General features: G+C 57.5%; 204 protein-coding genes and 8 tRNA genes (1 of these 212 running past the window's edge). 99 read left to right on the top strand and 113 right to left on the bottom strand.

All coding sequences use genetic code 11. The features are described 5' to 3' along the window. The first annotated feature begins 28 nt into the window (after window positions 1–28). The 6 genes from RCJ00_RS00575 to lpxB are packed head-to-tail and all read left to right on the top strand — an operon-like array spanning window position 29 to window position 5,091. A complete protein-coding gene (locus RCJ00_RS00575) occupies window positions 29–736 on the top strand; it encodes an OmpH family outer membrane protein (RefSeq protein ID WP_316219642.1) in 708 nt (235 codons plus the stop codon). A gap of 16 nt (window positions 737–752) precedes the next feature. Further along, the gene (lpxD, locus tag RCJ00_RS00580; RefSeq protein WP_316219643.1) at window positions 753–1,769 is read left to right on the top strand and encodes a UDP-3-O-(3-hydroxymyristoyl)glucosamine N-acyltransferase; all 1,017 of its coding nucleotides are present in this window, start codon (window positions 753–755) and stop codon (window positions 1,767–1,769) included. An 8-nt stretch (window positions 1,770–1,777) separates the two neighbouring features. Then, window positions 1,778–2,281, top strand: a complete 504-nt coding sequence (gene fabZ, locus RCJ00_RS00585) for a 3-hydroxyacyl-ACP dehydratase FabZ (protein WP_316219644.1) — start codon at window positions 1,778–1,780, stop codon at window positions 2,279–2,281. After that, entirely contained in the window at window positions 2,278–3,069 is a 792-nt protein-coding gene (lpxA, locus tag RCJ00_RS00590; protein WP_316219645.1) for an acyl-ACP--UDP-N-acetylglucosamine O-acyltransferase, read from the top strand. The genes fabZ and lpxA overlap by 4 nt, the downstream gene beginning before the upstream one ends. 29 nt (window positions 3,070–3,098) lie before the next feature. Then, a complete protein-coding gene (locus RCJ00_RS00595) occupies window positions 3,099–3,938 on the top strand; it encodes an LpxI family protein (protein WP_316219646.1) in 840 nt (279 codons plus the stop codon). A 13-nt stretch (window positions 3,939–3,951) separates the two neighbouring features. Beyond that, a complete protein-coding gene (lpxB, locus tag RCJ00_RS00600; protein WP_316219647.1) occupies window positions 3,952–5,091 on the top strand; it encodes a lipid-A-disaccharide synthase in 1,140 nt (379 codons plus the stop codon). Window positions 5,092–5,164: 73 nt separating this feature from the next. Here the strand turns inward: lpxB and gltA are convergent, their stop codons facing one another. After that, on the bottom strand, window positions 5,165–6,454 hold the full coding sequence (gene gltA, locus RCJ00_RS00605; RefSeq protein ID WP_023459110.1) for a citrate synthase: 1,290 nt from the start codon (window positions 6,452–6,454) through the stop codon (window positions 5,165–5,167). A gap of 92 nt (window positions 6,455–6,546) precedes the next feature. Beyond that, window positions 6,547–7,974, bottom strand: coding sequence for a glutamate--tRNA ligase (gene gltX / locus RCJ00_RS00610; RefSeq protein ID WP_316219648.1), 1,428 nt, complete (start codon window positions 7,972–7,974; stop codon window positions 6,547–6,549). 125 nt (window positions 7,975–8,099) lie between these two features. Between gltX and RCJ00_RS00615 the strand changes: the two genes are divergently transcribed. Then, window positions 8,100–10,223 (top strand): ComEC/Rec2 family competence protein, encoded by a 2,124-nt coding sequence (locus tag RCJ00_RS00615; RefSeq protein ID WP_316219649.1) that lies wholly within the window; start codon window positions 8,100–8,102, stop codon window positions 10,221–10,223. Between the two features lie 95 nt (window positions 10,224–10,318). Here RCJ00_RS00615 and lexA read toward each other — a convergent pair whose 3' ends face one another. The 4 genes from lexA to RCJ00_RS00635 form a co-directional block, all read right to left on the bottom strand. Then, a complete protein-coding gene (gene lexA, locus RCJ00_RS00620) occupies window positions 10,319–11,023 on the bottom strand; it encodes a transcriptional repressor LexA (protein WP_316219650.1) in 705 nt (234 codons plus the stop codon). Window positions 11,024–11,108: 85 nt separating this feature from the next. Beyond that, window positions 11,109–11,903: an indole-3-glycerol phosphate synthase TrpC gene (gene trpC / locus RCJ00_RS00625; protein WP_316219651.1), complete on the bottom strand. Its 795-nt coding sequence runs from the start codon at window positions 11,901–11,903 to the stop codon at window positions 11,109–11,111. Between the two features lie 78 nt (window positions 11,904–11,981). Beyond that, on the bottom strand, window positions 11,982–12,998 hold the full coding sequence (gene trpD, locus RCJ00_RS00630) for an anthranilate phosphoribosyltransferase (RefSeq protein WP_316219652.1): 1,017 nt from the start codon (window positions 12,996–12,998) through the stop codon (window positions 11,982–11,984). Continuing rightward, window positions 12,991–13,584 carry an anthranilate synthase component II gene (locus RCJ00_RS00635; RefSeq protein ID WP_316219653.1) on the bottom strand — a complete coding sequence of 198 codons (594 nt, stop codon included), beginning with the start codon at window positions 13,582–13,584 and terminating at the stop codon, window positions 12,991–12,993. The genes trpD and RCJ00_RS00635 overlap by 8 nt, the downstream gene beginning before the upstream one ends. A gap of 197 nt (window positions 13,585–13,781) precedes the next feature. On the opposite strand from RCJ00_RS00635, the gene RCJ00_RS00640 reads away from it, so the two are divergent. After that, a complete protein-coding gene (locus RCJ00_RS00640) occupies window positions 13,782–14,087 on the top strand; it encodes a hypothetical protein (RefSeq protein ID WP_316219654.1) in 306 nt (101 codons plus the stop codon). Window positions 14,088–14,110: 23 nt separating this feature from the next. On the opposite strand, the gene trpE is transcribed toward RCJ00_RS00640, so the two are convergent. Next, the gene (gene trpE, locus RCJ00_RS00645; protein WP_316219655.1) at window positions 14,111–15,628 is read right to left on the bottom strand and encodes an anthranilate synthase component I; all 1,518 of its coding nucleotides are present in this window, start codon (window positions 15,626–15,628) and stop codon (window positions 14,111–14,113) included. Next, window positions 15,625–17,565, bottom strand: coding sequence for a peptidylprolyl isomerase (locus RCJ00_RS00650; protein ID WP_316219657.1), 1,941 nt, complete (start codon window positions 17,563–17,565; stop codon window positions 15,625–15,627). The genes trpE and RCJ00_RS00650 overlap by 4 nt, the downstream gene beginning before the upstream one ends. A 241-nt stretch (window positions 17,566–17,806) precedes the next feature. Here RCJ00_RS00650 and tpiA point away from each other — a divergent pair, with 241 nt between their 5' ends. The 6 genes from tpiA to rpmF all read left to right on the top strand — a co-directional run bounded on the left by tpiA (window position 17,807) and on the right by rpmF (window position 22,386). Beyond that, window positions 17,807–18,556, top strand: a complete 750-nt coding sequence (tpiA, locus tag RCJ00_RS00655; protein WP_023459121.1) for a triose-phosphate isomerase — start codon at window positions 17,807–17,809, stop codon at window positions 18,554–18,556. Window positions 18,557–18,718: 162 nt separating this feature from the next. Further along, entirely contained in the window at window positions 18,719–19,306 is a 588-nt protein-coding gene (gene secG / locus RCJ00_RS00660) for a preprotein translocase subunit SecG (RefSeq protein ID WP_316219658.1), read from the top strand. Window positions 19,307–19,388: 82 nt separating this feature from the next. Continuing rightward, entirely contained in the window at window positions 19,389–21,023 is a 1,635-nt protein-coding gene (gene pyrG, locus RCJ00_RS00665) for a CTP synthase (RefSeq protein ID WP_023459123.1), read from the top strand. A gap of 50 nt (window positions 21,024–21,073) precedes the next feature. Continuing rightward, window positions 21,074–21,457 (top strand): RidA family protein, encoded by a 384-nt coding sequence (locus RCJ00_RS00670; protein ID WP_023459124.1) that lies wholly within the window; start codon window positions 21,074–21,076, stop codon window positions 21,455–21,457. Between the two features lie 78 nt (window positions 21,458–21,535). Beyond that, a complete protein-coding gene (locus RCJ00_RS00675) occupies window positions 21,536–22,060 on the top strand; it encodes a hypothetical protein (RefSeq protein WP_316219659.1) in 525 nt (174 codons plus the stop codon). 143 nt (window positions 22,061–22,203) lie between these two features. Continuing rightward, on the top strand, window positions 22,204–22,386 hold the full coding sequence (rpmF, locus tag RCJ00_RS00680) for a 50S ribosomal protein L32 (RefSeq protein WP_023459126.1): 183 nt from the start codon (window positions 22,204–22,206) through the stop codon (window positions 22,384–22,386). 111 nt (window positions 22,387–22,497) lie between these two features. Here rpmF and RCJ00_RS00685 read toward each other — a convergent pair whose 3' ends face one another. Continuing rightward, window positions 22,498–22,731 carry a hypothetical protein gene (locus RCJ00_RS00685; RefSeq protein ID WP_316219660.1) on the bottom strand — a complete coding sequence of 78 codons (234 nt, stop codon included), beginning with the start codon at window positions 22,729–22,731 and terminating at the stop codon, window positions 22,498–22,500. A 124-nt stretch (window positions 22,732–22,855) separates the two neighbouring features. Between RCJ00_RS00685 and RCJ00_RS00690 the strand changes: the two genes are divergently transcribed. Then, window positions 22,856–23,236 (top strand): BlaI/MecI/CopY family transcriptional regulator, encoded by a 381-nt coding sequence (locus tag RCJ00_RS00690; RefSeq protein WP_316219661.1) that lies wholly within the window; start codon window positions 22,856–22,858, stop codon window positions 23,234–23,236. Between the two features lie 14 nt (window positions 23,237–23,250). Continuing rightward, a complete protein-coding gene (locus tag RCJ00_RS00695; RefSeq protein ID WP_316219662.1) occupies window positions 23,251–24,642 on the top strand; it encodes a M23/M56 family metallopeptidase in 1,392 nt (463 codons plus the stop codon). Window positions 24,643–24,676: 34 nt separating this feature from the next. On the opposite strand, the gene RCJ00_RS00700 is transcribed toward RCJ00_RS00695, so the two are convergent. Next, window positions 24,677–26,923 (bottom strand): alpha/beta hydrolase family protein, encoded by a 2,247-nt coding sequence (locus tag RCJ00_RS00700; protein ID WP_316219663.1) that lies wholly within the window; start codon window positions 26,921–26,923, stop codon window positions 24,677–24,679. A 148-nt stretch (window positions 26,924–27,071) separates the two neighbouring features. Between RCJ00_RS00700 and eno the strand changes: the two genes are divergently transcribed. The 6 genes from eno to lpdA all read left to right on the top strand — a co-directional run bounded on the left by eno (window position 27,072) and on the right by lpdA (window position 34,338). Continuing rightward, entirely contained in the window at window positions 27,072–28,349 is a 1,278-nt protein-coding gene (gene eno / locus RCJ00_RS00705; RefSeq protein ID WP_316219664.1) for a phosphopyruvate hydratase, read from the top strand. Window positions 28,350–28,762: 413 nt separating this feature from the next. Further along, window positions 28,763–29,053: an FtsB family cell division protein gene (locus tag RCJ00_RS00710; protein WP_316219665.1), complete on the top strand. Its 291-nt coding sequence runs from the start codon at window positions 28,763–28,765 to the stop codon at window positions 29,051–29,053. 161 nt (window positions 29,054–29,214) lie between these two features. Further along, window positions 29,215–30,231 (top strand): pyruvate dehydrogenase (acetyl-transferring) E1 component subunit alpha, encoded by a 1,017-nt coding sequence (gene pdhA, locus RCJ00_RS00715; RefSeq protein WP_031239127.1) that lies wholly within the window; start codon window positions 29,215–29,217, stop codon window positions 30,229–30,231. Window positions 30,232–30,237: 6 nt separating this feature from the next. Continuing rightward, window positions 30,238–31,608: a pyruvate dehydrogenase complex E1 component subunit beta gene (locus tag RCJ00_RS00720; RefSeq protein WP_316219666.1), complete on the top strand. Its 1,371-nt coding sequence runs from the start codon at window positions 30,238–30,240 to the stop codon at window positions 31,606–31,608. A gap of 11 nt (window positions 31,609–31,619) precedes the next feature. Beyond that, window positions 31,620–32,924 carry a pyruvate dehydrogenase complex dihydrolipoamide acetyltransferase gene (locus tag RCJ00_RS00725; protein WP_316219667.1) on the top strand — a complete coding sequence of 435 codons (1,305 nt, stop codon included), beginning with the start codon at window positions 31,620–31,622 and terminating at the stop codon, window positions 32,922–32,924. A gap of 13 nt (window positions 32,925–32,937) precedes the next feature. Then, window positions 32,938–34,338 carry a dihydrolipoyl dehydrogenase gene (gene lpdA / locus RCJ00_RS00730; RefSeq protein WP_316219669.1) on the top strand — a complete coding sequence of 467 codons (1,401 nt, stop codon included), beginning with the start codon at window positions 32,938–32,940 and terminating at the stop codon, window positions 34,336–34,338. A gap of 54 nt (window positions 34,339–34,392) precedes the next feature. On the opposite strand, the gene RCJ00_RS00735 is transcribed toward lpdA, so the two are convergent. The 8 genes from RCJ00_RS00735 to RCJ00_RS00770 form a co-directional block, all read right to left on the bottom strand. Further along, entirely contained in the window at window positions 34,393–35,703 is a 1,311-nt protein-coding gene (locus RCJ00_RS00735; protein WP_316219670.1) for a PepSY-associated TM helix domain-containing protein, read from the bottom strand. A 3-nt stretch (window positions 35,704–35,706) separates the two neighbouring features. Continuing rightward, complete coding sequence (locus RCJ00_RS00740) at window positions 35,707–37,983, bottom strand: TonB-dependent receptor (RefSeq protein ID WP_316219671.1); 2,277 nt, start codon at window positions 37,981–37,983, stop codon at window positions 35,707–35,709. A gap of 110 nt (window positions 37,984–38,093) precedes the next feature. Then, window positions 38,094–38,519, bottom strand: coding sequence for a hypothetical protein (locus tag RCJ00_RS00745; protein WP_316219672.1), 426 nt, complete (start codon window positions 38,517–38,519; stop codon window positions 38,094–38,096). Window positions 38,520–38,564: 45 nt separating this feature from the next. Beyond that, a complete protein-coding gene (locus RCJ00_RS00750; protein ID WP_316219673.1) occupies window positions 38,565–38,888 on the bottom strand; it encodes an ArsR/SmtB family transcription factor in 324 nt (107 codons plus the stop codon). Between the two features lie 184 nt (window positions 38,889–39,072). Continuing rightward, window positions 39,073–40,632 (bottom strand): AMP-binding protein, encoded by a 1,560-nt coding sequence (locus RCJ00_RS00755; RefSeq protein WP_316219674.1) that lies wholly within the window; start codon window positions 40,630–40,632, stop codon window positions 39,073–39,075. 185 nt (window positions 40,633–40,817) lie between these two features. Next, window positions 40,818–42,767 carry a M56 family metallopeptidase gene (locus RCJ00_RS00760; RefSeq protein WP_316219676.1) on the bottom strand — a complete coding sequence of 650 codons (1,950 nt, stop codon included), beginning with the start codon at window positions 42,765–42,767 and terminating at the stop codon, window positions 40,818–40,820. Next, entirely contained in the window at window positions 42,764–43,165 is a 402-nt protein-coding gene (locus RCJ00_RS00765) for a BlaI/MecI/CopY family transcriptional regulator (RefSeq protein WP_316219677.1), read from the bottom strand. The genes RCJ00_RS00760 and RCJ00_RS00765 overlap by 4 nt, the downstream gene beginning before the upstream one ends. Before the next feature lie 106 nt (window positions 43,166–43,271). Then, complete coding sequence (locus tag RCJ00_RS00770) at window positions 43,272–44,228, bottom strand: serine aminopeptidase domain-containing protein (RefSeq protein ID WP_316219679.1); 957 nt, start codon at window positions 44,226–44,228, stop codon at window positions 43,272–43,274. A gap of 138 nt (window positions 44,229–44,366) precedes the next feature. On the opposite strand from RCJ00_RS00770, the gene lipA reads away from it, so the two are divergent. Both lipA and RCJ00_RS00780 read left to right on the top strand, forming a co-directional pair. After that, window positions 44,367–45,323, top strand: a complete 957-nt coding sequence (lipA, locus tag RCJ00_RS00775; protein ID WP_316219680.1) for a lipoyl synthase — start codon at window positions 44,367–44,369, stop codon at window positions 45,321–45,323. Window positions 45,324–45,339: 16 nt separating this feature from the next. Next, on the top strand, window positions 45,340–45,795 hold the full coding sequence (locus tag RCJ00_RS00780) for a type II toxin-antitoxin system RatA family toxin (RefSeq protein WP_316219681.1): 456 nt from the start codon (window positions 45,340–45,342) through the stop codon (window positions 45,793–45,795). On the opposite strand, the gene RCJ00_RS00785 is transcribed toward RCJ00_RS00780, so the two are convergent. Both RCJ00_RS00785 and RCJ00_RS00790 read right to left on the bottom strand, forming a co-directional pair. Continuing rightward, a complete protein-coding gene (locus RCJ00_RS00785) occupies window positions 45,785–46,282 on the bottom strand; it encodes a CinA family protein (protein ID WP_316219682.1) in 498 nt (165 codons plus the stop codon). The genes RCJ00_RS00780 and RCJ00_RS00785 overlap by 11 nt on opposite strands. Window positions 46,283–46,395: 113 nt before the next feature. Continuing rightward, window positions 46,396–47,007, bottom strand: a complete 612-nt coding sequence (locus RCJ00_RS00790) for a superoxide dismutase (protein ID WP_316219683.1) — start codon at window positions 47,005–47,007, stop codon at window positions 46,396–46,398. 246 nt (window positions 47,008–47,253) lie between these two features. Between RCJ00_RS00790 and RCJ00_RS00795 the strand changes: the two genes are divergently transcribed. Further along, window positions 47,254–49,386: a prolyl oligopeptidase family serine peptidase gene (locus tag RCJ00_RS00795; protein ID WP_316219684.1), complete on the top strand. Its 2,133-nt coding sequence runs from the start codon at window positions 47,254–47,256 to the stop codon at window positions 49,384–49,386. Between the two features lie 3 nt (window positions 49,387–49,389). On the opposite strand, the gene RCJ00_RS00800 is transcribed toward RCJ00_RS00795, so the two are convergent. Next, the gene (locus tag RCJ00_RS00800; protein ID WP_316219685.1) at window positions 49,390–50,529 is read right to left on the bottom strand and encodes a bifunctional 2-C-methyl-D-erythritol 4-phosphate cytidylyltransferase/2-C-methyl-D-erythritol 2,4-cyclodiphosphate synthase; all 1,140 of its coding nucleotides are present in this window, start codon (window positions 50,527–50,529) and stop codon (window positions 49,390–49,392) included. Window positions 50,530–50,590: 61 nt separating this feature from the next. On the opposite strand from RCJ00_RS00800, the gene dusB reads away from it, so the two are divergent. The 8 genes from dusB to RCJ00_RS00840 all read left to right on the top strand — a co-directional run bounded on the left by dusB (window position 50,591) and on the right by RCJ00_RS00840 (window position 60,112). Beyond that, window positions 50,591–51,592 carry a tRNA dihydrouridine synthase DusB gene (dusB, locus tag RCJ00_RS00805; RefSeq protein ID WP_316219686.1) on the top strand — a complete coding sequence of 334 codons (1,002 nt, stop codon included), beginning with the start codon at window positions 50,591–50,593 and terminating at the stop codon, window positions 51,590–51,592. An 84-nt stretch (window positions 51,593–51,676) separates the two neighbouring features. Further along, on the top strand, window positions 51,677–53,977 hold the full coding sequence (locus RCJ00_RS00810) for a sensor histidine kinase NtrY-like (protein ID WP_316219687.1): 2,301 nt from the start codon (window positions 51,677–51,679) through the stop codon (window positions 53,975–53,977). Between the two features lie 11 nt (window positions 53,978–53,988). Continuing rightward, on the top strand, window positions 53,989–55,389 hold the full coding sequence (gene ntrX / locus RCJ00_RS00815) for a nitrogen assimilation response regulator NtrX (protein WP_316221068.1): 1,401 nt from the start codon (window positions 53,989–53,991) through the stop codon (window positions 55,387–55,389). Between the two features lie 26 nt (window positions 55,390–55,415). Continuing rightward, the gene (locus RCJ00_RS00820; protein ID WP_316219688.1) at window positions 55,416–56,276 is read left to right on the top strand and encodes a D-amino-acid transaminase; all 861 of its coding nucleotides are present in this window, start codon (window positions 55,416–55,418) and stop codon (window positions 56,274–56,276) included. Window positions 56,277–56,401: 125 nt separating this feature from the next. Continuing rightward, complete coding sequence (hfq, locus tag RCJ00_RS00825; protein ID WP_023459155.1) at window positions 56,402–56,650, top strand: RNA chaperone Hfq; 249 nt, start codon at window positions 56,402–56,404, stop codon at window positions 56,648–56,650. A gap of 24 nt (window positions 56,651–56,674) precedes the next feature. Beyond that, window positions 56,675–58,000 carry a GTPase HflX gene (gene hflX / locus RCJ00_RS00830; protein ID WP_316219689.1) on the top strand — a complete coding sequence of 442 codons (1,326 nt, stop codon included), beginning with the start codon at window positions 56,675–56,677 and terminating at the stop codon, window positions 57,998–58,000. A gap of 130 nt (window positions 58,001–58,130) precedes the next feature. Next, entirely contained in the window at window positions 58,131–58,559 is a 429-nt protein-coding gene (locus tag RCJ00_RS00835; protein ID WP_316219690.1) for a MarR family winged helix-turn-helix transcriptional regulator, read from the top strand. Then, window positions 58,559–60,112: a DHA2 family efflux MFS transporter permease subunit gene (locus tag RCJ00_RS00840; protein WP_316219691.1), complete on the top strand. Its 1,554-nt coding sequence runs from the start codon at window positions 58,559–58,561 to the stop codon at window positions 60,110–60,112. Before RCJ00_RS00835 ends, RCJ00_RS00840 begins: the two co-directional genes overlap by 1 nt. 9 nt (window positions 60,113–60,121) lie before the next feature. On the opposite strand, the gene RCJ00_RS00845 is transcribed toward RCJ00_RS00840, so the two are convergent. The 4 genes from RCJ00_RS00845 to RCJ00_RS00860 form a co-directional block, all read right to left on the bottom strand. Continuing rightward, window positions 60,122–60,670 (bottom strand): winged helix-turn-helix transcriptional regulator, encoded by a 549-nt coding sequence (locus RCJ00_RS00845; RefSeq protein ID WP_316219692.1) that lies wholly within the window; start codon window positions 60,668–60,670, stop codon window positions 60,122–60,124. Between the two features lie 215 nt (window positions 60,671–60,885). Then, window positions 60,886–61,389, bottom strand: coding sequence for a hypothetical protein (locus tag RCJ00_RS00850; protein WP_316219693.1), 504 nt, complete (start codon window positions 61,387–61,389; stop codon window positions 60,886–60,888). Further along, window positions 61,382–62,179, bottom strand: a complete 798-nt coding sequence (gene mazG, locus RCJ00_RS00855) for a nucleoside triphosphate pyrophosphohydrolase (protein WP_316219695.1) — start codon at window positions 62,177–62,179, stop codon at window positions 61,382–61,384. The genes RCJ00_RS00850 and mazG overlap by 8 nt, the downstream gene beginning before the upstream one ends. Further along, complete coding sequence (locus tag RCJ00_RS00860) at window positions 62,176–63,516, bottom strand: MFS transporter (protein WP_316219696.1); 1,341 nt, start codon at window positions 63,514–63,516, stop codon at window positions 62,176–62,178. Before RCJ00_RS00860 ends, mazG begins: the two co-directional genes overlap by 4 nt. A gap of 361 nt (window positions 63,517–63,877) precedes the next feature. Here RCJ00_RS00860 and RCJ00_RS00865 point away from each other — a divergent pair, with 361 nt between their 5' ends. Continuing rightward, a complete protein-coding gene (locus RCJ00_RS00865) occupies window positions 63,878–64,111 on the top strand; it encodes a hypothetical protein (protein ID WP_316219697.1) in 234 nt (77 codons plus the stop codon). 64 nt (window positions 64,112–64,175) lie between these two features. Here RCJ00_RS00865 and RCJ00_RS00870 read toward each other — a convergent pair whose 3' ends face one another. The 5 genes from RCJ00_RS00870 to RCJ00_RS00890 form a co-directional block, all read right to left on the bottom strand. Then, the gene (locus tag RCJ00_RS00870; RefSeq protein ID WP_316219698.1) at window positions 64,176–64,988 is read right to left on the bottom strand and encodes an MBL fold metallo-hydrolase; all 813 of its coding nucleotides are present in this window, start codon (window positions 64,986–64,988) and stop codon (window positions 64,176–64,178) included. After that, window positions 64,985–65,776 carry a TatD family hydrolase gene (locus RCJ00_RS00875; protein WP_316219699.1) on the bottom strand — a complete coding sequence of 264 codons (792 nt, stop codon included), beginning with the start codon at window positions 65,774–65,776 and terminating at the stop codon, window positions 64,985–64,987. The genes RCJ00_RS00870 and RCJ00_RS00875 overlap by 4 nt, the downstream gene beginning before the upstream one ends. A gap of 18 nt (window positions 65,777–65,794) precedes the next feature. After that, window positions 65,795–66,796 (bottom strand): DNA polymerase III subunit delta', encoded by a 1,002-nt coding sequence (locus tag RCJ00_RS00880; protein ID WP_316219700.1) that lies wholly within the window; start codon window positions 66,794–66,796, stop codon window positions 65,795–65,797. Beyond that, the gene (tmk, locus tag RCJ00_RS00885) at window positions 66,796–67,452 is read right to left on the bottom strand and encodes a dTMP kinase (RefSeq protein WP_316219701.1); all 657 of its coding nucleotides are present in this window, start codon (window positions 67,450–67,452) and stop codon (window positions 66,796–66,798) included. The genes RCJ00_RS00880 and tmk overlap by 1 nt, the downstream gene beginning before the upstream one ends. Before the next feature lie 64 nt (window positions 67,453–67,516). After that, window positions 67,517–68,200: a septal ring lytic transglycosylase RlpA family protein gene (locus RCJ00_RS00890; protein ID WP_316219702.1), complete on the bottom strand. Its 684-nt coding sequence runs from the start codon at window positions 68,198–68,200 to the stop codon at window positions 67,517–67,519. 238 nt (window positions 68,201–68,438) lie between these two features. On the opposite strand from RCJ00_RS00890, the gene RCJ00_RS00895 reads away from it, so the two are divergent. Next, window positions 68,439–68,528 (top strand) — tRNA-Ser (locus RCJ00_RS00895). 270 nt (window positions 68,529–68,798) lie between these two features. Here the strand turns inward: RCJ00_RS00895 and RCJ00_RS00900 are convergent. After that, window positions 68,799–69,335, bottom strand: coding sequence for a hypothetical protein (locus tag RCJ00_RS00900; RefSeq protein WP_316219703.1), 537 nt, complete (start codon window positions 69,333–69,335; stop codon window positions 68,799–68,801). A 266-nt stretch (window positions 69,336–69,601) separates the two neighbouring features. Between RCJ00_RS00900 and RCJ00_RS00905 the strand changes: the two genes are divergently transcribed. Together RCJ00_RS00905 and RCJ00_RS00910 are read left to right on the top strand one after the other, a co-directional pair. Continuing rightward, window positions 69,602–70,492: a class I SAM-dependent methyltransferase gene (locus RCJ00_RS00905; protein ID WP_316219704.1), complete on the top strand. Its 891-nt coding sequence runs from the start codon at window positions 69,602–69,604 to the stop codon at window positions 70,490–70,492. Window positions 70,493–70,826: 334 nt separating this feature from the next. Beyond that, the gene (locus RCJ00_RS00910; RefSeq protein ID WP_316219705.1) at window positions 70,827–72,206 is read left to right on the top strand and encodes a glycoside hydrolase 5 family protein; all 1,380 of its coding nucleotides are present in this window, start codon (window positions 70,827–70,829) and stop codon (window positions 72,204–72,206) included. Between the two features lie 69 nt (window positions 72,207–72,275). Here RCJ00_RS00910 and RCJ00_RS00915 read toward each other — a convergent pair whose 3' ends face one another. Next, window positions 72,276–73,130, bottom strand: a complete 855-nt coding sequence (locus RCJ00_RS00915; RefSeq protein WP_316219706.1) for a pirin family protein — start codon at window positions 73,128–73,130, stop codon at window positions 72,276–72,278. Between the two features lie 94 nt (window positions 73,131–73,224). Between RCJ00_RS00915 and RCJ00_RS00920 the strand changes: the two genes are divergently transcribed. Continuing rightward, entirely contained in the window at window positions 73,225–74,130 is a 906-nt protein-coding gene (locus RCJ00_RS00920; RefSeq protein ID WP_316219707.1) for a LysR family transcriptional regulator, read from the top strand. A gap of 11 nt (window positions 74,131–74,141) precedes the next feature. Here RCJ00_RS00920 and RCJ00_RS00925 read toward each other — a convergent pair whose 3' ends face one another. Continuing rightward, the gene (locus RCJ00_RS00925) at window positions 74,142–74,816 is read right to left on the bottom strand and encodes a hypothetical protein (RefSeq protein ID WP_316219708.1); all 675 of its coding nucleotides are present in this window, start codon (window positions 74,814–74,816) and stop codon (window positions 74,142–74,144) included. Between the two features lie 42 nt (window positions 74,817–74,858). On the opposite strand from RCJ00_RS00925, the gene RCJ00_RS00930 reads away from it, so the two are divergent. Both RCJ00_RS00930 and RCJ00_RS00935 read left to right on the top strand, forming a co-directional pair. Beyond that, the gene (locus RCJ00_RS00930; protein ID WP_316219709.1) at window positions 74,859–75,128 is read left to right on the top strand and encodes a sulfurtransferase TusA family protein; all 270 of its coding nucleotides are present in this window, start codon (window positions 74,859–74,861) and stop codon (window positions 75,126–75,128) included. A gap of 124 nt (window positions 75,129–75,252) precedes the next feature. Further along, window positions 75,253–76,581 carry a GGDEF domain-containing protein gene (locus RCJ00_RS00935; RefSeq protein WP_316219710.1) on the top strand — a complete coding sequence of 443 codons (1,329 nt, stop codon included), beginning with the start codon at window positions 75,253–75,255 and terminating at the stop codon, window positions 76,579–76,581. 9 nt (window positions 76,582–76,590) lie between these two features. On the opposite strand, the gene mfd is transcribed toward RCJ00_RS00935, so the two are convergent. Together mfd and RCJ00_RS00945 are read right to left on the bottom strand one after the other, a co-directional pair. Next, a complete protein-coding gene (mfd, locus tag RCJ00_RS00940; protein ID WP_316219712.1) occupies window positions 76,591–80,079 on the bottom strand; it encodes a transcription-repair coupling factor in 3,489 nt (1,162 codons plus the stop codon). Further along, window positions 80,080–80,373, bottom strand: coding sequence for an FAD assembly factor SdhE (locus RCJ00_RS00945; protein WP_023457613.1), 294 nt, complete (start codon window positions 80,371–80,373; stop codon window positions 80,080–80,082). It abuts the gene before it with no gap. A 66-nt stretch (window positions 80,374–80,439) separates the two neighbouring features. On the opposite strand from RCJ00_RS00945, the gene recG reads away from it, so the two are divergent. After that, entirely contained in the window at window positions 80,440–82,506 is a 2,067-nt protein-coding gene (recG, locus tag RCJ00_RS00950; RefSeq protein ID WP_316219714.1) for an ATP-dependent DNA helicase RecG, read from the top strand. Here the strand turns inward: recG and RCJ00_RS00955 are convergent. The 3 genes from RCJ00_RS00955 to RCJ00_RS00965 form a co-directional block, all read right to left on the bottom strand. After that, window positions 82,503–83,615: a DUF3089 domain-containing protein gene (locus RCJ00_RS00955; protein WP_316219715.1), complete on the bottom strand. Its 1,113-nt coding sequence runs from the start codon at window positions 83,613–83,615 to the stop codon at window positions 82,503–82,505. The two genes, recG and RCJ00_RS00955, sit on opposite strands and share 4 nt — an antisense overlap. Window positions 83,616–83,712: 97 nt before the next feature. Then, window positions 83,713–84,630, bottom strand: a complete 918-nt coding sequence (locus tag RCJ00_RS00960) for a lysophospholipid acyltransferase family protein (RefSeq protein ID WP_316219716.1) — start codon at window positions 84,628–84,630, stop codon at window positions 83,713–83,715. 3 nt (window positions 84,631–84,633) lie between these two features. Further along, window positions 84,634–85,404 carry a glycosyltransferase family 2 protein gene (locus RCJ00_RS00965; RefSeq protein ID WP_316219717.1) on the bottom strand — a complete coding sequence of 257 codons (771 nt, stop codon included), beginning with the start codon at window positions 85,402–85,404 and terminating at the stop codon, window positions 84,634–84,636. Window positions 85,405–85,468: 64 nt separating this feature from the next. On the opposite strand from RCJ00_RS00965, the gene RCJ00_RS00970 reads away from it, so the two are divergent. Next, window positions 85,469–86,926: a cryptochrome/photolyase family protein gene (locus RCJ00_RS00970; RefSeq protein ID WP_316219718.1), complete on the top strand. Its 1,458-nt coding sequence runs from the start codon at window positions 85,469–85,471 to the stop codon at window positions 86,924–86,926. 1 nt (window position 86,927) lies between these two features. Then, window positions 86,928–87,770, top strand: a complete 843-nt coding sequence (gene sseA, locus RCJ00_RS00975; protein ID WP_316219720.1) for a 3-mercaptopyruvate sulfurtransferase — start codon at window positions 86,928–86,930, stop codon at window positions 87,768–87,770. Between the two features lie 17 nt (window positions 87,771–87,787). Here the strand turns inward: sseA and RCJ00_RS00980 are convergent. From RCJ00_RS00980 to RCJ00_RS01025, 10 genes are all read right to left on the bottom strand, one after another. Then, a tRNA-Arg gene (locus RCJ00_RS00980) sits at window positions 87,788–87,864 on the bottom strand. A gap of 13 nt (window positions 87,865–87,877) precedes the next feature. After that, window positions 87,878–88,183 carry an ETC complex I subunit gene (locus tag RCJ00_RS00985; RefSeq protein ID WP_031238495.1) on the bottom strand — a complete coding sequence of 102 codons (306 nt, stop codon included), beginning with the start codon at window positions 88,181–88,183 and terminating at the stop codon, window positions 87,878–87,880. A 181-nt stretch (window positions 88,184–88,364) separates the two neighbouring features. Then, a tRNA-Pro gene (locus RCJ00_RS00990) sits at window positions 88,365–88,441 on the bottom strand. Between the two features lie 28 nt (window positions 88,442–88,469). Then, window positions 88,470–88,546: transfer RNA gene (locus RCJ00_RS00995), tRNA-Pro, on the bottom strand. A gap of 122 nt (window positions 88,547–88,668) precedes the next feature. Then, window positions 88,669–89,220, bottom strand: a complete 552-nt coding sequence (locus tag RCJ00_RS01000; RefSeq protein ID WP_316219722.1) for a DUF192 domain-containing protein — start codon at window positions 89,218–89,220, stop codon at window positions 88,669–88,671. Between the two features lie 112 nt (window positions 89,221–89,332). Next, window positions 89,333–89,899: a cold-shock protein gene (locus RCJ00_RS01005; RefSeq protein WP_316219723.1), complete on the bottom strand. Its 567-nt coding sequence runs from the start codon at window positions 89,897–89,899 to the stop codon at window positions 89,333–89,335. A gap of 258 nt (window positions 89,900–90,157) precedes the next feature. Beyond that, window positions 90,158–90,232 (bottom strand) — tRNA-Glu (locus RCJ00_RS01010). A gap of 134 nt (window positions 90,233–90,366) precedes the next feature. Continuing rightward, window positions 90,367–92,214, bottom strand: coding sequence for a single-stranded-DNA-specific exonuclease RecJ (recJ, locus tag RCJ00_RS01015; RefSeq protein ID WP_316219724.1), 1,848 nt, complete (start codon window positions 92,212–92,214; stop codon window positions 90,367–90,369). Between the two features lie 75 nt (window positions 92,215–92,289). Then, the gene (glpX, locus tag RCJ00_RS01020; RefSeq protein WP_316219725.1) at window positions 92,290–93,297 is read right to left on the bottom strand and encodes a class II fructose-bisphosphatase; all 1,008 of its coding nucleotides are present in this window, start codon (window positions 93,295–93,297) and stop codon (window positions 92,290–92,292) included. Between the two features lie 132 nt (window positions 93,298–93,429). Beyond that, window positions 93,430–93,840, bottom strand: a complete 411-nt coding sequence (locus tag RCJ00_RS01025) for a hypothetical protein (RefSeq protein ID WP_316219726.1) — start codon at window positions 93,838–93,840, stop codon at window positions 93,430–93,432. 191 nt (window positions 93,841–94,031) lie between these two features. On the opposite strand from RCJ00_RS01025, the gene phaC reads away from it, so the two are divergent. Continuing rightward, window positions 94,032–96,119 carry a class I poly(R)-hydroxyalkanoic acid synthase gene (phaC, locus tag RCJ00_RS01030; protein WP_316219727.1) on the top strand — a complete coding sequence of 696 codons (2,088 nt, stop codon included), beginning with the start codon at window positions 94,032–94,034 and terminating at the stop codon, window positions 96,117–96,119. Window positions 96,120–96,355: 236 nt separating this feature from the next. Here phaC and RCJ00_RS01035 read toward each other — a convergent pair whose 3' ends face one another. From RCJ00_RS01035 to ndhC, 20 genes are all read right to left on the bottom strand, one after another. Next, window positions 96,356–98,026, bottom strand: a complete 1,671-nt coding sequence (locus RCJ00_RS01035) for a ribonuclease J (protein WP_316219728.1) — start codon at window positions 98,024–98,026, stop codon at window positions 96,356–96,358. A 12-nt stretch (window positions 98,027–98,038) separates the two neighbouring features. After that, the gene (locus RCJ00_RS01040) at window positions 98,039–98,818 is read right to left on the bottom strand and encodes a type III pantothenate kinase (RefSeq protein ID WP_316219730.1); all 780 of its coding nucleotides are present in this window, start codon (window positions 98,816–98,818) and stop codon (window positions 98,039–98,041) included. Continuing rightward, complete coding sequence (locus tag RCJ00_RS01045; RefSeq protein ID WP_316219732.1) at window positions 98,802–99,560, bottom strand: biotin--[acetyl-CoA-carboxylase] ligase; 759 nt, start codon at window positions 99,558–99,560, stop codon at window positions 98,802–98,804. The genes RCJ00_RS01040 and RCJ00_RS01045 overlap by 17 nt, the downstream gene beginning before the upstream one ends. Window positions 99,561–99,566: 6 nt before the next feature. Beyond that, window positions 99,567–100,994, bottom strand: a complete 1,428-nt coding sequence (nuoN, locus tag RCJ00_RS01050) for an NADH-quinone oxidoreductase subunit NuoN (protein ID WP_316219734.1) — start codon at window positions 100,992–100,994, stop codon at window positions 99,567–99,569. Between the two features lie 12 nt (window positions 100,995–101,006). Then, on the bottom strand, window positions 101,007–102,509 hold the full coding sequence (locus RCJ00_RS01055; protein WP_316219735.1) for an NADH-quinone oxidoreductase subunit M: 1,503 nt from the start codon (window positions 102,507–102,509) through the stop codon (window positions 101,007–101,009). 18 nt (window positions 102,510–102,527) lie between these two features. After that, window positions 102,528–104,579, bottom strand: coding sequence for an NADH-quinone oxidoreductase subunit L (gene nuoL / locus RCJ00_RS01060; RefSeq protein ID WP_316221069.1), 2,052 nt, complete (start codon window positions 104,577–104,579; stop codon window positions 102,528–102,530). 86 nt (window positions 104,580–104,665) lie between these two features. Next, window positions 104,666–104,974, bottom strand: coding sequence for an NADH-quinone oxidoreductase subunit NuoK (nuoK, locus tag RCJ00_RS01065; RefSeq protein ID WP_316219736.1), 309 nt, complete (start codon window positions 104,972–104,974; stop codon window positions 104,666–104,668). Beyond that, window positions 104,971–105,585: an NADH-quinone oxidoreductase subunit J gene (locus RCJ00_RS01070; protein WP_316219737.1), complete on the bottom strand. Its 615-nt coding sequence runs from the start codon at window positions 105,583–105,585 to the stop codon at window positions 104,971–104,973. Before RCJ00_RS01070 ends, nuoK begins: the two co-directional genes overlap by 4 nt. A gap of 24 nt (window positions 105,586–105,609) precedes the next feature. Beyond that, entirely contained in the window at window positions 105,610–106,101 is a 492-nt protein-coding gene (gene nuoI / locus RCJ00_RS01075) for an NADH-quinone oxidoreductase subunit NuoI (protein ID WP_023457636.1), read from the bottom strand. Then, window positions 106,098–107,117 carry an NADH-quinone oxidoreductase subunit NuoH gene (gene nuoH / locus RCJ00_RS01080; protein ID WP_369794500.1) on the bottom strand — a complete coding sequence of 340 codons (1,020 nt, stop codon included), beginning with the start codon at window positions 107,115–107,117 and terminating at the stop codon, window positions 106,098–106,100. The genes nuoI and nuoH overlap by 4 nt, the downstream gene beginning before the upstream one ends. Before the next feature lie 51 nt (window positions 107,118–107,168). Continuing rightward, window positions 107,169–109,229 (bottom strand): NADH-quinone oxidoreductase subunit NuoG, encoded by a 2,061-nt coding sequence (gene nuoG / locus RCJ00_RS01085; RefSeq protein WP_316219738.1) that lies wholly within the window; start codon window positions 109,227–109,229, stop codon window positions 107,169–107,171. A gap of 72 nt (window positions 109,230–109,301) precedes the next feature. Continuing rightward, on the bottom strand, window positions 109,302–109,736 hold the full coding sequence (locus RCJ00_RS01090) for a TM2 domain-containing protein (RefSeq protein ID WP_316219739.1): 435 nt from the start codon (window positions 109,734–109,736) through the stop codon (window positions 109,302–109,304). 14 nt (window positions 109,737–109,750) lie between these two features. Further along, on the bottom strand, window positions 109,751–111,064 hold the full coding sequence (gene nuoF, locus RCJ00_RS01095) for an NADH-quinone oxidoreductase subunit NuoF (RefSeq protein WP_316219740.1): 1,314 nt from the start codon (window positions 111,062–111,064) through the stop codon (window positions 109,751–109,753). 1 nt (window position 111,065) lies between these two features. Beyond that, a complete protein-coding gene (nuoE, locus tag RCJ00_RS01100; RefSeq protein WP_316219741.1) occupies window positions 111,066–111,746 on the bottom strand; it encodes an NADH-quinone oxidoreductase subunit NuoE in 681 nt (226 codons plus the stop codon). Between the two features lie 85 nt (window positions 111,747–111,831). Continuing rightward, window positions 111,832–112,065 (bottom strand): hypothetical protein, encoded by a 234-nt coding sequence (locus RCJ00_RS01105; RefSeq protein ID WP_316219743.1) that lies wholly within the window; start codon window positions 112,063–112,065, stop codon window positions 111,832–111,834. Then, a complete protein-coding gene (locus tag RCJ00_RS01110) occupies window positions 112,065–112,424 on the bottom strand; it encodes a hypothetical protein (protein WP_316219744.1) in 360 nt (119 codons plus the stop codon). The genes RCJ00_RS01105 and RCJ00_RS01110 overlap by 1 nt, the downstream gene beginning before the upstream one ends. After that, window positions 112,421–113,635 (bottom strand): NADH-quinone oxidoreductase subunit D, encoded by a 1,215-nt coding sequence (locus RCJ00_RS01115; RefSeq protein WP_023457644.1) that lies wholly within the window; start codon window positions 113,633–113,635, stop codon window positions 112,421–112,423. Before RCJ00_RS01115 ends, RCJ00_RS01110 begins: the two co-directional genes overlap by 4 nt. Window positions 113,636–113,660: 25 nt before the next feature. After that, window positions 113,661–114,263, bottom strand: coding sequence for an NADH-quinone oxidoreductase subunit C (locus RCJ00_RS01120; RefSeq protein WP_316219746.1), 603 nt, complete (start codon window positions 114,261–114,263; stop codon window positions 113,661–113,663). 11 nt (window positions 114,264–114,274) lie between these two features. Further along, on the bottom strand, window positions 114,275–114,856 hold the full coding sequence (locus RCJ00_RS01125; RefSeq protein WP_162148937.1) for a NuoB/complex I 20 kDa subunit family protein: 582 nt from the start codon (window positions 114,854–114,856) through the stop codon (window positions 114,275–114,277). Further along, window positions 114,826–115,203, bottom strand: a complete 378-nt coding sequence (gene ndhC / locus RCJ00_RS01130; RefSeq protein WP_023457647.1) for an NADH-quinone oxidoreductase subunit A — start codon at window positions 115,201–115,203, stop codon at window positions 114,826–114,828. The genes RCJ00_RS01125 and ndhC overlap by 31 nt, the downstream gene beginning before the upstream one ends. A 349-nt stretch (window positions 115,204–115,552) precedes the next feature. Here ndhC and RCJ00_RS01135 point away from each other — a divergent pair. After that, window positions 115,553–115,629, top strand: a tRNA-Asp gene (locus RCJ00_RS01135). Window positions 115,630–116,030: 401 nt separating this feature from the next. Beyond that, window positions 116,031–119,276, top strand: coding sequence for an autotransporter outer membrane beta-barrel domain-containing protein (locus RCJ00_RS01140; protein WP_316219748.1), 3,246 nt, complete (start codon window positions 116,031–116,033; stop codon window positions 119,274–119,276). 247 nt (window positions 119,277–119,523) lie between these two features. Here RCJ00_RS01140 and RCJ00_RS01145 read toward each other — a convergent pair. From RCJ00_RS01145 to clpX, 4 genes are all read right to left on the bottom strand, one after another. Then, window positions 119,524–119,599, bottom strand: a tRNA-Val gene (locus tag RCJ00_RS01145). 143 nt (window positions 119,600–119,742) lie between these two features. Further along, window positions 119,743–120,021 carry an HU family DNA-binding protein gene (locus RCJ00_RS01150; protein WP_081714588.1) on the bottom strand — a complete coding sequence of 93 codons (279 nt, stop codon included), beginning with the start codon at window positions 120,019–120,021 and terminating at the stop codon, window positions 119,743–119,745. A gap of 380 nt (window positions 120,022–120,401) precedes the next feature. Continuing rightward, on the bottom strand, window positions 120,402–122,795 hold the full coding sequence (gene lon, locus RCJ00_RS01155; RefSeq protein ID WP_316219749.1) for an endopeptidase La: 2,394 nt from the start codon (window positions 122,793–122,795) through the stop codon (window positions 120,402–120,404). A 299-nt stretch (window positions 122,796–123,094) separates the two neighbouring features. Next, a complete protein-coding gene (clpX, locus tag RCJ00_RS01160; protein ID WP_316219751.1) occupies window positions 123,095–124,354 on the bottom strand; it encodes an ATP-dependent Clp protease ATP-binding subunit ClpX in 1,260 nt (419 codons plus the stop codon). 275 nt (window positions 124,355–124,629) lie between these two features. On the opposite strand from clpX, the gene RCJ00_RS01165 reads away from it, so the two are divergent. Continuing rightward, window positions 124,630–125,265, top strand: a complete 636-nt coding sequence (locus RCJ00_RS01165; RefSeq protein ID WP_316219752.1) for an HAD-IB family hydrolase — start codon at window positions 124,630–124,632, stop codon at window positions 125,263–125,265. A 52-nt stretch (window positions 125,266–125,317) separates the two neighbouring features. On the opposite strand, the gene RCJ00_RS01170 is transcribed toward RCJ00_RS01165, so the two are convergent. Both RCJ00_RS01170 and RCJ00_RS01175 read right to left on the bottom strand, forming a co-directional pair. After that, window positions 125,318–125,953, bottom strand: a complete 636-nt coding sequence (locus RCJ00_RS01170) for an ATP-dependent Clp protease proteolytic subunit (protein WP_316219753.1) — start codon at window positions 125,951–125,953, stop codon at window positions 125,318–125,320. A gap of 190 nt (window positions 125,954–126,143) precedes the next feature. Then, complete coding sequence (locus RCJ00_RS01175; protein ID WP_316219754.1) at window positions 126,144–126,356, bottom strand: hypothetical protein; 213 nt, start codon at window positions 126,354–126,356, stop codon at window positions 126,144–126,146. A gap of 203 nt (window positions 126,357–126,559) precedes the next feature. On the opposite strand from RCJ00_RS01175, the gene RCJ00_RS01180 reads away from it, so the two are divergent. Then, window positions 126,560–127,024 carry a GyrI-like domain-containing protein gene (locus RCJ00_RS01180; RefSeq protein WP_316219755.1) on the top strand — a complete coding sequence of 155 codons (465 nt, stop codon included), beginning with the start codon at window positions 126,560–126,562 and terminating at the stop codon, window positions 127,022–127,024. 110 nt (window positions 127,025–127,134) lie between these two features. Here the strand turns inward: RCJ00_RS01180 and tig are convergent, their stop codons facing one another. Continuing rightward, window positions 127,135–128,478 (bottom strand): trigger factor, encoded by a 1,344-nt coding sequence (gene tig / locus RCJ00_RS01185; protein WP_316219756.1) that lies wholly within the window; start codon window positions 128,476–128,478, stop codon window positions 127,135–127,137. 291 nt (window positions 128,479–128,769) lie between these two features. On the opposite strand from tig, the gene RCJ00_RS01190 reads away from it, so the two are divergent. Then, the gene (locus RCJ00_RS01190; RefSeq protein ID WP_316219758.1) at window positions 128,770–129,552 is read left to right on the top strand and encodes a hypothetical protein; all 783 of its coding nucleotides are present in this window, start codon (window positions 128,770–128,772) and stop codon (window positions 129,550–129,552) included. Here the strand turns inward: RCJ00_RS01190 and RCJ00_RS01195 are convergent. The 3 genes from RCJ00_RS01195 to RCJ00_RS01205 form a co-directional block, all read right to left on the bottom strand. Further along, the gene (locus tag RCJ00_RS01195; RefSeq protein ID WP_316219759.1) at window positions 129,549–130,787 is read right to left on the bottom strand and encodes a dicarboxylate/amino acid:cation symporter; all 1,239 of its coding nucleotides are present in this window, start codon (window positions 130,785–130,787) and stop codon (window positions 129,549–129,551) included. The two genes, RCJ00_RS01190 and RCJ00_RS01195, sit on opposite strands and share 4 nt — an antisense overlap. 120 nt (window positions 130,788–130,907) lie before the next feature. Beyond that, on the bottom strand, window positions 130,908–131,756 hold the full coding sequence (locus RCJ00_RS01200) for an AraC family transcriptional regulator (RefSeq protein WP_316219760.1): 849 nt from the start codon (window positions 131,754–131,756) through the stop codon (window positions 130,908–130,910). A gap of 86 nt (window positions 131,757–131,842) precedes the next feature. Then, window positions 131,843–131,927: transfer RNA gene (locus RCJ00_RS01205), tRNA-Leu, on the bottom strand. A gap of 450 nt (window positions 131,928–132,377) precedes the next feature. Here RCJ00_RS01205 and RCJ00_RS01210 point away from each other — a divergent pair. From RCJ00_RS01210 to RCJ00_RS01245, 8 genes are all read left to right on the top strand, one after another. Continuing rightward, entirely contained in the window at window positions 132,378–132,716 is a 339-nt protein-coding gene (locus tag RCJ00_RS01210) for a P-II family nitrogen regulator (protein ID WP_018080099.1), read from the top strand. Window positions 132,717–132,776: 60 nt separating this feature from the next. Next, a complete protein-coding gene (glnA, locus tag RCJ00_RS01215) occupies window positions 132,777–134,183 on the top strand; it encodes a type I glutamate--ammonia ligase (RefSeq protein ID WP_316219764.1) in 1,407 nt (468 codons plus the stop codon). 323 nt (window positions 134,184–134,506) lie between these two features. After that, window positions 134,507–135,961: an ammonium transporter gene (locus tag RCJ00_RS01220; protein WP_316219766.1), complete on the top strand. Its 1,455-nt coding sequence runs from the start codon at window positions 134,507–134,509 to the stop codon at window positions 135,959–135,961. A 713-nt stretch (window positions 135,962–136,674) separates the two neighbouring features. Beyond that, complete coding sequence (locus RCJ00_RS01225; protein ID WP_316219767.1) at window positions 136,675–137,337, top strand: TorF family putative porin; 663 nt, start codon at window positions 136,675–136,677, stop codon at window positions 137,335–137,337. A gap of 124 nt (window positions 137,338–137,461) precedes the next feature. Further along, window positions 137,462–139,570, top strand: a complete 2,109-nt coding sequence (gene parE, locus RCJ00_RS01230; RefSeq protein WP_316219768.1) for a DNA topoisomerase IV subunit B — start codon at window positions 137,462–137,464, stop codon at window positions 139,568–139,570. 213 nt (window positions 139,571–139,783) lie between these two features. Next, window positions 139,784–141,253, top strand: coding sequence for a DEAD/DEAH box helicase (locus RCJ00_RS01235; protein WP_316219769.1), 1,470 nt, complete (start codon window positions 139,784–139,786; stop codon window positions 141,251–141,253). A 129-nt stretch (window positions 141,254–141,382) separates the two neighbouring features. After that, window positions 141,383–142,441 (top strand): GGDEF domain-containing protein, encoded by a 1,059-nt coding sequence (locus RCJ00_RS01240; protein WP_316219770.1) that lies wholly within the window; start codon window positions 141,383–141,385, stop codon window positions 142,439–142,441. Window positions 142,442–142,515: 74 nt separating this feature from the next. After that, window positions 142,516–143,259, top strand: coding sequence for a lysophospholipid acyltransferase family protein (locus RCJ00_RS01245; RefSeq protein ID WP_316219771.1), 744 nt, complete (start codon window positions 142,516–142,518; stop codon window positions 143,257–143,259). Here RCJ00_RS01245 and RCJ00_RS01250 read toward each other — a convergent pair whose 3' ends face one another. Genes RCJ00_RS01250 through RCJ00_RS01285 form a run of 8 tightly spaced genes read right to left on the bottom strand, consistent with a single transcriptional unit; the run spans window position 143,260 to window position 150,034 of the window. Further along, entirely contained in the window at window positions 143,260–143,646 is a 387-nt protein-coding gene (locus tag RCJ00_RS01250) for a HesB/IscA family protein (protein ID WP_316219772.1), read from the bottom strand. Window positions 143,647–143,648: 2 nt separating this feature from the next. Continuing rightward, window positions 143,649–144,041: an SUF system Fe-S cluster assembly protein gene (locus RCJ00_RS01255; RefSeq protein WP_411267513.1), complete on the bottom strand. Its 393-nt coding sequence runs from the start codon at window positions 144,039–144,041 to the stop codon at window positions 143,649–143,651. Window positions 144,042–144,053: 12 nt separating this feature from the next. Further along, window positions 144,054–145,268 carry an aminotransferase class V-fold PLP-dependent enzyme gene (locus RCJ00_RS01260; protein ID WP_316219773.1) on the bottom strand — a complete coding sequence of 405 codons (1,215 nt, stop codon included), beginning with the start codon at window positions 145,266–145,268 and terminating at the stop codon, window positions 144,054–144,056. Beyond that, complete coding sequence (sufD, locus tag RCJ00_RS01265; protein WP_316219774.1) at window positions 145,258–146,136, bottom strand: Fe-S cluster assembly protein SufD; 879 nt, start codon at window positions 146,134–146,136, stop codon at window positions 145,258–145,260. Before sufD ends, RCJ00_RS01260 begins: the two co-directional genes overlap by 11 nt. Next, window positions 146,137–146,886 carry a Fe-S cluster assembly ATPase SufC gene (sufC, locus tag RCJ00_RS01270; RefSeq protein WP_316219776.1) on the bottom strand — a complete coding sequence of 250 codons (750 nt, stop codon included), beginning with the start codon at window positions 146,884–146,886 and terminating at the stop codon, window positions 146,137–146,139. A gap of 11 nt (window positions 146,887–146,897) precedes the next feature. Further along, the gene (gene sufB, locus RCJ00_RS01275) at window positions 146,898–148,364 is read right to left on the bottom strand and encodes a Fe-S cluster assembly protein SufB (RefSeq protein WP_316219777.1); all 1,467 of its coding nucleotides are present in this window, start codon (window positions 148,362–148,364) and stop codon (window positions 146,898–146,900) included. Further along, a complete protein-coding gene (locus RCJ00_RS01280) occupies window positions 148,364–149,488 on the bottom strand; it encodes a cysteine desulfurase family protein (protein WP_316219779.1) in 1,125 nt (374 codons plus the stop codon). The genes sufB and RCJ00_RS01280 overlap by 1 nt, the downstream gene beginning before the upstream one ends. A 3-nt stretch (window positions 149,489–149,491) precedes the next feature. Next, entirely contained in the window at window positions 149,492–150,034 is a 543-nt protein-coding gene (locus RCJ00_RS01285; protein WP_316219781.1) for an Rrf2 family transcriptional regulator, read from the bottom strand. 172 nt (window positions 150,035–150,206) lie between these two features. Between RCJ00_RS01285 and RCJ00_RS01290 the strand changes: the two genes are divergently transcribed. Both RCJ00_RS01290 and RCJ00_RS01295 read left to right on the top strand, forming a co-directional pair. Beyond that, complete coding sequence (locus RCJ00_RS01290) at window positions 150,207–150,857, top strand: alpha/beta hydrolase (protein ID WP_316219782.1); 651 nt, start codon at window positions 150,207–150,209, stop codon at window positions 150,855–150,857. Then, window positions 150,854–151,453 carry an alpha/beta fold hydrolase gene (locus RCJ00_RS01295; RefSeq protein ID WP_316219783.1) on the top strand — a complete coding sequence of 200 codons (600 nt, stop codon included), beginning with the start codon at window positions 150,854–150,856 and terminating at the stop codon, window positions 151,451–151,453. The genes RCJ00_RS01290 and RCJ00_RS01295 overlap by 4 nt, the downstream gene beginning before the upstream one ends. On the opposite strand, the gene RCJ00_RS01300 is transcribed toward RCJ00_RS01295, so the two are convergent. Both RCJ00_RS01300 and RCJ00_RS01305 read right to left on the bottom strand, forming a co-directional pair. Next, entirely contained in the window at window positions 151,450–151,860 is a 411-nt protein-coding gene (locus RCJ00_RS01300) for a hypothetical protein (protein WP_316219784.1), read from the bottom strand. The genes RCJ00_RS01295 and RCJ00_RS01300 overlap by 4 nt on opposite strands. 9 nt (window positions 151,861–151,869) lie before the next feature. Next, window positions 151,870–153,003, bottom strand: a complete 1,134-nt coding sequence (locus RCJ00_RS01305; protein ID WP_316219785.1) for an anhydro-N-acetylmuramic acid kinase — start codon at window positions 153,001–153,003, stop codon at window positions 151,870–151,872. Between the two features lie 86 nt (window positions 153,004–153,089). Between RCJ00_RS01305 and tyrS the strand changes: the two genes are divergently transcribed. Beyond that, window positions 153,090–154,343: a tyrosine--tRNA ligase gene (tyrS, locus tag RCJ00_RS01310; protein ID WP_316219787.1), complete on the top strand. Its 1,254-nt coding sequence runs from the start codon at window positions 153,090–153,092 to the stop codon at window positions 154,341–154,343. Window positions 154,344–154,398: 55 nt separating this feature from the next. On the opposite strand, the gene RCJ00_RS01315 is transcribed toward tyrS, so the two are convergent. Further along, window positions 154,399–158,550, bottom strand: a complete 4,152-nt coding sequence (locus RCJ00_RS01315; protein WP_316219788.1) for a YhdP family protein — start codon at window positions 158,548–158,550, stop codon at window positions 154,399–154,401. Window positions 158,551–158,740: 190 nt separating this feature from the next. Here RCJ00_RS01315 and RCJ00_RS01320 point away from each other — a divergent pair, with 190 nt between their 5' ends. The 4 genes from RCJ00_RS01320 to RCJ00_RS01335 all read left to right on the top strand — a co-directional run bounded on the left by RCJ00_RS01320 (window position 158,741) and on the right by RCJ00_RS01335 (window position 162,424). Further along, the gene (locus RCJ00_RS01320) at window positions 158,741–159,235 is read left to right on the top strand and encodes a peroxiredoxin (protein WP_316219789.1); all 495 of its coding nucleotides are present in this window, start codon (window positions 158,741–158,743) and stop codon (window positions 159,233–159,235) included. A 302-nt stretch (window positions 159,236–159,537) separates the two neighbouring features. After that, window positions 159,538–160,680, top strand: a complete 1,143-nt coding sequence (locus tag RCJ00_RS01325; RefSeq protein ID WP_316219790.1) for a peptidoglycan DD-metalloendopeptidase family protein — start codon at window positions 159,538–159,540, stop codon at window positions 160,678–160,680. Continuing rightward, the gene (locus RCJ00_RS01330; RefSeq protein WP_316219791.1) at window positions 160,664–161,206 is read left to right on the top strand and encodes a bactofilin family protein; all 543 of its coding nucleotides are present in this window, start codon (window positions 160,664–160,666) and stop codon (window positions 161,204–161,206) included. The genes RCJ00_RS01325 and RCJ00_RS01330 overlap by 17 nt, the downstream gene beginning before the upstream one ends. 213 nt (window positions 161,207–161,419) lie before the next feature. Next, window positions 161,420–162,424, top strand: a complete 1,005-nt coding sequence (locus RCJ00_RS01335) for a YihY/virulence factor BrkB family protein (RefSeq protein ID WP_316219792.1) — start codon at window positions 161,420–161,422, stop codon at window positions 162,422–162,424. On the opposite strand, the gene prfB is transcribed toward RCJ00_RS01335, so the two are convergent. The 3 genes from prfB to RCJ00_RS01350 form a co-directional block, all read right to left on the bottom strand. Continuing rightward, window positions 162,425–163,544, bottom strand: a protein-coding gene (prfB, locus tag RCJ00_RS01340) for a peptide chain release factor 2 (RefSeq protein WP_316219793.1) whose coding sequence is annotated in 2 segments (ribosomal slippage) — window positions 162,425–163,474 and window positions 163,476–163,544 — 1,119 coding nt in all. Because the reading frame shifts where the segments join, the coding sequence is not laid out codon by codon here. It lies immediately after the preceding gene. Window positions 163,545–163,602: 58 nt separating this feature from the next. Continuing rightward, a complete protein-coding gene (locus tag RCJ00_RS01345) occupies window positions 163,603–165,957 on the bottom strand; it encodes a penicillin-binding protein 1A (RefSeq protein ID WP_316219794.1) in 2,355 nt (784 codons plus the stop codon). 255 nt (window positions 165,958–166,212) lie between these two features. Then, on the bottom strand, window positions 166,213–167,439 hold the full coding sequence (locus RCJ00_RS01350) for an N-acetylmuramoyl-L-alanine amidase family protein (RefSeq protein ID WP_316219795.1): 1,227 nt from the start codon (window positions 167,437–167,439) through the stop codon (window positions 166,213–166,215). Window positions 167,440–168,072: 633 nt separating this feature from the next. On the opposite strand from RCJ00_RS01350, the gene RCJ00_RS01355 reads away from it, so the two are divergent. From RCJ00_RS01355 to RCJ00_RS01365, 3 genes are all read left to right on the top strand, one after another. Then, window positions 168,073–170,850, top strand: a complete 2,778-nt coding sequence (locus RCJ00_RS01355) for an Rne/Rng family ribonuclease (protein ID WP_316219796.1) — start codon at window positions 168,073–168,075, stop codon at window positions 170,848–170,850. 96 nt (window positions 170,851–170,946) lie between these two features. Then, window positions 170,947–172,374, top strand: a complete 1,428-nt coding sequence (locus RCJ00_RS01360) for a M48 family metalloprotease (protein ID WP_316219797.1) — start codon at window positions 170,947–170,949, stop codon at window positions 172,372–172,374. An 18-nt stretch (window positions 172,375–172,392) separates the two neighbouring features. Next, the gene (locus RCJ00_RS01365; protein ID WP_316219798.1) at window positions 172,393–173,175 is read left to right on the top strand and encodes a DsbA family protein; all 783 of its coding nucleotides are present in this window, start codon (window positions 172,393–172,395) and stop codon (window positions 173,173–173,175) included. A 60-nt stretch (window positions 173,176–173,235) separates the two neighbouring features. Here the strand turns inward: RCJ00_RS01365 and RCJ00_RS01370 are convergent, their stop codons facing one another. Both RCJ00_RS01370 and thiS read right to left on the bottom strand, forming a co-directional pair. After that, entirely contained in the window at window positions 173,236–174,024 is a 789-nt protein-coding gene (locus RCJ00_RS01370; RefSeq protein WP_316219799.1) for a thiazole synthase, read from the bottom strand. A 97-nt stretch (window positions 174,025–174,121) separates the two neighbouring features. After that, window positions 174,122–174,322, bottom strand: coding sequence for a sulfur carrier protein ThiS (gene thiS, locus RCJ00_RS01375; RefSeq protein WP_316219800.1), 201 nt, complete (start codon window positions 174,320–174,322; stop codon window positions 174,122–174,124). 104 nt (window positions 174,323–174,426) lie between these two features. Between thiS and aroQ the strand changes: the two genes are divergently transcribed. The 5 genes from aroQ to aat all read left to right on the top strand — a co-directional run bounded on the left by aroQ (window position 174,427) and on the right by aat (window position 178,088). Further along, window positions 174,427–174,861, top strand: a complete 435-nt coding sequence (gene aroQ, locus RCJ00_RS01380) for a type II 3-dehydroquinate dehydratase (RefSeq protein WP_316219801.1) — start codon at window positions 174,427–174,429, stop codon at window positions 174,859–174,861. Between the two features lie 40 nt (window positions 174,862–174,901). After that, a complete protein-coding gene (gene accB / locus RCJ00_RS01385; protein WP_316219802.1) occupies window positions 174,902–175,393 on the top strand; it encodes an acetyl-CoA carboxylase biotin carboxyl carrier protein in 492 nt (163 codons plus the stop codon). Window positions 175,394–175,398: 5 nt separating this feature from the next. Next, a complete protein-coding gene (gene accC / locus RCJ00_RS01390) occupies window positions 175,399–176,769 on the top strand; it encodes an acetyl-CoA carboxylase biotin carboxylase subunit (protein ID WP_316219803.1) in 1,371 nt (456 codons plus the stop codon). Between the two features lie 90 nt (window positions 176,770–176,859). Beyond that, window positions 176,860–177,420, top strand: a complete 561-nt coding sequence (locus RCJ00_RS01395; protein WP_316219804.1) for a cysteine hydrolase family protein — start codon at window positions 176,860–176,862, stop codon at window positions 177,418–177,420. A 17-nt stretch (window positions 177,421–177,437) separates the two neighbouring features. Continuing rightward, window positions 177,438–178,088 carry a leucyl/phenylalanyl-tRNA--protein transferase gene (aat, locus tag RCJ00_RS01400; protein ID WP_316219805.1) on the top strand — a complete coding sequence of 217 codons (651 nt, stop codon included), beginning with the start codon at window positions 177,438–177,440 and terminating at the stop codon, window positions 178,086–178,088. Here the strand turns inward: aat and RCJ00_RS01405 are convergent. Continuing rightward, entirely contained in the window at window positions 178,085–178,822 is a 738-nt protein-coding gene (locus tag RCJ00_RS01405; protein WP_316219806.1) for a DUF2155 domain-containing protein, read from the bottom strand. The genes aat and RCJ00_RS01405 overlap by 4 nt on opposite strands. Before the next feature lie 10 nt (window positions 178,823–178,832). Further along, window positions 178,833–179,231, bottom strand: a complete 399-nt coding sequence (locus tag RCJ00_RS01410; protein WP_316219807.1) for an NADH:ubiquinone oxidoreductase subunit NDUFA12 — start codon at window positions 179,229–179,231, stop codon at window positions 178,833–178,835. 215 nt (window positions 179,232–179,446) lie between these two features. Here RCJ00_RS01410 and RCJ00_RS01415 point away from each other — a divergent pair, with 215 nt between their 5' ends. After that, on the top strand, window positions 179,447–182,242 hold the full coding sequence (locus tag RCJ00_RS01415) for a TSCPD domain-containing protein (protein ID WP_316219808.1): 2,796 nt from the start codon (window positions 179,447–179,449) through the stop codon (window positions 182,240–182,242). A 50-nt stretch (window positions 182,243–182,292) separates the two neighbouring features. After that, entirely contained in the window at window positions 182,293–182,787 is a 495-nt protein-coding gene (locus tag RCJ00_RS01420; protein WP_316219809.1) for a pentapeptide repeat-containing protein, read from the top strand. 117 nt (window positions 182,788–182,904) lie between these two features. On the opposite strand, the gene aspS is transcribed toward RCJ00_RS01420, so the two are convergent. After that, window positions 182,905–184,686, bottom strand: coding sequence for an aspartate--tRNA ligase (gene aspS, locus RCJ00_RS01425; protein WP_316219810.1), 1,782 nt, complete (start codon window positions 184,684–184,686; stop codon window positions 182,905–182,907). A 176-nt stretch (window positions 184,687–184,862) separates the two neighbouring features. Between aspS and RCJ00_RS01430 the strand changes: the two genes are divergently transcribed. The 3 genes from RCJ00_RS01430 to RCJ00_RS01440 all read left to right on the top strand — a co-directional run bounded on the left by RCJ00_RS01430 (window position 184,863) and on the right by RCJ00_RS01440 (window position 189,442). Next, window positions 184,863–185,534: a P-loop NTPase family protein gene (locus tag RCJ00_RS01430; RefSeq protein ID WP_316219812.1), complete on the top strand. Its 672-nt coding sequence runs from the start codon at window positions 184,863–184,865 to the stop codon at window positions 185,532–185,534. Between the two features lie 89 nt (window positions 185,535–185,623). Further along, window positions 185,624–187,864 (top strand): RNA degradosome polyphosphate kinase, encoded by a 2,241-nt coding sequence (locus RCJ00_RS01435; protein ID WP_316219813.1) that lies wholly within the window; start codon window positions 185,624–185,626, stop codon window positions 187,862–187,864. Between the two features lie 93 nt (window positions 187,865–187,957). Next, window positions 187,958–189,442 (top strand): Ppx/GppA phosphatase family protein, encoded by a 1,485-nt coding sequence (locus RCJ00_RS01440; protein WP_316219814.1) that lies wholly within the window; start codon window positions 187,958–187,960, stop codon window positions 189,440–189,442. Between the two features lie 39 nt (window positions 189,443–189,481). Here RCJ00_RS01440 and rnd read toward each other — a convergent pair whose 3' ends face one another. Further along, complete coding sequence (gene rnd / locus RCJ00_RS01445; protein WP_316219815.1) at window positions 189,482–190,630, bottom strand: ribonuclease D; 1,149 nt, start codon at window positions 190,628–190,630, stop codon at window positions 189,482–189,484. A gap of 63 nt (window positions 190,631–190,693) precedes the next feature. On the opposite strand from rnd, the gene purM reads away from it, so the two are divergent. Together purM and purN are read left to right on the top strand one after the other, a co-directional pair. Continuing rightward, complete coding sequence (purM, locus tag RCJ00_RS01450; protein ID WP_316219816.1) at window positions 190,694–191,725, top strand: phosphoribosylformylglycinamidine cyclo-ligase; 1,032 nt, start codon at window positions 190,694–190,696, stop codon at window positions 191,723–191,725. Further along, the gene (gene purN / locus RCJ00_RS01455; RefSeq protein WP_411267514.1) at window positions 191,725–192,303 is read left to right on the top strand and encodes a phosphoribosylglycinamide formyltransferase; all 579 of its coding nucleotides are present in this window, start codon (window positions 191,725–191,727) and stop codon (window positions 192,301–192,303) included. Before purM ends, purN begins: the two co-directional genes overlap by 1 nt. A 69-nt stretch (window positions 192,304–192,372) precedes the next feature. On the opposite strand, the gene ndk is transcribed toward purN, so the two are convergent. Continuing rightward, window positions 192,373–192,789: a nucleoside-diphosphate kinase gene (gene ndk / locus RCJ00_RS01460; protein ID WP_023457710.1), complete on the bottom strand. Its 417-nt coding sequence runs from the start codon at window positions 192,787–192,789 to the stop codon at window positions 192,373–192,375. A gap of 96 nt (window positions 192,790–192,885) precedes the next feature. Here ndk and RCJ00_RS01465 point away from each other — a divergent pair, with 96 nt between their 5' ends. Then, window positions 192,886–194,787 (top strand): ABC-F family ATP-binding cassette domain-containing protein, encoded by a 1,902-nt coding sequence (locus RCJ00_RS01465; RefSeq protein ID WP_316219817.1) that lies wholly within the window; start codon window positions 192,886–192,888, stop codon window positions 194,785–194,787. Window positions 194,788–194,857: 70 nt separating this feature from the next. Here the strand turns inward: RCJ00_RS01465 and RCJ00_RS01470 are convergent, their stop codons facing one another. The 5 genes from RCJ00_RS01470 to RCJ00_RS01490 all read right to left on the bottom strand — a co-directional run bounded on the left by RCJ00_RS01470 (window position 194,858) and on the right by RCJ00_RS01490 (window position 198,501). Next, window positions 194,858–195,547, bottom strand: a complete 690-nt coding sequence (locus tag RCJ00_RS01470; protein WP_316219818.1) for a sensor histidine kinase — start codon at window positions 195,545–195,547, stop codon at window positions 194,858–194,860. Between the two features lie 34 nt (window positions 195,548–195,581). Then, entirely contained in the window at window positions 195,582–196,106 is a 525-nt protein-coding gene (locus RCJ00_RS01475) for a response regulator (RefSeq protein WP_316219819.1), read from the bottom strand. A 93-nt stretch (window positions 196,107–196,199) separates the two neighbouring features. Further along, on the bottom strand, window positions 196,200–196,577 hold the full coding sequence (locus RCJ00_RS01480) for a proteinase inhibitor i78 (RefSeq protein WP_316219820.1): 378 nt from the start codon (window positions 196,575–196,577) through the stop codon (window positions 196,200–196,202). Continuing rightward, window positions 196,574–197,023 (bottom strand): DNA polymerase III subunit chi, encoded by a 450-nt coding sequence (locus RCJ00_RS01485; RefSeq protein ID WP_316219821.1) that lies wholly within the window; start codon window positions 197,021–197,023, stop codon window positions 196,574–196,576. The genes RCJ00_RS01480 and RCJ00_RS01485 overlap by 4 nt, the downstream gene beginning before the upstream one ends. Further along, complete coding sequence (locus RCJ00_RS01490; RefSeq protein ID WP_316219822.1) at window positions 197,023–198,501, bottom strand: leucyl aminopeptidase; 1,479 nt, start codon at window positions 198,499–198,501, stop codon at window positions 197,023–197,025. The genes RCJ00_RS01485 and RCJ00_RS01490 overlap by 1 nt, the downstream gene beginning before the upstream one ends. A gap of 250 nt (window positions 198,502–198,751) precedes the next feature. Here RCJ00_RS01490 and RCJ00_RS01495 point away from each other — a divergent pair, with 250 nt between their 5' ends. The 6 genes from RCJ00_RS01495 to rsmA all read left to right on the top strand — a co-directional run bounded on the left by RCJ00_RS01495 (window position 198,752) and on the right by rsmA (window position 207,045). Next, entirely contained in the window at window positions 198,752–199,888 is a 1,137-nt protein-coding gene (locus RCJ00_RS01495; RefSeq protein WP_316219823.1) for an LptF/LptG family permease, read from the top strand. An 11-nt stretch (window positions 199,889–199,899) separates the two neighbouring features. Continuing rightward, entirely contained in the window at window positions 199,900–201,057 is a 1,158-nt protein-coding gene (locus RCJ00_RS01500; protein ID WP_316219825.1) for an LptF/LptG family permease, read from the top strand. A gap of 119 nt (window positions 201,058–201,176) precedes the next feature. After that, window positions 201,177–203,822 (top strand): LPS-assembly protein LptD, encoded by a 2,646-nt coding sequence (locus RCJ00_RS01505; protein ID WP_316219826.1) that lies wholly within the window; start codon window positions 201,177–201,179, stop codon window positions 203,820–203,822. A gap of 67 nt (window positions 203,823–203,889) precedes the next feature. After that, window positions 203,890–205,239, top strand: a complete 1,350-nt coding sequence (locus RCJ00_RS01510) for a peptidylprolyl isomerase (protein WP_316219827.1) — start codon at window positions 203,890–203,892, stop codon at window positions 205,237–205,239. Further along, window positions 205,232–206,224 (top strand): 4-hydroxythreonine-4-phosphate dehydrogenase PdxA, encoded by a 993-nt coding sequence (pdxA, locus tag RCJ00_RS01515; protein ID WP_316221072.1) that lies wholly within the window; start codon window positions 205,232–205,234, stop codon window positions 206,222–206,224. The genes RCJ00_RS01510 and pdxA overlap by 8 nt, the downstream gene beginning before the upstream one ends. After that, window positions 206,221–207,045, top strand: coding sequence for a 16S rRNA (adenine(1518)-N(6)/adenine(1519)-N(6))-dimethyltransferase RsmA (gene rsmA, locus RCJ00_RS01520; protein ID WP_316219828.1), 825 nt, complete (start codon window positions 206,221–206,223; stop codon window positions 207,043–207,045). Before pdxA ends, rsmA begins: the two co-directional genes overlap by 4 nt. An 8-nt stretch (window positions 207,046–207,053) precedes the next feature. On the opposite strand, the gene gmk is transcribed toward rsmA, so the two are convergent. The 7 genes from gmk to fabD all read right to left on the bottom strand — a co-directional run bounded on the left by gmk (window position 207,054) and on the right by fabD (window position 213,275). Next, window positions 207,054–207,710 carry a guanylate kinase gene (gene gmk / locus RCJ00_RS01525; protein ID WP_316219830.1) on the bottom strand — a complete coding sequence of 219 codons (657 nt, stop codon included), beginning with the start codon at window positions 207,708–207,710 and terminating at the stop codon, window positions 207,054–207,056. A gap of 3 nt (window positions 207,711–207,713) precedes the next feature. Then, window positions 207,714–208,595, bottom strand: a complete 882-nt coding sequence (locus RCJ00_RS01530; protein ID WP_316219831.1) for a YicC/YloC family endoribonuclease — start codon at window positions 208,593–208,595, stop codon at window positions 207,714–207,716. A 27-nt stretch (window positions 208,596–208,622) separates the two neighbouring features. Then, entirely contained in the window at window positions 208,623–209,708 is a 1,086-nt protein-coding gene (gene mltG / locus RCJ00_RS01535) for an endolytic transglycosylase MltG (RefSeq protein WP_316219832.1), read from the bottom strand. Then, the gene (gene fabF / locus RCJ00_RS01540; protein WP_316219833.1) at window positions 209,705–210,988 is read right to left on the bottom strand and encodes a beta-ketoacyl-ACP synthase II; all 1,284 of its coding nucleotides are present in this window, start codon (window positions 210,986–210,988) and stop codon (window positions 209,705–209,707) included. The genes mltG and fabF overlap by 4 nt, the downstream gene beginning before the upstream one ends. 98 nt (window positions 210,989–211,086) lie before the next feature. Next, a complete protein-coding gene (locus tag RCJ00_RS01545; RefSeq protein ID WP_023457726.1) occupies window positions 211,087–211,326 on the bottom strand; it encodes an acyl carrier protein in 240 nt (79 codons plus the stop codon). Window positions 211,327–211,515: 189 nt separating this feature from the next. Next, window positions 211,516–212,256 carry a 3-oxoacyl-[acyl-carrier-protein] reductase gene (gene fabG, locus RCJ00_RS01550; protein WP_316219834.1) on the bottom strand — a complete coding sequence of 247 codons (741 nt, stop codon included), beginning with the start codon at window positions 212,254–212,256 and terminating at the stop codon, window positions 211,516–211,518. A 71-nt stretch (window positions 212,257–212,327) separates the two neighbouring features. Further along, on the bottom strand, window positions 212,328–213,275 hold the full coding sequence (fabD, locus tag RCJ00_RS01555) for an ACP S-malonyltransferase (RefSeq protein ID WP_316219835.1): 948 nt from the start codon (window positions 213,273–213,275) through the stop codon (window positions 212,328–212,330). A 215-nt stretch (window positions 213,276–213,490) separates the two neighbouring features. Between fabD and RCJ00_RS01560 the strand changes: the two genes are divergently transcribed. From RCJ00_RS01560 to RCJ00_RS01620, 13 genes are all read left to right on the top strand, one after another. Next, window positions 213,491–215,458 carry an alpha/beta hydrolase family protein gene (locus tag RCJ00_RS01560; protein ID WP_316219836.1) on the top strand — a complete coding sequence of 656 codons (1,968 nt, stop codon included), beginning with the start codon at window positions 213,491–213,493 and terminating at the stop codon, window positions 215,456–215,458. Between the two features lie 94 nt (window positions 215,459–215,552). Further along, window positions 215,553–216,077: a peroxiredoxin gene (locus RCJ00_RS01565; protein WP_316219837.1), complete on the top strand. Its 525-nt coding sequence runs from the start codon at window positions 215,553–215,555 to the stop codon at window positions 216,075–216,077. A 156-nt stretch (window positions 216,078–216,233) separates the two neighbouring features. Next, entirely contained in the window at window positions 216,234–216,605 is a 372-nt protein-coding gene (gene rpsF / locus RCJ00_RS01570) for a 30S ribosomal protein S6 (protein ID WP_316219839.1), read from the top strand. Window positions 216,606–216,619: 14 nt separating this feature from the next. Continuing rightward, complete coding sequence (gene rpsR, locus RCJ00_RS01575; protein ID WP_023457732.1) at window positions 216,620–216,895, top strand: 30S ribosomal protein S18; 276 nt, start codon at window positions 216,620–216,622, stop codon at window positions 216,893–216,895. A gap of 13 nt (window positions 216,896–216,908) precedes the next feature. Beyond that, a complete protein-coding gene (rplI, locus tag RCJ00_RS01580; RefSeq protein WP_316219840.1) occupies window positions 216,909–217,496 on the top strand; it encodes a 50S ribosomal protein L9 in 588 nt (195 codons plus the stop codon). A 295-nt stretch (window positions 217,497–217,791) separates the two neighbouring features. After that, on the top strand, window positions 217,792–217,995 hold the full coding sequence (locus RCJ00_RS01585) for a cold-shock protein (protein WP_023457734.1): 204 nt from the start codon (window positions 217,792–217,794) through the stop codon (window positions 217,993–217,995). Between the two features lie 383 nt (window positions 217,996–218,378). Further along, window positions 218,379–220,811: a TonB-dependent receptor plug domain-containing protein gene (locus RCJ00_RS01590; RefSeq protein ID WP_316219842.1), complete on the top strand. Its 2,433-nt coding sequence runs from the start codon at window positions 218,379–218,381 to the stop codon at window positions 220,809–220,811. A 301-nt stretch (window positions 220,812–221,112) separates the two neighbouring features. Continuing rightward, complete coding sequence (locus RCJ00_RS01595; protein WP_316219843.1) at window positions 221,113–222,588, top strand: replicative DNA helicase; 1,476 nt, start codon at window positions 221,113–221,115, stop codon at window positions 222,586–222,588. 75 nt (window positions 222,589–222,663) lie between these two features. Continuing rightward, window positions 222,664–224,034: a DNA repair protein RadA gene (gene radA / locus RCJ00_RS01600; protein ID WP_316219845.1), complete on the top strand. Its 1,371-nt coding sequence runs from the start codon at window positions 222,664–222,666 to the stop codon at window positions 224,032–224,034. Window positions 224,035–224,172: 138 nt separating this feature from the next. Beyond that, entirely contained in the window at window positions 224,173–224,673 is a 501-nt protein-coding gene (locus RCJ00_RS01605) for a CvpA family protein (protein WP_316219846.1), read from the top strand. Window positions 224,674–224,730: 57 nt separating this feature from the next. Continuing rightward, window positions 224,731–226,239 (top strand): amidophosphoribosyltransferase, encoded by a 1,509-nt coding sequence (purF, locus tag RCJ00_RS01610; RefSeq protein WP_316219847.1) that lies wholly within the window; start codon window positions 224,731–224,733, stop codon window positions 226,237–226,239. Window positions 226,240–226,249: 10 nt separating this feature from the next. After that, window positions 226,250–226,993 carry an SDR family NAD(P)-dependent oxidoreductase gene (locus RCJ00_RS01615; protein WP_316219848.1) on the top strand — a complete coding sequence of 248 codons (744 nt, stop codon included), beginning with the start codon at window positions 226,250–226,252 and terminating at the stop codon, window positions 226,991–226,993. A 135-nt stretch (window positions 226,994–227,128) separates the two neighbouring features. Further along, window positions 227,129–228,457, top strand: a complete 1,329-nt coding sequence (locus RCJ00_RS01620) for an aminotransferase class III-fold pyridoxal phosphate-dependent enzyme (protein WP_316219850.1) — start codon at window positions 227,129–227,131, stop codon at window positions 228,455–228,457. Between the two features lie 39 nt (window positions 228,458–228,496). Here RCJ00_RS01620 and der read toward each other — a convergent pair whose 3' ends face one another. After that, window positions 228,497–230,119: a ribosome biogenesis GTPase Der gene (gene der / locus RCJ00_RS01625; RefSeq protein WP_316219852.1), complete on the bottom strand. Its 1,623-nt coding sequence runs from the start codon at window positions 230,117–230,119 to the stop codon at window positions 228,497–228,499. Between the two features lie 37 nt (window positions 230,120–230,156). Then, window positions 230,157–230,686 carry the final stretch of an ABC transporter permease gene (locus RCJ00_RS01630; RefSeq protein WP_316219853.1) on the bottom strand. 661 nt of this gene lie beyond the right edge of the window, so only the last 530 of its 1,191 coding nucleotides appear in the window; its start codon lies off the right edge, out of view — the gene reads right to left on this strand; its stop codon occupies window positions 230,157–230,159.

The raw sequence follows: 230,686 nt of genomic DNA on the forward strand, positions 1-230,686 counted from the left end.
AAATACCCCAGAGATGGACCCCAAGAACATGAAAAAAACTTCGCTCTTCGTTATCGCCTGTGCCGGTGCCCTGATCGCGGGCCAAGCCTTGGCCCAGTCCGCGGCTCCGGCTGCAGCGACCGCCGCTCCGACGCCGCCGACCTTCGGTGCCGCCGTTCCCGGCCAATGCGTGCTTGATGAACAATCTGCCATGTCGACTTCGGCGATGGGTAAGGCCGCTTCGGACCGTCTGGTTCAACTGAAGGCCCAAGTTGATGCGGAACTGTCTGCGGAAGGCAAGGCCATTGAGGACGAATACAAGGCCCTGACGGCTTCGCAAAAGACCAGCTCTGCCACCCCTGCCGGCAAGACGGCGTGGGAAGGCAAGGCGCAAGCCTGGGAAGGCAAGCGTCAAGCTTTCCAAGCCAAGGTTCAGCAACGTAACCAGGAAATGCAGTACACCCAGCAGGAAGTGATGCAGGCGATCTTCTCCAAGATGATCCCGCAAATCAATGCGGTTGTGACGCAAAAGGCCTGTGCAACCGTCCTGTCGGCCGACAGCCTGTTGCATTATGAATCGTCTGCGAATACGAATGGTGGATCGACTCAGACCAGCTTCCTCTATGCGAACCCGGCGATGAACATCACATCGGCGGTTGTGCAAAAGATGGATGCTTCGGGTGAGTTGTTGCCGACGTTCAATCGCGTCAGCCTCGACCAACCTGCTGCGGGAGCTGGTGCCGCACCGAAGAAATAACGAGTTTAAACCGCTTATGCCTGATCTGCGCTTTTTTGATGTTGGTTCAAAAATAGACCTGGATCAGGCGGTGGCTATGACCTCGAGCCGGCTTAATACGCCGGAGGCAAAGGGGAGCGGGTTCATTACGGCCTGCGCCCCTTTATCTTTGGGTGGTCCCGGAAAGGCCGCTTTTTTTAGTGACCGGCGATATCTGACCAACCTGCATCGCACCCAGGCCGAATTTGTATTTGTGCCGACCGATTTTGTCGAACATGTTCCGTCCACCAGCATAGCGATCGTCAGCGCCAGTCCGCAGGCAGCCTGGGCCCGGATTGCCGCCCACCTGTATTCGGCGCGCCGCCATGACGGTGACCTAGCGATACATCCCAGCGTACGTTTTGAGGAAGGTGTGTCACTCGGTGTCGGCGTCGTTATCGGTCAGGACGTGGAAATAGGGGCGGGTACGCGCATCGAAGCCTATGCGGTGATTGGGCCTGGTTGTCGCATTGGGCGTGACTGCCAGATTGGTGCCCATGCTACGGTCTATTGTGCGTTGATCGGGGATCGCGTCAGGCTGCTTTCCAGCGTTCACATTGGCGAATCCGGTTTCGGTGTGGCGGGCGATGCCCGTGGGCTCATAGACGTGCCGCAATTGGGACGCGTGATCCTTCAGGACGATGTCAGTATTGGCGCCGGCACCTGCATAGATCGGGGCGCTTACGACGATACAGTGATCGGCGAAGCCAGCAAGATCGACAATATGGTCCAGATCGGCCACAACTGCCAGATCGGCCGCAACTGCATCGTTGCCGCGCATTCGGGAATTTCCGGCTCCGTGACCGTAGGCGATGGCGCCATGTTCGGTGGACGTGCCGGAATTATCGATCATATTCAAATTGGCACTGGCGCAAAGATTGCCGCTGGCGCAGTTGTATTCAAGGATGTGGCTGCCGGAGCAATGGTTTCCGGCTTCCCCGCCAAACCGTCGCGCCAATTCCTGCGCGAAATGGTGTGGCTGGAGAAAAACGCCATGGCAAAAGATAAGGGGTAAGAAGTTTCATGACGACGACGGCTGACGAAGCGGCGGAAATTACGGATACGACGGGTGAAGACGTCGGCATCGCGGTTGACTATGCCGAAATCCTTAAGCGTATTCCGCACCGCTATCCGTTTCTGCTGATCGATCGCGGCGAAGGCTGGGTAAAGAACACCTCGATGGTAGGCATCAAGAATGTCACCTTCAACGAACCCTTCTTCAACGGGCATTTTCCCGAAAACCCAGTCATGCCGGGCGTGCTCCTGATCGAGGCTATGGGCCAGACCGGCGCTGTCCTGATGTCGAAATCTTTGGACGCAGATGTTGAAGGCAAGACCATCTTCTTTATGTCGATCGATGGTGTAAAGTTCCGCAGCCCGGTACGTCCGGGGGATGTGGTCCGCATGCCGGTCAAGGTCGTGCGTCACCGCGGTGATATTTTCAAATTTCGCGGCGAGGCCTATGTGAACGATAAGATCGTCTGCGAAGCTGAATTTGCCGCCATGGTGGTTGAGAGCCCGAAATGACTGTAACCATACACCCGACGGCGATCGTTCAGGATGGCGCTCAGCTTGGTGAAGACGTATCCGTCGGGCCCTACTGCATCGTCGGGCCACAGGTTACATTGAAGGACCGGGTGCAACTGAAATCCCATGTCGTGATCGACGGGATTACCGAACTCGGTGCCGATGGCGTCGTGCATCCGTTTGCCTGCTTAGGTGGCCCGCCGCAGCATTTGGCTCACAAAGGTGAACCGACCAAGCTTATCGTCGGTGAACGTGCACTGGTTCGCGAAAATGTCATCATGCATACCGGAACCGAGAAGGGCGGCGGTGTCACCGTTGCCGGTAATGACTGCATGTTCATGGCGGGGTCGGGTATCGCGCACGACTGTATTCTCGGCAATAACGTTATCATGGCCAATCAGGCGTCCTGCGGCGGTCATGTGCATGTCGGCGATTTCGTCTTCCTTGGCGGGTCGTGTGCCGTGCATCAATTCGCGCGCCTCGGTCGCTACAGCTTTATCGGCGGCGGCGCCATTGTGACCAAGGACGTCATCCCATACGGCTCCGTCTGGGGAAATCATGCGCGGCTGGAGGGCTTGAATCTGGTCGGACTGAAACGCCGCGGCTTTTCGCGTGAACTCATCTTGGCCCTGCGTACGGCCTACCGCATGATGTTCGCCGAAGAAGGCACATTCCAGGAGCGCCTGGACGATGTTCTGGAAAATTTTTCGGACATCGATCAGGTCGTGGAAATCGTGCGGTTCATTCGTGAGGATTCAACGCGGCCAATCTGCCTGCCTTCGGATTAGTGCGGTCAGCCTCTAAACAAGAAAGCGCCATGTCGATCGCCCTCAAACTGGCCCTCATCTCTGGCGGGGGCTCACTGCCGGTTGAAATTGCTGCATACCTTCAGCGCACGAACCGGCCCTATACGGTCATACGCATAGCGGGCCTGTCCGATTCCGCCCTTGATGCGCATCCGGGCCATAAGCTCGGTCTCGGCGATTTTGCCAAGCTGTTCGAAATTCTAGCTGTGGAACAGGTCAAGGCCGTATGCATGTGCGGCTATGTCCAGCGTCCAGATTTCGACACCATGCAAAAGGATCACGGTGCGCAACATTTGCAGAGCATCCAGACGGCTGGACGGGGCGGGGACGATTCCCTGCTGCGTCAGGTGGCGAAGGTCATCGCCAGCCAAGGCTATCACATCGAAGGCGCGCATGAGGCCAACCCGGAGCTTTTGATAGGCGCTGGGTTACAGGCTGGTCCCGATCCCTCTCCAGAGACCATGGAGGACGCGCAGGAAGCCATGCGGGTCGCAACCGCGGTCGGTGCGCTCGATATCGGCCAGGCCGTCGTCGTAGCCGGTCGCATTACCTTGGCCGTCGAAGCGCAGGAAGGCACCCAAGCCATGCTAGGGCGCATCGTGAACCTGAATCCGGCCCTTCGCGGGACGCTTGTTAATCGCAAGGGGGTTTTGGCCAAGTTGGCGAAACCGATACAGGATCTACGCCTCGACATGCCGACGATCGGCCTTCAGACGGTTGAGGACGTCGCGGCCGCAGGTCTATGCGGCATTGTGGCACGTTCTCATCATCTGCTTATTATTGATAAACCCGCCGTCTATGCCCGCGCCGCCGAATTGGGCGTCTTCATTTACGGTCACGATGTCCACTAAACAGAAACGTATCATGCTGGTCGCCGCCGAGGCGTCCGGAGACGCCCTTGGGGCCGGCCTGATCGCCCAGTTGCGCGCCCAGGCACCTGATACGGATTTCGTCTTTTCGGGCGTCGGTGGCGTCCGCATGGCCGAAATGGGCGTACAAAGCCCCTTCGACATCTCGGAGCTATCGATTCTGGGACTGGTGGAAGGTCTCAAGGCCTATGGCCGTGTCATGAAGCGCGTACGTGAAACCGTGGCCTACGCTCAGGCTCAGCAGCCGGATGTGGTCATTCTGGTCGATTCCTGGGGATTCACCCTGCGGGTCGCCAATGGCATTCGCAAGGCCATGCCGCACGTCAAGCTCATCAAATATGTGGGGCCTCAGGTCTGGGCCATGCGGCCAGGGCGTGCCAAAACCCTGGCGCGGGCTGTCGATATGCTCTTGGCCCTGCATCCGATGGACGCCCCTTATTTTGAGCGAGAGGGCCTGAAGACGGTTGTCGTCGGCAATCCGGCGCTGAACGTCGATTTCAGTCGTGCTGATCCGGCGGGATTCCGCGCAAAACTGGGTCTTGGTGCGACAGACCAGATGCTGTTGGTGCTTCCGGGGTCACGCCCCAGCGAAATCAAGCGACTGATGCCGGTTTTCAATGACACTATGCGGCGACTGCATGCGGAACGCCCGGCGTTGACCATTGTGATCCCGGTTGCCGATACGGTTCGCGACCCTGTCGAAGCCGCAGTTGCCGATCTGCCATTTGTGCGTTTGATCGGAGGCGAGGACGACAAGCATTCGGCCATGATGGCCGCTGACCTCGCTCTGGCCTGTTCAGGCACGGTATCTACGGAACTGGCCCTGGCAGGGTGTCCAATGATTATCGCTTACAAGGTCGAGCCGTTGACGGCGTGGATTTTCAAAAATGTCGCCACGATAAAGCATATCACCCTGTTCAATATCATGGCGGAAAAGGAGATCGCGCCTGAATTCGTTCAGGACGACGCCACTGCCGATAACCTCGTCAAGGCGGTAAATGCGCGTCTGGACGACAGGGTGCTCCGCGAGGCCCAGATACAGTCGCAGTTTGATGCGCTGAATATAATGGGGCGCGGTCAAAAACCTCCGGCCGAAAAGGCTGCGGCGGCCGTCCTTGAGTTCATTGGTACATAAGAGCCCTCGCGGCTTGGGCAAAAAAAGCCCGCTTCGATTATCGAAGCGGGCTTTGATTTAGCTGGGTATCAGATTAGCCGCGTTGCGACACGGGAACGTAATCGCGCGGGCCCGAGCCGGTGTAGAGCTGGCGCGGACGACCGATTTTTTGGCCTGGATCCTCGATCATTTCCTTCCACTGGGCGATCCAGCCGACCGTACGCGCCAAGGCGAACAGGACGGTGAACATGGTGGTCGGGAAGCCCATGGCCGACAGGGTGATGCCGGAATAGAAGTCAACGTTCGGGTACAGCTTGCGCTCGATGAAGAACTCGTCCTTGAGTGCGATCTGCTCAAGTTCCTTCGCGACCTGGAACAACGGATCGTTCTTGTCGCCAACGGCTTCCAGAACTTCGTCGGCCGACTGCTTCATGACGGTCGCACGTGGGTCGTAGTTCTTGTACACGCGGTGTCCGAAGCCCATGAGCTTGTACTTGCGGGCCTTGACCCCTTCGATGAACTCAGGGATGCGCTCCGGCGTGCCGATTTCCTTCAGCATGTTGAGCGCTTCTTCATTGGCGCCGCCATGCGACGGGCCCCACAGACAGGCAATGCCGGCAGCGATACAGGCGAACGGGTTGGCGCCCGACGAACCGGCCAGACGGACGGTCGATGTCGAAGCGTTTTGTTCGTGATCGGCGTGAAGGATGAAGATACGGTCCATCGCCTTGGTCAGGATCGGGTTGGCGACGTAATCTTCAGCCGGCACGGCAAAGCACATGCGCAGGAAGTTTTCCGAATAGGACAGGTTGTTGCGCGGATGTACGAAGGGCTGGCCAACGCTGTACTTATAGGCACGGGCGGCGATGGTTGGCATCTTGGCGATCAGGCGGTGCGCTGAGATTTCGCGCTGCTTCAGATCGTGAATGTCGAGGCTGTCATGATAAAAGGCCGACAAAGCGCCGACGGCGCCGGTCATGATCGCCATCGGGTGGGCATCGCGGCGGAAGCCGGAGAAGAAGCGGTCGAACTGCTCATGCAGCATGGTGTGGCGCGTGATCGAGGTTTCGAAAGGCTCGAACTCGGCTGCCGTCGGCAATTCGCCGTGCAGCAGCAGGTAGCAGGTTTCTAGGAAGCTCGATTGCTCGGCCAGTTGGCCGATCGGATAACCGCGGTGCAGCAGAACGCCCTTGTCGCCGTCGATGAAGGTGATCTTGCTTTCGCAGGATGCCGTCGAGGTGAAGCCTGGGTCATAGGTGAAGGCGTCGGTCTCGGCGTACAGCTTGCGGATATCAACGACGTCCGGGCCCAAGGTGCCCTTCATGACAGGCAGATCGACGGTCTTGTCACCGAGCGTGATTTTGGCGGGATTGGTTTGGCTCATATTACGCGTACCTCAGAAAAGGTTTAGGCCCATTATAGGCCTGTTGCGGCGCACCTAAAATCGGCGTCGCGCCTGCTATATAAACTGTAACTCTAAATGAAAAGACCCCCTGTTAACCGAACAAGGGCCTCCTCGCGGCCCAATGCGGCCAAAAGCTTCGAAATGTCCGGCGCAGGATGGCCGGCGGATAGGAGGCCACGCAGGACAGGGCCAATCTTTCCGAAGCCAATGCCTTCATTTTCAACGAATTTTTTTAATTGTCCGTCAATATAGTCATTGGACCAATCGTCCCAGCCTAACACATTTTCGTGAAGACGATTGAGGCGTGATATTGTTTCCTCAGTCAGAAGATTTTTTGTCTTTTCGTCGAGCGGAACGGGGCCTTTTGCTACCGCAAAATGAACCTGTTCGGCCAATTGGACGATGGTTTGGGCACGTTCCTTCACGAGCGGAATGGTGCGCGCCAGAATCGCACGTGTTTCAGGCGTTTCGGCGTGGCCGGTGGCGACGAGCTCGGCCGTTACCAGCTTAACCAGCCGGGCATCGTCGGCGGCGCGAAGCCAGTGGGCGTTGACCGACCCCAGCTTGGCGAAATCGAGCCTCGCCGGCGCCTTGTTGATGTCGATGATATCGAACCAGTCGATGGCCTGGTCGTCGGTGAAAATTTCGTCATCGCCGTGTGACCACCCCAGGCGCGCCAGATAGTTTCGCATGGCTTCCGGCAGGTAGCCGAGGCTTTGGTAGTCGCCCACCGCCTGGGCGCCGTGACGCTTACTCAGCTTTGCGCCGTCGGGGCCATGAATCAGCGGTATGTGCGCGAAGGTCGGCACGTCCCAACCAAGCGCCATAGAGATGAGGCTTTGGCGCGCGGCGTTGTTCAGGTGGTCATCGCCGCGAATGACGTGGGTGACGCCCATGTCATGGTCGTCGACCACGACCGCCAGGTTGTAGGTCGGATTGCCATCCGAACGCAGCAGGATCAGGTCGTCCAGGTCTTTGGTATTGAAGGTCACTTCGCCTTGCACCGCATCGCGAATGACAAGAGGCTCTTCCAGCGGCCCCTTGAAACGGATGACGTGCGGCTGCGACAACTCTTCGGCGGTCGGCGTGCGATCGCGCCAGGGTGAGCGCAGCGCGTGTCCGGCGGCGCGCGCTTCCTCACGCGCGGTCTCGGTTTCCTCAGCGGACATGAAACAGGCATACGCACGGCCGCGCGTCACCAGGTCGGCAACGGCCTCTTTGTGGCGCGCTTCGCGGGCGTGCTGAAAGACAATCTCTTCGTCTGCCTTGAGCCCAAGCCAGTCCAGCCCTTCGAAAATGGCGTCCACCGCAGCCTTGGTTGAGCGTTCGCGATCGGTGTCTTCGATACGGATCAGGAATTTGCCACCGGTGTGCCGTGCATAGAGCCAGTTGAACAAGGCGGTCCGCGCACCGCCGATATGCAGGTATCCGGTCGGTGAGGGAGCAAAGCGAGTGACGACGGCGCCCGATGTCGGGACTTGCGATTTGGAATGGGGCATGATCAGTTACTTTGGGGGATCGATTTGTGAGCGTCTTATAGCTTTCTTTGCCGCGAACCCAAGCCCTTTATAGCAGGTGAGGCGGGCAAGGCTTGAAAACGGCGGTCCAGTTCTTGAAAAACCGAATGTCAGATGTACTGGCCTTGCAGGCCGGGCGTCTGTTTTTATGGGTGCCTGTGGCGTTCGGGGCGGGGGCTGCCGCGTATCTGGGGCTTCTGGTCGAACCGTCCCTGACATGGATTGTAGCTCTGGCTGCGGCGGGCATTATCGCCACAATATTGATCCAGCGGTTTAATTTCAGCCGCTATATCTATAATTTTTCACTGCTTTTATCCATTTTTATGCTGGGCGCCGTCGTGTGTAAGTTGCGTGCGGAGCACGTCCGTGCGCCGGTGTTGGGGACGGAAACCAACCAGTATATGGTTCAGGCGTTCGTGATGGATATCGTTTCACCATCAGCCGATCAGCCGCGTCTGTTATTGGCGCCTATTGCCATACGCGGCCTGAGCCCGGCGGCGACGCCGTTGCGCCTGCGTGTGTCTCTGCGTCCAGGCACCCTGGAAGCGACAGGTATCAAGCCAGGCGATGCAATATCGGTCTTCGCCATCCTGAACCCGCCACCTTCACCGAACATGCCCGGTGGCTACGATTTCGCCCGTACGGCCTTCTTTCAGGGCGTAGGCGGCGTCGGACTGGCGCCGGGCCAGCCTCGGTTGATGGAGCCGCCGCCGCAAGGATGGCAATTGCGAGCGGTTATGGCCCTGAACCGACTACGCTGGACGATTACGCAAAAGCTCGTGGCCGATACGGCGCCGCAATTGCCCAACGGCCGCGCCATCGGCGGGTTTGCCGCCGCTTTGGTGACGGGGCATCAGGCGTTTATCCCTCAGCCACTCATACAGGATATGCGTGATTCCGGACTGGCCCATATCCTCTCGATATCGGGCGTGCATATGGCCATTGTTGGCGGATTTATCTTCTTTACGCTGCGGATTGTTATGGCCGCTGTCCCCTGGCTGGCGGTGCGCATACCGGTCAAGAAATGGGCGGCCGCTTTGAGTATCGTCTGCGTTCTGCTCTACCTGGCCATTTCTGGATCGCCAGCCCCGGCGGTCCGTTCCGCCGTGGTGGCCTGTGTCGCGTTCGGAGCCATTTTAGTCGATCGCCGGGCGCTGAGCCTGCGGGCCTTGGCCATAGCTGCCATCGTCGTCATCTGCCTCACACCCGAAGCCGTGATCCAGCCGGGGTTTCAGATGTCATTCAGCGCGACCGCCGCCTTGCTGGCCTTGGCTGAGGGCATGAAGCCGCCCATGCGTGAAATCAGCGTGCCCGTTTGGATCCGGGCCATTCAGGCGACCGCCCGCGGTATCTGGCTGTCGCTGCTGGCCTCCATGGTGGCGACCGCCGCAACAACGCCATTTGCCATCGCCTATTTCAATCGGTTCTCGGTCTACGGCCTGTTGTCAAACCTTTTTGAGGCGCCTGTCACGACCTTTGTCGTCATGCCGTCTCTCGCCATGGGCACGACGATGTCCGCCACGCCCTTCGGATGGCTGTTCCTGCGTGTGGCGGGTGCCGGGTTATGGGTTATTGAGCGCATTGCCGCCATTACGGCGGACTTGCCCTATGCGGTCATCACCTGGCCATCGGCACCGGCTTACGTCCTGCCTATTTCTTTTTTGGGATTGTTATGGATTTGTTTGGTACGGGGAAAAACGCGATGGGTCGGCTTGATTGCGGCGTCAACTATCTTGTGGTGGCCGCGTGTGCCGCCTCCGGACATTTGGGTGGATGCGGAGGGGGGCAATGCCGCCGTCCGTACCGCCGCCGGCGCTTACGTCCTGCGATCAAAGGTACGGCAATATGGCTTCGAGCAGTGGACACAACACTATGGCCTAGCGGTGCTGGATGAGATTAAGCGGAGTGAAAACTATGCCTGCAAGGGATATGGCTGCGTTCCGCTCGCCCAGCCGCGCGTTGGGTTCTGGTTCAGCAACAAGCCGCCAAAACCCGCGCGTTTGAATGAATTGTGCCAGGCAAGCGATCTGATCGTTCTGCGCAACCCCATGGGGGATTGGCCGGCCGAATGCGCCAGGGTTAACCGCATCAGCGCCGGCGATTTTCGTCGCCTTGGCGCCATGGAACTGACTCACACAGAAAAGGGCTGGGCCATCAAGGCAGCCCAGCCCCTAAGAGGCAAACGCTATTGGTCCAGTCCTTCGGAAGCAGAAGGCGGTATCAGTGACTAGAGCATTCGTCGGCTTAGTTGACCGCCTTATGGCTCTAATCTTTTGTAACGCCTCATGTTTTCCGAAAAGTGGGGTCCACTTTTCGGCATGAGGCTCTAATGGTAACGACGCATCAGGCCGACGAGGCGGCCCTGAACCTTGACCTGACCATCATTGTAGATTTGCGTCTTGTAATTCGGATTAGCGGCTTCGAGGGCAATGGATCCACCCTTCTTGCGAAGGCGCTTAAGGGTGGCGGTTTCGTCATCGACCAAGGCAACGACGATTTCACCGGTCTGGGCCGTGTCGGTCTTCTTGATGACAACAAAGTCGCCATTGAGAATACCGGCATTGATCATCGAATCGCCTTCGATTTCGAGCAGGTAGTGTTCTCCGGCGCCCAGCATGGATTCCGGTACGCGTAACCGGTCGCGCTCCTGGCCCATGGCCTCGATCGGTACGCCGGCAGCAATCTTGCCAAGCAGCGGCAGTTCACGCGTATCATCGTTCGAGGGCTTGACGGGGTCTGCAGCGGCCGGGCGCGTGCCTTCGACGACCTGAGGCACAAAGGCTTGACGGCCGCGCGGCGGCGCTGACGTGGTGGCCTGATCGGGCAATTTAATAACTTCAAGCGCCCGGGCACGGTGTGCGAGCCGACGTATAAAGCCGCGTTCTTCCAAGGCGGTAATCAAACGATGGATGCCCGACTTGGACGCCAGATCCAGCGCTTCCTTCATTTCGTCGAAAGAGGGGGAAACGCCGCCTTCCTTGATGCGTTCGTGAATGAACATCAGAAGTTCGCGTTGTTTGGTCGTCAGCATGGGACACCTTCGTGTAAACTGGTTCGCAAAATGCGGAACAAGTCATGAACCTACGAATGATGTTCTATATGTGTTCTTATTAATGTCAAGCTAACGATAATAGATTTTTTGTCGCCGCAGTGACGTCGCCTTGGCGCATCAGGCTTTCGCCGACCAGCATGGCGGTGGCGCCGGTACGCGCGAGGCGTTTGACGTCGTACGGTGTGAAAATGCCGCTTTCGGCGACGAGAATGTGATCTTTCGAAACCGAGTGCGCCAAGGTCTCCGTCACCGCCAGATCGACGTGAAAATCCCTGAGATTACGATTATTTATGCCGATCAGCTTGGATTTGAGTTTCAGAGCCCTGTCCATTTCTGCTGCGTCATGCACTTCGACCAGCGCATCCATGCCATAATGCTGGGCGCAGTCGATGAGGTCCGCAGCCAGTTCGTCATCTATCATGGCCATGATGACCAGAATGGCATCGGCGCCGATGGCCCGCGATTCGGTCACCTGCCAGGTGTCGACAAGAAATTCCTTACGGATGCAGGGCAATGACACAGCGGCCCGTGCGGCCTGAAAATGCGATTCGTGTCCCATGAAGGACGGATTATCGGTCAGGATCGACAGGCAGGAGGCCCCGCCGGCTTCATAGGCGCGGGCCAGTGCAGGCGGATCGAAATCTTCACGAATCAAGCCTTTTGACGGGCTGGCCTTCTTGATTTCGGCGATGAGTGAGAGATTGTCAGGCTGCTTGTTGGCGACCAGAGCCTTGGCAAACCCGCGAGGTGGACCGACCTCATCTATTTGCGCCTCAAGGTCGTCCAGCGTCACATGCGTACGCCGCGTCGCGACGTCTTCGCGCTTGTAGGTAGCGATCTTGTCGAGAATGTCCAGCATATCGTCTCCTTGGGTAGCGACCTTGGACGCTAGCACGGCGTGCGTTCACAGAGCAGCAACAGTTATGTTATGTGAATGTTATGACGCTTTTGTCGCCGCAATCAGCGTGTCTAGCGCGCTGCGTGCGCGGCCATCGTCAATGACGTTTGCCGCCAGTTCCACGCCTTCGCGCAGGGTCTCCACCTTGTCGGCCACCAGGAAGGCGGCCGCTGCGTTCAGCATGACGATATCGCGATACGCCCCGGTCTTGCCGTCGAGCAGAGCGGACAGTTCGGCGGCATTGTATTCGGGGGCGCCACCCGTGATGTCGGCCAGAGCCGCGCGGGGCAAGCCGACCGCTTCGGGCGTGATCTTGAACAGGCGGACAAACCCGTCCTTCCATTCGGCGACATCGGTTTCACCGGTCGTTGTCAGCTCATCCAGGCCGGATCCGTGCACAGACCAGGCTTTAGTGGCGCCGAGTTGACCCAGCGCCTGAGCGATCGGTTCAACAAAACGCGGCGAGGGGACGCCCACAACCTGACGCTTGGCACCGGCTGGGTTACTGAGCGGCCCCAGCAGGTTGAAGATGGTGCGAAACCCGAGTTGCTGGCGGATCGGCGAAACATGCCGCATGGCGCCGTGATGCGCCTGGGCAAAGAGGAAGCAGATGCCAGCGTCGTCCAAGGCTTTACGTTGTTGTTTCAGAGTCGCTTCAATATTTACGCCGAGCGCTGCCAATACGTCCGCCGTGCCGGATTTGGAGGTGATGGCGCGGTTGCCATGCTTGGCGACCTTTAGGCCGCCGCCGGCTGCGACAAAACCCACGGCGGTGGATATGTTGAGCGTATGCAGGCCGTCACCGCCGGTGCCGCAGACATCGATGACGTCATAGGGGTGGTCAAGATGAATGGCAGCCTTTCGCATGGCGCGGGCGCAGGCGGCGATTTCGCCGACGGTTTCCCCGCGTATCCGAATAGCGGTTACTGCTGCAGCCACCTGGGCCGGCGTTGGTTCACCACGCAAGCAGGCAGTAAAGAATTGTTCGGCGTCGTCTTCGTTGAGGTTCTGGCCTTCGGCCAGTTTCGACAGCAAGGGTTTGAAAGCGTCAGACATAGAGGTTGTGGCTCTCGATCCCGGCCAATTGCAGGAAGTTGGCCAGCAACTGATGGCCGCCTTCTGTGGCGATGGATTCGGGGTGAAACTGCACGCCGTGAATGGGACGCGTCTTATGCTGAACGCCCATTATCTCGCCATCTTCGGTCCAGGCCGTGACCTCGAGATCAGCTGGCAGGGTTTCGCGCTTGATGGCCAGCGAATGATAACGGGTCGCTGTAAAGGGATTGGGCAAGTCATTGAAAATGCCCTTGTTATTATGATGTATCAGGCTGGTCTTACCGTGCATGAGCGTCTTGGCACGAATGACGTCGCCGCCATAGGCCTGGCCGATCGACTGGTGCCCGAGGCACACGCCCAGCACCGGCATATCTTCGGGAGCCGCGCGCAGCAGAGGCAAACAGATGCCGGCCTGGTCGGGCGCGCAAGGGCCGGGCGACAGCAGAATGGCCTTTGGGGCAAGGGCCAGGGCATCTTGAACACTCAAGGCATCGTTGCGGTAAACCTGCGTATCCGCGCCGAGCTCGGCCAGGTAATGGACAAGATTGTAGGTAAAGCTGTCGTAGTTATCGATTACCAGGATCATAGCCGCCTCCGAACGCACACCGCCGTCTCGCAGGCGTATGTAAGCAAAAGCCTTTCGCTTTCCAAGTCTAAACGTCACAAGGCGGTGCGGCGCGGCAAAAATATGCCTTTAGGCGAGCGGTATCAGCGCCCGCTATTTCGCATTAAACTACGGCGATGAATTTGATTCGAGCCAATCATACCGGGCAGGAAGACGCCTTGACCGACGACCGCCTTGGCGCGGCGCTCGTTCTGCTGGCGACTTCCAAGCCACGCAGAATGCCGGGACACTGGCTCATTCTGGCGCTTTGCGCCTTTATCGCCGCCACTACGTTTTTTGTGTATATGGCGACAAGCCTGACGGCAAAGCCCGCGCCCAACCATACGGCACCGCAGACGGTGGCGGCGCCGGCAGCACCCACGGTCAACAAGGCAGACTTCGAACTGTCGGGATCATCGCTCAGCGCTGAGTCTGCGGAACCTGTTACGGACGCCGTGCTGATCGGCAGGGAAGAAAGCCGCTAGGGATTTAAGATTGCGAGGGCGGCCTAGTTCTGGCTGTAGGTATATCGCCAGGCGTCTTGGGCCGCCTTGATGAGCGCGCCGGCCTTGTGGCAGGTTTCCTCATATTCCATCTGCGGAACACTGTCGGCAACGACGCCGGCGCCAGCCTGGACATAGATGTTGCGATCCTTGAACAGTGCCGTGCGCAGAACAATGCAGACATCGACGCTGCCGCCGCTTGAGATATATCCCGCGCCACCGCCGTAACCGGCGCCGCGCTTAACGTCTTCCAGTTCGTCGATGATTTCCATGGCCCGCACCTTGGGCGCGCCGGACAAGGTGCCAGCAGGCAGGGCGGCCAACAGCGCATCGACCGGATCGAGGTCGTCAGGCGCATCGCCTTCGACGTTAGAGACGATATGCATGACGTGGCTGTAGCGTTCAATGACGAACTTTTCCGTCACCTTGACCGAGGCCGGTTTGGCGACGCGGCCGACATCGTTGCGGCCAAGGTCGAGGAGCATCAGGTGCTCGGACAGTTCCTTAGGGTCGGCCAGAAGTTCGGCTTCCAACGCCTTGTCCTGCTCCGCCGTCTTGCCGCGCGGACGGGTGCCGGCAATCGGGCGAATAGTCAGCTTGCCATCGCGGATGCGGACCAGGATTTCCGGAGACGACCCAGCCAGCTGGAAATCGCCGAAATTGAGATAGAAGAGGTAGGGCGACGGATTGTGCCGGCGCAGGGAGCGGTAAAAAGCGAAGGGATCGAGTGGATAAGGTGCTTCGAAACGGTGGCTTAGGACGACCTGGAAAATGTCGCCCGCGGCGATATATTCCTTGGCCTTTCCGACCATGTCTTTGAAATCGAGCGGCGAGGTGGGGGACGTCAAGGGCGCCTGATGGTGATCCTGAAGCGCGGGCTGTGCCGCCAGGGGAATCCGCAGGTCCGCTTCCACGGCGTCGAGACGCGCCAACGCGGCGCTGTAGGCATCCTGCGCCGATCGGGCGTCCGGCCATACCGGCGAAGCCAGAAGGATTTCGTGGGCGACATTGTCAAACACGCAAACCACCGAGGGCCGTACAAGGCAGGCATCGGGCAGTTCGAGCGGGTCCGGATTGGCCTCGCCAAGCGGCTCCATAAGCCGGATCATGTCGTAGCCAAACACACCGAACAGGCCCGACACCATGGGAGGCAGGCCTTCGGGAATGTCCATACGGTTCGCCGCAACAAGCGCGCGCAGGCTATCCAGCGTGGTAAGGCTTTCCGGCGTATAGATGCCAGCGGGAATATCGGCGCCTTTTGATATCTCGGCGGCATTGCCGAAGCAGCGCCAGACCAAGTCAGGCGACAGGGTCAGAATCGAGTAACGGCCAGACAAGGCGCCACCTTCGACCGATTCGAACAGGAACGAGTAGGGGCGGTTACGCGACAGCTTCAGATAGGCAGAAACCGGTGTTTCCAGATCATCGATCAGCTTGCGACAGACGATGTAGGGCTTGCCGGCGTCATAGGCCTTGGTAAATGCGCCTTCGTTGGCGGCAAGCGTAACGGGTTCGGCGATCACGGCGTCTTCTTTCCGTCGGTCTTGTCAGCCTTGCCTGCCTTGTCGTCAGTCGGGGTGACGCCCAGAGCGATCTCGGCTGTGCGCGGGTAGGTCTTGGCCTTGACGAGGGCGCGGGCGCCGGTTTGGGCCGTTGTGGCTACGTCACGGGCCAACATTTGCGACATCTGCGTGCGGGCGACCGTGGTCATCGTATTGGCGGATGCTGTGTCCGCCTGATGGACGGCATCGACGTGGCCGATGGCGAAGGCGACCGGGCTGATCTGAGCGTTGAAGGTTTCACCCGGTTGCGACAGGAAGATGCGACCAGCCAGGGCTTGCGGCAAGTTGGCGCGTTGTATCGTGGCGCGGTTCAGGCCGTTCAGCTGTTCAACGGGGGTATTGAAGCTGGCGGCGACGGCGGCGAAGCTTTCGCCCTTCTTGATCCGCGCCATGGCCTTGTCGGCTGCGTCCTGCACCGCCGAGGTCACCTTGTCGGTCATCCAGTACTGGGTGAGTTCGTTTTTGATTTCGGCGAAAGGCGGGGCGCCAGCGGGCTTGATGGTGTCGAGACGTACGGCGAAATACTCGCCTTCGCGGAGTTGATCGACGTCGGAGGTGGCGCCGACCTGGGGCAGGTCGTAGATGTCCTTCACCAGTACGGTAAATTGGGAATAATCGGCTTGCGGGTTGCCCGTCTTGCCTTCCGACGTCATCGGCGGCAATTGGATCACTTTCAGGCCCAGTTTCGCGGCCGTGGCGTGGAAGTCGTTGCCGGCGCGCATGGCGTCCGAGAAGGCATTGCTGTCCTTGTTGACGCGGTCAGCGGCCTGATCTTTTATGTAGTCTGCGGCCAGCTTTTCGCGAACGCTTTCGTAGGACGGTGTAGAGCCAACCTTGACTTCGCCCATTTTAATAACGGCGTAGCCGAGCTCACCCTGGACGGCACCGGACACATCGCCCGTCTTCATGCCGAAGGCCGCTGCGGCAATCTTGGCATCGGGGACCGCGCTCTTGGGCTTCAAGGTGTAATTGATGACCTGACCCTTGTGCGCCTTAGCAGCCTCTTCCGGTGTCTGGCCGGACTTGAGGGCGGAGGAAATGGCGTTGGCGTCGCCCGCCGACTGGGCCGTCACGGTGACGAAGCTACGGGTTTCCGGCGAGACGAGGGTGGCCAGGCTGTCCTTGTACTTTTTCTGCAAGGCGGCTTCGTCCACCTTGATGTCCTTAGCATAATTGGCGGGCACAAATTGCACGATCGAAGCCGTCCGCGTTTCCGGCAGTTGCAACTGAGACAGGCGCGAATTGTAGAAGGCCTGTAATTCAGCGTCGGTTGGGGCGGCGGGTGTCGGAACGTTCTTTGCCGAAATAACGAACAGGCTGGTGTCGCGGTTTTGCAGCGTCGTGGCGGCTTCGGTAGCGGCATAGATGCGTGGCGCGCGGAAGCCCGCGACGGCCGCCGTCAGGTACTGCTGGCTGGCCAGTTCGTCCGAAACGCTGAACTCGAACATCTTTTCGTTCATCTGGTTCTGCGCCAGCAACTGACGATAGGTATCCTTGTCGAAACGGCCGGTGACGCTATTGAAGAAAGCCGGGATCTTGGCAATTTCAGCAACGATCATCTTGGCGGACGGCTTTACGCCCAGCGAATCGAGCCAGGCGGCAAAGGACAATTGATCCGCCAGTTCGTTCAGCATGCGGACATGTTGGCCGGCCTCGACGAATTCCTCGTTCGTAAAGGTGCGTCCCTGATTTTCCTTGGGATAGTTGGCCTTGTAGCTTTCGAAGCGGCTCTTGAATTCCTGAGCGCTGAGCTGACGCTTGCCGGCGGTGATGACATTGTCGCCGCCTGTCTTGCTGAAGACGTCGCGAAGACCGAAAATGGCGAAAGAGGCGACGAGCAGCACCATCAAGCCCTTGAATATCCATGACTTGGTGAATTCCCGGAAGAGGCTGATCATCGCAATATAACCCTGTAGACGCGCGCAGGCACGCAGATATGGCCGTGTCTTACGGCACGAATAAGGCTGTTACAAAGGGATTTTATCAGTTTCAAGATTTTTCTTGGTTGAAAAGCCTTGGCTTGTCCGCCGCCATCGGTCTATGGTTTGCGTACCGCGACAGGACCTTACCCGCACAGGGCCTCATTAGAAGGCTTGCAAGGTTTTCGGCGGTTTTATGCCACAACAAACAAGACAAATAATGCCACACCGACATCTTATCGCCGGCAACTGGAAAATGAACGGGCTGAAAAGCGCACTTCCGGTTGCCCAGGCCATTGCCGCGCAAAGCGCCGCTCACAAGGCGCGTGTCGCCTTGTTCCCCCCCGCGACCCTCCTGCCACTTATGGCCGAAGCCCTCCAAGGCACGAAGCTGTTGCTGGGCGGCCAGGATTGCAGCCATGCCGACGGAGGCGCCTATACCGGCGATGTGTCCGCTGCCATGCTGAAAGATGCCGGCGCCACCATGGTCATTCTTGGCCATTCGGAGCGTCGCCACGGCCACCTGGAACCCTGTTCGCTTGTGGCCCGCAAGGTCCAGGCGGCGTTGCGCGCCGGGCTGGAGCCTATCATTTGCATAGGCGAAACCCTTGATCAGCGTCAGGGCGGGCTCACAGTGCCGGTTCTGTCTCGGCAATTGACAGACAGTCTGCCTAGGGCGCTGGAAGGCCATAAATTCCATGTGTCATATGAGCCCGTTTGGGCCATAGGCACCGGGCTTACCGCGTCCGATGCACAGATACTCGAAGCGTTCGCGCTGATCCGTAAACACATTGATACCTATTTTGGCGATGCCGATCCGTGCCTGCTGTATGGCGGGTCGGTCAAGCCGTCCAATGCCGCGCAGTTGCTTGCCCTGAAAGGGGTTGGCGGGGCGCTGGTTGGTGGGGCGTCACTGACGGTGGAGGAATTCCTGCCCATCGTGGCGGCAGCGGATTATGCCCCGGTTTGATCCGGGGCTTGTAATCCTCCGCCAGCGTCATATTTCTGTATGGCAAACCGTGCGTCCCCTCTGGCCATTCGTGGCGGAGGATGCTAAGGGCGTGCGACTTTCATCCATTCCGGCGCCGGTGTTCGGCGCCTTTCCGCGTTAGAAGAATAAAGACCTGACCTGATGAACACCTTATTTGGTATCCTCCTGACCGTGCAGATCCTCGTTTCGGTCACCATGGCCGGCCTGATTCTCATCCAGCGTTCCGAAGGCGGCGCGCTCGGTATGGGCGGTGGTCCGTCGGGTTTTATGTCGGCGCGTGGCGCGGGCAATCTATTGACCAAGCTGACGGCGATTTTCGCGTTCATCTTTTTCGTAAATTCAATCGGCCTGACCATTGCCGGCAACTATTCGCAACGCACCACCTCGGCCGTCGACCAGGTTGATACGTCCGGCCTGACGATCGACAAGTCGAAGCTGCCCGCAGCCCCCGCCGCCAGCCAGACCGCCAGTTCGGCCGGTCCGTCGCTGAGTGACCTGCCGCTGGCCAATTCCCAGCCCGCTGCGCCTGCGCCTCAAGCTCAGGTCCCCGCTCAGGCCCCGACCCCCAAGCCGGCCACGTCTTCTGCGCCGGCGCGCTTGCCTGCCAATTCCGCGGCATCGTCATCGGTGTCGCAAAAGCAGGTGGAAGCCGCAAAGGCCGGCATCTGGCAGGGTGGCTCTTCGGCTGCGCCAGCCTCTTCGGCGACGACATCTTCCGCTTCGCGTTAAGCGAAGCCCGATTTCAAACTGATTTTTTGGCCCGCGGAGGGTAACTTCCGCGGGTTCTCTCTGATTATGGTACTGATCTGATATGGCCCGTTTCGTTTTCATCACTGGCGGGGTTGTCTCCTCGCTTGGCAAAGGGTTGGCATCCGCGGCGCTTGGGGCCCTGCTTCAGGCGCGCGGCTTCAAGGTTCGGCTGCGCAAGCTGGACCCGTACCTGAACGTCGATCCGGGAACGATGAGCCCGTACCAGCACGGCGAAGTCTTTGTTACCGACGATGGCGCCGAAACCGACCTCGACCTCGGCCACTATGAGCGTTTTACCGGCGTCAATGCCCGTAAGACCGACAACATCACCACCGGCCGCATCTATTCCAACATCATCGAAAAGGAACGCCGCGGCGATTATCTCGGCGCAACCGTTCAGGTCGTCCCGCACGTTACCGACCAGATCAAGCAGTTCGTTGTGTCCGACCAGGGCGATGCCGATTTTATCCTTGTGGAAATCGGTGGAACGGTCGGCGATATCGAAGGTCTGCCGTTTTTTGAAGCCATTCGCCAGCTTGGCCAGGAATTGCCGCGCCGCCAATGCTGCTTCATCCACCTGACGCTGCTGCCGTTCGTCAAGACGGCTGGGGAAATGAAAACCAAGCCGACCCAGCATTCGGTGAAGGAATTGCGTTCCATCGGCATCCAGCCCGATATTCTGCTGTGCCGTTGTGAGCAGGAAATTCCGACGGAAGAACGCCGCAAGATCGGCTTGTTCTGTAACGTCCGCGAAAGCGCCGTCATCCAGGCCATGGATTCCGAAAACATCTATGCCGTGCCGATCGACTATCACCGCCAGGGCCTGGATGTCGAAGTGTTGAACGTCTTCGGTATCGAAGATGCCGCCGCACCGGACCTGTCGCTTTGGAAAGACATCACCCAACGCTACCAGTATCCGGACGGTGAAGTGTCCATCGCCGTCGTCGGCAAGTACACCGTGCTGAAAGACGCCTATAAATCACTGATCGAAGCGCTTTATCACGGCGGCATGGCCAATAATGTCCGCGTCCGCATCGACTGGGTGGAATCGGAAACCTTTGAAGGCGCGCCGGACGCTGTGATCGAACGGCTGGAAAATGTTCACGCCATTCTGGTTCCCGGCGGCTTCGGAGAGCGCGGTGCGCTTGGCAAGATCGAAGCGGCTCGCTTCGCGCGTGAAAACAGCGTCCCTTATTTCGGCATCTGCTTCGGCATGCAGATGGCCGTATTGGAGACGGCCCGCAATCTGGCCGGCGTCAAGACGGCGTCCTCGACGGAGTTTGGGCATACCGACGAGCCGGTTGTTGGCCTTATGACCGAATGGCTGAACGGCAACGAGCTGACGCAAAGGGCGGCGGGCGGCAATCTCGGTGGCACCATGCGCCTGGGGGCCTACGATGCGGCACTGAAGCCCGGTTCTCTCGTCTCCGATATCTACGGCGATACGGCGATTTCCGAGCGTCACCGCCATCGCTACGAAGTCAACCGCGACTATATTCCGCGTCTGGAAGCGTGTGGCCTGCATTTTTCGGGTATGTCGCCCGATGGCCTGCTGCCGGAAATCGTCGAACGTACGGATCACCCGTGGTTCATCGGCGTGCAATACCATCCGGAACTCAAGTCGCGTCCGTTCGCACCGCATCCGCTGTTTTCGAGCTTCATCGCCGCCGCCAAAGTGCGCAGCCGTCTCGTCTAAACCGTTCTGCCTGACGCGCGTCGGGCAGGGCGCTGCTAAAGGAATATTCCATGACACGCCAACTGATCTCCTCCGGTTCGCCTTTTGAAGGTGAAATCGGTTTTTCCCGTGCCGTTCGTTCGGGCAATCGCATCGAAGTATCGGGCACGGCGCCGATCCGCGATGGCAAGGTTGCCGGAACCGATGCCTACGAGCAGACCAAGGCTGCCCTAGAAATCATCGTCAAGGCGGTTCAGGACGCCGGTGGCCAGGCATCGGACATTATCCGTACCCGCATCTTCCTGACCGACATGTCGTTGTGGAAGGACGCCGCGCGGGCCCATGGCGAAATCTTCGGCGACATTCGTCCCGCATCGAGCTTTATCGGCACCAGCGCCCTGATCAATCCCGAATGGCTGGTTGAGATTGAAGCCTCGGCCCAGATCGAGGCCTGAGAGTATCGAAGCCTAACCTTACGGCAGGCTGACAATCCACCCGTTTGAGGCTATAGTAGCGCAAAACGGGTGGGTGTCATGAAGCTGAAAGACGAATTGGGGATGCTGCCGCGCGCACTATATGTCGTGGTTGGCCTGACCCTGGCCGCGGCGGCCATTGCCAGTGACTACGGCAATTGGGCGCTCATGCAATCGGGCAAGGTGCCAGCGACCGGTATTATCCTGATGAATCTGATTGCTCTGCCTTTGGCCCTGGCCATTATTGTATGGGCCTGCATTGGCCGCCATCGCGAATGGCATGTTGCCGATGGTCGGATACGCGTGCGGCTCTTAAGCCTGACCTCGTGGCGGAAAACGCACCATATTCTGGCAGAGGATATTAGCGCCGTCATACAGGAAAGTTATGATTACGAACGCAAAGGCAGCCGCATCGCGCATGGCTGGATCGTGACCCTGAAGGACGGGCGGCGTCTGGTATCGCCTAAATCCTTTGATGCAGAGGCCCTGAATGAAGCTAGATTGCGCATCGAAAGTTACATGCGCCAGCCTTTGCCGCAGACCGATCCGCTGGCGGAATCCAGTCGCGCTAACGGACTTTCCTAGCTAAAATCACCGATTGCCCCTTGATAGTCGGGCGGACTTGATGCATAAGGCCCGCCTTCTGAGTCACCAACAGGGACTCATCATTTAATTTATGTGCCTGAATACTTCGTGTGTTCGGCCTTTGACCAGGAAAAGAGACGGACATGGCCGTACCCAAGCGGAAAACCTCGCCCTCGCGTCGCAACATGCGTCGTTCGCACGACGCGCTGGGCGCTAACCCTTACACCGAAGACAAGGACACCGGCGAGCTTCGCCGTCCTCACCATGTCGACCTGAAGACCGGTATGTACAAGGGCCGTCAGGTCATCACGCCGAAGAAAGACTAATCAGTCTTCGCCAGTGAAATTCGCCTGTGAATTTCTGAAACGTGGATCGGAGACGATCCACGTTTTTTTATGTCCGGATGACTAGGGCTGTAAGGCTTGTCGAGACCTACTCTAGAACCCCGTAGAAATGGCTGCCGCCGCGTCGGGCACCTTTTCCAGTTCGGCGCGCGGCACGTTGCCGACGGGAAAGCGGTCATCGTCCCATACGACGTAAACGGTGTCTGGCGTCTTGGCCGGGGCGTTCTCGGAAACCACAACGTCACTCGCCGCCGGGCTGGCATGGACCGTGCCTAGGCCTTTCTTTTCGTGGCTTACACGGTCGCCGTCTTTAAATGCGTCGCTCATCTGCAAATCTCCTCTATTTCAGTGTGGATTTTGCAAAAAAGGAAATAAGCACTCAATACGGAGACGGGTTGACGTCATGTAGCGTACGTGCGACACATGTCGCACAAAGGCGACGGAGGCTCTCATGCATAAGCCGAGCGATTACGAACTCAAACTCCTGCGCTACCTGTGGCGGCATCGCCGGTTGAGCGCGCGTGAAATTCATGACGCCAGCCAGACCGAAACGCAGTGGTCATATTCAGCGACACGCAAGACTTTAGACCGAATGGTCGAAAAGGACTTGATCCGCGTCGAAATGGTTCACGGCATGAAGACCTATGTGGCCACGCACTCCAAGCTGGAAACCCTGGCAGGGCTGGTGACGGCGTTCGCCCGCGACGTTCTCGACAGCGACGCGCCCATGCCGGCGGCGACCTTTGCCAACAGCCGGCTTATCTCCGCCGACGAAATCGGTGAATTGGAAGCCCTGCTCGAAAAATTGGCCACTGAGGAGGCCTCAAAGTGATCGGGGGGCTGTTGATGGTACTGGGCCTTATGCCTCTATTGGCCAGCGCCCTGATTTTGGCCATTCATCGCCTGTTCCGCAAACGCGATGAAGCGCCTGCCGATGGCGTGGAAAAGCGGATGCTGGCGGTCATGATCTTGCCGGTCGTGATGGGAGCCTTTCTGATTGTGCTGGCGCGGCTGGCACCGGCGCTGATGACTGCGCCCATACCGGAATATTCGGGTGGCGGCGAGGCAGCGGCCATGACGGGGGAAGCGATTGATAGTGTTTCGCAAGCGAAATTCGATTGGCTGGCGTGGGCCTATGCTGGAATACCATGGGTGCCTGTCGTCTATGCATGTGTCGCCGCGCTGGCCGCGATCCGTCTATTGAGGGCGCAATCGGTCCTGCGAACCATCGCCCGAACGGCGCTGCCTTTGCCTGAGGACACCGGCATTCGTATCGCCTCAGTGGCGGTCCCTGCTTTCGCCTGGGGGCGCCATGTCATCGTGCCTCAGCGCCTGTTGACGGGCCTGGGCGCTGATCAGCTTGAATTGGTTATCGCCCACGAGCGCGCGCACCTGAGGCGAGGCGATACGGGCTTTTACACACTGCTCAGCTGGATCGAGGTTATCTTCTGGTTCAATCCATTCATTCGCCACCAAGCGGCGCGGTGCCGGCTGGCGGCCGAACTGGCTTGCGACGCCTTGGTTACCCAGGCGAATCCCGAAATGCGCCGGGCCTACGCAGCGTCGCTGCTGACGGCCCTGAAGCATACCGCCGGAGACACATTGCCCATTTCCACACAGACATGCGCTCCGACGGTCTTCTCACCCTCAAACTCTGGAGAATTTAGAATGAGAATTACCGAAATTATGCGCGCTTCGTCGGTGGGACGCAAGCGGTCGCGATGGATTGCACAGGCCTTGGCGATCGCCCTGATCCTGCCTTTGGCTGGCGCGCAATTTGTCTTGTCGCAAAATCCCGCCCGTGCGGCATCGGGTGCACCTGTCTTTTCGGTGCTACCGGTAACCGGAACGATCAGCAGTCCCTTCGGTAAAAGGACGAATCCGTTGACCGGGGCGCCCGCCTTCCATGAAGGCATTGATTTCCGCGGCAAGGTCGGGACGCCAATCTATGCCCCGGCGGCGGGTCGTGTGGTTACCGTGAAGACGGACAGTTGGAACGGCCTGACTCTGGAAATCAATCACGGCGACGGATACGTCACCCGCTATACGCATCTCAATAAGATTACCGTCGACGATACGGCCAGCGTCACCGCCGGTCAGCAGATCGCAGAAATCGGCAAGTCCGGCCGGAACACAGGGCCACACCTGCATTTCATGGTTTTCAAAAATGGCGCGCCGATCGATCCGGCGACCGTGTTGCCGCAAATGCAAGCAGCGCCGTCGTCAAAGGCTATGTAACTGGTAATGGGCGCGGGCCGGTGACGGTCCGCGTTCAATTCGCCGGATTATACTGCGTCAGGAAATCGACCAGGCCTTGCGCGGTTGCCAGGCGGCAGCTTTCTTTCGTCAGGTCGTGATCGCAATCCGGCAGGTCAATAGCCGTAACCGTCTTGCCAGCGGCCCGCAGGGCATCGCGCAGAGCGTGACTCTGACTCGGCGAGACTTCGGCGTCGCGCCCGCCATGAATGAGAAGCACGGGTATGTGCGCTTGCTTCACCTGTTGCAGCGGCGATATGGTGGCAAGGTCAGCAGCGCCGAGATAGGTGCGCAGTCGGGCAGGGGAGGCCGGATCGGCGCGAAATGCCCGCGGCTGTTTTGGATCGGCCTTTAGCGGTGCGATTTCGTCAGCCAATGCTCGGCTTTTGACGGCGCTGCTATAGGTCGACACGTCGGATATCCCTCCGATCGAGGCCGCGCACCGGTAGGGAGCGTCATGGCTTTCGGCGCCCATCAACGTCGCATAGCCGCCATAGCCGCGCCCGGCGATGCAGACGCGGCCAGGATCGATTAGACCCTGCGTGCTGAGGGCGCGCACGCCGTCCGCCAGATCGCTAAGCATCCGGTCGGCCCATTCCCCTTTACCGGCGTCCGTATAGGTGGTGCCGTAGCCGTCTGAACCGCGATAATTGGGTTGGAGCACGACATAGCCCCGCGAAGCCAGAAGTTGCGCCAGCCAATCGAACCCGCGCGCGTCATGGGCCAACGGTCCGTCGTGCGGCAGGACGACCAAGGCGCGGTTCTTTGCGTCGCCCTTAGGCGGCAGGGTCAGCAACGCATGGATATCCATCCCGTCCCTGGCCTTGTACTGAATGGACCGCTGAGAGGCCACCCACTCCACCGGGACGGCGGGGTAATGGCTGCCTATGTCGACACGCTTGCCGGCGGCAAAGTCGTAATAGTGCCAGGAGCCGGGATCGTCGCCGCCTTGATCGAACAGGATCATTTGGCGCGAATCGCGAGCCATGGCGGCGACGCGCACCGCCTGGCCTGGAGCGGTATCGACGGCCAGTTTGTAATATTCCGCCAAGTCGGGATCGAAGAAGGTGTAGGTGGTTGTTTCACCATCGCGTTCAAAGCCGGCAAGCGCACCCGTTTCGGGATGGAATATAGGTCGGTCACGGGTGGCGTCGTCAGGATCGAGGGCCTCGGACCTTTTGCCATCGGTGGACAGTTCGTAATAGTGAAAGCGGCGTGCGCCACCTTCCGTCCCCGGTTCAACGTCCAGGAGCAGCAGCGACGCGCCGTCACGCCCAAGACCGGCAAGAAACGGCGCAAACGTGCGATCCTTACCGACGATCTTGCGGGTCAGAACCGGCGTCCAGCCTTTGTCCTTGCGTACCTCAATGCTGAACGTCTCGTTGCGGAAGCTGTAGAGGGACCGCGCCAGGATCTGGCCCGAGGCGTCGAACAGCCAGTCATCAACATAGCGGTTTTCACGATCCAGGTCACCGCCGCCATCGTTGACGAGCCGCCCTATGCCTGTATCCGGATCGGTGCGCCAGAGGTAGACGCGTCGCGTTGGCTGTCCGGCGATGGACTTGGCGCGCATCTCAAGAAACGCGCCCATGACTTGCATCTTGCCATTAACAACAATCGGGCGCGGTAGGCCCAAAGCCAGGTTGTCGAACTCGCTCAACTTGTTGCCGAGTGTGGTGCCCTTGGCGGTGCGCAGGTCCACGACCGTAACGGCATCCTGCGCCCGGACACCGAACTGAACGCACCCCGGTGTCCGCAAGGCGCTCAGCGCGCGGGCCTGGGCATCTGCATTGGCAGCGGAATCGGCCTTGGCAGGGTCTAGGACGGCGCGCAGGTTCATCTGTGCGGCCCCGTCAGCCAGACGTTGATCCGTTCCGGACGGACAGGTGCCGCGCAGACCGGTAAGCGTGCTGGACAGCAGGATATGATCCTTGTCGAGCCATGAGATGGCGGACAGAGGCGCATCGGCCAATCGTACAGCGGCCCGGCTGTTGTCGGCGACATTGTAGATGGCCAGTATGTGCAGGCCGTCGGCCCAGGTAACGAACGCAATCCGCCCTCCATCGGCCGACAGGGCGATCTGTTCGATGCGTGGTGGCTTTACGAAAACCTCTAGCGGCGGTGGGGGCGCACTGTCCGCCAGTTTCGGGCGGGCGGCGCCCTTGACGACGACCTCGGTGGAATCGGCGGGGACGGACTGGGCGACCGCAGGCGGCGCAACGAGCGACAGAACAAGCGCCAATGCTGTCAGACCTCTGGTCATCCGTTCCTCCGCTTTTGTAATTATATCGTGAGTATCATCATAGTTGCGCCTTCGTGACAACCGCGAACCGGTATGCACCTTGCCACCCCTCCCGGTCCTTGCTAATGCAGCGCAGTCTTTTCGAACGTCTCACATAGCAGGACTCCTCATGCCCGAAATTATCGACATCGTCGCCCGCGAAATCCTCGACTCCCGTGGCAATCCCACGGTCGAAGTCGACGTCACCCTCGATGACGGTTCCTTCGGCCGCGCAGCCGTGCCGTCGGGCGCTTCGACCGGCGCCCACGAAGCTGTTGAAATGCGTGACGGTGATCCCAAGCGTTACGGTGGCAAGGGCGTTCGCAAGGCCGTCGATGCGGTGAATGGTGAAATCTTCGAAGCCATCGCCGGTTTCGAAGCCCTGGATCAGCGCCGTCTCGACCAGACCCTGATCAATCTGGACGGTACGCCGAACAAGTCGCGCCTCGGTGCCAACGCCATCCTCGGTGTTTCGCTGGCCACGGCCCGCGCAGCCGCCCAGGCATCGAACCTGTCGCTGTACAAGTATGTCGGCGGCCTTGGTGCGCGCGTCCTGCCTGTGCCGCTGATGAATATCATCAATGGTGGAGCCCACGCCGACAACCCCATCGACATTCAGGAATTCATGATCGTTCCGGCTGGCGCCGAGAACTTCTCGGAAGCCCTGCGTATGGGCGCCGAAATCTTCCATTCGCTGAAGAAGGGGCTGAAGGCTGCCGGTCATAACACCAATGTCGGTGATGAAGGCGGCTTCGCGCCGAACCTGGCGTCGGCCGAAGAAGCCCTGGCCTTCATCATGAAGGCTGGCGAAAGCGCTGGATACAAGGCCGGTTCGGACTTCTGGCTGGCCATGGACGTCGCCTCGACCGAGTTCTTCAAGGACGGCAAATATAACATGACCGGCGAAAAGAAGATTCTCGATGGCGGTCAGATGGTCGACTATCTCGAAAACCTGGCCAACAAGTTCCCGATCTGCTCGATCGAAGACGGCATGGCTGAGGACGATTACGAGGGCTGGAAGGAACTGACCGAGCGCCTCGGTGACCGCATCCAATTGGTCGGCGACGATTTGTTTGTCACCAATCCGGATCGCCTGGAAACGGGTATTGTCGAAGGCATGGCCAACTCCATCCTGGTCAAGGTCAACCAAATCGGCACCCTGTCCGAAACCATGGACGCCGTCGATATGGCGCACCGCGCCGGCTATACCTCGGTCATGTCGCACCGTTCGGGCGAAACCGAAGACTCGACCATCGCCGACCTAGCCGTTGCGATGAACTGCGGCCAGATCAAGACGGGGTCGCTGGCCCGTTCGGACCGGACCGCCAAGTACAACCAGCTTCTGCGCATTGAATCGCAGCTCGACGACGAAGCCGTCTATGCCGGCGTCTCGGTCATCCGCTGCTAAGAGCGAACTGCGGGTCTGGTGTCTCGGCCCGCCATCTCTTTGAAAGCCTCCTCCTTCGGGAGGGGGCTTTTTTTTGCAGTACGGGAGGGGGCTTTTTTTTGCAGTAATTGAATGCAAATCGCAGGCGATAAGCTTCCGCTAACCATTAAATCTTACAGTTGGTTAGCCATGCGGTTTCCGGCGGAACTGGCAGGGGCGACTCGCCGCAGCGCATAATGCTGCTCACATTTTGACAACAATGATAAAAACGCCGTGATGTTCAAATCTTTACAGCCGCCTATCACGATAAATTCTTCTGTGCACTCAGACATGTTTAGTAACACTATGTTAACCGTGCCGCCTCAAAAATGGTCTTCAAGTGTTACCGCAGTCCAGAAGGGGCTCAAATAGTGTTCTTCAGATTGAGGCCGTATTTGCCGACCGCTATTATTACGCTTGTTCTGACCTATGTATGCGTTCAGTATCTGACTGGCGATAAAGGGTTCTTTTCTCAAGAGATGCGTAATCGGGAACTGGTTGTAAAGGAGCGTCAGCTCGTACAACTAAAAACCGAACGTGCGGACTTGGAAGCGCGCGCCAAATACTTGCGTACAGATAATTTGTCGAAAGATTTGCTTGAAGAACGTGCCCGCGTCCTGCTTGGCCTGTCTGAGCCTAAGGCGTACGTTATTCGTGGACCGATCGTCCAAAACGCTAACTCCTGACCATTCTTTAGCTCTTTACGCGAAGGCAGGCTTCTCATAAAGGAAGTGTGCCTTTGATTTGGCCTGTGCGTTTGTTCGCATACCGTCCGGCCGTCAAAGCGCCACCATTTTTTAAAAGGCCGCGCGTAACAGCGGCCGTCGTTTTGTAATGGGAGATGTCCATGGCGCGTGCCGCCCAGAAAGACACCAAGACCGACAGTGGCAACAAGCTGAGCAATGTCTCCAAGGCAGATTTGCTTAAATATTACCGTGAGATGGTACTGATCCGTCGCTTCGAGGAGCGCGCGGGGCAACTGTACGGCATGGGCCTGATCGGCGGCTTCTGCCACCTCTATATCGGGCAGGAAGCTGTTGCCGTTGGTATGGAGGCCGCCAGCAAGGAAGGCGATCAGGTCATCACCGGGTATCGCGACCACGGCCACATGCTGGCTGCTGGCATGGACCCGAAGGCCGTCATGGCGGAACTGACCGGCCGTTCGGGCGGTTCGTCCAAGGGCAAGGGCGGGTCGATGCACATGTTCGACATCGCTACCGGCTTCTTCGGCGGTCACGGTATCGTCGGCGCGCAGGTATCGCTTGGTACCGGCCTGGCCTTTGCTGACTTCTATAAGAAGAACGGCAACGTCTCCTTCACCTATTTCGGCGACGGCGCGGCCAACCAGGGCCAGGTCTACGAAAGCTTCAACATGGCGCAGCTCTGGAAGTTGCCGGTTGTGTACGTGATCGAAAACAACGAATACGCCATGGGCACGTCGCTCGCGCGCGCTTCGGCGACGGTAAACCTGTCGCAGCGCGGCGCTTCGTTCGGCATTCCGGGCGAAACCGTTGATGGCATGGATGTCTTCGCCGTGAAGGAAGCCGCCGAACGCGCGGCCGAACATGCCCGGTCTGGCAAGGGGCCCTATATCCTGGAAATGAAGACCTACCGCTATCGCGGTCACTCCATGTCCGATCCGGCCAAGTACCGCAGCAAGGAAGAGGTTGACGAGGTCAAGACGACCCGCGATCCGATCGACCATATCAAGACGATGCTGCAACAGGCCGGCGTCGCCGAGGACGAGATCAAGACGATCGACAACGAGGTGAAGGCCATTGTTCTGGAAGCGGTAGACTTCGCCCAGACCTCGCCCGAGCCGGATCCGTCCGAACTGTACACCGACGTTTATACCGAGGCTTAAATCAACATGACTGATATCCTCATGCCCGCGCTTTCTCCGACTATGGAGGAAGGCACTCTTTCCAAATGGCTGATCAAGGTTGGCGACGAAGTTTCCGCCGGTCAGGTGATCGCTGAAATCGAAACCGACAAGGCGACGATGGAAGTCGAAGCTGTCGACGAAGGCAAGGTCGAAGCCATCCTGATCGATGCCGGCACCGAAGGCGTCAAGGTCAATACGCCGATCGCCCGCCTTGAAGGCGGTGTGTCGTCCCCGGCGCCGGCACCTGCACCTGCGCAATCGACGGATGCGCCCGCGACCCAGGAAGGCGGCGAAAAGAAAGCCGCCGACACCACCCCGGCCGCTGCACCGGTATCCAAGCCGCAGAACGATCCGGAATTCCCGGAAGGCACGCCGATGGTGAAGATCACTGTCCGTGATGCGCTGCGTGACGCCATCGCCGAAGAAATGCGTCGCGACGACGCGGTCTTCCTGATGGGGGAAGAAGTCGCGCAGTACCAGGGCGCCTATAAGGTGTCGCGCAATCTGCTCGAAGAATTCGGTGATCGCCGCGTTATCGATACGCCGATTACCGAAATGGGCTTTGCCGGTATCGGTTCGGGCGCGGCCATGGCTGGCCTGAAGCCGATCATCGAGTTTATGACGTTCAATTTCGCCATGCAGGCCATCGACCACATTATCAACTCGTCGGCCAAGACCTTGTATATGTCCGGTGGTCAGATCAAGTCGTCCATCGTGTTCCGTGGCCCGAACGGTGCCGCCGCCCGCGTCGCCGCCCAGCACAGCCAGGACTATTCGTCCTGGTACGCCAACGTTCCGGGCCTCAAGGTGCTTGCACCGTATGACGCCGCCGACGCCAAAGGGTTGCTGAAGGCGGCTATCCGCGATCCGAACCCGGTCGTGTTCCTCGAACACGAGATGATGTACGGCAATGAATTCGAAATCCCCGATGTGGAAGATTTCGTATTGCCGATCGGCAAGGCCAAGATTCAGCGTGAAGGCAAGGACGTCACCATCGTTGCGCACTCGCGCATGGTCGGTTTCGCTTTGAAGGCCGCCGAACAACTGGCCGCTGAAGGCATCGATGCCGAAGTCGTCAATCTGCGCACCCTGCGTCCGCTCGATACGGACACGGTAGTCGCTTCGGTAAAGAAGACGAACCGTCTGGTTACGGTCGAAGAGGGTTGGGGCCCGTGCGGCATCGGTGCCGAAGTCGCCGCCCGTGTCACGGCCGAAGCGTTCGACGATCTCGACGCGCCGCCCGCTCGCGTTCACCAGGAAGACGTGCCCATGCCGTATGCCGCCAACCTAGAAGCCCTGACTGTGCCCAGCGTTGAAAAGATCATCGCCGCCGTCAAGCAAGTCTCGTACAAGTAAGGGAAGCGCACATGACCGATATCCTGATGCCCGCCCTGTCTCCGACGATGGAAGAGGGCATTCTCGCCAAGTGGCACGTCAAGGTCGGAGATACTGTCTCCGCCGGCGACGTGATTGCCGAAATCGAAACCGACAAGGCGACGATGGAAGTCGAAGCCGTCGATGAAGGCACGGTGGAAGCCATTCTGATCGAAGCCGGCACCGAAGGCGTGAAGGTAAACACGCCGATCGCCCGCCTGTCCGGTGGCGATGCGGCGCCTGCCTCCAAGGTGTCACCGGCTGCGGTGGAAGCGCCCAAGACCACCGAAGCCGCCAAGGCCGAGCCCAAGCAGACAGAACAGGCCAAGGCCGCTCCGGTTGCGGCGTCTGCGCCGGCTGCCACGTCTGCTGCTACGTCTTCTGGGGCACGCGTCGCCGCGTCGCCGCTGGCGCGTCGTCTGGCCGAAATCAACAAACTCGATCTCAAGGCTATTCCGGGCTCCGGTCCGCATGGCCGTGTGATCAAGCGCGATATCGAAGCCGCCCTGGCTGGTGGTACGGGCAAGGCCGCGCCTGCCGCGAGCAACTCCGCTCCGGCCGCTGAACCGCGTAAGGTGCAGTCGCTGGAACAACTGGGCATCCCGGCCGGTTCCTACGACCTAGTCCCGCTCGATGGCATGCGCAAGGTCATTGCCCGCCGCCTGACCGACAGCTTCCGCGATATCCCGCACTTCCCGCTGACCGTCGACATCGAACTCGACAACCTTCTGGCAGCGCGCACCAAGATCAACACCGCGCTGGAATCCCAGGGCGTCAAGGTCTCGGTCAACGACATCGTTATCAAGGCGGTGGCGCTGGCGCTCAAGCAGGTGCCGGAAGCCAATGCGTCGTTTACGCCGGATGGCATTGCCCTGCATCACAATGCCGACGTTGCCATGGCCGTGGCCATTGACGGCGGCCTGATCACACCGATCATTCGTAAGGCCGAAACCAAGTCCCTGGCCCAGATCGCCAAGGAAACGAAGGATCTGGCCACTCGTGCACGCGAGCGCAAGCTGAAGCCCGAAGAATTCCAGGGCGGCACCTTCTCGGTGTCCAATCTGGGCATGTTTGGCATCAAGCAGTTCGCTTCGATCATCAATGAGCCGCAAGGTTGCATCCTGTCGGTTGGCGCCGGTGAACAGCGTCCGGTAGTCAAGAATGGCCAGCTTGCCGTCGCCACGGTGATGACGGTCACGCTGACCTGCGATCACCGCGTGGTCGACGGTTCTATCGGTGCGAAATATATTACCGCACTGAAGGGACTGCTCGAAGATCCTATCAAGATGTTGGCGTAAGGAGCTGAAAACAATGGCTTATGATCTCGTTGTTATCGGCTCTGGCCCCGGCGGTTACGAAGGGGCTATCCGCGCCGCGCAAAACGGCCTTAAGGTGGCCATCGTCGAGCGTGAACTGCTCGGCGGCATCTGCCTGAACTGGGGCTGCATCCCGACCAAGGCCCTGCTCAAGTCGGCCGAAGTGTTTGATAAGATCAATCATCTCGGCGACTACGGCCTGACAGGGGAAAAGCCCGGTTTCGACTTCGAAAAGGTCGTCGCCCGGTCGCGCGCCGTCGCCAAGCAATTGAATGGCGGCGTCGGTTACCTGATGAAGAAGAACAAGATCGACGTGATCGAAGGCTTCGCCACATTGGAACCCGGCAAGGACGCGCCCAAGGTCATCGTCAAGCTCAATAAGGGTGGCGAACAGGTCGTCGAAGCCAAGAATGTCATGCTGGCGGTTGGGGCTCGCGCCCGTGAGATTCCGGCCATTGGCGCGGTATCGGACGGCGATCGCATCTGGACCTACCGCAATGCTTTGTCGCCCAACCGCATGCCGAAGTCCCTGGTCGTTATCGGCTCGGGCGCCATCGGCATCGAGTTTGCATCCTTCTATCGCTCACTCGGCGCCGAAGTGACGGTCGTCGAGGCGCTCGACCGCATTTTGCCGGTCGAGGACAAGGAAGTTTCCGCCGAAGCCCAGAAGGCTTTTGAAAAGCGCGGCTTCAAGTTCCGCATCGGCGCAAAGGTGACCAAGGTCGAAAAGAAGGGCGATGCCGTCAATGTTTCCGTTGAAGTCGGCGGCAAGTCGGAGATCCTGACTGCCGAAGGTTGCATCGTTGCCGTCGGCATCGTGGCCAACACGGAAAACCTCGGCCTGGAAAAACTGGGCGTCGAGATGGACCGTGGTCACATCAAGAACGACAGCCACGGCAAGACCAACGTCAAGGGCCTCTATGCCATCGGCGACTGCGCCGGACCGCCCTGGCTGGCACACAAGGCGTCGCACGAAGCTGTGCACGCAGCCGACTACATGGCCGGCCGCAAGCTGTCCAACCTCAATCCGCCGATCCCCGGCTGTACCTATGCCACGCCTGAAGTCGCCTCCGTCGGTATCACCGAACAGGGCGCCAAGGAAAAGGGCCTGGACGTCAAGATTGGTCGTTTCCCGTTCAAGGCCAACGGTAAGGCCATCGCGGCGGGTGAACCGGGCGGCTTCGTCAAGGTTATCTTCGACAAGAAGACCGGCGCCTTGCTCGGCGCGCACCTGATTGGCGCGAACGTCACGGAAATGGTGCAGGGCTTCTGTCTGGCTATTACCATGGAAGCGACCGAAGAGGACCTGCAAGGGACCGTCTTCCCGCATCCGACCATGTCGGAGGCGATCCTGGAAGCCTCGCTGGACGCCGATGGACGCATGATCAACCTGTAAGATCAGGCACATATACCATTGAAAAAGCCGCTCCTTTTCGGGGCGGCTTTTTTGTTAGGTAGTCTTCAAGCCCAACCACCGGCGCGCGGCGGGAATACGCCTCAGAACCAGTCCTTCGAAGAGCCCGACAACGATCAGGCTAATCCCCAGTACGGGCAGGAAAATACCCAGGGCGATGATGATTACGGCCAATCCGGGCGCAAGGCGTTCATCCGGCAATATCTGCGGTGCGCCCAGCTCGCTTGAGGGCCGGCGTTGCCACCACATGACGATGGCGCTGACGCACAGGGTCATTAAGCCGATGGCGGTAAGGACGCCCAGCGCCTGATTTAACGGGCCGAACAACTGGCCTTCGTGCGCGGCAATGCCGTAGCCAACCGCCTGATCCAGCGCCTTCTTGTCATGGAAATCCTCGCGGCTGATTACGTCCTGCATCATCGGATCGATCATCAGGGTAACGCGTTGCGGCCGATTACCCGTATCGGACTGCAATTTCCACAGGGTGTCTGATTTGGCCGGGGCGGATAATAGAACCGGTGGGGGCAGGTTGAGTGCGCGCGATGTATCGATCAGCGCATCCAGGCGGCTAAGGTCGGTATGGCCGCTGCCTTCGGCACGGGTCGCCCTATGCTCGTCGGCACGCCCCTGGCTCCACGCCTGGCTGACGGTGGCATGGCTGCCAATGGCTCGGACGCTTTTGAAGGCATTGCCCCAGACATAGGTCCAGGGCAGGCCGGTGATAAGAAGGAAAAGCGCAAATGCCGAGACATAGATGCCAACGACCGCATGAATGTCGCGCCAGAAGATACGTGTGCCCATGCCCAGACGCGGGTAGAGCAATCCGGCAATGCCCTTTATGCCGCGTGGCCACCATAGATATAGGCCGGTCAGGATCATGACGATGGCCCAGCAGGCCGCCAGCTCCACGATGACCTGACCGAAGCGTCCGGCGAACAATTCACCGTGGATGTCTTTGACGACGGCCATGAACCGCGCGTCTTCTGGCACCTGCTTTAAGACCTGCAAGGTGAGGGGGTGGACGTAGACGCGGGTCTTTTCGCCCCCTTTAACGACGATAATGCGCGCAGCATCGTGCGGGTCTGGGCGGACTTCCATGGTTTTGAAACGCGCCCCTGGCACGGCAGCGGTTGCCGCCGCGACCATGGCCTGCGCCGATTGCGGTGCCCCGGCAAACGGCAGGTGGTCGTAGGGGGCATCGATTGCAGCTTCGATCTGCGGCTTGAACAGATAGATCGGGCCGGTGATCGACAGGATGACGATAAAGGGAATGCAGACCAGGCCGGCATAGAAGTGCCAACGCCAAAACATGCGATAGTCGATGATCTTTTGTTTCGATTTTTCCATGACCTAGTTCCGATATTTCAGTTCAAGCATGAAGGTGCGTTGTGGCATGGGATGCGAGACATAGGCCTGATCATTGTTGGCGTTATCAACGCCGAAACTGATTTGGGTCGTTTTGGTAATGTCATAGCTGATGCGGGCATCGACAAAGGCGTATTCGGTCTGGAACCCATAGGCATCCCCCCGCACCAGCCCGAACAGGTCTGAATTCGGTCGGGACGCGACACGCCAGCCGACCGACCCTTTCAGCTTCGGCGTAAAGGCGTAGCGCAGGTTACCGTTGCTGCGCCATCTGGGGATGCGCGGGAACTGCTTGCCTTCCGATGCCGGTGCGGAACGGTTGCGCGTCGTATGGGCATCCATCCATGACGCGCTGGCTTCAACAGTCAGTCCGGGAATAATCAGGTCGTGGCCTTCGAAAATGAGCTCCAGACCATATTGCTCCATGTGATCTATATTTTGGTATCGCGACACGACCGTACCATCGTCCAGGACGCCTTGATAGCTGAACACCGCATCGTCGATCGACTGACCGAACAGACTGCCGGTCAGGACAATCCGGTCGAGCCGGCGGCGCGCGATCAGGCTGAGATCATGCGACACTTCGGGTTTCAGGTTAGGATCGAAGCTGGTTGGGTCGATTTCGGTCTGCCCGGCATTGATACGTCCCTGAAACAATTCGCCGACTGTGGGAAAGCGCGTGGCAGTTCCGGCGCTGAGCTGAAGGTTATAGGCGCCGACATCGCCTTGCAGGCTGATCTTCGGCGACCAGGCGTTGTCGCGACGATTGGCATAGGCCTTGGTAACGCCATTGGCGGCAATACCGCCGTCGAAGGCGCGCCAGTCATCATAGCGCAGTCCGAGTGTCAGGACGGCTTTTTCCAGATCAATCTGGTCTTCGGCGAACAGGCCGGAAATAGCCGTCTTGCCGAACGTGCGCGAACTGAAGACCGCGCCCGATGCCGTGCGCCAGTTGGTGGTGTTGTAAGTGGTGGCGTCCGTGGCATATTGGTTCGACGTCACGCCAAACGCCAGATCGTGGTGCCCAAAGGCCTGTTCGATGGTGCTGTCGAAGGTCCACCAGCCAGGGTGATCATAAACGGTCTGTTGCCCGTTGGCGCCGACCATATCCAGGGAGGTGCGGGCGTCCCACTTGCCGATGTCGTAATGCGACAGGTTGGTGGTCACGTCCCATCCGCTCAGGCTGCCTGACAGTTTTGCGCCGGTCAGGCTTTCATTGCGGTCCATCGTGGAATAGGTGACGCCCTTTGCGATATAGTTGACGCCATTGAAGCGAACCTTTGTGCCCGCCGCGGTCGTCAGTATGGTGTTGCCAGCGCTGTCGGTCAGCCACGAGCGCGCATCATTAAGGTCCTGGGCCGTTCGCCACAACATCATAAGGGCATCGGCCTTCCAGCCATTGTCCCAGGCATAACCGACACGCAGGCGCGCTTGGTCCTGAACGACATCGACGGGTGAGGCGGCGCCGAAAACCGGTGTTGCCAGGCGGGGATCGGCATAGGCGCCGGTCACCGGGATATAGGTTCCCGCAGCCGTCGATTTGGTCAGCAGATTATACGTCATCGACTGGCCGGTATTTTCGAAATGGCGGAAGGAGGCGCGCGCCGACAGGCCGTTTGTTTTCGATTTGTAGTCCGCGCCGCCTTCGAAACTGTAGCCGCTGAACGTCTGATCGAAACCATATTCCTTGAACGGCATGACGAAGGTCTGGGCAGTAGCGTAAACATCGTTTCGTTTCGGTGTTTCCGTTGTTATGGACACGACGCCGCCCATAGAGTTGCCGCCGTAGCGGGCAGAGTAGGGGCCATAGACAATATCGAATTGGCGAACCTCAGATGGTCCCACAACATTCCACTTGGGTGGGTAGTCCCAACGATTGCCCAGGAAGTTGGAAACGACATAGCCGTCCACCAATACCAGGGTGCGGGCACTCTGAATCGTGTTGGTGCCGCGCAGAGCGACCACAGCATTGTCATCACCGATAAAGCGTTTGCGCACGAAAAAGTTCGGCGCGTATTTCATCAGGTCTTCGACATTGACCGCATTGATGGCTTCGAATTGATCATGACCCAGCGAAACCGACAGCCCGCGCGGCGCGACCGTGATGGGCGTGTTTTTCTGACCAACGACGATCACCTCTTTCGGCGTATCGCCGTCGTCGGTGGCGGTGGTATCCGCACGGGCGGCAAAGGGGAGGAAGGGCAGGAGGGAAGCAGAGCTGACAAGCGCGATGACGAGCGCGCGGCTATAGGTAAGTTTCATTTTGTGTGTCCGTTCCAGACAAGGCATGAGGAAACGCAAAGGCCAGAGCACGTCCCGACAAAGTGGAGGCCACTTTTCGAATAAGACGTGCGACAACCTTTGCGTGGTTATCAGGCGTAGGACTGGGACGGGGGACCGCACGAATGCGGGCGAGGGGGCGCGCGGGCCTTTACCGGAGATGCGCCGACAGCCGGCGTGAAGTCAGCGTGCGTGACGCTATAAACGGCCGGTTCGAATACCGGCATCGGCGTGGCGACGGCGATGACGGAGGCCAGCACGCATTGGGCGCATTTCAGCCCGGCAAGGCCAGGTTTGGGTGCCGACTTGATTATCTGTGTCGCGGCCTGATCGACGATGGGCTGAGCATCCATCCCCGCGGTACACAAAACCATCTGCACGCCCTGGCGCGATGGCATGGCCATGACCTGCGGTGGAAACAGGATCTGCGTGAACAGCGCCATGACCACAGCGACGCACGCCCAGAAGCGAACTTCTGAATCGCGTGACGCCCGGGTGATGACATTCGCCTTGGCCATGATTGCCGCATATCGCGGACAGGCCATGCTGTCAATGTGACGTCATCAGACCGACTTGGCGCTTCGCGACAGGGCGTCCATCTGCTGCATCCAGCGCGCCTCATTTTGCAGCAGCCAGGTTTTCAGGGTCGCCATCGGTTGCGGCTGCAGCGCGTAGGCACGCAGGCGGGCATCGCTGTAAAGGGGGACTTCTGTGATCATGCCGACGCCCTTGAGAATACGCAAATGCCGGCTGAGCGCAGCCGGAGTCAGGCCGATTTCGCGCGCCAGTTCGCCGGCGGTCAAAGGGCCTTCGCACAACAGGTCTATAGCGCGTCTTCGGCTGGGATCAGCCAGCGCGGCCAGGGTTTGTTCGAGTGTTGCGGTCACGACTTCATCTGCATTTTTATTTCCTATTTTACAGAAATATTATAGTTAATTGATTTAAAAAGTTAATTTTTCGCTTCCTTCCAGGGGGTGAAATATATTTTTAACGAAAGCGTAGATATTCAACATTATGGTTAACTAAATTGCCTGCGTCAAATACTTCTGTATTCATTGAAATGTATGGGAGTCAGGCGGCTTTGGAATCGACTTCAGCTAGCTTTTGCAAGGTCACGTAGTCCGTCTTGCCGGATCCCAGAACGGGCACGGTCTCGACCTTCAGAATCTTCTTCGGTATCGCCAATACCGGGGCGCCGTTTTCCTTCGCCCAATGGGTGAGGCGCGACACATCTGCATCGTCCTTGTCGGTGATGAGGACCAAGCGTTCACCCTTTTTGTCATCCGAAATAGCCACAACGGCATGACGATTATCGGGCCAGACTTCTTCGGCGATACGCTCGACAGCGGTCAGTGACACCATCTCACCAGCGATCTTGGCGAAGCGCTTGGCGCGGCCCATGATGCGAATGAAGCCTTCGTCGTCGATATTGACGATATCGCCCGTGTCGTGCCAGCCGTCCTTAGGTGCCTCGATGACATCCGGCCGATCGATATTGATATAGCCGCCCATGATGTTCGGTCCCTTGACCCACAGACGTCCACCGCCCGTAATGCCGTCGACCGGTTCCAAGCGGGCTTCCATCTCGGGCAACATCTTGCCGACGGTGCCATAGCGATTATTGTCGGGGAAGTTGACCGCCACCACCGGTGAGCATTCGGTGACGCCGTAGCCTTCGAGAATCGGCACGCCGCCGAACTGAGTCTGGAAGAGATTATGCGTTTCGTCGCGCACCTTCTCGGCCCCGCATACGACGAACTCTAGCGTCTTAAAGTCCTCGGGTTCACCTGACCGTGCGTACTGATTGACGAAGGTGTCGGTCGAAAACAGCAAGGAGGCCTTCGATTCCTTCAGGAGCCCGGGAATGACCTTAACGTGCAAGGGAGACGGGTACTGGAAGCTGCGTAGCCCCGCCAGCAAGGGGAGTATAACGCCGCCCGTCAGGCCAAGAGAGTGGAAGATGGGCATCGGGTTGAACGCTACCCATTCCGGTTTCAGTTCGATATGGGCTTCAATCTGGCGGGTGTTGGACACCAGATTAGATTGGGTCAGGACCACGCCACGCGGGCTGCCGAAACTGCCAGAGGTGAACAGGATGACGCCAATATCGGAGGCCTTTGTCTTCTTCGCGAACAGGCTGGGGACCTTAGAGGCTGCCAGCGCGAACAGCTTGTCCGTCGTGGTAATTTCTTTGCGGATGTCGTCGAGATAGATGATCCGAACATAGGCCTTCATCGAATCGACGAGATCTTCGAGCTTGGCGTTTTCGATAAACCGACGGGAGCTCAGGATGGTCTTGATCTGTGCCGTCTGCACGGCTGCCTTTACATTGGCCTGGCCGGAGGTGAAGTTGATCATGACCGGCACCTTAGCCAGTGCATGCAGGGCGAAAAAGGACACTGCGCCACCGGTCGAGGTCGGCAGCATCATGCCAACGCGGCCTTCGTCGCCCAAGTGGCGTTTTAGCAGGCGCGACAGGCCAAAAACACCCGCCAGGAACATGCCGTAAGACAGGGGCTTGCGATCTTGATCTTCAATGATGACCTTGTCGGACCCGAACCGCTTCTGAGCCTGGATCAAAGCATCAAATAGCGAGGTCTGGGTATCGCTGGCCTTAAACGCGCGCTTCATGCACGACTACTCCCCTCGATGCAGTCGGCCTGCCCGCCAACACGGGAGATCCGGATCTGTCATCATCCATTACGCCGAAAATCCTCAGATCTTCCGGCAACATTCCGACATAATAGCTTATACGCCGGACAGGTCAAACAGGGAATTTGGACAGTGTTCAAAAAACGATGAACTGGTAATGCGGTCTACTTCGCGGCGACCGTCACCGTCACGTGGGAGCTGGCATCGACACGAACCTGTACGTCCGTTTTCGGGTCGGGTGACGGGATGGGTTTGGCTTGCGCGTTCGGCAGACGGCCCAATTTCATGAGCGTCAGGCTTTTGGGTTGTAGGGCGACCTGTGGGGTGACAATGCTCACCTGCGTCGGAGACACGATTGTCTTATGGGCACCGATCATAAGGGGCATCGGTGCGGGGGGAGCGGCAGGGGCGACCGGTGCTACCATTGCCATCGGTGCAGGAGGTGCCGATGGGGCCTCTGGCTCCGCCAATGGCGCGGGGTGTTCATCGCCGTACACCTCTGGGGTCACCGGCGCTTTTGGGGGTTTTGGGGCTTTCGGCGGCTTCGGAGCCTTGGGCGCCTTCGGCAATTTTGCCGCGTAACCGCTATAATACATGCGGTCGTAGGCAAATTGCGCCTTGGCCTGAAGCGCGCCTTGGCGCGCCTGTTCGGCGATAGCTTCCACATCGATATGCATAGCGGCCGTGCGGGCGACGTCGGCTTGGGCGCGCCTGGCATCGGCCAAGGCCTTGGTGGCGATAGCGTCCGGATCGATCGTCTGTCCATTCAGGCCTGCGCGTTCCAGTTCCGCCTTTTGATCCATCGCGGCGCGGCGCGCATCTTCCGCAATCTTTTTCGCGTCGATATCGGTTATCTTAGCACGGGCGACCTCTTCTCGGGCGCGTATGGCTTCGGCGCGGGCCTCTTCGGCAATGGCGTCTGGGTCGATATCGTCTGGCGCCATGCTAAAATCAATATTGTCGGCTGTTTCGCCTTCACCCGTCGCAACAGCGGCGTGGGCGGCGGAATGAGGCTTGCTGGTCAGTCGCCGGTCGTTACCATTGATTATGTCTGTCAGATGGGTCACCGCGGCGTCGGCCTGCGCCGCGGCCTGGGGGCAAATCTTGGCAGCCACATCCTTAACCGGGGCGGCAAAGGCGGTAAGGGTCAGCAGCAGAACGGGCAGCAGGACAAAGGCGACCGGGCGGGCTTTCAGGCGCGACTCAGGCTGTTCGCCTAAGACTCGTGAAATGCGGGCCAGCAGGTTCTTGCCTTCGCCATTCAACGCCATCGACAATTTAGGCGCCCGGGCAGGCACGCGGCGTTGTTCTTCAAGGCTAAGCAAGGCGGTGGCGTAAGTGATTGGATCGTCGCACGACCGAATGGCCGCGTCATCACAGCATAGCTCGCGTTGTTCACGCAGCTTGCCGCCGATCCACCAGACAGCAGGATGATAGAAAAACAGGGTCTCGACCAGGCTTTGAACCAGGTTCCAGACATAGTCGGCGCGGCGAATATGTTCGAGTTCATGCGACAGCACAGCGTCCAGTTGCTCAGGTGTCAGCGACGTCACTGCCGATAGCGGCAGGTATACGACCGAGCGGAAGACGCCGACAACGAACGGACCGGAAATGGCGGGATGCAATCGGACGGTTACCGTCTTGCTAAGGCCAAAGCGGCGCAGCGCGGCCGAAAAGCGAAAAGCAATAGACGCTGGAACAGCTTGTGCTTGTTTTTTAAGGCCATGGATGAACCATAGGCCAGCGAGCATGCGCAACGACAGCATTATAACGCCCGCGAGCCAGACCGCATCCAGCCAAGGCAGCCAGGCGGACAGATTCAGGCCATGTGTAATTTCGGGCAAGACGGTCGCAGCTAAGGTTTCGCCGATCGCTGACGTGCCGCCTGGGGCGTTTGCGACAGGGACTGCGAGGCGGAGATATTCATAGATGAAGGTTATGACGGCGACTGCCAGCATGGCCAGCATGGCCGATAAGCTCAGGACGTAGCGTCCCTGGGCCCGCAATTTCGGCATACACATATCGACCAGCTTGTAGAGGGCGGCGATGGCTGCGGCCTGCCAGCAGAAATGAACGAGTGTGAAACCCAATGCTTCCATGTGCGGCGACATCATGCACCTCTTTTGCGCTCTATAAGCGCCCTGATCTGTTGAAGTTCCTCGTCGCTGGCCGGTTGCAACGACAACGCATGCATGGCCAGCAGGGCCGGAGAGCCCGAAAACAATTTGTCACTCAGGTCTTTCAAAAGCTGGCCCTGCATATCCCCTTCACGCATGGCAGCTTCGTATATATGCGCCTTGCCTTCTTCGGTGCGGGTGACCAAGCCTTTTTCATGCATGATCTGCATGGTCTTCAGTACAGTCGTGTACCCCATGGCGCGCTCTTGGGAGAGCACGTCGAAAATTTCGCGAACGGTAGCCGATCCTTTGGTCCAGAGAACGCGCAGGATTTCCAGTTCAGCTTCAGTCGGTTTGCGGGCAGGCGGAGTCGTGGAGAGGGGGGACTGTGTCATAGCTGATGTATACGAAGGGCTTCGTAAGGTGTCAACGAAAATCTTCGTAGACGATGAACAGCCGGCCTAGTCTATAACGGGACCTCTAATCTTCAGGATCATGACCTCAGTGAGCGGGCGTCTGGGCGTCAACAAAGGCGATAATGTCGGCCCCCAAGGCTTGCGGCCCGTCACTGGGGGCCACGCGGCAGCGCGGCAGGCGGGCGCACAGCGCGCTGGCGGCGTTTCCATCCGCCGTCGACGTCGATTTTGGTTGCAAAACAAGGATTTGCGCACCGGTCTTCAACGACAACACCGGCAAATGAAGGCCGTTTAGATCGGTATATGCCTTCTGCATCTGCCTTTGCCAGCCCTCGCTTTTCTTGCGCAGGCGCAGATCGGGGTTGGACATTTGCCAGGTCTGAGCGATGGCGCCGAGGTAGCCCGGTTGCGGCGCGTCGCGATGCCAGTCCTCCCCCTTGGCGATAGGTCCGCCAAGATAGGGGGCGTAAGCAACAAAGCCGCGCAGATTGTCGTCCTTAAGTATGGTCGACAACGAAAGGGCGGTAATGGCGCTATAGCCGGTACCGACGATAAAGAGCGGTTTGTCGCCAGACGGCTTTACGATATCGTTGATAAAGTCGCGCGCCGTGATTTGGGCATCGTGATAGCTGGCGGTGTATATGCTGTCGTTTTGCAGCAGATAATGTCCTGCGCCGCCTTGGCCTGGGGCTTCGAGCAGCCAGACCCCGTAGCCTTCTGCCAATAGTTGGCGCATGGTTTCGAAATAGACCTCCGCTGGATAGTCCGCGTCGGCCAGTATCAGTATCTGCGCTTTCGGATTGATCGGGGGTGACGCTACGCCATATCGCGCCTGAGGTAATTTTTCAGCACGGTATGCCCCCCAGACGAAGCCATCGGGCGGAAAATACTGTGGTGACAGGCCGGCCGGGATGCGGCTGTCGAGAAAGGCCTGACCGGGTTGCATCTCCCGGGCCGCGTCCTTCAGCTTGGAACAGCCGGTCGTCGCCAGCGCGGCCGCCAGCGCCAGCCAGATCACCGATTTCGGACAAGGGAAGGGCATTTGCTCAGCTATAATCGAGATTCCGTGAAGCGGCTATGACATTTGCAACGGATGGATAACACTATGTGACTTGATATTATGTCGCAAAAAGACCAATTAGGGCGCAGGCGGACGGTCGCCCGGCAAGTATTCGAGACCATGGTCACTCTGATAAACCGCGTAGATGGAACGGCGCGTGAGTTGCGTCACCCCGAAAAGCAAAATCGCCCGGATTCTCCAATTCTGAAGAAGCCCGACTGGCTGCGTGTCAAAGCGCCGGGATCGAGCGGGTACAACGAAACGCGCGGCATCGTACGAGACGCCAAACTGGTGACCGTGTGCGAAGAGGCGGCCTGCCCCAATATCGGGGAATGCTGGTCGAAAAACCACGCCACCATCATGATCATGGGTGACACCTGCACGCGGGCCTGCGCCTTTTGTAACGTAAAGACAGGTCTGCCGCAGCCGCTTGACACCGATGAGCCGCGCCGGGTCGGTGAGACCGTTGCTTTGATGAAGTTGTCCCACGTGGTCATCACCTCCGTGGACCGCGACGATCTGAAGGACGGCGGGGCCGAGCATTTTGCCGAAGTGATCCGTCAAATCCGTGCCCAGTCGCCCAAGACCACTATCGAAATCCTGACGCCGGACTTCCTGCGCAAGGATGGCGCCGCTGAAATCGTCATCGACGCCAAGCCGGATGTCTTCAACCATAATCTGGAAACGGTTCCGCGCAACTATCTCAAGATTCGCCCGGGCGCGCGCTACTACCACAGCCTGCGGCTGCTTGAGCGCGTGAAGGAACGTGACCCGCAGCAGTTCACCAAATCCGGCATCATGGTCGGCCTGGGGGAAACCCGCGAGGAAGTGATGCAGGTCATGGACGATATGCGCTCTGCCGGCATCGATTTCATCACCATCGGCCAGTACCTCCAGCCGACGCGCAAACATGCGGCCATCGATCGTTTCGTCACCCCGGATGAGTTCAAGGCCTATGAAGCCATTGCGCGTGCCAAGGGGTTCCTTATGGTATCGTCATCGCCCCTGACCCGCTCCTCGCACCACGCGGGAGAGGACTTCGAAAAGCTGCGTGCCGCCAGAGCTCTGAAAAAGTAAGGGCTGACGAGACATAATGACCAAGCTGCGTCTCGAACGCGACCTGCCTTACCAACCGGTACAACTCTGGGAAATGGTAGGCGATGTCGAGCGGTACCCAGAATTCATCCCCTGGATAAAGTCTTTGCGCGCCTATAATCGAGGCCAGCTGGAAGACGATATCATGCGCTTCGACGCCGATGTCGCCGTGGGCTTCAAACTGTTGAGCGAACGGTTTTCGACCCGCGTGACGCGCGCCGCGGCCGCACTTCTGGTCGATTTTGATCTGATCCGGGGGCCGTTTCGCCAGTTGAAGGGACGTTGGACCTTCACGCCCAGTCCGACCGGTACGACAGTGGCCTTTGACTTGGATATCGATATAAAGAATCCGCTGCTCGATGCTGTCTTCAAGGCGAATTTCAATCTGGCGGTATCGAAACTGCTGGCAATATTCGAATCTCGCGCCCGTCAGCTTTATGGCGCTAAGCGCTGAGTGTATCGATGGCCCATTGCAGGGCGTGTTCGACGCTTGCCTGCCGCACGGCCTCACGACCGATGTCGCCGAACTGACGGACCTGGGCAAGGGTGAGGCGCTGTTTTTCTATGTCTAGATAGCTTAGCCCGAAACAAACCATGCCAACGGGTTTTTCCGCTGATCCGCCGGTTGGACCGGCAATACCTGTAACGCTAAGGGCTATGTCGGCGCCAGCCGTCGTCAGGGCGCCTTCGGCCATGCTGGCCGCCACCTCTATACTGACGGCACCATAGGCTTTCAACAAGGCTTCGGGAACGTAGACCAGCGCCGTCTTGGCGGCATTGGAATAGGTGATGAAGCCTTGCTCGAAGACCTCCGACGATCCCGATATGCCGGTTATGGCGCCCGCGATCAGGCCGCCGGTACAGCTTTCAACCGTGGTGACGATCTTTTTCTGCCGTTTTAGCAGGTCAATTAGCTGGGCGGCGAGTTTGGCGGATGTCATGCGGAGCTCACAGAAAAGGCGACCCCTAAGGATCGCCTTTTCGCTATCAATTGCAAGGCGGCAGTCGTTGCGCGCCCTAATTTTCCCATTGCATCGCAACGGGCCAGCGCATGTTAGACGCCTGGATGAAGCGGGCCATCCAGGTTCGCGTTGGCGAAATCCCAGTTGACGAGATTGTTGAGGAAGACTTCGATAAACTTCGGACGCAGGTTTTGGTAGTCAAGATAGTAGGCGTGTTCCCAAACATCGAGCGTCAGAAGCGGCTTGTCACCCTTGGTAAACGGCGTTTCGGCATTGCCGGTCTTGACGACCTTGAGCTTGCCGTCTTCACCCAGGACCAGCCAGGCCCAGCCGGAGCCGAATTGCGTCGCGCCGGCGGTCTTGAATTGCTCCACGAAGGCATCGAACGAGCCGAAGTCTTCGGTAATCTTGTCGCCGATCTTGCCGGTAGCGGCACCGCCACCGTTCGGCTTCATCGACGACCAGAAGAAGGTGTGGTTCCATACCTGGGCCGAGTTGTTGAACACGCCCGGATTTTTGCCTTCAGACGCCTTAACGATTTCGACTAGTGACAGGCCTTCGAATTCGGTGCCAGCAATCAATTTGTTGAGGTTGTCAACATAGGCCTTGTGGTGCTTTGCGTGGTGAAAGCTGAAGGTGTTGGCCGACATGTGCGGCTCAAGCGCATCGGCGGGGTAGGGCAGAGGGGGCAGTTCGAAGGCCATGGGATACCTCATAAGGTTGGGAGGGGAGAAAGGTCTTACCCGTTGCCATATATTCGGAGGAAAATAGGTTTTCAATAGGCGAGGCGTGTGAGAATGCTTCGCAATAAATACCGCAGAAATTCAACGGGTTTGGCTAATTTTTTAATAGTCGGCGCATTCGCCGGTAAAGCATTGCAAAGTCAGGCTATTGACCGACGACGATATTACTCGGATAGTGATGTTATCTCATTTGAAACGGAGTCGGCGATGAAACGGTCTGGGTTGGGCGTGAGTTTTTTTGCATTGGCTTTGGCTGCGTCGCCGCTTTTAGCCGTGGCTGGGCCCCCGGCTCCGGTTGCACCGCGCGGCGATGTCGTCGATCATGTTTACGGCAAAGATATTCCCGATCCCTATCGTTGGATGGAAGGGCAGGACAACAAGGCGTTCCAGGAATGGCTGAAAGCGCAAGGCGCGGTCGGACGCGCCTGGCTGGATTCCGCACCGACGCTGGCGGGGTGGCGTACGCGTCTCACTGTGGCCAGTGCCGGCAGCACCACCAACCGTATGCAGCATCGTGTCGCCGGTCGCCTCTTCTTCCTCCGCCTTGAACAAGGCAAGCAGGGTGTCCTGATGCAAAGGAAGCCCGATGGCAGCGAGATGGTCCTTCTCGATCCTAACGCGGTCGCGGCCACCGGCGGGCATGCATCCGTGACAAACTACTCGGTTTCGGCCGATGGCCGGACGATTGCCGTCAATGTCGATCATGGTGGCAATGAAATCACTACCATAGAATTCTACAACACCGATACAGGGGCGCGGCTGCCTGACCAACTGGATAATATATGGGGTGAGTTCTCAGTTGACTGGACGCCGGATGGGAAGGCCGTCACCTACACCCAAATGGCACCGGCAGGAGAACAGGCCGATCAGATGCTGAATATGCGGGCGCGATACCACGTCATGGGTACTCCGGTCACGCAGGACAAGACGCTGCTGGTCAGTGGCGGCAATCCCACCGTCCCGATCGCGCCGCAAGAATTTCCAGGCGTCGGCGTTAGTGCCGACTCAGATTGGGTCATAGCGGTCATTGGCGGGGCCCGTGCACAGATCCGTACCTGCATTCTGCCGCGCGCAAAACTGCTCGAAGCCAACGCACCGTGGAACTGCCTGATCAATTATGACGATGAAATTCAGGGCGCGAATCTGAAGGGCAATACATTTTACGCCATCAGTAAAAAGGACGCGCCAAACGGTAAATTGTTGACGATAGATCTGGCTGCCGCGCCGACCCTTGATAAGGCCCGGGTTCTGCTGCCGCAAAGCGATGTGGACGTCCTGACCGGAACAAATGTCGCCCGCGATGCGCTTTACGTTCGCTATATGCACAATGGCGAAGACGTCTTCGTACGGTCCCCTTATGACGGTGGGCCGATGAAGTCGGTTCCTTTGCCCTACCACGGCTCGGCCTTTTTGACGGACAGCGATCCCACGGTCGACGGCCTGGTCTTCACCCTGCAAAGCTGGACCCAGCCGCGTAAGCTTTTTGCCTATGATGTGGCCAAGGGGTTGAGCGATCTCAATCTGGGCGCCAATTCGCCGAAAGACTATGCGGCGGCGATCGATATCCTCACTGTCGAAGCCAAGAGCGCCGATGGAACGCTGGTGCCAGTTACTATTCTGCAGCCAAAGGGTTACAAACCGGACGGTAATGCCCTAAGTCTTCTGGATGCCTACGGCGGTTATGGGCAAGCCACGCAGCCTTTCTTTGATCCCATGACCCTGGAATGGGTGATGGCAGGCCATGTCTACGTCTTCGTCAGTGTGCGGGGCGGTGGTGAAAAAGGTGACGCCTGGCGGTTGGCCGGAAAGAGCGCACTGAAATACAAAGGTGTCGAAGACCTTATCGGTGCGGCGGACTACATGGTCTCACAGGGCTACAGCCGCAAAGATCATGTCGGCATTTACGGCGCCAGCATGGGTGGGCTGATCATGGGCGGTGCGGTGGCGCGCTATCCGGATCGTTTCGGTGCGGCCATTATTCATGCGGGCATCCTAAATCCGACACGTCTAGCCGCCATGCCTAATGGGTCGAACCAATTTGCCGAAACCGCCGACCCGGGGACGGCGGAAGGATTCACCATTCTCACCAACATGGATCCATATCTCGCTATAAAGCCCGGCAAGACCTGGCCCGCGGTCATGCTGGATGTCGGGCTTAACGACAATCGTGTCACCCCTTGGAATAGCGGCAAGTTCGGCGCAGCGCTGGTGGCGGCTGGGGATACGAAGGTTGTCTACCGTACCGACGCCGATTCCGGCCATTTCGGTACATCGCTCAGCCAGGCGGCGGCCGAAAAGGCTGACCATTATACCTTCCTCGAAAAGGCAATGGGCAATTGAGGCTTAAAGCATAATCGCGCAGACGGCCTGGGCGGCCAGGCCTTCTTCGCGACCGGTAAAGCCCATCTTTTCGGTGGTGGTGGCTTTGACGCTCACACGGTCCAGGTCAATTGCCAAAATAGCGGCGACGCGCTGGCGCATGGCTTCGCGGTGGGGTTTGATCTTGGGGTTTTCGCAGATCAGAGTGACATCGACATTGACGATTTCGCCGCCGTGCTGGCGGATCAGGTTGGCGGCATGCTGCAAAAAGAGATCGGACGACGCGCCTTTCCATTGCGGATCGGTCGGCGGAAAATGATCGCCGATGTCGCCCAGGCTCGCCGCGCCGAGAAGCGCGTCGGTGAGGGCGTGCAATCCGGCGTCGGCATCGCTATGCCCTATCAGGGTTTTGTTATGGGGAATTTCCACGCCGCATAGCCACACGCTTTGTCCGTCACCCCAGCGATGGGCGTCGAACCCTTGGCCAATTCTCATTTGTTTCATTGGCTTATCTGAATTGATTAAAGCGTCTAGAAAGGCAAAATCGCTAAGGTAGGTCAGTTTGTGCAGGCGAATGTCGCCTTCAACCAGGGTGACGTTGATACCAGCGTGGGCCGCGACCATGGCTTCGTCCGTTGGAGTGTCGTTGGTCGGCCAGCGATCGTAGGCACGCCGGATGTCATGCAGACGAAATGCCTGAGGGGTCTGGGCGCGCCACAGATTATCGCGCGGTGGTGATTCCACAATACGATTCTGGTCGCCGCGCTTGAGCGAATCCGTTACCGGCAGGGCCAATATCGCCGCAGGCTTGGTCTCAAGTTCAGCCAGTAAGGCATTGATATGATGCAATTTCAAGAGCGGTCGCGCAGCATCGTGGATCAAAACCGCATCGTTAGGGTCACCCCTGAGGGCGGAAAGCCCGTTGCGGACGGATTGAGCGCGGTCGGTCCCACCGGCCACAAAGGTGGCGCGGTCGCCATAGGCGCTCTCGGCCTGGGATATGTCTTCGTCGGGTACCACAACAACAATTTGTGCCGCACCGGCCTCTTCAAAGGCGGCAATTGACCAGTCGAGTACCGGGCGCCCGCCCAGTAACATCCATTGCTTCTTGCCGCCCGAGCGGCTGCCGGATCCGCCGGCGACGATGATGGCGTGAAATGTCATGCTGCGTGTTTAGCGCGAAACGCGGATGGCGCAAGAGGCGCAAACCGTGTATGTGCGCGCGATGACTGCTTCCTTGCGCGAAATTGGGCTTCAAATAGGCGATGTGACCGTCCCGGGGCGGGTCCTGATCGCGCCTATGACCGGTGTTTCCGATTTACCGTTCCGACATATGGCGCATAAGTTGGGCGCTGCCTATGCCGCGACCGAAATGGTCGCATGCGCGGAGATGCAGACCGGCCGTCCGGATGTGGTGCGTAAGGCGCAACTCGGCGAACATGACGGGTTGAAGATCATTCAGTTGATCGGCCGGGATCCAGCGCATATTGCTCATGGCGCCCGATTGGCCGAAGAGGCAGGCGCACACATTGTCGATCTCAATTTCGGGTGTCCCGCCAAAGAAGTTACGGGGGTGTTGTGCGGGTCTGCTCTAATGCGTGACCTGGACCAAGCTGAACGCATCATGACCGCCGCCTTGCAGGCGACGTCGCGGCCAGTGACAGTAAAGATGCGCTTGGGCTGGGATGACAATCACAATGCTGCCGAACTTGCGGTGCGCGCGGAAAGGCTTGGCATTGCCGCCTTGACCGTACATGGACGGACGCGTCAGCAGTTTTACAAAGGGCAGGCCGACTGGCACGCCATAGCATGCGTCAAACAGGCCGTACGGATACCGGTCATCGCAAACGGCGATATTGTCGGTCTAGATTCGGCTCAGGATGCGCTAACGCAATCCGGCGCAGACGCGGTAATGATCGGGCGGGGCATATATGGGCGTCCCTGGCTGGCGCGTGATCTGAACATGGCGCTTAACGACAATAATCCCATGTTAGTCATAAGTTTAACAGATCAGGCCGATATATTGCTTGAGCATATGTATGCGTCGTTGCGTTTTTATGGTGACGGCCTGGGGTTACGCATGTTCAAGAAGCACTTGGGCGCCTATGTGGAGAATTCGACACATCATGACGACCCCGTTGTTCGCCGCCAGGATAAGGCTCGCCTGTGCCGTATGGATAGTCCGGCGGAGATAGAGGCCGCCGTTCGCACCCTTATGTCGGCCTAAAAATCCGCTCAAATATGCAACATTCCTGTTGATATTTGGACACAGTAGTGCGCAAATGTCACTCTCTGAGTAACGGATATTGCGTTGAAAGACTCATCGGCCATATCGCGCCGGCTGCATCTGATGATGCGCAGCCTCAAGACGCTTCGTACGGCGGGCTTCAAGAAGCTGGCGCTTGCGGTTGGCTACGGCGCGTCCTTGCTGACAACCGCTTTCATTGTCTGGCTGATTATCGGCACGTCTGGTACGGGGATCACGGCCAAGGGGCCGACAGGCAATACGGCTGATTACCTGCTTATACTGGTGTCGCTGAACCTCATTCTGTTGTTGGGGCTTGTCTTCTCGGTCGTCATGCGTGTCGTGACTATTGCCCGCAGTAGGGGCGCTGATGCTGGGGCGCGCCTGCACCTGCGCTTCGTCTTTCTCTTTTCCCTGGCTGCCGTCACGCCCGCCATAATCGTGGCCCTGTCGTTCACATTCCTGAACGATGGTATTACAACCTGGTTTTCCGATCGTGTTAAGACCACGGTCGAGAATGGCTATGAGGTTGCCGGTAGTTACCTCGAAGAAGCGAGGCGCACCTCGGCCCGAGCCATGTCTGACATGCGTGACAAGGTCGAAAGCCCCAATGGTCGCAACTTCTATCCCGATCGGCTGGCCTTTGCTCTGGCGCTCAAAGCCGGACTGGAAGAGCGCGGCGAGCTGTCTGCCATCTACGTCATAGACCGGACGGGACAGGTCTTGGCGCGCGCGGAGTTACCCGGTTCCCCTGTGTACATGGCGCCGTCGCCCGAAGTTATCCAAGACGTCGCCGCTACGGGACCAAAGGCCTATCCCTATGGCGATCCAGATGCCATTCGCCTGATCTACCCACTTCAAAACTATAACGGTGCGATGCTGTACGGCATCAAACTTCTGCCGAAAGGCATTTATTTCAAGGTGCAGGCGGCAAATCAGGCCATTGCCGACTACAAGGAAACAACCGATAAAAAGTTGCGCGCCCAGGCCATTTTCTTCATGGCCTACCTAGAGGCGGTCCTGCTTGTCTTGATCGGCGCGATATGGGGCGGTACGTCTGCCGCCGAAAGCATTGCCGTGCCGGTGGCCCGTCTGGTCCAGGCCGCCGACAAGGTGGCGGGAGGAGACTTGAACGCCCGCGTCAGGACAGTAAAGCAGTCGGAAGATATCGCGGTGCTATCGCGTGCCTTCAACCGCATGACGTCCGACTTGCAGAATCAGCAGGCGGAATTGAAGGCGGCGGGCGAAGAGGCTGAAAGCCGCCGACGGTTCATTGAAACCGTGTTGTCGGAAATCAGTGCTGGGATTGTCGGTCTGGATGAAAATGAGCAGATATCCGCCATAAATCGTCACGCATCGAACTTTCTCGGTGTTGCTTCAGACGATGCTATTGGGCTGAGGATTCGTGAATTAGCCCCTGAAATTGCTGAGCTTTTGGATAAGGTGTCCGTTCATAGGGTAGAGGAGACGGAGGTCGATCTTGTGCGCAGGGGCGAAACGCGCAGGGTTCGCGTGCGTGTCTCGGGGCTGGATACCGGCGGTGCCGTTCTCACCTTCGATGACATAACGAGATTGATCGCCGCTCAGCGAAACGCGGCGTGGAAAGATGTGGCGCGACGCATCGCCCACGAGATCAAGAATCCGCTGACTCCGATTCAGTTATCCGCCGAACGTCTGCGCAAGAAATATCGCGGCCAGATTCACACGGACGGCGAAACCTTCGATCGCCTGACCGACACCATCGTCCGTCAGGTCGGTGATATTGGCCGCATGGTTGACGAATTTTCCTCGTTTGCCCGTATGCCTGCGCCGAACTTCTCTGAAGAGGACGCTGCCGAAATGGTGCGTGCCGCTGTCTTCGCCCAACGTGTGGCGCGGCCGGACATCGCCATCGAAATCGTCGAGCCCTTGCCGGACATCACGGTCATTTGTGACGGTCGCATGCTGAGCCAGGCATTGGGCAATGTTCTGAAAAATGGTGGCGAAGCCATCTCGTCACGACTTATGCGTGACGGTAAGGGCGAACAGGGCGAGCCCGCTGACGGCGTTGTCGGACACCTACGCGTCGAGATGAAGCAGGTGGACGGTGAACTGGTTATCGAGGTCGAAGACGATGGCATAGGCTTGCCAGAGAAGGATCGCGACCGGTTGACCGAACCCTATGTGACGACACGCGAGAAGGGGACGGGCCTCGGCCTTGCCATTGTAAAGCGAATTTTGGAAGACCACGGCGGCGAGTTCTATCTCAACGACGCGGTCAACCTCAGCGGCGCGCGGGCTGTTCTGCGTTTGCCGCGTATGCAGGCGGGCCGTAATGCCGCCGGGACGAATGCGGCGGCTAAGGTCGTCAAATTGGTAAGCCATTAAGTGAGGATATGATGAAGGTCTCTTCTGGCGTTGACATTCTGGTGGTTGATGACGAGGCGGATATCCGTGAACTGATCGCGGGTATCCTGGAAGACGAAGGCTATTCGGTGCGCACCGCAGCCGACTCCAATGCCGCCTTACGCGCCATCAAGGCGCGCAAGCCGTCTTTGTGCGTGCTGGATATCTGGATGCAAGGGGGCGGGCTTGACGGCATCGAGCTGCTGAGTGTCATTCATGAACTCGATCCCGATATTCCCGCCATCATGATTTCGGGGCACGGCACGATCGAAACCGCTGTCACCGCAATTAAGAAAGGCGCCTTCGATTTTATCGAAAAGCCTTTTAAAACCGAGCGTTTGATCATGGTTGTTCAAAGGGCGCTCGAACTGACCAGTCTGCGCCGAGAAAACAAGCGCCTGCGCAGCCAAGCCGTCGTGCCGGACGGACTGATCGGGAACTCAGCGGCGGCGCAATTGCTGCGGTCGACCATTGCCAAGGTGGCGCCGGCCAATTCCCGGATCATGATTTCGGGGCCGGCGGGCTCGGGCAAGGAACTGGTCGCGCGCATGATCCATGAGGTCAGTCCGCGTGCCAAATGCGAATTCGTGCCGATTTCAGCTGCTGGCATGACACCGGAACGGCTTGATGTTGAATTGTTCGGTGAAGAAGGCGAGAGCGGCCGCCCGCGCAAAATCGGCGTGTTCGAAAGGGCGCATGGCGGGACCTTGTTCCTAGATGAAGTGGCCGATATGCCGCCGGAAAGCCAGAGCCGTATATTGCGTGTTCTGGTCGAACAGCGCTTTACCCGCGTTGGCGGCGCCCAGGATGTCCAGGTTGACGTGCGTGTTATCTCTTCGACATCCAAGGACTTGTCCGCCGAAATTGCAGCCAGCCGTTTCCGCGAAGATCTGTTCCATCGCCTGAACGTCGTGCCGGTGCGTGTGCCTGGCCTCAGCGAGCGCCGGGGGGATATCGCCGAACTGGTCAACTATTTCATCGACCGTATCGCGGCGGCGCAAGGTTTGCCGAAGCGCATCCTGTCGGAAGATGCCATGGCAACGCTTCAGGTGCACGAATGGCCCGGTAATGTCCGCCAGTTGCGCAACAATATCGAACGTCTGCTTATTCTTGCGTCCGGTAACCCCAACGAGCCGATCACGGCCCAGATGCTGCCGTCGGAAGTGGTGGAATCGGCCGTGGCGGGGGCCATCCGTCCAGAACGGATTATCGCCTTGCCATTGCGCGATGCCCGTGAAGTGTTTGAACGTGAATATCTGTCGTCCCAGATTGTCCGGTTCGGCGGCAATATTTCACGCACAGCCAACTTCATCGGCATGGAACGCTCGGCCCTGCACCGCAAACTGAAATCGCTCGGCTTGGCGCACATCCGTTCAGACGAAGACGACGTTTAGAGACAAGAAAAGAATATTCGGATCCAATGCCTAGAATTGCCTATGTTAACGGCGTCTATGAACGCACCTCAGAAGCCGCTGTCTCCATAGAGGATCGCGGGTATCAGTTCGCCGATGCCATCTATGAGGTCTGGTCGGTGTTCGACGGGCGGCTGGCCGATATGGATGGACACCTGAACCGCATGGAACGCTCCCTTCGGGAACTGGCCATCGAAATGCCCATGCCACGAAGCTCACTTCTGGTCGTGCTCAACGAAGTCGTGCGCCGCAACCGTATTCGTGAAGGCATGGTCTATCTTCAGATCGGTCGGGGCGTCGCGCCGCGCGATCACCTGTTCCCTGTCGATACCCGCGCCAGCGTGGTTATTACGGCGCGTCCGGTCGATCGCGACGCAGCCGCCAGGAAAGCCGCACAGGGCATCAGGGCCATGTCAGCCCCGGATATCCGTTGGGGGCGCTGCGATATCAAGACTGTGGGGCTGCTGCCCAATGTTCTGGCTAAGCAGGCAGCGAAGGCGCGTGGCGCAGGTGAGGTCATTTTTGTCGATAGCGAAGGCCTTGTGACGGAAGGCGGGTCCACCAATGTCTATATCGTCAAGGAGGGTGTCATCCGCACCCGCAGCCTGACGGCGAATATCCTGGCCGGCGTGACCAGGCTCAACCTTTTGCCGCTTATCGCTGAAAACGGTATCGAGTTACGGGAAGAAAGCTTTACGCTCGATGATGCCAAGGCGGCTTCCGAAGTGTTTGTTACTGCGGCAACCAGTTTGGTCATGCCCATCACCGCTATCGACGATCACGAAATCGGCGACGGAAAGCCAGGCCCAATCGCTTGCGCGCTAAGGGAAATCTATATAGACCGCGCCCGTGCGTCCGCAGGTGTGTAAGCGATTGCGCATAAAAATTTTACCGCGGTGTGGTTGATAAGTCGCGGAATCTTTGCCAAATATGAGGCTTATTGTCTGTGTGAGGGGTATTGTGCCTCTCAAATTTTAAACAAGAAGGGCCGGCAATGTCCCACGATAAGAAACAAAACCTGCAAGACACGTTTCTCAATAGTGTCCGCAAAACCAAAACACCTCTGACCATTTTTCTGATCAACGGCGTCAAGCTTCAGGGCATCGTCAGCTGGTTCGACAACTTCTGTGTCCTTCTGCGCCGTGACGGCCAATCGCAACTGGTTTACAAGCATGCGATTTCGACCATCATGCCGGCGGCACCTGTCCAGCTTTACGAACAAGAAGAAGACATTGACGACTAAGGTCCTGCATATCGGACAAAGTCTTTGAGTGACAAATACATAGATCACGCGCCCGACATCGTGCGCGCGATCGTCATTGACCCCGACATCGACACGCATGTGCGCGGCGAAGCGTCGCCCGCACGCAAATATGACGACTCGCGGCTTGAAGAAGCCGTGGGTCTGGCCCTGGCCCTCGACCTGGAAATCGTGGGCGAGATGAGCGTGCGCGTGCGCAAGATCAATCCGGCGACCCTGTTCGGCCAGGGTAAGGTCGCGGACATCAAGACCGCCTGTGAAGCCAATGATGCATCGCTTTGCGTCGTCAACGGGGCTCTGACACCCATTCAACAACGGAACCTGGAAAAGGAGCTCGGCGTCAAGGTTGTGGACCGCACCGGGTTGATCCTGGAAATTTTCGGACGGCGCGCCCGCACCAACGAAGGCAAGCTTCAGGTCGAACTGGCGCGGCTGGAATATGAGCGGTCGCGTCTGGTACGCACCTGGACCCACCTGGAACGCCAGCGGGCAACGGGCACCACCGGCGGTCCTGGCGAAACCCAGATCGAGCTTGATCGACGCATGATCGCGGACAAAATCAAGCAGCTTAAGACAGAACTGGAAGACGTACGGCGGACCCGGGCGCTGCATCGCAATCAGCGCAAGAAGGTGCCCTATCCGATTGTTGCCTTGGTCGGCTATACCAATGCCGGTAAATCGACACTGTTCAACAATCTGACCAAGTCCGAAGTTTTCGCCAAGGATTTGCTCTTCGCGACGCTCGATACCACATTGCGGTCATTGAAATTGCCCAACGGACGTTCAGCCATCCTGTCCGACACGGTGGGTTTCATTTCCGACCTCCCGCATGAGCTGGTAGCGGCATTTCGTGCAACGCTAGAGGAAGTCGAGCAGGCCGACCTGATTCTGCATGTCCGCGATGTGTCCAACCCGGAAACGGAAGCGCAAAAAGCGGACGTCGAGCAGGTCATGGCGCACATTTTGCCGGATCTCGACCGGTCGCGCATGATCGAAGTCTGGAACAAGATCGACCTGTTGGATGCTGAATCAAAAGACATTTTGTATTCGCGCGCCATCACCGACCGTTCCAAAAACAAGCCGCTTCTGGTATCGGCCGTCACTGGAGAAGGCGTGCCCCATCTTCTGCGCGAAGTTGCCTTTCTGGTCGATGCGGATGGTGAGGAAATCGATATTGTCATCGAGCCGCATCAGGGGGAATTCCTGGCCTTCCTGTATGCGCATGGGCGGGTGCTTGGGCGACACGAAGATGAAGATGGCCGCGTTCATCTGCGCGTTAAACTCAGTGACCAGGCCTATGGTCGTTATGAGAAGATGGTCGAAGGGCGGTAATTTTTTGGGAAATCCCCACGACCGCTACCTTCGTCTCTAAGCTAAAAGCATCAGGATTTTATCTGACGCCGCTTGCCAAACGCATCAGGCAGGCCTAGATAATTAGATATCTAATTATCAGGCATCTACAATGTCGACCGAAGAACGTTTTTCTCACGCCTTGCACAACACCGCGCGCATGTGGCGGTTGGCGCTTGATCGCCGTCTGAAAGACCTGGGTGTTTCCCAGGCAGGCTGGTTGAGTATCGCCTATATCGCCAAGGCTAAAACGCCGTTGTCGCAAGGCGAGTTGGCCGGGTTGGTCCAGGTTGAGGCCGCGACCATGGTATCGACGATCGACCGCCTCGAAAAGGCGGGCCTGGTTCGGCGGGTCGCTTCTGAAACCGACCGCCGGGTCAAGCATCTGATCGTGACGCCGCAAGGGCAGGCGATTTACGACAAGGTGCGTGCCAAGGCCGACGATATGCGGCGTGAACTGCTGGGCAGGCTGGATGCGGAAAAGTTGAAAGTGGCTGCCGATATTTTAGAAGAGTTGCAGACTCTCATAGAGAGCGCCTGATGAGTACTTCCGGCAATGCGCCCGCCGCAGGCGAGCCAATAAACCGCGGTATGGTCACGGTGTCTATCATGTTGGCGACCGTCATTCAGGCGATTGACGGGACTATTGCCAACGTGGCCTTACCCCACATGCAAGGCGCCTTGAACGCTTCGTCGGACCAGATTACCTGGGTTCTGACGTCGTTCATCGTGGCGACGGCGATTGCCACACCGCTGACCGGCTGGTTATCGGATCGTTTTGGTTCCAAACAGGTGTTCCTCGTTTCCATCGCCGGTTTTACCCTGGCGTCGGTTTTGTGTGGAATCGCGGGAAATCTCAGTGAGATTGTCGCCGCGCGTCTGCTTCAAGGTGTGTTTGGCGCGGCCTTGGTCCCTTTGTCCCAATCTACACTTCTGGATATCAACCCGCGTGAAAAGCACGGCTCGGCCATGGCCGTGTGGGGTATGGGTGTTATGGTGGGCCCAATCCTGGGACCAACCCTCGGGGGCTGGCTGACTGAAGCCTATGATTGGCGCTGGTGTTTCTTTATCAATGTACCGATCGGCGCCGCCGCTTTTTTCGGCATTCTGAAATATATCCCGCGCACCCATGCGCGCCGCAGCATCCGGTTCGACGTGTTCGGTTTCGCTGCGCTGAGCCTGGCTATTGGCGCCTTGCAGATGCTGCTTGACCGGGGACAGCAAAATGACTGGTTTTCGTCAGGTGAAACCTGGGGCGAAGCAACCATCGCTTTTGTCAGTTTCGGCTTCTTTTTGATCCACACCTTCACGCGTCCCGCGGGTACCACCTTCTTCAACTATCGTCTGCTGCTGAACCGCAATTTCACCACCGGCCTGATTTTTATCTTTGTTGTTGGCATGGTTTTGTTCGCGACGCGCGCCCTTATGCCGTCAATGTTGCAAGGGTTGATGGGGTATTCGCCAACCGATGCCGGGCTGGTAACAGCGCCAAGCGGGTTGGGCACCATGCTGGCCATGATGATCGTGGGGCGCATGGTGGGGAAGGTCGATCTTCGCCTCATTCTCGGCGTTGGTTTCGGGTTAACGGCCGCGACCCTGGCTATGATGTGCGGCTATACGGTCGACACGTCGAAAAGCGCCATCATCATTCCTGGTATAATTCAGGGGTTCGGTCTTGGGCTGGTCTTCGTGCCGCTGAGTGCGGCGACATTCGCTACATTGGCCGGCGATTTACGCCCGGATGGCACGTCTATTTACAGCCTGATCCGCAACATCGGCTCATCGATTGGCATCGCCATGGTTCAGGCGCTTCAGTTTGCCAACACGCAGACGGCGCATGAAGCCCTGGCCGGACAAATTAGCGTCCACAATAGCGCCTTCATGAACAGTATGTATGCGCAAAGCCCAGCGGGACTCGCCGCTTTGAATGGGGAGGTCACGCGTCAGGCCAGCATGATCGCCTATATCGACAATTTCTGGCTGATGATGATTTTGACGCTTCTGGCCATGCCGCTGCTATTCATAATTCAGGCACCCAAAAAGAAGGCCAGCCAAGGCGAAGACGAGCAGGTTGAACTGGCCGCGCTCGAATAGAGGCGGCGGTCAGAAGAGGCTTAGGGTCTCTTCGACCGGATCTAAGTCTGCCTTTTTGGGTGCTGTTTTGATCTTGGTCTTTGGCGTAAAATTCCGGGTCAGACGCTGGGCAAAGGTTTGCTTGTTCTTCTGCATATCAAGAACCACCTCCTTGGCCATGTTGGCGAGCGGTTCGTATTTCAAGCCGTATAAAGCCATTTCAACAAGTAGCGGCGCCAGGTCGGCGCCGCGTTCCGTCAGGGCGTAGATGAATTTTCGCTTGTCAGATGGATCAGCTGATTTTGTGATCAGGCCATTTTGTTCAAGCTTGACCAGACGGTCAGCCAGAATGTTGGTGGCGATCTTTTCTTCCGACCTCAGGAAGCCCTGGTAGCTGTTATGCCCGCGCAACATCAAGTCGCGCACGATCAGCATCGACCAATTATCACCGATGGCTTCCAGCGCGAGGTTGATGGGGCATAGCGACCGATGCGTTTTCGTTGCTGCCGGCTTCGTCTTCGCAGGCGTTGCCTTGACGGGTTTCGAGCGGGAGTTCGGAGATTTGGCAGGCTTCTTCATACGCGACACCGAAAAGCTTCATGGCAGTTCGCAAGTGATGCGCGTTAATCTTTTGATTCGCAAGGGTTGGTCGCATCAATTGCCTGTTGAAAGTGATGTATTGTTTGCATTTCAAATTGCAACCATTTGGCGGCTTAGTTTCATTTTGAAAGTTAAAATAAGGGACGCTTTCTAATTGAAAGCAGTGTGTTGTATTGCCAGCTTGCGGTGAAGGTTCAGTGGGTGTCGTGTGTAATGGCGTAATTGCGCATGACGGATTTGTCGCCCTGCAGAACGCGCCGGAACCGTGTCATCTGGTCGAGCGCTTCTATCGGCTTGGTCAGCTCAGGAGACTGCGTTTCACACTCATGGCGGATCGAGGTCTTCTGATGGTTTTCGACAAGGGTAAGGGCGCAACTGGCATTGACCGCGCCATACGCCGTGACGTTACGCTCAAAAAAGCGGGCGCGGTGAAAAACGCGTAATATGCGCCGAACGGCAAAGGTGGATATTTTATAGGTATAGACCTTGTCGGCCTGCAATCGCACGTTTCCGGCGCCATCGACATCCAGGCGAAAATGGCCGCGCATCTCATAGGTTATGTGGGTATCGTCGGCCAAGCCTTGGCTCTGTGTCGTATAATAGTAGTAGGCGACCATCAAACCGGCACATACTAGGATGCTCATCAGGCTATTGCGCAACCGCTTGCTCATTGGCGGCATGAGGCGAAATTCAGCCATCCTGGCGTTCGGCGACTTTCGCGGCATTCCACAGGGCATCCATCTCCGCCAAATCCGATTGATCGGGTGTGCGGCCCTGGGCGCGGAGCGCCGCCTCTATGGTTTCAAAACGGCGGACGAATTTCGCGTTCGTCAGGCGCAGCGCGTCTTCCGGCTCGACATCGAGTTTGCGTGCCAGGTTTGCCATGACGAACAGCAGATCGCCGAGTTCCTCACGGGCCTTTTCATTATCGCCGCGCGCCACTTCGACCTTCAACTCTGCGGTTTCTTCGTCAAGCTTGTCTAGCACTTCGTTTAGGGAAGGCCAGTCGAAACCGACACGCGCCGCGCGCTTGGTCAGCTTGGCAGCGCGGGTCAGGGCAGGGAGCCCCACGGGCACATCGTCCAATATGCCGTGCTTGTCCTTGGCTTTGCGTTCCGCCGCCTTGGTGACTTCCCAGGCCGCGTTTTGTTCGTCTGCCGTCCGTTCACCGACATCTCCGAAGACGTGCGGATGACGGCGGATCAGCTTTTCGCTTATGCCGGCGGCGACGTCATTGAAATTGAACAAGCCCTGTTCTTCGGCGATACGGGCATGAAAAACGACCTGAAACAGCAGATCGCCCAACTCTTCCTTAAGGTCGCGCATGTCCTTACGCTGAATTGCGTCGGCGACTTCGTAGGATTCTTCGACCGTATAGGGTGCGATGGTTTCGAAAGTCTGTTCTTTGTCCCAGGGGCAACCGGTCTGCGGATCACGCAGGCGGCGCATGACGTTGAGCAGGCTGTCGATACCGTCGAATTGGCTCACAGAATTTCCTTTGCTTTCAGCCCTGCCATGATTTCGGCATGGCGGGCCGGTGTCAGATTGTAACGCAACATCGCGACCGCGCCCAGGATAAGGAACACGACCGGCAACCCGATAAAGAAGATTTCAACCCACATCAAGGCTTCCGGTGGGCTGGCGGACGGTTCCTTGACGTTGAAATGCAGCCAGCCGAGAAGGGTGATGGTCAGGGCGGAAATGGCGTAACCCACCTTGGTCGTCGCCGACAGAATGGCCATCAACGTGCCCTTATGGTCATGGCCGGTTTCAAGCATCACTTCGTCGCCGATATCCGCCATCAGGGCGCGCGTCAGAAGCAGAGACGCTGCATAAGGAATGCCGTTGGCGAACGTCATGGCGGCGCAGACGATGAAATTGCCCTTGGGGGCGAAATACATGGCGGCGTACAGGGCGGCAAATATAAGAGACGAAATGATCAGCGCCTTGTGTTTGCTCATGCGTTTGGCCGCGATCGTCCAGATCGGCGCGCCGACAATGCCGGCCACGAAGTAGAGAAGCATGGCAATATTGCATTCCATGCGCGTCAAGCCTTTGGTCTGCTCGAAGAAGTAGAAGAAGAGGGCGGCCATCACGCCCGGCGCCAACCCCATGAACAGGTCCGCCCATAGAATGCTGCGGACATTCGGCCGTTTCCACATGTCGAAATAGTGGCTGAGTTTAAGGTCGTGCGTGCTGGTTTCAGAGAGTTTCTCCGGCACGACCCACAAGGCAATGCCTATGGTGATGGGTAGGGTCAGCATGATGAACCCGCCCATAATCTGCACGCCTAGGGCATAGGAATGCCCCAGCGACTGAACGACGACCGGAATAAGCGCTGCCGCCAGGATGCCCATGATATTGCCGATTTGCCACCACGCAAATATGCGCGATCGCTCATTATAGTCGGTGGACAGAACCGTGCCCCAACTGGCTTGGGCGAGGGCGGCGATGGAAAAGCCGACATAGAGCACGAATAACCAAAGTCCGAGGTAGATTCCGGTTACGCCCTTGTGCGCCATGAAGATGAAGCCAGTGCTGACGAACAGAATGGGCAAGCAGATCAGCATCCAATGCTTGAAACGGCCGATCCGTGTACGGGTCCGATCCATCCAGTGCCCAAGGAACGGGTCAACCAGGATGTCGAAGGCGCGCACGACGGCAAAGACGATGCCGACGACCAGCCCGAGCTGTAACTGCGTGCCATAATATTCTGGCAGCGTGGCAACCAACGGCAACCCCAGGGCGGCGAAGGGAACGCACGGGCCGATAAAGGCCAATAGTCTTCCGAATGGCACCTTATCAACCGACGCATTCGTGTTCATGTTTGATGCCACGCCAATTTCCCCCGTTCGTGCGACTCTTTATCCGACGATAAGGCAGGCCGACCGGTTTGCCAACCGACCGCACAAGATATGCCGTGCGTATTTTGTCCGTTTAGTCGAAGACCTTGTAGCCGGATTTCACGTTTCAAAATAGAGTACACCGACCTACGAAAGTTTATCGCATAATAAATATTATGGGAAATTGTGCCTATCTGTGGCGAATTTGGCGACGTCCTGGCGCCTTATGCGTTTCTTATGCGGTGAAACGGTATTCTGCACATACCCCTTACGGCAAAGAACATAGTTTTGAGACAACGCCGTTTATATGGCGCCGTTTATGTAGCTCGTAAAGGAGTTCACCATGGCCACCACGACCGCCGCTCGTTTTCAACCGACGACCGATAGCTTTGGGCAATTGACGCTTCACGCCGAACGCGGCATGCGCGCCTTGCCGACTAATCTTCTGCTGGTCGTGGCTTTTATTACTGTCTTCGTCGTTGGTTTGATGGGCCTTGCGGCTTTCGACAAGGCCGTGTTCACGCCCAGCCATGCTCAGCCATCGGTTTATGAAGGCGTTGTCCTGGATTACGATTGATACCAGGACGTGATCAACCTGATGTGAAAAATTCAGATACGTATATATGTAACTGAAAATGTTCTTAAAGTGAAACCTTAAGCTCAAGTTGGTCGTAGGCCGGCTCGACGCCAGGCGGCAATATTCTGGCCAGTGCGTCGTAATCGATATCCTGATGCAGATTGGTCAGGATCGCCCTTTCGGGTTTCACGCGTTTGATCCACCGCAACGTTTTTTCCAAATGCGAATGCGTCGGATGCGGCTTGTAACGCAGGCAATCGACAATCCAGACCTTCAGATTTTTAAGCGCATCGAAGCTGTGTTCCGGCACGTCCGACACGTCGCTCGAATACGCCACGTCACCGATGCGATATCCAACGGATCTTATCGGACCGTGAATCTGGTCGAACGTCACCACAGGCATGGCCCCGCCAGCACCTTTTATCTGCCAGATCTGACCGTGCGGCGGTATCAAATGCGGCTCGCATACCGGTGGATACCCGAGATTGCCGGTAAACACATATTTGAAACGGGTTTCCAAAGTTTCGCGGGTCGCGGCGTCGAAATAGCCATCGATCGGCCGACCGAGAGCAAAGGTATAGGCGCGCATATCGTCTATGCCATGGCATTGATCAGCGTGATCATGCGTCCATAGGACGGCATCAATCGACTCGACACCGGCGGCGATCATCTGGCTGCGAAACTCGGGCGATGTGTCTACGACGACGGATGTCAGCGCATCCGGTGTCGCATCGTCGTGCAACCCAAACCATGCCGAACATCGGGAGCGCCGATTTTTCGCATTGGTCGGATCACAAGCGCCCCAATATCCGTCAATCCGCGGTACACCGGTCGAACACCCGCACCCCAGGATTTTGACAATGAGGGTCTGGCTCATGATCTGTGGATCCGGTCGAACAAGGCAAAAAACGCATCGTGGGTGCGCGCCCTCACCTCGTCCAGGCTCCAGTCGCGAATTTCGCCCAGCTTGTCATAGACGTGGGGGACGAAAGCCGGTTCGTTGCGGCGGCCGCGCATCGGGATCGGGGCCAGGTACGGACAATCCGTTTCGATTATGATCCGGTCTGCCGGCATGTCCTTTATAATGTCGCGTACATCCTGGGCAGCCTTGAACGTCGCTATGCCGGATACGGAAAACCAGGCGCCCATTTCGGCGCAGGTTTTCGCGAGTTCCGGGCCGCTGGTGTAACAATGGAGCAGCAGCTTGAACGGACCTTCTGCATGTGCCTCGGTCAGGATCTGCGCCATAACGTCGTCAGCTTCACGGGTGTGGACGACGAGCGGCAGGCCTGTCTCGCGGGCGGCGATGATGTGCTGGCGAAACACCTGGGCCTGAACCTCACGCGGGCTGAGGTCATAATGAAAGTCGAGGCCGCATTCACCGATACCGACGACTTTCGGGCGTTGCGCCAGGTCGATCAAGCTCTGCGCCGTCAAATCCGGATTTTCACGCGATTCATGCGGGTGGGTGCCGACCGTGGCCCATATATCGGCGTTGTCTTCGGCAATGCCATACACGGCATCGAAATTGGACACGCGGTCGCAGATGTTGATCATCAAATCGACGCCGGCCGCCCTCGCCCGTTCTATCACTTCCGGGCGATCTTCGTCGAACTGCGGCGCATGCAGGTTTACGTGGGAATCAATATATCGGCAATCAACCATAAAAGCTCACTTCATACCTTAAGATAGATTTACCAATTCATTGTAAATAGACCAGAAATAGTCACCTCGGTCAAGATTGACGGATTCGACCTCTCCGACCGCCATATTGAGCCGCGACCACAGTTGTGAATAGTTTTGGCCCTTTTGCGACGTCTCGGCGCTCAGAGAACGATCGTGCAGACGGTCCGTCAGGCAGGCCATGAAGGTGGCGAATTTCTTGGCGCCATCGTTTTTTGCCGACGACGATTTGAACATGGCCGCTGCCTGCATCAGTTCGGCGCGCGGTGGCAGAGGCCGCTCCAGAAGGCGCCCGGCGAAAGCGTCCATATCCAGAGCGCCTTCTTCCATAAGGGTTAGCGCCTTGCCCGGGGCGCCGTGCGCCAATCGCACCAGACGCGCCTGGTGCTCGTCGTCAATCTCGGTTCGGGCCTTGAGGAAGGTGCTGACGGCCTGGTCTGTCCAGGGCACGAAGGTCAGCCGGCGGCACCGCGATCGGATGGTCGGCAACAACCGCCCAGGCGAATGCGAGATCAAGAACAGGATGCCTTTGTGAGGCGGTTCCTCAAGTATTTTCAATAAGGCATTGGCAGAATTTATATTTAAGTCGTCGACGGAATCTATGATGCAGACACGATAAGGCGAACGCGATGGCGCCTTTGAAAAGAATTCCCCGATTTCACGCACGGCGTCGACGCTGATATTCTTCTTCAGCTTGCTTTCGCCCATCTCACGTTCGAGCACCAGCAGGTCCGGATGAGACCCCGCGGTTATCAACCGTACGTCTGCGTCGTCGGGCGACATGCCCAATGCGCCGTGGCTCGGGTCGCGATCCTTGCCCATCAAAAACCGCGCGCACCGGAAGGCAAAGCTCGCCTTGCCCAGGCCCTGCGGTCCGCACAGCAGCCAGGCGTGATGCAGGCGGTTTTTCTGATAGGCCGACAGGAAGGCTTCGTCGGGCGCATCGCCCTGTTCGAAGGCAAAGCTTTCGCGTGGCGTGGTCAAGGCGACGGATTCAGCCATCACACCCCTCGCAAATCGGCAAACGCACCATGGACGTGCGACCATATATCGGCTGAGATCGTTTCGATCTCGCGATCGGCATCGATGACGCGGTAGCGGTCCGGCGCCTGGGCGGCCCGTTTGAGGAATCCAGCCCTCAGGCGTTCGTGAAAGACCACACCTTTCGATTCGAATCTGTTTTCGGCGTCGCCCCGACTGTGGGCGCGCCGCAGGCCGGCTTCGACCGGCATGTCCAGCACCAGCACAAGGTCAGGCTGAGTATGGCCGACGACCGCCTCGTCAACCTGCTCGATAAAGGCCGGAGCCACACCACCGCCCGCCCCTTGGTAAGCCCGTGAGGAATCGGCGAAGCGATCGCATACCACCCATGCCCCTCGTTCCAGGGCTGGCCGGATGACTTTTTCCAAATGGTCGGCGCGGGCGGCGTACATCATCAACAGTTCGCTCATGGGCGACCAACGCGTGGCGTCGCCACGTACGAGAAGGTCGCGCAAAGCTTCGGCCCCAGGCGATCCGCCGGGTTCGCGCGTCTGGACCACTTCCAGTCCCTGCGCGCGCAACTTGGCGACCAGCGCCTTGACCTGGGTGGACTTGCCGGCGCCCTCACCGCCTTCGAAGACGATGAAGCGGCCCTGATGTGCGGATAATTTGTTCACGCTGCGAAATAGACCGTCTTCGCAATAATTCTCAAGTCAAATTTGGCGCAAGACTTGGTGAAGGCTATTCGGCGCGGACCAGTATGGCGCCGCTAAAGCCAGCATCTATGGCCTCCTGCCGATGGCCCTCGGCGGCCGCGGCGCTGGCAAACGGTCCGGTATAGACGATATAGAGCGCGCCGCGCTGGTCTATGCGCGCGGCTTCCAATCGGTCGCGCGCCGTCTCGGCGTTATCCTTGACGGAAAATGCGCCCAATTGGACAATGTAGCGCCGGCGGTCGTCGCTGGACGGCGCGGACGCGACATATACAGGCGTCGACGTCATCGGATCGGCGGGCCCCAGCCAGGTGATCCGGACGTGCGCGGTGCCGCTGGCATAGACGCCCAGCGCCTTCGCCGCGCCGCGCGACAGGTCCATGACACGGTCATCTACAAACGGACCGCGATCGTTTACCCGGACGCGTATTGTCTTGCCCGTATCGAGATTGGTGACTTCCGCGATGCTGGGTAACGGAAAGGTCTTGTGGGCGGCGGAAATGCCGTCGGGTACGAAAACTTCGCCGTTCGCCGTCGTGCGATTAGGTGATTCCCCGGCATACCATGAGGCGACGCCGGTCTCGCTATGGCCCGTATCGGGCACGCGGGGGTAATAGGTCTTGCCGCGAACCGTGTAGGGTCGTGAGGTGCCGGAATTGTAATGCGGGTCCTTTGCGACGTGCGGCCCGACCAGGTCTCCTTCGGAGCGCACTGTGGCGCATCCGGCCAAAACCACAAGAGAGACAAGGGCTAAGAGGCTTGTTCCTGAACTTATGCCTAAGCTTATGTGTGAGCTTTTTAGCTCGAACATGGGCGTTTTTCGCTGACTGACTGAACTCGTTTAGGCCACTGTGCGCCCAATTTGCAAAATCTTGGTTAAAGCGCATTAAACCTGATTTTGGACTTGGCACCGAACCGACGGCACGCTACAAGCGCCTTCCCTCGAACGCGGACAGGTGGCCGAGTGGTTTAAGGCAGCGGTCTTGAAAACCGCCGTAGGTGGAAGCCTACCGTGGGTTCGAATCCCACCTTGTCCGCCATTACTAAAAAAGCCGGCCGTCTTGGCCGGCTTTTTTAGTAATGCAGGTGGGAACTTGAACCCACGGATAAAGCGGGTTCGAAAACCGAGCGCAGCGACGGTTTCGGCGTAGCGAAGCGCAGCCAATCCCACCTTTTCTACCAATCTCAATATGATCGAATTGGTTATCCTAGCTTTCGAGCCAGTGCCCGTACCGCACCTACACCGACTCAGCGACCGGTTACGGCCTCGCTTGAGTCTTCAGGTATGGAACGGTAAATTACATGCTGGACTATATGCTAGCGGTATAAGCGAACGTGTTTGACTGGGGTGGTGGGTATAACTCATCAATGAGCTTCTGCCAGAAATTCATCAAATCGCTTGCACAGGAGTCGAGCGATATTTCGTCACCGCTATCTTCCATCTTAACGCTGGCGCCGCCATATCTTCCCTCTCCATATGCTCCTTCACCGTAACTTATCGATTTTATCACAGTATTTGCGATATGAGTCATGCCGGTTGACGTTGGATGCTTACCAATGCTGACATGTTTGGATGCGTTGGTGAGATCGCGAATATATCCGGCTTGCGGCACCTCAGCTTCCACTCGTTGCCAAAACGCGCCTGGGCTTTGGTAAGCTTCAGAATATTTTGCTTCGATTTCTGTTCTGTTAAATGCGTGAACCCATTCATGCAGGTGGAATAGTGCGTTTGTCATCGCAAATGCGTTCGCGAACGTACTTGGTTCGCCCATAAATCTCTCAAATAAAGGTCTGGCAACCTGATCGAAATAAACTCTCGGATTATCCAGCTTAATTTTTGTCGACATGTCCTTTTGCCCCTGCTCGCGCTTATCGAGTATCTTTATTCATTTGCCCGTCAAACGAAACGATGAAGATGCCGTAGTAGTGAGAACAATTGGCTGTGGCGATTGATTGGAGTTGTAGAAGCGACGCCTCGGCATTTGGCACCAGCGATATCTACTAACCCTGAATTCGACGTCCGAGCCATCTACAAAGCCGCCCGCCAAATAAAACCAAGCCTTGCGTTTTTTGCCGCTTTGCTTCCACAGTCCGCGCCTGAGCGGAGGCGCAAATGAGCGACAGCATCGAGCACGTATCGGATACGGCCTTCTGGGTGGCCTATTATCGCTGGGTGGAAACACAGCGGCCGGACGCCCTCTTCCATGATCCGCTCGCGGGGAAACTGGTTGGCGATCGCGGCAAGGCGCTGGCCGGCGTCATGGGGATCGAGAGGGCCATGGCATGGTCCATGTCGCTACGGACCTACATCATAGATAACTACATCCTGGACGCCATAGCCAACGGTGTCGTGCGCATCGTCAATCTGGGTGCGGGGCTCGATACCCGTCCCTACCGGCTCGATTTGCGACCGGATATAGATTGGGTCGAGGTCGATTTCGCCCAAATGATCGACTACAAAAATGACGCATTGCATGTGGACACGCCGCGCTGCAAGCTTGAGCGGATCGCTTGTGACCTGTCGCAAGGCGACGCACGCAGGCAATTGCTTGATGCGCTTGATCAGCGCGGCGGGCAAACACTTGTACTAACCGAAGGTGTTATACCCTATCTGGCAAATGCGGATGTCGCTGAACTGGCTAATGATCTTAGTCAGCACGACAGCATAGTCTATTGGATTACTGACTATTTTTCGCCCTTGTTTCATGCCATATCTGCGCGTGGGAATGTGAAGCGGCAATTGGCTAAGAACGCGCCGTTCCGCTTTAATGCCGGGGATCAACCCAATGACTGGGTGAGGTTTTTTGCCGATACGGGCTGGGAAGTCGCTGATATGCGCTATATCGGTGAGGAGGGCCTGAAACTTGGCCGGGATCTGCCCGCCAACTGGCTAATGCGGCAATTCATGCGCTTTGCGCCTGAGGCACGGCTGCGACCCTATCGCCGAATGAATGGCTATGCCCTTATGCAAAAAGGGCGAACGCGCGTCAATCTGGAGGATTGATAAGGTTTAGCCTTAGCTACAATCCTCTTTTATCCATCAAATCAATATGCTGTGCTGGCTATTTACGCTTCATTAAGGCGCCGAGCCTAAGCTCGTAACTATATGACACCGACCCTGATTCGGCGTCGCAGGCATATTGAGTATGCCTTTGATCTTCCTTTCGGTATGGCCGGGTTTGTAAAGTGGGTATGGCCAAGTAGTGCCAGTCGTTTGGGTGTTTTGCGACATTACTTATTTCAAATTTCTTTAATTTGCGCTAAGCCTGAGCCATCGCTTGTTCCGGTCCGTTTGCGGGCATAAAAGGAGAACAAGCAGAAATGGGAAGGAACGCATCATGTCACATGTTTCACGTCGCTACCTTATGGGCACTGGCCTGGGCGCCTTAGGGCTCGCCCTCACCACCCCGGCCTTGGCTGCCAAAAAGCGGGCAAAGGCGCCTGCCAAAAAGGCCCAGCCGGCGTCGGGCTTTGTCACGGTCGACGGTATTCATTTCAAGCTCAAGGGCGAAACCTACAGGTATGTTGGGGCAAATATATGGTACGGCGCCTATCTGGGCTCCGCGGCCAGTTTTGGCGATCGCAAGCGCCTGGTGAAAGAACTGGACGATCTGAAGGCATTGGGGGTTTCCAACCTGCGCGTACTGGGGTCTTCCGAATTATCGCCGCTGATCAATTCGCTTGATCCGGCTTTTTCCAACAAGCCGGGCGATTACAACGCGGATCTTCTGACTGGGCTGGATTTCCTGCTGGCGGAAATGGCCAAGCGCGATATGAAGGCCGTGCTGTACCTGACCAATTTCTGGGAATGGTCGGGTGGCATGGTTACCTATCAATATTGGACCAATGGCGGCAACTACATCAATATGGGCGATCCCGCGCACCCGTGGCCGGAGTTTGCCGATTTTTCGTCCCAGTTCTACGCCAGCGGCGCGGCCAAGCAGGCCTATTACGACTATATCAAGATGCTTCTTGGGCGCACCAATTCAATCAGTGGCGTCGCTTACAAGGATGAGACCGCCATCATGGCCTGGCAGTTGTCGAATGAGCCGCGCCCGGGCGGCAGCGAAGCAGTCATCAAGAAAAATGTCGACAACTACTATGGCTGGATCAAGGACTCCGCCGCCCTGATCCGGTCCCTGGCGCCGAACCATCTGGTGTCGCTGGGCCACGAAGGTTTGATGGGCGCCTTTGGGCAGGAAGACATCGTCATCCGCGCGCACGAACATATCGACTATCTGACGGCTCATATCTGGCCGCAGAACTGGAGCTGGGTCGACAAGGACGACCTGGGTGGCAGTTTCGATGCCGGTGCGAAGAAGGTACAGGCCTATATCGACGCCCACATCGCCATTGCCAAAAAGATCAACAAGCCGCTCGTCTTCGAAGAGTTCGGATTTCCGCGCGATAATATTGCCTACGAAGCCGGTACGCCGACCACCTACAAGGACAAGTTCTATGGTCTGATCTATAAGGCGGTCGAAGACGCCATCGAACACGATACGCCGGTCGCCGGCTCAAACTTCTGGGCGTGGGGTGGCGCCGGACGCGCCTTGCACAAGGACACCTACCACATGCTGCGGGGGGAAACCGCCTATGTCGGCGATCCGCCGCACGAACCGCAAGGCTGGTATAGTGTGTTCAACACCGATACATCGACCCAGGCCTTGATCAAGACCCATGCGGGTCATTTGAAGTCTCTCAAGACAACGTCGTAACGCATTGTATAGGAAGTAAAAAAATGACCGCGTCGCATCATTAGATGTATGCGACGCGGCCAAGGTTTATCAGAAGAGGCCATTCTGATAATCGGTAAATGCCTGTTTGATGTCCTGAGTGGAATTCATCACGAAGAGCCCGTGACGTACGACGGGTTCATTCAGTGGCCGGCCACTGACGGCCAGGACGCGGGCATCGTCCTGCCCCGCCGCCAGCTTCAGCACATTGCCGGCATCTAAGATCGCTGCCTGGCCGCGGCTGACGAGGCTTTGGCCGATCGCTACTGCGCCGTCGATGACATAGACAAAGCCTTGATAACCGTCCGGCAACGGTAGGGTTACGTCCCCTTCCGGCTTGAGAAGGATATCGACGATGAAGGGATCGGTGACGGGCGACGTGATTGGCCCCATCAGGCCATGATAACGGCCAGCCAGTACGCGAACCTCCGCCGTCTTGAAAATAACAGCAGGAACATCATCAGCCGCGAACGACCGATAGGCGGGCGGCTGCATTTTTGCAGCGGCGGGCAGGTTCAAGGCGATCTGGAAGCCTTGAATTTCGCCATCAACCTGTTCCGGCAATTCCGAATTGACCAAGCCAGAGCCGCTGGTCAGCCACTGAAGCTCACCGGCATTTATAAGGGCGCTATTGCCCTTGTTGTCGCTGTAATGCAGCCGGCCGCGAACCATGTAGGTTATGGTTTCAAAACCGCGGTGTGCCTGGTCGGGAAAGCCGGGCATGGCGGCGACCGGGCGTTCGGCACGTAATTCATCGAATGTCAGGAAGGGGTCAAGCATGGGCAACCCGTCGCTGCCGATCACGCGATTCAGAGTCACGCCGGCCCCGGCATTGGCCGGTATGGCGCGTACGATCCGCGCCACGCGGGCCGCGCGGTACTGCTGAGGTTGAGATTGAATGAACATTTAGCGCGCGCCGGATTAACCCTTGTAGGCCGCCATATAGTGGATTAGGCTCGTTTCCAGAAGACGCAGTTCTCGCATCACGGTGTTGCATAATATGGAACAGCAAAGGCTGGACTTCGATGATTTGCAGGCATTCTTCCTGGTGGCCGAGACCGGCAGCTTCGCCCGAACGGCGCAGCGGCTGGAATCTTCCAAATCCATAATTTCGCGTCGGGTGGCGCGGTTGGAAGCCATGCTGTCTGCCAAGCTTTTGCAGCGAACCGCACGCGGCACGCATTTAACCGAAGCGGGAACGATCTATTATGAGCAGGCGCGTCAGGCGATGACGCAATTGGAATGCGCAGCCGAAAGCCTGATAGAAGCCACGACCGACCTGGCCGGGCCGATCCGCTTTACGGGGCCCGTATCGTTCGGTCGCGATTACCTGGCGCCTGTTCTGGCGGAATTCGTCACGCACTACCCGCGCATAGAATTGGATATTGATTTCAGCGACGAAAAAGTCGACTTGATCGGTGACGGCTTTGATCTGGCCGTTCGGGTCGGGGCCATGGACGATTCCAGTCTGACCGCGCGACGTCTGTGTCAGTCGGGCCGCGTTGTTGTTGCCAGTCCGGCCTATCTGGCGTCGCACCCTCCAATTTCCTGCCCGCAAGATTTGGATGACCACGTAGTCCTGCATTACAACGGCGTCCATACACAGGATCTATGGCGCTATACCTATCGGGGAGAGACCCATTCACTGAAGGTACGCCCGCATATGCGCTCGAACAGCCCCAATATGCTCATGGCGGCGGTAAAGGCCGGTGTCGGTGTCATGGTGATGCCGGTCTATATCGCGGGGTCGGCGATACAATCCGGTGAGGTTGATATCGTGTTAGGCGACTACGACTGGGGGCTGACCGATGTCAGTCTTATCTTGCCGCAAGGCCGGAATACAACACGGCGCGTACGCAGCCTTGTCGACTTCCTCGTGCTCAAATTTCATAATAAGTTTGGCTAAGGTTTGGAAGGCTAAGGTTTGGTCGGAGTGGTCCTGGGCTTTGGCGCGGCAGGCGGTGCCGTCGGGGTGGCATATGATGGGCTATCGTTTGACGCCGATGCCCCGCCTATGGCCGGAACGGCCGTCACCGTATAGCCTGCGGGCGGTCGGAACCATGACGAATCCTGCGCGCCAATTGTCAGGTCCATGACCTGAAACAAAGGGTCTTTGTGACCCTGCTTTGTCATCTGCAATATGATGTTGTCGCCCGTGGCGCACAGCAGGCCCGATTGGTTGAGATATCCGGAAAATTCCATCAATCGGCACGGCTTGCCATTCACCAGGGAGGCGCCAACGATCTTAACCGCGGCCTGCCGTGTAACCACAGGTAATTCAAGCGGCAGCGGAATAATGCCATCGGCGCGGTCAAGCGGAAACACTAGAGCCGTGCGCGTCTGTCCCGCCGTCAGGAGACTGATCAAGACGCCCTTTTCGCGGTCGGCAATATAGGTTTGAACGATGCCGCCGGTATTGACATCCACGCGCGTGCGGGCGCCGGATTGCCGGATATCCACAGGCAAGGCAAAGCCGGCTACCCGTACACGGGCGTACAGATCGACATGGCCCGAGATGTCGCTTTGCGCCTGCGCCGGACAGGCAGCTAAGATCGCGATGGCGGCCAGACAGGCTTTCCAGGCGGTTGTCATTTCCGACTCCCAAGTTCGACCTGCTTATGGCAAGATTCGCGTATGAAACCTATCCTAAGCACCACCGATCTGACGCCGCCGGACGGATTTACCGTGGTCGATGCGCGCGGTCATCGGTGTCCGGTGCCGACCTTGATACTGCGCCGGCACATGGAGGCGGCGCCGGCCGGACAAGGTGTCATTTTATATGCCAATGACCCGATGGCGCAGATTGATGTGCCGCACTTTTGCAATCAAAACAATTTTGTCCTGGTGGCATCTGAGGCGAAGGATGAAATGTGGATATTTACCGTTGCCCGTGCGACTGGCTGATGGCGTGGTAGCCTGATATGTTACAACAATCTTTACTGTTGCTCTTTATGAATCGCCTGCCCACAAAGTACATGCTTATGACGACTGTTGCCTACCCTGTATCCGCCCAAGAGGAGCTGACATCTTGACCCTTCAGGCGCGTTTACTGTTGCTGAGTCGTGATGAAAGCTGGCTGCATACCCTGGGGGACGAGTTGGATTGTCTTGGGATGCGCACGCTGATCGCGCGTGAGTCTGAGGCTGCCTATGCCGCTCTGGCTGATTTGCCGATAGAGGCCGTTTTGGTCGATGAGACCGGGCAGCACGATTGGAAAGACATCGAACCTCAGTTGCGGGCCGCGTGTTCTCCGCGCCGCATTCCGGTTATATTGATGCGTCAAGACGACGACTACCGGGTGCCCGACGGCTGGGACATGGTGTTTACGCGCCAGGCACACGCGCAACAGGTCGTGGTCAGCGTTGAGCACCTGGTGCGCGCCTGCATTGCCGAAGAAGAATATGATACACGTCGCGAGACGTTCAAGGCCGATCTACAAGATCTGGATATCGTTCTGGAAAATCAGGACCCTCTGGCCATTCTATCGATTGGTCAACCCGATCCGGAATATCTGGCCATCACCCATTCCCTGCGTGAAAAAGGCGTCGATGTTACGGCTGCGCTGTCTTCGTACAGTGCGTTCGACTATCTGCATGACAAGACATTTGATGCCGTGTTGCTGTGGGGCGGTGCGCAACCGTCTGAGTCTCTATCGATTGCCGCAGGCATGCGTCGCAACACGCGGCTCTATCATACGCCCGTCCTGCTGCGTCTCAACAAACTGGTAGAAGTCGATTTGGGCAACGCCTTCATGCGCGGCGTCAACGATATAGCCAATCCGAATGCCAAGGTGGGCGAAATCGCCGACCGACTGGTGCGGCTGGCCCGGACGCATCGCAGGCAATTGACCATTCGCAAGACGCTCGAAAACATGCGGCACCATGCCGAAATGGATAAGGGTACCGGCTTGTTCGGCCGCGATCTGTTCGCCGCGCACCTGGCCAGGCTGTCGAAGGCGGCGACTGAGCGTCATCGTACCCTGAGCATCTGCGTCCTGAAAATCGCCGAAACACCGGATGTGGCGCGCGCCCGTGCGCGAAAGATGCTGGACAAGGCGGTGCCGCAGATCGGTTCCATGGTCGCCCGTCTCGTCCGCGCCGAAGACTCGGGCGGGCGCCTGTCCAATGACGTATTTGCGCTGGCCCTGCCCGCGACGTCGCTGGATGCCGCCCGCAGCGTCGGCGAACGTATATCGGCCGTGGTCAGTTGTACGGCCTTCGATTCCGGGCAGGGAAAACCGCCCTATGTCGTCGAATTCATCGTCGGCGCCGCGCAAATTCAGGATGGCGAACCCGCCGCAGCCGCGTTGACGCGGGCGGCGGCTGCGGTCGGTAATCCGGATCGCGAAGCGGTCTAAGCGTTTTTCTTAGGCGTTTTCCACCGCCAGACGTGCCAGTTCCTTGACGATCTTTTCGGCTGCCGTCAGGCGCTGCGAGGCTTCTGACCATTCGCCGGTTACAACCAGCTTCTGATCGGGGCGCAGGCGCCAGTCAGGCCGTGACTGCGTGAACCTGACCAGGCCCAATGGATTGGCGAAGCTGTCGTTGCGGAAGGTGACAACCGCGCCCTTGGGACCGACGTCCAGCTTAGCGACGTTGGCTTCGCGGCACAGTCCCTTGATACCGACGACCTTGAGCAGTTGTTCCGCTTCTTCGGGAATGGGGCCGAACCGATCAATCAGTTCCGACGCCAAGGCTTCGCGATCGGCCAGTTTTTCGGCTTCTGACACTCGGCGATAGAGCGACAGACGGATGTTGAGGTCCGGAATATAGCTTTCCGGTATCATGACAGCGGCCCCGGCATTTATCTGCGGTGACCAGCTTCTCTGATCGGACATATTCTGGGCATTCTTCTGCTGAAGCTCAGCGACCGCGTCTTCCAGCATCTGCTGATAGAGCTCGACACCAATTTCGCGGATATGGCCAGACTGTTCGTGGCCGAGCAGATTGCCGCCGCCGCGAATATCGAGGTCGTGGCTGGCCAGTTGGAAGCCTGCTCCCAGATTATCAAGGGATTGCAGAACCTTAAGGCGCTTTTCTGATGCGACGCTTAAGGTTTTGTGCTGCGGTGTCGTCAGATAAGCGTAAGCGCGGGTCTTGGAGCGGCCAACACGTCCGCGTATCTGATAGAGTTGTGCCAAGCCGAACATATCGGCGCGATGGACGATCAAGGTGTTGGCGGTCGGCACGTCTAGACCGGATTCGACGATCGTCGTCGACAACAGGACATCATACTGTCCGTCATAGAACGCATTCATGACGTCTTCCAGCGCGGTCGGTGACAGCTGACCATGACCGGTGACGAACTTCACTTCCGGTACCTGGGTGCGCAGGAAATCCGCCACGTCGGGTAGATCGCTCAGACGTGGCACGACGTAGTAGACTTGGCCACCACGATATTTTTCGCGCAGCAAGGCTTCGCGCAAGGCTACGGGGTCATAGGGCAGCACGTAGGTTCGGACAGCAATGCGGTCGACCGGCGGCGTGGCAATGATCGACATGTCGCGAATGCCGGACAGGGCCATCTGGAGCGTACGCGGAATCGGTGTGGCCGAAAGAGCCAGCATGTGGACGTCGGCGCGGAAGGTCTTCAGCTTTTCTTTGTGCTTGACGCCGAAATGCTGTTCCTCGTCGACGATCACAAGTCCTAGGTCCTTGAAACTGACCTGTTCAGACAGAAGGGCGTGCGTGCCGATGACCACTTCGATTTCGCCGTTTTTCAAGCCTGCACGGGTGTCGTCGGCATCCTTTTTGGTGACAAGGCGCGACAATTGCCGGACCCGAATCGGCCAGCCCTGAAAACGCTGGCTGAAGGTTTTGAAATGCTGACGCGCAAGCAGGGTCGTCGGGCAAACGATGGCGACCTGCTGACCGGACATCGCCACGACAAAGGCGGCGCGCAGGGCCACTTCCGTCTTGCCGAAGCCGACATCGCCGCAGATCAGGCGATCCATCGGCTGCCCTTTGCCCAGGTCTTCCAGAACATCGGCAATGGCGTTGAGCTGGTCGTCGGTTTCTTCGTACGGGAACTGGGCACAGAATTCGTCGTACAGGCCCGCGGGTGGATCGATGGTCTGGCCCTGCTTGAGCGCACGGGCAGCGGCCAATTGAATGAGGCCGTCCGCCATTTCGCGCAGCTTCTCCTTAGCCCGCGCCTTACGGCTCTGCCAGGCGGCGGAGCCCAGGCGGTCCAGCTGTGCACTGTCGCTATCGGCTCCGTAGCGCGTCAGCAGATCGATGTTTTCGACCGGCAGGTACAGCTTGGCGTCATTGGCATATTGCAGGTCAAGGCAGTCATGTGGCGCGCCATTGACGTCGAGCGTTTTAAGACCATCGTAACGGCCGATGCCGTGTTCGATATGCACGACGAGGTCGCCAGGCGATAAGGCGGAGGCTTCGGCCAAAAAATTCTGTGCGCGTCGACGTTTACGTGGGCGGGCTAACCTGTCGCCTAAGATGTCCGTTTCGGAAATCACTGCCAGGCTTTCGGTTTCGAAGCCGTGATCGAGTGGCAACACCACGCGCTGGATAGGCTTGACCTTCGTGCCCGCGATGCCGAAGCTTTGCGCGTCCGCCCAGTTCGCGGCCAACCGCATGCCGGTCAGGCCGTGGTCGGCCAGCATGACCCCGAGACGGTCGGATGAACCGTCTGTCCAGGATGCGAACAGCACACGCTTGCCTTGTTTGGAAAGGGCCTTGGCGTGATCGGTTACTGCGGTGAACAGGTTGGTGGAATCGAGCAGACGGGCTTCGGAGAAGTTCCGGCCGAGCCGTCCACCGAGATCGATCACATCAGCGCCTTCGCGCTGGAACGGTTCAAAGCGGCGCACGCGCTGGCCGGACAGTGCGGCCTTCCAGTGCCGGTCGTCGAGATACAGTTTCTCAGGCGGCAGGGCCTTATAAGCGGAACCGTCCTTCTCCTTCGCGGCGTCGGCCCGGAGGCTGTAGGCATCGCGGACAGTCTCCGCACGTTCGGCAAAGGCGTTATCGGCCAGCGCGTCCAGCATCACCAGCGACTGCGGCGCCAGATAGTCGAACACGGTGTCCAGCCCATCGTAGAACAGCGGCAGCAGGTGTTCGACGCCCTGACGGCGGATACCTGAGGACAGGGCGGCATATATCGGATCTTCACCCGCGGTACCGAAGGTTTCCAGGTAATGCTGGCGAAAGCGCTTGATGCTCGTTTCATCCATGCGGATTTCCGACACGGCGGTAAAATCGAGACTGCTGATCTGCTTCAGGGAGCGTTGCGTTTCCGTATCGAAACTGCGGATCGATTCCAGGCTGTCACCAAAGAAATCGAGGCGGACAGGTTCTTCGTGGCTGGGAGAAAAGACGTCCAGCAGGCCGCCGCGCACGGCGAATTCGCCCTTTTCCGACACAGTCGAGACCCGGCTGTAACCGTGGTTGAGGAAATAGGCCTCCAGGTCGGCGATATCCATGGTCTGGCCGGGTTTCAGCGTCAGGCGGCCTTCGGCGATGACGTTGAGCGGCGGGACCTTCTGCATCATTGCCGCAGCCGTGGTCAAAAGCAGGGCCGGCGCCGGCGGACGCCGAGATTTGAGGCCAGCCAGACGCGATAAGGCGTACATGCGTTGCGCCACTATACCTGGCGTCGGGCTCATGCGGTCGTAAGGCAGACAATCCCAGGCTGGGAAATTCAGTATATCCAGGCCCGGCGCGAAGAACTTCAAGGCTTCGGCAACCGCATTCATCCGTGCGAAATCGCGCGCCACGAATACACTGACGCCTTCACTTTTCGCCAGATCGGCCGCTATCAGGCTTTCATAGCCTTCAGGGGCGCCGCTCAGCGTGAGGGCGCGGTCGGGGCGCGTAATATCGTTCAGGTCGAACATCTATATCTTCGTGTAAGCTATCTTATAGTACTGATTGAGTTTATTCATTATTTCTGACTGCCACTCCACCGGAGTCGGCTCGCGTTGGATGATCCAGCCGTACAGATCCTGATCGGGGACTTCCAGAAGCGCTTCGAAGATATCCAACTCTTCGGCGCTCATTTGTGTCATCATATCGTCGGCAAAATTGCCTAGGATGATATCTGCTTCCTTGAAGCCACGGCGCCACGCCCGAAAAGACAGCTTTCTCAGGCGCGCCTCATGCCGCTCTTGATCGGTTTCGATATTGGGCACAGGTTTAGTCTCCAAAGCGTATTCAGGGCCTTCTCATAAAGCATTTTTGGTGCTTGATAAGCCCCCATGCGACCAGAAATTTTGTTTCCCTATTACGCGCCGGTGACCAGCCTCAAGGGCGTCGGGCCGAAGCTTGCGCCGACATTGAGTGCGCATGTCGGGAGCCACGTTCGCGACCTTGTCTTCTTCCTGCCATCGGGACTGATAAAAAGACCATTGGTAAGTGTGAGCCAGGCGCGTGTCGGCGAGGTCCAGACGATCGCCGTCACTATCGGTGGATACCCGCCTTCCCCGCCCAAAGGACCGCAGCGCGTCGATGTGTTCGACGATACGGGGCGGCTACAACTGACCTATTTTCATCGCATACGCGGGTTTGAACAGCAGCATCCGGTCGGCGCCCGGCGATTGATAAGCGGCAAGGTGGAAAAATTCGGTCAATACCTTCAGATGTCCCATCCGGACTATATTGTCGATGAGGCACGCGCGGAAGATATCCCGTCCTGCGAACCGGTGTATCCCGCGACGTTAGATTTGTCGTCTCGAATGATCCGGAAATTCGTCCAGACGGCGTTGGCCGCCCTGCCCGTTCTGCCGGAATGGCATGATGAAAGTATGTTGGAAAAGCACGGCTGGCCGTCATTCAATGACGCGCTCAGGAGTAGCCACAATCCCGAAAGCGACCTCGATCAATCAGCAGATGCGCTGCACCGCCTACGCCTGGCCTATGACGAAGCCCTGGCGCACCAATTGGCGCTCAAAGCCCGCAAGCAACACCGTCAGGCGACGCCGGCGCGCGTGGTCGTATGTCGAGCCTGGTGGGACCTGGCGCTGAAAAGCCTACCCTTCGCGCTTACCGGGGCGCAAGACCGCGCCATTGCCGATATCCGGGCCGACCTGGCCTCTGGTCACCGCATGAACCGTCTGATCCAGGGGGATGTCGGTGCGGGCAAAACACTTGTCGCGCTGGCGGCCATGATAGACTTGGCTGAAGGCGGGTTCCAAAGTGTCATGATGGCCCCGACCGAAATTCTGGCGCGTCAGCACTATGAGAAAAGCCTGACGATTCTTCAGGCAGTCGGCATTCGGTCGATACTTATGACAGGACGTGACAAGGGCAAGGCGCGTGAGGAAAAACGCACCGCCGTCGCCAATGGTGAGGTCACGATCATCTTCGGGACCCATGCCGTCTTTCAAGATGGGGTCGATTTCAAGGCCTTGCAACTCGCCGTCATCGACGAACAGCACCGGTTTGGCGTCGGCCAACGCCAGAAGCTGTTTTCGAAAGGCGATGCGGTCCATTACCTGTCGATGTCTGCTACGCCCATCCCCAGGACCCTGGCGCTGACGCAATATGGTGAGGCGGATCTCAGTATACTGGATGAAAAGCCTGCAGGACGTCAGCCTATTCACACGGCGGTATTGCCGCGTCAGCGTTTGGCCGACGTGATCGCGCGCCTGCGAAGCGCCGTGGCGGAAGGCTCTCAGGCCTACTGGATCTGTCCATTGGTCGAAGACACGGCGGAATCGGACTTGATTGCCGTTGAACTTCGCCACAGCGAGCTTCAGGAAGCCCTGGGGATTGAAATCGGTCTGGTTCACGGACGCATGCCGTCCGAAGAAAAGGACGCGGTCATCAGCCGGTTTGCAGCCGGCGAGGTGAAGATACTCTGCGCCACCACGGTGGTGGAAGTGGGCATTGATGTGCCCACGGCGTCCATTATTATCATCGAACAGGCTGAGCGTTTTGGTCTGGCGCAACTGCATCAGTTGCGCGGTCGCGTTGGGCGGGGACGCGATAAGAGCGCCTGCATCCTGCTGTACGATACGCCCTTATCCAACAATGCCAAGGCGCGTCTGGAATTGCTGAGGGACACCGAAGACGGTTTTAAGATCGCCGAAATGGATTGGAAGTTGCGCGGCGAAGGTGACATTTTAGGCGCGCGCCAATCCGGCTTTCCGGATTATCGATTTGTTGACCCTGTCGCCCATAGTCGGCTGATTGCCACGGCTGCCCGCGACGCTGTCTATATTCTGGAACACGGTAACGTCCTGCCGGAGCCAAGGCAAAAAGCGATAGAGGTGCTCAAGCAATTGTTCGACTGGCGCCCGGATATGGCGGATAAACAGGATTAAGGCTTAGCCTGTACCGAGGGCTTGGGCAGGGCCTGAAAGGACAGCCAACGCGCTTGCATATCCGCTTGAAGATCGCCATAGAACAAATTGTATGGATTGACTTTCCGCTTCTCTTCCCAGGTTCCGCCATCGTCAAACGAGGGCGACTTTGGCTTGTCCACGAACAGCAGACCGCCCAGGCAATGCGCTGATACCTTGCGGGCGATCCGTGCGGGTTCAGTGCCCCATTCCAGGTCAGTGGCATTGGTGGCGCCGAGCGAACGCCGGGCGTCGACTTCTTCATTTGTCGCCGCGCCTATCAATGGATTGACGCACACACCCTTTTGCGAGCCGAGTCCTTCCAGACCATCCCCTTGCCAGTAGACCGCTTTTTGCAGGACCTGAAGAGCGATATCCGGCCGGCCGGAATTTATGCTCAGATAGCTGACCACGCACCCCGTCTGTTGCCTTGACATGCAAGCGGGCACCCACGGGCTGGGATTACCAAACTGACTTTCCGGCGCCAGGGTTTCAAGCAAGTAGGCGGCGACCAGTTGCCCGCGCAGGTCCGGGTTGGGAACGACGACGTCACGCAACAGCCGTTCAGCCAGTAGTCCGCCCTGCTCTACGCCGACAATCATAAACCCATGACCGCCTCGGCGCGTTTTCAGGAAATGGGTGAAAGCGGCCAGAACGTCATGATAGGCGAATTGCCGCGCTTCGCGGGCGTCGTCGCGCAAGGTCAACTGGGTGTAGAGGCTAGCCTGGCGGTATTTGGGCGCATAGATATTTCCCATGATGGCGAAGGGACCCGCATAATTGGGCAGTTGCACACGCTGCACTTCCTGTTGGATAGTGTTGCTGGATGTGGAACCCAGCCAGTCCTTGCCGCCATTGTAGCTTGTACCATGGACAAAAAAGACATCTACCTTGCGGGGGTCGGCATAGAACTTTGCCAGGGCCGGATTTAGGAACCAGCTATCGGACCGATCATAGTTGGGCGCAGGCGGCGGATTATAAATTTGGAACGGAATTTTCGGATCGAGATAATTACGGTGTATGTCGTTTTGCAGGTAAAGAAAGGCAACGGCCAGAAACGCCCCTGCGACAGCGCCTATCAGCAGGCTCAACCTACGCTTTTGTAAAATCTGCTTCCACATTCCAGTACGAGCTTACGGGGGTGGGAGACGGTTGGAAAGTGCGTGAAGCTTCACTTTTAATAACAGGTCATTGCGGCGCGGATTTGTAAAGTGAGGTGGGCCAACGCTTGTGCACCCAAAACCATTCGGCCGGGTTGTCACGCACCGCATGTTCTATGAAAGCGGTAACTTTGCACACGGTGGAATCGACGTCCTGACCTTTATGCCCGGTATCATCTACCGGAATAGCGTCGTGCACGGTGACGCGAAAGCGCGCCTTGTGCAGCCGACGAATGGTCAGAGGCTGAAGGACCGTTCCAAATCTTTGCGCCAGTTTGGTCGGTCCGGGGGCGGTTTCAGCTATATGGCCGAAGAACGGTGTAGGAACGCCGCGGTTGAACTTCTGATCATTCATCAGTCCGACCGACTCACCCTTTTGCAGGGCGATCAACAACTCCTTGGCGCCGTCACCGCCCTTTGGCGCAAACATATTCACGCCGTAGGCCGCCCGGCCGGATTTAATTCGGGCGTCGACATATGGATTGTTCGCGGCGCGATAGGTGATCATGTACGGCACCTTGGCCTGAAGTATGGCGGCATTCATCACTTCCCAGTTCGACAGATGGCCGGAGATGAAGATTACGGGTTTGCCGCTCTGCGCGATCGTTTCCAGGCGCTCGAAGTTCTCTATCTCGACACGGGCAGGATCGAAAACAATTCGGTCCATGATCGGAAATTCGGCGGTGGTGCGACCGGTGTTTTCCCATTGCTGTCGGATTAGAGCGTCGCGTTCCGCGGTCGGCATATTGGGGAAGGCCAGTTCGAAATTTCTCAACACGGTTTTCTGCGTGGAGGTCAACGGCCCTATATGCCGGAAGAGCCAGCCTCCCAGGTCGGAGGCCGTATCGACAGGCAAGGCGCGGGTGATGGCGACAAACAGATCGTAAAATATGGCTTCGATACGCCAGCCGACCTTTTGCATGAATGTGGGGGTGCGATCTGCCATGGGTCAGCGTGTCGTTAGATCGGCGTTTTTCTGCGCCGCCAGGATTTTGAGAAGCCGTTTGGTACGCGCCTCAGCCGCCAGGTGACTGCTGTACAAGCCGTCCCAACCGCCGGTAAAGTGACAACGGAAAAAGAAATAGCGGATGAAAACGAAGGGATATTCGAATGGCAGGCGCAGCCATATTTTCCAGGCTGATTTTTTCAGCACCTTGGCTTGTAGGTTGGTGTACGAATCGAGCTTGGCGCGTATGTGAGCATAGGATCGCGCGGAATAATGCATCACGGCACCTTTGAGCTGGCCGACCGATTCGGATCTGGTATCGACGGTATCGTGCACCTGGCTTTCGCGGAAGCGGACGACGCGGCGGTCGTAGAGCCGGACATAATTGTGATAGTCGGCCCACAGACGTGGCTTCTGCTGACCCGGATAAACATTCTTGATTTTGAAACGATAGGCGCTGAGCGACGGCCCTGACGCCATTAATGCCTTGATTTCAGAAAACAACTCCGGTGTAACGATTTCATCGGCATCGAGGTTGAGTATCCAGTCATTGGCGGCGCAGTCTTCGCTGTATCGCTTTTGTGGCCCATAGCCTGGCCAGTCATGATGGACGACGCGAGCGCCCAATCCCTCGGCCACGGCGATCGTATCGTCTGTTGAGCCGCTATCGACGACAACGACTTCGCTGACCAGCCCTTGAACCGCCCGGATGCAGTCGCCAATCCGGTCACCTTCATTCTTGGCGATAATACAGCAGCTTAAGGGTGTTGGCATTGCGGCGTTCATGCTAGCCTTTGTGCCCAAGACGCCTGACTCAAGCAAGCTTACTTTTAAGTGCATGACCGAAAAAACCACCTCTGCGCCGCCCGTCATTTTATGGTTTCGTACCGATTTGCGCCTCGACGACCACCCCGGCGTTGCTGAAGCGCTGAGGATTGGAGCGCCGATTTTACCAATCTTCATATGGGATGAAAGCCTTGCCACACGTCCGCTGGGCGCGGCATCAAGATGGTGGTTGCATCATTCTCTTAAGGTTTTACATGAAAATTTGGTTGCGCGCGGATCAAGATTGATTATTGAACGTGGACACGCCTCTGTGGTGTTAGGATCATTGGTTAAGGAATGTTCTGTAAAAACAGTTATATGTTCTAAAACCTTTGATACTGAAAATGAGGAATCTGACCGGCAGACTGCGCATGCTTTGGCGCAACTCGGTGTCGATCTGAACCGCGTGAACGCGACGCTGCTGACTGAGCCGAATGCCTTGATTACCAAGTCGGGGACGCCGTTTCGGGTCTTCACGCCCTTCTACAAGGCGCTGGAGGTATCTGGCGCCTTAGATATTGACGCCCTCGCCTTGAGCTCGAACCATGCCTGGCCGTCCCCCGAAATTTGGCCGAGCTCGCTGACACTCTCCGACTTGAGGCTGACACCGTCGTTGACGCCATCTGGAAAAGACTGGTCGAAGGGATTCGGTCGCTTCACCCCCGGAGAAGACGGTGCGCGTGCGGCATTGCGGCATTTCATAACCCATGGCTTGGTAGACTATGCCGACGGTCGCGACAGGCCTGACCTCGATCTGACGTCCCATTTGTCTGCGCATCTGCGTTTTGGTGAAATCAGCCCGCAACGCGTTCTGCACGATATTGCTGTGGCGGTGCGATCGAAGCCCATTCTCGCCGTATCAGCGGCCAAGTTTCGATCGGAACTGGCGTGGCGCGAATTTTGCTACGGGCTTTTGGCACAACAACCCAGGCTTCATGAGGTCAATTTTCGTCGCGATTTTGATGACTTCGAGTGGCGTACAGATGAAAAAGGGTTCCGGGCCTGGTGCCGGGGCGAGACCGGTTACGAACTGGTCGATGCCGGGATGCGAGAGCTCTGGCAGACTGGATATATGCACAACCGAGTGCGCATGGTTGTTGCCTCCTTCCTCGTCAAACATCTCCTAATCGATTGGCGGCGAGGCGAAAAATGGTTTTGGGATTGCCTCGTCGATGCAGATCCGGCGAATAATACGGCAAGCTGGCAATGGGTTGCCGGCTGCGGTGCCGACGCAGCACCCTATTTTCGTGTGTTCAACCCTATCAGCCAGGCGGAAAAATTTGATCCCCGGGCGCGGTATCGCGCGCGTTATATTGCCGGCTACCAAGATGCCTCTCCAAAGGCCAAAACGGAAACAAGGGATCTGTTTGGCAGCGACGCAAAGGCTTATCCGCAACCGATCGTCGATCATGCGTTCGCCCGCGACCGCGCATTGGAGGCTTATCGCAACCGTGGCCAGGAGGCCGATTAATATGACAACTCAGATTACCCCCGTCGATTTGCAAAAGCGTATTGAGGCTCGGGCCGTAAAGGTGCTGGATGGCAGTTGGGCGCTTGATGGCACCGACATGTTCGATTTGTACCGCCAAGATCATATCCCGGGAGCGCAGTTTTTTGACATCGAAGCCATCAGCGATCATTCGACTGACCTCCCCCATATGGCGCCCTCACCCGACCAGTTCGCTAATGCGGTCGGGTTGATGGGAATATGCGAGACAGACCATGTCGTCATTTACGACCGGCAGGGGTTATTTTCTGCCGCCCGTGTGTGGTGGACGTTCAAGCTCATGGGGCATGACAAGGTGCAGGTTTTGTGCGGCGGATTGCCGGCGTGGCGCGCCGCGGGACTACCGGTAACGGCCGAGGTCGACACACCGGTTCCTGCGACTTACCGGCCCACCTTCCGACCAGAAAGGATCATCGATCGCGAAACCCTGCAAAAGACGTTGGGAGCCGCCGGCTATTGTGTGCTCGACGCCCGATCCCAGACGCGGTTTGAGGGCGTTGCCCCTGAACCACGAGCAGGATTGAGATCCGGCCATATGCCGGGCAGTCTTAGCTTGCCATTTGGGAATTTGATCCGCGATGGCGCACTGAAGCCGCGTGACGAATTGAAAGCGATTTTTAATGGCTTGGATGTGGATGAGTCTTGTACCGTTATCACATCTTGCGGATCAGGCGTCACAGCGGCCATTATAAGCATGGCTCTCACTGAGGTCGGTCACACGGCGGAGCAGCTATACGATGGATCGTGGTCTGAATGGGGTTTGGAAACACTGACTACGCCTGTGGTGACGGGGCCTGCGCAGATTTAACTCGCGCAGGCAATAAGTGGCGACTCCGACAGGGCTCGAACCTGTAACCGTCCGCTTAGAAGGCGGATGCTCTATCCAGTTGAGCTACGGAGCCTTGAAGCGCGAGATTAGTGTGTCCAGGACTGCCGACGGCCGAACGCAAAATTATCAGCATAGGCCTTGATGATTTTCGGCGGCGCTTCTGGTTCCAAGAGACGGAAGGGAATCCCGTGATGTTCAGCAAATGCCATGGCCTGCTCTTTCGTTTCGAAAGTCAGGCGAACCTGGGCATCGGTATCGGAGGACGACGTCCAGCCCATCAACGGATCAGGCGTGCGGGCCGATTTCGGTTCAAACTCGAGGATCCAGTCATGAGTCTTGCCGCGGCCGGATTGCATGGCGGTCTTGGCGGGTTTGAAAATACGCGCAAACATCGTCGTCTCCTTGAGCCGCATGGATTCGTCGGTCCATGCTTCATCGTCTGTTACTACCAAAGGCCCAGCCGGGTAAAGAGGAAAGACGCCATCTCTGGAGGCGCACGACACTTTGGAGATAGCCGCAATGTGTCGCCAGACATTTAAAAAGCCCGAGACCTAAGGCCTCGGGCTTTTTAAATGGTCGGGGCGAGAGGATTCGAACCTCCGGCCTCCTGCTCCCGAAGCAGGCGCGCTACCAGGCTGCGCTACGCCCCGACTTTTAAATCTCTACCGTGGCCTTGTTTGGTCGGGGCGAGAGGATTCGAACCTCCGACCTGCTGCACCCAAAACAGCTGCGCTACCAGGCTGCGCTACACCCCGAGACCCGGCGCTGCGACCTAAGCCACAGACTGAGAGGCGCGCTTATTGCCATTTTAGATTGGCCTCTGCAAGCCCCCGTGTACGGAAAAATCACCAACTGACTGACTTTTCTCGTTTTCAGCTCAAGGCTTATGGAAAAAGGGGTGGATAACCTTATCGCCGGGCTTCAGGCCAAGCTTGTCGCTCAGTCCCGCTTGGATTTCCAGAACGCCGCTGGCTGCGCCATGCGATGGCAAGGGTGTGCGGTCGAACGGCTTAGCGTTCTTTTGAATCGATACGATGGAACCATTCTGAGCGATGTAGACGATGTCGAGTCCGACAATCGTGTTCTGCATCCAGAAATTCCGCTCCCTCAGATCCTTGAACTCAAACAGCATACCGCGATCCGCAGCCAGCTCAGGACGACACATCAATCCCTGCTCACGCGTTTCGTCGGTGTTGGCGATTTCTACCTGAAAACGGGTTTCAGCCTTGCCATGGCGAATCGACAGTAATTCCGGTGGCGAATAGGGTGAGATGTCCATGCTCAGGCATTGAGCCGGGATCGCCTTGCTCGAGTTTTGGCCCGAATTTTGACCTGAACCCTGCGCTATGCCCGGCGACGATGCACCGAAAGATATAAGTGTCGCCGCAACGGCGGCGATCAGCGCCGTTTTTACATATATGACTGTCATGAAGCCCTCATCTCACACACATGGACCATGACCCTGGGCGGTGGCGTTTTCAAGGCAAAAAAACAGGCAGCACGAGGCTGCCTGCTTTAAAAAATTTAATGAGGACGAGTCGTTAAACCAGTGCTTTTGGCTGAACTTCGGTTACGACCAGACCTTTTGGGCCTTCGCCGAAACGTACCATAATGGTATCGCCCTGCTGAACATCTTCGAGACCGTAACGACGCAGAGTTTCGATATGAATGAATATATCGGTCGGGTCATCGCCACGGACCACGAAGCCATAGCCCTTCGTGCGATTGAACCATTTTATGGTCGCCGTTTCCAGTTCGCCAACGCGGACATTTTCTGCAACGGAGCGCGAAGCCCGCGGCGTCGCATGACTCTCGGCGCGAGGTGCACCGGCATCGGCGACAACTTCAAGGTCGTCAATTTCGATGACTTGCCACCCCTTGGCGCGTTTAGCGATCTTACACGTGATCTTCGCACCTTCATGCGCGCTGTCACGTCCCATATCGCGGAGACTGGAAATGTGAAGCAAGACATCACGCATGCTTGTCAACGTGGCGTCTTGCGGAACGATAAAGCCGTAACCCTTGGCAGCGTCAAACCATTTTACATGACCTGAAATCGTTACTAACTCGTCGGCATCGCTTTTATTATTGTAATCAAACAAACTCATCTATCCTCACCCATGTCGCATGAAACAGATCAAGTGACATTCGTTATCATAACACGGATATCTCAAATTGGGAGATAAAAAGAGAAAATATTCGCACGGATTGAGAAAATACGCCAAAAAATCGCTTTAGGCGAGTAGAATTGTGATCACGGCTATACGTCTAAGCGTTAACTACAACTAATTTTCTGTGGATAGTTTCCAATATGAGATAAAAAATCAATCATATTGAACAGCCGATTAGGCAGATCGCGTCCTGAATGGCAGTCCCTAGGGGAGTCGAACCCCTCTTTTCAGGTTGAAAACCTGACGTCCTAACCGATAGACGAAGGGACCGCGTTCAAGAGGTGGGCTTGATAACCGTACTGATTTATCGATGCAAGCGGTATTTTGGTTTTTTACACAGTCGCTTCCACTTTTGGCCGAAAACCTCAAACAGCCCCTGTCACTCGGCTTTCCGGTCCAATAAGTTAGGCTTGGGCGATATCTTCTATTTCCAACTGGACGCCATTTCGTCCCATATAGTCATCAGCCTTCAGGCGACCTAGCACATGAATCCGGCCCGCAGGCCGCAGCAGGGCATCGCCGACCGGCGTGCCTTCCGCGCGCCAAACGATTCCTTTTAGCTTGGCGCCTGAATCATCCTGAAGTTCGAACCGCACGTGCCCCCCCTTCATTACTTGAGCGTAAGCGACCCGCACATCGGCAAATGCCAGAAGCGGTTCCGGGTTGCCCTGACCATACGGCGCCAGCAGGTCCAGCTTGTCGTAAAGACTGCGCGACGCGGCTCTGACGCTGAGAAGGGCATCGACCTCCAGAGCCTCGACCTGATCGGCCTCCGACACATGCGACGTCACATAGTCGTTTATAAACCGGCGCAATTCAGGAATTCGTTCTTGTTCTACGCTCAGACCGGCGGCCATGGCATGGCCGCCGCCCGACAGAAGAATGCCAGATTCAAAGGCCGCGCCGACCGCCTCGCCGAGGTTGACGCCGGCCTGGCTACGGCCCGACCCTTTGCCCATACCGCTGACAGGATCTATGCCTATGATAATGACCGGTTTATGCCACCGTTCACGCAGACGCCCGGCGACAATGCCGATCACGCCGGGATGCCAGTCTTCACGAGAGACAATGATGACTGGGTCTTCGGTCGGCCATAGCCCTTGGGCTTCGGCTATGTGCGCCGCGTCTTCCAGCACCTGGGCTTCGATGTCGCGACGCGTGCGATTGAGTTCGTCAAGTTCCTGCGCGAGCGCTGTTGCTTCGTCCGCGTCGTCGGTAGACAGTAGGCGCACGCCCAGGTCGGACCGCCCTACCCGGCCGCCGGCATTGATACGCGGGCCTATGACGAAACCGGAGTGGAAGGTACTCATCAAATTGACGGCCGAAATCTTATCGCCCGCTACGTCCATCAACGCCTTAATGCCAGCATTCTGACGTTTCGACATGATTTTCAGGCCCTGCGCGGCCAGGGCGCGATTGAACCCGGTCAGAGCGGTGACGTCGCAGATGGCGCCAAGCGCCGACAGGTCCAGCCACTGTCTCAGATCGGGCTTCGGCAGCGCAGTGAATAGGCCGCGTTTTTCAGCATCGCGATTCAGCGCGGCCAGAACGACGAAGACAACGCCCGCCGCAGCCAGATTGCCCTGTTTGGAGGTGCAGCCCGGACGATTGGGGTTGACGACGGCCAGGGCCTTGGGCGGTTCTTCGCGCATGAGGTGGTGATCGATAACAACAACATCGAGCCCGATGGTGGCGGCGTGATCGAGCGCCTTGTGGGCCATGGCGCCGCAATCGACCGTGATAACGAGGTCTGCCCCCTGACGCTTCAGGCTGTCGAAAGCTGCGTTGGAGGGGCCATATCCTTCGGTAACCCTATCTGGCACGTATACGGTCAGGTCATGGCCCATATGGCGGAACCAACGGACCAGTTGCGCAGCACTGGTGGCGCCATCAACATCGTAATCGGCAAAGATGCAGATTTTGGCCTTGCGTTCCAAAGCGTCGAGCATGGCCGAAACGGCCTTGTCCATGTCCATGAAGCCTGACGGTTCCGGAAACAGCGCCTTCAGCGTAGGGAAAAGAAAATCCTGCAAGCCGTCGGGCGTCACACCGCGGCCGGCGATGAAACGGGCCAACGGATCGACAAAATCCGCATCGGCGACGTTCATGAGTCCTAGGCGATGCGTGATGTCACGTAATGTATCGGCCGATACCCCGCGGGCGGCGATGCGTTCACGCCAAACCCGTCCGCTCAGGGAGGCGCCTACACCAAGGTAGGGCGGCACGTCGCGGACGGGAGAAAGCGTATCCATTTTTTACGGTATTTTCCGAAAAGTGTGGCGCACTTTTCGGGTCAAAAGTGCGTAGAACAGAACGAACCGAAGGGTCTAGGCCTTTACCAACGGGCGGCGCATCGAAAGTTTGCGTACCGTGTGCGTCTTGGACATCATGACCAAGCTTTCCGTGGTCACGAAGACTTCGCCGCGCGCGGTGGTTTCCTTTTGCACGCCACGCAGCAAGGCGCCGTGCGTGACGCCGGTGGCGATGAAGACGGCATCGGACGACACCAGATCGTCGAGCGTGTATTTGCGGTCGAAGTCGGTCAGCCCCAGCCGTTCGGCGCGGGACTTTTCATCGGCGTTACGGAACACGAGGCGTCCTTGGAACTGTCCGCCCACGCATTTCAGCGCAGCGCATGCCAGAACGCCTTCGGGCGCTCCACCCTGCCCCATATATATGTCGATGCCGGTTTCCGGCTGGGCGGTGTGGATGACACCGGCCACGTCACCATCGGTGATCAGGTGTACGCGGGCGCCAGCCTGACGCAGGCTCTTGATAATGCCGTCGTGACGCGGACGATCAAGCACGCAGGCAACGATTTCGGACACATCGACGCCCTTGGCCTTGGCTAGGGCGCGGACATTTTCTTCCGGCGTCCAGTCGAGATCGACAACGCCTTGGGGATAGCCGGGCCCGATGGCCAGCTTGTCCATATAGGTATCGGGCGCGTGCAGCATCCCGCCACGCGGGGCAAACGCAATGACGGCCAAGGCATTTGCCATGGCCTTGGCGGCCAGGGTGGTGCCTTCGAGCGGATCGAGCGCGATGTCTATGGCCGGCCCTTTGCCGGTACCGACCTTTTCGCCGATGTAGAGCATGGGCGCTTCGTCGCGTTCACCTTCACCGATGACGATACGACCGTCCATGTCGATGGCGTTGAGCGCCGTGCGCATGGCATCGACTGCGGCCTGATCGGCAGCCTTTTCATCCCCGCCCCCGATCTGTGCATAACAGGCAATGGCGGCCTCTTCGGCGACGCGCACAATATCGAGGCTCAGGTCGAAATCCTTGGCGGCGTAAGCGACGGGGTTGGTGAAAACGGAGGTTTCTGGCATTTGGCTATCTTCTGGCTTTAAAGGTTAGGCAAGCGGCTTTTTTATGTATGAGCGCCGCATTTTGCATGTGGCTGAACGGCTATGGCAGCCGTCAGTAGGAATTACCGAACGCCGCCGTGCGGCGGCGTCAGTTTAGTTGGCAATCGGCGGTGGAGCCGCGCGACGGCGCAGGTCGGCGCCCAGGGCGTTTATTTCGGCAGGTGACAGGGCGCCTTCAATCGGCTTAGAAAAATTTTGGTCCAGGCGATTGAGCGCGTTGGCAGCAAAAGCTTCAGGATTGTTGTTGTCCCAAACTAGGGCGCGGATTTCCATCCCCAACTGCCGGCCTTTGGCATCAGTTTCGCCAACATTGCGGCGAATCTCCGCAGGTGTCGGCACGTGAGCAGGCGGTACCGGAAATTCGGACCACTTAGGCATGTCGCCTATATTGACTGAGGGCGACGGTACGGTTGCGGGCGTCGACGGCTGAGTTTGGGCCTGCGCCGCACCGGCCAGCAGAAGTACTGTGGCGGCCGGAATAAGAAGGCGTTGCGCGATGGTCATATTTATATTGTCTCTCCACGGCGGAGTCTCATGACATCAGACCTTTGCGACACAAATCTGACGTTTGCCAAGTCGGCGCAAATTTACGTCCATGAGTAGGGGCAAGACAAGAGAAATATAATTTTAGTTGGTGGATTGGCCCGGCACGGCCCTATATATCCGGTTACGCGAAAAAAGTGGAGACGCCCGTCATGACGAAAACCCCAAAGACACCGGCAAAAAAGGCGAGCGACGCGGCGCCAAAATCCACAACCGGCGCCAAGGTTGCGCCGAAGACTGCGGCCAAGGCGGCGTCGAAACCTTCGGCAAAGTCAGCTCCGACCCCGGCACCCGGTGCAAAGCCAAGAGTTACAACGGCCGCCAAGGCGGCCCCGAAGACCGCCCCGAAGGTCGCGGCTAAGACGGCGGTGAAACCAACGGCAAAGTCACCTCCGCCTCCAACTCCCGAAACAAAGCCTAAAGTCGCACCGGACGTGCAACTGCCGGGCACGGACGCACCAGGGTTCAATACAGACGCCGTTAAAAACCTCGAGCAATTGTCGGTGAATATCGCCAAGGCGGCCATGACGGCCCAAAGCGCCTTGGCCAAGACGGTTTTCGCCCAGCCCAATCTGGGCACCAATGCGCCCCCACCCGATCCGTTCCAGGTCGGGCCCGCCATGGGCGAAATCATGGGGTCTTTGGCCCAGAAACCTGACAAGCTGATTGAGGCGCAGGCAGAACTGCTCACAGGTTACATGGAATTGTGGGGCAAGGTGGCCCGGCGTACCCTGGGCACCGAGCCGGCCGAGACCGGCAAACCGTCGGACAAGCGATTCGCGGATCCGAAATGGCAGGAAAATGCCATGTTCGACATGATGAAGCAGTCCTACCTGCTGTCGTCGAACTGGATCAATAAGTTGATCAGTTCGGCGGATGGTGTCGATCCCATGGTCAAGCGCCGCGCCGAGTTTTTCACCAAGTTGCTCACCGACGCTATGTCGCCATCTAATTTCCTTTTGTCCAATCCGGCGGCACTGGCAGCTTTGCAGCAGACCAACGGCGAGAGCCTGGTCAAGGGTATGGAGAAGTTTGCCGAAGATCTGGCGCGCGGCGACGGCAAGCTGAAGATCAGCCAGGCGGACTATGACAGCTTCGTTGTCGGCAAGAATGTCGCCACAACGCCCGGAAAGGTCATTTATCGCGGCGCCTATTTCGAGTTGCTGCAATACAGCCCGACAACGGAACAGGTCCGTGACATTCCGCTTCTTATCTTTCCGCCTTGGATCAACAAGTTTTATATTTTGGACTTGCAGGCTAAGAACTCGTTGATCAAGTGGCTGGTTGATCAAGGTTTTTCCGTATTTCTCGTCGCATGGGTCAACCCGGACATATCGATGAAGGACACCACCTTCGAGGACTACATGTTCGGCGGTATTTACGAGGCGGTGCAGAAGGTTATCGAGCAGACGGGCGCCAAGTCGGTCAATGCGGTCGGGTATTGTATCGGCGGCACCTTGTTGGGCTGTACGCTGGCTCACATGGCGGCCAAGGGCGACAAGACGATATCGGCCGCAACCTTCTTCACGGCCCAGCATGATTTTTCCGAAGCCGGCGATCTGTTGTTATTCACCAGCGAAAGTTGGCTGAAGGAGCTCGAGCGCCAGATGGATGCGGCCGGCGGGGTATTGCCGGGCTCGGCTATGGCCGATACGTTTAACTCCCTGCGTGCCAACGATTTGATCTGGTCGTTCTTTGTCAATAACTACCTAATGGGCAAGGATCTGACACCGTTCGATCTATTGTGCTGGAATGCCGATCAGACGCGTATGCCTAAGGCGCTTCATCTGTTCTACTTGCGCAAATTCTATGGTGAAAATGCCCTGAGCAACCATAACCTGGTCCTTGCGGGCGTCGATATAGATTTGAAAAACGTTACCATTCCGATTTACGAACAGGCGGGACGCGAAGACCATATTGCACCGCCGGGCTCGGTCTATAAGGGCTCGAAATTGTTCGGTGGACCCGTCACTTACATGCTAGCCGGATCAGGCCATATCGCCGGTGTGGTCAATCACCCCGATGCTAAAAAATACATGCACTGGCTCAACTACAAGCATCCAGCCACTTTCGCCGAGTGGCTGCAAGGTGCTGAAGAACATCCGGGGTCGTGGTGGCCCCATTGGGCCGGGTGGCTTAATGAACGTTCGGGCCCGATGGTCCCTGCGCGCGATCCATCAAAGGGGAAGCTGAAACCGATAATGGATGCGCCGGGAGCCTATGTTTTGGTCAAATCGTGATTCGAAACGGTTTAAATATAAAAAAATATCAAATGCTTATTGAGAATATTTAGCATTTGAATTGAGCGATTAAAAACAAATCATCCGCAGAAAGTCAATATTGATTTTCCGCGGGTGATTTGCTTTTTATTTTTTAAATCAAAGAGATATCCGATTAGGGATAGGTTTTTGGATAGGCTGTGTCATTCCGCGCCTGATTGTCAATATTGACATGACATGCTCGACATCAGGACGACTTAGGTGCGCAATATGATTGTTTCGACGATAGGACGGCGCCCCCAGATTGCCTGGGCTGCCTTTTTGACAACGCGAGCGACCACAGTCTCGACGGCTTCATCTTCATCGCGACCTTCAGACGGAATGGCCTTGACCGCTTTCTCAACGCTCTGGCAAATCTGTTCCAGCTGATCTGAAATGGTGTCGTCGTCCTCAAAGGCGAGACCCAGTCCCCTCACCTCGACGATCGACGCCAGGCGGTTCTTGCTATCCAGTGCAAAGGCGACGAACATCATGCCATTGTGCGCGGCATGACGGCGTTCGCGCAGGGCGTCGGACGCTTCCGGAACCAAGTGACCGCCATCGACGAAGAGCCGCCCCGACGGTACCTCGTCTATGATTTCAGCTCGGCCGGGGGCCAGACGTACCATATCGCCGTTGCGCGGCGTAATTTGCTCATCGATACCGACTTCTGCGGCCAATGCGGCGTGTTTCAGAAGGTGACGGCGCTCACCGTGAGTTGGTACAGACACGCGTGGGCGCGCCAAGGCGTACATTTCCTTGAGTTCGTCACGGCACGGGTGACCTGATACATGGATGCCCGGGTGGTCACGTTCGGTATGAATTTCCACCCCCAGGTCCGACAAGCGATTTTGCAGCGACCGGATTGAGATTTCATTGCCGGGAATGACGCGCGACGAAAATATGCAGGCGTCGCCTTCCCTGAGCTTCACCAACGGATGATTGCCGTCGGCGATGCGTGACAAGGCGGCGCGCGGCTCTCCTTGTGAACCGGTACAAAGATAAAGCACTTCGCTCGCCTTGAGGTTGGCAGCTTCGCCTTCGCTTACGGGGTCGGGAATACCATGCAAGAGGCCGACATGGCGCGCCGCAGCGGTAATACGATGCATCGATCGTCCGACCAGGCACACACTACGGCCGGCTTCCATGGCGGCACGCATGACCGAATCCACCCGCGCCACATTGGAGGCAAAACAGGCGACGGCGACACGCTTTTTCAGCCCCTTGATGACGCGGGCCAATTCGACCCGGACGTCGTCCTCAGACCCCGCGCGACCTTCGACGAACACATTGGTGGAGTCGCAGACCATGGCGAGCAGGCCTTCGTCGCCTAACTTGCGAATAGCGGGGATATCTGTCGGGCTGCCGGTGATCGGCGCCTCGTCGAATTTCCAGTCGCCAGTGTGAAAAATGGTGCCCAACTCAGTACGAATGGCCAGCCCGTTGGGTTCAGCGATCGAATGGGTCAGGGTTATATAGTCGATGTCGAATGGGCCAAGCTTGACATTGCCGTTGAGCGGCACTTCGGTCAGGTTGACGTCATCCAGAACACCCGCTTCGCGCAGCTTTTCACGAACCAGGAAGGCGGTGAATGGCGTCGCGAAAACCGGGGCCTTGATCTTATCCCACAACCAGCCCAGCGCACCAATGTGGTCTTCGTGGGCATGGGTCAGAACGATACCGAGAATATTTTCGCCGACTAGAAATTCCGGGTCGGGCACGATCACCTCGATACCCGGTGTCGTCAGGTCGCCGAAGGTGACGCCGACGTCGACGATGATCCACTGGCGGTTATCCGCCGGCCCAAACCCGTAAAGGTTCAGGTTCATGCCGATCTCGTTAGATCCGCCGAGCGGCAGGAAGACCAGTTCGTTCTTGTGCTTTTTCATATGTACGCCAAATCACCGCGCGTGTTGCGCAAGCGTTCGCTTATAGATTTCCAAGAGGCCGCGCAAGGTCAGGTCATGATCGAAATGGTCTATCTTGTCCGTTGCGCCTTCAAACAGCGATGCCACGCCCCCTGTCGCGACAACGGTCATATTTTGTCCGTACTCAGACTGAATGGCAGAGATGAGATATTCAATTAGACCGATGTACCCCCAGAAGATGCCGGATTGCATAGCGCTTACTGTGTCCTTGCCGATCCGTCTGGCTGGGCGTTCTATGGCGATACGCGGGAGCTTGGCCGCCGCCAGATGCAGGGCCTGAAGTGACAGATTGATACCGGGCGCTATAGCGCCGCCTTCATAGCCGCCATCGGCCGCAACGACATCGAACGTCGTGGCTGTGCCGGAATCGATTATAATCAGCGCCCCCGGATAGCTCATATGACCACCAATGGCATTGACCAGCCGGTCCGCCCCCGCCTCTTTGGGCTTATCTATCCGAATGTCTATACCAAGCGTCGTGTTCTCACCGATGACGAAAGGCTGGCGATCGAAATATCGCTGGGCCAGCTTGCGCAAATTGAAGAGCGATTGCGGCACGACGGACGAAATGATGCAATCGCTAATGAACTTGAAGTCCAACCCTTGCATCTGCATCAATTGATAAAGCCAGGCCGCGTACTCATCGGCTGTCCGCGTGCTTTCGGTGGCGACGCGCCACTGAGCGACCCATCCCGAACCATCATGAATGGCAAAAAGGGTGTTAGTGTTGCCCTGCTCAATGGCCAGAAGCATGTGCGTCTCCGTAGGTAATGTCGCCTCCGGTAACGGTATATATCTGTCCGTCCGCCGCTTCGATTTTTAGCCCCCCAAACTCATCCAGGCCCTTTATATGTCCGGAAACCGTTCTGCTTTCGTGCGTAACGTTCAGTATCCGATCACGACCATAGGCGCGCTTGAGCCAGGCCTTGGCGATATCGTTGAAATCCTTGTTGCGCCAAAGATCGAGCACGCCATCAAGATGGCCGTTCAGTTTATGCAGCAGGGCGACAGGATCAAGGTTTTTCGCTTCCGGGCTGATATCGCGCAGAGAAACGGTTGAGTAGTTTTCAATGATCGGCGCGGCGCGCATATTAATGCCGATACCGATGACAATGCCTAGATGGCCGGGCTTTTCGAAAGATTCGGTCTGGACGATGAGGCCGCACAGCTTGCGTCCCCGATGTAGAATATCGTTAGGCCACTTAATGCGCATACTCTCGTCCGTATCGGGAATAAGTGGCCGCAGCATCTCATATACGGCCAAGGCCGTTACGAAAGACAGTTGCGGCACCGATCGGACGTCGATCTCCATGATTTCCCATCGGGAAGCCATGAAATTCCCTTTGGTGCCAACCCAGGTCTTGCCGTGCCTGCCAATACCCTTGGTCTGCTCCTTTGCCAAAATCCAGCCTGAGCCGGATCGCCCTGCCCGCACTCGCGCCAGCCCTAGGTCCTGGGTCGATGGCAAGGAGTCGAAAATCTCAAAATCGGCCACAGCCCGTTAGCTTCCGAAACCCTGAGCCGCTGTCTGTGCCAACGGATAGACGAAGATCAGGAAGGCAATGACGACCGGGAATGAAAAGGCGGCGGCGGCATAGGCAATCCATTTGGCTTCGCGCGGTGACTTATCCATCTCACCACCCGACGCGTCGAACCACATCAGCTTGATAATACGCAGATAATAGAAGGCCGAGATGACCGAGGCGACAAGACCGGCGGCCGCGAACGGCCATAGGCCAGCAGAAATTGCGGCGCCGAACACGAAGTACTTGGCCCAGAAGCCGCCAAATGGGGGCATACCGAGAACCGACAAAGCCAGAATGGTGATGGCGATGGTCAACGGCATATTTGTCTTGGAAAGACCTGCCAGGCTGTCGATGCGCGTGATAGACTCACCCTTGCGGCTGAGCGACATCTGCGCGCTGAACAGGCCCAGTGTATCGACCATATATAGGACGAAGAACATCAGGAGTGACGGGATGCCGCCAAGACCGGCAGCGACGGCCAGAAGGGCATAGCCCATATTCGCTATCGACGAATAGGCCAGAAGTCGCTTGATATCCTTCTGCATCAGACCGCCGAGGCCGCCGACAAGGAAGGAGAGAACCGAGAGAACCAGAATAACCTGGCGCCATTGATCGACCTGCGCTTCGAAGCCGGTCTGAAGAACGCGGGCGAACAGAACCATGGCAGCGAACTTAGGGGCGCCAGCGGCGAAGGCGACGACGGGCGTCGGCGCGCCTTCGTACACATCAGGCGTCCACATGTGGAACGGCGCCGCGGAGACCTTGAATGCCAGACCACAGATCAGGAAGACCAAGCCAAAAACCAGACCGACATTTAGGTTGGTCGTCGCCGTTTCAGCGATGACATGGAAGTTCATCGAACCGGCGAAGCCGTAAATCAGCGATGCGCCATAAAGCAGAAGGCCTGACGACAGGGCGCCCAGCACAAAGTATTTAAGACCGGCTTCCGATGATTTGGCATCGTCACGACGGAAGGCTGCCAGGACGTACAGTGCCAGGGATTGCAGTTCCAGGCCGACATACAGCGCAATCAGGTCACCAGCCGACACCATCATGCTCATACCGAGGGCGGCGAGCAGGATGATGATCGGAAATTCAAAGCGGCGGGCGCCCAGTCGGTCAAAATAGCCCTGTCCCAGAACGATGACGAAGACGGCGGCGATATAGATGGCGACCTTGGCGAACAGGGCGACGCCGTCGACAATGAACGAGCCTGAGAAGGCGGATCCCTGGTGGGAGAAGGCTGCTGCAAAGGCGGCGCCAATAAGGGCCGCCCCGCATAGTGCGCTGACCGAGGTCATGCCCTTATCGCCGCGGAATGCGCCGAAAACAAGGATCAGCAGGGAAGAAACCGCTAGGATTGCTTCCGGAAGCGCCAGGTTAAGAGCGAGATTGAAGTCCATTTTTGCTCGTCCTTATCCGCCGATGATCGCCTGATAGGTCGCAACGACCTGATCTACGCTGGCAGTGGTAATATTGAATACGAAGGCCGGATAAATCCCCAACGCAATCGTGCCGATGATCAGAGGCGTGAAAATGATGATTTCACGTAAACTGAGGTCGGGATATTTCTTGAGTTCGTCATTGACGACTTCACCGAACATCACGCGCTTGAAAAGCGTCAAGGCGTAGACGGCGGAGAAGATGACGCCCGACGTTGCCACGAAGGCCACCCAGGTGCCCCACTTATAGGCACCGGTCAGCGAGGTGATTTCACCGATGAAGCCCGAAGTGCCCGGCAGGCCGACATTGGCCATGGTGAACAGTAGGAAGACAAAGGCGTAATGCGGCATGAGTTTCGTAACACCGCCGTAAAAGGCGATTTCGCGGGTATGCCAGCGGTCATAAACGACACCGACGCAGAGGAAGAGCGCCCCTGAGATCACGCCGTGGCTGATCATCTGGAAGACCGCACCTTCTACGCCGAGTTTGTTTCCGGCGAAGATGCCCATGGTGACAAAACCCATGTGCGCGACCGATGAATAGGCGATCAGCTTCTTGATATCCGTCTGGCGGAAGGCGATCAGCGAGGTAACTACGATGGCGATGACAGACAGCGCCATGACCAGCGGCGCGAACATTTCCGACGCGTACGGGAACATGGGCAGGTTGAAGCGGATGAAACCGTAGCCACCGAGCTTCAGAAGGATACCGGCCAGCATAACCGAACCGGCGGTCGGCGCCTGAACGTGGGCGTCTGGCAGCCAGGTATGGACCGGCCACATTGGCATCTTCACCGCGAAGGACGCGAAGAAGGCGAACCACAGGAAGGGCTGAACCTCACGGGCGAAGGCGAACTTGGTCAGAAGCGGAATATCGGCCGTGCCAGCAACATTCACCATGTACAACATGGCCGCCAGCATCAGGACGGACCCCAGAAGCGTGTACAGAAAGAACTTGTACGATGCGTAGATCCGGTCCTTGCCACCCCAGATGCCGATGATCAGGAACATCGGGACAAGGCCACCTTCGAAAAAGATGTAGAACAGGAACATATCGAGCGAGGTGAACACCCCGATGACCAGGGTTTCCAGCAAGAGGAACGCGATCATGTATTCCGAGATACGTTCCTTGATCGACTCCCAGGAAGCCAGGATACACAGAGGCATCAGGAAGGCGGTCAGAACGACGAAGAGGATGGAAATCCCATCGACGCCCATGTGGTAGGAGACGGGGCCAAACCACGAATAGTGTTCTTCGAATTGATAACCCGGATCGGCACGGTTGAACCCGGCCAGCATCACGACGGACAGGGCCAGCGTGATCAGGGTCGTCCACAGACTGATCCATTTGGCGTTCTTGGCGATGATTGCCTCATCGTCCTTACGCGCCATGAAGCGCAGCACGGTAATCACCAGCGCACCGAAGAGCGGCGCAAAGGTTACGATACTGAGCAAGTTGGGGATAGCGGGTGTCATTATAAAATCCATCTCCCCTTATCGGACCATCCAGAAGACATAGGTCAAGAGACCCACGACACCGAGGAACATAGCGAAAGCGTAGTGATAAACATAACCGGTTTGCGTCTTGACCAGATTCTTCGCGGACTTCAACGCCGACCAGGCGGCGCCGTTGGGGCCGAGGTTGTCGATGATCTTGATATCCAGCACCTTCCAGAAGAAGTCACCGAGGATCTTGGTCAGGCGGACAAAGGTCGCCTGATAGATCTCATCGAAATACCACTTGTGATACAGGAAGTTGTATACCGGGCCATCGTTGGCAGCCATCTTCTTGGGCAGGTTTGGACGCAGGATGTAATAGTACCAGGCGAGCGCCATACCCAGCAGAGTTACGGCCAGCGGCAGCAGTTTCACCCAGGTTTCGGTTATGTGATGCATTTCATGCAACACTTCGTTGTGCGGACCGGTGAAGATGGCGTGACCCCAGAATTCATGCGCTTTTTCGCCAATAAAGTACGGCGCGAAGATGACGCCGGCGAATACGGCGCCGAAAGCAAGCACGACCAGCGGAGTCAGCATGACCCAGGGGCTTTCGTGCGGCTTGTGATCATGGCCATGATGACCATGGTCGTCATGCGCATGGGCATCAGGTTCCGCTGCGTCGTGGCCGTCAATGACTTCGTGATGATGATCGTCGTGGGCATGCTCCCAATGCTTCTTACCATGGAAGGTCATGGCGACCAGACGCCAGGAATAGAAGCTGGTCAGCAAGGCGGCGGAAATGCCCATGATGAAGGCGAACATGCCTTGCGGGGTATTGTGTTGCGTCCAAGCGGCTTCGATGATGGCGTCCTTCGAGAAGAAGCCGGCAAAACCGATTTCCGTGAAGGGAATGCCAAGGCCGGTAATGGCGATGGTGCCGATGGTCATCACCGCATAGGTGACGGGCAGATATTTCCACAGGCCACCCATCTTACGCATGTCCTGTTCATGATGCATGCCGTGAATGACCGAACCGGCACCCAGGAACAGAAGCGCCTTGAAGAAGGCGTGCGTGAACAGGTGGAACATGGCTGCCTGATAGGCCCCTACCCCCGCCGCGAAGAACATGTAGCCCAACTGCGAACAGGTGGAATAGGCGATGACGCGTTTGATGTCGTTTTGCGTGAAGCCGATTGAAGCGGCGAAGATGGCCGTAATGGCGCCAACATAGGCGACGATCATCTTGGCAACGGGCGCATACTCGAACAGCGGCGACAGAAGGCAGACCATATAGACGCCGGCGGTCACCATGGTGGCGGCGTGAATCAAGGCCGAGACCGGGGTTGGGCCTTCCATGGCATCCGGCAACCAGGTGTGCAGGAAGAACTGAGCCGATTTCCCCATAGCACCGATGAATAGCAGGAACGCCGCGAGATCGAGCCCCGAGAAGGTCTGACCGAGGAACTCCCAGGTCTGGCCCTGATGCGACGCGATCATCGGGAAGAATTCATGGAAGTTGATCGTGCCGAACTGCCAGTAGACCGTCATGATGCCAAGCGCGAAGCCGAAATCGCCGACACGGTTGACGACGAAGGCCTTGATGGCGGCCGACGAGGCACTGTCCTTGTGGAACCAGAAGCCGATCAGCAGATAAGATGCCAAACCGACCCCTTCCCAGCCGAAGAACAGTTGCATGAAATCGGCGGCCGTCACCAGCATCAACATGGCAAAGGTGAACAGCGACAGGTAGCTGAAGAAGCGCGGACGTGACGGGTCCTCCGCCATGTAGCCCCAGCTGTAAAGGTGGACCAGCGATGACACGCTGGTCACCACGATAAGCATGGTCGAAGACAGGGCGTCGATGCGTATGGACCAGGCGGATTTAAAGCCGTCGATATTAATGAACGGCAAAATCTGGACCGTGAAGTCCGCCATGCCCCCCCAGGTGTGCTGGATGAAGGTGTACCAGCCGCAGGCGCAGGCTACGAAAAGCAGGCCCGTCGTGATGAATTGCGAGGGTATATTGCCGATACGGCGACCAAAGAAACCCGCAATGGCCGCACCGACGATCGGCGCAAATACGCATAGGGTGACAAGGGTGGCCATGCCGGAAGACAGCGGGCTTAGGACCGCCTGAGCGGCAGGAGCCAGGCTGTGGGCAGTTTCGGCGACGTGAGCAGTTAGCACGATGCTTATCCTTTCATCATGCTGGCGTCATCGACGGCAATATCGCCGCGATTACGGAAGAAGGTCACGAGAATGGCGAGACCGACGGCGGCTTCAGCCGCGGCAACGGTCAGGACGAACATGGCCATGATCTGGCCCTCCACATTATGCAGATAGCTCGAAAAGGCCACGAAGTTGATATTGACCGCCAGAAGGATCAGTTCAATCGACATCAGGATGATGATGACGTTACGGCGGTTGAGGAAGATGCCCAAGGTGCCGATGGTGAACAGAATGGCGGATACCGTTAGGTAATGGACGAGCCCGATGGTCATTCCGAGATTCCTTCTCCGGACTTGGCAGGTACAACCTCGACCGCATCGTTGCGGCGGCGCGTGACCTGGCTGAAAATATCCTGGCGCTTTACGTTCGGGCGGGTACGCAGGGTGAGCACGATGGCCCCGACCATGGCGACAAGCAACACGAACCCGGCAGCTTCGAACAGGTAGATATAGGTTGAATAGAGTGCGTGACCGATCATGCGGATGTTCGATTCATTGGCCGTGAAAGCCTGCGGCTCATTCCCGGCGGCAGCGCCCTTTTGGGCTACGGCGATCGAGACCATGACCAGTTCGAACAACAGGACCGCGCCGACCGCGATGCCGATGGGCAGGTAGTTGGCGAAGCCTTGGCGCAGTTTGACGAAATCGACATCGAGCATCATGACGACGAACAGGAAGAGGACGGCGACGGCGCCGACATAGACGACAACCAGCAACATGGCGAGGAATTCGGCGCCCAGCAGAATGAACAGGCCGGCCGCCGAGAAGAAGGCCAGGATGAGCCACAGCACACTATGTACCGGGTTCTTGGCGGTGATGACCAGCAGGCCGGAAATACAGGTTACTGCGGCCATGAGGTAAAAGGCGATGGCAATCAAGGTCATGACATTTTTTCTTTCTGGGCCTTCTTACCGGTACGGTGCGTCGAGTTCGAGCGCGCGGGCGATTTCGCGTTCCCAGCGATCGCCGTTGGCCAGAAGCCGTTGCTTGTCGTAGAGCAGTTCTTCACGCGTGTCGGTCGCAAATTCGAAGTTCGGTCCCTCGACGATGGCGTCAACCGGGCACGCTTCCTGACACAGTCCGCAATATATGCACTTGACCATGTCAATATCGTATCGGGTCGTGCGGCGCGAACCATCGGCGCGCGGCTCGGCCTCGATTGTGATGGCCTGCGCGGGGCAGATCGCTTCGCACAGCTTGCAGGCAATGCAGCGTTCTTCGCCGTTTTCGTAGCGGCGTAAGGCGTGCTCCCCCCGGAAACGTGGCGATATCGGGCCTTTTTCGAACGGGTAGTTGATCGTGGCCTTGTGCTTGAACATGTACTTGACTGCCAGGCCCGTAGCGCCAACGAAGTCAAGCAGCATGGCGCCCTTGATGCCTGAGATAATGCGCGAAATCATAGGGCACCTCCATAAACGCGGTAAGCGGCAACAATAATAACGGCCACCAGCGACATCGGCAGGAAGACCTTCCAGCCCAGGCGCATCAGTTGGTCATAGCGGTAACGCGGCACGATAGCCTTGGCGATGGCGAACATCACGAACCAGAACACGACCTTGAGGATGAACCAGATCAGGCCATGGATGGCGGCGATGGCGCTGCCTTCGGGGAATAGGCCCGCCGTCGGATAAGGCGCATTCCAACCGCCAAAGAACAGGATCGAAATCATGGCGCACATCAGGACGATGTTGGCGTATTCGCCGATCATGAACAGCAGATATGGCGTCGACGAATATTCGACCTGATAGCCGGCGACCAATTCCGATTCCGCGTCCGGCAGATCGAACGGGGGGCGGTTGGTTTCGGCGAGCGCCGAGATATAGAACATCACCATCATCGGGATCATTATGACGACCAGCGGCCAGTGTCCGCCGCCGAATACGTTCCAGTTCCAGAAACCGCCGCCTTGGGCCGTGACAATGTCGGTCAGACGCATGGAGCCGGACAGCAGGATGACGCTGACAATAATGAAGCCGATCGAGACTTCGTAGGACACCATCTGTGCAGCAGAACGCAGGCCGCCCAGGAAAGGATATTTCGAATTGGAGGCCCAGCCCCCCATGATAATGCCGTAGACACCAAGAGATGAAATGGCCAGAAGGTAAAGTACGCCGACATTGATATCGACCACCACCAGGCCTGGGGCGAACGGAATGACGGCCCAAGCCAGGAAAGCGACAACGAAGGTAATCAGCGGCGCCAGCAGGAAGATCGGCTTATCGGCGCCGGCCGGAATGATTACTTCCTTGAACAGGAACTTGAAGAAGTCGGCAAAAGATTGCAGCAGGCCGAAGGGCCCAACCACGTTCGGTCCTTTGCGCATCTGTACGCCGGCCCACACCTTGCGGTCGCCCCACAGCAGGAAGGCCAGCGAGACCATTACACCCATGATGACAGCGAGCGTCGCGCCGATCATGGCGATCAGCCAGCCCCACCACGTTGACATGAATTCAGCCATGTTAGTTCCTTACTCCGCCGCCAGGTTCAGGGCCGGTTTACGGGCCGCCGAACATTCCGCCATCGCCACCGAAGCGCGAGCGATGGGGTTGGTCAGATAAAAATCGGTGATGTGCGAGACAAAGAGGCGATCCTTGATCTCACCTTTTACGCCTATCGATTTGATATCAAAGGCTTTTGTTGCGGGTCTGACGTCGACACGACCGAAGACCGGGTGATCGGTGATCAGCTTTTCACGCAGCGCATTGAGGCTGTCGTAAGGCAGGGTCTGGCCGACATATCCGGATAGGGCGCGAATGATGGCCCAGTCTTCCTTGGCCTCCCCCTTCGGGAATACGCAACGTTCGGCGATCTGAACCCGGCCTTCCAGGTTAGTGTAGATGCCGGACTTTTCCGTATAGGCAGCGCCCGGCAGTATGACGTCGGCGGCGGATGCGCCGACATCGCCGTGTGACCCGATATAAACAACAAAGGTCTTATCGAGGCCAGCCGTGTTGATCTCGTCCGCACCGAGCAGAACCAACAGGTCTACCCCGCCGTTCAGCATGGCGGTGGCATCTTTGGCTTCACCGACCGGCACGAAACCTAGGTCGAGGCCGGCGACGCGCGACGCTGCGGTATGAACGATATTGAAGCCGTTCCAGCCTTCGCGAACCACATCATAGTCATCAGCGATGATGGCAATTTCTTTCAGAACGGCGGCGCCGTCTTCTCCGGAAATGGCATTCGAGCCGACGAGGATAGCCGGCTTCTTGGCGTTTTTAAGGATATCGCGGAAGGCATGCTTCTTGAGATCCTTGAGCGCCTTAGGCCCGACGCCGACGTGGGCGTAATCATAGGTAAGGTCAGTGGCTTCGCCGATGACGGCGACCTGGACCTTGCCTTTGAGCCACGATTTGCGAATGCGGGCATTGATGAGCGACGCTTCAGCGCGCAGATCCGTGCCGATCAACAGGATAGCGTCAGCCTCTTCCAGCCCGGCGATGCCGGTATTGAAAAGCCAAGCCTCGCGCGGCGTGGTTTGCGTAACCGGGCCGACCTTCGCGCCTTCCTGGCGGCAGTCGAGATTGGTCACACCAAGACCATAGAACAGATCCTTTGTCGCCTTCATGGCTTCCGCATCAACCAGATCACCGGCGATGACGCCGATACGTGAGGTGACCGTGGCCTTGATCTTGCCGGCAACCGTGGTCAAGGCCTCATCCCAGGACACCGCGACCAGCTTGCCAGCCTTGCGCACATAGGGCTTGTCAAGACGTTGGCGCGCCAGGCCGTCGACAGCGTAGCGTGATTTGTCGGTCAGCCACTCTTCGTTGATCTCTTCTTTCAGGCGCGGCAGGGCGCGCAGCACCGCGGGGCCGCGGTTATCGATGCGGATATGGGCGCCCAGCGCGTCATGAACATCGATCGTTTCCGTCTTGGTCAGTTCCCAGGGACGGTAGTTGAACGACCATGGGCGGTGCGTCAAAGCACCGACAGGGCACAGGTCATTGACGTTACCTGACAATTCCGACGAGACGGACTTTTCCAGATAGCTTGTGATTTCGGCGTTCTCACCGCGGGAAATCATACCCATTTCATTGACGCCGGCGACTTCCGTCGTGAAGCGGACGCAGCGCGTGCATTGAATGCAGCGGGTCATGAAGGTCTTGATCGTTGGCCCGAGGTTCTTTTCTTCAACGGCGCGCTTGTTCTCGCCATAGCGCGAGTCGCCCTTGCCGTAGGCGACGCTCTGATCTTGCAGATCGCATTCGCCGCCCTGGTCGCAGATCGGACAATCGAGCGGGTGATTGATGAGCAGAAACTCCATCACGCCTTCGCGGGCCTTCTTGACCATCGGCGTATTGGTGAAAATTTCCTGTCCCTCGGCGGCGGGCAGCGCACACGAAGCTTGCGGCTTCGGCGGTCCCGGCTTTACTTCCACCAGGCACATGCGGCAGTTGCCGGCGATCGACAGGCGCTCATGATAGCAGAAGCGCGGAATTTCCTCGCCCGCCAACTCCGCCACCTGGAGCACGGTCATGCCGGGGTCGAATTCGACCTCCACACCATTGACTTTTGCCTTAGCCATGTGTCTTCATACCCTTAACAATTGTAAATAAGTCTCGAGAAAATAAAGCTTTTCCGCACTTTCGTTCGTGCATTAAAACCACGATTTGTCTCCCGCGACATAATCTTCGTAAAAGCTCTGGTCCGTCTTGACGAGGTAGATGATCGTCTCGATGAAGGCGATGAAACAAACCAATACACCGGGAACAATCAGAACCCAGCCGATGGTTCCGCACAACAACATGATGATGCCAGCGGTATTCTTGCCCAGATAGAACTTGTGAACCCCCAGCGCGCCGAAGAAAAACGCCAGGATCGCGGCGATCCATTTGTTCTTTTCGCCCATCGCTGTGGCAATGACGTAAATGCTGACGGCCGTGTCACCAGCCGGTTCGAAATCGATAGTCGATCCGGCCGGAACGTAAACGGTGTCCCCCATCAGATCGCTGACGCTAAAGGTATAGCGCTTGCCATCATCACCGCTGATGAGGCCAGTCGAACCATTGAATGAGAGAACCTTGCCGCGCATCTGTGCTCTATCCTCTACTCGGCCGCGATGGTGTGGCCGGCAAAGTTACCCTTGCTGGAACGGTAGAGCGTGATTCTATCCTCGATCTCATGACGGAAGTGGCGGATAAGTCCCTGGATTGGCCACGCCGCGGCGTCGCCGAGCGCACAGATGGTGTGGCCTTCGACTTGGGTCGTGACTTCAAGCAGGGTGTCGATTTCCGAAGGATCGGCATCGCCCTTCACCATGCGCTCCATGACCCGCCACATCCAGCCTGTGCCTTCGCGGCAAGGCGTGCACTGACCGCAGCTTTCGTGCTTGTAGAAGTAGCTCAGTCGGGCGATGGCTCGGATGAGGTCCGTGGACTTGTCCATAACAATGACCGCCGCCGTACCTAAGCCGGACTTGAGATTGCGCAGACTGTCGAAATCCATGGGCAGGTTTTCGCACTGTTCGGCGGTGATCATCGGCACCGACGAACCGCCAGGAATAACAGCCTTAAGGTTGCCCCAGCCACCGCGAATACCGCCACAGTGATCTTCGATCAGCTGGCGGAACGGAACCGACATGGCTTCTTCGACATTGCACGGCTTGTTGACATGACCAGACACGCAGAACAGCTTAGTCCCCGCGTTGTTCGGTGCGCCGAACGAGGCAAACCAGGCGGCGCCGCGACGAAGGATGGTGCCGACAACCGCGATCGATTCGACGTTGTTGACGGTGGTCGGGCAACCATAAAGGCCAGAACCGGCCGGGAACGGCGGTTTCAAGCGAGGCTGCCCCTTCTTGCCTTCCAGCGATTCGAGCAGCGCGGTTTCTTCACCGCAAATATAGGCGCCTGCGCCGTGATGGATATAGACGTCGAAGTCCCAGCCATGCACGTTGTTCTTGCCGATCAGCTTGGCCTCATAGGCCTGTTTGACGGCGGCTTCCATGCGTTCGCGCTCAAGGACATATTCGCCGCGCAGATAAATATAACAGGCGTGGGCCTGCATGGAGAAGGAGGCGATCAGGCAGCCTTCGATCAGCAGATGCGGATCATGGCGCATGATCTCGCGATCCTTACACGTGCCAGGTTCGGATTCGTCCGCATTGACCACCAGATAGTGCGGCCGATCCTTGACTTCCTTCGGCATGAAGGACCATTTCAGACCGGTCGAGAAGCCCGCTCCGCCGCGACCACGCAGGCCGGAGTTCTTCACATTGGTGATAATCCATTCAGCGCCATAGGACAGGATGTCCTTTGTGCTGTTCCAGGCGCCGCGCTGCTTCGCACCCTCCAGGCCCCAGTCGTGGAAGCCGTACAGGTTTGTGAAAATGCGATCTTTGTCTTCGAGAATACCGACCATGTTAAGCCTTCACCTCCGTGCCCGGGCTAGTCGCCTCGGGAGCGTTCGGAATTTTCACTGCCTTGGCGGCCGAGCCATCATACAGCTTCGGATCCAGCAGCGTCTGCGCGCCGCCCAACGGCTCCGAGGTATGGCGGCCATTGTACGGGCCTGCCTTTGGCGATTTGCCGGCAGCAAAATCGTCTATGATCTGGGCCAGATTTTCCGGCGTCAGGTCTTCATAGAAATAGTCGTTGATCTGAGCCATCGGCGCATTGCAGCACGCACCCAGACATTCCACTTCCTGCCAGGTAAATTTGCCATCCTTGGACAGCTTGTCCTTGGGGCCGATCTTTTCCTTGCACACCTTCATCAGCGCGTCTGATCCGCGCAGCATACACGGCGTCGTGCCGCATACCTGGATCAAGGCCGCCGAACCGACCGGTTCCAGCATGAACATGGTATAGAAGGTCGCAACTTCGAAGACGCGGATTTGCGGCATTCCGAGCAGCTTTGCGATAGCGGTGATGGCCGGCTCACTGACCCAGCCTTCTTGCTTTTGCACAAGCCACAATATGGGGATCACCGCGCTTTGGCGACGCGATTCCGGATATTTGGCAATCCACCAGTTGGCCTTTTCCAGCGTTTCGGCGGAAAAAGTGAAACTGGCCGGTTGTTCCTTGGCGAGACGACGAACAGCCATCAGACCCCTCTACAAATACAGACCGGCCGGGCTTTACACCCGAAACCGATTAAAGACAGTCGAAAAAATACGGACTTCACAGCTTTCATTGCGAAGCCCCCGTTTTGGCGCCCCAGCGCACGAATTCGTCCTTCAGAAACCCGTCGGCGCCGGCGGAGTGGTATTTCCAGGCGGACTGGCTGACCAGCCAGCGGATCATGACGATGAAAGTCACAACAACGAGCGTACCGATGGTCGAAAACAATACCATCAACAGAGGGTGGCTGTGTTGCCACACCAGTGAGGCCGCCTGCTGTTGTGCCGGGGTCATGTGCTGCATCACGGCCTCATCGATTCATAGCGCGCATTGCGAGCGGCACGAACGCGATTTTGCGCAGCCGCGACGAACGGCAGGCGGCGCGTCGCGAACAAGCCTATGACAGCGATACCGATAAGGACATAGCGCGCATTTTCGCTTTCAAGCGCGGGATTGACCATTGTCGCTATGCTGAAACCAGCGACGCAGACAAGCATGGGCAGAACAGGCAAAAAGAAATAGATCAGCATGTCGGTAATGAAGCCACGGCCGCCGCGAGGATGAAACGGCCAGTTCGGCCGCGACATCCCTATGCTCAGGGCCAGCATGGCTATGAGCAGAGCTAAGGCGATCAGGACGCCAATGAGCGGGCTGTCACTCATCGGTCGATTTCCCCGAACACGATATCGAGCGAGCCGAGGATGGCGGAGACGTCGGCCAGCAGGTGACCGCGGTTCATCCAGTCCATAGCCTGGAGGTGTGGGAAGCCCGGCGCGCGGATTTTGCAACGGTAAGGCTTGTTCGTGCCGTCGGATACGAGATAGACGCCGAACTCACCCTTGGGGGCTTCAACGCAGGCATAGACCTCGCCTTCCGGAGTCTTGAAGCCTTCGGTATACAGCTTGAAGTGATGAATCAGCGCTTCCATCGAATTCTTCATTTCGGCACGCCGCGGCGGCGTTACCTTATGGTCGGTCGACAGAACAGGTCCGGAAGTTGTCTTAAGTTTTTCAAGACATTGTTCCATGATCTTGACGGACTGCTTCATTTCTTCGACGCGGCACAGATACCGGTCCCAGCAGTCGCCGTTTTTCCCCAGAACGATATCGAACTCAAGTTCGGCGTAGCATTCGTAAGGCTGGCTCTTGCGCAGATCCCAGGCAATATTCGACCCACGGATCATAACGCCGGTAAAGCCCCAGTCGTAAGCTTGCTGCTTCGACACCACGCCGATGTCGACATTGCGTTGCTTGAAAATCCGGTTTTCGGTGACAAGTGACTCGATGTCTTTCAGCGCCGGCAAGAATTCCCGGCACCATGTGACCATATCGGCGATCAATTCCGGCGGCAGGTCCTGATGTACCCCGCCCGGACGGAAATAGTTGGCGTGCAGGCGCGCGCCGCAAGCGCGTTCGTAGAACACCATCAGCTTTTCACGTTCTTCGAAGCCCCACAGCGGCGGTGTCAAAGCACCGACGTCCATCGCCTGAGTAGTGACATTGAGGATGTGCGACAGAATACGGCCGATTTCGGAAAACAGGACGCGAATATATTGCGCGCGCTTGGGAACTTCGAGGCCGAGCAGCTTTTCGATGGCCAGCACGAAAGCGTGCTCCTGGTTCATCGGCGCGACGTAGTCCAGGCGATCGAAGTAAGGCACATTCTGAAGATAGGTCCGCGACTCCATCAGCTTTTCGGTGCCGCGATGAAGAAGCCCGATGTGCGGATCTACGCGTTCGACCATTTCACCGTCGAGGTCGAGCACAAGGCGCAGAACCCCGTGGGCCGCAGGGTGCTGCGGACCGAAATTGATCGTAAACTTGCGATCATCATCGCCTTTTTCGACCGGAGGCGGCGTCATACCATCTGCCATGAAATCAAACCTTTAGAGGTAAAACTTAAACTTTCGCCTTCTCGTCGCCCGGAAGCACGTACTGCGCGCCCTCCCACGGCGAAAGGAAGTCGAACTTACGATATTCCTGAACCAGCTTTACGGGTTCGTAGATCACGCGCTTCTGTTCTTCGTCGTAGCGGACCTCGACATGGCCCGTCATTGGGAAGTCCTTGCGCAACGGATGGCCTTCGAAACCGTAATCGGTCAGCAGCCGGCGCAGGTCCGGGTGGTTCGAGAAGAGCATGCCGTACATGTCGAACGCTTCACGTTCATACCAGTCGGCATTCGGATAGACGCTGCGAATCGACGGCACGGGAATAATCTCGTCCGTGCGGACCTTAACCCGTAGACGAATATTCTGCGTGAGCGACAGCAGGTGATAGACGACGTCGAAGCGCTCAGCGCGCTTCGGATAATCGGCTCCGCACACGTCGATCAGCTGATGGAAACGATAAGGCTCGGCCTTCAGCCGGGTCATGATCTCAACGATGCGCTCGCGATCGACGGTCAGGGTCAGCTCACCGAAGGCCAGGACCGACTCCAGAATCGCTTCCTTGAAATCACCGGCGGCGCGTTCGGCCAGGGCTTGCAGTTTTTCGATACTCATAACCCCTCCCCTTAGCGACGGATGCTGCCGGTACGGCGAATTTTCTTCTGCAATTGCAGAAGACCGTACAGAAGCGCTTCGGCGGACGGCGGGCAACCCGGGACATAAACATCCACCGGCACCACGCGATCGCATCCACGTACGACGCTATATGAATAGTGATAGTAGCCGCCACCGTTGGCGCACGAGCCCATGGACAGGACGTAGCGCGGATCCGGCATCTGGTCGTAAACCTTGCGGAGGGCGGGCGCCATCTTGTTAGTCAACGTGCCGGCGACGATCATCAGATCGGATTGGCGTGGGCTGGCGCGCGGAGCCATGCCGAAGCGTTCCATATCGTAACGCGGCATCGACGCCTGCATCATTTCGACGGCGCAGCAGGCCAGGCCGAACGTCATCCACATCAGCGAACCCGTACGGGCCCAGGTGATGACGTCATCGGCCGAAGCGACGAGAAAGCCCTTTTCATTGAGCTCCATCGAGACCTGCTCGAAAAACTTGTCGTGGACCGCGGGATCGTAGCCTTCAACCGAAGAACGCCCGGCGGATCCGGCAGGAAGGACTATTCCCATTCGAGGGCTCCCTTTTTCCACACATATATATAACCGAGGCCGAGTTCGACCAGGAAGGTGACCATAGACCAGAAGGCCACGTGCATGCCGCCATTAGGCATGTCGAACAACGACACGGCCCACGGGAACAGGAAGGAGGCTTCCAGGTCGAAAATGATAAAGAGAATCGACACCAGGTAAAAACGTACGTCGAACTTCTGGCGCGCCGAGTCGAAAGCATTAAAGCCGCACTCATAGGCGGACAGCTTTTCCGTATCCGGCGCCTTGGGCGCAATAACCAGGGCGCCGATCATAAAGCCCAGCCCCAGGACGGTGGCTATGACTATGAAGATGATGACGGGGAGATATTGCAAAAGAAATGCGTTCATAAGGCTCGCCTCAACCCCTCACTAATAAGACACAGAACGCGTCCGTCGCCATTAACTACGGAAAGGGACTCGTTTCACATGGCTATTAGACCAGTCTGTTGAAAGCTTCAAACCTTTGCAGCGCAAAAATGCCTTCTTTTGCCCACTTTCTTTCACTTTAAAGGCATGGAGTCGAGACAATGAAAATCGTTCGCAAATATTTGCGGTGCAGAGGAAGTTATCCAGAGGTTTGCCCATAATTTCGATGTTTTCGTGTTTTTATGTGTTGACACCCCCCTGCCTGCCGAACTACTAAGCGCACCTCTTCAACGGCCACACGGCAACGGGCGGCCAGCGAAGATAAGGGAATGCGGGTGTAGCTCAGTTGGTTAGAGTGTCGGCCTGTCACGCCGAAGGTCGCGGGTTCGAGCCCCGTCACTCGCGCCACCCTTGCTTTAGAGCAAAGGTGGCACCGCATTTCTCCCTTTTTCTTTTTCGTAAAACTTAATTACACGGTAGCGGCGCGCGGTTTTACGCTCGTCGTTTTTTTTCGTGCCTGCCCTTCCCGTCTCCCCCTTTTTTCGCCATCACCGACGGTTGGGAATCGTGGCGTTGCCGACGTCTGCGGACATAATAAAGCCCTCTTTGTTTCTGAGTTTGCGGCCCAAATGGGGAACATGTGTCCGCTTTGGGGGATTTTGGCGCTTGTTAAACAGGTTTGCCACCTTTTCGCCCGTTGAAATAAAGGTTAATAGGTGACGAGAGTCCAAGCGAACTGCATATAATCGAGGGCCGTCTGGCCCCGCCTCCATCCACAGTGATCCAAAGCATCCCAGGAAGCTTACCAAATGCGCAAAAACAAACTTCTGACCGCTACCGCCCTCACCTTGACTATGGGGGTAATCGCCGCCGTTGGCGCGGGCAGTCAGGCATTTGCCGCCACCACGATTTCGACGGCGACGACTGCGCCGGTCAAGACGTCCGTAACGGGGGATCTGACGGTTGATTCGGCCGGTTCCATTGCAGTCACCAGCGGAAACGCCATCACGGTCGATTCGGACAATTCAGTAACGCTGAACGGTAAAGTAGACATGTTGAAGTCTACCGATGGATCAACGGGCGTACTGATCAGTGGAGGTCACACCGGAAATCTGACCGTTGCCGCCAATATCACGGTGACGGACGACTATACGGAAACAGACACAAAAAACAGCGACGGCATTTTGGACGGGCCGTTCTCTGATGGCAAGACGCGCTATGGTATCCACTCGACGGGCGCAACGCCGTTTATCGGTAATGTGGCCATAGCCAGCACGAGCACGATTGCCGTGGACGGTGACAATTCCTACGGCGTCCGGTTTGAGAATCGGGTCCAGGGCAATGTCTCGATGGCGGGGACCATTACGCTCAACGGTAATAACAGCACGGCTATATCGCTCGAAAACGGTGCTTCCGGCAATGTCTATTTGTCTGGCTCTATCAACGCGCGGGGCCAGAATTCCAAGGCTGTCAATCTGACTGGGAATTTCGATGGCAATGTAGTCATCGACGGTACCTATACGGGCACGGGGTACGCCACAGTCAATTCCTTGACCAGCGATGCGCTGACGAAAGTTCTGGCGACGCCGGAAGACATGTATCAGGCTGGGCCGTTGATTACGGTTGGCGGCAATCTGGCGCATGGCCTGCTGATCGGTTCAGCCGTGACCATAGACACCAGCGACGCCAACAAGAACAATACGGACCAGGATGGCGACGGCAATCCTGACTCGACACAAAAGACCGCGACCCTGACCAATTACGGGGCCGCACCTGCCCTCCTCGTCGGCTCTGCCAGTCAGGATATCACGCTGGGTGGCGTGGTTTACGGTTCGACGGCGCTTAGCCCGCCGACCATCAATTATGGCCTGTTGATTCGCGGCAATGTGTCCGGCGTGGGCGTCTATCAAAACGTAGACAATGTGGCGATTCAACTGGGCGGCCTTGGGCACGCGGTCAATATTGCTAACGGCATCGGCATCAAGGGCGTGGTGACGTCCACCGGTTTTGGTGGCAATGGAACGGCCTTGTCGCTGCAATCCGGTGCTTCTACACCTCTGCTTGACGTCAGCGGCACGCTCCGTGGCGTCTCGAACTCCGCCACAACGGCGACGACGGCCAACGGTACGACGACCTATTCCACGGTTGGCAACAAGACGGCTTTGGCGGTCGGCATTCAGTCGGGGGCCAGCTTGCCTGCTATCAACGTCGCCGTGGGAGGCACTATCGCGGCTTCGGCGACGGGATCGACGCAAAATGCCATCGCCATTCAGGATCGCTCCAATACCCTGACGGCGATCACCAACAAGAACATCATCAGCGCAGCGATTACAGCGTCTGACGACAATGGCGACGGCGTTGCCGATACGATTGTCAACCGCGGTATCGCTATCGACACCCGGACAAATTCAGTCGGTCTGACGATTACCCAGGTCGATACCGCCCCTACCGATAGTGCCGCTGACGTAGCCATCCCTGCACCATATATACTCGGCGACATCCTGCTCGGTTCCGGAAACGATTCTATTTCCTCGTCGGGCGGTCTGATCTCCGGGAATATCGATTTTGGCGGCGGGGCCAACAGCTTCACGCTGACGGACAAGGCGTCCTATATCGGCAAGATGACCGGCAGTGGCACCGTTGCGATGGATATCGCGTCTGGCAGCTTGGCTCTATATGCTGGCTCGCAACTCAACCTGACCAATCTACACGTCGGCGCGACCAGCACCTTGTCTCTGACTCTGGATACGGCTCACCCAACGACGCCGATATTCACCAATTCAGGGAATGCCATTTTTGACAACGGCGCGACCGTAAATCTGGCGCTCAACAATCTGATCGTGACGCCGACAGTCTTCACCGTCATGACGGCGTCCAACATTAGCCTGGGCAATCTCACGACGACCAGCCTGGATGGCAAGATACCCTATCTCTACCATGCCGATCTGGCCACCAATGCAGGTAAAACCGAACTCTACGCCAACTTCCGTCTGAAGAATCAGCAGGAAGCCCAGTTGTCGGATAACCAGTATTCGGCTCTTGCGCCGGTGCTATCTGTTGTCAGTAAGGACTCCGGCGCTACCGCGTCGCTGATGGTGCAGTTGACCAAGGCGGGCTTTGACCAGATCTACAACCAATATCTGCCGGACTATTCGGGTGAAAACCTGCTGGCGCTGTCGCAGGGGCCGTCAGCCCTGAACCGTACGCTTGGATCCTTGACCCTTGTTCCGGACAACGATCAGGGCCAGTGGTGGTTCCAGGAGCATGGTTACCAGGTGCAGCGTGATTACGGCGAGACTGCCGGCTTCAAAGCCACTGGCTTCAATTTTGCCGGCGGCCGCGAACGCGAAGTATATGGCAACCAGATGCTCGGCCTGTATCTGTCCTATAACTCGTCATCGCCGTTGGATACTTTCGCCATCGCCAAGGAAGATATGGTCAACTCCGACCTGACCTTGGGTGGCTACTGGCGCCTGCGTACCGGCGCCCTGAAGAGCTGGGCTCAGGCCGGTGCCGGTTACACCTCGTTCGAGACGACGCGGAACATCCTGACATCGACCGTCAATCACATCGCCAGGGCCAAATGGAATGGCTATTCGTACAGCGCCGGCCTCGGCGCCTCCTATGACTTCAAAGCCGGTTACTTCGGTGTCACACCCCAGATCATGGCCAGCTACTATGGTTTGAAGGAAAATGCGCATACGGAAACGGGCGGTGGCGATTATTTCGACCTGACCGTAGGCAAGCGCGATAGCCACCTGCTTACCTCTTCAGCCCTGCTTAATGTCAGCTACAGCCGCTTCTTCGTGAAGCCGGAAGTCTGGGTTGGTTACAAGCAGAACGTATCGGCCCAAATTGCCGACACGGTGTCCAACTTCAAGGGCGCTACGCCGTTCACGCTCAATGGCGGAAATATCGAGGGCGGCGGTCCTGTGGCCGGCTTCCGTATTTCGGCAGATAACCAGTACAGCTACTTCTCGCTGGAAGGTGAATACGAAAAGCAAGACGCCTACACTAACTACTCGGTCAGCTTGCGGACTCGCTTCCAGTTCTGATCTGCCCAAGGTTAATCTGGCTATCTTGCAAAATGAAAGCCGTCCCGGAGATCCTCCGGGGCGGCTTTGTTATTTGGTGCGGGGACGAGACCCACTACTATCCCCTATAGGGCGCAGGAAGCGTCCTATAAACCCATCATCTATGCCCGCGGCACACTCCCGCTTCGAAAGCATCGTGGAGCGCCGTGCGAACTCCCGCGTGAGCCGAGATCGCAGCCAATAGATGAATTGTAAGTGAGGAGAAAAATGGTGGGCGATGACGGGATCGAACCGCCGACCTACTCGGTGTAAACGAGCCGCTCTGCCAGCTGAGCTAATCGCCCCTTCCAGGGAGCGCCTCATGTGCCAAGACTGCTCCTATAAGTCAAGAGGCGTTTCCGTATCTAGGCATAAAAATACCCGACATGGAAACGCCTCTAATATCTCCAAGGTCGCGATAGCGCCCTTGTATGCCTTTTAGCGGCTATTAGCCGTTCAGGGCGCCCTTCAGGCCTTCGCCGACGCGGAAGCGGGCGGTGACCGAAGCCGGGCGCTGGACGGTTTCACCCGTGCGCGGATTGCGGGCCGTACCGGCTTCGCGCTTGACGGCCAGGAAGGTGCCGAAGCCAACGAGGCGTACATCGTCACCCTTTTTCAGGGCACCCACCACGCTGTCTGTGAAGGCGTCGAGGGCCTTCTTGGCTTGATCCTTGGTCAGACCGGCCTGATCGGCGATGGCGGCCACGAGTTCAGCTTTCGTCATAATCTCTCTCCCTTACCCGTCTTGGGGTCAGTTGCTAAGCTTACCCCTAACGGCAGGCGCTCTGGCCTTGACTCGTTAACGGGCGAGCCAGATAGAGACTACAAAAATACACGTGCGTCAAAGCAATAAATGCCGTTTTTTGCACTGCAAACCGTGTTTTTTAAAGGGTTTGCGCGTTTTCACGGCCTTTTGACCAGCACAAAAGCGATTGCCACCCAAAATTGAACCAAACTGTACGGTAAAAACGCGCTTATCCTCCGCAAAGCCTTGTGGATAAAGGAACTGATTCCACTAGGTGAGTCGCCTAAAACGCCGTGACCGGAAGACAAACAAACGCCCCGGCGACTATGTCACCGGGGCGTTTCATTTCGTCACATAATCGCTCAGTGAGCGGTGGCGGCATCCGAGTCATCGACGGGAGGCGTGCTTCCCGCGGCTATGACCGGTTCTATCCAATCAACCGGGGTCAAGGGCTTTGTCAGAGCGTGCTTAAGCACCTCTTCCGCCTGGCTGACCGGAATGATCTCCAGGCCGGATTTGACGTTTGCCGGAAGGTCGACGAGATCTTTCTCGTTTTCCTTCGGGATGAGCACAGTCTTGATGCCGGAGCGCAGAGCCGCCAGCAACTTTTCCTTAAGCCCGCCGATCGGCAACACCCGACCGCGCAAGGTGATTTCGCCGGTCATGGCGAGGTCCTTGCGAACCGGAATGCCGGTCAGGACCGAGACCATCGCCGTGACCATGGCGACGCCGGCCGAGGGGCCATCCTTTGGTGTAGCACCTTCCGGCACGTGCACGTGGACGTCCGTTCTGTCGAATACAGGCGGCAGGATGCCAAACCTGGGCGCCAGCGCCTTGACGTAGGAATTGGCCGCCGAGACGGATTCCTTCATCACTTCCTTCAGATTGCCGGTCACCTTCATGTTGCCCTTGCCAGGCATCTTGATGGCTTCGATGGTGAGTATGTCGCCGCCGAATTCCGTCCAGGCCAAGCCGGTGACAATGCCGACCTGATCGACTTCATCTGTCGCGCCATAATGATACTTGCGCACGCCGGCATATTTCGACAGACGTTCGCTATCGATCGTAATCGATTTGACGTTTTCACGCGCCAGATCGCGGATCGTCTTACGCGCCAGGTTACCCAATTCGCGCTCCAGAGACCGCACGCCAGCTTCTCGCGTGTAGTAACGGATCAGGTCGCGCACCGCTTCTTCCGGGACAATGAATTCCTCGGCAGACAGGCCGTGTTCCTTCATAAGGCTGGGCAGGACATGGCGCTGGGCGATCTCGACCTTTTCATCCTCGGTGTAGCCGGGGATGCGGATGATTTCCATCCGGTCGAGCAGCGGTTGCGACATGTTCAGCGAGTTCGCCGTCGTCACGAACATGATCTTTGACAGGTCATAATCGACTTCAAGATAATGGTCCGCGAAGGTCGAATTCTGCGCCGGATCAAGCACTTCAAGCAAGGCCGAGGCCGGATCGCCACGCCAGTCATTGCCCATCTTGTCAATTTCATCGAGCAGGAAGAAGGCGTTGGTGGTTTTCACCTTCTTCATGTTCTGGATGATCTTGCCAGGCATTGAGCCGATATAGGTGCGGCGGTGGCCGCGAATTTCCGATTCATCACGCACGCCACCCAGCGAAATGCGAACGAATTCGCGGTTGGTTGCCTTGGCGATGGATTTGCCGAGCGAGGTCTTGCCGACGCCCGGAGGACCGACCAGACACAGGATCGGACCTTTCAGGCTGCCCATACGAGCTTGAACGGCCAGGTGTTCAAGGATGCGTTCCTTGACCTTTTCCAAACCGTAGTGATCGGCTTCGAGGATATCCTCGGCCTTTTTAAGGTCGATCGGCTTCGGCTTGGCGGCGCCCCAGGGGATGGACAAGAGCCAGTCGAGATAGTTGCGCACGACGGTGCTTTCGGCCGACATGGGCGACATGTGACGCAGCTTATTGAGCTCAGCCATTGCCTTGGTGCGGGCTTCCTTGGAAAGCTTCGCGCCCTTGATCTTCTTTTCAAGATCGGCCAGCTCGTCCTTGCCCTCGTCCTGCTCACCCAGTTCGCGCTGAATAGCCTTCATCTGCTCGTTCAGATAATATTCGCGCTGGGTCTTTTCCATCTGGCGCTTGACGCGCGAACGGATTTTCTTTTCGACCTGCAGGACGGAGATTTCGCCTTCCATCAGCGCATAGATTTTTTCCAGGCGCTTGGTGACCGATAATTGCTCCAGCAGGGCCTGCTTGTCCTGGATCTTGACAACCAGATGCGCCGCAATTGAGTCCGCCAGTACGTCGGCATCCGTGATTTCGGCGATCGCGTTCAGGCTTTCCGGCGGAATTTTCTTGTTCAGCTTGATATAGTTTTCAAACTGTTCCGCGACGGCGCGTTGCAGCGCTTCGGCATCCGGCCCTTCGGCCAGATTGGCGTCCAGCACATAGGCCTCGGCTTCATAATACCGATCCGTGGACACAAAGCGCTTTACGCGTGCACGCTGCTTGCCTTCGACAAGCACCTTCACGGTACCGTCGGGCAATTTCAGCAGTTGCAGCACGTTGGCCAAGACGCCGATTTCATAGATGGCGTCGGCGGTGGGGTCGTCGTCGGAGGAATTCTTCTGGGTTGCGAGCAGAATCTGCTTGTCGCCCTTCATGACCTCATCCAGCGCCTGAACGGATTTCTCACGGCCGACGAACAGAGGTACGACCATGTGCGGAAACACCACGATATCGCGCAACGGCAGTACAGGGATGGTCAAAACATCTAACATGGATACTCCTTGCGGGTTTAACCGCTTCACAGACTCAGCCGCCGGATGCTCAAAGCATAAACCCTAGGCGTACAGGCTCAACAGAGTCTTAATATAAACCGCGCCGTTTTGGAAACGAAAGGGGGATAAGTCCCTTGGCCCCCGCCACAGCGCCTTGATCTCAATGTGGTGTATTCGGACGAAAGTTCAAGACGATGGTTTCGCATGTCTTCATGCGCTTCAATCGGCCGTTCAGATCAATAAAAACGCGGCCCCGTTTCCGGAACCGCGTTTCCTTGTTAATCGAAAGCTATGCAGCTTTACGCCGCGCCGCCCGAACGCTTTTCGGCGTAAATCATCAGCGGCTGGGCGCGTTCTTCGACGACCTCGCCATTGATAACCACTTCTTCTACGCCCTGCATGTTCGGCAGTTCGTACATGGTTTCGAGCAGGATGCCTTCCAGGATGGAGCGCAGGCCGCGGGCACCGGTCTTGCGCACGATGGCGCGCTTGGCCACGGCGTACAAGGCTTCTTCCGTGAAGTTGAGCGAAACGTTTTCCATCTCGAAGAGACGTTGATATTGCTTGATCAACGCATTCTTCGGCTCGGTCAGAATCTTGACCAGGGTATGCTCATCCAGATCTTCCAGGGTCGCCAGAACCGGCAGACGGCCGATAAATTCCGGGATCAGACCGAACTTCATCAAATCGTCCGGCTCGACTTCGCGCAGGACTTCGCCCGTGCGACGATCTTCCGGATCTTTCACCGAGGCGCCGAAACCGATCGAAGAGCCCTTGCCACGGCTGGAAATGATCTTTTCCAAGCCGGCGAAGGCGCCACCGCAGATGAACAGAATATTGGTGGTATCGACCTGGAGGAATTCCTGTTGCGGATGCTTGCGACCGCCCTGAGGCGGCACCGAAGCAACCGTGCCTTCCATGATCTTAAGCAAGGCCTGTTGCACGCCTTCACCCGAAACGTCACGGGTGATCGACGGGTTGTCGGACTTGCGCGAAATCTTGTCGACTTCATCAATATAGACGATGCCGCGCTGGGCGCGTTCGACATTGTAATCCGCCGCCTGAAGCAGTTTCAGGATGATGTTTTCGACGTCTTCACCGACATAACCGGCCTCGGTCAGGGTCGTGGCGTCGGCCATGGTGAACGGCACATCAATAATGCGGGCAAGGGTCTGGGCCAGCAATGTCTTGCCGGAGCCCGTGGGACCAATGAGCATGATGTTGGACTTCGCCAGCTCGACGTCGTTGCCCTTCTGCGCATGGTTCAAACGCTTGTAGTGGTTGTGCACCGCGACCGACAGGACCTTCTTCGCCTGTCCCTGGCCGATGACGTAATCATCGAGGACTTCGCGGATTTCCTTCGGAGTCGGCACCCCGTCCTTCGACTTAACGAAGGCGATCTTGTGCTCTTCACGGATAATGTCCATGCACAGCTCGACGCATTCATCGCAGATGAAGACGGTCGGCCCGGCGATAAGTTTGCGCACCTCATGCTGGCTCTTTCCGCAGAAAGAACAGTAAAGAGTGCTTTTGCTGTCGCCTGTCGCAGCTTTGGTCATGTGTCTCTTTTCACCTTCAACTGGCGGAAACTCGATTCACAAACCTTGAATCAAGGCTCCGCCCTTACATGGCATCCTAGGGCCTCAAGCCTTAACAAAGGCTAATTTCGGTCCAGAATACCCCTAACATCGTCCGTATCGATACGCATTTATGCACAGTTTAGACTACGCCTCAACCGGCTTGCTCAATCAATGGGTCGCTTAACTATCTTTATATGGGATAAAGGGTACGGAATGAAAGCCGCCCCGGCTGGATTTGGGAGTTTTTGCCACCGATGTCGAAGAAAACCGATGCGAAATTGACCGCCGAATCAAAAAAGATAATCGCGTTCGATTTCGATGGCACTTTGACGTGGAGGGACAGTTTCATTGCCTTCCTTCAGGCGAGTTCAGGAAGCTTGCAAATGGCAAGCGCCCTCACCTTTCAGCCGTCCATGCTGCTGAATTATCTGAAAACAAAGGATCGTGGCGCCCTTAAAGCGCGGCTTCTGCATCGCCTGTTGGGGGATATCTCTCAGCGTGACCTGGAGACCCTGGTGCGGGCTTTCGTCACCAAAGCCGGCCACGGCCTGTTCCGCCCTGACGCTCTGCGAGCCTGGGAAGGGCATGACCAGCCCGACTGTCTACGCGTGATCGTCACAGCTTCGCCGGAACTGCTTGTAGGGCCGTTCGGACGGTTGATAGGCGCCGATCGTGTCATCGGCACGCGCCTGAAATTCTCGGACGGCGGTGGGTTATTGCCAATGCTTGACGGTGTGAATTGCCGGGGCGAAGAAAAAATGTGCCGCCTGCGCGAAACCTTCGGTGCTGATCTCGACCTGGACGCTGCCTATGGCGATACGGCTGGCGATGCAGAAATGCTGGCAGCCGCTCGGCACGGCCACTACCGCGTATTTACTCAGAAGCCATAAAAAAAGCGGCCGGAAATTCCGACCGCTTGATTCAGGTTGCAAGGGCCGAAACCTATGCGTCCTTACCGTTTTCGGCGTCAGCGCGCTTTTCGTAGACGTGGTCGATAAGGCCGAATTCCTTGGCTTCATCGGCAGTCATATAGCGGTCGCGATCCAGGGTCTTTTCGATCGTGTCGTAGCTCTGGCCCGTGTGCTTGACGTAAATCTCGTTCAGCAGCTTCTTCGTCTTGCGCATGTCTTCGGCCTGGATTTCGATATCCGACGCCATGCCGCGCGCACCGCCCGAGGGTTGGTGCACCATGATCTTGGAGTTGGGCAGCGAAATACGCTGGCCCGCTTCACCGGCCTGGAGGATGAGCGACCCGGCTGACGCCGCCATACCCATGCACACCGTGGTGACGGGCGATTTGATGTACTGCATGGTGTCGTAAATCGCCAAGGCCGAGGTCACCTGGCCGCCGGGCGAGTTGATGTACATGCTGATTTCCTTCTTCGGGTTTTCCGATTCGAGGAACAGGAGCTGGGCGCAAATCAGCGAGGCCATGCCGTCTTCAAACGGCCCCGTCAGAAAGATAATGCGCTCTTTCAGCATGCGCGAGAAGATATCGTAGGCGCGTTCGCCGCGGCTGGATTGCTCCACAACCATCGGCACAAGGTTCATAGTCAGGTTATCGATGGGGTCGCGCATCACGAATCCTTATTTGGAATGTTTTAAAGTCTGGGCGCAGATATAGGGCTAAATGTCTTAACCGTAAGTGGATGCGTTCCAGCCTGCCTTATATGTATTCACCCTTGTCGCCGAAGCAATAGGGATGACGCCGGCAAATTGGCAATTTACCAGCCGGATTTCAAGTGCGATGCGAAAACGCCGCGGCTGCCTAACGGACGCTATGCGGGGCGCGGCTGTTTTTTCCCGTCTCATCAACCCCTTTGCCATGAGTATCGCCCTGCCCGGTCTGGTCCGTGGGAAGACGATCGTCGCCGCTGGTCTGCTTCTCCGCGGGGTCGTCCTTCTGCTGGCGATGAGCGGCGTCGGTTTCGGCGGCGCGGTGTTTGGTGATATTGTCGGCGGCCTGTTTGGCAGTGGACATGATTTGAGTTCCTTCTTGGCGTAAGGCCGCCAGCGTGGATAGATAGCCATCAAAAATCGAGGTGGAATTATAGACGTGCCAAGATCCGCCTCGATACAGCCTATGCAGGCTACGGGTAGAACGGCGGCATGACGTGAAAATGTTTAATCTTATCAGATGCGTAAATTTAACTTGCGAAATAAAATTTACAAAGGAGATGCCAAATGATTGACGCCCCTGAACTGGTCGACGTGCCGGCGCGAAAGGTCGCCAAGATCCACCTCACTGTGCCGTCCAAAGAGATTATGACGCACATGGGCGCAGGTCTCAAAGAGGTACGGCAGGCATTGGTTGAACAGAATATCAAAGCGTCTGGTGCCTGGTTGACTCACCATTTCAAGGTGCCGGATACGACGTTCGATTTCGAAGTATGCATACCGGTAGAGACCGATGTAGACCCTCAAGGGCGTGTCGTAGCCGGTGAACTGCGGGCTGCCCGGATCGCGAGAACCGTCTATACTGGCAACTATAGCGGCCTGCCGAACGGCTGGGTCGAGTTCATGACGTGGATCCGCGCTCAGGAGCTTCAAATGGTGGGCGATTTTTGCGAGGCCTATACCGTGGGGCCGGATGACAGTGTGAATCCGGCCGATTGGCGGACCGAACTTAGTTGCCCTTTGCAAGTATAGGGGCGGGTATCAAGGCGGTCGGCAGTTTCAGCGCCACCCCGGTTCTATGAATAGACAAAAAAAAGAGGCCCCAAACGGGGCCTCTTTCCTATGACTTGCAGACGACAAGCTTATGCGTCTTCGTCTTCTTTCAGAAGGTCTTCCTTGCTGATCGGCGCTTCCGTTACCTTGGCGAGCGAGAAGATCAGGTCGCAGACTTTTTCTTCGTAGATCGGCGCGCGGATTTGCGCGGCAGCGCCGGGGTTCTTGGTATAGAATTCGAACACCTGGCGTTCCTGACCCGGATAGTTGCGGGCTTCCTGCATGATCGCCTGATTGACTTCCTGGTCGGTGACCTGGACGTTCTGGCGTGTGCCGATTTCGGCGAGTACCAGACCCAGGCGCACACGGCGCTCGGCGATCTTCATGTACTCGTCCTTCAGTTCCTGCTCGGACTTGTTCGAATCTTCTTCGGCGAGCTGGCCATTGGCCTTGTCTTGCTCGACTTGCGCCCAGATGCCATTGAACTCGGCTTCAAGCATGCGCTTGGGCAGTTCGAAATCGTGCTTTTCATCAAGGACATCGAGAAGCTGACGCTTCATCTTGAAGCGCGACGCCTGACCATATTGTTGTTGCAGTTGGGTCTTCAGGATGTCCTTCAGCGCGTCCAGGCTTTCCAGACCGAGGCTCTTGGCCAGCTCGTCGTCGGCTTCGCCTTCCTTCGGCGCCAGGATGTCCTGAACCGTCGTTTCGAAAGTCGCGGCCTTGCCGGCCAGGTTGGCGGCGCCGTAGTTTTCCGGGAAGGTGACGTTGAGCGTCTTGGTCTCGCCCTTTTTCGCACCGATCAATTGCTCTTCGAAGCCCGGGATGAACTGGCCCGAGCCGATGATCAGTTCAGCACCTTCGGCCGAGCCGCCTTCAAACGCCTCGTCGCCGATCTTGCCAACGAAGTCGATGATCAGCTTGTCGCCGTCGGCAGCCTTGACGGTCTTGCCAGTCTTGACTTCAAATTGCTTGGAGCCCGCAACGACGGTCTTCAGGGCTTCGTCGATATCGGCATCGGTCGGCTCATAAACCGGGCGGGTCAGTTCGACCGTGTTCGGTTCAACCGGGGTGAAGATCGGCATCATTTCGACGGCGATTTCATAGGCCAGGTCCGCCTTGCCTTCGATAACGCCTTCGATGTCGCCAATGGGCTTCAGTTCAGGCTGGCTGGCGGGACGGATGTTGGCATCGCTCATCGCCTTTTGGGTCGTTTCGTTCAGGGTTTCCTGAATGATTTCGCCCATCAGTTCCTTGCCGTACATCTTGCGGACGTGCGCCTGCGGCACCTTGCCCGGACGGAAGCCCTTGATATTCATCTTGGGGGCCATTTCGGCAATCTTGGCGTCCAGCTTTTGTGTCAGATCGCCCTTAGCGATGGTGACTTCGAGGACGCGGCTCAGGCCTTCATTCAGTTTTTCAACGACTTGCATCGATCAGTTACCTTATGCCGGTTTGGTCCCTGACCTCTCGTCAGACCCGCACGGGCGGTTAAAAATAGCGACAAAGCGCCCCTGGCTGGCAGGGACGCCGAAAGATGAGCCCTTATGGCATGATTGCGGATCAGGTCAACGTTTATGTCGGGTGTTAGACGCCTATTGTCCGAAAATTCATGGGCATGGAACCGGCCACGGTCAAAATCAGGGTCTGTTTCGGCATCACTTTCGTCCTGATTTTTTGCAAAAGCCCGTATAAACTTCATCTGGTCCTATCCGGAGGTTGGCTTGCGCACCCTTATTTGTTTTATCGTTCTGGCTTCAGGTGCTGTAACCGCCTGCAAACCCGCGCCGCCCCCCCAAAGAGCCGAAGGTATAGATCCGACCTTTGAAGGTTCGGAGGATGAAAAGCGCACCATGGCGGTCGAAGCGGCCCTGATCGCCGCCTACCCCGGCCTTGCCGTTCGCAATGATCGCGATCTGACCATTTTTCACAAAGGGGAGCAGATCACCAGCTACCGCAACGATCCGACGGGGTGTCAGCGCTATTTCCTAACCGGCGTCTTGAAATTGCGCGACAAGGCCGGCGATACCTACCCCGTCGCCGGTGTCACATGCCACTTCGCCAACTCCGAAAACACCTATCTGGTTTTGCCCAACAGCGACAAATACCTCGTCCATGAGGATGCTTCCGCCTCACCGGATGGCCGCTACCTCGTCTCCGGTTTCGATCGGGCGGACAAGACGCAAGGCAGTCTGGCTATCGCGGAGTGGCCAAAGGTGCGCGACGTCGTTATCTTTCCAGCGCATTGCAAAGGCATAGTCTGGCGCGACGGCACCCATTTCTCGGCGACCTGCTGGCATAATGACGGGCCAAACGAAGCCAATCCGTATGACAGCTTTGCCTTCTATTTCAAAGCTGAGATCAGTCTTGACGCGGCCGGAAAATGGCAGATGGTTGCGACGCAGTGGGTTGATCGCGATACCTATCAGCCTAAGACGGTAGATAAGCCCCTTTATCACTTTACGGCCGTACCGCCCCCCGCCCCGCATTTCGATAAATCGACCTAGACCTTTATCTCTTCTTCCTTGTCGAGTTGCCCTTCCCACTTAGCGATCACCGCCGACGCGACGCTGTTCCCCAATACGTTGGTGGCGGATCGTCCCATGTCGAGTAGGTGGTCCACGCCCAGGACAAGCGCGATCCATTCCGCGGGCAATCCGAAATAGGCCAGGGTCGCCATGATGACCACAAGAGAGGCGCGCGGCACGCCGGCAATGCCTTTGGACGTTATCAGCAGTAGGAACAGCATCATGATGATCTGCGCCGTGGTGAAATGCACGCCGTACGCCTGGGCAATAAACAGCGTTGCGAAGGTGCAATAGATCATCGAGCCGTCAAGATTGAAAGAATATCCCAGTGGCAGGACGAACGAAACGATCTTGCGCGAGATGCCGACGGTCGGCAGGCCGGCCAGAAGCTTCGGATAGGCCGCTTCGGAACTGGCGGTGGAAAACGCCAGCAGGGTTGGTTCGCGAATAACGCTCAGCAGACGCAGCATGCGGCCGCCCAAAAACAGGAATCCCAGCAGGATCAGCAATCCCCACAAGACGCCCATGGCGCCGTAAAACCCGGCCATGAACTTGGCGTAGGTGATCAAAATGGGAAGGCCTTGCTCTGACACAGTCTTGGCCAGGGCGCCGAAAATGGCGAAGGGCGCGAACTTCATCACCACTTCGGTGACCTTGAGCATGATAGCCGATGCTTCTTCCGCCAACTCCATGACACGCGGCGACTTCTTTTCAAGCATAGATATGGCGGTGCCAACGAAGACGGCGAAAATGACGATCTGGAGGATCTCGTTGTCCGCCATGGCCTTGATTATCGAACTCGGAATCAGGTGTTCGACAAATTTTTCGATTGTGAAGCCTTCGGTCGACGGCACCTTGACGGCCTCACCGGCCATTTGCAGGCTCATGCCGACACCGGGCTTCAGCCATTCGACCATAAGAATGCCGATAACCAGCGACACGATCGACATAGCCAGAAACCACGCCAGAGACTTAAGGCCAACACGGCCTACGGAGGCGGCATCTTCCATATGTCCGATACCGGCGATTAAGGTGAATAACACCAATGGCGCTATGATCATCTTGATCAGGGTGATGAAGATCTTTGTCAGCAATCCATAGATCATGGTTGCCGTCTTGAGGTTTTCAGCCGTCAGATATTCGTGGCTGGCCCAGCCCGCGCCTACGCCCGCCACCATGGCGAACAGGATAAACAGCGCAAATTTCGACTTCATGGAAGCTCCCTCAAACAGCCTTGTCTACGAACACTAGACGAGGTGTCGAAGATGCGCCAGCCCTGTATCGTGCCCCGTCCTATGTTGGGAGTCCGTGCCGTCGAAAATCCCGGTCGAACGTCACGCCTCAACGGCGATCCAGATTTCCACACCGCCCTCGCCTGTGCGGCCGTTGAACTCCGGGCCATATTTTTCGAAAAACGGCGCATGTTTTACGCGAAGGCCGGATTCGGGCAACCACTTGTCCCAGATGGTCGACCAGGTTGCTCGCAAACCGGAAATATGGCCGGTGTGAACAAAGCGGGCATAGGTTTGGGGCGTGATTCGAACGGTTGAAAATTCCGGTGGAAGGTCGGCATCGGGGGAAACCTCAACGCCGGCCATGTAGTCGATGGCATTGTCGGACTGATTGTAACAGACGCCGTAGGTCGTATATGGATCGCCGATTCGTCCCGGGACATCGGGCAGATATGGCCCGAATTTTTGCCACAGCATCGGTATGGCCGCTGTTTCTTCGCCGCGGTAATGGCCGCTCAGGCCGCCGATGCATATCGCCTGTCCTGCGATGAGCGTGTGCGGGCTGGGGATATCGATTAGCGCTTTGTCCATAATGAAGGGTTCCTGCAATTTTATGCCATATAGCGACTTCCGGTCGCGTACCTGCTCGGGCGTGAGCCCGAACTGATCGCGAAATGCACGGGTGAAGGCTTCATGCGATCCGTAACCGGCTTCCAGTGCGACGCTAAGTATATCGCCCGCCCCACCCGCCAGCCGTTTCGCCGCTTCCGACAGTCGCCGGGCGCGCACATAGGCCATGACCGGCACGCCCATACGCACATCGAAAACGCGCGTCATGTGGAACCGGCTGACACCGGCGTGAGCGGCGATATCGTCGAGTGTTATGGTCGTATCGAAGCGGTTTTCGATAAACCACAAGGCCTTGGCGGCAGGATGGACGGCAGAATTCACGGATTTCACCTCACGGAGCGACTTTAGGCCGGGCGGCGGAGGTCCATTTGATCAGAATTGCGCTGTGAAGAAAAGAAATAGGAAACTGGTGCGGATGAGAGGACTCGAACCTCCACGCCTTGCAGCGCTGGAACCTAAACCCAGTGCGTCTACCAGTTCCGCCACATCCGCATGTCAGCTTTCAGGCTCCGGACTGTTACAGACGCCGTCCGAAGGGGCGCTCTGTGACGCAAAGCGCGGACGTCGTCAAGCCAATATGCATGAGTTGCGCATGAGTAGCGAAAATATGAAATGTTGCGGTGCGGAAATTTGCTCGTTTTTCACCTTGATTCCGCGGTCTAAGCGCCTAATCTGATTGCAGATGAGACGGGTTTTCGTCCTTTATGCGAATCAACCGGCCGCCTTGGGTAAATTTTCTCTTTATATGTGGTGAAATCGCGCTAAAACGCATTTTCCTTTTGTATTTGCCGAAGGCAAAGGCTAAAGGCCGACCACCTCGCGTTCACGCATCGTAATAAATTCTTACAGCCATGTGAGATGGCACGTTGGAAATGCGCTTGCATTCTTGCGCAATGCAAACAAGTTACGGGGCTGAACGGTCTATAGTTTTATGGATATATCATGAAAAAGATAGAAGCCGTCATCAAACCCTTTAAGCTCGATGAAGTGAAGGAAGCCCTTCAGGAAATCGGCGTACAAGGCATGACCGTGCTGGAGGCCAAGGGATATGGCCGCCAGAAGGGCCACTCGGAACTCTACCGTGGGGCCGAATACGTTGTTGATTTTCTTCCGAAGATCAAGATCGAACTGGTTGTTGCCGACGACCTCGCACCGGCCGCCCTGGAGGCAATCCAAACGGCGGCGCGCACGGGCAAAATCGGTGATGGCAAGATTTTTGTGAGCGACGTCCTTGATGTCGTCCGCATCAGAACCGGGGAATCCGGCCCGCAGGCGGTCTAACAGGCCGAGGCGTTCCGCCTTCTCTACTTTTAAATCTACAGGCTTAATGGGGCGTCAAATATGACCGCAGCAGACATTCTCAAGCTCATCAAGGAAAAGGACGTCAAGTATGTTGACGTGCGTTTTTCCGACGTGAAGGGCAAACTCCAGCACGTGACCTTCGACATCGATCTCGTCGATGAGGATTTCCTGAATGACGGCACGATGTTCGACGGTTCGTCGATCGCCGGTTGGAAGGCCATCAACGAATCCGACATGAAGCTCCGCCCCGACCTGAAGACGGCCTATATCGATCCGTTCTATCAGCAGACGACGCTGTTCATGTTCTGCGATGTCGTGAACCCCGACACCAATGAACCGTACAACCGCGATCCGCGCTCGATCGCGAAGAAGGCCCTGGCCTACACGCAGTCAGCTGGTGTCGGCGATACCGTTTATTTCGGCCCAGAAGCCGAATTCTTCATGTTTGACGACGTCCGCTGGTCGATCGCGCCGGACAACACCGGTTATGCCTTCGATTCGACCGAATTGCCGCACAACTCGGCTAAGGTCTATCCTGAAGGCAATATGGGCCATCGCCCTGGACCTAAGGGCGGCTATTTCCCCGTCAATCCGGTCGACTCCGCCCAGGATCTGCGCGGTGAAATGCTTGCCGTCATGGGCGAATTGGGTATGGAACCGGAAAAGCATCACCACGAAGTGGCGCCCGCCCAGCACGAACTGGGTTTGAAGTTCTCGGACATGCTGACCATGGCCGACCGCACCCAGCTCTATAAGTACGTTGTTCAGAACGTTGCCCACGCCTATGGCAAGTCTGTGACCTTCATGGCCAAGCCGATGTTCGGTGACAACGGCTCGGGCATGCACGTTCACCAATCGATCTGGAAGAACGGTAAGCCGCTTTTCGCTGGCGACAAGTATGCCGGCCTGTCGGACCTGTGCCTGTGGTACATCGGCGGCATCATCAAGCACGCCAAGGCGATCAACGCCTTCTCGAACTCGACGACCAACAGCTACAAGCGCTTGGTTCCCGGCTACGAAGCGCCGGTCAAGCTTGCCTATTCTGCGCGTAACCGTTCGGCCTCGATCCGTATTCCGTGGGTATCTTCGCCGAAGGGCAAGCGCCTGGAAGCTCGCTTCCCGGATCCGATGGGCAACCCCTATCTGACCTTCACCGCCTTGCTGATGGCGGGCCTCGACGGTATCGAAAACCGTATCGATCCGGGCGCTCCGGCCGACAAGAACCTGTATGATCTGCCGCCCCAAGAGCAAAAGAACATCCCGGAAGTCTGCGGTTCGCTGCGTGAAGCGCTTGAGAACCTCGACAAGGATCGTGCCTTCCTTAAGAAGGGCGGCGTCATGGATGACGATTTCATCGACTCCTACATCGAACTGAAGATGGAAGAAGTGATGAACCTCGAACTGCGTCCACACCCGATCGAATTCGAGATGTATTACAAGTGCTAAGCTGAATATCTTGTCGAAAGACATGAATTTTGCGACAGGCCGTCCTTCAGGGGGCGGCCTGTTTTTTTTGGTGTAAAGCAACACCGCTACCATGGTAAAAATATAATACTTATTGTAGTTTCATTTGTAATTAATATGGTTTCTATAGAAACCAATGTAAAAGGGCTTGATTTCACACGGTTTGCCGGCATTCCGACACATAAATGACGCAAATGCCCATGGGTACGGTCTTGACGCTTCGTTAACCCCATAATCCGCTTTGCGATAGTTTGAACTCGCTGCACTGTGAGCAGGTGCAATATCCGCTAACCAAGGGGGATACTTTGAAAACGTGGATCAAACTTTCGAGAGCGCTCGCTGCGGCGGCCGCTCTTCTGCTGGCGGCACCCGTCGCCAGTCATGCTCTCGCCCAGGAAGCCGCTTCGGCGTCAGCCGAGGCCGTGACGTCAGCTGCGGCTTCCGTCGCGGAATCGACGACGGCGTCTGTAGCCGCTGAGCCGGCCGCTGCGGCCCCTGCCCTTCTGGCATCTCAGAAACCGTTGGCGCTCGACGCCGCTGACACCACCTATCTAATCTTCTGTACCGCGATGGTGCTGATGATGACTCTGCCGGGCCTGGCGTTGTTCTACGGCGGTATGGTTCGTCGTAAGAATATCATCGCCACGGTTACTCAATCCGTTGGCGTGACCTGCGTTGTCGCGATTGTCTGGTGGGTCGTGTCCTACTCCATGGCATTTGGCACGGCCGTGAAGCCCATGTTCGGCTTATCGGCCGACACATTGAATCTGTTCTTCGGTGGTTTCGACAATATTATGCTGAAGGCGGTCACGCCGACAACGGCATATATGGCTACCGCCAAGGTGCCGGAATTCACCTGGATTTCTTACCAGATGACATTCGCCATCATCACGCCGGCGCTCATCACCGGCGCGTTTGCTGAGCGCGTTAAGTTCTCTGGCCTGCTGCTGTTCATGGTTCTGTGGTCGATCTTGGTTTACGCCCCGATCTGTCACATGGTGTGGGGCGGCGGTATTCTGTCGAAGTGGGGCGTGCTCGACTTCGCTGGTGGCGCGGTCGTTCACTGTAACTCGGGTGTTGCCGGCCTCGTCTGCGCCCTGTTCCTCGGTCGTCGTAAGGGCTATGGCACGGACTCCATGCCGGCCAATAACCCTGTCTACATCATGATCGGCGCCTCGTTGCTCTTCGTCGGCTGGATCGGTTTCAATGCCGGTTCGGAATGGTCGGGCGACTCCATCGCTTCCGCCGCCTTGCTAAACACCATCCTCGCCACCTGCGTCGGCGGCGTGTCCTGGAAGATCGTCGAGTGGATCTTCCGCGGCAAGCCTTCGCTGATCGGTATCCTGTCGGGCATGGTCGCTGGTCTTGTCGTCATTACCCCGGCTTGCGGCTTCGTCAATCCGACCGGTGCGATGATCTGCGGCCTTCTGGCGGGTCCGGTGTGTTATGCGTCCGCGACCTGGATCAAGAAACTGCTCGGCTATGATGACTCTCTCGACGCCTTCGGCATCCATGGCGCAGGCGGTATCTTGGGCGCAATTCTGACGGGCTGGCTTGCCGATCCTGTTATCAACTCCCTGGGCAAGGATCACAATGTCATCGCCCAGTTGAAGGGCCTGGCCGTCACCATTCTGTGGTCGGCGATAGGAACCCTGATTATCCTCATTATCTGCAAATTCACGACGGGCCTGCGCGTGACGGCAGATCAGGAAGAGGCTGGTCTCGACTCGTCCCTTCATGACGAAGTTATGGATCACTAAGCTACAACCTTAATCAGTTGCACAAAAGAGACGGGGCACCCTCGCGGTGCCTCGTTTTTTTATTAACTAGCTAAATTTATTGAATTTATATAATGGTGCCAATGTGTCACAGGTTGGTGTTATTTTTGCACAGGCGTTGGCGGCGAAATGTAAATATGTATTTTGATGAAGCGTCTTAGATGAAGGCGCGGGAACCGATCGGATGGGGTTTGGCACATAAATGTAATTCTGAGGACACTTAATCTTCTGATCGATTCTGCGACTGTTACGACGGCTGTGCCGGAACTGCAGTCACCTCTGAAAATCCCCGCTCTTTTTGCTGCAAGGTCGGCGTAAGCCAATTTGTGGAGGGTGTGGGACCGGTATCCATCGACCTGTTCGATCTTTTTTGTTGCGTTGCGTCAAAATCGCGTCAGCGAGTGCCTGATTTTATTGGCGTTTTGATTGCAAATTTGTGACAGGTGGGTGAAGGAAAGCAGTGTTTTCTATATTCGCAAAGTTGCCGAAACCCGCGCAAAGCTAAGCAGCATAAGGAATGCCAAGACACAATAAACGTTGTAAATATACATCAAGGTCTCTTTAAATGAGAATGGGGGCCTTTGCTCACCCCAAAAACTTGCTAAATTAACCTTGGTTTTACCGACGCGCCTACAATCGCCATATGGTCGGCTACTGTGTTTAGCCGGCACCAACAACTGAACTGGGATATGAACATGAAAAAGACTCTTCTTGTCGCCGCTGTGGCTATCAGCGCTCTTTTCGCCGGCGGAGCCGCCATGGCTCAAGGTGAGACCGCTAGCCTGAGCTACAACCTCGGCGTCACCAGCGACTATGTCTGGCGCGGTGTTTCGCAAACGGATGGCAAGGCTGCCCTGCAGGGCGGCATCGACTATAAGAAGGGCTTGTTCTACGCTGGCGCCTGGGCTTCCAACGTCGATTTCGCTGACAGCGATGGCCATAAGGCCAGCACCGAGCTGGATCTGTACATGGGTCTGACGCCGACCGCCGGCAAGTTCAACTTTGACTTCGGTGTCATCGCCTACACCTACCCGGGTGCCGATGACGGTTCTGACTTCAATGTTACCGAACTTAAGGCCGCTGTCAGCCATCCTATGGGCAAGGGTACTGTTGGCCTGGCCTTCTACCTGCCGACCGAGAGCCTCGAAGATCCGTACTACGAAGTTAACATGGCCTACCCGCTGTCGGACAAGTGGACTGTCTCGGGTGCCCTGGGCAACTACGAAGGCGCTGGCTACACCACGAAGAACTTCGGTGTAACCTATGCCATCACCCCGTCGTTGGGTTTTGACGTGCGCTGGGCTGACGCCTCGAAGCTGCCTTCGACCTTGTCGGCCTCGCTGAAGGCCACTTTCTAAATTCTAAGCCTGACCAAGGGTAAAGAAACATCTGGCCGCGAACCTTCGGGTTTGCGGCCTTTTTTGTTGTGCATTTGTTCTTGCTTCCTTATGAGTTGGAACCGAATCACTACATGTTTCGGATATGACCTCCAGTAGCCAGCATTCTTTATTCGGCGGCGAAGAGCCCGCCTCCCCTGCTTCGCAGCCTACTGCGAAGACGGCAGGTGCGCCTGTGCCCTCCGTGTCGACCGACGTATCGTCCGCGCCAGTTGCGGAGACCGTCAAGCCCGTCGCCAAGCCCCATCAACCGGCAACGGTGGACGCCGGGTATGGGGCTTCAAGCATTGAAGTCCTGGAGGGGCTCGAGCCCGTGCGCAAACGCCCGGGGATGTACATTGGTGGTACTGACGAAAAAGCACTGCACCACCTGTTCGCTGAAGTGCTCGATAACGCCATGGATGAGGCCGTAGCGGGTCACGCCAAGGCGATATGGGTTGAGTTGGATAAGGATGGTTATCTTAGCGTTCGCGACGATGGTCGGGGCATTCCAGTCGATCCGCATCCTAAATATCCCGGCAAGTCGGCGCTTGAAGTGGTTATGACCATGCTGCATTCCGGCGGCAAATTCTCCGGCAAGGCTTACGAAACGTCCGGTGGTCTGCATGGTGTCGGCATTTCTGTCGTCAATGCCCTGTCGGAAAAGCTGGAAGTCACTGTCTGGCGCGACGGCTTCGAATGGCAGCAGAGCTTCTCCAAGGGGCACAAGCTGACTGACGTTGTTCAGGTGGGGCCATCCAAGAAGAAGGGGACGCTTGAGCGTTTCCTGCCCGATCCGGAAATTTTCGGCCAGGGGGCACATTTTAAGCCGGCGCGCCTGTACCGTATGGCAAAGGCCAAGGCGTATCTGTTCCGTGGCGTGCAGATTTTCTGGAAATGCGCGCCCGACCTTATTCACGATCAGACACCGGCAGAAGACAAGTTCTATTTCCCTAACGGCCTGGCCGACTATCTGGCCGAACGCGTAAAGGACACTGAGACCCTTAGCGAAATCTTCTCCGGCCGCGTCGAGCGTAAGGGCGAAGCCGGTGCCGTCGAATGGGCTGTTGTATGGTCCGGTGCTGGATTTGGCGAATATGACGGCTTTTGCCAGAGCTATTGTAACACTATCCCAACACCCGACGGCGGCACCCATGAAGCGGGCCTACGCGCCGCCTTGACCCGCTCTCTCAAATCCTATGCGGAAATGACGGGCGACAAACGCGGGGGCTTGATCACCGCGGAAGACGTCGCCGCCCAAGCCGGCATCGTCATTTCCGTGTTCATCCGCAACCCTGAATTTCAGGGTCAGACGAAGGATCGCCTGTCCTCCAGTGATGCCCAGCGCTTGGTCGAAAGGGCCCTGGCCGATCCGTTTGACCATTGGCTGACCTCTTCGCCAAAGCAGGCCGATCGCATTCTACAGTTCATCGTGGAACGCGCCGAAGAGCGTCTGAAGCGGCGCAAGGACAAGGAAGTCGCGCGTGCGTCGGCGACCCGCAAGCTGCGCTTGCCCGGCAAGTTGGCCGATTGCGCCCGCCAGGATGCCATCGGCACCGAACTCTTTATCGTCGAAGGGGATTCCGCCGGCGGCTCAGCCAAACAGGGCCGTAACCGCAACACTCAGGCGATACTGCCGTTGCGGGGTAAGATCTTGAACGTTGCGTCTGCGACAGGCGATAAGATGCGCGCCAATGCCGAATTGTCCGATCTCGGCCTGGCGCTCGGGGTCCAGCCCGGCGCCAAGTTCAAGGATAGCGATCTGCGGTATGAACGCATTATCATCATGACAGATGCCGACGTAGACGGAGCTCACATTGCCTCTCTGCTTATTACCTTCTTCTATCGGACCATGCCGGGTATGATTCGAAACGGTAATTTGTTCCTGGCCATGCCCCCCCTTTACCGGATAAGTCATGGTAAGGAAACGCATTACGCCAAGGACGATGCGCACCGAGCCGAGATTTTGGCCAAGCATTTCAAGGGTAAGAAAGCTGAAATCGGCCGTTTCAAAGGTCTGGGCGAAATGATGCCTGCACAACTCAAAGAAACGACCATGGACCCAAAGACCCGTACCTTGGCACGTGTTACCTTGCCTCATGACGAGGAAGATATCGAGGATTTGGTCGAGACGCTGATGGGCCGCAAGCCGGAACTGCGTTATCGTTATATTCAGGATCACGCTGAATTTGCCGTCAATGATCTCGACGTTTAACCGGTAGTCTCAAGAAAAACCTGTTAATTGTTGCGAATTCTGATATCAGACACGCGCGGGCCTTAAGTGGTCTGCGCGTGTCGATGCATTTGCGACCATGGAATTCGCTGTATCGGTACAGGCCGCCCATCTTTAGCGCCACGATCGGCGCGCCGGCTTACCATCCCGCAAGTTCGTTTGCCTGATCGTAAGCCTTTCCGACCAAAGAGTGTCATGACGAAATTTACCGATCTCGGCCTGAGCGAACAAGTGCTCAGAGCCGTCGCCGAAACAGGCTACGATACACCGACCGCAATCCAGGAACAGGCGATCCCGGTTGCGCTGACTGGGCTGGACGTCCTGGGCATTGCCCAAACTGGCACAGGCAAGACCGCCGCCTTTACCCTCCCGATGATCGAGCGCCTGGCCGCGGGCCGCTCCAAGGCGCGCATGCCGCGCTCAATCGTATTGGCGCCGACACGCGAACTGGCCGATCAGGTCGCCGAAGCCTTCGAAAAATACGCCAAGTATCACAAGCTGAGCTGGGCCCTGCTCATTGGCGGTGTATCCATGGCCGATCAGGTGACCAAGCTGGACAAGGGGGTCGACGTATTGATCGCGACGCCGGGCCGTTTGCTTGATCTGTTCGAACGCTCGAAGGTTATGCTCAATGGCGTGCAGATCATGGTCGTCGATGAAGCTGACCGCATGTTGGACATGGGCTTCATTCCCGATATTGAGCGCATCTTCAAGCTGACCCCGCCTACCCGCCAGACCCTATTCTTCTCCGCGACCATGCCGCCGGAAATCACGCGCCTGACAGAAGCGTTTCTCAAAAATCCGGTGCGCATCGAAGTGGCGCGTCCCGCCTCGACGAACGAGAACATTACGCAGTACGTTTTGCGCGTGCCGTACAAGGACGTTCGAGCCAAGCGTATTGCCCTGCGCGCCCTGCTCAAGACTCTGGACATTAAGAACGGCATCGTCTTCTGCAATCGCAAGACAGACGTTGATATCGTCGCTAAATCACTCAGCGTTCATGGCTTCAACGCTGCCCCTATTCATGGCGATCTAGACCAAGCGCTGCGTACCCGCACGTTGGAATCCTTCCGTAAGGGGGAACTCACCTTGCTGGTCGCCTCCGATGTCGCTGCTCGCGGGCTGGATATTCCGGCGGTTGGACACGTATTCAATTTTGATGCGCCCATCCATGCCGACGACTATGTTCACCGTATCGGTCGTACCGGCCGCGCCGGCCGTTCCGGCGAAGCCTATTTGCTGCTGTCTCCGCAGGACGAAAAAAATTACGACAAGGTCGTCAAGCTGATTAAAAAGGATCCGGCCGTCCTTGAGCTTGATATCGACTATTCGCAACTCAATGACGCGCCCCGCACGTCCGAGCGGGCGCCGCGACGCGAATCAGGTAAGGGCCGCGGGCGTGACCGGGATCGTGATCACAAGCCCAAAGAGGCGACAGCCGAGCGAATCGCGCCGCCGGAACCCTTAATCGCTGAAAAAAGTACAAAATCCGCAGAGGTCGCAATTGAAGTTGCGTCAGTGCCTCAAGCGCCCAAGCGTGAGCCGCGCCGTCCTGCCGCTAAGGAAAAAAGAGCAGAAAATTCAAATGCTAATGTGGATGTTGGCGCGCCTTTCGGTGAGCATATGCCTGCCTTCATGATGCGTCCGGTTAAGATCAAAGCTTAAAATTTGCAGAGATTTTGATTTTTTCGTTAACCGCCTGTCAGAGAAGTTCGTCTAATATCTCGGCGTTATCCGAAGAATCGGGTGACACCGAGAGCGCCAGGGGAGGCGTCCGAAAGGGCGCCATAACGAATGAACAACGACATAGAGATCAGCGTCCGCAGCCCCGCCGCGTATGCTTTGGCTGGCGAAGCCTTGCGATTGATGCAGGATCACGGCGTTTGGCCCACTCCTCTCAATTACGAACTTTGGCTCTACGTCGCCGGCGATCCCGAATGTCCGCTCGCTCAGGAAATTCAGCGTCTCATAGCCGCAGGTGAAGTTATCACCGAGGATGTTTCTGAAAGCCTGGCGTCAAAATTCATCGCCCGTCTGAAGTTGAATGATGAGGTACGCGACGCGGGTCTTAAGCTGACGCGCGAACTGGCCTCCATCACCGAAGTCATTGTTGACGCACAGAAGGCGCAGAAGACATATGGCGAGACGCTGGAAGGCGCCAAACGCTCGATGAGCGAAGTCGAAACGCTTTCCTTGCGCGGGCTGATTGACAGCCTGACCGAAGCCACCAATGCTGTCCTGTCGCAACACAATCAGCTCGAAAATCGCCTGACGGAATCGTCGCGCGAGGTGAATCGCCTGCGCAAGCATCTCGATCAGGTGCGTATGGAAGCGATGACTGACGCGCTGACCAATCTGGCTAACCGCAAATCGTTTGATGAGGCGCTGGATACGCACTGTGGTGGCGAGGACCTGTCGTCCGTGTTGACGCTGGCCGTCATCGATATTGACCATTTCAAACGTTTCAATGATACATGGGGCCACCAGACGGGCGACCAGGTTCTGCGATATGTCGCCTCAGTCCTTGCGCGTATTGGCCGTCCGCCGCGCCTGGCAGCCCGTTACGGCGGAGAAGAATTCGGCCTGCTCTTCCCAGGGGAAAGCTCAGCCACGGTGGAACGTCTGCTCAACGAAGCGCGCACTGAGATTGCTTCGCGTGTCCTTAAGCGCCGTTCGACCAACGAAGATTTGGGTACCGTCACCATTTCAGCCGGTGTGGCGCAACGTGAATATGGCGAAGACTCCTTCGACCTGCTCGACCGCGCCGACAAGGCCTTGTACATATCGAAAAATAACGGGCGTAACCGCGTAACTGTCGCAGAAGACATAAACGCCGCTTCGTCCGCCGCCTGATCCCTTTTGTCGATAAGAGTTGACAGCTGATTTGAACAATGTTCAAATCAGTGTCGTCATTTGGGGGATATCTTATGCGCAGTTTTGCGTTTGCGGTGGCTTATTGGTTTTTGTCGGTTGCCTATAGTTGTATGGCCTTGGTACTGACGCTGCTGCCGGGGCGTCAGCCCGTGAAATGGATTATCAAGCGCTATACTCGCCGTATGGTCCAGGCGATGCACCTGTTTGCCGGCATCAAGCTGGAGGTCCGTGGCCGCCAGAATGTCCCGGATGTTCCCGTGATTTTCGCGTGTAAACATCATAGCTGGGGTGACGGTTTCTGCATCTATTCCCAATTCGATGATTTGGCCTTCGTAACCGGTGATCATCTCGAAAAATATCCCCTGATGAGCACCCTGCTCTCCAAGCTCGGCGCGATTGTGGTGAACAATTGCGGGGGGATCGAAGCTCGCAAGAATCTGGCTTCGCGGTCGGCCGACGCCGCGAAGGATGGCCGAAGCATCCTGATTTACCCGGAAGGGCATCTGAATGCGCCGGGCACCTATCGCCGCTACCGGTCGGGTGTTTGGCATATGATGAATAACTTCGATATGCAGGTGGTGCCGGTCGCCACCAATCTCGGCCTGTTCTGGCAGGAAGACCGCTATCGCAAAACGCCCGGCACGGCTGTGCTGGAATTCCTTGAACCTATCGCGCCAGGCATGGGCAAGGATGAATTCTTGACCGTTCTGCGTGACCGCATCGAAGCGCGTTCGCAAGCGTTGATTAGTGAGGCGACCGGAAAGCCTGTAACGCCGTCGGTTCTGGTAAACGACTGATTATTCGGCTTCAACCGGCTTTATGGTCACGCTCTCGCCGCAGCCGCAGGCGTCCGTCTCATTCGGATTATTGAACACGAACTTGGACGCCAGTTTGGTGGTCTCATAGTCGATGACCGTACCGACCAGATAAAGCACCGCCTTTGGTTCGATAAGGATCGTCACATCCTTATCGTGGATCACTTCATCGATTGGGCCGATGTCTTCGGCATAGGACAGGACATATTCCTGGCCGGCACAACCGCCCTGCTTCACACCGACACGCAGGCCGACATAGGGTTTGTCGGCACGCGCCATAATGGCCTTGACCTGCGTGGCCGCGGCGTCGGTCAAAGATACGACGGCGGGACGTGGGCGACGTGGGCGGGGGGTAAGTTCCATATTCATGATCAGAACATATTCAGTTGCAGCTTGGCTTCGTCGCTCATTTTGGACGAATCCCAAGGGGGATCGAAAACCAGATTGACCTCGGCGCTATTGATGCCCTTGACCGTCAAAACGGCCTCCTTGACCCAGCCCGGCATTTCGCCGGCCACGGGGCACCCTGGCGCCGTCAAGGTCATATCGACGACGACATCACGGTCGTCGGACACGTCCACCTTGTAGATCAGCCCCAGTTCATAGATGTCGACGGGAATTTCCGGATCGAACACCGTCTTGAAGGCCGCGATCAAGTCATCGGTCAGGCGCGCCAATTCCTCCTGCGCCAGCGCAGAGGGTTGGTTCGCCCCCATATCATCCAGGCTGAACAACGATTCTTGAGATTCAACGGTTTCGGTCATCGGACTCACACTCTAAGCGAAGAAGGATTGGGCCTTGGCCACAGCCTCGGCCAAAACGTCGATCTCGGCGTCTGTATTATATAGGGCGATCGAGGCGCGTACGGTAGAGGTCACGCCCAGACGGGTCATTAAAGGTTCGGCGCAGTGGGTACCGGCGCGCACCGCGACATTGTAGCGGTCGAGGATCTGGGCGACGTCGTGCGCATGGGCCTGCCCCAGGCTAAAGGTCAGGATCGCGCCCTTCCCTGGTGCTTCGCCATGAATGCGCAAGGAGTTGATGCGGCTCAAACGGTCATGGGCGCGTTGATAAAGCGCGTGTTCATGCGCCGCGATCTCGCCGCGGTCGAACTGCGCCAACCAGTCGATCGCGGCCTTCAGCCCAATGACCTCCAGGATCGCGGGCGTTCCTGCCTCGAAGCGATGCGGAGGCTCGTTCCACGTAATCTTTTCTTTGGATACGTGCGCGATCATTTCCCCGCCGCCCTGCCAAGGGGGCATGTTTTCGAGAATATCCGCTTTCGCGTAAAGAATGCCGAGGCCGGTGGGGCCATACAGCTTATGGGCAGAAAAGGCGTAAAAGTCGACGTCGAGTGCCTTCACATTCACCGGCAGGTGAACAACGCCTTGGCAGCCGTCGACCATAACCTTGGCGCCCACGCTATGCGCCTTGGCGACGATATCAGAAATCGGGTTTATAGTGCCCAGCACATTCGACATGTGGGTTACGGCGACCAGCTTGACCTTCGGCGTCAATAATTGATTGAACGCCGCCATGTCGAGCGACCCATCGTCGCGGATCGGGACATAGGTCAGTTTTACGCCCTTGCGTTGCGCCAGCATGTACCACGGAACGATATTGGCGTGGTGCTCCATCTCAGTCGTCAGGATCTCGTCGCCGGCCTGCAGGTGCTCGCCCCAGCTATAGGCGACCAGATTGATGGCCTCGGTCGCGGACTTGGTGAAGACGATCTCGTTGGTCTGCGCGCCGATGAACCGTGCAACGGTTTCACGGCCCGCCTCGTAGGCGTCCGTCGTCTCGTTGGCCAGGGTATGCAATCCGCGATGGACATTGGCGTAAGAATGGCGCATGGCCGCGCTCATCGCGTCGATAACGGCATTCGGCTTTTGCGCGCTGGCGCCGCTATCGAGATAGATCAGCGGCTTGCCCTTGATCTCGCGCGACAGGATCGGGAAGTCGGCGCGGGCTTTTTCAACGTCAAAGGGCATGGAAATCTCCCGATGCGTTTTCAAGGAATGACAGGACGCGGGCGCGTAAGCCCTCGTCTTCGATCTGATCGGCGACGGGCAGAACGAACGCATGTGTCAGCATGGCGCGGGCCATGTCTTCGGGAATGCCGCGGCTCTGACAGAAGAACAGAGCCTCTTCGTCGAGCGCACCAATGGTATTGCCATGGGCGCATTGAACGTCGTCTGCGTAGATTTCAAGCTCGGGCTTGGCGCGGATATGCGCGCCATCGTTCAGGATCAACGCCTGGTGACGCATCCGCGCGTCCGTGCCATCCGCGCCCTTTTCAACCAGGATACGACCCTGGAAGACGGCGGTCGCCTGATCCTTCACCAATCCTTTGATCAACTGCTGAGTGACGCCGTCCACATCGCTATGATTGACGCGCGTCGTCAGGTCGAAATGGCGCTTGTCCTTCAGCAGATAGGCACCGTGCAGTTCGACCTGTGCGCCGTGGCCGGCATGGTTGACGTGGGTTTCGAAGCGCTGAAAGTGAGCGCCGGTCGAAAAGACATATTGTCTGAACACGCTGCCGGGCGCTGTCTCAACGATTGATTGGCGGATGGAGACAGTCGTCTCGGCTTCATCCAATATGACAATGCGGGTTAGAGATGCGCCTTCGCCCAGCGTAAACCGAAGGTCTTCGTGCACAACCGGCGCGGACGTGTCGTATACGTCGAAGCGTGTGACGGTCTCGCCCGCCGGCACGGTGACGGTTTCGGAATGGCGATGCACGTCCGACGTCGGCGGCACGACGCGCAGCGCCCGCGACAAGTCGGAATATTTCCATTCCTCCTGACGGCGGGTCGGATAGGACGACGGATCGAAAATGTCGATATGAGTCAACATTTACGCCGCTTCTCCGGCATAACGGTCATAACCGTTGGCTTCCAGCTCCAGCGCCAGCTCTGAACCGCCTGAACGGACGATCCGGCCGGCGACCAGCACGTGAACGCGGTCCGGTTTGATATGATCGAGCAATCGTTGATAGTGGGTGATGACCAGCATGCCCCGGTCCGGCGCACGCAAGGCATTGACCCCATCCGACACCACTTTAAGGGCGTCAATGTCCAGACCGGAATCGGTTTCGTCGAGGATAAGGAACTTCGGTTCCAGAAGCGCCATTTGAAGCACTTCCATGCGCTTCTTTTCGCCGCCCGAAAAGCCGACATTTAGCGGACGCTTCAGCATATCCATGTCTATTTTTAACGTCTTGGCGACCTCACGCACACGCTTCAGGAAGTCCGGCGCAGACATTTCGGCTTCACCCCGCAGTTTGCGCTGCGCGTTCAATGCGGTGCGCAGGAAGGTCAGAGCCGGCACGCCAGGAATTTCCAGCGGATACTGAAACGACAGGTACAGCCCGGCGGCGGCGCGTTCATGCACGTCCTTGTCCATCAGGTCTTCGCCGTTGAACATGACTGTCCCGCTGGCAATTTGATAGTTCGGTCGTCCAGCGAGGGCGTACCCCAGGGTCGATTTGCCAGCGCCGTTTGGTCCCATGATGGCATGGACCTCTCCGGCCGGAACATCGAGCGTCAGCCCCTTGAGGATCGTCTTGGCGTCAACGGAGACGGTTAAGTCTTTGATCGAAAGCATGTCAATAATTCCTAACCCACCGAGCCTTCAAGGCTGATGGCGACGAGTTTTTGTGCCTCTACGGCGAATTCCATGGGCAGTTCCTGCAAGACGTCGCGGACGAAGCCGTTGACGAGAAGCGCTACCGCTTCTTCCTGGCTGAGGCCGCGTTGCATGGCATAGAACAGTTGATCTTCTGACAGGCGCGTGGTGGTCGCTTCATGTTCGAACTGGGCTTTCGCCGTATCGCTCTCGACATAGGGCACCGTGTGGGCCGCGCAGGTCTTGCCGATCAGCAGGCTGTCGCATTGCGTGAAGTTACGTGCGCCTGAGGCTTTGGCATGGGCTGAGACCAGGCCGCGATAGGTGTTCGACGATTTACCCGCCGACACGCCTTTGGAAATAATGCGCGACCGCGTGTTCTTGCCCAGATGGATCATCTTGGTGCCGGTGTCGGCCTGTTGGGCGCCGTTGGTGACGGCGATCGAGTAGAATTCCCCAACGCTGTCGTCGCCGCGCAGGATGCAGGACGGATATTTCCATGTGACGGCCGAGCCGGTTTCGACCTGGGTCCACGACACCTTGGAACGTGCCCCTCGGCAATCGGCGCGCTTGGTCACGAAATTGTAGATGCCGCCCTTGCCCTCCGCGTCGCCGGGATACCAGTTCTGCACCGTCGAATATTTGATTTCGGCGTCGTCCAGCGCGACGAGTTCGACCACGGCGGCGTGAAGCTGATTTTCGTCCCGTTGCGGCGCGGTACACCCTTCCAGGTACGACACATAGGCGCCCTTGTCGGCGATGATCAGGGTGCGTTCGAACTGGCCTGTATTTTCCGCATTGATGCGGAAATAGGTCGACAATTCCATTGGGCATCGGACGCCCGGTGGGACATAGACAAACGATCCGTCGGAAAAGACGGCGGCGTTCAAGGCGGCGAAATAGTTATCGGATACGGGCACGACCGAGCCGAGATATTGCCGCACCAGATCAGGATATTCACGCAAAGCTTCTGAAATCGCGCAGAAAATCACGCCCGACTTCTTAAGCTCGTCCTTGAAGGTCGTGATGACAGACACCGAATCGAAGACAGCATCAACGGCGTATTTCGGCGCACCGACCACGCCTGCCAGCACTTCCTGTTCGCGCAACGGGATGCCAAGCTTTTCATAGGTTCTCAGCAGTTCGGGGTCGATTTCATCAAGTGATTTTGGGCCGTCTTTTTTCTTCGGCGCGGCGTAGAAATAGAGGTCCTGGTAATCCACCTTCTGGTAATGCACCTTGGCCCAGTCGGGTTCTTCCATTGTCAACCAGCGCTCGTAAGCGGCCAGTCGCATCTCCAGCATCCATTCCGGCTCATTCTTCTTGGCCGAAATGAATCGCACGATATCGGCATTCAACCCCTTGGGGGCGAACTCCATGGCAATGTCGGTGACGAACCCGTGCTCATAGGTTTCGAGCTTGGCGACCGTATCTATGGTTTCCTTGACGGCGGCCATCAGGCGACTTCTCCAGTTACACGCAAATTATTGTGACGCTTCAAATACACTTCATAACCCTTTGACCAAACGGTCAAAAATTTCTGCCAATCGTCGGGCTGTGTCGTCCAGCCCCCGGATACGCGCAAAACCTTGTCGGCCAGATCGGGCCACCCCATCGCCGTTACCACGCGACTGGACTTCACCTTGCCGGATGAACAGGCGGATCCGGATGAGACGCAGATACCGGCCATATCCATATGGATCAGTTGCAGCGACGACGCCCAACCCGGCTGAGCCATATATAAAATGCCCCGAACCCGATCGGCGGCTTCACCCAATATGGTGATGCCTAACGCCTTTAAGGCGGTCTCTACCGATTTTTGTGCGCTGCATAAATCGTCGCTCACTCCGTGGCAAGCCTTAAGCGCCGCGGCGAATGCCGCGATACCGGGAATATTTTCCGTCCCCGCGCGCAATCCCAATTCCTGGCCGCTACCCCCGATTAGGGCTTTCAAGGTACGGTCGCGGTTGTATATCAGCGCACCGACGCCCTGCCCGCCACCGATCTTGTGTGCGCTCAGCGCCAAAGAGTCCGCCTCCAGAGCATTGAAATCGATATTGATTTTGCCAAGCGCCTGAACGGCATCGACGTGCAGCCAGCCGTCACAGGCGTGAACCAGCGCCGCCACTGTGGCAATGTCACTAATGACGCCGGTTTCGTTGTTGGCCAGCATCACAGATACGAACGGCCGCCCCGGGTGATCCAGCAGCCGAGACAGGGCGTCGAGGTCGACAGCGCCATCGGCCGTAAGGGGCGCTACGGCCGCCCCGGCAACCGCGCCATAAATGCTGTCGTGTTCGCCGGCAGAGACAATGACGTAATCGAATGCCTGCGCCTGATGCAGGGCTTGCGCATTGGCTTCGGTGCCGCCTGAGGTAAAGACCAGCCCGCCTGTACCGATAGCGTTGACGCCCGCCAGAATATCGGCGCGCGCCTCTTCGAGGAGCAGCTTGGCCTTGCGGCCCAGACTGTGAACCGAAGACGCATTACTGCCCAGATCCGACGCACGCATAAAAGCCTCGCGCGCTTCGGGACGAAGCGGCGATGTCGCGGCGTGATCGAGGTAAAGGATGTCGGCCAAGCCCTAGGCCTCCATAAAGGACGATTTCGCCGGTTCAGGCGAGGTGATTTGAACCTTTTTGCGCGTCCGGCGCCGTATAATATCTTCCAATGAGACCTGAGACAGGTAATCGTGAATGGCGACGCCGAGATCTTCCCACAAATTATGGGTCAGGCAGCGTTGACCGCCCGGCATGCAGCCGATTTCACGAACGGCCTGATCTTTGGATAGCCGCTTATTCGCGCCCAGCTTGTTGGAGGTCAGTTCGCAGCGCGTCGCCTTTATTGGCTCATCGACCGCCAATACGATTTCCGACACATAGAGTGCTCCCGCGTCGCGGGCCAAGGTGTAGCCGCCGCCGGGACCGCGCGCGCTTCTGACGAGACCGGCCTTACGCAGTCGGGCGAACAATTGCTCGAGGTAGGACAGGGAGATCTGCTGTCGCTCGGAAATTTCGGACAGCGAAATCGGCCGTCCCCTGTCACTTCCCTTTTCGGTCGGACGGGCATTCAGCGCCAGATCGGTCATTGCCATGACCGCATAACGTCCCTTTGTCGATAAACGCATGGATGTCTTTCGTGTTCGTGCGTAAGCAAAAACCTGCGCAAAAAGAAATCTTTGTGCTAATAGGCGCAGTTGCCGCCTGTGATGGCTTGGTTGGAATGTAATAATTCCGACTAATCTAGTCAACAATTATGGCGCCGAACATGACGATTTTATGCATATATAAGGTGATTGAATGCCCGAAGTGATCCTGGCCGGAGCTGCCGGACGTATCGAAGCCCGTTACAGCGCAGGCAAGACCGAGAACGCGCCGATCGCCCTGATTCTGCATCCGCACCCCAAGGCGGGCGGCCATATGAATAATCCGGTCACGGTGCAACTGTTTCATCTCTTCATGACACGCGGCTTTTCTGTCCTGCGTTTCAACTTCCGCGGTGTTCAAAAGTCGCAAGGGGAATTCGATTCCGGCATCGGCGAACTGGCGGATGCTGCGACGGCGCTTGACTGGCTGCAGGCGAAAAATCCGACCGCTTCGCAATTCTGGGTCGCCGGTTATGATTTCGGCGCCTATATCGGCATGCAGTTGCTAATGCGCCGTCCGGAAACCGATGGCTTTATTTCGGTGTCCCCGCCGACTAACGCCTACGATTTCAGCTTCCTGGCCCCCTGCCCGGCCTCGGGTATGTTCCTTCACGGCGCAAATGACTCGATCGTGCCGACCTCCGAAGTGGAACGCGTTGTCACGAAGCTGCGCTCACAGAAGGGGATCACCATCCGCTCTGAGACGGTCGCGGAGGCCAATCACTTCTGGAACGATCAACTGAAAGAAGTCGAAACCCGTGTCGGCGCCTATATTGATCGGCGCATGGCCGGCGAAGTTGAGTGACACTGTTCTTTCTGCCGGGAGTCGGGGCTGATCCCGGATTTTGGCGGCCCGTGGGCGACCACCTGCTCTCCAACAGTGATAAAGTCTATTTCGGCTGGCCCGGTCTCGGCAATCAGCCAGCCGACCCCGGCGTCAACGGTTACGATGATCTGATTGCCTTGGTTGAGCGTCAATTGCCCGATCATCCGGTCGATTTGCTGGCGCAATCCATGGGCGGCCTCATCGCCCTGAGCCTGGCCTTGCGGCATCCCGCGCGCATTCGCAGGCTGGTGCTTGCCGTCACGTCGGGCGGTCTGGATGTGACGCGTTTTGGCGCTCAGGACTGGCGTCCTGATTATAACTGCGACTACCCTAACGGGGCGACATGGATTACCGGCGAAAGGCCGGACATCTCAAAACACTTGGGCGAAGTCCTGCAACCGACCCTGCTGCTATGGGGCGACGCCGATCCAATCAGCCCGGTCGCGGTCGGAAGATATCTGGCCGAACGCCTGCGCAACGGCACTCTGCACATCGTCGAAGGTGGTGGGCATGACCTGATTTATCGGCGGGCGTCAGAGGTTACGGGTTTGATCTCGACCCACCTGACAGCTTAAGGGCAGCGCACGCGGCTGGTGTCGTCGACCTTCAATGTCTGACCATTGTGGCTCAGGACCAGGTGGAGGTCACGGTTCCATTGTTCGCCTTCGCCTGAGAAAGCGGCCTTAACCGTCACGTCGCTGGGTGTCTTGATGATCACACCCGTAATTTGCCCGGTACTTTCCCAAAAGGTCAACTCGGTCTGGGTGATCGTCAGCTTCATGTCGCTGTTCCCGTGGCATGCGGCCAGGTCGGCGTCCCAGCGTCCGGCGAAGCCGCCGGGCAGCAAAGTGGCGGTCGGCGCCAGCGAGGCCGATGATGCGTCGCTTGGCACCGGCTGTGACGACGCGTTTGCGCCAGTCGAGACGGCGGGCGCACAGGCCGCCAGGCACAGGCTTAGGGCGAAGACGGACGGAACGCGCATATTGGCTCCCTAGCTGGCGAGCAAAGTGGACTTGCTCCGGGGATAACTGACAACACCGCCGCTCAACGGCGTTTTAACGCCCGTGGTGCCGGGAAACGAGATGGGCTTTCCCTGTAACGACCGCACGGCCATATAAGCGAAGGCTTCGGCTTCGATAGCGCCGCCACGCCAGTTCATCGTCTCGGCCAAGACGACGCGTGCCGGGGCCAGGGCGGACGTCACCTGATTGACGAGATGCGTGTTGTGGCGACCGCCGCCCGCCAGGATGACTGTCTTCGGCTCCGCACCCGTCAGCCGAATCCCTGCCAGCAGGCTTTGCAGCGTAAAGGCGCTTAACGTCGCAAGACCGTCTTCGAAGGACAGGGTATCAATGTGTGACAAGGTGAAATCATAGCGGTCGAGCGATTTGGGCGCCTTGGCCTGAAAGTAGGGATGTGACAGATACGCGGCCACAATATCCTCGTGAATCGTGCCCGACGCGGCGATGCGTCCTTCGTGGTCATAATCACCCCGGTCGTGCCGTCGCATCCATTGATCCATAAGGCCGTTGGCGGGACCGGTATCGAGAGCCGTCAGACCGTTTTCGTCGATCACGGTAATATTTGCAACGCCACCCAGATTGACGACGACCAAGGGCAATTCCAGCTTCGCGTTCTGGGCCAGCGCACGGTGATACACCGGGGCTAAGGGTGCGGCTTCGCCACCGGCTTCGATATCGGCCTGGCGGAAATCGCAAACAACGGGAATACCGGTGGCATCGGCAAACGCCTGGCCGTCGAAGAGTTGGACGGTTCGCCCCTTCACATCGCCCTTTGGGCGTTCATGCAGGACGGTCTGGCCGTGCACGCCCAACACATCGAACGTCTGCAAATTCAGATCATTATGCGCCAGAAATTCACGTAGAGAGCGAAGGTGGTAATCGACCAGAACCCGTCTTGCCTCGGCGAAAATAGTCGGCTCCGTCTCGCCGCGCGGCCACGCCAGAGCGGCCCGGATAGTCTCTTCCAATACCGACCGCGTCGCCGAAGGCATAGGCATTTCTGCCCATGGTCCGAATGTTATCTGCGCATCGCCGTCGGTTTCCAGCACCGCCATATCGATGCCGTCCAACGATGTTCCCGTCATAAAGCCGATGGTTTTCATGCAATTACCTATGGAAAAGAAGTCGCAACGTGGTACAGGCACTGTCGCACCAAATCGTGCGAACACCAACCTTCATGTTAGAGATCATGACCACCTTTAAATCCGATTTCCTCAACGTCCTCTCAGAGCGCGGTTTCATTCACCAGTGCACGGACGCGGAAGCCCTCGATACGCTGGCTTCCGCCGGACCGATCACGGGTTATATCGGCTATGACGCCACGGCGTCGTCGCTGCACGCCGGCCATCTGGTGCAGATCATGATGCTTTACTGGCTGCAAAAGACCGGGAACAAGCCGATTGTTCTTATGGGCGGTGGCACGACCAAGGTCGGTGATCCGACCTTCAAGGACACCCAGCGTCCGCTTCTGACCGACGAACAGATTCAGTCGAATATGGACGGTATCAAAAGCGTGTTCACCAATTTCCTGACCTTCGGTGCCGCTGAAACCGACGCCATCATGGTCAATAACAATGATTGGCTGTCGGGCTTCGGTTACATCGAATTCCTGCGCAATTTCGGCACGCATTTCACCATCAATCGCATGTTGACCTTCGATTCGGTCAAGCTGCGGCTTGAGCGCGAACAGCCGATGACCTTCCTCGAATTCAACTACATGCTGATGCAGGCTGTGGACTTCCGTGAACTGAACAGCAAGTACGATTGCGTGCTTCAGATGGGTGGGTCGGACCAGTGGGGCAATATCATCAACGGTGTTGAATTGACGCGCCGGATCAACAACAAGGCGGCCTTCGGGCTGACGACCCCCCTGCTCACGACGTCATCCGGCGCCAAGATGGGCAAGACGCTCGGCGGCGCGGTTTGGCTGAATGCCGATGCGCTGTCGCCCTACGATTACTGGCAGTACTGGCGCAATACCGAAGATGCTGACGTTGGCCGCTTCCTGCGCTTGTTTACCGCGCTGCCGATGGCCGAAGTCGCTCGCCTCGAAGCGCTACAGGGTGCGGAAATCAACGAGGCCAAGAAAATCCTCGCCGATGAAGCAACGCGCATGGTTCACGGCCAGGAAGCCGCCGCGATTGCTCGCGACACGGCGCAGAAGGCTTTTGAACAAGGCGTGTTGTCCGCCGACCTGCCGACGGTACAAATCGAGGACGCGGTCCTGGCCGAAGGTATCATGCTGGCTGCCCTGGCCACCCGCATTGGGCTGACGGCATCCAACGGTGAAGCCCGACGCCTGGCTCAGGGCGGCGGTTTGCGTGTCAACGATGTTGCCATCACCGATGGCAACCAATTGATCACAAAGGCTGACCTGAATACGGACGGCGTTATCAAGGTGTCGCAGGGCAAGAAGAAAATTGTTCTGGTTCGTCCTGTATAGAGCGTCAGTTCAAATCAATTAAAAGCTCGGAGGCGAAAAGCGCCTCTGGGCTTTTTTATTTCTTGCTCTTGGTTGGCTTGCTCGCTCTGTCATTCTGGTCGCGCAAGTCGTCGAGCTTGTCTTCCATTCCCGGCAAATCCAGGGCTGGCAAGGCGTCCTTGCGCGAGGCCTCGAACCAGACCTTCATGAAGCCGGGCAGTACGACTGACAAGGGATTGACGGTCGCTTCCGGAAGCTTCGACGTCCCGCCGATGTGATACTTGATGCCGACCAGCCCCAGCCCGTTCGATTTGACGTCGCCAAAAATGGCGTTGACGCTGTAGGCTGGAATAATGGTGCCACGCAGGTCGAGCGCTTTGCTGTCGAGATCGCTCGTGCCCCACACGCTGATCCCGAGGGCTTCTCCCTTGGCGTAGCCATTGCTTATAAACAGCAGGCCATCCTTGTATCGCACAGGGAAGTCGAATTCGCGGAACAGAATGCCGTCGCCGACAAGGGTATCGTTCAACCCTTGGAGGGAGGCAACCGTCAGAAGCTGGGCCAGAACCGGAATTTGCTTTACCCGGATATCTGAACCACGCAAAGACGCATCGACCTGACCGTCGGCGTAGACGCCATCAATGACCGCCCTCCCTCCTTTGACGTTACGATTGCCGGTCGCAGCTTGGACGATACTCCCCAGATTATCGGCGCGTAGCGTGAACAGACTATAGGCGCCTTGATCGTCAAGGGTAAGTGTCAGCGGTTCGCCGTCGGTCGTCCGTCCCGAGCCCGAACCACTTACGCCATTGGCGCCGTCCCACGTTAGGTCGAGGTTGAGCTGGTTAAATACGTCGGAGGGCGTCATGCGCAACTGCGCCAAATCGACAACCAGGTGGGTGGCGGGGATAGAAGCCGGGGCGTTGGCGGCGGCATCGACCACATCGGCAAGTTTTGCGGCGGGAGCGGGTGTGGAACTATGCCGGGTCTTTTCGCGCGTCGATTCCAGCCAGGGCCGGAGGTCCAACTGCTGGCCGCTGATCGACATCACATTCGTATTTTGCTCTGGAACGGCATAGTATTTGAATGCGACGTCTATAAAATCTTTCAGATAAAGTTTTGAAAAATCAGCAAATTTCAGACTTCCATCTTCGGAAAAGGATGCCCGGCCGTCGATGCCGACGCGCGATCCAGCGGCATATATGCGGGACAGGTTTGTCCCTCCCTTCGGCCCCTGCTCATCAATCGATATGGCAAACTGAGCGGACTCACCGGCTGGCTTCACCCAGTCTGTGGCGTTGACGCCAAGGTTGGCACGCGTCGCGTCCATGTTGAGGACGGCCGCTGGCTGTCCGGGCGTATTGTACAGGCTGAAAACGAAATCGGTATTGCCGCCGACTCTCACCGGTGTCTGGCTGTAGCCCAGTGCCGACAGAATGGCATCGCTCACGGTGCCGCGAATCTGTAGCTCGTAGGGCACGCTTGTATTTGGTAAGACAATCGGCGTCGGATCGTCACGTTCTTTCAAGGGCATGTCGAAATTGATGGTCTGGTCGAGCAGCTCGACCTGGCCGCTAAGCAATCTGTCCGTCTGCTGCCACACGGCCGTGACATCGACCGGTTGCTTGGGGGCGAAGAAAGCCTTTGGGAGACCCAGAATGTACCAGTCATCAGGCATGACCTTCATGCTCAGACGCCGTTGCAGTTCATCCGTGCCAGGGATTTCTGTCCATCCCAGGGTCGCGTTCATCTGGTCGAGTTTGAGAAGGGCTTCTTTCGAGGCGCCGTCCAGGGAAATATTGACCGTGAGGTGACGCGGCTCATTGAACATGGGCAAGGCGCCGTATCCCAATTGGTCGGCTTCATCCGGTGTGATAATAGACTTGTATACCAGCCGTGACCGTTCACCCTGGATGTAGGCGATGTCGCCAGACAGGCTTTCGGCATCGACTTCCCCGCTCCAGATCTCGCCGGACCGCAAGAGCGAAATCCGCGTCGGCACTTCTCGTTTCAAATGCTCGAAAATGGGCAACCCCTGGGCTTCCATCCCCTTCGAAAGCGTCACGCCTTCGATCAGCATTTCGGTTGGCCGTTCATCCGCGACTTGCGTTTTGCCCTGCCAAGAGACCTTGCCGCGGAAAATATCGGCGTCGATCGTGCCCTCACCCTTGCGGTTAGCTATTGTGAAATGACCTTTGATGGCAACAGGCACGCGAGGTGAGCCGCCGAACTGTGCGGCGTTGAAATGGCCGTTGAAATCGACAACCTGACTTTTCGGGTCGAACTGGGTTTGATATTTGGCATTACCCTCATACGGGCCTAGTCGGGCGGGGCCTTCAACGACCAATGTATTGGCGAGTTTGTCCCCCGTTACGACCAATTGCCCTTTTGTCATGTCCCAACCAAGGGCTGCCTGTTTGAAGGCACCATCGGTGACGTTTGCCTTGAAGGTCAGGCCGAAATTTTTGTCGTTGATTGCGTGAAAAGTTGGAAAGCGGATTTCAACATGCGCTTTGGCGGCTCCGCTCAGGCGGTCGCGTGTCAGGCCATTGTGGCTTAAGGCCATGTCGGTAACGGGATCGATGGCTTCGATAACGCTGACGACATCCGTATCGCTGTCGAGGGAGATTTGGGTATAGGTTGTGCGGTCGGTGAAGTCGGGAACAAGCAGACGTCCCTTCGTCAAGCGAACATCAACGAGACGACCACCATTTACGTCCATGTCAAAGCGGTTGCCCAGGAGGGTGCCGTGTCCCTTTAACTCAGTCGCATCCTGAAGCCGGTTTTCGATTGCCAGGGTGAGGTTCTCGAAATCGAAATCCAGGCGTAGGTCTTCGTTCGTCAGATGGTGGAAATCACCTGGCTCAGCCTTCAGCACGAAATCGGCATTGGCGAAATCCCCCCCTTTGATCCGCTCGATCAGCATGGAACGGGTGCCGGGCGACAAATCCTCGGGCCAGAAAGCGAAAACTTCTTCCTTGGTAAAATGTCCCTTGATCTGGGCCGTCAGGTCGGCGCCGATTTCGCCTTGCGAATCTGTATAGACGCGTCCCTTGGTCTGAAGAGGCGCGCCATTCAGCAGACCAGCCCCCGTCTCTATCGTCAGCTCCCGCTGGAGGGGCACATAGGCGCCCTTGAAATGCGCCTGGGTAAGAGTTTGCCGGGCAAAGTCGTCGGCCAGACGCCCGCTGACCCTCGGGCCGTTGAAATCGAAGCGGAAGGTCAGGTCGCGATTGATCTTGCGGTCGCGGGGCTGAAACAGAACTGTACCGTGCAGATCCGTATCCAGTAGGTGCGAGCGGACGCGGAAGGTTTCGAAACGCGCCGTATGGTCGGCCGACCTATAACCAGCCTTGATGCGCGCTTCCTCAAAGGTCTGGCGGAAATCGCCTATATCTATGCGGCCCTGTGAAGCGCGCAAATCCACAGTGGCGCCTTCGAAGCCCATTTTCTGACTGTAATCGACCCGCGCCAGCCCGTTTGTCGCGGCATTGATACCGGCAATAGCGCGCGTCACACCAACCGACGGGAAGACGCGGCTGGGATTGAGATTGGCGATATTGGCTGAAATTGTCGCGCGTTTTAATCCAACCGTGCCTGATGCTTCCGCCCTGAGTGCTGCTGGCGCCCCTTCGGCCATACCGAGACCGGCAATCGTCAGGTCGACGTGTCCCGACATTTTGCCATGGAGCTTGGCAAAATCAATCGTTGAGACGTGCGCTGTCCAGTCAAGCGGCGCATCCTGCTGGATCAGCCGTAATTGCCCATTCTTCAGGAAGAGCTGACGGGTGAAGCTAGCGGGCCGCCCGAGCTTTTCAGGTCCAGTAAGGTCGTAGAAAAAACCTGCGAGTCCGCTTGTTTCTTCCGGTATCCCGCGGGCTTCGTAGCCCAGGTCGTACTTACCATCCTTGGATACGGACGCCGCCACGAAAAAATCCTCGGCGGTAAGACGCGCCGGAGCAAAGTGTGCAAGCAGCAGGCTGTCGGCGGCGAGCGCGGCCTCCATTTTGCCGGCGCGCGCAATGATACGGTTCTGGCGGTCGGTGATGATTAGCTCGTCGAACCGGAACCCAACCGCGCGGGCGTCACCAAACCAGACGAGGTCGAGATGTTCTATGCTGACGCTGGTTCGCGGCAACTGGGCTTCGATGCGGGAAATAATGATGGGACGAATGCTGTCGACACGGATGGGCCCTTGAGCCAGCCGGACTCCCAATATGGCAATCATCAAGGCGACGAGCCCAATAATGATCGCGCGCGGCCGCTTGCGTATAATCTCGAAATATTTCTTCACTTATTTGCGGACGCGGCTGTAAGGTTCGGGCGGAAAATCACTATAAACGGCTCATGGGAAAAGTGCGTTAACGCGCGCTGTCTTATGCCCGTCATCTTCTTTAGATACTGAGCAAGGCTATGTCATGGCGAAAGAACCAAAAAATGTAACTTCTTTTACGGCCTATCCGGCGCCCGATTTTGTCCTACCGTCCAGTGCGGGGGGCGAAACCAGTTCCGCGGCCCTGAAAGGATCATGGTTTGTGTTATTTTTCTACCCGACGGACAACACGCCGACCTGTACGCAGGAAGCCTGCGAGTTTTCGGCGGCTTTGCCCGAGTTCGAAAAATTAGGCGTAAAACTGTTCGGCATATCGAAGGACAGCCTCAAGGATCACGAAAAATTTATACATAAATATGGCCTGCGAATGCCGCTTTTGTCGGATATCGATACCTCCACGATCAATGCATTTGGGTCATGGGGGGAAAAGAAGCTTTATGGTCGCGCCTATATGGGCACCGATAGATCGACCTTTATAATCGATACGCAAGGTTACGTCAGACAAGATTGGCGTAAAGTTAAGGTTAAAGGGCACGTCGAAGAAGTCTTGGCTGGTCTTAGGCGTCTTGTGGCGGAATAATTGAAGTCGAATACAGTCACTTACTTTGGCTTACCATTGATGTTTGGCCTGTGCATAACCTCAGTGGGATGGCGGCTGGGAAGTTTGATTTTCGTGCGGTGTCCGGCGGCATCATTCTTGAAACGGCCCGGGTGCGAACTTTCAAATTGGGACACAGTCAGAATGGCTACTCCGCTTAACATATTGGTTTTGATCGGTGTTTCTACCTTGCTCGTCCGCAGCAAAGAGGCGTCACGATATACACCTTGCTTATCCACCGTCGCGAAGGCATAATTAACAGAAGGTTTAGGGTGCTGGCGGTGATGAGTAAAACAGACTTGGGACAGCTAGGCGGCTGGATGGAATCTATATTTCCAGAGCGTCATCTGTACATCCGTTCGGGTGCGGAAACCCACGGTTATGTTTTGAGTTCAGGCAAACAGCTCTTCCTGATGCTTCTGGGTTCGGCGCTTATAGCCTGGCTCGCCATTTCCACGGCGTTTACGATTTTTCTAGCGTTCAATCACGGGTCTGGGTCTGAAAGCCAGATGCTCATGATGAAGGCGCAATCGGAACGCTGGATCGCTGACCGTCAGGCGCGCCTCGACATTGCCACCCAGCAGGCCTCCGCCAATTCCGGGTCGTTGGATCAATTGGCCCAAACCGTTGAAAAACGACATCAAGGCCTCGTCGCTTTGCTTAAGGATTTCAAGGGTGTGCCGGGTGCCGTGGCGGCGCTCTCCCCTGCCCCCATAGATGATAGTTTGCCGCCGATCGAGCGTATATATTCCGTGCGCGCCGAGCAGGAGCGAATGGTCAGTCAGGCGGAAACCTTCGCGCGGACTCGCGCCGAAAAGCTTCGGCTGGCTTTCCGTATCGCCGGCCTGAACCCCCAGGCTTTTGCCGGAGGTGGTTCCGGAAGTTCGTTGACCGCTGCCAAGGACAATAAGAGCCTTGCCGACTTTTTGGGCGTTGACGAGGATTTCGCTGAACGTATCCGCAACGCGGCCATGGATTTGAGTGATATGCGCGGTCTGCAAAACAGCGCCCAGCGCATTCCTTTTGACCGCCCCACGATCGGTGTACGTGAAACCAGTGGCTTCGGCGTACGCTTCGATCCGTTCAATCACCGCCCGCGCATGCACAGCGGACAGGATTTCGCAGGTCCTTACCTGACGCCGATCTATGCAACGGCGCCAGGCATCGTTTCTTACGTCGGCGTCCGTACCGGCTATGGCAATGTGGTCGAAATCGACCATGGCAATGGCTTCAAGACCCGATATGCCCACCTGGCTTCCGCCAGTGTCAGAACAGGACAGCGCGTCGCCGTCGATCAGCGTATCGCGTCCATGGGCAATACAGGCCGTTCGACCGGCACCCACCTTCACTATGAAGTCTGGCAAAATGGTCGCGCTCAAAACCCCGCACGTTTCTTAAAGGCTGGAGATTATGTTCAACAAAACTAGTAAACCGACCCCGCCCGCGCCGAAGCCGCAGCCCGTTGTCGCGCCGCCGCTTGAAACGCCTAACGTCAACCTAAACCGATCGAAACCGGTTACCACTGGTGGCGCTCGTCCGCTGTCCAGTTTTGGCGGTGGCTTGCTGATCGAAGGCAATATCACTGGAACCGGCGACCTGCACCTTGATGGTACGGTCCGCGGCGACGTGAAGGTTGCGCATTTGGTTGTGGGCGAGTCCGGAAATATCGAAGGTAAGGTCGAGGCCGAGACCATTGAAGTCCGGGGACGTGTTGTAGGTTCAATTACCGGCAAGCAGATAAAGCTGCAGGCCACGGCCTATGTCGAAGGTGACATTACGCACGACCAGTTGGCGATCGATGTGGGCGCCTTCTTCCAGGGGCGCTGTCTGCAAAACCGTCGTGTCGAACCCGCGGCTGTTGCCCCGACCGTCAGCGCGCCTGCTGCACAGGCCGATTATGGTACGCCCAGCCTGGGTAGCTACGACATGAACGCCTTGTCCGATCTGAAATAGTCGTGTCGAGACACACAGCCTTGTTGAAAGCCGGAGACATCGACTGTCTTCGGCTTTTTTCTTTATAATCTTTATGCTTGTATCCGCGCCTTCGACACTAGAGCGGAATGATTTTAGTGGAATCATTATTTCGCTCTAGACATTTGATTTTGCATCATGTTTTTCCAAAAAGTGGCGTCCACTTTTTGGCATGATGCTCTAGGCGATTCATATATGACAGAAATTCCCCGCAAGCGGCCGCCGCTGACCTTGCCCGCCTTCTGGTTCATATTCAAGGAAACCATCCGCGAATGGAACGATGACAAGGTGCCGCGGCTAGGTGCCGCTCTGGCATTCTATAGCATGTTGTCGATAGGCCCCTTGTTGCTGATCGTCATAGCCATGGCAGGCACGGCGTTCGGCCGTGACGCGGTGTCTGGCTATGTTTTTACGGAAATCCGTGGCCTGATTGGTGACCAGGGGGCCAGCGCCATACAGAACATCCTGATCAGCACAAGCAACCCCAAGGCCAACTTTATCGCCAGTCTGATCGGTGTAATCACCTTGATCGTATCGGCGACCAGCTTCTTTGCCCAGCTTCAGGACGCACTCAATACGATCTGGAACGTCGAGGAGCAGGAAAGCGGTCACTGGACCTGGTTCATTCATAAGCGGTTGTTATCCTTCGCCATGATCGTTGGCATTGGCTTCCTGTTATTGATCGCCCTCGTCGTATCCGCCGCCCTGTCGGCGATCAGCGCGCTCGTTCGGGATTTGACGCCGCTTGCGTTCGTGCTCCATTTTGCGAACCTGGCAGTGTCGTTCGGGGTAATAACCGTTCTTTTTGCCATGATATTCAAGGTCTTGCCGGACGTTCATATCAAGTGGCGCGACACCTGGGTGGGTGCCGCCATTACGGCTGTGCTGTTCTCATTCGGCAAACTGTTGATCGGTCTCTATCTCGGCCACAGCGCCTTCAGCTCCGCCTACGGGGCGGCCGGATCGCTCATCGTTGTTTTGGTCTGGATTTACTATTCGACGCAGATTTTCTTTCTCGGCGCAGAATTCACCCAGGTCTATTCCCGCTACATGGGGGCACAGATCGTGATCAAAAAGGGCCGTCGCAAGATGCCGGCGCATTTGGCGGCCACGACGGATTCCGGCGTGGCCGCCAATGAGGAAGTGGTCAATGTCGCCAAGACGGCGATAGGCGCAAACGTCGCGAAGCCTGAGCTATAGTCAGGCGTCCGCATCACGGGTAACACCGACCCGCTGCGCTAGTGAAGCGCCCATGAAGGCATCCAGATCGCCATCGAGCACGCCTTGCGTATCCGACGTTTCGACATTGGTGCGCAAATCCTTGACCATTTGGTAGGGTTGCAAGACGTAGGACCGTATCTGGTGCCCCCAGCCAATATCTGTCTTCTGGTCTTCCAGGGCCTGCTGTGCCGCTTCGCGCTTCTGCAACTCCATCTCGTACAGGCGCGCCCGCAGCATCTTCCAGGCTTCGTCCCGGTTCGCATGCTGTGACCGTCCAGCCTGACACGCCACGGCTATACCGGTCGGTATGTGCGTCAAACGAACGGCCGAGTCCGTCTTGTTGATGTGCTGTCCACCGGCGCCGGACGCACGATAGGTATCCGTGCGGACGTCAGCCGGATTGATATCAATGACGATAGTGTCATCGACCACGGGGTACACCCAAACCGATGCAAAGGACGTGTGACGCTTGGCGTTGGAATCGAAAGGCGAGATACGAACCAGGCGATGCACACCCGCTTCGGTCTTCAGCCAGCCATAGGCGTTTTCGCCAGACACCTTCAAAGTGATGGATTTGATCCCGGCCTGTTCGCCCGGTGTTTCTTCCTCGACGTCGATGCTCATGCCATGGGCATTGGCCCAACGCGAATACATACGCAGCAGTATGCCGGCCCAATCGTTGGACTCCGTGCCGCCGGCGCCAGAATTGATTTCGATATAGGCGTCGTTACCGTCCGCTTCACCGGACAGAAGGGCCTCAAGTTCGGCTCGGGCCGTGCGGCTTTTGAGATCTTTCAAAAGGCTGCGGGCTTCCTCGACCAGGTCTTCATCGCCCTCCATATCGCCTAAATCGGCGAATTCGATGGCGTCTTTTAGTTCCTTTTCGATTGAACGCACAGCCTCAATGGAAGCCGACAATTTCGAACGCTCTCGCGAAATCTTCTGGGCTTCTTCGGGCCGGTCCCAGAGGGTCGGGTCCTCGACACGGGCATTCAATTCATCGAGACGTCTTAGAGCGACATCCCAGTCAAAGACGCCTCCTGAGCAGTCCTATGGACTGCTCGATCTCGGAAGCGGACGCTTCGATATCCAAACGCATGGCTAAATCCTAAAAAATGAAGGGCGGGTGTAATGCGCCCCGCCCTTTATGACAAGTGTCAATATAATGTACCCGCCTCATCGGCCGGACGCTTCTTTGGCGGCGGCGGTGGCTCTTCAGCGGGAACCACCTTTACTGGCTCCCCGGGAGCGCCCTCGTCCGTCCACGTGTCGAGATAAGGCTTGGGCCCATCCTCCGACGCGGGCGCGGCTTCATATTTTGGTTCCGTGCCCGGCTTGAAAGCTTCCTCGATACCACGCACAGACATATAGACGGCGTCACGCGGTTTTTGGAATTCACGGTTCGGCTTGCCGGCATTGGCTGACTTCATGAAGTCCATCCAGATTGGCAAGGCAGCGACTGCGCCAGTCTCATGATTGCCGAGCGAACTGTTGTCATCGAAGCCAACAAAAACCCCGACCACCAAGTCGGCGGTGAAACCGACAAACCAGGCGCTTCGGTAATCATTGGTGGTGCCGGTCTTGCCGCCCATGGGAATGCCGAGCGACCGCGCCGCCGCACCGGTACCGCGCTGGACGACGCCCTGCAGCATGGAATTGACTTCGTAGGCCGTGATCGGGTCGAGCACCTGATCGCCCTGAAGCGGCAGGCGCGGGCTTTCCAATCCGTCGAAATCGGCTGTACAGGCGGCGGGACAGACGCGTTCGTCGGCTTTGTAGATCACCTTGCCGTTGCGATCCTGTACCTCGTCTATCAGGTGAGGTTTCACCTTGCGGCCACCGTTCACGAATATGGAATAGGCGTTGGTCAGGCGGTACGGGTTCACTTCGCCGGCGCCCAGAACCATCGACATTTCGGACGGCATCTTGTCGAGCACACCGTAATTGACGATGCCCTGGGTTATGTTCTTGATACCGGCCTTCTGGGCCAGTCGTACCGTCATCAGGTTGCGCGACAACTCCAGACCGCGACGAATAGGCTGCATGCCAAGATAGTCATGTTCGTAGTTTTCAGGCGACCATGCCTTGCCGTCGCCGCCCATCATGGTGATCGGCCCGTCGTCGATAATGGACGCGGGTGTGAAGTCTTTGGACAGCGCTACGGCATATACGAACGGTTTGATCGACGAACCGGGCTGACGCAGCGCCTGGGTGGCGCGATTGAATTTGGACAGCGAATAGGAATAGCCGCCCACGAGGGCAATAATGCGTCCTGAGAACGGATCAATGGCGACCAGAGCGCCATTGACCTTCGGTACCTGGCGTAGGTGCCAGCCATTGTCCCGCTTTTCGACGAAAACCAGATCACCCGTCTTTATGCCACGGGTCGCAAATGCCCAAGATACATCCGCACCGATGAGGGAACCGTCGCCGCCTTCGGCCAGTTCGAACTTCACCCCGCCGCTCGATGCCGAGGTGACCATGGCCGGCTTCCAGTCAGGCCGCTCAGCCGGACCGTCATGCTGTAACGCCTGGTCTTGCCAATTGGGATCGTTGCTGTTGACGTGTCCCCAGGCCCCACGCCAGCCGTGACGGCGGTCATAGGTTTCCAGGCCGTCCATCAACGCCTCGCGCGCCATGGTTTGCAGACGCGGATCAAGCGTGGTCTTTACGTAATAGCCTTCTGTGTAGATGGCATCGTTGGGGAACAGCTTGCGGGCGCGCAGCTCGACTTCGCTGACGAAATAGTCGGCATCCTGATATTTGGCGCGGCGCGGCTTGTCCTGAATGACGAGATCGTCCTTCATGGCCGCCAGGCCTTCCTCGCGCGTCACCCAACCGGCCTTGACCATTTCGCCGATGACCCAGTTACGGCGGCCAATGGCTTCGGCCTTGTGCGTAGACGGGCGATAGTTTTCGGGGCCCTTCGGCAGGGCGGCCAGGAAAGCGGTTTCGCTCAGGGTGAGTTCATCCAGCGATTTACCGAAATAGTTGAAGGCAGCAGCGCCGACGCCGTACGACCGATAGCCGAGATAAATATCGTTGAGATAGAGTTCGAGAATCTGTTCTTTCGGCAGCGAGCTTTCCAGCCGCCGCGCCATAATGACTTCCTTGAGCTTCCGGCCGACCGTACGCTCATTGTTCAACAGAAGGTTTTTCGCAACTTGTTGGGTGATCGTGGATCCCCCTTCAAACCGCTTACCCCGCAACAGGTTGAAGACGTTCTTGGCCATGGCGCGCGAAACGCCCGACACATCTACGCCGTTATGGCTGAAGAAGTTGCGGTCTTCAGCGGCCAGGAAGGCCTTGGCGACGCGGTCGGGAATGCGGCTATACGGCACATATATGCGGCGCTCCTGACCGTACTCGCCGATCAGCGTGCCGTCCCAGGCGAAGACGCGGGCGGAGGTTACCGGGTGAAAGTCCGCCAGTTCGGAACCGTCGGGCATGTCGTGGAAAAGCCAGGCAGCATAGATAGCCACCGCGAAGCCCGCTATGGCCACAGCGGTCATCACAGCCACGCCTGCCATGGCAAACCAACGTTCAGAAGACCTTAGCAAAAAACCTCCAACCCACCGGCCGCGAATGCCCCGATCCGCACTTTCCTAACACTTAGCAAAGACGGGCCAATAGGCAAAGCTATTCGGCGAAATTTCGTCCATCCCTGAGCTAAGTGACGAATATCACGCGTGGCGAAGGCGTTGGTATGAAAAAAAGCCCTGACCGAACGATCAGGGCCTTAAATTCATTCAGGTTATTGGGGACTTCTAGTTCAGACCCGCAAACGAAGCATATTGTACGCTATTGGCGAAATACTGATCGATGGCGTTGGCGACCTGGCCCATCATAACGGCACGGTGACGCGAATCAGTCAGCATGGCTTCGTCGCGGGCATTGTTGACAAAGCCCATTTCAAGCAAAACGGCGGGCACGTCGGGCGCCAGCAGGACGAACAGACCCGCCTGACGCAGATTGGTTTTCAGCAAGGGCGTACTGTCGCTGATATTGTCCATGACCAACTGGGCGAAGGTCGCGGAGCGGTTCTTGGTGGCGCGCTGTGTCAGGTCGATCAGAATACGGTTGACCATGGCGTCCGACGACGAACTGTCGGCCAGTGACCAGTCGCCCTTGACAAGGGCCTTTCTGGCGGCGCGTTCGGTACCGGAGTCCGAAAGAGTGTAGATGGACGCGCCGGAGGTCGAACCATTGCCGCCGGCATCAGAATGCAGCGAAATGAACAGGTCGGCATTGGCAGACCGCGCAATACGGACGCGCGCCGGCAGGTCGACAAAGCTGTCGGTGTCACGTGTCATTATAACCGTGTAGCGGCCTGTTTTTTCGAGTTTTTCACGCAAGGCGCGTGCGGCGGCCAGATTGACATCTTTTTCGTAGGTGCTTCCACCCAGCGCGCCGGGATCCTTGCCGCCGTGGCCGGCATCGATAACGATCACCTTTTTGGCACGTGTTTTGACCGTAGCCTGCTGCGTGCGAGGCTGTGCCGCGGTCGCGATGACCGGCACAACGGCGGGCTTGACGAGCGACGTATCGGTATCTTCGGGCACCACGTCGATGACGTAGCGATAAACACTAACGCCGTCGGCGGGGGGCAACAGGAAGCGGCGATAGATTTTTGCGCCCGATTTGAAATTCAGTTTCAGGCGCACGCTGCCGGCGACCGAGTCCATACGCCAGTCCCGAATGAGCCCCTGCCCCGGACCGCTCATGGTTTCATCGAGATCAATATCAGGCAAGGCAATGACCTGCTTTGACAGGTCCGTATCGCCTGTCACCAGCTTGGCGACGACCGATTTTTCCAGTTCGATGACGATACGAGTTTGCACCGCATCGCCCCCCAGGCGCACTTTCACCACGTCGCCTCCGCCAGCATCCGGCGCAGCACTGGCCGGCTGCACCGTCAGCGCGGAAAGCGACATCACGCCTGCGATACCCATGGCTCGGATCAGGTTGGAAAGGACACTAAGGCGTCGGCTCATCAAGTACTCCACGCACCACATTCTGCAGGCTTTTTTGCCGTATTGGCATGTTTGTCCCCTTAACATGCCACGGCCGGGTAGAAATACGATTAAAGGGTACGGTTACTTTTCCTTTACGCAATTTGGTTTCCACGAAGTTAAAATCTGGCGCTTTTCGCCACATTTGCTTGGTGTATTCACGGTTTCGTAATGGCCCGGTAATGGCTTAGAAAGAAAAACGTTGACGTTTTTCGCGTTTTGCGAACATGTGACAACTGGGTATCGCTCTTCAATGAGTCCGGCCAAAGCGCAGACTTTTCGCCGACTGATATGACGAACCCTTGTGATGAAGGCCTCGCGCGCCTATTTCGCTGTCATGCTGATCCGGCGATCCCGTCCAGCCTGGTGGTGCCTTTCGCCCGGGACCCGCATTACGCCTTTATAAAGTTTGCGCGGCTTTACGCGCAAAATCGAGTTTGGAACAATACCATATGGGCTGCGCCTTGAGCCTCAACCGGTTTTCAGCGAAGACAGATGTCACCATCGTCTTTGCCGCCGCGCGCCCCCTTACCCCCTATCAGCGCCACGCCTTTGGAACAGCCCGGCTTTTGCCCCGGCTGACGCCTGCGTTTGAGCGCTCCGGAGATACCCTTAATGTCAAAGACAATGTTAATCGACTCGACGCACACGGAAGAGACCCGTGTCGTCGTGCTCAACGGCCAGGAAAACGGTAAAGCCCGCGTCGAAGAATTTGATTTCGAAAGCCATGCGCGTAAGCAGCTTCGCGGCAATATCTATCTGGCTAAGGTTACACGCGTAGAGCCAAGCCTGCAGGCCGCATTCGTTGAATACGGCGGCAATCGTCATGGCTTTCTCGCGTTTAACGAAATTCATCCGGACTATTATCAAATTCCGGTCGCTGACCGTGAAAAGCTGATGGCGGAGCTGGCCGCCCAGGCTCAGGCCAATACGAATGGCAATGGCCACCATTCCGACGAAGACGGCGACGATGCCGAAGATGACGATCATGGCCATGATGATGATCTGCCCGACGAAGAGCGTCGCCTGCGTCAGCACCTGATCCGCCGCTACAAGATCCAGGAAGTCATTAAGCGCCGCCAGATTCTGTTGGTCCAGGTCGTCAAGGAAGAGCGCGGCAACAAAGGCGCGGCGCTGACCACCTATATGTCGCTGGCCGGCCGGTATTGCGTGCTCATGCCGAACACGGCACGTGGGGGTGGCATTTCGCGCAAGATTACCAATGCGGCTGACCGCAAGCGCCTCAAGACACTCGTAACCACGCTTGATGTGCCGCACGGCATGGGCCTGATCGTGCGTACGGCTGGCGCCAAGCGGACGAAGCTTGAGATCAAGCGCGACTATGATTATCTGCTGCGCGTATGGGAAACCATCCGCGAAACCACGCTGCGGTCTAACGCCCCTGCTCTGATCTACGAGGAAGAGGATCTGGTCAAACGGGCCATCCGCGACTTGTTCGACAAGGATTTTGCCGGCGTGCTGGTCGAAGGCGAGGAAGGCTACAAGTCTGCCCGCGACTTCATGCGCATGATCATGCCGTCGCAGGCCAAGAAAATACAGCTTTACAAGGCCAATATCCCCCTCTTCGCCCGTTATGGCGTCGAAGAGCTGATATCGAAAATCTATTCTCCGGTCGTGCCGCTGAAATCCGGCGGGTATCTGGTTATCAACCAGACCGAGGCGTTGGTCGCCATAGATGTCAACTCCGGCAAATCGACCAAAGAGCGAAACATCGAAGCGACCGCGCTCAAAACCAATATGGAAGCGGCCGAGGAATCGGCCCGCCAGATGCGTCTGCGCGATTTGGCCGGTCTGGTCGTCATCGACTTCATCGACATGGACGAAGCGAAAAATAACCGCTCCGTCGAAAAGAAGCTGAAAGACGCCTTGTCAGAGGATCGCGCCCGTATCCAGATGGGCAAGATTTCCAGCTTCGGCCTGATGGAAATCAGCCGCCAACGCCGCCGCACCGGTTTCCTGGAAGGCACTACGGTCGTCTGCCCGCACTGCGAAGGCCAGGGCCGCATCCGCTCTGTCGATTCCGCGGCCCTGTCGGCCATGCGCGTCATCGATATGGAAGCCATGCAAAACGGCGCCGGCGCCATCACCGTCAAGGTGCCGATGGATATCGCCCTGTATATTCTCAACGAAAAGCAGGAGCATCTGGCCAAGCTGCGCGCTGAGTGGGGCCTTAAGGTCAATATCGAAATCGATACGGATCTCGGCCATACCGAAGTACAGATCGTGCGCACGATCCACGCGGATGAGGTTGACTTCGTTCCGCCCGTGCGTCCTGAACCGATTGCCTTCGATATCAGCGATGACGTGGCCGAAGAAGAGGAAGAAGACGACGAGGAGGTCGCGATCGAACGTGAAGACACGGACGATGACGAAGCCTCAGAACGTCTCGAAACGCGTGTCGAAGGCCGCGACGACCGTCGCGGCAAGCGTCGGCGCCGGCGTCGGGGCGGCCGGGAACGGCCTGAAGCCGAAGATCGTGCCGCGGCGCCTGTCGGCGAAAGCGATGAAGACGGCGAAGAAGATATGGATGGCGAGGTCGGCGAAGATGGCCGTCGCGGCCGTCGCCGCCGGGGTCGCAGGGGCGGTCGTCGCGCCGGTTTCGATAGCCGTCCGCGTGAGACATACAGCTGGGTACGGGCGCGTACGCCCTCGCTCGAAGCCCCCTACGTTTGGATCGATCCGTTCGAAGAGCAGCAAAGGCGGGATCATCCGCGTTCCGACGTGGCCCCCCAGCCTCTGGTCGCCGCGGCAGCGGCTGACATTTCCGTCGCTCAGGCCGTGACCTCCGCGCTCGGGGCCGAAAGTACCTCGCCGTCGTCTATCGTGCCCGAGGCACTGCGTGGTCAACCGGCGCCCAAGCGTCAACGTCCGCCCCGCCGTCGTGGCAAGGGGGGCATCGATGTCGCCGATCCTGTGGCAGTAAATGCATCAGAAGCGGTCGTAACTGCGCCCATGCCGACATCAACCGACGTCGATGCCGGTGTGGCTCCCGAACTGACGCCGCAAAGCGGGGCCGCAATTGCCGTCCAGGCGCCGGTGGAAGTCACCGCAGGCGTGGCCGAAATGGCCAAGCCGGTGCGTAAAACACGTTCGCGCAAGAAGGTTGTCGATGAGGTTACCGAAGCAACATCGGCGGACATGGCTCCGGTAGTGATTGCGGACGTCCCTGCGCCAGTCGTGGCAAAGCCTAAAGCCGCACGTGGCCGCAAGACGGTAACGCCAGTGGCAGAGGCATTGGTGGAAGATGTCATCACCATCGCGCCGCCCGAGCCGGAACCGCTGCCGGCCGCAGCGCCTGAACCTGCCCAGCCTGATCCCAATGAGATCAGCGCACCACCGGAAAAACCCAAGCGGGGTTGGTGGCGCCGCTAAGCACGAAAATGAATGAGGCGGGCATTGACAGTATCAGTGCCCGCCTTAGATTTGTCACGCTTGCCGCCTAGGAATTGCGACAGGTGGAGATCTAGAATGCAGGCTTTCCCGGTCATCCTTACACGTATACGGCACCTCGTTTCGAGGCGCGCCTTAGGCGCTGTCCTCTGCCTGACTCTGTCCGCAGGTCTATCACTGGCGGCGGCACCCGCTAACGCGCAATCGCAAAGCGTCATCCGCGACACGGAAATCGAAACCTTCCTGAAAACCGAAACCCGCCCTGTGCTGGCGGCGGCCGGCCTTGATCCTGACCGTGTTCATTACTTGCTAATTGCAAGTGATGATTTGAACGCTTTTGCAACAACGGGTTTGCGCATCGGCATCAATACTGGGACGATCACCGAAGCAGACAATCCCAACGAATTGTTCGGTGTCATAGCGCACGAAACTGGCCACCTGAGCGGTGGTCACATGATGCGCACTGACGAGATCGAACGCGCGGCGCGCGCGCCGATGGCGATCTCGCTGGGGCTTGGCATCATTGCCGCCTTGGCCGGAGCCCCCGATGCCGGCGCGAACCTGATGGTCAGTTCCGGCACCTTTGGCACGCTTGGGGCGCTACGTTACATGCAGACCGAAGAGTCAGCCGCCGATGTCGCCGGCGTAAAGGCCATGGAAAAGGCAGGCATGTCCGCGAAGGGGCTGGTCGACTTCTTCTACAAATTCCGCAATGTGGAAACCTTCAGCAACGCTGAACGCTATCAATTCTTTATCACGCACCCACTGTCGCGCGAACGTATTCAGGCGACGACGCGGCTGGCCCAGTCGCAGCCGCACTACAATACGCCCGATAGCCCGCAAACCATTGCCCAGTTCAATATCGTCAAGGCAAAGCTGGCCGGCTTTCTGGATGACCCGATCAAGACGTTTCAGCTATATCCCGAAAGCGATACGTCGTTTCCGGCTCGATATGCCCGCGTGATCGCCACCTATAAGCGCGGGCAGTGGGACCCGGCGCTGACCATGCTCGATGGTCTCATTAAGGAGCAACCCGACAACCCCTATCTTTGGGAGTTGAAGGGGCAAATCTATTTTGAGACCGGCCGGGCGCCGCTGGCCAAGCCTGCGCACGAAAAATCTGTGTCTCTCATGCCCACCGCGCCGTTGCTGCAACTTAATCTCGGTCAAACCCTGATCGCCATTGGTGACAAGGAGAGCCTCAATGCCGCTGTTGCGCATTTGCAGGAATCGATCAAGTACGAGGATGACGACAGCTTCGCGTGGGAGCAATTGGCGCAGGCCTATGACGGTCTGGGCCAGCCCGGCTTGGCCCGGCTATCCACCGCCGAAGCGCAATTCTACAATGGCGACTACATGGCGGCACGCACCTCGGCTGTATGGTCGCAAAAATACTTCGATGCGACCTCCCCTGAATACCGCCGCGCCCGCGATATCGTTATGGCGACCTCTTCGGAAATGGGGATTTCTCCCGTCGAAGCGGAAACCAAGCGCCGCCGCCGCTAACTTTCTCAAGGCTTGTAAGTGACCGACACACCCCAAAACGATACGCCCACATCCTCTAAGCGCCCCATCTGGAAAGATATCTTTTCGCAAGCCAATCTGACGACGGGACTGGCCGTTTTCGCCGTGGTGCTAGCTGGCGCCCCCTATGTCGTGCCTAAGGTGCAGAGCTATATCGTTGAAAAAGGCATGCTCAACCGCCCCGCCATGCTCATGACCGCGAGCCAGGCCTATGCCGCGCAGAAGCAAGCCGCCGATGCCAAGGCCATGGCGGTCAGCATCAAAAGCCGTCACGACTCTTTATTCGCGGACAAAACGGACCCGATTTTGGGCAATCCCAATGCGCCGATCAAGATTGTAGAATTTCTTGACTACTATTGCGGCTATTGCCGTGCCGCTACGCCAGAATTGAAAGTCTTCCTCGCTCAAAATCCCGACGTAGCGATCATCGTCAAGGAATATCCAGTCATCGGTCAAAACTCGCGGCCGCTGGCGGCGCGCGCGCTCGCCGCCGCCAAGCTCGGTCACTACGAAGCTGTCCATTACGCGTTCATGACCGAAACCATTAAGACGGAAGCCGACCTTGACGCCGCGCTGGTCAAATCCGGTGTCGATCCCAAGGAAATTCTCGCCCTGGCCGCGTCAGACGAGATTCAGAACCATATCACGCGCGTTTTGTCCCTGGGCAGCGATATCGGTGTAACCGGTACGCCCACCTTCGTTATCGGTGATCAGGCCATTGACGGCGCCAAAATTGACGACCTAAAAAAGGCGGTTGCTGACGCCCGTGCCGCCAAGAAATAGCCAAGCAGGAAATAGCCAGGACGACTGCGGCCGACGTAAGGCTCTGCGCTAACCGGTGTTTTAGATCAAACCGGCCAATGGTGACGACGGATTCGCGTAGAGTTTGCGCGGCATCCGTCCGGCCAGATAGGCTTCGCGTCCGGCAATGACGGCGTGTTTCATGGCGCGCGCCATGCGGATGGGGTCCTTGGCCTCGGCGATGGCCGTATTCATCAATACGGCGTCACAGCCCAGTTCCATAGCTTCTGCCGCTTCCGATGCCGTGCCGACGCCCGCATCGACCAAAACCGGCACCTTGGCATTTTCGATGATGATGCGTAGCGTTACGGGGTTTTGGATACCGAGGCCGGAGCCGATGGGTGCGGCCAAGGGCATGATGGCGGCCGCGCCGGCCTCTTCGAGCTTGCGGGCATAGACGGGATCGTCGCTGCAATAGACCATGACGTCAAAGCCATCCTTAACCAGTAGCTTCAGCGACCGCAACGTCTCTTCCATGTCGGGATAAAGCGTCTTGGGGTCGGACAGGACTTCCAGCTTGACCAGGTTCCAGCCGCCGGCCTCGCGCGCCAGGCGCAGCGTACGCACGGCGTCCTCGCCGGTAAAACATCCCGCCGTATTGGGCAGATAGGTGAATTCGTCCTGTTTGACGTAGTCCATCAACATTGGCTGGTTCGGATCGGTCAGGTTGACGCGGCGGACGGCCACGGTCACGATTTCGGCCCCCGACGCCCGGGCGGCAGCCGCATTCTGGGCGTAGTCCTTGTATTTTCCGGTACCGACGATCAGGCGCGAGCTGAAGGTACGGCCGGCGACGGTCCAGGTTTCATTCAATGGGGATTGGTCGTCCATGGCACAAAGCACTTTCCGAAACGTGTGACGCACTTTTTCGAATTAAAAGTGCGTGAAATAAAAAATACAGAGCGGTTTTCCGGATGGAAACTTGGTCTTAGCCGCCGCCCACGAAATGAACGATTTCCAGCCGGTCACCATTGGCTATCTGCGTCGCCAGATAGGTCGAGCGCGGCACGATTTCGAGATTCTTTTCTACCGCAATTTTGCGGCCGTCGAGTCCGATTTCCTCGATGAGCGCGGTCAGATTGGAGGCCACAACCTCCCTTTCCTCGCCATTCAACAGTATTTTGACCATTTTTACGCCGTTTTTGCCTTGTGGGCATGTTGCGATGCACGTGCGGGCTTGTGGCCCTGTTCACGACACGTTACAAGTGCCGCTTCGATTTCGAAGCAGGTTTCATGAAACCCATATATGTCCTCAATGGTCCAAACCTCAACCTTCTTGGGGTGCGTGAGCCGGAAATTTATGGGTACGACACCCTTGCCGACATCGAATCACGTTGCAAAGGGTTGCTCGAGGACACGGGGCATGGCCTCGTCTTCCGTCAAAGCAATCATGAAGGCACGCTCGTTGACTGGATTCAGGAGGCGCGTACCGAAGCGGCCGCCCTGATCATCAATCCGGCGGCCTACACCCACACCAGCGTGGCGCTCTATGACGCCCTGAAGGCGCTTAGCATTCCCATCATCGAATGCCACCTGTCAAATCCGCATGCCCGTGAACCTTTCCGCCATCACTCATATGTGTCGCTGGCGGCTAAGGGGGTTATTGCAGGATTTGGTTCCATTGGTTATGAACTGGCCATTCGCGCCGTTTTGGCCCTCGTAAAATAGTAGAGTCTTTGTTTTAAAAGACTTTGTGCAAGGTTTAATCATGACGACAGCTAAACCCACCGTAGATCCCATCGATCCGAAACTCGTGCGCAAGCTCGCCGACATCCTCAAGGAAACAGAGCTGACCGAGATCGAGGTCGAACAAGGCGATCTGAAAATTCGTGTGGCGCGTCAACTGACCGCGGCGGCCAATGTCACCTATGCGCCGGCGTCTTATGCAGCGCCCGCCCCTGCCCCCGTTGCGGCGCCGGCTGCGGCCGCACCGGTCGAAGCCGCACCGGCTCCGGCAGCTGTTGCCGCCGACGCCATCAAGTCGCCCATGGTCGGTACGGTATATCTGGCCGCCCAACCAGGCTCCCCGCCGTTCATCAAGGTCGGTGACCGCGTCAAGCAGGGGCAAACCCTGTTGATCGTTGAGGCGATGAAGACCATGAACCCAATCCCCAGCCCGCGTGAAGGGGTGGTGGCGCAGATTCTGGTCACCGATTCCCAGCCGGTTGAATTTGGCGAACCGCTCGTCGTCTTCGAGTAAGGCACATGGTCAAGACATTCGAAAAAATTCTGATCGCCAATCGCGGCGAGATTGCGCTTCGCGTCATTCGTGCCGCCAAGGAAATGGGCATTGCCACCGTAGCCGTCCACTCCGAAGCTGACCGCAACGCCATGCACGTCCATCTGGCTGATGAGAGCGTCTGCATCGGGCCGCCAGCAGCCGGCAAGTCATACCTGAACATTCCGTCGATCATTGCCGCCGCCGAAATTACCGGCGCCCAGGCCATTCACCCGGGATATGGCTTCCTGTCGGAAAATGCCCGTTTCGCCGAAATCGTCGGTGCGCACGGTATGACCTTTATCGGTCCAAAGCCCGAGCATATCCGCATGATGGGTGACAAGATTACCGCCAAGCAGGCAGCCAGGGACTCCGGTATTCCGGTCGTGCCCGGTTCCGATGGCGGCGTCGCTACGGTCGAAGACGCGGTCCTGGCCGCTGAAAAGATCGGCTTCCCCCTGATCATCAAGGCGGCAGCGGGCGGCGGCGGACGCGGCATGAAGGTCGCGCTCGATCGAGACGCCCTCACCGAGGCCGTTTTGTCGGCCCAGACCGAAGCCGCGGCCGCGTTCGGCGACGGCACGGTCTATATGGAGCGTTACCTTCAGAAGCCGCGCCATATCGAGATTCAGGTCATTGCCGACAGCCATGGCAATGTGGTTCATCTCGGCGAACGCGACTGTTCGCTCCAGCGTCGCCACCAGAAGGTGCTGGAAGAGGCGCCCTCGCCCGCCATCGATAAGGCGGCGCGCGAAAAAATCGGCAAGATTGTTGTCGATGCGATCAAGAAGATTGGCTACCTCGGCGTCGGTACGATCGAATTCCTGTACGAAGACGGTGAGTTCTTCTTCATCGAAATGAACACGCGTCTTCAGGTCGAACACCCGGTAACCGAATATGTCACCGGCATCGACCTGGTTCGCGAACAGATCCGCATCGCCGAAGGGTATCCGCTCAGCTTCACCCAGGCTGATATCGACCTCCAAGGGCATGCCATCGAGGTACGGATCAATGCCGAAAACGCCCGCACATTCGTGCCGTCGCCCGGTACCGTAACCGATTTCCACGCCCCGGGCGGCCTGGGTGTGCGCATGGATTCGGCCGTTTATAACGGTTACACCATTCCCCCCTATTACGACTCGATGATCGGCAAGTTGATCGTCCATGGCCGTGATCGTCCGGAAGCTTTGGCGCGCCTGAAGCGCGCCTTAGGGGAAACCGTAGTCACAGGCATCGATACCACCATCCCGCTCTTCCTCGACTTGCTACAGGAAAAGGATATCCAGACGGGAGATTACAACATCCACTGGCTGGAAAACTGGATCAAGGCGCAGGAAGCTGCTCAGGCTCAGGCCTGATCGTCATGCCGCTAAAAAGCCTTGGTCCAGAGCGGCCAAGGCTTTTTTATTGTGCTCGCCGTTCATTTGTCCCCATCTCAGAAGGTGCCCATGACAACCGCATTGCTGATCATCGATATGCAGCAGGCCATACTGGACGGAAAGGGTACGCAGGACCGCCAGCCCGCCATTCAGGCGGCATTGGAAGCTACAGTAGGGCGATTAGCACGCGTATTAAGCTCTGCACGCAACGCCGATGCCAAGGTCATCGTTGTTCAGCATGACGGCGGCGCAGGCCACCGGTTGGAAACTGGCAGCAACGGATGGCTAGTCCGGCCCGAGTTCGTGCCCTTACAATCGGAACGACTGATTCACAAGAAATTCGGCGATGCATTTTTTGAAACAACATTGGACGCAGTCCTATCTCAGCTGTGTATCAAGCGGCTGGTCATAGGTGGATGTATGACCCAATTTTGCATCGATGCAACTGTTCGCAGCGCCGTGGGCCACGGCTATGACGTCACCTTGCTCAGAGACGGTCATACGACCGCCGATAACGATATTCTGACCTTCGACCAGATCATCGCTCATCACAATGCGACTTTGGATGGCTTCGATGCCGGCATGTGCGAAGTGAGGTTGGCAAAATGCGAAGACGTGACCTTCGACTAGTTTAAGAGTAGCAGGCCTTGGCCGAATTTACCCTCGATGATCTGATCAATTGTTACCGCACCGGCGTCTTTCCCATGTCGGACGCGCGAGACGACGAATATTTGTTTCTCGTCGATCCGCCACTGCGCGGTATCTTGCCGCTTGACGGGTTTCACGTGCCGTCACGCCTGGCTCGCACGGTCCGTAAGGACCTCTACCATGTTCGCATCGACACCGCTTTCACGCAGGTGATCGAATTGTGCGCAGAGGAAGCCCTCAACCGTACCTCGACCTGGATATCCCATTCCATTCAGGCCCTGTATCAGGCCCTGTTCGCGCGGGGGTTGGCCCATAGTGTTGAGGTATGGGAAGAGGATAGATTGGTGGGCGGTCTCTATGGCGTTGCCATAGGGGGCGCCTTCTTCGGTGAGAGCATGGTGTCGCGCGCTCGCGATGCCTCCAAGATCGCCCTGGTTCATTTGGTGGCGCGGTTGAAAGCCGGGGGGTACACCCTGCTTGATTGCCAGTTCCAGACCGAGCACTTGCGCCAATTCGGCGTGGTCGAACTACCAAAGGCGGAGTATCTCATACGACTGTCGGAAGCGATCGATTTAAAATCGGATTTTTATGACCTGCCGCGCACCGCATCGGGGGGCGATGTCATGTCTATCTTGACCTCGAAGCCTTAGCTGGCGGTTCCGCCTAAAGGCTTGCGGCAGCCAATAACCCAGGCATCATAGACCGGATGCTGAATGGGATTGAGGCTGGGCGTCGATGAAAACGTCCAGCCACGGAAAACTTCCTTAGACTTCGCTGCCGGCGCGTTGCTTGTCGCCGAGACCGGGTTGGTTCGTACGCGCAAATAGGCCATAACGTCACTGACCGCTTCGTCGTCGGCGGTCGTTTCACACGCCTTTACGGTATAGATCAGGCCCTTATAACGGATGGGCTTCCCCAAGGGTGCCTCGAAGCGAACGCTTTCAGCCGTTACCTTGTCGAGCGCTTCGATAATGGCCACGGCGTAACGTGGCCGCTTTTGCGGCACATAGACGTTTTGGCTTGATGACGAAGACGATGACGACGCTGCGACCTTAGGGGCGGCATCGCTGCTGGCGACCTGACCAGGCGCGCCCTGAGGAACGAAGGGGTGCAACTCGCCCGGCTTCGCCGCCGTCTCCGGCGTGGCGGGTGAAGCGGCGGCCTTTACAGTGTCGGCCGCGGGCTTGGCCTTCTTTTTCTCGGGCACATAGGGTTTGTACTGCACGCCGTCGACATAATAGGGCTGCGGATCGTAATCCGCGCTGTCGACATAGTGCGGCGCATCGCTGCGGTCGGAAGGCGGCACCTGCGCGGACGCCGGAATGACAACGCATGCCGCCACAGCCGCCAGTAAAGCCCAGCCGGATACGGAAATGCGTTTCATTCGATAACTCCTACGGCTTCCAGGCTTCGTAGTCACCGGTCGTCTTTTGACGTTCAGCTTCTGCGTTCAGCGAGCCGGCCGGGAATTTCGCGTACGGCGTGCCGCTCATGTTCGGCAGGTGCGGCTGCTCCCAGGCTTTGCGAGGCAGAGCTTCCTGCGACGGCGGCGTATCGTAGACATAGTGCATCCATCCGTGCCAGTCGGGCGGAATTTTCGACGCGTCAGCATACCCTTTATAGAGGACCCAACGGCGCTTGCGGCCCGTGTCATAGGCGTTCTTGGCCGTCCGGTCTTCAAAATAACGATTGCCGAACTCGTCGGTGCCGACCTGGCGCCCGCGCTTTGTGATCGTGAAGATCGTGCCGATTGTGCCGCTACCGGTCCACCAGGTGAAAATGTTTGCCAGCAAGGTCTTGGTCCTCAAATTACTGCGGCGACTATAGTCAGACGCGCAGCTCAGGTAAAGGCGAGCACGAAAATATTGTGGCCGGCAGCACATTAACACCTTGTCAACATATTGTGGATGAATGGCTAGGATGACACCAGATTTATTGATGCTTGATAAAATTAACGCTACATCTGGGTCACGTCCGCAAGAATTATGGATCAGCCCGAGGATTCAAGATGGCCTATCTGTCGCCCGCCCTACGCAAACTCGGCGTGGATCAAGACCTCGAACCGCGTGATATCGAACGTGTTGATGGCTTCGACACTGTTCTATGTCCGCGTGATCTGACATCAGTACAGGTTGAAGCCTGGCTGGACTGGGCTGATTCGCTGGCGCGTGATTTGCCGGCCGATGCTGCGGCCTATGCGTGCGATCCACAGGCAGAGGCGTTTGGTGGCGCCGTTTGCGCTTATGCGCATCGCCTAGCGCAATGGGGATTGCGCCTTGGGTATTTCGCCGATCTGGCGACGGCCAACGAATTTGCTGACGCGGTGGAATTCACCCTTTTGTCCGGCATTGCCGCGCCGGCCCTCGCCCGTGCTTCCGGACATCGCATCCACCCAACTGCCGGCGATCAACAACCGGCGCCCACCGACCGCTCTCCTTTATATCTCGACGATCATGCTGGCCGGGCGGCTATCAACCAGATACTCGTCGACGCGCGTGCCCGGACATTGGCAACGGCGACCCAGGCGCGCCTGGCCGAGGCGCTGGACGATATAACGCGCGCCATCGGTCGTTCGGAAGGCGACAATCGCGCCAGCATAAGGCATAACCCCGCCCTGGCGCGCGCCGCGGCCAAGGCCCGTCGCTTCGGTGCACCGGATACTTTGATCGCTCGCCAAATCCAGTTGAGTCAAGGCGCCACACCGGCTGATTGGTCTGTGGCACCCGCTCCGGAAAGCCGTGTGATGCGTGTACGGGCTGTGGTCGGCGAACGTGACCTCCTCAGCGCCGGCGATCCGTCAGGTGTTTTGGCGGCCGAAACGGCACTGGAAACGGGCTCGCTCCATGTCGTGTTCGATCCGCAGGATGCCGAAGCAATCGAGGCCCATAATCTGGCGGCCAAGGCAGCTATCAATATCGAGCGCTTCTTCGCTGACACAGGCACGTTTGCCACCGAAGCCTTTATTGATGCGGTGTCCTTATGGACCGTCGCACTCGATATTGAATCAGCAACCGGTTTTTCAGCCAATCTGGAAGACGGCCTACACAAGGCCGCCGGTCGGCCGCTGGCTCTGACCCTGGCGGGAGTCGGCGAAGCGGTGATGAGCAAGGGCCTGAGCCTGGGCGATGGCGCCGGAATAGAATTGGCCACGCATCTGTTCGCGCTCTTTCAGGCGGCAGCGGTCAGCGCGAGCGCTGACTTGGCCGTGACATTAGGCGCCTATGCCACTTTCCCGGCCGACAAGGCCGAGCAGACCGACCGCCTGAGCCAGTTGATCTATCAGGCCACGGCCCTTAAGGGGCACGCTGAGATAAAGGGGCGAACCCTCGACCTGATCCAATCAGGACTTAAACGGGCGAAGAAGACCGGCCTGCGTAATCGTCAAGTGACGGCTCTATATGATGACGCTGAACTGGCCTTGCGCCTTGGGGTCTCGCTCGGGGACGCGGGGACGGGCGGCCTTCTTACGGTCATGGAAACCGAAGACGGCGCCTTTGTTCCAACGGTTAAGCATTGTGTGATCAAGGGCTTGCAGGCGATATCTCATGCCTGGGGCGATGTCCGTCCGATCATCCTGGGGACAAGAAGCCTGGTCGATGCACCGGGCATCAATGTCGCCACCTTGAAATCCAAGGGTCTGAGTGAATTTGAAATCAACCGGCTTGAGGCGGCCATCATGACCGCCGCCAACCTGGCTGAGGTATTTTCAATTCGCCACATAGATCAAGCCTTTGTGCAGGACATATGGGGCCTTGGCGAAGCCGAACTTGCCGATCCGGCCCTGGACCTGCTCACTGTCATGGGCTTTTCTACCGAAGAGCGGCTTATGGCCGAAGCGCACATTTTCGGTCACAGGGATCCAGAAGCGCTGAAACTGGCCGGGGATGCTGTCTATCATCTTCTGGCGCCTCTCGGCCGCAAGGCCCAGATGGCTTTGCGTGTAGAGATCGAAGACCTTCTGGACGCTCCGGCCTTGTCACCCTTCCCGGTCGCCTGGGATCAGGGCGTATTGGAGGTTATGAAGATCTACTCTCTGGCCGCCAGCCAAGGGCTGCGCGCCGTGGCGGTCGTTCGCGAAGACGCGCCAGTGGATTTCAGGCTGGATATTCCCGATGTCGACGAGGCGCCCCGGCGCGCAGATCCGGCACCGCAGCCACAGAAGGAAGCGACCCCGCGCGTCGTGGAAAAGATTGTAGAGCGAGAGCGGTCGCGTACTCGCCTGCCCGATCGTCGTAAAGGCTATATCCAGAAAGCGGGCGTCGGCGGTCATAAGGTCTACATCCATACTGGCGAATATGAGGACGGCACACTTGGTGAAATCTTCATCGATATGCATAAGGAAGGCGCTGCCTTCCGCTCATTGATGAACAATTTCGCCATCTCCATCTCCATAGGCCTGCAATATGGCGTGCCGCTCGACGAATTTGTCGATGCGTTCGTCTTCACCCGGTTCGAACCCGCCGGGCCCGTTACGGGCAATGATCGCGTAAAGTCGGCGACGTCCATTCTCGACTATATATTCCGCGAGCTTGCCATCTCCTATCTCGATCGGGACGACCTCTCGAACGCCGATCCCGAAGAATTCAATGCCGATGGCCTGGGCCAAAGCTACTTCCACGGGGATGCCGTAACGGATATGGAAGACGCGCCCAGCAACGCCATGCCCGCTTCGCAGCTGATTTCAAAGGGCTTCGCCCGCGGCACCGCGACCGACAATCTGGTCGTGGTGCCGTTTGCTCGCCCCAAGAAAGCAGATGCCGCCGGGGCTTGGGCCGAGCCCGACGACCGGGACGAGCGTCAGTGATGGCCTCGTCCTTGCTGGCTATCGAGCACAATCAGCGAAGGTGTCTTCATATGAAACGTATTGTCCTGGCCCTGCTGGCCGCCTCTCTCCTAGCCGCTCCCGCAATGGCGCAGAATGCTGCGCAGGTTGATCGGGCGCAAAACGGCGCCAGCTGCCCGAAGTGCAACCTGTTTCAGGCCGATTTCAACAATCGCACTTTGAAAAATAAGAATTTCGCCGGTGCGCGTTTGCGCCAGGCGGATATGGGGCTGGGTATTTTCAACGGCACCAGCTTTGCCGGCGCCGACCTGCGGGATATCAATGGCTCAGCCGCCCTCTTCGGCCGCGTTAATTTCGCCGGCGCCAATTTGACCAATGCCAATTTCGTCGGCGCCTATCTCGAACACGCAAATTTTTCCGGTGCGATCCTGTCGGGTGTGAACTTTTCCGGCGCGGAACTCGGCAGTGCCACCGGCCTAACCCAACGCCAGATGGACCAGACGTGCGGTGACCGATCGACTGTGCTGCCGCGCGGCCTGCGCATCCCGGTGTGCGTCGTTCACTGATTTCTTCGACACTTAGAACGTATCCCGATCTGACTGAATCAGATGGTCGCTATAGAATAAAAGAAAGCCCCTCCGGAACCGGCGGGGCTTTCTCTGAATCTACATTCGCGATGGGCGTCAGTTGACCTTAATTGGCATTTGCGTGCGGATGTGCAGTTCCTTCAACTGTTTATCCAGAACATCCGATGGGGCCGCCATCATTACGTCCTGTCCTTGTTGATTCAGCGGGAAGGCAATGACCTCACGAATGGCTGTTTGACCGGCCAACAGCATGACAATACGGTCGATACCCGGTGCGAGACCGCCGTGCGGCGGGGCGCCGTACTTGAACGCATTGAGCATACCGCCGAATTGCGATTCCACGAACGCCTCGTCATAGCCGGCGATTTCAAACGCCTTAAGCATGATGTCCTGTTTGTGGTTACGGATCGCGCCGGAACACAGTTCGTATCCGTTGCAGACGATGTCGTATTGATAGGCCAAGATATCGAGCGGGTCCTTGGTCTGCAGCGCCTCCATCTCGCCCTGCGGCATGGAGAACGGGTTGTGCGAGAAATCGACCTTCTTTTCGTCTTCGTTATACTCGAACATCGGGAAATCGACGATCCAGCAGAACTTGAATTGGTCTTCGTCCACCAGGTTCAGATCGGTACCGACCTTGGTGCGCGCCAGTCCGGCGAACTTATAGAAGACCTTCGGATCGCCCGCCACGAAGAAGGCCGCGTCGCCCTGGTCCAGGCCCAGCTTGCCCATGACGGCGGCGGTGCCCTCCTGCCCGAGGTTCTTGGCAATCGGTCCGCCCCACCCGCCTTGGTCCTCGCTCCAGAAGATATAGCCCAGGCCGGGTTGGCCCTCGCCCTGCGCCCAGGAATTCATGCGGTCGCAGAAGGCACGCGAGCCACCCTTAGGCGCCGGGATACCCCAGACCGCGTTCGACGGCGTTTCCAGAATACGGGCGAACAGGCCAAAGCCGCCGCCACGGAATTCATCCGACACGTCCTGCATTTCGATCGGGTTGCGCAGGTCTGGCTTGTCCGAACCATATTTGGCGATCGATTCCTTGTAAGGAATGCGCACGAACGGATAGGACGACACACGCTTGCCTTCGCCGAATTCGGTGAAGAGACCGTGCATTAGAGGCTCGATGGCCGCGAACACGTCTTCCTGCGTAACGAAGCTCATCTCGACGTCGAGTTGGTAGAATTCCAGGCTGCGGTCAGCGCGCAGATCTTCGTCGCGGAAACAGGGTGCGATTTGGAAGTAACGGTCGAAACCGGACACCATCAGCAACTGCTTGAACTGCTGTGGCGCTTGCGGCAGGGCGTAGAACTTGCCCGCGTGCAGACGCGACGGCACCAGGAAGTCACGCGCGCCTTCCGGCGAGGACGCCGTCAGGATCGGTGTTTGGTATTCCAGGAAGCCCTGATCGACCATGCGCTGACGGATGGAATGGATCACCTTCGACCGCAGGACGATGTTCTTGTGCAGCGTATCGCGGCGCAGGTCCAGGAAGCGGTTCTTCAGGCGGATTTCTTCTGGGTATTCCGGCTCGCCGAAAACCGGCAGCGGCAATTCGGCGGCTTCCGACAAAACCTCGACGTCACTGACGTAGACTTCGACTTCGCCCGTCGGCAGGTTGGCGTTGATCGTCGTACCATCGCGCGAAACCACCTTGCCATCGACACGGATAACGCTTTCGGCGCGCAGACGCTCGACCTTGGCAAAGCCAGGCGATGACGGATCGAAAACCAGCTGCGTCAAACCGTAGTGATCGCGCAGGTCGATGAAGAGCAGGCCGCCGTGGTCGCGCTTACGGTGAATCCAGCCCGAAAGGCGGGTTTGCGAACCAGCGTCGGAAGCGCGCAAGGCGCCACAGGTATGGGAGCGATAAATGTGCATTTGGTAGCCAAAAGGATATGGAATTTCGTTGCGCCCCAAGGCACATGATGCGGATTAGTTGTCAAGCCTTTTGCCGTTTGGCGGATTGGGCGCGCCCTTGAATTTACTCACAATCTGACCCTCTTATCCACCACACGGTCATTGTCATCGCCGGCCGGGGCTTCTACATTGTATCCATGTCCACACAATTGCCGCTAGACCTCGAAGCTGCTGACCGCTTCAGCCGCGACAACTTCATCGCCACCACGGAACTGGCGGCGCTGATGGGCGTGCTGCTGCATCGTGATCAATGGTTGAGCCCGCATCTCATTTTGCTCGGACCCGAAGGCAGCGGCAAAACGCATCTTGGTCATATCTTTGCGGAGACCTCCCAGGGCCGGTTTTTGACGGCTGACGATACCTATGCGCTCGATCACGGCACCCTTGAAAACGTCACCTACGTCGTGGACGATGCGGAAAATGCATCTGAAGAAGCGCTTTTTCACCTGTGTAATCACGTCCAAAAAACGGCAAAACAGCTTGTTCTCCTTACGGAAAATCAGCCCATTGCCTGGGATGTCCACCTCCCGGATTTGGCGTCGCGACTGAACGCCATGCGCATCATGACCTTGCCCGAACCGGACGAAGATTTGCTCATTGCCATCCTCAACAAGCTGTTCGCACAACGCGCCATTTCCCCGTCACCGGATTTCATCGACTATATTGCGCGGCGTATGGACCGGTCGGTTTCGGCGGCACAAAAAATTGTCACAGAACTTGAGCATTATGCCAACGGACGTCCGTTCAACCGGGCATTGGCAAAATCCTTTTTTGAGCAAAATTCCGATTTGTTCGACGCCGACGTGTAGGGGCGTTCAAAAAGGGAGTAACCTTAATATGGTTCTTAAGAAATCGGCGCTAGATTCGCGCCAAATAGATTGATTTGATTGGCGAAGTGATGATTGATTCGAATATTGGGCTGCAGACCGTATCCACCCCGTCATCGACGGAAGACGGCCGTGCGCCCGCAACCGGTCCGGCAAAATTCGATTTCAGTCCCGATGCCCCCCTCGATCCGTCGCTCTATATCAATCGTGAACTGAGCTGGTTGGCTTTTAATCAGCGCGTTATCGAAGAATCAAAAAATCCGCGCCATCCGTTATTGGAACGTCTTCGCTTTCTCTCCATCTCGGCCAATAACCTCGACGAATTTTACATGGTGCGCGTAGCGGGTCTGCAAGGCCAGGTGCGCGAAGGCGTCCGCGTCTTGTCCGGTGACGGGCATACGCCGGCGGAACAGCTCGAAATGGTCAATACCGCCGCCAGCCAGCTGATGAGCAAGCAGCAGGCGATATGGTCGCATATCCGCAACCAGTTGCACGATCACGGGCTCATCCTGCTGGCACCCAAGGATGTCAACAAGACCGACATGGCTTGGTTGGAGAAGCTGTACGATAATCAGCTGTTTCCCGTCCTGACGCCACTGGCCATCGATCCGGCGCACCCTTTCCCGTTTATCCCCAACCTAGGCTTCTCCATCGTCCTCAAACTGCTGCGGCGCAAGGACAACAAGACAATGTACGCGCTGGTACCGATCCCCACCGGCGTCAAGCGGTTCTGGGAGATTGAATCCACCGCCCGCAAGCCTGGCGATACGCGGCGTAAGTTCATCAGCCTGGAAAACTTCGTTTCTCTCTTCCTGCACCAGCTGTTCCCAGGGTTCGATATCGTCTCGCGCGGCCTGTTTCGCATTCTGCGTGATTCAGATATCGAAATGGAGGAAGAAGCCGAAGACTTGGTGCGCGAATTCGAAGCGCTCATCAAGCAACGTCGCCTGGGCTCCGTGGTCCGTGTCGAAATTGATTCGACCATGCCGGATGACCTGCGCGCCTTCATTATCGGCCATCTGCATGCCAAACCCGAAGACGTCGTAAATATTACCGGCATTCTGGGTATGGCTGAGGTGTCGCAATTGATTCCACGCGACCGCAATGACCTGAAGTTTAAGCCATTTGAGCCGCGTTTCCCCGAACGCATCCGCGACAATGGCGGCGATGTTTTTGGCGCTATCCGGGAAAAGGATATTCTTGTCCACCACCCGTTCGAAAGCTTTGACGCCGTCGTTCAGTTCCTGCGCCAGGCAGCGCGCGATCCGGACGTTATCGCGATCAAGCAGACCCTGTACCGCACGTCCAAGGATTCCCCCATCGTCGCCGCTTTGATTGAGGCCGCCGAGCAGGGCAAGAATGTCACCGCCCTGGTCGAGATCAAGGCGCGCTTTGACGAAGAGGCAAACCTGCGCTGGGCGCGGGCCATGGAGCGCGCCGGTGTCCACGTCGTCTATGGGTTCGTGGAATACAAGACCCACGCCAAGCTGTCGGTCGTTGTTCGGCGCGAAGGGGAGTCGTTGCGGACCTACTGTCACTTTGGTACCGGCAACTACCATCCGATCACCGCAAAGATCTACACCGACCTCTCGCTCTTTACGGCCAATCCGGAGTTGGGTCGTGACGCCATGCGCGTGTTTAATTTCATCACCGGCTATGCACGCCCTGAGATGATGGAAAAGCTTTACTTCTCACCCGTTACCTTGAAGCCCGGCCTTATTCACCTGATTGACCAAGAAATTATAAACGCAAAGGCGGGTAAGCCGGCGCAGATATGGGCCAAGTTGAACGCACTGGTCGATCCGGCGATTATCAAAAAGCTCTATCAGGCCAGCCAAGCCGGCGTCCAAATTGACCTGATTATCCGCGGCATCTGCTGTCTGCGGCCTGGTGTTCCCGGAGTGTCGGAGACCATTCGGGTCAAGTCTATCGTTGGACGCTTCCTGGAACATTCCCGCGTCGTTTGTTTCGCCAATGGCCACGCCTTGCCGTCCGATCAGGCGCGCGTATTTATTTCGTCCGCCGACTGGATGAGCCGCAATCTCGATCGCCGCGTCGAAGTCATGATTCCGGTCGAAAACCCCACGGTTCATCGCCAGGTTTTGGACCAGATCATGGTGGCCAACCTGAACGACGAAGCCCAGACTTGGTCGCTGCAATCGAACGGCACCTACAATCGCCTGGATGTCAGCCACCTCGATAAACCGTTCTCGGCCCATGACTATTTCATGACCTATCCCTCCCTTTCGGGGCGCGGTCGCGGCGTCAAGGACCTGCCTCAGGCATTCGACCATGTCGGCGCCCGTAAGTAGGCGTGGCGCAAGTCGTTGTGATCAATACAATATAGGACTGGTCAAAGGCGGCCAAACGCGTTAGCGGATGGCTGTCTTTTGCATCGGGAACGGATGAGTTTGAATTATAATACCGCTGTCATCGATATCGGCTCGAATTCCGTTCGTCTGGTCATTTACCGCGTCGAAGGTCGGTCCATATGGCCCGTTTTCAACGAAAAGGTCCTGGCGGGACTGGGGCGAGACCTAAAAAACACCAATGCCTTGCACAAGGGTGGGATGCGGGAAAGTCTTATCGCGCTACGCCGGTTCAAGGCCATCCTGGAATCCTACGATCTTAACGGCGTTCACGTCGTAGCCACCGCCGCCATTCGCGAAGCGAACGATGGTCCGGAATTTGTCGCTGAAGTGCAGCGCCAGACCGGTTTCCAGATTCGCGTGCTAACCGGTGCCGAAGAAGCCTACTATTCCGCCCAGGGCGTGCGTTGCGGGCACGCCGATGCGCGTGGCGTCGTCGGTGATCTGGGCGGCTCGAGCCTTGAGCTCATCCACCTTGAGGGAGAGGCCTTGGGCCAGGGCATTACCCTTCCGCTTGGACCGTTCGCGCTGGGAGCGCCCAAACCTATAGAGGCGGACAAGACTTACGACCTTATCAAAAGCCATTTGGCACCGCTTGAAGGCCGCTTCCACAATGCGCAATTTCATGCCGTTGGTGGCGCCTGGCGCAATTTGGCGCTGATATGGATGCAGAAGCAAAATTATCCGCTGCACGTCATTCAGCAATTTGAACTGCCCGCGCGCGAGGCCCTGTCTATATCGCGTTTGATCGCCAGCCAGTCTCCGTCCTCACTGGAAAAAATTCCCGGTGTGTCGAAGCGTCGGTTGGAGAATATTTCGTATGCCGCCTTGGTGTTGCAAGGGCTTATCGAGATCCTCAAATTTGATACCTTGTGCTTCTCGGCCTATGGCCTGCGGGAAGGCCTGTTGTTCGATGAATTCGACGCTTCATTGCAGCAGGAAGATCCGCTGATCGCCGGCTGCGCGGCGCTCGGACATCGCCTGGGAATAAATGACGATCTCGGTCCAAACCTGGCAAACTGGGCCAATGAGTTTTACGACAGCGTCAATACGTTTGTGATCGAGCGGCCATCGCAAAAACTGATCCGCGCCGCTGCGCAATTGTCGGATATCGGTGCGCGCCTCCACCCGGATCATCGAGCAGACCTTGCCTGCGACCAGGTCCTGCGCGCGCCCATCGCGGGTCAGAACCATCAGGAACGTGTGTTCCTAGCCTGTGCGACCTATACGCGGTATAGCGGCGATCCGTATACGAAAGAACCCATACTGGTCAGCCGCATCCTGGGCGAAGATATGTTGCAGCAGGCCACACAGCTGGGATTGTTGCTGCGCTTGGGGTGCGATCTGTCGGCAAAGTCTGCGAAACTGCTTAGTCACGCGCATCTTCGCCAACAGGACCTGCACCTGATCCTGAGTGCGAAGTCGGGCTGGGAAGATTTGTTGCTCGGCGAGCAGACGCGGCGCCGAGCCCGCGCCTTGGCTCAGGCGCTGAAACTCAATCTGAATATTATTACCTATTAAAGCGCTTTCTGAACCGTGGGATCCCGTCGGAATACGCTTTTAATCCAGTTCAACAACCTCGACCTTGGTACCGTTTAACACCAGGGCCAGTTCGCCGCGCTTGAGGCGCAGGGCGTCGTCGCCGAACACAGATTTGCGCCAGCCTTCCAGAGCCGGCACCTTCGCCTTGTCATCCAGGGCGATCTTTTCCAGGTCGGCGACCGTAGCTATGAGTTTGGGCGCGACGCCCTCCTCTTCGCAGCGGATGCGCAGAAGCACCTTCAACAGTTCGACGACCGATGCCGGCACCTGGACGGGCGGCGCTGACTTTTCGACCTTGGGCGCGAAGGCTTCCGGGTTTTTCAATACATTGCGGATGATTTCCGCCAAATCGAGACCGAATTTCGACGCGCCGAATCCTTTGGACGTTGATCGCAGATGATCGAAAGCCCCGGGATCGGTCGGCATTTGAGTAGCGATCTCGTCTATGCCCTCGTCTTTAAGTATCCGGCCCCGCGGCATGTCGCGCTCCTGCGCCATCCGTTCGCGCCAAGCCGCGACCTGCGCGAAAACTGCCATGTATTTGATGGCGTTCTTGCGTGGCTTGAGCCGTCGCCACGCCTCTTCCGGGCTGGTGGAATAAAGGGACTCGGCGGTCAGGGCCTTCATTTCTTCCGACACCCATTCCAGCCGGCCTTCGCGCGCCAAGCGATCGCGCAGTTTGGGATAGACCTTAGCCAGGTGGGTGACATCGCCAAGGGCATAGCTCAATTGCTGGTCGCTCAGGGGGCGACGGGCCCAATCGGTGAAGCGTGATCCTTTGTCGATATCGATCTTCAATTTCTGGCGCACCAGCGAATCATAGGCGACCTGATCCCCGTAGCCAGCGGCCATGGCGGCAACCTGTGTGTCGAAGATCGGCTTGGGCATGACACCGAGATTGACAAAAATTTCCATGTCCTGGCGACAGGCATGAAAGACTTTCAAAACTTTTTCGTCCGCCAATACCTCGAGAAAGGGCTTTAAATCCAAATCCTTGGCCAACGGATCAATGATCGCGGCCTGATCCTCGCTGGCGGCCTGGATCAGGCACAACTTCGGCCAGTAGGTGGTCTCACGCATGAATTCGGTGTCAACCGTAATAAATGGCGCGGATTTTATCGCATCACAAAAGGCGATCAGGTCTTTGGTATTTGTAATTGGTGTCATTTTGTAGTTATAGCAAACCGAAACGGGCCGGAAATAGCCCTAAGTGATTACAGGAATTATTTTATGTCCGAACCTGGCGCAAAAACTGGCCTAACATACGCACAGTCCGGAGTCGATATCGACGCTGGCGAAGCCCTGGTCGATGCGATCAAGCCATTGGCCAAGGCGACGCGCCGTCCGGGAGCGGAAGCCAGTCTCGGCGGCTTTGGCGCCCTCTTTGACCTGCGCGCCGCCGGTTATGACGATCCGCTTATCGTGACCACGACCGATGGCGTCGGCACCAAGCTCAAAATCGCCATCGAAACGCACCGGCACGATACGGTCGGGATCGATCTGGTCGCCATGTGTGTCAACGACCTTCTGGCCCAGGGTGCGGAACCCCTGATGTTCCTCGACTACTACGCCACGTCCAAGCTGGATGTGGATACAGCCAAGCGCGTTGTCGCGGGTATTGCCGAAGGGTGCAAGCGCGCGGGATGCGCGCTTGTTGGCGGTGAAACGGCTGAAATGCCGGGCATGTACGGCAGCGATGATTACGACCTGGCGGGTTTCAGCGTTGGCGCCGTCGACCGTAATAAGGTGCTGCCGCGCCTGGACGATCAGCGCGAAGGCGACGTCATCATCGGTCTGGCGTCTTCGGGACCGCATTCCAACGGCTACTCGCTGATCCGTAAGGTGATCGAGGTGGCTGGCCTGTCCTGGTCGTCCGATGCGCCGTTTGCCAAGGGCCTGTCCCTGGCGCAGGCCCTGCTTGAGCCCACGCGGATATATATCAAGTCCGTGTTGCCCCTGATGAAGGCGGGCCTGATAAAGGGCGGCGCCCATATCACCGGCGGCGGCCTGATTGAAAATCCCGATCGGGCGGTGCGCGACGGGCTGACGGCACAGTTCGATTTTGACGGCTGGGAATTCCCCCCCGTGTTCCAATGGTTGATGGACACCGGCAATATCGCCAAGCACGAAATGCTGCGTACCTTCAATTGTGGTGTCGGCTTCGTCCTTTATGTGTCACCTAAGGACGCAGACGCCGTCCTGGCGGCCCTGCTCAATGCCGGCGAAGATGCCTTTATCTGCGGTCAACTGGCGGCAAAATAATGCAAAAGACCAAAGCCGCCATATTCATTTCCGGCCGCGGCTCGAACATGATGGCGTTGGTAGAGGCGGCCAAGGCGCCCGACTTTCCGGCAGAATTCGTTCTGGTCGTCTCCAACGATCCTACCGCCGCCGGCCTGGAATGGGCGGCCGCCCATGGCATTAGGACGTTTGCCTTGGATCATAAGATGTTCGGCAAGGATCGTGAGGCGCACGAGCGTCTGATCGATGCCGAACTGCGTGGCGCAGGCGTCGAATTTATTTGTCTGGCGGGCTACATGCGCGTGCTAACGCCTTGGCTGGTGACGCAGTGGCAAGGCAAGATGATCAACATCCACCCTGCCCTCCTACCGGATTTCAAAGGCTTGCATACGCATGAGCGCGCCCTTGAAGCGGGTGTGACAGAACACGGCGCCACTGTGCATTGGGTGTCGCCCGGCGTTGATGAAGGCGATATTATCGCCCAGGCTCGTGTGCCCGTTTTGGCCGGAGATACAGCCGACATGCTGGCGGCTCGGGTGTTGGCCGAGGAGCACCGCCTGTATGCTCAGGCGGTCCGGACGGTTCTGACGAAAACCTAGACGCTGATCCATAAAAAAAACGCCGGGGTGAAAGCCCCGGCGTTTTCGATGTCTGTACCGTAGCGGCAATTAGCCGACGATTTGATCTTCCGTGAAGAACTGGGCGATTTCAATCGCGGCGTTCTCATCCGAGTCCGAACCGTGGACCGAGTTTTCACCGATCGACAGAGCGAACAGCTTGCGGATGGTGCCTTCCGCGGCTTGTTCCGGGTTGGTGGCGCCCATCACTTCGCGATACTTCGGCACGGCATTGTCGGCTTCCAGAACCTGCACGACGACCGGCTCGGCAGTCATCTGGCCAACCAGTTCACCGAAGAACGGACGCTCTTTGTGGACGCCGTAGAAGGTTTCGGCTTGCGCCTGGGTCAGCTTTACACGGCGCTGAGCGACGATGCGCAGGCCAGCCGCTTCGATAACGGCGTTGATCGCGCCGGTCAGGTTGCGGCGGGTCGCGTCCGGCTTAATGATCGAGAAAGTACGGGACATAGGAAATCCATTTTATGTTGGTATTTGGGTTGGGCTGGCTTATAGCGACACCCAAGGCGTAAGCCAACCCGTAAATTTCTAAAGTTTTTAAGTCATATGCTGCAGATTACCAACCTGGTCTACGACGCCTACGGGCGTCGCTTTTTCGACGGCGCGACGCTGACCCTGACGCCCGGCACCAAGGCGGGACTGGTGGGCCTCAATGGCGTCGGCAAGTCGACCCTGTTTAAGTTGATCCTGGGCCAGGCCCAGCCGGGCGGTGGCGAAATTACCACGCCGAAGGCTTGGCGCATCGCATCGGTCGATCAGGAAATCGCCGCCTCGCCTAAGCATCTGATTGATGAAGTTCTAGACCTCGACGTCCGTCGCCGCGACCTGCTGCGGGCCCTGGAAACCGCCGACCCGATGCATCAGGCGGAAATCCATCATGACCTCTATGCTATCGGCGCGGATCGTGCCCCTGCCAAGGCGGCGGAAATCCTGAGCGGGCTTGGATTTTCCAATGCTGACCTGACGCGACCGATATCGGATTTCTCCGGCGGCTGGCGCATGCGTGCCGCCCTGGCGGGTGCCCTGCTGGCCGAGCCTGATCTTTTGCTGCTTGACGAACCGACCAACTATCTCGACCTCGAAGGCGCACTATGGCTGGAGGCGCGTCTGAAGCGTTACCCCAATGCGGCCTTGATGATCTCTCACGATCGCGACCTGCTAAACGAATCGGTCGACGCCATTGTCCACGTCGTCGGTCAGCGCCTGGATTACTATTCCGGCGGCTATGATAATTTTGAGCGTATGCGGGCTGAAAAAGCTCGCCTGAACGCGGCGAACCAGGTGAAGCAGGAAGCCGAACGCGCCCACCTTCAGGCTTTCGTAGACCGCTTCCGCGCCAAGGCGTCCAAGGCGGCACAGGCGCAGTCGCGTATGAAGAAGCTGGAAAAACTGCCGCCTATCGCCGCGACTATAGAAGACCGCGTCGCGCCCTTTATCCTGCCCTCACCGGAAAAGCAGCTATCTCCGCCCATCCTGCGCCTTGAAGATGCCAGTACAGGCTATGGCGATAGCATTATCCTGCGACACATGAACATCCGTCTCGATCCCGATGATCGGATTGGCGTTTTGGGCGTCAATGGTGCCGGTAAATCTACCTTCGCCAAGCTGCTGGCTGGCGCGCTTAAGGAAACGCATGGCACGCAATGGCGTGACCGCCGCATGACCGTAGCCTGGTTCCACCAGCACCAGATCGAAGCCATGGACCCGGAAGACACGCCACTGGAAATGATCCGTCGGGCGCGGCCGGATGAAACGGAAGCCAGGCGTCGGTCGCGCCTCGGATCCTTCGGCATGACCGCGATTAAGGTCGAAACCAAGGTAAAGGATCTGTCGGGCGGAGAACGCGCGCGGCTGCTGCTCAATATGGTGGCGATGGAAGCGCCGCACCTGCTGATCCTCGACGAACCGACGAACCACTTGGATATCGATAGCCGCCGCGCCCTTCTGGATGCGCTCAATGATTACGAAGGCGCCGTTCTGATTATTACGCACGATCGCTCGCTTATCGAACTGGTCGCGGACAAGCTATGGCTGGTCAATGACGGGACGGTGAAGACCTATACCGGCAGCATGGACGACTACGCCAAGCTGGTTATCGAGCGCGCCAAGACAGCGACACGAGAGGAAGCGGTCGCAGCCGGCAAGGACAAGCCCGCCAATGTAAATTCCAAGGACGCCCGTAAAGCTGCGGCCGCAGCGCGTAACGCCATCGCCCCGCTGAAGAAAAAGGCCGATGACCTGGAACGCCAGATCGAGGCAACATCCAATCAGATAAAGTTGCTCGACCTGAAATTGGGAGATCCCGACCTGTACGCCAGAGATCCGGCCAAGGCGATCAGCCTGGGTAAGGATAAGGCCAAGCTCGAAGAGAAAATGGTCATGCTCGAAGCCGAATGGATGGAAGCGGCGGAAACCTACGAAAACGCCCGCGCGGACGCCGGGGTTTAAAACAAAACAATAGAAAGGCGCCGGTCGCATTGGACCGGCGCCTTAATAACATTCGCCTCGGCGCTCCCGCCTAGCGCGGAAGGCTAAAGCTCACCTTAAGTCCGCCCATTTCGGAGGGTTCCAGCCAGATATTGCCGCCATGCGCCAGAATGATCTTGCGTGTCAGGGTCAAACCCATGCCGACACCGGGATAAACCTCATCTGTGTGCAACTTGCGTAGCGGGCGGAACACATCGTCATAAAATATCGGATCAATACCGATGCCGTTATCCGAGATGCTAAATTCCCAAAAGTCGCTGCCTTTATCGCAACGGATTCGAATATCCGGCGCCTGATCCGGCTTCCGAAACTTGATTGCGTTGTCCAGCAGGGAAAAGAAGACCGTATGCATCTGTTGGGAGTCGGCCATGACTTCGGGCATGCGCGGATAATTGAAATGTCCCTTTGTGGCGTCCAGTTGCGCTTGCAATTGCATATAGCAGCGCGCAACCACGATCTCGAGTTCCACAAGCGCACGGCTGCGCGGTACCGTATTGAGGCGTGAAAACGCAAGCAGCCCACCGATCATGTCGCCCAGCTTCTGGCCACTCTCAATGATCAGTTCGAGATGAAGCTGGTCCTCCGGTGTTTCCGGCGTTGGCAGGCTTTCCTTCAGCAACTGAGAAAAGGCCACCATTGATCGAACCGGACCGGCCAGATCATGCGACACAATGTAGGCAAAATCCTTGAATTCTTCAGCGGGGTCGGCTTGGGCGGACATAGTAATGTGTTTTGGCTCCATAATGCGTCCTCCCTTAGGCGTCCATTTCCTGTGCCGGAACACAAGCCAGCATGAAAAAGAACTTTTCGATCAGGCCGATAGCTTCTCGAAACTTGTTCAGGTCTACCGGCTTGACAACGTAGGCATTGGCATAAAGCTGGTAGCTTTTTAAGATATTGTGTCCCGCCCCGGAATTTGACATCACAATCACGGGAATGTGCTGAAGACGTTTGTCTGTCTTGATCTGTGTGAGGACCTCGACGCCGCTCATCTTTGGCAGCCCAAGATCAAGCATGATAAGGTCCGGCAGCCGTTTACCGGCATATTCCCCATCTTGATTCAATATGGCCAGAGCAATTTCGCCGGTCGATGCCACCGTCAGGTTGCTGGCAACCTTCGCCTCCTTGAAAGCGTGAGACGCCAAAAGGGCATCGCCACGATTGTCGTCTACCAGAAGAATTTCGGCCGGCCGGCCTTCGGCGATCAGCGTTTTTTCCATATATTTCCGGGCCTCGATCAACACGTCAAAGGAGACATAGCGATGGGTTTGACGGTCCACCCCGGATGCCGTCGATTCGCAAGCAGTGAAACTCAGGGTAGCACCATCACCCCGAGCTATCCACAGCATAGTGCACGATAAATTGTTAAGAAATTAGCCGCACTTCACTGACTGAATGATACCGGTCTCGGAGCTAAACACAATGGTTTGACGGTCGGCGCGGTACTCTTGCGTGACTATGCATGTGGAGCAAACCACTCGACGCGAACCCGGGTTCAGTGGCACCGGAATCTCCGTACGCGGCTTGCCAACCAGGTATTGCAAGGCGGTCGCGCCGCATTGGTCGTCGGCCATCGGCTTGTAGGACGATGACGGCGCCGGAGGTGATGGCGGGCGATGTACCGGTGTCTGCGTCTGGGGTCTGGGGGGCTGAACCTCGGTTTGCGGCTGAGGTTCCGGCGTTGATGAGCAGGACGCCAGCCCGACACAGGCGAATGTCATGATCACAGCTACCGTAAGTACTTGCTTCATTGTATTTTCTCCCATCGTCCCTGGGCGTTCTGTTTCCAATAGGCCAGTTGCAGACCGTCTCCTTTGAGCCGCTTCCATTGCGAACGCGCCCAGGCCAAATGATCCGTGTCCGCGCCTTCAAAGACAACCATGCACCTTTCCGTCGCACCAATATCCGGCATGTCGATAGGTGAGACCGATACATATACCTCCGGTGTATTCACCATCACGCCCGACGTCCCCAGAAGTATTGGCTGACGCGGCGCCAATTCGTCACCTTCCTTACCGTGGGCCAGAAAGGCAGCGGGATTGTAGGTCCACAATTCGGCATTCAAGGCATCAATCTTGTCATCCTCATGACCGTGCACATAGGCGCGCCAGCCTTTTTGCACGACCTTCTCCAACAAATCCGGAAGGACCTGCGGCAAGGGCGTTTTTTCGAGGTGATAAAACCAGATGTCCGGCATCAGCTTTCGTAATATCTGGCGACCAGTTCATTCAGCGTACGCACGCCGAAGCCTGTGGCGCCTTCAGGGACCGTCGGCAGACGTTGTTCGTTCGTCCAGGCCGTTGGTGCGATATCCAAATGTGCCCAAGGCACATTGTTAACGAAGCGCTGGAGGAAGAGCGCCGCCGTGATCGAGCCTGCCGGGCGTCCGCCGATGTTGCGAATGTCGGCGATCTTGGAATCGATCTGCTTTTCGTACTGCGGCGGAAGCGGCATGCGCCAGGTGTTTTCGGATGCAGCTTTTGAAGCTTCACCAATTTTCTCAGCCAATTCGTCGTTATTGCTGAAAACACCGGCATAATCCATGCCCAGCGCTATGATCATGGCGCCTGTCAGCGTGGCCAGATCGATCATGAATTGCGGCTTGAAGCGGTCCTGACAATACCACAGGGCGTCTGCCAGGACGAGCCGGCCTTCCGCGTCGGTATTGATGACTTCGATCGTGGTGCCTGACATGGCTTTGACGACATCGCCCGGACGTTGGGCATTGCCATCGGGCATGTTTTCCACCAGTCCGACGATACCGACCGCATTGACCTTTGCGCCACGGGACGCAAGCGCAATCATGGTGCCGACGACCGCCGCCGATCCGCCCATGTCCCACTTCATGTCTTCCATGCCTTCCGCCGGCTTGATCGAAATGCCGCCGGTATCGAAGGTCACACCCTTGCCAACAAAAGCGACGGGCTGGGCGTCGCCCGCTCCCTTCCACTGCATCACGACCAGCTTCGATTCCCGCGAAGACCCCTGACCTACGCCAAGCAGGGAATGCATCCCCAGCTTTTCCATCTCGGCGATGCCCAGAACTTCAACTTGCAAGCCAATGCTTTCGAGGCCCTTCAGCCGATCGGCATAGGATTGCGGATAAAGCACATTGGCCGGCTCCGACACGAGGTCGCGGGCGAACAGAATGCCGTCGCGAAGGGCTGCCAAAGGTTTGAAAGCCTCTTCGGCCGCGGCGACGTCGTCGCAGACAACGGTGATCGCTTTTAGACTGGGCGCCTTATCCAGCTTGGCCTGACCAAAGTACTTATCGAAGCGGTAGGCGGCGAGATGCAAGGCTAGCAGGCCATGCGCCACCAGTTCCGGCCCATATCCTGTCAGGTCCAGGCTAAGCCCATCAAAGCCCGACGCCTTGACCGCATGATAAAGGCTGGCCGCGACCGTCTCCATCGCTGCGGCGTCCAGCTTGGCGATGTCGCCAGCGCCGACGACGGCCAGAGCAGCAAAATTGACGCTTGCGGGGCGGCTGACCATTTGTACCTTACCGCGCGCGCCCTTGAAGGCCATCAAGGTCAGGACCGACTTGATTTCGTCCGCTACCGCAGAGTCAAATTTTGCGAAGCCGGGACTCGGCGCTTCATTTTCACCCAGAATGACCGCCAGGCAGGTTTTGGGGGCGGCAGTGTTGGCAAGCTGAATAATGGGCTGAGGCATGGAAATCTCCGAGTCGATACGACCGTCCGCGGGCGGTATTTTCCAGACCTATGCCCCTTTTTAGGGCACGACAGAAGTGTTTTCTGCAACTTTTTTGTGACCTGACAAGGCGTTGTCGCGCTGAACTGTACGGATCTGTTCACATTTTTCGTGCAGGGCTGCGGTCCAGGCATAACAAGCGCTTGTAATTAACCGCGTAAGCGGTCAAAAGAAATCCGAAATCCGGCTGCCTGATGGATCAGACTTAAGCATGCGCACACTCGATCGCTACATATTTCGCCAGCTGATCCTGCCGATCGGCGGGGCTGTGGCGGCCCTTACGGCGATTGCCTTGCTAAGCCAATCCTTGACGCAATTCGACCTTGTCGTCGAACGCGGCCAAAGCGCGTGGGTTTTCATCAAAATTACCCTGCTGTCCATGCCGCAACTGGCGGGGCTGATATTTCCTATTGCCCTGTTCGTCGGCACACTGGTCGCCCTGACGCGGATGCAGGGCGAGCACGAGTTTACCGCTGCCTATGCCAGCGGCATGTCGTTGATGCGGATTGCCTACCCAATTTTGCGCATCGGCATATATCTGACGCTGATCAGCCTGATGGTGAACCTGTTCATTCAGCCCCTGACCAATCGTGCCATGCGTCAGGAACTGTTCGATGTGAAGAACGACCTGTTGTCCAGCCTCGTCAAGGAAGGGGATTTTGCCACCTCCCCGACCGGCCTGACCATCTACGTACAACGTATCGATCAAAATGGATTGCTGCGCCAGCTATTCATCCGTACAGACGAGGCCGGTGGTCGCGATCGCACCTTTGCCGCACGCGAAGGTCGTATCGTCAAGGTGGACGGCAGTTCAGTCCTCGTCATGCGCAACGGCTCCAATCAACAATTGACGGAAAAGGGTGTCATCGAACACCAGACCTGGGACCAGGCCAGTTTCGATATCACGTCCTATTTCGCCAGCGACGATTACCTGCAATTCAAAGAAGGGGATCGCTACATGCACGAGTTGCTCTTCCCCGTCGCCTACGCCTACGAAAAGTCCATTCAGGGCAAGTATGTGGCCGAAGCCAATGCGCGCCTGGCCAACCCGCTCTACAATCTCGCCTTCGTGCTACTCGCCATAGTTAGCGTGCTTGGCGGACGTTTTAGCCGCAACGGTTACGCACAACGCATCGGCGTCGCGGCCGTCGTTGCCCTGACGATCCGCATTTTCGGCGTCGTGGTGGAAACCGCCTCTGCCTCAGCATGGGTGCTCAACCTGTTGCAATATATTGTACCGATGATCCCGATCTTCGTGTGCCTGCACCTTATCCGCAAACATGACGGCACGACGGGCCGCGTCCATCAGGCGATCCGGCGCGACCGCAACGCCTTGCAGCCATTGTAAGCGAGGCAGACATGAACTGGATCAGCAACCTTCCTCTCGTTGGCTACCTTACCTACCTGAATCCCTGGCGCAAAAGCCGCCTGGAAACCTATATCCTGCAAACCTGTGTGTCCGCCTTCCTGTCGGCGGTCATGGTTGTTTCGAGCCTGATTTTCCTAATTGAGTATGTTGGAATCTCGAAGTCCTTGGGGTCGAAAGATGATGTTTCCGGCCTGTCCATCATTGGTTTGATGCTGGAAAAGTCTCCGGGCTCTATCCTTATCCTGCTGCCCTTTGCGTTTTTGTTTGGCTCTCTTTTCGCCTTCGTCAACCTGAACCGCCGCAGTGAACTCATAGCCATGCGTGCGGCTGGCGTTTCGGCCTGGCGCTTCGTATTGCCGGCCAGTATCCTCGCCTTCGCCTTCGGACTTTTGACGATCGGCGTTCTCAACCCGGTCGCATCGAATCTCAGCGACACCTACGACAAATCGATCAACCAGTTGAACGCTGCTGATACGACTCCGGACAAGCACAGCGGGGCAATCTATCTGCGTCAGGGAGACGGACAGCAGCAGGTCGTTATCCGCGCCGAACGCCAGGAAGGGCCTCCCGGACATCTCCTGGGCGTGACCTTCTGGATATACGATATCGACGCCAAACAGACGCCGGTTTTCCGCAAACGGATCGACGCTCAGGAAGCGACCTTGGCGCTGGGCGGTTGGACATTGAAGAATGCGCGCGAGGCCACTGTGTCCGGTCCGGCCGTCCCGCCTTACGATTTACTTGGCATTCCGTCCAACCTCGATCCGCAAAAGGCCTTCCGTAAGTATGCGTCGACCCAGGCTGTGCCGTTTTGGCGTTTGCCGGGCCTCATATACCAGAACAAGATTTCCGGTTTTTCGACCGCCATGTACGAGTTGAAGCTGCATCAGCTCCTGTCGACGCCGTTGATGTTCGCCGCGATGACTGCATTGGGCGCGGTGTTTTCTCTGCGCCTCATGCGACTTGGCGGGCTCACTGGCCTGATCATTTCCGGCATCAGCCTTGGTTTCGTCATCTTTTTCGTAAATCAGCTATTCTCGTCCATGGGTAAGGCCGGCGTTATTCCGATCTTTCTGGCGGGTTGGTCGCCACCCGTTTTGGCCATGCTCGCGGCCATGACCCTGATCGTTTACACAGAGGACGGCTAAAAAAGGTAGGCTGGTCTCACTGGTGATTCGCTTCGCCATTTTCTATGCTATACGAATTGCGCGGACGGTTCCGCGGCATTCCGAACTGTTGTTTTGCTACGGGACTTAAGCTGTAACGCATGAAGAAGCGCTATTCTCTCAAGCTGGGGGCGGGACTGGTGTCCCTGATGGCCATGGGCGTCGGAAGCGGCGGCCATGCCGTGGCGCAAACGGAGTCCGCTCCGGCGACACCGTCCGGCACGGGCGTGACCGGGACGCAGATGGCGTTTGAACTGGCGATGGCGCAGGCTGCATCGTCGAGCGCAGCGAAAAACAGCGTGAGCTTGCCGAGCCCTAATACGTCTGTTCCTAACGACTCCTCTGTACGATCTGAAACGGTGCCTGGCACAGACGGCCTAGTGCGCGATCAGTCCTATGTCGAAGCCGATACCGTGACGACCAGTGAAGACGGTCTGGTCACAGCCCAGGGCAATGCCGAACTGCGTCAGAATGGCCGCACCATTCGTGCCGATCAAATTACATCCAATTCTGACACGGGCGTTACGACGGCGACCGGTCACACGCAGACGATCGGCGATGATGGCAGCATTCAGTATGCCGATAAAATTCGCTATGACGACAATCAACAGGCTGGTTACAGCGAAAACTTTGCTTCTGTCGGCAAGAACAATGCAAAAGTGTTCGCGCGCAGGCTTGAGCAGATCAGCCCGGACGTCAACCGACTGACAAGTGTCATCTACACGCCTTGCGCCCTCTGCGTAAAACACGGTGAAACCCAATCGCCGACCTGGTCGATTGAAGCAGGCCAGATCACCCAGCGTAAAGACAAGAAGATGGTCTTCTACAATAACGCGACGGTGAAAATAAAGGGCGTTCCGGTTCTCTATTCGCCCTACCTGTGGACTCCGGACCCAGAACTCGATCGTGCCTCTGGATTCCTGCCCCCTAAAATAGGCTTAAGTAAAAAACGCGGGTTTTCGTATGAACAACCCTATCTGTGGTCGATATCGCCTTATTCCTACCTGCTCATCAGTCCGCAGTTAAATACGGAGGTCAATCCCCTCCTCAATATGGAATACCAGCGCCAATTTTATTCTGGCCTGCTGGATGTTCGCCTGGGCGTAACAGACGACAAATTTTTCGATAATTCTGGTGAGAAGTACGGCCATTCCGACACCCGTGGCTATATACTTGCGGACGGTGCCTTCAAGATTAATCCCGACTGGCGTTGGAGCTTCACGGCGCAACATGTCCGGGATCGCTTCCCATCTGGACTGTACAACAACGGCACCCTGTCCCTGCCCCGTGGCGGCACCTACGCGAACTTCTTTGAACGTTACAATATTGACGGCGCCTTCGACGAAAAAGGCGGGCTGACGGTCGATACACGACAACTTATCAATCAGTTTAATGTAACACGGCAAGTGTCGAATGCGTACTTTGCCATCACCATGGCTAGCTTCCAAAGCCTGCAAACCGCGGGCTGGCTAGACTATGATCCGACCAATACGACAGGCACCCAACGCCTTACCCAGCCCTACGCGACAAATTCGGATTTCTATCCAACGATCGCGCCGCAAATCGAAGCCTATTGGTCGCCGCGGTCTCGTTTCTTAGGCGGGCAATTCACCGCTTCGTTGAGCGGCATCGGCATCTTCCACAAAGAGCTGTCTACCAATATTAGTGGTCTCACCGCCCGCGATATTGGCGCCCCCGCCTTGTCCGATGGTGTCACTGGCTATGACACGACCCGCGCCAGCGCCGGCCTGGCCTGGTACGGAGATATGACGACCAGGGCAGGTCTTAAGTGGGGACCGTTCATCGATCTGCGTGGCGATTATTATAAGGTGACCGATCTTGACGCTGCCAAGACGTCCGGCGAAGTGTCGCGCGGCCTTGGCACCGCCGGGGTCAACCTCAGCTATCCGCTGTTCCGTAAGTTCGATACCTTCACTGTCGTGATTGAACCCATCGCCCAATTGGCTGTGTCCCCGAGAAACCAAGCCAATCCATATCTCCCGACCGAAGACAGCCAGTCGTTGGAATTCGACGAAACGACTCTGTTTACGGTCAACAAGTCGCCAGGCTTCGACATCTATGAATCCGGCAGCCGTTTGAATCTGGGATTGCAAACTGAACTGAAATTCAAGTCCGGCTGGGAAGCCGATGGCTTGATCGGGCGCGTACTGCGGGATCAGGACGAGACCCAGTTTCTCAAAACTGTTGTTATCAATGGTGCAACCTACACCTATGATCCCTCCGGATTGGGACGGAAAAACTCGGATTGGATCGCCAATGCCAGTTTCAAATCCCCTTATGGCATTTATGGCTACACCCGGTTGCGTCTCGATGGCGAGACCTCCCGTCTGAGTCAGGGGGAAGTCGGGTTAAGCGCGGCGCGGGCCAATACCACCGGCACCCTGCGCTATATTTTCAGTGATGCCTTGGTAACGCCCATCGTCGTGAACGGCAAACTGCAACGGTTTGGCGACAATTATCGCAATATGCAGCTCTATGCGCGCCACTTCTTCACGCAGAACTGGGGGGTATCGGCGCGTCTCGACCGCGATCTGGTCGCTAATACCTGGCGCCGCTCAACCGTCAGTCTGATCTATCGCGATGACTGCTCCTGGTTCGAACTGGTTTATCAACGAAATGACTCCCAATTGACACGCCTGAACGGCAAACCGTCATCGTCGATATTCTTCCGCCTTAACTTAACCACATTGGGAACATCACCTTCCAATTTCAAAGATGTCCGCTAAAATCGGCCTCAGATCTCCAGTTTCCAGAATCATGTCCACCATTCACACCCTCTCAACCGGCTCCCATATGTCAAAGCTTCTTCGCACTGCCGGCCTGTCTCTAGCCCTCGCGCTCACCGTTATGGCCGGCGCCACGTTCGCTCAGGGGCTTAGTCAGACGCCTGACACGGGCCAAGCCGCCTTAGCCTCCTCTCCGGGCCTGGCGCCAGGTGCACAGGCACCGGAATTGCCGCCATTGGGTGAAGGCATTCTCGTATCCGTCAATAATGATATGATCACCTCCTACGACCTGAAGCAGCGGATGCTGCTGTTGATCGTTACTTCAGGTGTTCAGGTCACCCAGGATAACTATGCTGCGTTTCAGCAACAGGCACTGAACAGCCTTATCGACGAACGCCTGCAGCAGCAGGAAATGACGCACTGGAAGGTCAAGGTCAGCGACAAGGAAGTCGATTCCGAAATCGCGCGTATGGCGGCGCAAAGCAATTTGAAACCAGAGCAATTGCTCGCCGAACTAAAGCGCGTGGGCGTTGAACCTGCGACCTTGCGTACGCAAATCGCGGCTGAAAGCGGCTGGAGCCAACTGGTTGGCGGCCGCTACCATTCCAATGCGGCGGTCGGTTCCGCCCAAGTCGATTCCCTGATGGACAAGGTCATTGCCGACGGTCAGAAACCGCAATATCTGGTCTCGGAAATCTTTATCGACAACGTATCCGCCGGCTCCGCGGCCAACGCGGTTCAAGGCGCGCGTCAATTGCACGACCAGATCGCCGCCAACGTGGCTCCGTTCCAGGCGGTTGCGCGCCAATTTTCCAGCGCGCCGTCCGCCGCCAATGGCGGTGATGCCGGCTGGCTCGTCTCTGGCAATATCGACCCGGCGATTGAAGAGGTCCTAAAGGTCATGCAGCCCGGACAGATGAGCGGCGCGATCGTGACGAAAGACGGTGCCTATCTCTACCTTCTGCGTCAAAAAACCGAAGGCAATTCGGACATGGTCTTCCGCATTAAGCAGGCGGCCGTTCCTCTGCCGCCCAATGCCAGCGCCAACGATGTCGCCAGTGCCCAAACGGCATTGACCAATTTTGCGTCGCGTGTGCGCTCTTGTGATGCGTTCGACGAGCAAAGCGGGAAGTCGTCATCCGGCATTCAGCTTGTTGATCTCGGCGACGCGCAACTGAGCAATCTACTGCCCAACTATGCCGAGGCCCTGCGCCCGCTCAAGGCCAATCAGGTGACCGCGCCTTTGCGCAACAACCAAAACGTCAACATTCTCTATGTGTGCGGACGCCAGCTGGCCGGCGACAACGCCCTCACCCGCGATCAGGTTGAAACCAATCTGGTCAATCAGCGCCTGTCGATGCTGGGCCGCCGCTATCTGCGTGAATTGAGAAGCAGCGCGACGATTGAAAATCACTAATCCGCCTCTTGTCGTGAGCCTGGGCGATCCTGCGGGGATCGGTCCGGAGCTTGCAGCGAAAGCCTGGACCAGCTTGAGAGATCAGGCTGGTTTAGCTTTTTGCGTGCTTGGAGATGCGGCATTGCTGGAAACGCACGGCGTGCCTGTCGCACGTGTGGCCGATGTATCGGAGACCAGCCAATGCTTCGCCTCGGCTCTACCGGTCCTCGACACACCGCTTACGGCGCCTGTCGCCGCCGGAAAGCCCGATAGCCGCAATGCCCAACAGGTCATCGACTGGATCCGCCAGGGCGTGGACCTGTGCCGTTCGGGGCAGGCGCGCGGGCTCGTGACGTGCCCTATTGCCAAATCCGTTCTATATTCAGCCGGCTTTCGCTTTCCGGGCCATACCGAGTATCTGGCCGAGTTGTGCCGCGACGGCGACACGGTCCCAATGCCCGTCATGATGCTAACCGCGAAAGATTTGCGGGTTGTACTGGCGACCATCCATGTCCCGCTCAAGGATGTGCCGGACGCACTGACTGTCGACGGCTTAGTGGAACTCGCCCGCATTACATACGCCGCCCTTCGGCAAGATTTCGGGCTTACGGCACCGCGGCTGGTCATGTGCGGTTTGAACCCTCACGCGGGTGAAGATGGGACAATCGGGCGGGAGGAAGTCGAGATTTTAAACCCAGCGATCGATATCTTGCGAAATGAAAGCATTGACATTGCCGGCCCCTTCCCTTCCGACAGCCTGTTCCACGACGAGGCGCGGCGTAGCTACGACGCTGTCCTGTGCATGTATCATGACCAAGGTCTTATTCCTTTGAAAACCATAGATTTTTGGGGAGGCGTCAACATTACGTTGGGACTGCCAATCGTGCGAACCTCCCCGGACCATGGAACCGGCTTCGATATCGCCGGCAAGGGGCTGGCGCGCGCCGACAGCCTGCTGGCCGCCATCAGGGCTGCCGATATGATTAGCCGGAACAGAGTCCTATGACCGAACTGCCTAGCTTACGAGAAAGCCTGGAAGCCCATGGTCTGATGGCTAAGAAGTCGTTTGGCCAGCATTTCCTGCTCGATCTCAATATCACACGTAAGATCGTGCGCCTGGGCGGCCCATTCGCTGGCGACGTGGTCATCGAGGTTGGGCCCGGCCCGGGCGGGCTGACGCGCGCCTTGCTGGAGACCGAGGCGAAATCGGTCATAGCGATCGAAATGGATCCGCGTTTTATAGACCTGCTCGGCGAATTGAACGGTGTGTACGGGGAGCGCTTTGAAGTCATCAATGGCGACGCCCTGAAGGTGGATGAAGCGGCATCGCTGGCGGAACGCAATCTGTCGCCCGGCGCGCATATCGTTTCCAATCTGCCCTACAATGTCGGCACGCCCCTGCTAATCAAATGGCTGACCGGTCCCTGGCAACCTCTGAGTATGACGCTGATGTTCCAACTGGAAGTCGCGCTGCGCGTCGTGGCGCCGGTCGGGGATAAGGATTATGGGCGGCTTGGCGTTATTTCGCAGGTCTTGTGCGATTGTGAAAAGATCATGGACTTGCCTGCGCGGGCCTTCACGCCGCCACCAAAGGTCGATAGCGCCGTCGTCAAACTGACGCCCAAGACCCAGCGCCCAAGCGCAGCCATCATCAAGAACCTGGAAAAAGTCACGGCCGCTGCCTTCGGTCAGCGCCGCAAGATGTTGCGTGCCTCTTTGAAGCCGTTGGGCGGAGAAGCCTTGCTGGAGACGGCAGGCATTACGCCGACGGAACGCGCCGAACAGGTAAGCCCGGCTGATTTCCTGCGCCTCGCCGAATTGCTGTAGTACCGCGACTAAATCGGTTCGCTCATCAATTCATCGACGAAGGGCGCGATCCAAAGGCCGCGTGACCGGCGGGCCACTTCAGCGTGGTAGATATGGATGAGTTCCGCATAAGACCGGTCGAAGTCGTCATTGAGAATGACATAGTCGTATTCGGCCCAGTGCGCGATTTCGCCCTTAGCACGGTTAAGGCGCCGCTCGATAACCGACATTTCATCCTGCGCACGCGCCACCAGACGACGTTTCAATTCGACCATCGATGGCGGCAGGATAAAAATGCGCACGACATCCGAAGGCGCCTTGGCCGAGATGCGTTGGGCGCCTTGCCAGTCGATGTCGAACAAAACGTTCTGACCTTGCGATAAAGCGCGCTCGACCGGCTCACGCAGTGACCCGTAGCGGTGATCGTGGACGGCGGCATGTTCCAGGAAGGCATCTTCCCGAATCAATTCGTCCATATGGGTGTCGTCGATGAAATGATATTCGCGACCGTCCTTTTCACCCGGACGCGGCTTGCGCGTCGTCACCGATATCGACAGATCCAGATCGGGGTGGTCGGCCATCAGACGGCGACACAGCGACGTCTTGCCCGCACCGGACGGCGAAGACACGATGAGCATGAGACCGCGTTTTATACGTTGCGTGCCGGGGTTATGAGTATTCGGCATCGCCTACTCCACATTTTGCGTTTGTTCGCGGAACTGATCGATCACGGCTTTAAGCTCAAGGCCCGTTTGGGTCAATTCGATAAAGGCCGATTTCGAACATAAGGTGTTGGCTTCACGCATAAATTCCTGAGCCAGGAAGTCGAGTTTGCGTCCAGGAGCCACCTCGCCATCGATCAGTTGGTGCGCCTGGTCGAGATGGGAGGTCAGCCGGTCCAGTTCCTCGCGCACGTCAGCCTTGGTGGCCAGTAACGCGGCCTCCTGTAGAACACGCTCGTGAAAATCTCCGGACTCCGGCAGCAGTTCATTAAGACGCCGGGTGAAACGTTCCCGAATGGCATCCACCTGCCCATCGGCCAGCGACTTGGCGCGCTCCACACAGGCGGCCATAGCAATGAGATGCCCTTTTAGTACCCCCTCTAGTGCACGGCCTTCACCGTCGCGCGCCTCTTTCAGCCGATCGAATGCGACAGCCAGGTCACCGCTGAGCGCGCCAGCACTGGCCTCGCTCAACTCGTCCCGCTCGTCGCCCGAGGCATCAATCACGCCGCGCAGCGCCAGCAGGCCGTCGACGGAGGGCGTAACTGCGTCTCCGGCATCAACTAGCTTACGCCCGGCCGCAAGGTACATGTCGAGCACATCCATATTGATGCTGACCCCGGCCTTTGCGCCAGTCCCAGCAACGGATACGGTCAGGTTCATCTGCCCGCGCTGAAATCGGCCTTTGGCCAGCTCGCGAGCGACTTTTTCGACAATTTCAAAACCGGCCGGAAAACGCGACTTGATGTCGAGCCCCCGACCATTGACACTACGGATTTCCACCGTCCAGGCGGTCTCGCCCTCGCCGCCTTCGACACGGGCGAAGCCGGTCATGCTCGATAAGCTCATGGCAGAACTCCAACTCGCAGAAATGAATTACTTGTGGCCGTTCCGGTGGGCAGCTACTGGCGCCACCGATGAAGCGGATTGCGCGGATGCCGAGGACGTATAGACGTTAACCTGTGCTTCCATAGCCCGCCATTTCGCAACATTCGTCAGATGCTCCTCGTAGGTGGAGGCAAAGACGTGTCCGCCCGAGCCATCTGCGACGAAATACAGGTCTTGGGTTTTAGCGGGATTGAGCGTGGCTTCAAGCGAGGCCTTGCCCGGATTGGCGATGGGCGTCGTCGGCAAGCCGTCAATCAAATAGGTGTTCCACGGGGTTGGCGTATCCAGTTCCGACCGTGTCAAACCGCGCCCCAGGGGCTCGCCATGCGAGATGCCATAAATGACGGTCGGATCAGACCCTAGCCGCATACCGCTGCGCAGGCGATTTATGAAAACGGCGGCAACGCGCGAACGTTCCGCAGGCACGCCCGTTTCGCGCTCGACGACGGAAGCCATGATGAGTGCGTCTTCCTTGGTGGCGAACGGAAGTCCCTGTTGTCGTTTGGCCCACAACATGTCCAGGGTCTGTCGGCCGGCTTCAAGCATACGCTCCAGCACCGCCTGGCGGGTCTCACCGGGCTGATAGAGATAGGTCTCTGGCAAAATTGACCCTTCCGGCGGCACATCGACGTCGCCGACCAGGTTGGGCGTCGCCATCAGGATACGCACGGCTTGGGCCGACGTGCGACCTTCGGGGATGGTGACATAGGTCTGAACGACCTTGCCCTCTTCGATTTGTTTCAGCGCGCCAATAAGGGATATGCCGGCGGGGAAATCGTATGTCCCCGCCTTCATGTCACTTTGCCGTCCGCGAAACTTGGCGGCGACGCGGAACAGTAAGGCCGAATGGATGACCTTGCGGCGTTGCAACTCGCGCCCCATCGCGGTGACGCTCATACCATGGGCAAAGCTCACCTGGGTTGTCACCTTGGGCCCGGGACCGAACAACTGCGCGTAGACAAACAGGAAGCTGGCAAAAATAAGGAGCGCTATGCCGGCCGCCAAACCCGCCAAAGGGGCAAGGATGGATTTGCCCTTCGACGTTTCAGATTCGGAGCCGGCTACCTGCCTCATTCAACGGCGCCGAGGATCAGAGCGGCATTGGTACCGCCGAACCCAAAGCTGTTCGACAGGACCGTCTTTATTTTCATGGGTTTGGCCTTGTGTGGCACAAGATCCAGGGTTGTTTCGACATCCGGGTTGTCGAGGTTGATCGTCGGCGGTGCGATCTGGTCACGAATGGCCAAGGCGCAGAAGATGGCTTCGACCGCGCCGGCGCCACCCAGGAGGTGACCGATGGCGGACTTTGTCGAAGAGACCGTGCCGGTCTTTGCGCGTTCACCCAGGAACTTTTCGATAGCCTTCAACTCAATGCCATCGGCCATGGTCGATGTGCCATGCGAGTTGACGTAATCGATCGTGGTGGGATCGATATTGCCGCTCTTGGCCGCCGCCACCATGGCGCGGTAGCCGCCGTCACCGTCTTCCGAGGGGGCGGTGATGTGATAGGCGTCGCCCGACATGCCATAACCCAGCACTTCGGCATAGATCTTGGCGCCGCGCGCCTTGGCGTGCTCGTACTCTTCCAGAACAACAATACCCGCGCCTTCGCCCATGACAAAGCCGTCACGGTCCTTGTCATAAGGCCGCGATGCCTTTTCCGGCGTGTCGTTGAATGCCGTACACAGGGCACGGCAGGCTATGAACCCGGCAATGCCGATCGGCACGATGGCCGATTCCGCGCCGCCCGCCACCATCACGTCAGCGTCGCCGTACTTAATCATGCGGGCCGCATCGCCGATGGCATGAGCTCCCGTCGCGCACGCCGTGACCACGGAATGGTTTGGCCCCTTGAGCCCGTGACGAATCGATACCTGGCCCGAGGCCAGGTTGATGAGGGAAGACGGAATGAAGAAGGGGGAAATTCGCTTGGGGCCCTTATCACGCAGTTCCAGCGCGGTTTCGGCAATGATACCAAGGCCACCTATGCCAGATCCGATCAAGGTCCCGGTCCGCTCTTGGTCTTCCGGCGTTTCCGGATGCCAATCGGCGTCTTTCAGGGCTTCGTCCGCTGCGGCGATGGCGTACAGAATGAAGTCGTCGACCTTGCGACGTTCCTTGTTCGATAGCACAGCCGATGGATCGAACGATCCTTCGATATCCGGACCGCCGCCACCGCGTCCATCGACGGACGGGACTTCGCACGCAACCGTACAGGCGTAATCCGTGGTATCGAAAGCGGTAATCTTACCGGCGCCCGACTTGCCTTCCAGCAGCCGCTTCCAGGATATGTCCACTCCATTGCCGAGTGGCGAAACCAGACCCAAACCAGTGATAACGACGCGACGAACCATAGGCAATCAACCCTCTTAGAGACCCCAAAAACAACTAAGCGCGGCCAAGCCCCTACGATATCGGGAGCCTGAAACCGCGCTTGAGAAAGCTTTGCAGCTTAGGACTTCAGCTTACCATCGATGTAGTTGACGGCATCGCCAACGGTCAGGATGTGCTCGGCCGAGTCGTCCGGGATTTCGATATCGAATTCTTCTTCGAAAGCCATCACCAGCTCGACGATGTCGAGGCTGTCGGCTTCCAGGTCGTCGATAAAGCTCGCCTTTTCCGTGACCTTGTCCGGATCGGCGTCCAGGTGGTCGATAACGATCTTGCGAACACGTTCAAGAACTTCAGACATTTATTGTCCCTTCAGAAAGTAGATACTTAGGACCCGAGACCGCAGGGTCCCAAGGGGAGGATAGAATCCAGTTTTGTCTTGTAGGCATATAAAACCGCCGATTCAAGACATTTAAAGCGCTATCCGTTAGCTGGACCCGGAAAACGCCATGCAGATGCCAGCAAAGACGACTTAAAGTCCATACGTCTTTTAGATCATCGCCATCCCGCCGTTGACGTGCAGGGTTTGACCCGTAACATAACCGCCTTCGGCGCTGGCGAGGTAAACCGCAGCGGCGGCGATATCGCTGCCCTTGCCCAGATCACCTACAGGTATCTTGGCCAGGATGGCGGCGCGTTGGGCTTCATTCAGCTCATCCGTCATCGGCGAGGCGATAAAGCCCGGCGCGATGCAGTTGACGGTGATATTACGGCTGGCGACCTCTTGCGCCAATGCCTTGGAAAAGCCGATCATCCCGGCCTTTGAGGCGGCATAGTTCGTCTGGCCCGGATTGCCGGTAACCCCAACAATCGACGTAATGCCTATGATGCGGCCGAAACGGCGCTTCATCATGCCCTTGGTGGCGGCACGCGCGAGACGGAAATAGGCTTCCAGATTGACCTTTATGACCGTGTCCCAGTCTTCGTCCTTCATGCGCAGGATGAGCCCATCGCGGGTAATACCTGCGTTGGCGATCAGGATATCGATCCCGGCGCCGGCCGCCTCTTCCGCCTTCGCCACCAGCCCATCGACTTGGGCGGCATCCGACAGATTGGCGGCGGCGATTACTGCGTTCGGCCCCAGTTCAGCAGCCAGGTCGGCCAGGACGTTTTCACGTGTGCCGGACAGGACAACCTTGGCGCCCTGACCATGCAGAGCGCGGGCGATTTCGGCCCCGAGGCCACCTGTGGCGCCGGTAACAAGGGCGGTTTTTCCGGTCAGATCGAACATGGCGATTCCTGAATAGGGAGAAAGGACTGGCGGCGCGGTGTATGTCAAAGCGCCTGATGTATCAAGTGAAATCAGCCCTTGAGGGATTGGGCGAAGGCTTCGAAATCAGCCGCGCCATTCAGCGCGATTGAGGCGGCCTCCGGTGCAATCCGCTTGGACATTCCCGTCAAAACCTTGCCTGAGCCCAACTCGGCAAACGTGGTCACACCGCCCTCGCCGGCCAGCCATTGTACCGTTTCACGCCAGCGCACGCGGCCGGTGACCTGCTGAACCAGAAGGGCTGCAATCTCTTCCTTGCCGCGTATCGGCTGGGCCGTGACATTGGCGACCAAGGTTGACACCGGTGTATGGATGGAGACTTCGGCCAGGGCGGCTTTCATCTCTTCGGCGGCCGGGGCCATAAGGGGAGAATGGAACGGCGCGGATACGTTCAGCAACATGCCCTTGGCGCCGAGTTCCTTGGCCTTTTCAACTGCCAGTTCGACCGCGTCCTTCATGCCGGAAATAACGATCTGGCCGGCATTGTTGTCGTTGGCAATCACGACGACACCCGCAGCGGCCCCTGCCTCACACGCCTTTTCTGCAAGATCCAGATCCGCCTTGCCGATCAGGGCGGCCATGGCGCCAACGCCGACCGGCGTCGCGCGCTGCATGGCCTGGCCGCGCAGCTTCAAAAGCCGCGCCGTGTCGCTCAGCGAAAAAGTGCCTGCGGCTGCATGGGCGGAATATTCACCCAGGCTGTGGCCGGCGACATATGCCGCGGCCGAGCACGCGATGCCGAATTCCTTTTCCAGCACGCGCGATACCGCGATCGATACCGCCATGATCGCCGGCTGCGCATTTTCGGTCAAGGTCAGTTGATCTTCAGGCCCGTCCTTCATCAGCGCAAACAGCTTTTGCCCCAGTGCGTCATCAACCTCATTGAAGACCTCGCGGGCTACGGCGTAGGTTTCGTACAGGTCCGCGCCCATGCCGACGCTCTGTGAGCCCTGACCGGGAAAAACAAATGCCAATGTCATGACGGGTCGCCTTTCAGAAATTAACCGGCGACTCCGTTAGGGCAATGCGCCCCTAAGGGCAAGTCGCCGCACAGAGATTTGTTCGACCGCCGTCCGACGCAAACTGTGACCCCAAGTTGAGAAATACCCGCATGACGAAAAATCGGTGTTGCCGGACTTAAAATGTCGCAGTACCGTCACGAAAGAAAACAGATACTCTGAGGGGGGTACATATAATGACAGATAATTTCCTGTCGCGCCGCAGTCTGTTCGGCGCGTTCGCGACCATGGCGACACCCGTCATTCTCAACGGTATACCGGCCCTGGCCTGGGCGCAGTCCGCTGCGCCAACCCCGCCGCCGCTCGCCGTCTACGGTAAATTGCCCACTATCAGCAAGGTCGCCCTGTCGCCGGACGGTACCCGTGTCTGTCTGGCCATGAACAAGGATGGTGGTATCGTCATGTATGATTATGACTTGACCACGGGCAAGACAGCGGCGGCCGCCATCGATGGCGACAAGATTCGCGACCTCATGTGGGCCGACAATAAGAGCATATTCGTCACGACCTCCAAAACGTCGAAATTCGGTGCAGACCAGATCGAAGAATGGCTCGGCTTCATCATTGATGTCCATGCCGGCAGGCGCTACCAGCTCTACAGCGAGCAAAAGGACTTCCGTGCTGTGATCTTCGGCGACATCCGCCGCATCAAGGTCAATGGCGGCTATCGCATAACCGCCTCCAATTTCAGCGCAAGCGGCTACGGCATTACGACCGAGATCAATACGGCACTTTATGGATTCACGACCGAGGGGCACCGCGGCTTTCTTATCGACGAGGACGGTCGCCGCATCAACAACTGGGTCATCCGCTACGATGGAACCCTGGTGGCCCGTTCGGAGTATGACGATGACAAACACGTCTGGTCGCTGCGTTATAGGACTGAAAAGGGCTGGCGTAACATATATGAGGTAAAGGCCGAGCTGGACATGCCTTATCTGTCGGGCCTGGGTCGCGACGGCCAATCGGTGCTTTTATACATGAACGACGGCGACCTGAAGGACAAGTATGTCGAGGTAACGCCTGATGGCGTGTTCAAGACCATCGACATCGACGGAGCAACGCATTGGCCCATTTTCCATCCGACGACGTTCAACCTGGTCGGCTTCGGAAATACGAGCGGCATTGCTGAGTTCGTCTTCTACGACCCTGTCTTCGCTCAGCTGCCGAAGTTGGTGAAGGGCGCGGTCGGCGATATTCACGCCGACCTGGCCGGGTTCGCCGAAGACCCACTTCATGTTCTTGTCTTTGTTCAGGGAGAGGGCAATTCCGGCACCTATTACGCCATCGATTTCCGAAAGGGGGGATACAAGGAAATCGGCCAATCCTACCCGGATTTGCCGATGGAGTGGGTGGCCGACAAGGCGCCATATGCATATAAGGCGGCCGACGGATTGGAAATTCCCGGGTTTCTGACCTTGCCCGTCGATCGCGAGGCGAAAAACCTCGCGCTGGTGGTCTTGCCGCATGGCGGCCCTGAAGCCTACGAGGACTCCAGCTTCGACTTCCTGTCCCAGGCGTTGAGTTCGCGCGGTTATGCCGTTCTGCAACCGAATTATCGCGGGTCTGCCGGTTACGGTTCGGCCTTTACCGCCAGCGGATATGGCCAGTTCGGCCGCAGGATGCAGACGGACCTGTCCGATGGCGTGCGCGCCCTTGTAAAGGCGGGCAAGGTCGATCCAAAACGTGTCGCCATCTTCGGCGGGTCCTATGGCGGCTATGCCGCCCTGGCAGGGGTTTCCATCGATCCAGGGGTATATAATTGCGCGGTTTCGCTGGCCGGCATTTCAGACATCAAAGCCTTCATGGCGCACGAACTGGAATGGCAAGGTTACAAGGGCGACAGTCACACCATGCGATATTGGCGCCGCTTTCTCGGCGATGAAAGTCGCTGGGACGAAATTTCCCCTGTCAAACATATCGATGCTATCAAGGTCCCCGTCCTGCTCATCCATGGCAAGGATGACACCGTTGTACCGTTCGAACAGAGTACCATTATGTACAATGCGATGCAGAAGGCCGGAAAATCGGTTGAGCTGGTTCAATTGAAACAGGAAGACCACTGGATGTCCCGCGAGCCCACGCGAATTCAGACGGTGGAATCCGCTGTCGGGTTTCTCATGAAACATAATCCTCCGGTTTAATTGACCCGCCAATCGAACCGAGCGGCGCTTGCCGACGTAAGGGAAAAGGCATAGGCTTTTTTACCAGACAGGAGACACCCCAATGATGCCCAACATGAAAACACTCGCCCTCGGCCTCGCCGCCGTCGGGCTCGCGCTTGCTTCACCCGCCTTCGCCGCGCTGAAGGTTGGCGACAAGGCGCCAGACTTCTCGCTGCCCGCTGCAACCAACGGCAAGGTCGATACATTTTCGACCAAGGCTGCGCTGAAGAACGGGCCCGTTCTGGTCTATTTTTATCCGAAAGCCTTTACGGGTGGCTGCTCGCTGGAAGCCCACCAGTTTTCGGAAGCCATTCCTGAATTCCAGGCGCACCATGTTACCGTGATTGGCGTATCGACAGATGATATCGCCACCCTGCAACGCTTCTCGAAAGAGACCTGTCAGGGCAAGTTCCCGGTCGGCGCTGACACAAAGGCCAGCGTAACCAAGGCTTATGACGCCCAGATGGGGGCCATGAACATGTCCAACCGCATTTCGTATCTGATCGGCACGGACGGCAAGATCGCCTTCGTTCATGATAGCGGTGACGCCTCCACCCACGTCAGCGCCCTACTGGCCGCCGTCAAGGACATGCATTAATCGCAACCGCAAGCGGGACTTGCGTTTTGCGCAAGTCTCGTTTATGAGGGCGCTCCCTTTCGGGTGGTCGTCGGGCGTTGTGCCCGTTTCGATCCATCGTGTTTTCCGGACTTCCGCCGGTAAATGCGCCACCCGGATCAACGGAAGAGGATACACATGCCCTACTACGAACATGTCGTCATTGCACGGCAGGACGTTTCGCCGCAACAGGCCGAAGCGCTCAACGAAACCATCAAGACCCTTATCGAAGAAAATGGCGGCCACATCGCCAAGATCGAATATTGGGGTCTGCGCAACTTGACCTACCGCGTCAAGAAGAACCGCAAGGGCCACTACTCCCTGCTCGCGCTCGACGCACCGGCTCCGGCCATCAAGGAACTGGAGCGCCAGCTCTCGATCAACGAAGACGTCATCCGTTATATGACCGTCCGCGTCGAAGAGCTCGATCTCGAACTTTCACCCGTCCTGTCGCGCCGTGACCGCCCTGAGCGTTCCGAGCGTAACGCCGACGCTACTTTTGCCGAATAAGGAGGTCTTGACCTATGGCTGAAGACATCGCTCCCGCCCCCGGCGCTCCCGTCGGTAACGGCCCCGCCCGTCGTCCCTTCTTCCGCCGCCGTAAGGTGTGCCCGTTCTCCGGCGCCAATTCGCCGAAGATCGACTATAAGGACGTAAAGCTCCTGCAACGCTACATTTCCGAGCGCGGCAAGATCGTTCCCTCGCGCATCACGGCTGTCAGCCAGAAGAAGCAACGCGAACTGGCCAAGGCCATCAAGCGCGCTCGCTTCCTCGCGCTCCTGCCTTACGTTGTGAAGTAAGGAGTACAGGCACATGAAAGTTGTATTGCTGGAACGCGTCGAAAACCTCGGCACCATCGGCGACGTCGTCGGTGTCAAGGACGGCTTCGCCCGTAACTACCTGCTGCCGCGCCACAAGGCGTTGCGCGCCACTGCCGCCAACCTGAAGGTCTTCGAAGCACAGAAGGAACAGATCGTCGCCCGTAACGCCGCCGCCAAGGCTGGCGCCGAAAAGGCTGCGTCTGAACTGGACGGCACGACCTATGTCATCATCCGCCAGGCGGGTGACGGCGGTCAGCTCTATGGTTCGGTCAACGCCCGCGACGTCGCGGACGCTATCGCCGAAGCCGGTGGCAAGGTCGAGCGCAATCAGGTTGTCCTGAACACGCCGATCAAGACGCTTGGTCTGCATGAGATCAAGGTGCGTTTGCACGCTGAAGTCTCGTTGACCGTCACGGTCAACGTCGCTCGTTCGGCTGATGAAGCTGAGCGTCAAGCGGCTGGCGAAAATGTTATCGCTGCACAATTCGAGGAAGACCGTCTGGCTGATGAAGCCGCTGCGGCCGACATGCTCGAAGGCGGCGCTGGCGCGGCCATGGCCGACGCTCCGTACGAATCCTAAGACTTCGTACGCCAATAGAGACCAGAAACCCGGTGGGCCCTGCTCGCCGGGTTTTTGCATTTTCCATACCCGCGCCGTCAAAAGTTGAGAATTATTGCAAGGCCTCGTTGTTCCTCGCTTAAAGGAAGGCTTGCTATTTGATGGGAAACGGATAATCTGACGGCGTTTCGAATTTCAGGTATCTACCGGCACGACCGCCTTATGGCATTCTTCCTAAGACGCACGCTTTTCGGATCGGGTTTCAGTAATTCCGCTGGGATTCAAAGCACAGAGGTGCGATTTCAAGGAGGCCATAATGGCAACAGGTACGGTTAAGTGGTTCAACTCCACCAAGGGTTATGGTTTCATTCAGCCGGATGCCGGCGGTGGCGACGTGTTCGTTCACATCAGCGCCGTTGAACGCGCAGGTCTGCGTTCGCTGAACGAAAACCAAAAGGTCAGCTACGAGCTGGTTACCGAAAAGGGTAAGACCTCGGCAGCCAACCTGCAAACGGTCTAAAAACCGGTCGCAAGACCTAAAAATCAAGCCTCCGCAATTCATTTGCGGAGGCTTTTTCATGCCCAATTTCAAGGAAAAGTGGCATCAATGTGATCACAAAACGTTTCAGCATCGCATTTAGGATAACGACCGAGCTAATCTAATCTCCGCGCACGCGCATCGATAATTACAATTAACATATTGAACAAAAACATTATTTATACATTTTTTATTTTCGCCTGACGGCTATTAAATAGATTTTCTAATCCAATCTTCGACGATTTATTGCGCTGCCGCATCTTTAAATGTGACGGTAATGAGACCAATTAGGCATCAGCACAACCGCACGAGTCGGACACAATCGCCAAAACAGGCGAGCCCGGACCGAAACCAGGAGTTAAACCATGTCTGCCAAATCCCTTGCTGGCCGCCAGCTATTTCTTTCCACCGCCCTTGTCCTCAGCCTGTCGGCATCGTTCGCCGTTCCGGCTTTCGCTCAAGAGGCTGCCCAGCCTGCCGCCGACGAGCCGGCGACGGAGGTCGTGGTCACTGGCCAGCGCGCCAGCCGTCGCTCCCGCCTCGATACACTTGCCCCCGTGGACGTCGTCACAGCGCAGAGCCTGCAATCGCAAGGCAATACCGAACTGGGCCAGGCCTTGTCGCGTGTCGCTCCCAGTTTGAATTTCCCGCGTCCTGCCGGCGTTGACGGTACGGACAGCATCCGCCCGGCATCCTTGCGCGGCCTGTCTCCCGATCAGACTCTTGTTCTCGTTGACGGCAAGCGCCGCCACACTTCGGCCCTGGTCAATCTGAACGGTTCCGTGGGCCGCGGATCGTCCGCCGTTGATTTGAATACTATCCCCGAAGTCTCCCTTGACCGCGTAGAGGTCCTTCGTGACGGCGCCTCCGCCCAATATGGATCGGATGCCATCGCCGGCGTTCTGAACCTGCATCTGCGCGAAGCCCGTAGCGGTGGCGGTCTTAGCTTCTCCTATGGCGAATATGATACCGACATTAAAGCCGCCAATTCGTCGCGTCATGCGTCTGATGGCGCCACCACCAACCTGAACGGCTGGATCGGCCTTCCGCTTGGCTCGGACGGCTTCGTTACCATCTCCGGTGAAGTTCGCCGCCGCAACCCGACCTCGCGCGGCGATATCGATGCTCTGGTAAGCCCGGCCGTCGTCACCAGCCGCTATGGCGATCCGGCCCAGTCGAGCTATGCCTTCTTCGTCAACGCCGGCAAGCCGCTGAACGACGACTGGACTCTGTATGCCAACGCCAGCGTCAGCGACCTGGATTCGAAGAGCGCCGCCTTCTTCCGCCACGCCAACGCGTCCGGTAACGTTCCTGCCATTTATCCGAACGGCTTCCTGCCTATCATCAATGCGCAATCGGGTGACTATTCGGCCACCGTCGGTCTTCGCGGCAATCTGGGCGCCTGGACCAGCGACATTTCGCTGAGCAACGGCGGCAACAAGATCGATTACTATACGCTAAACAGCGTCAACCCGTCCTACGGTGCCGCCTCGCAGCGCGATTTTTATGACGGTCAGTTGAAGTACGGCCAAACCGTCTTCAACGCTGACTTTAGCCGCCCGTTCGAAGTCTCAGGCTGGGCTGGGCCATTGACCCTCGCCGTCGGTCTCGAAGCCCGCAGCGAGACCTATCAGATCCGCGCCGGTGAGGTGCAATCCTATGCCTTAGGTCCGGTCACGACCAAGTCGGCTGGTGCGCAAGGCTTTGGCGGCTTCCAGCCAAGCAACGCGGTTGATGTCGATCGTGACAATGTTGGCGTGTACGCCGATGTTGCCGCCGACATTACCGACCGATTCAGCTTTGACGCCGCCGTTCGGGCCGAAAACTACTCCGACTTCGGCGACAACCTGTCCGGTAAACTGGCTGCACGTTACAAGCTGACCGACGATTTGGCCATCCGCGGCTCTGTGTCGTCCGGTTTCCGTGCGCCGTCTCTGGCTCAACAGTATTTCACCTCGACTGCGTCCGTTCTTGTAACGAACAACGGTAACGCCACTATCGTTGAAACCGGCACCTTCCCGGCGACCAGCCCGGTGGCGGCAACGCTGGGTGCCCAACCGTTGAAAGCCGAAAAATCGACCAACTATAGCCTGGGGGCTGTCTGGCATAAGGGGCCGTTCGAGTTGACGGTCGATGCTTATCAGATCGAAGTGAATGACCGCATCGTTCTGTCGGAAAACATTTCCGGCTCGAACGTGACGCCCGTCTTGGCGCCCTATGGCGTTTCGGCCGCACGCTTCTTCATCAATGGGGTCGATACGACCACCAAGGGTGTTGATATTGTTGGAAACTATCGCATTCCGACCGAGAATTTCGGCCGCTTTAACCTTTCGCTCGCCTATAACCACAACGAGACCGAGATCGACAAGCTGCCGACGCTTTCGAATTCGCCGCTTAATCCGCAACCGGTTCTGTTCGCCCGTATTCGTCAGGTCATCTTGACCAATTCGCAGCCTGAAGACAAAGCCACCTTCGGCGTTGACTGGCAAAAGGCTGGCTGGTCCGTCAACGGACGCGCCACCTATTACAGCGACGTAACCGATCCGGCGGCTGTGCAGGCGAACGATATCCATTCGGGCGACAAAACCCTGGTCGATCTGTCCGGCAGCTATCGTTTCGGCAGCGGCACCACTGTCACAATCGGCGCCGACAACCTGTTCGATGTCTATCCGGATGCGACACCGGCAGCCTTGAACGTCACCAGCGGTAATGGCGTGGGCGCCCTCGCCTTCACCCGCTTCTCGCCGTTCGGTTTCAATGGCCGATACGTCTACGCTCGGGTTTCGCAATCCTGGTAACCAGTCCTGGTAATCAGGTACGTAGGGTCTGATATAGCCAGACTCGCCTAATGCTGAAGGCGCCTCATCTTCTGGATGGGGCGCCTTTTCTTGTTGGCTGGGACATATGGCGCCCGCTTCAAATTTGCACGCTTAACCGCATTTTTGTACACTTTGGGTGTGCCCAATTTGCGGAAGACTCGCCAACTTATCCCCATAGTTCACAGCCTGTGAATTGGCCCTAAGTGGAAAGGTGGGGGCGGCCGCAGAATCTACCGGGACAGTTCTTGCCTTTCCTGTTTTAACTCTGTTTATGCCCGTCATGCCTGATACCTTGTCCCCCGCCGTTCCCGCCGCCGAAGCGCCATCGACCATTCCGCACAACCTGGAAGCGGAACAGGCCCTGCTCGGATGCCTCCTGTTCGACAACGGCGCCTATGAACGCCTTTATGACGGGCTGCAACCCCGCCATTTCTACGAGCCGTTCCATCAACGGCTGTTTGCCGTGATCGAAGACCAGATTCGTGTTGGCCACTTGGCAGAGCCCATCGTTCTGCTCGACAAGTTCAAAAACGACCAAGCCTTTCAGGACCTGGGCGGGATCCGCTATTTTGCCGACCTGGTGGACCGTGCACCGCCGGCGGCGAACGCGTCCGACTATGCGCGCGTCATCTATGACCTGGCCCTGCGCCGTGACCTGATCCGTCTGGGCGGCGAAATCGCCAAGTCGGCCGTGGGCCAACAGAACGCCCGGGACCAGATCGAAGCGGCCGAAGCCCAGTTGTTCGCCATGGCCGAAACCGGCAGTTCCTCTTCGGGGTTTGTTACCTTCTCCGACGCCGTAGCCGGCGCGCTGAATCACGCCGAGGAAGCCTTTCACCGGGATGGTGGTCTGGCCGGGGTATCGACCGGCTTGGTCGATCTCGACAAGCAAATCGGCGGGTTGCACAAATCCGACCTGATTATTCTGGCCGGTCGCCCCTCCATGGGCAAAACCGCCCTGGCGACCAATATCGCCATGAATATCGCCAAGAATTACGCCTATGAGCCGCAACCGGACGGCACCCGTAAAACGGTGCGTGGTGGCGTCGTCGCCTTCTACTCGTTGGAAATGTCGGCAGACCAGTTGGCCGGGCGTCTGCTCGCCGATGCCTCCGGCGTCGCCTCCGACAAGATCCGTAAGGGCGAGATCAACCCGGGTGAATTCGTACGTATCAAGGACGCCGCGATGGAAATCAGCGCGTCGCCTCTCTACATAGATGATACCGGCGGCATTACGCTGGCCAAGCTCACTGCCCGCGCCCGCCGTTTGAAGCGGACATCTGGCCTTGACTGTCTCATCGTCGACTACCTTCAGCTTGTCACCATTGGCGACACCGGCGGCAATATGAACCGCGTACAGGAAGTGTCGACCATAACCATGGGCCTGAAAACCCTGGCTAAGGAACTGGCCATCCCGGTCATCGCCCTCTCGCAGCTGTCGCGAAGCGTTGAAAGCCGCGACGACAAGCGTCCTCAGCTCTCCGATCTTCGGGAATCCGGCTCGATCGAGCAGGACGCCGATATCGTGATGTTCGTCTATCGTGAAAGCTACTATGTCGGCCGCTCCGAACCGCGCGAGGGCACGCCGGAGCACTTGACCTGGCAGGAAGATATGGACCGCCTGCGCGGCACCGCCGAAGTCATTATCGGCAAGCAGCGTCACGGTCCCATCGGCACGGTCAAACTGTCCTTCGACGAAAACGTCACGCGCTTTGGCAATTTGGCCCAGGGCGGTCGCTACGACAACTACGAATAACGATAGCGGCGTAGCGGTTGACAGTGCCTCCAAATAGGAACATATGAAGAACAAATACCTTCATATGAGTGCTCCATGGCCCGTGATCATGCCGTCTATGTCTGTCAATCCTGCGGTAATGTCCACAATAAGTGGGCGGGGCAATGTGGCGGATGCGGCCAGTGGAACACGCTGGTCCAGGAAGCCTTCAGTGCGCCGCCGGGGGCACTGAAGCCCGAAACGGCCGGGAAGATTTCCCGCCTGAGCAAGCTGCAATTCGAAACCCTGGAAAGCGAAGACAAAGATCCGGTCCGCATGGTCACCGGCATCCAGGAGTTTGACCGAGTCTGCGGCGGCGGGATTGTGCCCGGCTCGGCGATATTGATCGCTGGCGATCCAGGCGTCGGCAAATCAACTCTGTTATTGCAGGTGGCCGCCAATGCAGCGCTAAAGAACCTAAAAGTCGCCTACATATCCGGTGAAGAGGCCGTCGAACAAATTCGCGGGCGGGCGTCGCGCATGAACCTGTCCAAGGCGCCGGTGGATTTGGCGGCGGAAACCGCGCTTCGCACCATACTCGATGCCCTGAAGCGCGAAAAATTTGATCTCGTCATCATCGATTCCATTCAGACCCTATGGTCCGACGCGGTCGAGGCGGCGCAAGGCTCGGTGTCTCAGGTCCGCGCCTGCGCCGGTGAACTGGTGCGACTGGCCAAGAAGCAATCGACCTCCATCATCATGGTGGGTCACGTCACCAAGGAAGGACAGATTGCGGGCCCCCGCGTCGTGGAACATATGGTCGATGCTGTCCTGTCTTTCGAAGGCGAGCGCGGCTATCCGTTCCGTATTCTGCGCGGCACGAAAAACCGGTTCGGCGCCACGGACGAAATCGGCGTATTTGAAATGGGCGACGCGGGTTTACGCGAAGTGCCCAACCCGTCCGCCCTGTTTCTCGGCGATGGTCATGAACGCGCCTCCGGTTCGGCCGTTTTCGCTGGCATAGAAGGGTCGCGTCCGGTGCTGGTCGAAGTGCAGGCCCTGGTCGCACCTTCGGCCTACGGAACGCCCCGCCGGGCGGTCGTCGGCTGGGATTCCGGCCGGCTGGCCATGATACTGGCCGTTCTGGAATCCCGGTGCGGCGTCGGCTTCGGTCAAAAGGATGTCTATCTGAATGTGGCCGGTGGCTTGCGCATCTCCGAGCCGGCGGCGGATCTGTGCGCTGCCCTGGCTTTAGTTTCCGCCCTCACCGATACCCCCCTGCCCCGTGACTGCGTGGTATTCGGCGAAATCAGCCTGTCCGGCGATGTGCGTTCGGTTTCCCGGTCCGAGGCGCGTCTGAAAGAGGCGCTGAAACTAGGGTTTTCAAGTGCCGTCACGGCGCAGTCGGCCGCCGAAAACGCACCTTTGCAGGTTCGAGGCTACACGACCCTGATCGATGCCGTTACCGGGCTATTTCCCCAGGGCTGACCCGTCTCTCGGTTAACCTATATTGTTATGGTCCGGCGCAGATGGTATGAATTGGATCCGCCCCGCCACTTCGCGTTTTGAATAAAAACGTGTCGGGGGCTGGAAAACGGGGCCGGCCGTCACATATGGGGGATACGCGTGGAAGTCTACGATTTCATCTTTCTGGTCTTGTTGGCCATATCGTGTTTCGCGGGCTTCATTCGCGGCGCCACTAAGGAGCTGGTCAATCTGATCGCCTTCTTTCTGTCGCTCTTCATCGCCTTTCTGTCGCAGCCTTTTCTCTCCAAGACCTTCCACCTCGATACGATTACCTCCTATATCGGTGCGTTTGTCACCTTTCTGGTTCTGTATTTCGGTATCCGCTACATGGGCCATGCCCTTTCGGACCGCATCCAGAAGCAGAAGGCGCTGAACACCTTCGACCGCGTTCTCGGGGTCGGTATCGGAATCTTCCGTACACTGGTGGTTTTGGGCGTAATCCATTTGCTTTTTTCGCTGGTCACGCCTATTGACCGGCAGCCGCACTGGTTCCGCGCCGCCAAGATCTACCCGCTGAGCGTTAAATGCGCCCAGCTCATCCAGGCCTTCATTCCCGCCAGTTTGGGAGTGGGTGACCGGGTGGCCGAAACCCAGAAGTAACTGACCGTTTAGGGAGCCCGCTACCGGACGGTCGAAGCGTTATAGAAAAGAGATTCCATGCTGTTGTCTCAGCCTGAACTGTCTGCTCTCACCGATCCCGACGCCACCCCACGCGACTCCGACGACGACCGACCCCGCCTGGAATGCGGGGTGTTTGGCATTCATGGCATCGATGACGCCAGCGCCATTACGGTCCTTGGCATGCACGCCCTCCAGCATCGCGGCGAAGAAGCCTGTGGCATCGCCTCCTGCGACGGCAAGCGTTTCTATACTGAACGTGAGCACGGCCTGGTCGGCGACGTATTTACCCAGCCTCAGGTGGTTGCCCGCCTGAAAGGCCGTGCCGCCATCGGTCACACACGGTATTCGACGTCAGGCGGCGCCTTCATCCGCAACGTTCAGCCCATGTTCGCCGACCTCGACGACGGCGGTATTGCCCTGGCGCACAACGGCAATCTGACCAATTTCATGCACCTTCGCACCAAGTTGGTGGCTGAAGGTTCCATCTTCCAGTCGACCTCCGATTCGGAGGTCATTTTGCATCTGATCGCCCGTTCGCGGTCGCTGAAGATCATCGACCGCTTTATCGATGCGCTGCGCCATATCGAAGGCGGCTTCGCCCTGGTCGCACTGACACGCAGCATGCTGATCGGCGCGCGCGATCCGCTCGGTATCCGCCCGCTGGTTATCGGCAAGCTGGGCGACTCCTACGTGCTGGCGTCGGAAACCTGCGCCCTTGACATGATCGGCGCCACCTTCATCCGCGACGTTGAAAATGGCGAAGTCATCCAGATCGACGAAAGCGGGCTGACCTCTTTCAAGCCCTTCGGTGCAAAGACCGCCCGTCCCTGCCTCTTCGAATACATCTATTTCGCCCGTCCCGACAGCGTTGTGAATGGCAAGTCCATCTACGACGTGCGCAAGCGCATGGGACGCCAGTTGGCGATAGAACACCCGGCTGACGCCGATATTGTCGTGCCCGTGCCCGATTCGGGCGTGCCCGCGTCGCTGGGCTTCTCGGAACAGTCCGGCCTGCCGTTCGACCTCGGCATCATTCGCAACCACTATGTCGGCCGTACCTTCATTCAGCCGACCCAGGGCATTCGCGATCTGGGCGTCCGTAAGAAGCACGCGCCGAACCGTATCGTGCTCGAAGGCAAGCGTGTCGTCCTCATCGACGATTCTATTGTACGCGGAACGACTTCCGTCAAGATCGTCCGAATGGTGCGCGCCGCCGGCGCGAAGGAAGTTCACTTGCGTTCGGCCAGTCCTCCGATCATGTGGCCGGATTTCTACGGCATTGACATGCCTGACCGTGAAAAACTGCTCGCCGCCAACCACACCTTGGAAGAAATGCGCCAAAAGCTGGAATGTGACAGCCTTGGCTTCCTGTCGGTCGATGGTCTCTATAAGGCGATGGGACACACGGGACGCGACGCGGCCCAGCCCCAGTTTACTGACCACTATTTTACCGGTGAATATCCGACCCGCCTGACCGATCGCGAAGGCGCCGAGGGCGATACCAATGCCGGCGCACAACTCTCCTTGCTCGTAAACGCCCACTGACGAGACCGCAATGACCCAGCATACCGGCCGTATCGCCCTGATCACCGGCGCTTCACGGGGCATAGGACGCGCCTGTGCCCTTGGCCTCGCCAAGGCGGGCGCTCAGGTTATTGCCTGTGGGCGGTCCAAGGCCGCCCTCGAAGAGCTTGACGATGAGATTTTCGCGGCTACGGGTCAACACGCCACTCTGATACCGTTCGATATCACTGACGGCGACGCTATGGACCGGCTGAGTTCCGTATTGTTCGAACGCTTCGGACGTATCGACGTTCTGGTGCATGCCGCCGCCATTTCAGGCACGCTCAGCCCGGTTACGCATCACGAGCCGAAGGACTTCGAAAAAATCGTCAGCGTCAACCTGTTGGCGACCTGGCGCCTGCTTCGCGCGATGGAACCTCTCTTGCGCCAATCGGCGGCCGGGCGCGCCATCTTCCTGACAACGGGAGCTACCGTGACAACCGGTCGCGCCTTCTGGGGCCCCTATGGCGCGACGAAAGCGGCCATGGAAACATTGGTACGCGCCTGGGCGGATGAAATCGAAATTACGCCAATCCGCGCCGCATTGGTGTCTCCCGGCGCCATGCGCACCCGTATGCGGGCCGCCGCCTATCCCGGTGAAGAGCCGGAAAGCGTGCCGCACCCCAATGAGATCGTTCCTTTGGTTCTGACCCTTGCCGATCCAGGCCGCATACCGCCTTTGGAGACGATCCATTTCCCGGATTGGCGCGCACAGAACGCCGACATCGTCGCCTGATTGGCTAAAAGCGCACTCTTCGTGGATGCGCTTTTTTTTGCGCCTGCGAAAAGTCAAAATGTATATTTTTGTAGTCAATTTGCACATTTTCACTTTCATTTTGTGAAATTTGAGATCACACTCGCGGGCATGAACATGCATACGCCCCCAACCTATCCTCGTGCCCGCAGCGCAGAGATGCTGGAAGAACTCGGCAAGTACGTCATCGCCGAACCCTATCCCTTTGTCGTCGACCTGGCCAATTCAAAGGGCATGACCCTGGCGACCGTCGATGGCGATCGTATTACCGACTGGTGCGGCCTCTACGGCTCAAAATTGCTTGGCTACAATCATCCGCGTCTGTTCGAACCCGACTACATGCGTGAACTGGTCCTGGCCGCCAATAACAAGATGGCCAACCCGGATTTCCTGACGCCGCAATGCCTGGCCTATTACCGCCTGCTGCATCGGCTGGCGCCGGTCTGCATGCGCGGTCAGCATGTCGAGGTCTATGCCGTCAATTCGGGGGCCGAAGCCGTCGAAAACATGATGAAGTACCTCATCAACCTGCATAATCATAAATTGCAGGCAAAGGGCAAGACAGCGCTCACCCATCGCTTTATCTATTTTGAACAAGCCTTTCACGGACGTACGGTTTATGCGCTCAACATCACCGAGCTGACGCACGACCCCGTCGCGACCCGTGATTTTCGCGGCATCATTCAGGGCAATATACAGGTGCCCTTTCCCGAATACGATGCCCGCCTGTCCATCGCCCAGAACGAGCACATTGTCGATCAGACCCTGAGCCTGCTTGAATCATTCATGAAAGACCATGCCGATGAAATTGCCGGCGTGATTCTCGAGCCCTTGCAGGGCGCTGGCGGTCATCGCCTGGCCCTTCCCCGCTTTTATCAAGGGCTGTCGAAGCTCTGTCACCGTTATGATATCGGCTGGGGCCTTGACGAAGTGCAGACCTCCGGCGGACAGACCGGCGCGGTTTTCTCCATCGACCTGTTCGATGTCCCATACCCGCCGCAATCCATCGCCGTCGCCAAGAAGTTCGGCAATGGCGCAGTCTATATGCTCAATCCGATGGAAGACATCGGCGTGCTCGATTCGACCTGGGGCGGCACGCTCGCCGACATGGTGCGTTTCGTCCAGGAGTGGCAGATTGTCGAAGACGAAGATCTTTTGGCGCAGGTCGCGGACAAGGGCCAGCGCCTGTTCGATGGGCTGAATGCTCTGGTGGACCGCTTCCCACACCTGATTGGTAATGTGCGTGGCCTTGGGCTTTATCAGGGCTTCACGGTGCTGGAAAAGCGCAACAAGGGCCGGCTGGTGGATTTGGCGCTCGAAACCGAAAGCCTTCTCCTTTTGGGTGCTGGCACGGATAGCATCCGCTTCCGCCCACCCCTCGATGTCACGCTTGATGATATCGACGCCATGCTGATCCGTTTGGCACGCGTCCTAGAACAGCTTTAGACACGATATGAAAAAGGCCTCCGAAAGGAGGCCTTTTTGCTATCTCTTGCCTCTGCCCGACGGCTTTGAACGTCCGCCCGGAGCCGCAGCGCCGGGTTTTGTGCTCGGCGCCATGGCACGGGTCTTCACAGCCTTGGCCTTTGCAACATCGGCGCGCGCCTTGACGGCAACCTTGACCTTCGGCGTCGCTGGGGCGGTTCCCTTCGGCTTCTGCCGAACACGGTTGGGGTGCGCCGGCTTTTCACCCGGCTTCATTTTCGGCTTGGCGCGCACGCGCGGCGGCCCCGAACTTTCGCCACTGGTGGCATCGACATAAGGATTGGTCGTCGAATTCGCCTTCACCGTCACGCGAATAGGTACACCCGGCATATCAAAGGATTCACGCAAGCTATTGATAAGATAGCGGCGATAGTGATCCGGCATGGCGTAGGCGCGCGCTGCGAACAACACGAACGTCGGTGGACGGCCCTTGGTCTGGGCCATGTATTTCGGCTTGATGCGCTTGCCGTCGACAGCGGGGGGCGGATGGCGTTGAATGGCCAGGGCCAGCCAATCGTTGAGGTCCCGTGTCTTGATCTTGGCCGACCAGTTGCGATAGGTCTTCAAGACCGCCGGCATAAGGCGTTCCAGCCCACGTCCCGTCGCACCCGACAAAGTCACCAAAGGCGTACCGCGCAACTGCGGCAGCATGCGTTCGGAAATTTCGAGAATTTCCGCCATACGGGCCTGCGGTTCCTCGACCAGATCCCATTTGGAGACAGCATAGACCAAGCCGCGCCCTTCGCGTTCCACCAGGTCCGCAATCTGAAGGTCTTGAACTTCGAAGGCGTTCGCTTCATCCATCACCAACACCACGACCTCAGCGAAGGTAATAGCGCGGATGGTGTCAGCTGTAGACAGCTTTTCCAGCTTTTCCTGGACCCGCGCCTTCCGGCGCAGCCCCGCCGTATCAACCAGACGGATGGTCCGGCCTTCGTATTCCCAGTCAACACTGATCGAATCGCGGGTGATACCGGCCTCTGGTCCTGTCAGCAGACGGTCTTCACCCAACAGCTTGTTGATCAGGGTCGATTTGCCCGCGTTCGGACGGCCGATGATAGCGATACGGATCGGTTTGGTCTCTTCATCCTCGTCCTCAGCCTCGCTGTCCATGAAGTCGCCTTCAACCAGCTGGCGATACTTCTCGGTCACGTCATAAAGCTCGGAAATGCCTTCGCCATGCTCAGCCGACAGGTGGATAGGCTCACCGAAACCCAGCACGCGCGCCTCTTCCGCCGTGGCGGCGGCCTGATGGCCTTCCGCCTTGTTGGCGATCAAAACGACAGGCGTGTCCTTCCTGCGCAAGATATCGGCGAAGATACGGTCAAGTGGCGTAACACCTTCGCGGGCGTCAACGATGAAAAACGCCACATCGGCTTCATCGATTCCACGCTCGGTCTGAATACGCATGCGCGCTTCGAGGGAATGATCGCTCAGGTCTTCAAAACCGGCGGTATCGATCAGTTCCAGGTCAATGTCACCGATGCGGCCGGTGGCGTAGCGACGGTCGCGCGTGACGCCGGGCTGGTCATCGACGATGGCCAGCTTCTTTCCCGCCAGGCGGTTAAACAGGGTCGATTTGCCGACATTGGGCCGGCCGACAATAGCTATTCTTAAAGGCATGGCCGCCTTATAGCGAAAATCGTCACAATAGCCACTTTTATTCGTATCTGAGCGCGTCAACCGGTTCGAGCTGGGCCGCCGACAAGGCCGGGACCAGCGCGCACAAGCAACTGGCAGCCAGGACGCCGATCACAATGAAGACCACTTCGACGACATCCAGCCTGGCCGGAAGATAGGCCGCGCCCACCAGCCCGGTCTGCACATGAAAGAGGCTGTTCAAAGCTTTCTGAGCCGGCACCATCCAAGCGACAATGACGACACCCAGAGTTAGACCGGTAAACGTGCCGGCGGTGCCGATCATGGCGCCTGACAGGAAGAAAATACGCGCGATCGAACCGCTACCTGCCCCTATGGTGCGTAATATGGCGACATCGCGCGCCTTGTTCTTCACCAACATGACAATCCCCGCGATGATGCTCAGAGACGCAATGATGGTAACGAAGAACAGGATGATCCGCATGACGGTTTCTTCCAGCTTCAACGCCTGCCAGATTATCTTATCGCGGTCTTTCCAGCTTACGACTTGCCCATTGGGACCGGCCACGCGTTTTAGGTCGCTAAGTATGC

Origin of the sequence: Asticcacaulis aquihabitans (genome assembly GCF_032490435.1) — a bacterium.
Lineage (GTDB): Bacteria > Pseudomonadota > Alphaproteobacteria > Caulobacterales > Caulobacteraceae > Asticcacaulis.

Bases quoted from the DNA above. Each gene is read 5' to 3' on its own strand.
- trpD (WP_316219652.1), bottom strand. From the start codon at position 12,998: ATGTCTGACGCTTTCAAACCCTTGCTGTCGAAACTGGCCGAAGGCCAG.
- nuoG (WP_316219738.1), bottom strand. From the start codon at position 109,229: ATGGCTAAGGCAAAAGTCAATGGTGTGGAGGTCGAATTCGACCCCGGC.
- RCJ00_RS01360 (WP_316219797.1), top strand. From the start codon at position 170,947: ATGCAGGCTTTCCCGGTCATCCTTACACGTATACGGCACCTCGTTTCG.
- RCJ00_RS01495 (WP_316219823.1), top strand. From the start codon at position 198,752: ATGCGCACACTCGATCGCTACATATTTCGCCAGCTGATCCTGCCGATC.
- RCJ00_RS00820 (WP_316219688.1), top strand. From the start codon at position 55,416: ATGCCTAGAATTGCCTATGTTAACGGCGTCTATGAACGCACCTCAGAA.
- purF (WP_316219847.1), top strand. From the start codon at position 224,731: ATGCTGTTGTCTCAGCCTGAACTGTCTGCTCTCACCGATCCCGACGCC.
- RCJ00_RS00755 (WP_316219674.1), bottom strand. From the start codon at position 40,632: ATGAAGCGCGCGTTTAAGGCCAGCGATACCCAGACCTCGCTATTTGAT.
- glpX (WP_316219725.1), bottom strand. From the start codon at position 93,297: ATGCCAGAAACCTCCGTTTTCACCAACCCCGTCGCTTACGCCGCCAAG.
- ndk (WP_023457710.1), bottom strand. From the start codon at position 192,789: ATGTCCCGTACTTTCTCGATCATTAAGCCGGACGCGACCCGCCGCAAC.
- RCJ00_RS01595 (WP_316219843.1), top strand. From the start codon at position 221,113: ATGCCTGATACCTTGTCCCCCGCCGTTCCCGCCGCCGAAGCGCCATCG.
- RCJ00_RS01170 (WP_316219753.1), bottom strand. From the start codon at position 125,953: ATGCGCGACCCCATCGATAACCTGACTATGAACCTTGTGCCGATGGTT.
- RCJ00_RS01255 (WP_411267513.1), bottom strand. From the start codon at position 144,041: ATGACCGAAACCGTTGAATCTCAAGAATCGTTGTTCAGCCTGGATGAT.
- RCJ00_RS01070 (WP_316219737.1), bottom strand. From the start codon at position 105,585: ATGACCTTGATTGCCATCGCCTTTTACCTCATGGCCGCAGTAACCTGT.
- RCJ00_RS00575 (WP_316219642.1), top strand. From the start codon at position 29: ATGAAAAAAACTTCGCTCTTCGTTATCGCCTGTGCCGGTGCCCTGATC.
- tpiA (WP_023459121.1), top strand. From the start codon at position 17,807: ATGCCACACCGACATCTTATCGCCGGCAACTGGAAAATGAACGGGCTG.
- purM (WP_316219816.1), top strand. From the start codon at position 190,694: ATGTCCGAACCTGGCGCAAAAACTGGCCTAACATACGCACAGTCCGGA.
- RCJ00_RS00785 (WP_316219682.1), bottom strand. From the start codon at position 46,282: ATGACATCCGCCAAACTCGCCGCCCAGCTAATTGACCTGCTAAAACGG.
- RCJ00_RS00920 (WP_316219707.1), top strand. From the start codon at position 73,225: ATGGAACAGCAAAGGCTGGACTTCGATGATTTGCAGGCATTCTTCCTG.
- RCJ00_RS01500 (WP_316219825.1), top strand. From the start codon at position 199,900: ATGAACTGGATCAGCAACCTTCCTCTCGTTGGCTACCTTACCTACCTG.
- RCJ00_RS01305 (WP_316219785.1), bottom strand. From the start codon at position 153,003: ATGAAAACCATCGGCTTTATGACGGGAACATCGTTGGACGGCATCGAT.
- RCJ00_RS01430 (WP_316219812.1), top strand. From the start codon at position 184,863: ATGTCCACACAATTGCCGCTAGACCTCGAAGCTGCTGACCGCTTCAGC.
- fabD (WP_316219835.1), bottom strand. From the start codon at position 213,275: ATGACATTGGCATTTGTTTTTCCCGGTCAGGGCTCACAGAGCGTCGGC.
- rplI (WP_316219840.1), top strand. From the start codon at position 216,909: ATGAAAGTTGTATTGCTGGAACGCGTCGAAAACCTCGGCACCATCGGC.
- lpxD (WP_316219643.1), top strand. From the start codon at position 753: ATGCCTGATCTGCGCTTTTTTGATGTTGGTTCAAAAATAGACCTGGAT.
- RCJ00_RS01240 (WP_316219770.1), top strand. From the start codon at position 141,383: ATGAACAACGACATAGAGATCAGCGTCCGCAGCCCCGCCGCGTATGCT.
- RCJ00_RS01005 (WP_316219723.1), bottom strand. From the start codon at position 89,899: ATGAGTTTGTTTGATTACAATAATAAAAGCGATGCCGACGAGTTAGTA.
- der (WP_316219852.1), bottom strand. From the start codon at position 230,119: ATGCCTTTAAGAATAGCTATTGTCGGCCGGCCCAATGTCGGCAAATCG.
- RCJ00_RS00915 (WP_316219706.1), bottom strand. From the start codon at position 73,130: ATGTTCATTCAATCTCAACCTCAGCAGTACCGCGCGGCCCGCGTGGCG.
- RCJ00_RS01440 (WP_316219814.1), top strand. From the start codon at position 187,958: ATGAGTTTGAATTATAATACCGCTGTCATCGATATCGGCTCGAATTCC.
- RCJ00_RS01545 (WP_023457726.1), bottom strand. From the start codon at position 211,326: ATGTCTGAAGTTCTTGAACGTGTTCGCAAGATCGTTATCGACCACCTG.
- RCJ00_RS00770 (WP_316219679.1), bottom strand. From the start codon at position 44,228: ATGCCCTTCCCTTGTCCGAAATCGGTGATCTGGCTGGCGCTGGCGGCC.
- RCJ00_RS00835 (WP_316219690.1), top strand. From the start codon at position 58,131: ATGTCGACCGAAGAACGTTTTTCTCACGCCTTGCACAACACCGCGCGC.
- RCJ00_RS00870 (WP_316219698.1), bottom strand. From the start codon at position 64,988: ATGAGCCAGACCCTCATTGTCAAAATCCTGGGGTGCGGGTGTTCGACC.
- RCJ00_RS01165 (WP_316219752.1), top strand. From the start codon at position 124,630: ATGTCGAAGAAAACCGATGCGAAATTGACCGCCGAATCAAAAAAGATA.
- RCJ00_RS00735 (WP_316219670.1), bottom strand. From the start codon at position 35,703: ATGGAAAAATCGAAACAAAAGATCATCGACTATCGCATGTTTTGGCGT.
- RCJ00_RS00740 (WP_316219671.1), bottom strand. From the start codon at position 37,983: ATGAAACTTACCTATAGCCGCGCGCTCGTCATCGCGCTTGTCAGCTCT.
- thiS (WP_316219800.1), bottom strand. From the start codon at position 174,322: ATGGTCAAAATACTGTTGAATGGCGAGGAAAGGGAGGTTGTGGCCTCC.
- RCJ00_RS01585 (WP_023457734.1), top strand. From the start codon at position 217,792: ATGGCAACAGGTACGGTTAAGTGGTTCAACTCCACCAAGGGTTATGGT.
- aspS (WP_316219810.1), bottom strand. From the start codon at position 184,686: ATGCACATTTATCGCTCCCATACCTGTGGCGCCTTGCGCGCTTCCGAC.
- RCJ00_RS00765 (WP_316219677.1), bottom strand. From the start codon at position 43,165: ATGACACAGTCCCCCCTCTCCACGACTCCGCCTGCCCGCAAACCGACT.
- RCJ00_RS01490 (WP_316219822.1), bottom strand. From the start codon at position 198,501: ATGCCTCAGCCCATTATTCAGCTTGCCAACACTGCCGCCCCCAAAACC.
- RCJ00_RS01140 (WP_316219748.1), top strand. From the start codon at position 116,031: ATGCGCAAAAACAAACTTCTGACCGCTACCGCCCTCACCTTGACTATG.
- RCJ00_RS01290 (WP_316219782.1), top strand. From the start codon at position 150,207: ATGCCCGAAGTGATCCTGGCCGGAGCTGCCGGACGTATCGAAGCCCGT.
- RCJ00_RS01560 (WP_316219836.1), top strand. From the start codon at position 213,491: ATGACAGATAATTTCCTGTCGCGCCGCAGTCTGTTCGGCGCGTTCGCG.
- nuoE (WP_316219741.1), bottom strand. From the start codon at position 111,746: ATGGCTGTTCGTCGTCTCGCCAAGGAACAACCGGCCAGTTTCACTTTT.
- RCJ00_RS00795 (WP_316219684.1), top strand. From the start codon at position 47,254: ATGAAACGGTCTGGGTTGGGCGTGAGTTTTTTTGCATTGGCTTTGGCT.
- RCJ00_RS01510 (WP_316219827.1), top strand. From the start codon at position 203,890: ATGTCAAAGCTTCTTCGCACTGCCGGCCTGTCTCTAGCCCTCGCGCTC.
- aroQ (WP_316219801.1), top strand. From the start codon at position 174,427: ATGAAACCCATATATGTCCTCAATGGTCCAAACCTCAACCTTCTTGGG.
- fabZ (WP_316219644.1), top strand. From the start codon at position 1,778: ATGACGACGACGGCTGACGAAGCGGCGGAAATTACGGATACGACGGGT.
- RCJ00_RS01325 (WP_316219790.1), top strand. From the start codon at position 159,538: ATGAGTAAAACAGACTTGGGACAGCTAGGCGGCTGGATGGAATCTATA.
- rpsR (WP_023457732.1), top strand. From the start codon at position 216,620: ATGGCTGAAGACATCGCTCCCGCCCCCGGCGCTCCCGTCGGTAACGGC.
- RCJ00_RS00865 (WP_316219697.1), top strand. From the start codon at position 63,878: ATGGCCACCACGACCGCCGCTCGTTTTCAACCGACGACCGATAGCTTT.
- sufB (WP_316219777.1), bottom strand. From the start codon at position 148,364: ATGGCCGCCGTCAAGGAAACCATAGATACGGTCGCCAAGCTCGAAACC.
- rpmF (WP_023459126.1), top strand. From the start codon at position 22,204: ATGGCCGTACCCAAGCGGAAAACCTCGCCCTCGCGTCGCAACATGCGT.
- RCJ00_RS00635 (WP_316219653.1), bottom strand. From the start codon at position 13,584: ATGATCCTGGTAATCGATAACTACGACAGCTTTACCTACAATCTTGTC.
- RCJ00_RS00925 (WP_316219708.1), bottom strand. From the start codon at position 74,816: ATGACAACCGCCTGGAAAGCCTGTCTGGCCGCCATCGCGATCTTAGCT.
- radA (WP_316219845.1), top strand. From the start codon at position 222,664: ATGGCCCGTGATCATGCCGTCTATGTCTGTCAATCCTGCGGTAATGTC.
- RCJ00_RS01210 (WP_018080099.1), top strand. From the start codon at position 132,378: ATGAAAAAGATAGAAGCCGTCATCAAACCCTTTAAGCTCGATGAAGTG.
- mfd (WP_316219712.1), bottom strand. From the start codon at position 80,079: ATGTTCGACCTGAACGATATTACGCGCCCCGACCGCGCCCTCACGCTG.
- RCJ00_RS01465 (WP_316219817.1), top strand. From the start codon at position 192,886: ATGCTGCAGATTACCAACCTGGTCTACGACGCCTACGGGCGTCGCTTT.
- RCJ00_RS01260 (WP_316219773.1), bottom strand. From the start codon at position 145,268: ATGCCCTTTGACGTTGAAAAAGCCCGCGCCGACTTCCCGATCCTGTCG.
- rsmA (WP_316219828.1), top strand. From the start codon at position 206,221: ATGACCGAACTGCCTAGCTTACGAGAAAGCCTGGAAGCCCATGGTCTG.
- RCJ00_RS01300 (WP_316219784.1), bottom strand. From the start codon at position 151,860: ATGCGCGTTCCGTCCGTCTTCGCCCTAAGCCTGTGCCTGGCGGCCTGT.
- RCJ00_RS01615 (WP_316219848.1), top strand. From the start codon at position 226,250: ATGACCCAGCATACCGGCCGTATCGCCCTGATCACCGGCGCTTCACGG.
- RCJ00_RS00695 (WP_316219662.1), top strand. From the start codon at position 23,251: ATGGTACTGGGCCTTATGCCTCTATTGGCCAGCGCCCTGATTTTGGCC.
- recG (WP_316219714.1), top strand. From the start codon at position 80,440: ATGCGACCAGAAATTTTGTTTCCCTATTACGCGCCGGTGACCAGCCTC.
- nuoL (WP_316221069.1), bottom strand. From the start codon at position 104,579: ATGGCCACCCTTGTCACCCTATGCGTATTTGCGCCGATCGTCGGTGCG.
- eno (WP_316219664.1), top strand. From the start codon at position 27,072: ATGCCCGAAATTATCGACATCGTCGCCCGCGAAATCCTCGACTCCCGT.
- RCJ00_RS00700 (WP_316219663.1), bottom strand. From the start codon at position 26,923: ATGACCAGAGGTCTGACAGCATTGGCGCTTGTTCTGTCGCTCGTTGCG.
- RCJ00_RS01395 (WP_316219804.1), top strand. From the start codon at position 176,860: ATGACAACCGCATTGCTGATCATCGATATGCAGCAGGCCATACTGGAC.
- RCJ00_RS01115 (WP_023457644.1), bottom strand. From the start codon at position 113,635: ATGGCAGATGGTATGACGCCGCCTCCGGTCGAAAAAGGCGATGATGAT.
- fabG (WP_316219834.1), bottom strand. From the start codon at position 212,256: ATGTTCGATCTGACCGGAAAAACCGCCCTTGTTACCGGCGCCACAGGT.
- mltG (WP_316219832.1), bottom strand. From the start codon at position 209,708: ATGAGGCAGGTAGCCGGCTCCGAATCTGAAACGTCGAAGGGCAAATCC.
- gltX (WP_316219648.1), bottom strand. From the start codon at position 7,974: ATGCCCCATTCCAAATCGCAAGTCCCGACATCGGGCGCCGTCGTCACT.
- RCJ00_RS01175 (WP_316219754.1), bottom strand. From the start codon at position 126,356: ATGTCCACTGCCAAACAGGCCGCCGACAATATCACCAAACACCGCGCC.
- lipA (WP_316219680.1), top strand. From the start codon at position 44,367: ATGGTCACTCTGATAAACCGCGTAGATGGAACGGCGCGTGAGTTGCGT.
- RCJ00_RS01330 (WP_316219791.1), top strand. From the start codon at position 160,664: ATGTTCAACAAAACTAGTAAACCGACCCCGCCCGCGCCGAAGCCGCAG.
- lpdA (WP_316219669.1), top strand. From the start codon at position 32,938: ATGGCTTATGATCTCGTTGTTATCGGCTCTGGCCCCGGCGGTTACGAA.
- ndhC (WP_023457647.1), bottom strand. From the start codon at position 115,203: ATGAACGCATTTCTTTTGCAATATCTCCCCGTCATCATCTTCATAGTC.
- lon (WP_316219749.1), bottom strand. From the start codon at position 122,795: ATGTTAGATGTTTTGACCATCCCTGTACTGCCGTTGCGCGATATCGTG.
- RCJ00_RS00860 (WP_316219696.1), bottom strand. From the start codon at position 63,516: ATGAACACGAATGCGTCGGTTGATAAGGTGCCATTCGGAAGACTATTG.
- RCJ00_RS00905 (WP_316219704.1), top strand. From the start codon at position 69,602: ATGAGCGACAGCATCGAGCACGTATCGGATACGGCCTTCTGGGTGGCC.
- RCJ00_RS00675 (WP_316219659.1), top strand. From the start codon at position 21,536: ATGAAGCTGAAAGACGAATTGGGGATGCTGCCGCGCGCACTATATGTC.
- RCJ00_RS00670 (WP_023459124.1), top strand. From the start codon at position 21,074: ATGACACGCCAACTGATCTCCTCCGGTTCGCCTTTTGAAGGTGAAATC.
- RCJ00_RS01120 (WP_316219746.1), bottom strand. From the start codon at position 114,263: ATGAGTATCGAAAAACTGCAAGCCCTGGCCGAACGCGCCGCCGGTGAT.
- recJ (WP_316219724.1), bottom strand. From the start codon at position 92,214: ATGGATACGCTTTCTCCCGTCCGCGACGTGCCGCCCTACCTTGGTGTA.
- accC (WP_316219803.1), top strand. From the start codon at position 175,399: ATGGTCAAGACATTCGAAAAAATTCTGATCGCCAATCGCGGCGAGATT.
- ntrX (WP_316221068.1), top strand. From the start codon at position 53,989: ATGAAGGTCTCTTCTGGCGTTGACATTCTGGTGGTTGATGACGAGGCG.
- RCJ00_RS00910 (WP_316219705.1), top strand. From the start codon at position 70,827: ATGTCACATGTTTCACGTCGCTACCTTATGGGCACTGGCCTGGGCGCC.
- RCJ00_RS01110 (WP_316219744.1), bottom strand. From the start codon at position 112,424: ATGAGTGACAGCCCGCTCATTGGCGTCCTGATCGCCTTAGCTCTGCTC.
- tig (WP_316219756.1), bottom strand. From the start codon at position 128,478: ATGCAAGTCGTTGAAAAACTGAATGAAGGCCTGAGCCGCGTCCTCGAA.
- RCJ00_RS00800 (WP_316219685.1), bottom strand. From the start codon at position 50,529: ATGACATTTCACGCCATCATCGTCGCCGGCGGATCCGGCAGCCGCTCG.
- purN (WP_411267514.1), top strand. From the start codon at position 191,725: ATGCAAAAGACCAAAGCCGCCATATTCATTTCCGGCCGCGGCTCGAAC.
- lexA (WP_316219650.1), bottom strand. From the start codon at position 11,023: ATGCTGACGACCAAACAACGCGAACTTCTGATGTTCATTCACGAACGC.
- rpsF (WP_316219839.1), top strand. From the start codon at position 216,234: ATGCCCTACTACGAACATGTCGTCATTGCACGGCAGGACGTTTCGCCG.
- RCJ00_RS00845 (WP_316219692.1), bottom strand. From the start codon at position 60,670: ATGAAGAAGCCTGCCAAATCTCCGAACTCCCGCTCGAAACCCGTCAAG.
- clpX (WP_316219751.1), bottom strand. From the start codon at position 124,354: ATGACCAAAGCTGCGACAGGCGACAGCAAAAGCACTCTTTACTGTTCT.
- RCJ00_RS00850 (WP_316219693.1), bottom strand. From the start codon at position 61,389: ATGGCTGAATTTCGCCTCATGCCGCCAATGAGCAAGCGGTTGCGCAAT.
- RCJ00_RS01565 (WP_316219837.1), top strand. From the start codon at position 215,553: ATGAAAACACTCGCCCTCGGCCTCGCCGCCGTCGGGCTCGCGCTTGCT.
- RCJ00_RS01335 (WP_316219792.1), top strand. From the start codon at position 161,420: ATGACAGAAATTCCCCGCAAGCGGCCGCCGCTGACCTTGCCCGCCTTC.
- RCJ00_RS01090 (WP_316219739.1), bottom strand. From the start codon at position 109,736: ATGCGCGGCAAGGTTCTCTCATTCAATGGTTCGACTGGCCTCATCAGC.
- pdhA (WP_031239127.1), top strand. From the start codon at position 29,215: ATGGCGCGTGCCGCCCAGAAAGACACCAAGACCGACAGTGGCAACAAG.
- RCJ00_RS01315 (WP_316219788.1), bottom strand. From the start codon at position 158,550: ATGATTGCCATATTGGGAGTCCGGCTGGCTCAAGGGCCCATCCGTGTC.
- RCJ00_RS00760 (WP_316219676.1), bottom strand. From the start codon at position 42,767: ATGATGTCGCCGCACATGGAAGCATTGGGTTTCACACTCGTTCATTTC.
- RCJ00_RS01320 (WP_316219789.1), top strand. From the start codon at position 158,741: ATGGCGAAAGAACCAAAAAATGTAACTTCTTTTACGGCCTATCCGGCG.
- pyrG (WP_023459123.1), top strand. From the start codon at position 19,389: ATGGCCCGTTTCGTTTTCATCACTGGCGGGGTTGTCTCCTCGCTTGGC.
- RCJ00_RS00720 (WP_316219666.1), top strand. From the start codon at position 30,238: ATGACTGATATCCTCATGCCCGCGCTTTCTCCGACTATGGAGGAAGGC.
- RCJ00_RS01285 (WP_316219781.1), bottom strand. From the start codon at position 150,034: ATGCGTTTATCGACAAAGGGACGTTATGCGGTCATGGCAATGACCGAT.
- RCJ00_RS01225 (WP_316219767.1), top strand. From the start codon at position 136,675: ATGAAAAAGACTCTTCTTGTCGCCGCTGTGGCTATCAGCGCTCTTTTC.
- parE (WP_316219768.1), top strand. From the start codon at position 137,462: ATGACCTCCAGTAGCCAGCATTCTTTATTCGGCGGCGAAGAGCCCGCC.
- sufD (WP_316219774.1), bottom strand. From the start codon at position 146,136: ATGTTGACTCATATCGACATTTTCGATCCGTCGTCCTATCCGACCCGC.
- RCJ00_RS00745 (WP_316219672.1), bottom strand. From the start codon at position 38,519: ATGGCCAAGGCGAATGTCATCACCCGGGCGTCACGCGATTCAGAAGTT.
- gltA (WP_023459110.1), bottom strand. From the start codon at position 6,454: ATGAGCCAAACCAATCCCGCCAAAATCACGCTCGGTGACAAGACCGTC.
- RCJ00_RS01620 (WP_316219850.1), top strand. From the start codon at position 227,129: ATGCATACGCCCCCAACCTATCCTCGTGCCCGCAGCGCAGAGATGCTG.
- RCJ00_RS01435 (WP_316219813.1), top strand. From the start codon at position 185,624: ATGATTGATTCGAATATTGGGCTGCAGACCGTATCCACCCCGTCATCG.
- RCJ00_RS01345 (WP_316219794.1), bottom strand. From the start codon at position 165,957: ATGACCGCTGTGGCCATAGCGGGCTTCGCGGTGGCTATCTATGCTGCC.
- RCJ00_RS01000 (WP_316219722.1), bottom strand. From the start codon at position 89,220: ATGACAGTCATATATGTAAAAACGGCGCTGATCGCCGCCGTTGCGGCG.
- RCJ00_RS01040 (WP_316219730.1), bottom strand. From the start codon at position 98,818: ATGCTTCTGGCCATTGAGCAGGGCAACACTAACACCCTTTTTGCCATT.
- RCJ00_RS01405 (WP_316219806.1), bottom strand. From the start codon at position 178,822: ATGAAACGCATTTCCGTATCCGGCTGGGCTTTACTGGCGGCTGTGGCG.
- RCJ00_RS01245 (WP_316219771.1), top strand. From the start codon at position 142,516: ATGCGCAGTTTTGCGTTTGCGGTGGCTTATTGGTTTTTGTCGGTTGCC.
- RCJ00_RS00725 (WP_316219667.1), top strand. From the start codon at position 31,620: ATGACCGATATCCTGATGCCCGCCCTGTCTCCGACGATGGAAGAGGGC.
- nuoK (WP_316219736.1), bottom strand. From the start codon at position 104,974: ATGACCATCGGGCTCGTCCATTACCTAACGGTATCCGCCATTCTGTTC.
- lpxB (WP_316219647.1), top strand. From the start codon at position 3,952: ATGCTGGTCGCCGCCGAGGCGTCCGGAGACGCCCTTGGGGCCGGCCTG.
- RCJ00_RS01370 (WP_316219799.1), bottom strand. From the start codon at position 174,024: ATGGACGACCAATCCCCATTGAATGAAACCTGGACCGTCGCCGGCCGT.
- trpC (WP_316219651.1), bottom strand. From the start codon at position 11,903: ATGCTGGACATTCTCGACAAGATCGCTACCTACAAGCGCGAAGACGTC.
- RCJ00_RS01350 (WP_316219795.1), bottom strand. From the start codon at position 167,439: ATGAGCCGACGCCTTAGTGTCCTTTCCAACCTGATCCGAGCCATGGGT.
- secG (WP_316219658.1), top strand. From the start codon at position 18,719: ATGAACACCTTATTTGGTATCCTCCTGACCGTGCAGATCCTCGTTTCG.
- hfq (WP_023459155.1), top strand. From the start codon at position 56,402: ATGTCCCACGATAAGAAACAAAACCTGCAAGACACGTTTCTCAATAGT.
- tyrS (WP_316219787.1), top strand. From the start codon at position 153,090: ATGACCACCTTTAAATCCGATTTCCTCAACGTCCTCTCAGAGCGCGGT.
- fabF (WP_316219833.1), bottom strand. From the start codon at position 210,988: ATGGTTCGTCGCGTCGTTATCACTGGTTTGGGTCTGGTTTCGCCACTC.
- RCJ00_RS00985 (WP_031238495.1), bottom strand. From the start codon at position 88,183: ATGTTTGCGCGTATTTTCAAACCCGCCAAGACCGCCATGCAATCCGGC.
- lpxA (WP_316219645.1), top strand. From the start codon at position 2,278: ATGACTGTAACCATACACCCGACGGCGATCGTTCAGGATGGCGCTCAG.
- RCJ00_RS00970 (WP_316219718.1), top strand. From the start codon at position 85,469: ATGACCGAAAAAACCACCTCTGCGCCGCCCGTCATTTTATGGTTTCGT.
- RCJ00_RS01025 (WP_316219726.1), bottom strand. From the start codon at position 93,840: ATGACCATCGCGCAACGCCTTCTTATTCCGGCCGCCACAGTACTTCTG.
- RCJ00_RS01485 (WP_316219821.1), bottom strand. From the start codon at position 197,023: ATGCCGGACATCTGGTTTTATCACCTCGAAAAAACGCCCTTGCCGCAG.
- nuoH (WP_369794500.1), bottom strand. From the start codon at position 107,117: ATGATCGGCGCGACGCTCGCTGTCATCATGGGTGTAATGGTCTCGCTG.
- RCJ00_RS01530 (WP_316219831.1), bottom strand. From the start codon at position 208,595: ATGAGCTTATCGAGCATGACCGGCTTCGCCCGTGTCGAAGGCGGCGAG.
- glnA (WP_316219764.1), top strand. From the start codon at position 132,777: ATGACCGCAGCAGACATTCTCAAGCTCATCAAGGAAAAGGACGTCAAG.
- RCJ00_RS00780 (WP_316219681.1), top strand. From the start codon at position 45,340: ATGACCAAGCTGCGTCTCGAACGCGACCTGCCTTACCAACCGGTACAA.
- RCJ00_RS00900 (WP_316219703.1), bottom strand. From the start codon at position 69,335: ATGTCGACAAAAATTAAGCTGGATAATCCGAGAGTTTATTTCGATCAG.
- RCJ00_RS00960 (WP_316219716.1), bottom strand. From the start codon at position 84,630: ATGGCAGATCGCACCCCCACATTCATGCAAAAGGTCGGCTGGCGTATC.
- RCJ00_RS00690 (WP_316219661.1), top strand. From the start codon at position 22,856: ATGCATAAGCCGAGCGATTACGAACTCAAACTCCTGCGCTACCTGTGG.
- RCJ00_RS01480 (WP_316219820.1), bottom strand. From the start codon at position 196,577: ATGAAGCAAGTACTTACGGTAGCTGTGATCATGACATTCGCCTGTGTC.
- RCJ00_RS01590 (WP_316219842.1), top strand. From the start codon at position 218,379: ATGTCTGCCAAATCCCTTGCTGGCCGCCAGCTATTTCTTTCCACCGCC.
- accB (WP_316219802.1), top strand. From the start codon at position 174,902: ATGACGACAGCTAAACCCACCGTAGATCCCATCGATCCGAAACTCGTG.
- sseA (WP_316219720.1), top strand. From the start codon at position 86,928: ATGACAACTCAGATTACCCCCGTCGATTTGCAAAAGCGTATTGAGGCT.
- RCJ00_RS00965 (WP_316219717.1), bottom strand. From the start codon at position 85,404: ATGCCAACACCCTTAAGCTGCTGTATTATCGCCAAGAATGAAGGTGAC.
- RCJ00_RS00595 (WP_316219646.1), top strand. From the start codon at position 3,099: ATGTCGATCGCCCTCAAACTGGCCCTCATCTCTGGCGGGGGCTCACTG.
- nuoN (WP_316219734.1), bottom strand. From the start codon at position 100,994: ATGGACTTCAATCTCGCTCTTAACCTGGCGCTTCCGGAAGCAATCCTA.
- rnd (WP_316219815.1), bottom strand. From the start codon at position 190,630: ATGACACCAATTACAAATACCAAAGACCTGATCGCCTTTTGTGATGCG.
- RCJ00_RS01505 (WP_316219826.1), top strand. From the start codon at position 201,177: ATGAAGAAGCGCTATTCTCTCAAGCTGGGGGCGGGACTGGTGTCCCTG.
- gmk (WP_316219830.1), bottom strand. From the start codon at position 207,710: ATGCCGAATACTCATAACCCCGGCACGCAACGTATAAAACGCGGTCTC.
- sufC (WP_316219776.1), bottom strand. From the start codon at position 146,886: ATGCTTTCGATCAAAGACTTAACCGTCTCCGTTGACGCCAAGACGATC.
- RCJ00_RS00650 (WP_316219657.1), bottom strand. From the start codon at position 17,565: ATGATCAGCCTCTTCCGGGAATTCACCAAGTCATGGATATTCAAGGGC.
- RCJ00_RS01235 (WP_316219769.1), top strand. From the start codon at position 139,784: ATGACGAAATTTACCGATCTCGGCCTGAGCGAACAAGTGCTCAGAGCC.
- RCJ00_RS00840 (WP_316219691.1), top strand. From the start codon at position 58,559: ATGAGTACTTCCGGCAATGCGCCCGCCGCAGGCGAGCCAATAAACCGC.
- dusB (WP_316219686.1), top strand. From the start codon at position 50,591: ATGACTGCTTCCTTGCGCGAAATTGGGCTTCAAATAGGCGATGTGACC.
- RCJ00_RS00875 (WP_316219699.1), bottom strand. From the start codon at position 65,776: ATGGTTGATTGCCGATATATTGATTCCCACGTAAACCTGCATGCGCCG.
- RCJ00_RS01415 (WP_316219808.1), top strand. From the start codon at position 179,447: ATGGCCTATCTGTCGCCCGCCCTACGCAAACTCGGCGTGGATCAAGAC.
- nuoF (WP_316219740.1), bottom strand. From the start codon at position 111,064: ATGGTCGGTATTCTCGAAGACAAAGATCGCATTTTCACAAACCTGTAC.
- RCJ00_RS01055 (WP_316219735.1), bottom strand. From the start codon at position 102,509: ATGACACCCGCTATCCCCAACTTGCTCAGTATCGTAACCTTTGCGCCG.
- RCJ00_RS00930 (WP_316219709.1), top strand. From the start codon at position 74,859: ATGAAACCTATCCTAAGCACCACCGATCTGACGCCGCCGGACGGATTT.
- RCJ00_RS00880 (WP_316219700.1), bottom strand. From the start codon at position 66,796: ATGGCTGAATCCGTCGCCTTGACCACGCCACGCGAAAGCTTTGCCTTC.
- RCJ00_RS01250 (WP_316219772.1), bottom strand. From the start codon at position 143,646: ATGAATATGGAACTTACCCCCCGCCCACGTCGCCCACGTCCCGCCGTC.
- RCJ00_RS01035 (WP_316219728.1), bottom strand. From the start codon at position 98,026: ATGAAAAAGCACAAGAACGAACTGGTCTTCCTGCCGCTCGGCGGATCT.
- RCJ00_RS00615 (WP_316219649.1), top strand. From the start codon at position 8,100: ATGTCAGATGTACTGGCCTTGCAGGCCGGGCGTCTGTTTTTATGGGTG.
- RCJ00_RS01195 (WP_316219759.1), bottom strand. From the start codon at position 130,787: ATGAAGTCGAAATTTGCGCTGTTTATCCTGTTCGCCATGGTGGCGGGC.
- RCJ00_RS00790 (WP_316219683.1), bottom strand. From the start codon at position 47,007: ATGGCCTTCGAACTGCCCCCTCTGCCCTACCCCGCCGATGCGCTTGAG.
- RCJ00_RS01355 (WP_316219796.1), top strand. From the start codon at position 168,073: ATGTCAAAGACAATGTTAATCGACTCGACGCACACGGAAGAGACCCGT.
- RCJ00_RS01470 (WP_316219818.1), bottom strand. From the start codon at position 195,547: ATGTCCGCCCAAGCCGACCCCGCTGAAGAATTCAAGGATTTTGCCTAC.
- RCJ00_RS01420 (WP_316219809.1), top strand. From the start codon at position 182,293: ATGAAACGTATTGTCCTGGCCCTGCTGGCCGCCTCTCTCCTAGCCGCT.
- nuoI (WP_023457636.1), bottom strand. From the start codon at position 106,101: ATGATTTCGCGCATTATCTCAGGCATCAAGGGCGCCATGCTGCTTGAC.
- RCJ00_RS01105 (WP_316219743.1), bottom strand. From the start codon at position 112,065: ATGCAGCACATGACCCCGGCACAACAGCAGGCGGCCTCACTGGTGTGG.
- RCJ00_RS00685 (WP_316219660.1), bottom strand. From the start codon at position 22,731: ATGAGCGACGCATTTAAAGACGGCGACCGTGTAAGCCACGAAAAGAAA.
- phaC (WP_316219727.1), top strand. From the start codon at position 94,032: ATGACGAAAACCCCAAAGACACCGGCAAAAAAGGCGAGCGACGCGGCG.
- RCJ00_RS01180 (WP_316219755.1), top strand. From the start codon at position 126,560: ATGATTGACGCCCCTGAACTGGTCGACGTGCCGGCGCGAAAGGTCGCC.